Annotated in this window: 234 protein-coding genes, 1 tRNA gene and 1 pseudogene (2 of these 236 running past the window's edge); 131 read left to right on the top strand and 105 right to left on the bottom strand. The window is 60.0% G+C overall.

Features of this window, described 5'->3' with window-relative positions; translation table 11 throughout:
- Positions 1-673, top strand: partial view of an MATE family efflux transporter gene (locus ACR0LW_RS04495; RefSeq protein WP_170452993.1) — the 3' portion only. 692 nt of this gene lie to the left of the window's left edge; the window shows 673 of its 1,365 coding nt (coding positions 693-1,365); the start codon falls outside the window, past its left edge; its stop codon occupies positions 671-673.
- A 3-nt stretch (positions 674-676) separates the two neighbouring features.
- Here ACR0LW_RS04495 and ACR0LW_RS04490 read toward each other — a convergent pair whose 3' ends face one another.
- Positions 677-1,078: a hypothetical protein gene (locus ACR0LW_RS04490; RefSeq protein WP_170622045.1), complete on the bottom strand. Its 402-nt coding sequence runs from the start codon at positions 1,076-1,078 to the stop codon at positions 677-679.
- Positions 1,079-1,090: 12 nt separating this feature from the next.
- Positions 1,091-2,293: a pyridoxal phosphate-dependent aminotransferase gene (locus ACR0LW_RS04485; protein WP_480881689.1), complete on the bottom strand. Its 1,203-nt coding sequence runs from the start codon at positions 2,291-2,293 to the stop codon at positions 1,091-1,093.
- Positions 2,294-2,384: 91 nt separating this feature from the next.
- On the opposite strand from ACR0LW_RS04485, the gene ACR0LW_RS04480 reads away from it, so the two are divergent.
- The 3 genes from ACR0LW_RS04480 (at position 2,385) to ACR0LW_RS04470 (ending at position 3,606) form a co-directional block, all read left to right on the top strand.
- Positions 2,385-2,777 carry a helix-turn-helix domain-containing protein gene (locus tag ACR0LW_RS04480; RefSeq protein WP_170622043.1) on the top strand — a complete coding sequence of 131 codons (393 nt, stop codon included), beginning with the start codon at positions 2,385-2,387 and terminating at the stop codon, positions 2,775-2,777.
- Positions 2,774-3,031, top strand: a complete 258-nt coding sequence (locus ACR0LW_RS04475) for a succinate dehydrogenase assembly factor 2 (protein ID WP_170735194.1) — start codon at positions 2,774-2,776, stop codon at positions 3,029-3,031. Before ACR0LW_RS04480 ends, ACR0LW_RS04475 begins: the two co-directional genes overlap by 4 nt.
- A gap of 77 nt (positions 3,032-3,108) precedes the next feature.
- Entirely contained in the window at positions 3,109-3,606 is a 498-nt protein-coding gene (locus tag ACR0LW_RS04470) for a winged helix DNA-binding protein (protein ID WP_170449617.1), read from the top strand.
- Here ACR0LW_RS04470 and ACR0LW_RS04465 read toward each other — a convergent pair.
- From ACR0LW_RS04465 to ACR0LW_RS04455, 3 genes are read right to left on the bottom strand one after another with little or no spacing between them, the layout of a single operon-like run.
- Complete coding sequence (locus ACR0LW_RS04465; protein WP_480881687.1) at positions 3,553-4,314, bottom strand: DUF1194 domain-containing protein; 762 nt, start codon at positions 4,312-4,314, stop codon at positions 3,553-3,555. The genes ACR0LW_RS04470 and ACR0LW_RS04465 overlap by 54 nt on opposite strands.
- Entirely contained in the window at positions 4,314-5,015 is a 702-nt protein-coding gene (locus tag ACR0LW_RS04460; RefSeq protein ID WP_480881686.1) for a DUF1194 domain-containing protein, read from the bottom strand. Before ACR0LW_RS04460 ends, ACR0LW_RS04465 begins: the two co-directional genes overlap by 1 nt.
- Positions 5,012-5,440: a VOC family protein gene (locus tag ACR0LW_RS04455; protein ID WP_170449626.1), complete on the bottom strand. Its 429-nt coding sequence runs from the start codon at positions 5,438-5,440 to the stop codon at positions 5,012-5,014. The genes ACR0LW_RS04460 and ACR0LW_RS04455 overlap by 4 nt, the downstream gene beginning before the upstream one ends.
- Before the next feature lie 177 nt (positions 5,441-5,617).
- Here ACR0LW_RS04455 and thyX point away from each other — a divergent pair, with 177 nt between their 5' ends.
- Together thyX and ACR0LW_RS04445 are read left to right on the top strand one after the other, a co-directional pair.
- The gene (thyX, locus tag ACR0LW_RS04450) at positions 5,618-6,529 is read left to right on the top strand and encodes an FAD-dependent thymidylate synthase (protein WP_170622040.1); all 912 of its coding nucleotides are present in this window, start codon (positions 5,618-5,620) and stop codon (positions 6,527-6,529) included.
- 56 nt (positions 6,530-6,585) lie between these two features.
- Entirely contained in the window at positions 6,586-6,894 is a 309-nt protein-coding gene (locus ACR0LW_RS04445) for a hypothetical protein (protein WP_170519620.1), read from the top strand.
- 86 nt (positions 6,895-6,980) lie between these two features.
- On the opposite strand, the gene ACR0LW_RS04440 is transcribed toward ACR0LW_RS04445, so the two are convergent.
- Complete coding sequence (locus tag ACR0LW_RS04440) at positions 6,981-7,187, bottom strand: cold-shock protein (RefSeq protein ID WP_008758035.1); 207 nt, start codon at positions 7,185-7,187, stop codon at positions 6,981-6,983.
- A 215-nt stretch (positions 7,188-7,402) separates the two neighbouring features.
- Here ACR0LW_RS04440 and ACR0LW_RS04435 point away from each other — a divergent pair, with 215 nt between their 5' ends.
- Together ACR0LW_RS04435 and ACR0LW_RS04430 are read left to right on the top strand one after the other, a co-directional pair.
- Entirely contained in the window at positions 7,403-7,720 is a 318-nt protein-coding gene (locus tag ACR0LW_RS04435; RefSeq protein ID WP_170519618.1) for an ArsC/Spx/MgsR family protein, read from the top strand.
- Between the two features lie 41 nt (positions 7,721-7,761).
- The gene (locus tag ACR0LW_RS04430) at positions 7,762-8,130 is read left to right on the top strand and encodes a hypothetical protein (RefSeq protein WP_170449639.1); all 369 of its coding nucleotides are present in this window, start codon (positions 7,762-7,764) and stop codon (positions 8,128-8,130) included.
- Positions 8,131-8,178: 48 nt separating this feature from the next.
- On the opposite strand, the gene ACR0LW_RS04425 is transcribed toward ACR0LW_RS04430, so the two are convergent.
- The 5 genes from ACR0LW_RS04425 to thrS all read right to left on the bottom strand — a co-directional run bounded on the left by ACR0LW_RS04425 (position 8,179) and on the right by thrS (position 12,864).
- Positions 8,179-8,697 carry a DoxX family protein gene (locus tag ACR0LW_RS04425; RefSeq protein ID WP_170519616.1) on the bottom strand — a complete coding sequence of 173 codons (519 nt, stop codon included), beginning with the start codon at positions 8,695-8,697 and terminating at the stop codon, positions 8,179-8,181.
- On the bottom strand, positions 8,694-9,455 hold the full coding sequence (locus tag ACR0LW_RS04420) for an HvfC/BufC family peptide modification chaperone (RefSeq protein WP_170519612.1): 762 nt from the start codon (positions 9,453-9,455) through the stop codon (positions 8,694-8,696). Before ACR0LW_RS04420 ends, ACR0LW_RS04425 begins: the two co-directional genes overlap by 4 nt.
- Complete coding sequence (bufB, locus tag ACR0LW_RS04415) at positions 9,452-10,309, bottom strand: MNIO family bufferin maturase (protein WP_480626197.1); 858 nt, start codon at positions 10,307-10,309, stop codon at positions 9,452-9,454. The genes ACR0LW_RS04420 and bufB overlap by 4 nt, the downstream gene beginning before the upstream one ends.
- Positions 10,310-10,381: 72 nt before the next feature.
- Positions 10,382-10,684 (bottom strand): BufA1 family periplasmic bufferin-type metallophore, encoded by a 303-nt coding sequence (locus ACR0LW_RS04410; RefSeq protein WP_170449650.1) that lies wholly within the window; start codon positions 10,682-10,684, stop codon positions 10,382-10,384.
- Positions 10,685-10,905: 221 nt separating this feature from the next.
- Positions 10,906-12,864, bottom strand: a complete 1,959-nt coding sequence (thrS, locus tag ACR0LW_RS04405) for a threonine--tRNA ligase (protein WP_480881685.1) — start codon at positions 12,862-12,864, stop codon at positions 10,906-10,908.
- Positions 12,865-13,081: 217 nt separating this feature from the next.
- On the opposite strand from thrS, the gene ACR0LW_RS04400 reads away from it, so the two are divergent.
- From ACR0LW_RS04400 to ACR0LW_RS04385, 4 genes are all read left to right on the top strand, one after another.
- Positions 13,082-13,831 (top strand): alpha/beta fold hydrolase, encoded by a 750-nt coding sequence (locus ACR0LW_RS04400; RefSeq protein ID WP_480881684.1) that lies wholly within the window; start codon positions 13,082-13,084, stop codon positions 13,829-13,831.
- Positions 13,831-14,823 (top strand): alpha/beta hydrolase, encoded by a 993-nt coding sequence (locus ACR0LW_RS04395; RefSeq protein ID WP_480881683.1) that lies wholly within the window; start codon positions 13,831-13,833, stop codon positions 14,821-14,823. Before ACR0LW_RS04400 ends, ACR0LW_RS04395 begins: the two co-directional genes overlap by 1 nt.
- A 49-nt stretch (positions 14,824-14,872) precedes the next feature.
- Positions 14,873-15,487, top strand: coding sequence for a hypothetical protein (locus tag ACR0LW_RS04390; protein WP_480881755.1), 615 nt, complete (start codon positions 14,873-14,875; stop codon positions 15,485-15,487).
- 84 nt (positions 15,488-15,571) lie between these two features.
- Entirely contained in the window at positions 15,572-16,288 is a 717-nt protein-coding gene (locus ACR0LW_RS04385; RefSeq protein WP_480881682.1) for an alpha/beta fold hydrolase, read from the top strand.
- On the opposite strand, the gene ACR0LW_RS04380 is transcribed toward ACR0LW_RS04385, so the two are convergent.
- Together ACR0LW_RS04380 and phaZ are read right to left on the bottom strand one after the other, a co-directional pair.
- Positions 16,279-16,863: a DUF6151 family protein gene (locus ACR0LW_RS04380; protein WP_480881680.1), complete on the bottom strand. Its 585-nt coding sequence runs from the start codon at positions 16,861-16,863 to the stop codon at positions 16,279-16,281. The genes ACR0LW_RS04385 and ACR0LW_RS04380 overlap by 10 nt on opposite strands.
- A gap of 5 nt (positions 16,864-16,868) precedes the next feature.
- Positions 16,869-18,140 (bottom strand): polyhydroxyalkanoate depolymerase, encoded by a 1,272-nt coding sequence (phaZ, locus tag ACR0LW_RS04375; RefSeq protein WP_170628501.1) that lies wholly within the window; start codon positions 18,138-18,140, stop codon positions 16,869-16,871.
- A 112-nt stretch (positions 18,141-18,252) separates the two neighbouring features.
- Between phaZ and ACR0LW_RS04370 the strand changes: the two genes are divergently transcribed.
- The 3 genes from ACR0LW_RS04370 (at position 18,253) to phaR (ending at position 21,317) form a co-directional block, all read left to right on the top strand.
- On the top strand, positions 18,253-20,055 hold the full coding sequence (locus tag ACR0LW_RS04370) for a class I poly(R)-hydroxyalkanoic acid synthase (protein WP_170519586.1): 1,803 nt from the start codon (positions 18,253-18,255) through the stop codon (positions 20,053-20,055).
- 129 nt (positions 20,056-20,184) lie between these two features.
- Entirely contained in the window at positions 20,185-20,631 is a 447-nt protein-coding gene (locus ACR0LW_RS04365) for a phasin family protein (protein WP_170449690.1), read from the top strand.
- 134 nt (positions 20,632-20,765) lie between these two features.
- Positions 20,766-21,317 (top strand): polyhydroxyalkanoate synthesis repressor PhaR, encoded by a 552-nt coding sequence (gene phaR, locus ACR0LW_RS04360; protein ID WP_170449693.1) that lies wholly within the window; start codon positions 20,766-20,768, stop codon positions 21,315-21,317.
- A 49-nt stretch (positions 21,318-21,366) separates the two neighbouring features.
- Here the strand turns inward: phaR and ACR0LW_RS04355 are convergent, their stop codons facing one another.
- The 7 genes from ACR0LW_RS04355 to ACR0LW_RS04325 form a co-directional block, all read right to left on the bottom strand.
- Positions 21,367-22,581: a DegT/DnrJ/EryC1/StrS family aminotransferase gene (locus ACR0LW_RS04355; protein WP_480881679.1), complete on the bottom strand. Its 1,215-nt coding sequence runs from the start codon at positions 22,579-22,581 to the stop codon at positions 21,367-21,369.
- Between the two features lie 116 nt (positions 22,582-22,697).
- On the bottom strand, positions 22,698-24,002 hold the full coding sequence (locus ACR0LW_RS04350) for an NAD(P)/FAD-dependent oxidoreductase (RefSeq protein WP_480881678.1): 1,305 nt from the start codon (positions 24,000-24,002) through the stop codon (positions 22,698-22,700).
- Positions 24,003-24,047: 45 nt separating this feature from the next.
- Entirely contained in the window at positions 24,048-25,406 is a 1,359-nt protein-coding gene (locus tag ACR0LW_RS04345; RefSeq protein WP_170449702.1) for a glutamine synthetase family protein, read from the bottom strand.
- Positions 25,406-26,086 carry a type 1 glutamine amidotransferase gene (locus tag ACR0LW_RS04340; RefSeq protein ID WP_480881677.1) on the bottom strand — a complete coding sequence of 227 codons (681 nt, stop codon included), beginning with the start codon at positions 26,084-26,086 and terminating at the stop codon, positions 25,406-25,408. Before ACR0LW_RS04340 ends, ACR0LW_RS04345 begins: the two co-directional genes overlap by 1 nt.
- 58 nt (positions 26,087-26,144) lie before the next feature.
- Positions 26,145-27,464 carry a glutamine synthetase family protein gene (locus ACR0LW_RS04335; protein ID WP_480881676.1) on the bottom strand — a complete coding sequence of 440 codons (1,320 nt, stop codon included), beginning with the start codon at positions 27,462-27,464 and terminating at the stop codon, positions 26,145-26,147.
- Between the two features lie 137 nt (positions 27,465-27,601).
- Complete coding sequence (locus tag ACR0LW_RS04330) at positions 27,602-29,788, bottom strand: xanthine dehydrogenase family protein molybdopterin-binding subunit (protein WP_480881674.1); 2,187 nt, start codon at positions 29,786-29,788, stop codon at positions 27,602-27,604.
- A 2-nt stretch (positions 29,789-29,790) separates the two neighbouring features.
- Positions 29,791-30,255, bottom strand: a complete 465-nt coding sequence (locus ACR0LW_RS04325; protein WP_170449709.1) for a (2Fe-2S)-binding protein — start codon at positions 30,253-30,255, stop codon at positions 29,791-29,793.
- Positions 30,256-30,392: 137 nt separating this feature from the next.
- Between ACR0LW_RS04325 and ACR0LW_RS04320 the strand changes: the two genes are divergently transcribed.
- The 7 genes from ACR0LW_RS04320 to ACR0LW_RS04290 all read left to right on the top strand — a co-directional run bounded on the left by ACR0LW_RS04320 (position 30,393) and on the right by ACR0LW_RS04290 (position 36,151).
- Positions 30,393-31,001, top strand: a complete 609-nt coding sequence (locus tag ACR0LW_RS04320) for a TetR/AcrR family transcriptional regulator (RefSeq protein WP_480881672.1) — start codon at positions 30,393-30,395, stop codon at positions 30,999-31,001.
- A gap of 185 nt (positions 31,002-31,186) precedes the next feature.
- Positions 31,187-32,026, top strand: coding sequence for a hypothetical protein (locus ACR0LW_RS04315; protein WP_480881671.1), 840 nt, complete (start codon positions 31,187-31,189; stop codon positions 32,024-32,026).
- Between the two features lie 159 nt (positions 32,027-32,185).
- On the top strand, positions 32,186-33,217 hold the full coding sequence (gene dusA / locus ACR0LW_RS04310; RefSeq protein ID WP_480881670.1) for a tRNA dihydrouridine(20/20a) synthase DusA: 1,032 nt from the start codon (positions 32,186-32,188) through the stop codon (positions 33,215-33,217).
- A gap of 39 nt (positions 33,218-33,256) precedes the next feature.
- Positions 33,257-34,081, top strand: coding sequence for a sulfite exporter TauE/SafE family protein (locus ACR0LW_RS04305; RefSeq protein WP_480881668.1), 825 nt, complete (start codon positions 33,257-33,259; stop codon positions 34,079-34,081).
- Positions 34,075-34,860: a hypothetical protein gene (locus ACR0LW_RS04300; RefSeq protein ID WP_480881667.1), complete on the top strand. Its 786-nt coding sequence runs from the start codon at positions 34,075-34,077 to the stop codon at positions 34,858-34,860. Before ACR0LW_RS04305 ends, ACR0LW_RS04300 begins: the two co-directional genes overlap by 7 nt.
- 36 nt (positions 34,861-34,896) lie before the next feature.
- Positions 34,897-35,625 carry a SpoIIAA family protein gene (locus ACR0LW_RS04295; protein WP_480881666.1) on the top strand — a complete coding sequence of 243 codons (729 nt, stop codon included), beginning with the start codon at positions 34,897-34,899 and terminating at the stop codon, positions 35,623-35,625.
- A 301-nt stretch (positions 35,626-35,926) separates the two neighbouring features.
- Positions 35,927-36,151, top strand: coding sequence for a hypothetical protein (locus ACR0LW_RS04290; RefSeq protein ID WP_170519562.1), 225 nt, complete (start codon positions 35,927-35,929; stop codon positions 36,149-36,151).
- 4 nt (positions 36,152-36,155) lie between these two features.
- Here the strand turns inward: ACR0LW_RS04290 and ACR0LW_RS04285 are convergent, their stop codons facing one another.
- From ACR0LW_RS04285 to ccmI, 3 genes are read right to left on the bottom strand one after another with little or no spacing between them, the layout of a single operon-like run.
- On the bottom strand, positions 36,156-36,389 hold the full coding sequence (locus ACR0LW_RS04285; protein ID WP_170449733.1) for a DUF1289 domain-containing protein: 234 nt from the start codon (positions 36,387-36,389) through the stop codon (positions 36,156-36,158).
- 17 nt (positions 36,390-36,406) lie between these two features.
- Positions 36,407-36,871, bottom strand: a complete 465-nt coding sequence (gene ruvX, locus ACR0LW_RS04280) for a Holliday junction resolvase RuvX (RefSeq protein WP_480881665.1) — start codon at positions 36,869-36,871, stop codon at positions 36,407-36,409.
- On the bottom strand, positions 36,868-38,088 hold the full coding sequence (gene ccmI, locus ACR0LW_RS04275; RefSeq protein ID WP_480881664.1) for a c-type cytochrome biogenesis protein CcmI: 1,221 nt from the start codon (positions 38,086-38,088) through the stop codon (positions 36,868-36,870). Before ccmI ends, ruvX begins: the two co-directional genes overlap by 4 nt.
- Positions 38,089-38,264: 176 nt before the next feature.
- Here ccmI and ACR0LW_RS04270 point away from each other — a divergent pair, with 176 nt between their 5' ends.
- From ACR0LW_RS04270 to ACR0LW_RS04240, 7 genes are all read left to right on the top strand, one after another.
- Entirely contained in the window at positions 38,265-39,509 is a 1,245-nt protein-coding gene (locus ACR0LW_RS04270; RefSeq protein WP_170449741.1) for a sarcosine oxidase subunit beta family protein, read from the top strand.
- Positions 39,510-39,584: 75 nt separating this feature from the next.
- Positions 39,585-39,914, top strand: coding sequence for a sarcosine oxidase subunit delta (locus ACR0LW_RS04265; RefSeq protein WP_170449744.1), 330 nt, complete (start codon positions 39,585-39,587; stop codon positions 39,912-39,914).
- Positions 39,915-39,981: 67 nt separating this feature from the next.
- Positions 39,982-42,996: a sarcosine oxidase subunit alpha family protein gene (locus ACR0LW_RS04260; protein ID WP_480881663.1), complete on the top strand. Its 3,015-nt coding sequence runs from the start codon at positions 39,982-39,984 to the stop codon at positions 42,994-42,996.
- Complete coding sequence (locus tag ACR0LW_RS04255) at positions 42,989-43,555, top strand: sarcosine oxidase subunit gamma family protein (protein ID WP_170449750.1); 567 nt, start codon at positions 42,989-42,991, stop codon at positions 43,553-43,555. Before ACR0LW_RS04260 ends, ACR0LW_RS04255 begins: the two co-directional genes overlap by 8 nt.
- 203 nt (positions 43,556-43,758) lie before the next feature.
- Entirely contained in the window at positions 43,759-44,235 is a 477-nt protein-coding gene (locus tag ACR0LW_RS04250; protein ID WP_170449753.1) for a hypothetical protein, read from the top strand.
- Between the two features lie 19 nt (positions 44,236-44,254).
- The gene (locus tag ACR0LW_RS04245; RefSeq protein ID WP_480781089.1) at positions 44,255-44,731 is read left to right on the top strand and encodes a hypothetical protein; all 477 of its coding nucleotides are present in this window, start codon (positions 44,255-44,257) and stop codon (positions 44,729-44,731) included.
- Entirely contained in the window at positions 44,703-45,194 is a 492-nt protein-coding gene (locus ACR0LW_RS04240) for a hypothetical protein (protein ID WP_170449757.1), read from the top strand. Before ACR0LW_RS04245 ends, ACR0LW_RS04240 begins: the two co-directional genes overlap by 29 nt.
- Before the next feature lie 72 nt (positions 45,195-45,266).
- On the opposite strand, the gene ACR0LW_RS04235 is transcribed toward ACR0LW_RS04240, so the two are convergent.
- Positions 45,267-46,028, bottom strand: a complete 762-nt coding sequence (locus ACR0LW_RS04235; protein ID WP_480881662.1) for an FkbM family methyltransferase — start codon at positions 46,026-46,028, stop codon at positions 45,267-45,269.
- Positions 46,029-46,128: 100 nt separating this feature from the next.
- Between ACR0LW_RS04235 and ACR0LW_RS04230 the strand changes: the two genes are divergently transcribed.
- The 3 genes from ACR0LW_RS04230 to ACR0LW_RS04220 all read left to right on the top strand — a co-directional run bounded on the left by ACR0LW_RS04230 (position 46,129) and on the right by ACR0LW_RS04220 (position 48,274).
- Positions 46,129-46,728 carry a superoxide dismutase gene (locus ACR0LW_RS04230; RefSeq protein WP_480881661.1) on the top strand — a complete coding sequence of 200 codons (600 nt, stop codon included), beginning with the start codon at positions 46,129-46,131 and terminating at the stop codon, positions 46,726-46,728.
- Between the two features lie 3 nt (positions 46,729-46,731).
- The gene (locus tag ACR0LW_RS04225; RefSeq protein ID WP_480881660.1) at positions 46,732-47,613 is read left to right on the top strand and encodes a metallophosphoesterase; all 882 of its coding nucleotides are present in this window, start codon (positions 46,732-46,734) and stop codon (positions 47,611-47,613) included.
- A gap of 199 nt (positions 47,614-47,812) precedes the next feature.
- Positions 47,813-48,274, top strand: coding sequence for a host attachment family protein (locus ACR0LW_RS04220; RefSeq protein WP_170628535.1), 462 nt, complete (start codon positions 47,813-47,815; stop codon positions 48,272-48,274).
- Positions 48,275-48,309: 35 nt separating this feature from the next.
- On the opposite strand, the gene ACR0LW_RS04215 is transcribed toward ACR0LW_RS04220, so the two are convergent.
- Complete coding sequence (locus tag ACR0LW_RS04215) at positions 48,310-48,861, bottom strand: LOG family protein (protein ID WP_480881659.1); 552 nt, start codon at positions 48,859-48,861, stop codon at positions 48,310-48,312.
- Positions 48,862-48,988: 127 nt separating this feature from the next.
- Here ACR0LW_RS04215 and ACR0LW_RS04210 point away from each other — a divergent pair, with 127 nt between their 5' ends.
- Positions 48,989-50,356 carry a LysM peptidoglycan-binding domain-containing protein gene (locus ACR0LW_RS04210; RefSeq protein WP_480881658.1) on the top strand — a complete coding sequence of 456 codons (1,368 nt, stop codon included), beginning with the start codon at positions 48,989-48,991 and terminating at the stop codon, positions 50,354-50,356.
- 76 nt (positions 50,357-50,432) lie between these two features.
- The gene (locus ACR0LW_RS04205; protein WP_170449772.1) at positions 50,433-52,238 is read left to right on the top strand and encodes an ABCB family ABC transporter ATP-binding protein/permease; all 1,806 of its coding nucleotides are present in this window, start codon (positions 50,433-50,435) and stop codon (positions 52,236-52,238) included.
- A gap of 64 nt (positions 52,239-52,302) precedes the next feature.
- Here ACR0LW_RS04205 and ACR0LW_RS04200 read toward each other — a convergent pair whose 3' ends face one another.
- Together ACR0LW_RS04200 and ACR0LW_RS04195 are read right to left on the bottom strand one after the other, a co-directional pair.
- Positions 52,303-56,082: an efflux RND transporter permease subunit gene (locus tag ACR0LW_RS04200; protein WP_480881657.1), complete on the bottom strand. Its 3,780-nt coding sequence runs from the start codon at positions 56,080-56,082 to the stop codon at positions 52,303-52,305.
- On the bottom strand, positions 56,079-57,311 hold the full coding sequence (locus ACR0LW_RS04195; RefSeq protein WP_480881655.1) for an efflux RND transporter periplasmic adaptor subunit: 1,233 nt from the start codon (positions 57,309-57,311) through the stop codon (positions 56,079-56,081). The genes ACR0LW_RS04200 and ACR0LW_RS04195 overlap by 4 nt, the downstream gene beginning before the upstream one ends.
- 224 nt (positions 57,312-57,535) lie before the next feature.
- Between ACR0LW_RS04195 and ACR0LW_RS04190 the strand changes: the two genes are divergently transcribed.
- The 5 genes from ACR0LW_RS04190 (at position 57,536) to ACR0LW_RS04170 (ending at position 62,902) form a co-directional block, all read left to right on the top strand.
- The gene (locus ACR0LW_RS04190) at positions 57,536-58,207 is read left to right on the top strand and encodes a hypothetical protein (RefSeq protein ID WP_480881654.1); all 672 of its coding nucleotides are present in this window, start codon (positions 57,536-57,538) and stop codon (positions 58,205-58,207) included.
- Positions 58,208-58,246: 39 nt separating this feature from the next.
- Complete coding sequence (locus ACR0LW_RS04185) at positions 58,247-59,569, top strand: PQQ-binding-like beta-propeller repeat protein (protein ID WP_480881653.1); 1,323 nt, start codon at positions 58,247-58,249, stop codon at positions 59,567-59,569.
- A 48-nt stretch (positions 59,570-59,617) separates the two neighbouring features.
- Positions 59,618-61,081 (top strand): ribosome biogenesis GTPase Der, encoded by a 1,464-nt coding sequence (gene der, locus ACR0LW_RS04180; RefSeq protein ID WP_480881652.1) that lies wholly within the window; start codon positions 59,618-59,620, stop codon positions 61,079-61,081.
- A 163-nt stretch (positions 61,082-61,244) separates the two neighbouring features.
- On the top strand, positions 61,245-62,231 hold the full coding sequence (locus ACR0LW_RS04175; RefSeq protein WP_480881651.1) for a fatty acid desaturase: 987 nt from the start codon (positions 61,245-61,247) through the stop codon (positions 62,229-62,231).
- Positions 62,232-62,317: 86 nt separating this feature from the next.
- Positions 62,318-62,902, top strand: a complete 585-nt coding sequence (locus ACR0LW_RS04170) for a helix-hairpin-helix domain-containing protein (protein ID WP_480881650.1) — start codon at positions 62,318-62,320, stop codon at positions 62,900-62,902.
- Between the two features lie 51 nt (positions 62,903-62,953).
- On the opposite strand, the gene serS is transcribed toward ACR0LW_RS04170, so the two are convergent.
- Both serS and ACR0LW_RS04160 read right to left on the bottom strand, forming a co-directional pair.
- Positions 62,954-64,246, bottom strand: coding sequence for a serine--tRNA ligase (gene serS, locus ACR0LW_RS04165; protein ID WP_480580638.1), 1,293 nt, complete (start codon positions 64,244-64,246; stop codon positions 62,954-62,956).
- 86 nt (positions 64,247-64,332) lie between these two features.
- The gene (locus ACR0LW_RS04160; protein ID WP_480881649.1) at positions 64,333-65,991 is read right to left on the bottom strand and encodes a mechanosensitive ion channel family protein; all 1,659 of its coding nucleotides are present in this window, start codon (positions 65,989-65,991) and stop codon (positions 64,333-64,335) included.
- Positions 65,992-66,192: 201 nt separating this feature from the next.
- Here ACR0LW_RS04160 and yajC point away from each other — a divergent pair, with 201 nt between their 5' ends.
- From yajC to ACR0LW_RS04110, 10 genes are all read left to right on the top strand, one after another.
- Positions 66,193-66,480, top strand: a complete 288-nt coding sequence (gene yajC, locus ACR0LW_RS04155; protein WP_170628557.1) for a preprotein translocase subunit YajC — start codon at positions 66,193-66,195, stop codon at positions 66,478-66,480.
- Positions 66,481-66,513: 33 nt separating this feature from the next.
- Positions 66,514-68,175 (top strand): protein translocase subunit SecD, encoded by a 1,662-nt coding sequence (secD, locus tag ACR0LW_RS04150; protein WP_480881648.1) that lies wholly within the window; start codon positions 66,514-66,516, stop codon positions 68,173-68,175.
- 1 nt (position 68,176) lies between these two features.
- Positions 68,177-69,145, top strand: a complete 969-nt coding sequence (gene secF, locus ACR0LW_RS04145) for a protein translocase subunit SecF (protein ID WP_170449797.1) — start codon at positions 68,177-68,179, stop codon at positions 69,143-69,145.
- Positions 69,138-69,884, top strand: a complete 747-nt coding sequence (locus ACR0LW_RS04140; protein WP_480881646.1) for a TSUP family transporter — start codon at positions 69,138-69,140, stop codon at positions 69,882-69,884. The genes secF and ACR0LW_RS04140 overlap by 8 nt, the downstream gene beginning before the upstream one ends.
- Before the next feature lie 9 nt (positions 69,885-69,893).
- Complete coding sequence (locus tag ACR0LW_RS04135; protein ID WP_480881644.1) at positions 69,894-70,247, top strand: Mth938-like domain-containing protein; 354 nt, start codon at positions 69,894-69,896, stop codon at positions 70,245-70,247.
- Between the two features lie 182 nt (positions 70,248-70,429).
- Positions 70,430-71,044, top strand: coding sequence for a heme ABC exporter ATP-binding protein CcmA (ccmA, locus tag ACR0LW_RS04130; protein WP_480872359.1), 615 nt, complete (start codon positions 70,430-70,432; stop codon positions 71,042-71,044).
- A complete protein-coding gene (gene ccmB, locus ACR0LW_RS04125; RefSeq protein WP_170449804.1) occupies positions 71,041-71,697 on the top strand; it encodes a heme exporter protein CcmB in 657 nt (218 codons plus the stop codon). Before ccmA ends, ccmB begins: the two co-directional genes overlap by 4 nt.
- Before the next feature lie 61 nt (positions 71,698-71,758).
- Positions 71,759-72,532 carry a heme ABC transporter permease gene (locus tag ACR0LW_RS04120; protein ID WP_480580647.1) on the top strand — a complete coding sequence of 258 codons (774 nt, stop codon included), beginning with the start codon at positions 71,759-71,761 and terminating at the stop codon, positions 72,530-72,532.
- Entirely contained in the window at positions 72,529-72,687 is a 159-nt protein-coding gene (gene ccmD / locus ACR0LW_RS04115; RefSeq protein ID WP_480580649.1) for a heme exporter protein CcmD, read from the top strand. The genes ACR0LW_RS04120 and ccmD overlap by 4 nt, the downstream gene beginning before the upstream one ends.
- Positions 72,680-73,219 carry a DsbE family thiol:disulfide interchange protein gene (locus ACR0LW_RS04110; RefSeq protein WP_480580651.1) on the top strand — a complete coding sequence of 180 codons (540 nt, stop codon included), beginning with the start codon at positions 72,680-72,682 and terminating at the stop codon, positions 73,217-73,219. The genes ccmD and ACR0LW_RS04110 overlap by 8 nt, the downstream gene beginning before the upstream one ends.
- Before the next feature lie 9 nt (positions 73,220-73,228).
- Here the strand turns inward: ACR0LW_RS04110 and ACR0LW_RS04105 are convergent, their stop codons facing one another.
- Positions 73,229-73,930, bottom strand: a complete 702-nt coding sequence (locus tag ACR0LW_RS04105) for an SDR family oxidoreductase (protein WP_170449812.1) — start codon at positions 73,928-73,930, stop codon at positions 73,229-73,231.
- Positions 73,931-74,075: 145 nt separating this feature from the next.
- Positions 74,076-76,766, bottom strand: coding sequence for an aconitate hydratase AcnA (gene acnA / locus ACR0LW_RS04100; RefSeq protein ID WP_480580653.1), 2,691 nt, complete (start codon positions 76,764-76,766; stop codon positions 74,076-74,078).
- Between the two features lie 247 nt (positions 76,767-77,013).
- Between acnA and ACR0LW_RS04095 the strand changes: the two genes are divergently transcribed.
- Positions 77,014-77,715, top strand: a complete 702-nt coding sequence (locus ACR0LW_RS04095) for a DUF1223 domain-containing protein (RefSeq protein WP_170519470.1) — start codon at positions 77,014-77,016, stop codon at positions 77,713-77,715.
- Here ACR0LW_RS04095 and ACR0LW_RS04090 read toward each other — a convergent pair whose 3' ends face one another.
- From ACR0LW_RS04090 to purB, 5 genes are all read right to left on the bottom strand, one after another.
- Positions 77,716-78,639, bottom strand: coding sequence for a lysophospholipid acyltransferase family protein (locus ACR0LW_RS04090; RefSeq protein WP_170622003.1), 924 nt, complete (start codon positions 78,637-78,639; stop codon positions 77,716-77,718).
- Between the two features lie 95 nt (positions 78,640-78,734).
- Positions 78,735-79,826: a FliG C-terminal domain-containing protein gene (locus ACR0LW_RS04085; protein ID WP_170735117.1), complete on the bottom strand. Its 1,092-nt coding sequence runs from the start codon at positions 79,824-79,826 to the stop codon at positions 78,735-78,737.
- Positions 79,827-79,893: 67 nt separating this feature from the next.
- Complete coding sequence (locus ACR0LW_RS04080; RefSeq protein ID WP_170449822.1) at positions 79,894-80,433, bottom strand: tetratricopeptide repeat protein; 540 nt, start codon at positions 80,431-80,433, stop codon at positions 79,894-79,896.
- A gap of 104 nt (positions 80,434-80,537) precedes the next feature.
- Complete coding sequence (locus tag ACR0LW_RS04075; RefSeq protein WP_170449824.1) at positions 80,538-80,690, bottom strand: hypothetical protein; 153 nt, start codon at positions 80,688-80,690, stop codon at positions 80,538-80,540.
- Between the two features lie 113 nt (positions 80,691-80,803).
- On the bottom strand, positions 80,804-82,108 hold the full coding sequence (purB, locus tag ACR0LW_RS04070; RefSeq protein WP_170449825.1) for an adenylosuccinate lyase: 1,305 nt from the start codon (positions 82,106-82,108) through the stop codon (positions 80,804-80,806).
- An 89-nt stretch (positions 82,109-82,197) separates the two neighbouring features.
- Between purB and ACR0LW_RS04065 the strand changes: the two genes are divergently transcribed.
- The 3 genes from ACR0LW_RS04065 to ACR0LW_RS04055 all read left to right on the top strand — a co-directional run bounded on the left by ACR0LW_RS04065 (position 82,198) and on the right by ACR0LW_RS04055 (position 83,584).
- Positions 82,198-82,539 carry a hypothetical protein gene (locus ACR0LW_RS04065; protein WP_170449828.1) on the top strand — a complete coding sequence of 114 codons (342 nt, stop codon included), beginning with the start codon at positions 82,198-82,200 and terminating at the stop codon, positions 82,537-82,539.
- Positions 82,540-82,646: 107 nt separating this feature from the next.
- Entirely contained in the window at positions 82,647-83,207 is a 561-nt protein-coding gene (locus tag ACR0LW_RS04060; protein ID WP_170449830.1) for a hypothetical protein, read from the top strand.
- Positions 83,208-83,218: 11 nt separating this feature from the next.
- The gene (locus ACR0LW_RS04055; protein ID WP_170449832.1) at positions 83,219-83,584 is read left to right on the top strand and encodes a UbiA prenyltransferase family protein; all 366 of its coding nucleotides are present in this window, start codon (positions 83,219-83,221) and stop codon (positions 83,582-83,584) included.
- 41 nt (positions 83,585-83,625) lie between these two features.
- On the opposite strand, the gene ACR0LW_RS04050 is transcribed toward ACR0LW_RS04055, so the two are convergent.
- Together ACR0LW_RS04050 and ACR0LW_RS04045 are read right to left on the bottom strand one after the other, a co-directional pair.
- Positions 83,626-84,435: a glycosyl transferase gene (locus ACR0LW_RS04050; protein ID WP_480881754.1), complete on the bottom strand. Its 810-nt coding sequence runs from the start codon at positions 84,433-84,435 to the stop codon at positions 83,626-83,628.
- A 50-nt stretch (positions 84,436-84,485) separates the two neighbouring features.
- Complete coding sequence (locus tag ACR0LW_RS04045) at positions 84,486-85,703, bottom strand: bifunctional alpha/beta hydrolase/OsmC family protein (protein WP_170519452.1); 1,218 nt, start codon at positions 85,701-85,703, stop codon at positions 84,486-84,488.
- Positions 85,704-85,971: 268 nt separating this feature from the next.
- Between ACR0LW_RS04045 and ACR0LW_RS04040 the strand changes: the two genes are divergently transcribed.
- A complete protein-coding gene (locus ACR0LW_RS04040) occupies positions 85,972-86,166 on the top strand; it encodes a hypothetical protein (RefSeq protein WP_170735112.1) in 195 nt (64 codons plus the stop codon).
- Between the two features lie 8 nt (positions 86,167-86,174).
- Here ACR0LW_RS04040 and dddP read toward each other — a convergent pair whose 3' ends face one another.
- Positions 86,175-87,518, bottom strand: coding sequence for a dimethylsulfonioproprionate lyase DddP (gene dddP / locus ACR0LW_RS04035; protein WP_480881643.1), 1,344 nt, complete (start codon positions 87,516-87,518; stop codon positions 86,175-86,177).
- A gap of 123 nt (positions 87,519-87,641) precedes the next feature.
- Between dddP and ACR0LW_RS04030 the strand changes: the two genes are divergently transcribed.
- The gene (locus ACR0LW_RS04030) at positions 87,642-88,385 is read left to right on the top strand and encodes a heme-dependent oxidative N-demethylase family protein (RefSeq protein ID WP_170735108.1); all 744 of its coding nucleotides are present in this window, start codon (positions 87,642-87,644) and stop codon (positions 88,383-88,385) included.
- 35 nt (positions 88,386-88,420) lie between these two features.
- Here the strand turns inward: ACR0LW_RS04030 and ACR0LW_RS04025 are convergent, their stop codons facing one another.
- The 5 genes from ACR0LW_RS04025 to ACR0LW_RS04005 all read right to left on the bottom strand — a co-directional run bounded on the left by ACR0LW_RS04025 (position 88,421) and on the right by ACR0LW_RS04005 (position 92,906).
- On the bottom strand, positions 88,421-89,323 hold the full coding sequence (locus ACR0LW_RS04025; RefSeq protein WP_480881642.1) for a hypothetical protein: 903 nt from the start codon (positions 89,321-89,323) through the stop codon (positions 88,421-88,423).
- A gap of 200 nt (positions 89,324-89,523) precedes the next feature.
- Entirely contained in the window at positions 89,524-90,315 is a 792-nt protein-coding gene (locus tag ACR0LW_RS04020) for a lytic murein transglycosylase (protein WP_480580676.1), read from the bottom strand.
- A gap of 63 nt (positions 90,316-90,378) precedes the next feature.
- A complete protein-coding gene (locus ACR0LW_RS04015) occupies positions 90,379-91,023 on the bottom strand; it encodes an MSMEG_1061 family FMN-dependent PPOX-type flavoprotein (protein ID WP_480881640.1) in 645 nt (214 codons plus the stop codon).
- A gap of 101 nt (positions 91,024-91,124) precedes the next feature.
- Positions 91,125-92,531 (bottom strand): type I glutamate--ammonia ligase, encoded by a 1,407-nt coding sequence (gene glnA / locus ACR0LW_RS04010; protein ID WP_170449848.1) that lies wholly within the window; start codon positions 92,529-92,531, stop codon positions 91,125-91,127.
- A 36-nt stretch (positions 92,532-92,567) separates the two neighbouring features.
- Positions 92,568-92,906 (bottom strand): P-II family nitrogen regulator, encoded by a 339-nt coding sequence (locus tag ACR0LW_RS04005; RefSeq protein ID WP_050602105.1) that lies wholly within the window; start codon positions 92,904-92,906, stop codon positions 92,568-92,570.
- A 169-nt stretch (positions 92,907-93,075) separates the two neighbouring features.
- Here ACR0LW_RS04005 and ACR0LW_RS04000 point away from each other — a divergent pair, with 169 nt between their 5' ends.
- From ACR0LW_RS04000 to tig, 3 genes are all read left to right on the top strand, one after another.
- Entirely contained in the window at positions 93,076-94,671 is a 1,596-nt protein-coding gene (locus tag ACR0LW_RS04000; RefSeq protein ID WP_480881639.1) for an NAD(P)H-hydrate dehydratase, read from the top strand.
- 308 nt (positions 94,672-94,979) lie between these two features.
- A complete protein-coding gene (locus tag ACR0LW_RS03995) occupies positions 94,980-96,104 on the top strand; it encodes a porin (protein WP_480881638.1) in 1,125 nt (374 codons plus the stop codon).
- 185 nt (positions 96,105-96,289) lie between these two features.
- Positions 96,290-97,621 (top strand): trigger factor, encoded by a 1,332-nt coding sequence (tig, locus tag ACR0LW_RS03990; RefSeq protein ID WP_480881753.1) that lies wholly within the window; start codon positions 96,290-96,292, stop codon positions 97,619-97,621.
- 94 nt (positions 97,622-97,715) lie between these two features.
- Here tig and ACR0LW_RS03985 read toward each other — a convergent pair whose 3' ends face one another.
- The 6 genes from ACR0LW_RS03985 to rpsF all read right to left on the bottom strand — a co-directional run bounded on the left by ACR0LW_RS03985 (position 97,716) and on the right by rpsF (position 101,497).
- Positions 97,716-98,570 carry an acyl-homoserine-lactone synthase gene (locus ACR0LW_RS03985; protein ID WP_170449855.1) on the bottom strand — a complete coding sequence of 285 codons (855 nt, stop codon included), beginning with the start codon at positions 98,568-98,570 and terminating at the stop codon, positions 97,716-97,718.
- A 107-nt stretch (positions 98,571-98,677) separates the two neighbouring features.
- Positions 98,678-99,379 (bottom strand): LuxR family transcriptional regulator, encoded by a 702-nt coding sequence (locus ACR0LW_RS03980; protein ID WP_480881637.1) that lies wholly within the window; start codon positions 99,377-99,379, stop codon positions 98,678-98,680.
- A 239-nt stretch (positions 99,380-99,618) separates the two neighbouring features.
- A complete protein-coding gene (locus ACR0LW_RS03975) occupies positions 99,619-100,104 on the bottom strand; it encodes a lytic transglycosylase domain-containing protein (protein ID WP_170449859.1) in 486 nt (161 codons plus the stop codon).
- A gap of 150 nt (positions 100,105-100,254) precedes the next feature.
- A complete protein-coding gene (rplI, locus tag ACR0LW_RS03970; RefSeq protein WP_480881636.1) occupies positions 100,255-100,875 on the bottom strand; it encodes a 50S ribosomal protein L9 in 621 nt (206 codons plus the stop codon).
- A gap of 12 nt (positions 100,876-100,887) precedes the next feature.
- Positions 100,888-101,115: a 30S ribosomal protein S18 gene (gene rpsR, locus ACR0LW_RS03965; protein WP_005608650.1), complete on the bottom strand. Its 228-nt coding sequence runs from the start codon at positions 101,113-101,115 to the stop codon at positions 100,888-100,890.
- A 28-nt stretch (positions 101,116-101,143) separates the two neighbouring features.
- Positions 101,144-101,497, bottom strand: coding sequence for a 30S ribosomal protein S6 (gene rpsF / locus ACR0LW_RS03960; RefSeq protein ID WP_170449863.1), 354 nt, complete (start codon positions 101,495-101,497; stop codon positions 101,144-101,146).
- 285 nt (positions 101,498-101,782) lie between these two features.
- On the opposite strand from rpsF, the gene ACR0LW_RS03955 reads away from it, so the two are divergent.
- Together ACR0LW_RS03955 and ACR0LW_RS03950 are read left to right on the top strand one after the other, a co-directional pair.
- Positions 101,783-102,301, top strand: coding sequence for a hypothetical protein (locus ACR0LW_RS03955; RefSeq protein WP_170449865.1), 519 nt, complete (start codon positions 101,783-101,785; stop codon positions 102,299-102,301).
- Between the two features lie 125 nt (positions 102,302-102,426).
- Complete coding sequence (locus ACR0LW_RS03950) at positions 102,427-102,999, top strand: YceI family protein (protein ID WP_170628648.1); 573 nt, start codon at positions 102,427-102,429, stop codon at positions 102,997-102,999.
- 59 nt (positions 103,000-103,058) lie between these two features.
- On the opposite strand, the gene ACR0LW_RS03945 is transcribed toward ACR0LW_RS03950, so the two are convergent.
- Positions 103,059-104,288, bottom strand: a complete 1,230-nt coding sequence (locus ACR0LW_RS03945) for a cytochrome b/b6 domain-containing protein (RefSeq protein ID WP_480881634.1) — start codon at positions 104,286-104,288, stop codon at positions 103,059-103,061.
- Positions 104,289-104,454: 166 nt separating this feature from the next.
- On the opposite strand from ACR0LW_RS03945, the gene fabD reads away from it, so the two are divergent.
- The 7 genes from fabD (at position 104,455) to mltG (ending at position 110,796) form a co-directional block, all read left to right on the top strand.
- Positions 104,455-105,393, top strand: a complete 939-nt coding sequence (gene fabD / locus ACR0LW_RS03940; RefSeq protein WP_170735099.1) for an ACP S-malonyltransferase — start codon at positions 104,455-104,457, stop codon at positions 105,391-105,393.
- 42 nt (positions 105,394-105,435) lie between these two features.
- Positions 105,436-106,173, top strand: a complete 738-nt coding sequence (gene fabG, locus ACR0LW_RS03935; protein WP_480580693.1) for a 3-oxoacyl-[acyl-carrier-protein] reductase — start codon at positions 105,436-105,438, stop codon at positions 106,171-106,173.
- Positions 106,174-106,383: 210 nt separating this feature from the next.
- Positions 106,384-106,617: an acyl carrier protein gene (locus ACR0LW_RS03930; RefSeq protein ID WP_008756330.1), complete on the top strand. Its 234-nt coding sequence runs from the start codon at positions 106,384-106,386 to the stop codon at positions 106,615-106,617.
- Between the two features lie 139 nt (positions 106,618-106,756).
- On the top strand, positions 106,757-107,296 hold the full coding sequence (locus tag ACR0LW_RS03925) for a GNAT family N-acetyltransferase (protein WP_170449876.1): 540 nt from the start codon (positions 106,757-106,759) through the stop codon (positions 107,294-107,296).
- Positions 107,297-107,418: 122 nt separating this feature from the next.
- Positions 107,419-108,162: a 1-(5-phosphoribosyl)-5-[(5-phosphoribosylamino)methylideneamino] imidazole-4-carboxamide isomerase gene (locus tag ACR0LW_RS03920; RefSeq protein ID WP_170449877.1), complete on the top strand. Its 744-nt coding sequence runs from the start codon at positions 107,419-107,421 to the stop codon at positions 108,160-108,162.
- Between the two features lie 210 nt (positions 108,163-108,372).
- Entirely contained in the window at positions 108,373-109,638 is a 1,266-nt protein-coding gene (gene fabF, locus ACR0LW_RS03915) for a beta-ketoacyl-ACP synthase II (protein WP_170519396.1), read from the top strand.
- A complete protein-coding gene (mltG, locus tag ACR0LW_RS03910) occupies positions 109,639-110,796 on the top strand; it encodes an endolytic transglycosylase MltG (RefSeq protein ID WP_480872389.1) in 1,158 nt (385 codons plus the stop codon).
- Between the two features lie 156 nt (positions 110,797-110,952).
- Here mltG and ACR0LW_RS03905 read toward each other — a convergent pair whose 3' ends face one another.
- Positions 110,953-112,215 carry a DEAD/DEAH box helicase gene (locus tag ACR0LW_RS03905; RefSeq protein WP_480881632.1) on the bottom strand — a complete coding sequence of 421 codons (1,263 nt, stop codon included), beginning with the start codon at positions 112,213-112,215 and terminating at the stop codon, positions 110,953-110,955.
- A gap of 418 nt (positions 112,216-112,633) precedes the next feature.
- On the opposite strand from ACR0LW_RS03905, the gene ACR0LW_RS03900 reads away from it, so the two are divergent.
- The 3 genes from ACR0LW_RS03900 to ACR0LW_RS03890 all read left to right on the top strand — a co-directional run bounded on the left by ACR0LW_RS03900 (position 112,634) and on the right by ACR0LW_RS03890 (position 115,351).
- Entirely contained in the window at positions 112,634-113,515 is an 882-nt protein-coding gene (locus ACR0LW_RS03900; RefSeq protein ID WP_480881631.1) for a DMT family transporter, read from the top strand.
- A gap of 212 nt (positions 113,516-113,727) precedes the next feature.
- Positions 113,728-114,072, top strand: coding sequence for a hypothetical protein (locus ACR0LW_RS03895; RefSeq protein WP_480881630.1), 345 nt, complete (start codon positions 113,728-113,730; stop codon positions 114,070-114,072).
- Positions 113,981-115,351, top strand: coding sequence for a DNA-packaging protein (locus ACR0LW_RS03890; RefSeq protein ID WP_480881628.1), 1,371 nt, complete (start codon positions 113,981-113,983; stop codon positions 115,349-115,351). Before ACR0LW_RS03895 ends, ACR0LW_RS03890 begins: the two co-directional genes overlap by 92 nt.
- Positions 115,352-115,364: 13 nt before the next feature.
- Here ACR0LW_RS03890 and ACR0LW_RS03885 read toward each other — a convergent pair whose 3' ends face one another.
- Positions 115,365-115,802, bottom strand: a complete 438-nt coding sequence (locus tag ACR0LW_RS03885) for an SMI1/KNR4 family protein (protein ID WP_480881626.1) — start codon at positions 115,800-115,802, stop codon at positions 115,365-115,367.
- 337 nt (positions 115,803-116,139) lie between these two features.
- Between ACR0LW_RS03885 and ACR0LW_RS03880 the strand changes: the two genes are divergently transcribed.
- The 16 genes from ACR0LW_RS03880 (at position 116,140) to ACR0LW_RS03805 (ending at position 128,650) form a co-directional block, all read left to right on the top strand.
- Positions 116,140-117,300 carry a phage portal protein gene (locus tag ACR0LW_RS03880; protein WP_480881625.1) on the top strand — a complete coding sequence of 387 codons (1,161 nt, stop codon included), beginning with the start codon at positions 116,140-116,142 and terminating at the stop codon, positions 117,298-117,300.
- A complete protein-coding gene (locus ACR0LW_RS03875) occupies positions 117,293-117,511 on the top strand; it encodes a GTA head formation protein, RCAP_rcc01685 family (RefSeq protein ID WP_480881624.1) in 219 nt (72 codons plus the stop codon). Before ACR0LW_RS03880 ends, ACR0LW_RS03875 begins: the two co-directional genes overlap by 8 nt.
- Positions 117,512-117,537: 26 nt before the next feature.
- Positions 117,538-118,083 (top strand): HK97 family phage prohead protease, encoded by a 546-nt coding sequence (locus ACR0LW_RS03870; protein WP_480881623.1) that lies wholly within the window; start codon positions 117,538-117,540, stop codon positions 118,081-118,083.
- A gap of 30 nt (positions 118,084-118,113) precedes the next feature.
- A complete protein-coding gene (locus tag ACR0LW_RS03865; protein ID WP_480881621.1) occupies positions 118,114-119,292 on the top strand; it encodes a phage major capsid protein in 1,179 nt (392 codons plus the stop codon).
- Between the two features lie 173 nt (positions 119,293-119,465).
- On the top strand, positions 119,466-120,065 hold the full coding sequence (locus tag ACR0LW_RS03860; protein WP_480881620.1) for a head-tail connector protein: 600 nt from the start codon (positions 119,466-119,468) through the stop codon (positions 120,063-120,065).
- Positions 120,062-120,400 carry a phage head closure protein gene (locus ACR0LW_RS03855; RefSeq protein WP_170449902.1) on the top strand — a complete coding sequence of 113 codons (339 nt, stop codon included), beginning with the start codon at positions 120,062-120,064 and terminating at the stop codon, positions 120,398-120,400. The genes ACR0LW_RS03860 and ACR0LW_RS03855 overlap by 4 nt, the downstream gene beginning before the upstream one ends.
- Positions 120,397-120,810 carry a DUF3168 domain-containing protein gene (locus tag ACR0LW_RS03850; protein ID WP_480881618.1) on the top strand — a complete coding sequence of 138 codons (414 nt, stop codon included), beginning with the start codon at positions 120,397-120,399 and terminating at the stop codon, positions 120,808-120,810. Before ACR0LW_RS03855 ends, ACR0LW_RS03850 begins: the two co-directional genes overlap by 4 nt.
- 20 nt (positions 120,811-120,830) lie before the next feature.
- Positions 120,831-121,244: a phage major tail protein, TP901-1 family gene (locus ACR0LW_RS03845; protein ID WP_170449906.1), complete on the top strand. Its 414-nt coding sequence runs from the start codon at positions 120,831-120,833 to the stop codon at positions 121,242-121,244.
- A complete protein-coding gene (locus ACR0LW_RS03840) occupies positions 121,244-121,564 on the top strand; it encodes a gene transfer agent family protein (protein WP_480881617.1) in 321 nt (106 codons plus the stop codon). The genes ACR0LW_RS03845 and ACR0LW_RS03840 overlap by 1 nt, the downstream gene beginning before the upstream one ends.
- On the top strand, positions 121,561-121,770 hold the full coding sequence (locus tag ACR0LW_RS03835; RefSeq protein WP_480881615.1) for a rcc01693 family protein: 210 nt from the start codon (positions 121,561-121,563) through the stop codon (positions 121,768-121,770). The genes ACR0LW_RS03840 and ACR0LW_RS03835 overlap by 4 nt, the downstream gene beginning before the upstream one ends.
- The gene (locus ACR0LW_RS03830) at positions 121,757-122,419 is read left to right on the top strand and encodes a phage tail tape measure protein (RefSeq protein ID WP_480881614.1); all 663 of its coding nucleotides are present in this window, start codon (positions 121,757-121,759) and stop codon (positions 122,417-122,419) included. The genes ACR0LW_RS03835 and ACR0LW_RS03830 overlap by 14 nt, the downstream gene beginning before the upstream one ends.
- A gap of 15 nt (positions 122,420-122,434) precedes the next feature.
- Positions 122,435-123,067, top strand: coding sequence for a phage distal tail protein, Rcc01695 family (locus tag ACR0LW_RS03825; protein WP_480881613.1), 633 nt, complete (start codon positions 122,435-122,437; stop codon positions 123,065-123,067).
- Positions 123,067-123,954 (top strand): baseplate hub domain-containing protein, encoded by an 888-nt coding sequence (locus ACR0LW_RS03820; RefSeq protein WP_170449917.1) that lies wholly within the window; start codon positions 123,067-123,069, stop codon positions 123,952-123,954. Before ACR0LW_RS03825 ends, ACR0LW_RS03820 begins: the two co-directional genes overlap by 1 nt.
- A complete protein-coding gene (locus ACR0LW_RS03815; protein ID WP_170449919.1) occupies positions 123,951-124,397 on the top strand; it encodes an NlpC/P60 family protein in 447 nt (148 codons plus the stop codon). The genes ACR0LW_RS03820 and ACR0LW_RS03815 overlap by 4 nt, the downstream gene beginning before the upstream one ends.
- Entirely contained in the window at positions 124,397-128,344 is a 3,948-nt protein-coding gene (locus ACR0LW_RS03810) for a baseplate multidomain protein megatron (protein ID WP_480881612.1), read from the top strand. Before ACR0LW_RS03815 ends, ACR0LW_RS03810 begins: the two co-directional genes overlap by 1 nt.
- 9 nt (positions 128,345-128,353) lie before the next feature.
- Positions 128,354-128,650, top strand: coding sequence for a DUF7742 family protein (locus ACR0LW_RS03805; protein WP_480881611.1), 297 nt, complete (start codon positions 128,354-128,356; stop codon positions 128,648-128,650).
- Here the strand turns inward: ACR0LW_RS03805 and ACR0LW_RS03800 are convergent.
- A complete protein-coding gene (locus ACR0LW_RS03800; RefSeq protein ID WP_480881610.1) occupies positions 128,631-129,026 on the bottom strand; it encodes a TraR/DksA family transcriptional regulator in 396 nt (131 codons plus the stop codon). The genes ACR0LW_RS03805 and ACR0LW_RS03800 overlap by 20 nt on opposite strands.
- 27 nt (positions 129,027-129,053) lie before the next feature.
- On the opposite strand from ACR0LW_RS03800, the gene cysE reads away from it, so the two are divergent.
- The gene (gene cysE, locus ACR0LW_RS03795) at positions 129,054-129,863 is read left to right on the top strand and encodes a serine O-acetyltransferase (protein WP_170519339.1); all 810 of its coding nucleotides are present in this window, start codon (positions 129,054-129,056) and stop codon (positions 129,861-129,863) included.
- A 3-nt stretch (positions 129,864-129,866) separates the two neighbouring features.
- Here cysE and ACR0LW_RS03790 read toward each other — a convergent pair whose 3' ends face one another.
- The 7 genes from ACR0LW_RS03790 to ACR0LW_RS03760 all read right to left on the bottom strand — a co-directional run bounded on the left by ACR0LW_RS03790 (position 129,867) and on the right by ACR0LW_RS03760 (position 136,236).
- Entirely contained in the window at positions 129,867-130,109 is a 243-nt protein-coding gene (locus tag ACR0LW_RS03790) for a hypothetical protein (RefSeq protein WP_480708345.1), read from the bottom strand.
- Between the two features lie 147 nt (positions 130,110-130,256).
- Entirely contained in the window at positions 130,257-131,555 is a 1,299-nt protein-coding gene (locus ACR0LW_RS03785; RefSeq protein ID WP_480881608.1) for a pyruvate dehydrogenase complex dihydrolipoamide acetyltransferase, read from the bottom strand.
- A 14-nt stretch (positions 131,556-131,569) separates the two neighbouring features.
- Positions 131,570-132,055 carry a hypothetical protein gene (locus ACR0LW_RS03780; protein WP_170449933.1) on the bottom strand — a complete coding sequence of 162 codons (486 nt, stop codon included), beginning with the start codon at positions 132,053-132,055 and terminating at the stop codon, positions 131,570-131,572.
- A 3-nt stretch (positions 132,056-132,058) separates the two neighbouring features.
- The gene (locus tag ACR0LW_RS03775; protein ID WP_170628779.1) at positions 132,059-133,423 is read right to left on the bottom strand and encodes a pyruvate dehydrogenase complex E1 component subunit beta; all 1,365 of its coding nucleotides are present in this window, start codon (positions 133,421-133,423) and stop codon (positions 132,059-132,061) included.
- Positions 133,424-133,438: 15 nt separating this feature from the next.
- A complete protein-coding gene (gene pdhA, locus ACR0LW_RS03770; RefSeq protein ID WP_480881607.1) occupies positions 133,439-134,428 on the bottom strand; it encodes a pyruvate dehydrogenase (acetyl-transferring) E1 component subunit alpha in 990 nt (329 codons plus the stop codon).
- Positions 134,429-134,597: 169 nt separating this feature from the next.
- Positions 134,598-134,897, bottom strand: a complete 300-nt coding sequence (locus ACR0LW_RS03765) for a septum formation initiator family protein (RefSeq protein WP_170449939.1) — start codon at positions 134,895-134,897, stop codon at positions 134,598-134,600.
- Positions 134,898-135,045: 148 nt separating this feature from the next.
- Positions 135,046-136,236, bottom strand: coding sequence for a phosphoglycerate kinase (locus tag ACR0LW_RS03760; protein ID WP_480881606.1), 1,191 nt, complete (start codon positions 136,234-136,236; stop codon positions 135,046-135,048).
- A gap of 136 nt (positions 136,237-136,372) precedes the next feature.
- On the opposite strand from ACR0LW_RS03760, the gene ACR0LW_RS03755 reads away from it, so the two are divergent.
- Both ACR0LW_RS03755 and ACR0LW_RS03750 read left to right on the top strand, forming a co-directional pair.
- Positions 136,373-136,879 (top strand): peptidylprolyl isomerase, encoded by a 507-nt coding sequence (locus ACR0LW_RS03755; protein ID WP_170449943.1) that lies wholly within the window; start codon positions 136,373-136,375, stop codon positions 136,877-136,879.
- Complete coding sequence (locus tag ACR0LW_RS03750) at positions 136,872-137,429, top strand: peptidylprolyl isomerase (RefSeq protein WP_480881605.1); 558 nt, start codon at positions 136,872-136,874, stop codon at positions 137,427-137,429. The genes ACR0LW_RS03755 and ACR0LW_RS03750 overlap by 8 nt, the downstream gene beginning before the upstream one ends.
- Positions 137,430-137,475: 46 nt before the next feature.
- Here the strand turns inward: ACR0LW_RS03750 and ACR0LW_RS03745 are convergent, their stop codons facing one another.
- The 7 genes from ACR0LW_RS03745 to ACR0LW_RS03715 form a co-directional block, all read right to left on the bottom strand.
- Complete coding sequence (locus tag ACR0LW_RS03745) at positions 137,476-138,765, bottom strand: hypothetical protein (protein ID WP_480881604.1); 1,290 nt, start codon at positions 138,763-138,765, stop codon at positions 137,476-137,478.
- Positions 138,766-138,912: 147 nt separating this feature from the next.
- The gene (gene aqpZ, locus ACR0LW_RS03740; protein ID WP_480881603.1) at positions 138,913-139,602 is read right to left on the bottom strand and encodes an aquaporin Z; all 690 of its coding nucleotides are present in this window, start codon (positions 139,600-139,602) and stop codon (positions 138,913-138,915) included.
- Positions 139,603-139,715: 113 nt separating this feature from the next.
- Entirely contained in the window at positions 139,716-140,525 is an 810-nt protein-coding gene (locus ACR0LW_RS03735) for a M90 family metallopeptidase (protein WP_480881601.1), read from the bottom strand.
- A gap of 119 nt (positions 140,526-140,644) precedes the next feature.
- On the bottom strand, positions 140,645-141,145 hold the full coding sequence (locus ACR0LW_RS03730) for a polymer-forming cytoskeletal protein (RefSeq protein ID WP_170519312.1): 501 nt from the start codon (positions 141,143-141,145) through the stop codon (positions 140,645-140,647).
- Positions 141,135-142,466, bottom strand: coding sequence for a DUF5930 domain-containing protein (locus ACR0LW_RS03725; RefSeq protein ID WP_170735050.1), 1,332 nt, complete (start codon positions 142,464-142,466; stop codon positions 141,135-141,137). Before ACR0LW_RS03725 ends, ACR0LW_RS03730 begins: the two co-directional genes overlap by 11 nt.
- 175 nt (positions 142,467-142,641) lie before the next feature.
- Positions 142,642-143,460, bottom strand: a complete 819-nt coding sequence (locus ACR0LW_RS03720) for a ferritin-like domain-containing protein (protein ID WP_480881752.1) — start codon at positions 143,458-143,460, stop codon at positions 142,642-142,644.
- Between the two features lie 87 nt (positions 143,461-143,547).
- Positions 143,548-144,009 carry a peroxiredoxin gene (locus tag ACR0LW_RS03715; RefSeq protein WP_480881600.1) on the bottom strand — a complete coding sequence of 154 codons (462 nt, stop codon included), beginning with the start codon at positions 144,007-144,009 and terminating at the stop codon, positions 143,548-143,550.
- A gap of 68 nt (positions 144,010-144,077) precedes the next feature.
- On the opposite strand from ACR0LW_RS03715, the gene ACR0LW_RS03710 reads away from it, so the two are divergent.
- The 4 genes from ACR0LW_RS03710 (at position 144,078) to ACR0LW_RS03695 (ending at position 150,623) form a co-directional block, all read left to right on the top strand.
- Positions 144,078-147,461 (top strand): YhdP family protein, encoded by a 3,384-nt coding sequence (locus tag ACR0LW_RS03710; protein WP_480881599.1) that lies wholly within the window; start codon positions 144,078-144,080, stop codon positions 147,459-147,461.
- A gap of 45 nt (positions 147,462-147,506) precedes the next feature.
- The gene (gene queA / locus ACR0LW_RS03705; protein ID WP_170453005.1) at positions 147,507-148,553 is read left to right on the top strand and encodes a tRNA preQ1(34) S-adenosylmethionine ribosyltransferase-isomerase QueA; all 1,047 of its coding nucleotides are present in this window, start codon (positions 147,507-147,509) and stop codon (positions 148,551-148,553) included.
- A 113-nt stretch (positions 148,554-148,666) separates the two neighbouring features.
- Entirely contained in the window at positions 148,667-149,938 is a 1,272-nt protein-coding gene (locus tag ACR0LW_RS03700; RefSeq protein ID WP_170449962.1) for an MFS transporter, read from the top strand.
- A gap of 109 nt (positions 149,939-150,047) precedes the next feature.
- The gene (locus tag ACR0LW_RS03695) at positions 150,048-150,623 is read left to right on the top strand and encodes a DUF924 family protein (RefSeq protein WP_170449964.1); all 576 of its coding nucleotides are present in this window, start codon (positions 150,048-150,050) and stop codon (positions 150,621-150,623) included.
- Here the strand turns inward: ACR0LW_RS03695 and ACR0LW_RS03690 are convergent.
- A complete protein-coding gene (locus ACR0LW_RS03690; RefSeq protein ID WP_480881598.1) occupies positions 150,620-151,042 on the bottom strand; it encodes a hypothetical protein in 423 nt (140 codons plus the stop codon). The two genes, ACR0LW_RS03695 and ACR0LW_RS03690, sit on opposite strands and share 4 nt — an antisense overlap.
- Before the next feature lie 228 nt (positions 151,043-151,270).
- Here ACR0LW_RS03690 and lpdA point away from each other — a divergent pair, with 228 nt between their 5' ends.
- Complete coding sequence (lpdA, locus tag ACR0LW_RS03685; RefSeq protein ID WP_170621974.1) at positions 151,271-152,665, top strand: dihydrolipoyl dehydrogenase; 1,395 nt, start codon at positions 151,271-151,273, stop codon at positions 152,663-152,665.
- 134 nt (positions 152,666-152,799) lie between these two features.
- On the opposite strand, the gene ACR0LW_RS03680 is transcribed toward lpdA, so the two are convergent.
- Positions 152,800-154,185, bottom strand: coding sequence for a dipeptidase (locus ACR0LW_RS03680; RefSeq protein ID WP_170449970.1), 1,386 nt, complete (start codon positions 154,183-154,185; stop codon positions 152,800-152,802).
- A gap of 333 nt (positions 154,186-154,518) precedes the next feature.
- Between ACR0LW_RS03680 and hemA the strand changes: the two genes are divergently transcribed.
- From hemA to ACR0LW_RS03655, 5 genes are all read left to right on the top strand, one after another.
- On the top strand, positions 154,519-155,742 hold the full coding sequence (gene hemA, locus ACR0LW_RS03675) for a 5-aminolevulinate synthase (protein ID WP_170449972.1): 1,224 nt from the start codon (positions 154,519-154,521) through the stop codon (positions 155,740-155,742).
- A gap of 128 nt (positions 155,743-155,870) precedes the next feature.
- Complete coding sequence (locus tag ACR0LW_RS03670) at positions 155,871-157,079, top strand: helix-turn-helix domain-containing protein (protein WP_170735041.1); 1,209 nt, start codon at positions 155,871-155,873, stop codon at positions 157,077-157,079.
- A gap of 71 nt (positions 157,080-157,150) precedes the next feature.
- The gene (ispG, locus tag ACR0LW_RS03665; protein ID WP_170449976.1) at positions 157,151-158,272 is read left to right on the top strand and encodes a flavodoxin-dependent (E)-4-hydroxy-3-methylbut-2-enyl-diphosphate synthase; all 1,122 of its coding nucleotides are present in this window, start codon (positions 157,151-157,153) and stop codon (positions 158,270-158,272) included.
- Positions 158,273-158,300: 28 nt separating this feature from the next.
- The gene (locus ACR0LW_RS03660) at positions 158,301-159,152 is read left to right on the top strand and encodes an SDR family NAD(P)-dependent oxidoreductase (protein ID WP_480881597.1); all 852 of its coding nucleotides are present in this window, start codon (positions 158,301-158,303) and stop codon (positions 159,150-159,152) included.
- 159 nt (positions 159,153-159,311) lie between these two features.
- Positions 159,312-159,878 (top strand): hypothetical protein, encoded by a 567-nt coding sequence (locus tag ACR0LW_RS03655; RefSeq protein ID WP_480881596.1) that lies wholly within the window; start codon positions 159,312-159,314, stop codon positions 159,876-159,878.
- 57 nt (positions 159,879-159,935) lie between these two features.
- Here the strand turns inward: ACR0LW_RS03655 and ACR0LW_RS03650 are convergent, their stop codons facing one another.
- Together ACR0LW_RS03650 and ACR0LW_RS03645 are read right to left on the bottom strand one after the other, a co-directional pair.
- The gene (locus ACR0LW_RS03650; RefSeq protein ID WP_480881595.1) at positions 159,936-160,694 is read right to left on the bottom strand and encodes a DsbA family protein; all 759 of its coding nucleotides are present in this window, start codon (positions 160,692-160,694) and stop codon (positions 159,936-159,938) included.
- Positions 160,691-162,073, bottom strand: a complete 1,383-nt coding sequence (locus ACR0LW_RS03645) for a M48 family metalloprotease (RefSeq protein ID WP_480580757.1) — start codon at positions 162,071-162,073, stop codon at positions 160,691-160,693. The genes ACR0LW_RS03650 and ACR0LW_RS03645 overlap by 4 nt, the downstream gene beginning before the upstream one ends.
- Between ACR0LW_RS03645 and ACR0LW_RS03640 the strand changes: the two genes are divergently transcribed.
- From ACR0LW_RS03640 to ACR0LW_RS03630, 3 genes are all read left to right on the top strand, one after another.
- Positions 162,072-163,235 (top strand): pyridoxal phosphate-dependent aminotransferase, encoded by a 1,164-nt coding sequence (locus ACR0LW_RS03640; protein ID WP_480881594.1) that lies wholly within the window; start codon positions 162,072-162,074, stop codon positions 163,233-163,235. The two genes, ACR0LW_RS03645 and ACR0LW_RS03640, sit on opposite strands and share 2 nt — an antisense overlap.
- Positions 163,236-163,301: 66 nt before the next feature.
- A complete protein-coding gene (locus ACR0LW_RS03635) occupies positions 163,302-164,522 on the top strand; it encodes an N-acetylmuramoyl-L-alanine amidase (protein WP_480881593.1) in 1,221 nt (406 codons plus the stop codon).
- 94 nt (positions 164,523-164,616) lie between these two features.
- A complete protein-coding gene (locus ACR0LW_RS03630) occupies positions 164,617-167,106 on the top strand; it encodes a penicillin-binding protein 1A (RefSeq protein WP_480881592.1) in 2,490 nt (829 codons plus the stop codon).
- Here ACR0LW_RS03630 and ACR0LW_RS03625 read toward each other — a convergent pair.
- A complete protein-coding gene (locus tag ACR0LW_RS03625; RefSeq protein ID WP_480881591.1) occupies positions 167,100-167,933 on the bottom strand; it encodes an aminoglycoside phosphotransferase family protein in 834 nt (277 codons plus the stop codon). The two genes, ACR0LW_RS03630 and ACR0LW_RS03625, sit on opposite strands and share 7 nt — an antisense overlap.
- 77 nt (positions 167,934-168,010) lie before the next feature.
- Here ACR0LW_RS03625 and prfB point away from each other — a divergent pair, with 77 nt between their 5' ends.
- The 3 genes from prfB (at position 168,011) to ACR0LW_RS03610 (ending at position 171,533) form a co-directional block, all read left to right on the top strand.
- On the top strand, positions 168,011-169,135 hold the full coding sequence (gene prfB / locus ACR0LW_RS03620) for a peptide chain release factor 2 (protein WP_170628925.1): 1,125 nt from the start codon (positions 168,011-168,013) through the stop codon (positions 169,133-169,135).
- 185 nt (positions 169,136-169,320) lie between these two features.
- Entirely contained in the window at positions 169,321-170,721 is a 1,401-nt protein-coding gene (locus tag ACR0LW_RS03615) for an amidase (RefSeq protein ID WP_480881590.1), read from the top strand.
- Between the two features lie 26 nt (positions 170,722-170,747).
- Positions 170,748-171,533, top strand: coding sequence for a DUF2189 domain-containing protein (locus tag ACR0LW_RS03610; protein WP_170449997.1), 786 nt, complete (start codon positions 170,748-170,750; stop codon positions 171,531-171,533).
- Here the strand turns inward: ACR0LW_RS03610 and ACR0LW_RS03605 are convergent.
- The 3 genes from ACR0LW_RS03605 to ACR0LW_RS03595 form a co-directional block, all read right to left on the bottom strand.
- Positions 171,526-172,254 carry a helix-turn-helix domain-containing protein gene (locus tag ACR0LW_RS03605; protein ID WP_480881588.1) on the bottom strand — a complete coding sequence of 243 codons (729 nt, stop codon included), beginning with the start codon at positions 172,252-172,254 and terminating at the stop codon, positions 171,526-171,528. The genes ACR0LW_RS03610 and ACR0LW_RS03605 overlap by 8 nt on opposite strands.
- A 317-nt stretch (positions 172,255-172,571) precedes the next feature.
- Positions 172,572-173,132: an acetolactate synthase small subunit gene (gene ilvN / locus ACR0LW_RS03600; RefSeq protein ID WP_170449999.1), complete on the bottom strand. Its 561-nt coding sequence runs from the start codon at positions 173,130-173,132 to the stop codon at positions 172,572-172,574.
- Positions 173,133-173,199: 67 nt separating this feature from the next.
- Complete coding sequence (locus ACR0LW_RS03595) at positions 173,200-174,951, bottom strand: acetolactate synthase 3 large subunit (RefSeq protein WP_480881587.1); 1,752 nt, start codon at positions 174,949-174,951, stop codon at positions 173,200-173,202.
- Positions 174,952-175,373: 422 nt separating this feature from the next.
- Here ACR0LW_RS03595 and ACR0LW_RS03590 point away from each other — a divergent pair, with 422 nt between their 5' ends.
- Positions 175,374-176,219, top strand: a complete 846-nt coding sequence (locus ACR0LW_RS03590) for a HalD/BesD family halogenase (RefSeq protein WP_170621962.1) — start codon at positions 175,374-175,376, stop codon at positions 176,217-176,219.
- A 45-nt stretch (positions 176,220-176,264) separates the two neighbouring features.
- Positions 176,265-176,648: a bleomycin resistance protein gene (locus ACR0LW_RS03585; RefSeq protein WP_170621961.1), complete on the top strand. Its 384-nt coding sequence runs from the start codon at positions 176,265-176,267 to the stop codon at positions 176,646-176,648.
- A 79-nt stretch (positions 176,649-176,727) separates the two neighbouring features.
- Here the strand turns inward: ACR0LW_RS03585 and ACR0LW_RS03580 are convergent, their stop codons facing one another.
- Together ACR0LW_RS03580 and ACR0LW_RS03575 are read right to left on the bottom strand one after the other, a co-directional pair.
- Positions 176,728-177,366 carry a response regulator transcription factor gene (locus ACR0LW_RS03580; protein ID WP_170450005.1) on the bottom strand — a complete coding sequence of 213 codons (639 nt, stop codon included), beginning with the start codon at positions 177,364-177,366 and terminating at the stop codon, positions 176,728-176,730.
- Positions 177,363-178,796 (bottom strand): cache domain-containing protein, encoded by a 1,434-nt coding sequence (locus tag ACR0LW_RS03575; RefSeq protein WP_170450008.1) that lies wholly within the window; start codon positions 178,794-178,796, stop codon positions 177,363-177,365. The genes ACR0LW_RS03580 and ACR0LW_RS03575 overlap by 4 nt, the downstream gene beginning before the upstream one ends.
- Before the next feature lie 247 nt (positions 178,797-179,043).
- On the opposite strand from ACR0LW_RS03575, the gene ACR0LW_RS03570 reads away from it, so the two are divergent.
- The 3 genes from ACR0LW_RS03570 to ACR0LW_RS03560 all read left to right on the top strand — a co-directional run bounded on the left by ACR0LW_RS03570 (position 179,044) and on the right by ACR0LW_RS03560 (position 183,545).
- On the top strand, positions 179,044-180,126 hold the full coding sequence (locus ACR0LW_RS03570; protein ID WP_170450010.1) for a TRAP transporter substrate-binding protein DctP: 1,083 nt from the start codon (positions 179,044-179,046) through the stop codon (positions 180,124-180,126).
- Positions 180,127-180,246: 120 nt separating this feature from the next.
- Positions 180,247-181,173, top strand: a complete 927-nt coding sequence (locus ACR0LW_RS03565) for a TRAP transporter small permease subunit (protein WP_170450012.1) — start codon at positions 180,247-180,249, stop codon at positions 181,171-181,173.
- 17 nt (positions 181,174-181,190) lie between these two features.
- A complete protein-coding gene (locus ACR0LW_RS03560; RefSeq protein WP_170519245.1) occupies positions 181,191-183,545 on the top strand; it encodes a TRAP transporter large permease subunit in 2,355 nt (784 codons plus the stop codon).
- Between the two features lie 136 nt (positions 183,546-183,681).
- Here ACR0LW_RS03560 and ACR0LW_RS03555 read toward each other — a convergent pair whose 3' ends face one another.
- The 4 genes from ACR0LW_RS03555 to ACR0LW_RS03540 all read right to left on the bottom strand — a co-directional run bounded on the left by ACR0LW_RS03555 (position 183,682) and on the right by ACR0LW_RS03540 (position 185,898).
- A complete protein-coding gene (locus tag ACR0LW_RS03555) occupies positions 183,682-184,071 on the bottom strand; it encodes a VOC family protein (protein WP_480881586.1) in 390 nt (129 codons plus the stop codon).
- A gap of 6 nt (positions 184,072-184,077) precedes the next feature.
- A complete protein-coding gene (locus ACR0LW_RS03550) occupies positions 184,078-184,902 on the bottom strand; it encodes an arginyltransferase (protein ID WP_170621960.1) in 825 nt (274 codons plus the stop codon).
- Positions 184,903-184,977: 75 nt separating this feature from the next.
- Positions 184,978-185,409 (bottom strand): RDD family protein, encoded by a 432-nt coding sequence (locus ACR0LW_RS03545; RefSeq protein ID WP_480580777.1) that lies wholly within the window; start codon positions 185,407-185,409, stop codon positions 184,978-184,980.
- A gap of 66 nt (positions 185,410-185,475) precedes the next feature.
- Entirely contained in the window at positions 185,476-185,898 is a 423-nt protein-coding gene (locus ACR0LW_RS03540) for a DUF2852 domain-containing protein (protein ID WP_170450023.1), read from the bottom strand.
- Between the two features lie 143 nt (positions 185,899-186,041).
- Between ACR0LW_RS03540 and ACR0LW_RS03535 the strand changes: the two genes are divergently transcribed.
- Genes ACR0LW_RS03535 through ACR0LW_RS03515 form a run of 5 tightly spaced genes read left to right on the top strand, consistent with a single transcriptional unit; the run spans position 186,042 to position 191,310 of the window.
- Positions 186,042-186,428 (top strand): DUF4440 domain-containing protein, encoded by a 387-nt coding sequence (locus ACR0LW_RS03535; protein WP_480580780.1) that lies wholly within the window; start codon positions 186,042-186,044, stop codon positions 186,426-186,428.
- 49 nt (positions 186,429-186,477) lie between these two features.
- Positions 186,478-189,273 carry a bifunctional [glutamine synthetase] adenylyltransferase/[glutamine synthetase]-adenylyl-L-tyrosine phosphorylase gene (locus ACR0LW_RS03530; protein ID WP_480881585.1) on the top strand — a complete coding sequence of 932 codons (2,796 nt, stop codon included), beginning with the start codon at positions 186,478-186,480 and terminating at the stop codon, positions 189,271-189,273.
- Complete coding sequence (locus ACR0LW_RS03525) at positions 189,257-189,529, top strand: hypothetical protein (protein WP_480881584.1); 273 nt, start codon at positions 189,257-189,259, stop codon at positions 189,527-189,529. The genes ACR0LW_RS03530 and ACR0LW_RS03525 overlap by 17 nt, the downstream gene beginning before the upstream one ends.
- A gap of 39 nt (positions 189,530-189,568) precedes the next feature.
- Positions 189,569-190,771 carry an RSP_2647 family RNA methyltransferase gene (locus ACR0LW_RS03520; protein WP_480881583.1) on the top strand — a complete coding sequence of 401 codons (1,203 nt, stop codon included), beginning with the start codon at positions 189,569-189,571 and terminating at the stop codon, positions 190,769-190,771.
- The gene (locus ACR0LW_RS03515) at positions 190,768-191,310 is read left to right on the top strand and encodes an RSP_2648 family PIN domain-containing protein (protein ID WP_480881582.1); all 543 of its coding nucleotides are present in this window, start codon (positions 190,768-190,770) and stop codon (positions 191,308-191,310) included. The genes ACR0LW_RS03520 and ACR0LW_RS03515 overlap by 4 nt, the downstream gene beginning before the upstream one ends.
- Positions 191,311-191,414: 104 nt before the next feature.
- Here ACR0LW_RS03515 and ACR0LW_RS03510 read toward each other — a convergent pair whose 3' ends face one another.
- On the bottom strand, positions 191,415-192,101 hold the full coding sequence (locus tag ACR0LW_RS03510) for a M48 family metallopeptidase (RefSeq protein ID WP_480582200.1): 687 nt from the start codon (positions 192,099-192,101) through the stop codon (positions 191,415-191,417).
- Positions 192,102-192,295: 194 nt separating this feature from the next.
- Between ACR0LW_RS03510 and ACR0LW_RS03505 the strand changes: the two genes are divergently transcribed.
- Together ACR0LW_RS03505 and ACR0LW_RS03500 are read left to right on the top strand one after the other, a co-directional pair.
- Positions 192,296-192,706 carry a hypothetical protein gene (locus ACR0LW_RS03505; protein WP_480580788.1) on the top strand — a complete coding sequence of 137 codons (411 nt, stop codon included), beginning with the start codon at positions 192,296-192,298 and terminating at the stop codon, positions 192,704-192,706.
- A 7-nt stretch (positions 192,707-192,713) separates the two neighbouring features.
- Entirely contained in the window at positions 192,714-193,232 is a 519-nt protein-coding gene (locus ACR0LW_RS03500) for a flagellar basal body-associated FliL family protein (protein WP_480580790.1), read from the top strand.
- Positions 193,233-193,689: 457 nt separating this feature from the next.
- Here ACR0LW_RS03500 and ACR0LW_RS03495 read toward each other — a convergent pair whose 3' ends face one another.
- The 5 genes and pseudogenes from ACR0LW_RS03495 to ACR0LW_RS03475 form a co-directional block, all read right to left on the bottom strand.
- The gene (locus ACR0LW_RS03495; RefSeq protein WP_480881580.1) at positions 193,690-194,874 is read right to left on the bottom strand and encodes a vWA domain-containing protein; all 1,185 of its coding nucleotides are present in this window, start codon (positions 194,872-194,874) and stop codon (positions 193,690-193,692) included.
- A gap of 3 nt (positions 194,875-194,877) precedes the next feature.
- Positions 194,878-195,048, bottom strand: a complete 171-nt coding sequence (locus ACR0LW_RS03490; protein ID WP_480881579.1) for a hypothetical protein — start codon at positions 195,046-195,048, stop codon at positions 194,878-194,880.
- A 7-nt stretch (positions 195,049-195,055) separates the two neighbouring features.
- Positions 195,056-196,423 carry a DUF2927 domain-containing protein gene (locus ACR0LW_RS03485; protein ID WP_170621955.1) on the bottom strand — a complete coding sequence of 456 codons (1,368 nt, stop codon included), beginning with the start codon at positions 196,421-196,423 and terminating at the stop codon, positions 195,056-195,058.
- A pseudogene (locus tag ACR0LW_RS03480) lies at positions 196,420-196,878 on the bottom strand (N-acetyltransferase family protein); the annotation flags it as partial. The pseudogene ACR0LW_RS03480 and the gene ACR0LW_RS03485, both read right to left, overlap by 4 nt.
- A gap of 88 nt (positions 196,879-196,966) precedes the next feature.
- Complete coding sequence (locus ACR0LW_RS03475; protein ID WP_170450048.1) at positions 196,967-197,812, bottom strand: AAA family ATPase; 846 nt, start codon at positions 197,810-197,812, stop codon at positions 196,967-196,969.
- 379 nt (positions 197,813-198,191) lie between these two features.
- Here ACR0LW_RS03475 and dksA point away from each other — a divergent pair, with 379 nt between their 5' ends.
- On the top strand, positions 198,192-198,614 hold the full coding sequence (dksA, locus tag ACR0LW_RS03470; RefSeq protein ID WP_170450050.1) for an RNA polymerase-binding protein DksA: 423 nt from the start codon (positions 198,192-198,194) through the stop codon (positions 198,612-198,614).
- A 71-nt stretch (positions 198,615-198,685) separates the two neighbouring features.
- A complete protein-coding gene (locus ACR0LW_RS03465) occupies positions 198,686-199,837 on the top strand; it encodes an FAD-dependent oxidoreductase (protein ID WP_480881578.1) in 1,152 nt (383 codons plus the stop codon).
- A gap of 4 nt (positions 199,838-199,841) precedes the next feature.
- Here the strand turns inward: ACR0LW_RS03465 and xth are convergent, their stop codons facing one another.
- Positions 199,842-200,621 (bottom strand): exodeoxyribonuclease III, encoded by a 780-nt coding sequence (gene xth / locus ACR0LW_RS03460; protein ID WP_480881576.1) that lies wholly within the window; start codon positions 200,619-200,621, stop codon positions 199,842-199,844.
- 182 nt (positions 200,622-200,803) lie between these two features.
- Complete coding sequence (locus tag ACR0LW_RS03455) at positions 200,804-201,127, bottom strand: HesB/IscA family protein (protein ID WP_170450056.1); 324 nt, start codon at positions 201,125-201,127, stop codon at positions 200,804-200,806.
- A gap of 76 nt (positions 201,128-201,203) precedes the next feature.
- Between ACR0LW_RS03455 and ACR0LW_RS03450 the strand changes: the two genes are divergently transcribed.
- Positions 201,204-202,346 (top strand): deoxyguanosinetriphosphate triphosphohydrolase, encoded by a 1,143-nt coding sequence (locus ACR0LW_RS03450; protein WP_480881575.1) that lies wholly within the window; start codon positions 201,204-201,206, stop codon positions 202,344-202,346.
- Here the strand turns inward: ACR0LW_RS03450 and ACR0LW_RS03445 are convergent, their stop codons facing one another.
- Positions 202,347-202,898, bottom strand: a complete 552-nt coding sequence (locus ACR0LW_RS03445; RefSeq protein ID WP_480881574.1) for a putative pterin-binding protein — start codon at positions 202,896-202,898, stop codon at positions 202,347-202,349.
- 133 nt (positions 202,899-203,031) lie between these two features.
- Between ACR0LW_RS03445 and argS the strand changes: the two genes are divergently transcribed.
- From argS to ACR0LW_RS03415, 6 genes are all read left to right on the top strand, one after another.
- Positions 203,032-204,777, top strand: coding sequence for an arginine--tRNA ligase (gene argS / locus ACR0LW_RS03440; protein ID WP_480881573.1), 1,746 nt, complete (start codon positions 203,032-203,034; stop codon positions 204,775-204,777).
- An 88-nt stretch (positions 204,778-204,865) separates the two neighbouring features.
- Positions 204,866-205,897 (top strand): SPOR domain-containing protein, encoded by a 1,032-nt coding sequence (locus ACR0LW_RS03435; RefSeq protein ID WP_480881572.1) that lies wholly within the window; start codon positions 204,866-204,868, stop codon positions 205,895-205,897.
- Positions 205,894-206,901, top strand: a complete 1,008-nt coding sequence (gene nagZ, locus ACR0LW_RS03430; RefSeq protein WP_480881571.1) for a beta-N-acetylhexosaminidase — start codon at positions 205,894-205,896, stop codon at positions 206,899-206,901. Before ACR0LW_RS03435 ends, nagZ begins: the two co-directional genes overlap by 4 nt.
- Positions 206,891-207,685, top strand: coding sequence for a segregation and condensation protein A (locus ACR0LW_RS03425; protein WP_170450066.1), 795 nt, complete (start codon positions 206,891-206,893; stop codon positions 207,683-207,685). Before nagZ ends, ACR0LW_RS03425 begins: the two co-directional genes overlap by 11 nt.
- Positions 207,678-208,328, top strand: coding sequence for an SMC-Scp complex subunit ScpB (gene scpB, locus ACR0LW_RS03420; protein WP_170629146.1), 651 nt, complete (start codon positions 207,678-207,680; stop codon positions 208,326-208,328). The genes ACR0LW_RS03425 and scpB overlap by 8 nt, the downstream gene beginning before the upstream one ends.
- A 64-nt stretch (positions 208,329-208,392) precedes the next feature.
- The gene (locus ACR0LW_RS03415) at positions 208,393-208,611 is read left to right on the top strand and encodes a hypothetical protein (RefSeq protein WP_170450070.1); all 219 of its coding nucleotides are present in this window, start codon (positions 208,393-208,395) and stop codon (positions 208,609-208,611) included.
- Positions 208,612-208,614: 3 nt separating this feature from the next.
- On the opposite strand, the gene ACR0LW_RS03410 is transcribed toward ACR0LW_RS03415, so the two are convergent.
- The 8 genes from ACR0LW_RS03410 to ACR0LW_RS03375 all read right to left on the bottom strand — a co-directional run bounded on the left by ACR0LW_RS03410 (position 208,615) and on the right by ACR0LW_RS03375 (position 213,934).
- Positions 208,615-209,694 carry a 2'-deoxycytidine 5'-triphosphate deaminase gene (locus ACR0LW_RS03410; protein ID WP_480580814.1) on the bottom strand — a complete coding sequence of 360 codons (1,080 nt, stop codon included), beginning with the start codon at positions 209,692-209,694 and terminating at the stop codon, positions 208,615-208,617.
- Between the two features lie 61 nt (positions 209,695-209,755).
- Positions 209,756-209,832, bottom strand: a tRNA-Pro gene (locus ACR0LW_RS03405).
- 62 nt (positions 209,833-209,894) lie between these two features.
- Positions 209,895-210,461, bottom strand: coding sequence for a MerR family transcriptional regulator (locus ACR0LW_RS03400; protein WP_170519169.1), 567 nt, complete (start codon positions 210,459-210,461; stop codon positions 209,895-209,897).
- An 18-nt stretch (positions 210,462-210,479) separates the two neighbouring features.
- Positions 210,480-210,782 (bottom strand): integration host factor subunit alpha, encoded by a 303-nt coding sequence (gene ihfA / locus ACR0LW_RS03395; protein ID WP_008755922.1) that lies wholly within the window; start codon positions 210,780-210,782, stop codon positions 210,480-210,482.
- Positions 210,783-210,879: 97 nt separating this feature from the next.
- The gene (locus ACR0LW_RS03390) at positions 210,880-211,851 is read right to left on the bottom strand and encodes a beta-ketoacyl-ACP synthase III (protein ID WP_170621946.1); all 972 of its coding nucleotides are present in this window, start codon (positions 211,849-211,851) and stop codon (positions 210,880-210,882) included.
- Positions 211,852-211,872: 21 nt separating this feature from the next.
- Entirely contained in the window at positions 211,873-212,961 is a 1,089-nt protein-coding gene (plsX, locus tag ACR0LW_RS03385) for a phosphate acyltransferase PlsX (protein ID WP_170450078.1), read from the bottom strand.
- 24 nt (positions 212,962-212,985) lie between these two features.
- The gene (rpmF, locus tag ACR0LW_RS03380) at positions 212,986-213,192 is read right to left on the bottom strand and encodes a 50S ribosomal protein L32 (protein WP_008756996.1); all 207 of its coding nucleotides are present in this window, start codon (positions 213,190-213,192) and stop codon (positions 212,986-212,988) included.
- 205 nt (positions 213,193-213,397) lie between these two features.
- Positions 213,398-213,934, bottom strand: a complete 537-nt coding sequence (locus ACR0LW_RS03375) for a YceD family protein (protein ID WP_480881570.1) — start codon at positions 213,932-213,934, stop codon at positions 213,398-213,400.
- Between the two features lie 85 nt (positions 213,935-214,019).
- Here ACR0LW_RS03375 and ACR0LW_RS03370 point away from each other — a divergent pair, with 85 nt between their 5' ends.
- The 3 genes from ACR0LW_RS03370 (at position 214,020) to ACR0LW_RS03360 (ending at position 217,213) form a co-directional block, all read left to right on the top strand.
- Positions 214,020-214,496, top strand: coding sequence for an outer membrane protein assembly factor BamE (locus tag ACR0LW_RS03370; RefSeq protein ID WP_480881569.1), 477 nt, complete (start codon positions 214,020-214,022; stop codon positions 214,494-214,496).
- A 100-nt stretch (positions 214,497-214,596) separates the two neighbouring features.
- Entirely contained in the window at positions 214,597-215,337 is a 741-nt protein-coding gene (locus tag ACR0LW_RS03365; RefSeq protein WP_480881568.1) for a GNAT family N-acetyltransferase, read from the top strand.
- A 67-nt stretch (positions 215,338-215,404) separates the two neighbouring features.
- Positions 215,405-217,213 (top strand): ABC-F family ATP-binding cassette domain-containing protein, encoded by a 1,809-nt coding sequence (locus tag ACR0LW_RS03360; protein ID WP_480881567.1) that lies wholly within the window; start codon positions 215,405-215,407, stop codon positions 217,211-217,213.
- An 89-nt stretch (positions 217,214-217,302) separates the two neighbouring features.
- Here the strand turns inward: ACR0LW_RS03360 and ACR0LW_RS03355 are convergent, their stop codons facing one another.
- Positions 217,303-217,590: a putative quinol monooxygenase gene (locus ACR0LW_RS03355; RefSeq protein WP_480881566.1), complete on the bottom strand. Its 288-nt coding sequence runs from the start codon at positions 217,588-217,590 to the stop codon at positions 217,303-217,305.
- A 124-nt stretch (positions 217,591-217,714) separates the two neighbouring features.
- Here ACR0LW_RS03355 and ACR0LW_RS03350 point away from each other — a divergent pair, with 124 nt between their 5' ends.
- Complete coding sequence (locus ACR0LW_RS03350) at positions 217,715-218,053, top strand: winged helix-turn-helix transcriptional regulator (RefSeq protein WP_170450088.1); 339 nt, start codon at positions 217,715-217,717, stop codon at positions 218,051-218,053.
- Here the strand turns inward: ACR0LW_RS03350 and ACR0LW_RS03345 are convergent.
- Positions 218,034-218,588: a sugar O-acetyltransferase gene (locus ACR0LW_RS03345; protein ID WP_480580828.1), complete on the bottom strand. Its 555-nt coding sequence runs from the start codon at positions 218,586-218,588 to the stop codon at positions 218,034-218,036. The two genes, ACR0LW_RS03350 and ACR0LW_RS03345, sit on opposite strands and share 20 nt — an antisense overlap.
- A gap of 9 nt (positions 218,589-218,597) precedes the next feature.
- On the bottom strand, positions 218,598-219,353 hold the full coding sequence (locus tag ACR0LW_RS03340; protein ID WP_480881565.1) for an SDR family NAD(P)-dependent oxidoreductase: 756 nt from the start codon (positions 219,351-219,353) through the stop codon (positions 218,598-218,600).
- A 282-nt stretch (positions 219,354-219,635) separates the two neighbouring features.
- Here ACR0LW_RS03340 and ACR0LW_RS03335 point away from each other — a divergent pair, with 282 nt between their 5' ends.
- A complete protein-coding gene (locus ACR0LW_RS03335; RefSeq protein ID WP_480881564.1) occupies positions 219,636-220,460 on the top strand; it encodes a hypothetical protein in 825 nt (274 codons plus the stop codon).
- 109 nt (positions 220,461-220,569) lie between these two features.
- Here the strand turns inward: ACR0LW_RS03335 and ACR0LW_RS03330 are convergent, their stop codons facing one another.
- The 3 genes from ACR0LW_RS03330 to ACR0LW_RS03320 all read right to left on the bottom strand — a co-directional run.
- On the bottom strand, positions 220,570-221,334 hold the full coding sequence (locus ACR0LW_RS03330) for a hypothetical protein (RefSeq protein WP_170519142.1): 765 nt from the start codon (positions 221,332-221,334) through the stop codon (positions 220,570-220,572).
- A 119-nt stretch (positions 221,335-221,453) separates the two neighbouring features.
- Positions 221,454-222,707: a tyrosine--tRNA ligase gene (gene tyrS / locus ACR0LW_RS03325; RefSeq protein WP_480881563.1), complete on the bottom strand. Its 1,254-nt coding sequence runs from the start codon at positions 222,705-222,707 to the stop codon at positions 221,454-221,456.
- Between the two features lie 87 nt (positions 222,708-222,794).
- Positions 222,795-223,042, bottom strand: partial view of an MFS transporter gene (locus ACR0LW_RS03320; protein ID WP_480881562.1) — the final stretch only. The gene runs 1,045 nt beyond the window's last position; the window shows 248 of its 1,293 coding nt (coding positions 1,046-1,293); its start codon lies beyond the right edge, outside the window; it ends in the stop codon at positions 222,795-222,797.

Raw genomic sequence — 223,042 nt, 5'->3', positions numbered from 1 at the left:
TTGGGAGATGTTCGGAAGCGTTCTGCGCCTTGGTGTACCCATCGGATTGACGACTTTGGCCGAGGTGACGTTGTTCGCCACATCGGCTGTCATGATGGGCTGGCTGGGGCAGGTACCTCTGGCCGCGCACGGGATCGCGCTCAATCTGGCATCGGCCACCTTCATGGTGCATCTGGGCCTGTCCAACGCCGCGACCATTCGGGCTGGCAACGCGCTGGGCCGTCGGGATCGCCCGCACCTTGAGAAAGGTGCAATCGCGGTCACTGCCATGTCGCTGGTTATGTCCGTGCTGACGATCATCCTGTTCCTGACCTGCGCCGAGCCGCTGATTTCCCTGTTCATGGAGGCGGACGACCCGCAGCGCGCGCAGATCCTGATGATCGGTACCGGGCTGCTGGCGATGGCCGCGTTGTTCCAACTGGTGGATGGTGCTCAGGTCATTGCGCTGGGGCTGTTGCGCGGCTTGCAGGATGCGAAAATTCCGATGCTGATGGCGGCGCTCAGCTATTGGGTCGTGGGGCTTCCGTCGTCTTATTACTTTGGCTTTATCCGCGGGATGGACGGAATTGGCGTCTGGCTGGGCCTTGTGCTTGGACTGGCCTGCGCGGCGGTGCTGTTGATGGCCCGGTTCTGGATGCGTTCCGTGCGCGAGGTTGGGGTTCCGGCGGAATAGCCGTTACTCTTTCCCCATCCGGTCCGCTTTTTTGCGCACCAGGACCGAGCGCAGATCGTGCATTGCCATCAAAAGCCTGTCGGTGACGTCTTCCAGCTGTTCGTCCGTCGCTTTGGACTGCGCCCACTGGGTGGTCAGGTTCAGGTAATCGACTGCGCGATGGATGTCGTCGATGTCGCGCTGGGCCAGCAGGGCCTTACGTTCGTCCATCCAGCGCGCGATTTCGGTCTTGTCGGCCTCGCTCAGCGTGCGTTGCCCGTGTGGTTTGACCTCGCCGTTGCGGATATTGATGACCGCGATCTGGTCCATCTCGATCCGGCGCTGGCGGTTCTCGGTGTCGATCCGAAAGACTGCCGCACCATTCTCGCGGACACGAAAGTAGTATTCGGGCAATTCAGTGGACATGAGAGGCTCCGCCTAGGTTAAGGACGCACAGAAGGTCTGAATGCGGGTGCAGGCCTCGGTCAGGGCCTCGTCCGAGGTTGCGTAGCTGACGCGGAAGTTCGGCGACAGGCCAAAGGCGGCACCAAAGACGACGGCGACATCGGCCTCTTCCAGCAAGGCGGTGGCAAAGGCTTCATCATTGTCGATCAGGGTACCCGATGGAGTGGTCTTGCCGATCAGCCCGGCGATGGACGGGTAGACATAGAACGCGCCTTCGGGGGTGGGGCATTGCACCCCGTCAATCTCGTTCAACATGCCGATCACCAGATCGCGGCGGCGTTTGAAAATCTCGTTGTTGGAGGCCAGAAAATGCTGCGTTCCGTTCAGTGCCTCGACCGCCGCCCATTGGCTGACCGTGCAGGGGTTCGAGGTCGACTGAGACTGGATCTTGCGCATGGCTGCGATGATCTCGACCGGCCCGGCCGCGTAACCAATGCGCCAGCCGGTCATCGCATAGGCCTTGGAAACCCCGTTGCAGGTCAGCGTGCGATCATAAAGCCCCGGTTCCACTTCGGCAGGGGTGCAAAACTCGAACCCGTCATAGGCCAGATGCTCGTACATGTCGTCGGACATGATCCAGACCTGCGGGTGGCGCATCAGCACATCGGTGAGGGCTTTCAACTCATCCCGGCTGTAGCCCGCGCCGGTGGGGTTCGATGGAGAGTTGAAGATGAACCACTTGGTCTTGGGGGTGATCGCGGCCTCAAGCTGCTCGGGCGTCAGTTTGAAGCTGTTCTCGACGCTGGTTTCGACAACTACCGGTGTGCCACCCGCCAGCAGCACCATATCCGGGTAGCTGACCCAATAGGGGGCGGGAATGATAACCTCATCCCCGTCATTCATCGTGGCCATCAGCGCGTTATAAAGCGTCTGCTTGCCGCCGGTCCCGACCGAGATCTGTGCGGGTGTGTAATCCAGCCCGTGATCGCGCTTCATCTTGGCACAAGCGGCCTGTTTCAGCTCGGGGATGCCGTCGGGGGCCGTGTATTTTGTCTTGCCAGCGGCAATCGCCGCGACGGCGGCGTCCTTGATGTTCTGCGGCGTGTCAAAATCCGGTTCACCTGCGCTGAGGCCAATGACATCCCGCCCGGCGGCCTTCAATTCGGCCGCTTTGGCCGTCATTGCGACGGTCGGCGAAGGTTTGACGCGGGACAATGTCGCAGACAGGAAACTCATGGGCGGCCTCGGTTTGTATGTTCAGCCTGACTGTCATAGGGTGCGCCCGAATGACGATCAAGCGATATGAAACCGGGAATCGGAGACCTGAATGAGCGACGAAAACGATTGGTTCGGACCAGACGCGGCGACATTTGGGGATCGGCTGGCAGGCGCGCGCGAGGCAGCCGGGATGACGCAGGCCGAACTGGCGCGTCGGCTTGGTGTCAAGAAGTCAACGATCGGGGATTGGGAAAACGATCTGTCCGAGCCGCGCGCCAACCGCCTGTCGATGATGGCGGGCATGGTCAACGTCTCGATCAAGTGGTTGCTGACCGGCGAAGGCGAGGGGATGGATGCGCCTGTGGACGAAGAGCATGCAAATCTGGATCTGGCGGGCGCCGTGGCCGAACTGCGCGCCATCCGGGGCGAGATGCGCGCCTGCTCGGAACGCGCCGCGCGGCTGGAAAAGAAACTGCGCCTGATGCTGGAGGCCAGCAAATGACCGAACCCCGCGATATTCGGATCAAACGGATGAAAATGCGGTCGATGCGGCGGGGCATCAAAGAGATGGACCTGATCCTGACCGCCTATGCCAACCGCAATCTGGACGAAATGGATGCCGACGGTCTGGACACCTATGATGCGATGCTCAGCGAAAACGATCAGGATCTGTATCAATGGGTGACAGGGCAGGTTCAACCGCCCGAGGCACTGGCCGACCTGATCGCGGATATCGCCCAGACCTTTCAAAAGTAAGGAAAAAACCGGCTTAACTGATTTTTCGGGATTTCGGTTCATCGTGTCGGAAAGGCACGACTGAATCGGAGGGTCGGATGAGTATGGAATTGCAGGTCTCGGCACCGGGGACCAAAGGGTTCATGACCAGCTATCTTGAGGCGCTGGCCCTGGTGGAACGGTTGCACCGCTTGCTTCTGGACGTGATCAAGGACGAGTTCGAGCGGGTCGGCGTGCTGGAAATCAACGCAGTTCAGGCGCTGTTGCTGTTCAACATCGGCGATCATGAGGTGACGGCGGGTGAGTTGAAGAGCCGGGGCTACTATCAAGGCAGCAATGTCAGCTACAACCTCAAAAAACTGGTTGAAATGGGGTATATGCACCATCAACGGTGCGAGATCGACCGGCGCTCTGTCCGGGTGCGCCTGACGCCGCGCGGGCGCGAGATTCGGGATATCGTGTCAGACCTGTTTGCCCGCCATGCCGAAGGGTTGCAAAATCGCGGTGTGCTGGGCCTGGAAGGGATTGATGATATTACAAACTCATTGCGCCGGGTCGAGCGTTACTGGACGGACCAAATCCGCTATATCTACTGATCCGGGGCGCGCGTCCGACAGCACAAGGCCCTCCAGCTCTCGGATCAGTTTGCGCGCCATGGCATCTTCGTAGGCGTCAAATCCCAGCGCGACCTCGACAAACGCATTCGGGCCGAGGATGACCCATGTGTTGTAATAGGCTGAAAGCTCACCGACCTGCACCTGCCGTTGATCGCCTTGTCTCGGATCGTCTGCACCAATGACCAGCCCGTTGATTGTGATGCCGGTGGATTGCAGTTGAGATTTCACATTGCGCGGATGCGGCCCCAGATTGTGTTTGCCATCGCCGGATAGGTCCAGCGTCAGCTTCCAACACTCTTGCCGGGTCAGCAGATTGGCACCGAAGGCCATGGCCGAACCCACGGCGGTGCCTTGCGGGGCAGGGCTGCGTTTCACGGCATCCAGCTGTTGCCCAATGCGGGTCAGATCATCCTGGGTGCGGATCTCGGTCCAGTCCAACAGCAGTTTCTGATGATCGGGTTCGCTCCATTCGAACACGGCAATCCGTACGGGCGCGCCGGGATTGGACAGGATCAACTGCGCTACATCCGGACGACGCAGAGCTACCGCAAGCCCGCGCAGTTGCAACCTGTACTCTTGCGCATCGACCGAGCCCGACACATCCAACCCCAAGGCCAGAGCCTGCCTGCACTGAGCGGTGGCGTGAGTCGCGAGCAGACACAGCGATGTCATCAGGATGCGCAGCATCATTCGGTCACGTCTTGCAACGTCCCAATTTGCAGGCCCCGCAACTCACGTTCCAGTTTCCGGCGCATTGCGCGTTCGAAATCTTCAAACCCCTGCGCCACCTCAAGAAACGCGCCGGGGCCGTGCAGAACGTTGTTCTCAAAAAACGGGATCAGGAACAATTCGCCTTCAAAATCAGCGGCATTGATGACCAGCCCGTTGACCACCACGTCGCGAAAGGGAAAGTGCCGATAGGCGTTTTGCGGGCCATACCCGTCATTGTTCGACCCGTCGCCGGACAGATCGATTGTCTGAAACAGGCAGGGCGGGGCCCGCTGCAGCAAGGTCGCGCCAAAGGCCAGCGCATAGCCCATCGCCGTAGCCGACCCGGCATCCGACCGTTCGGATTGGCTGATCTGTGTCGCGGCGGCCAGCAGATCGCCGGTGTTCCGGATCATCCGCCAATCCATAATGATATGCTGTGTGTTTCGTCCGCTCCATTCGTAAACGGCCAGGGCAACGGGCATGGGCGAGGAGAAAAAGGCCTCCTGAACCTCGGGCGCGATCAGGGCGGCGGCCAGCCCTTGCCGTTGCAGCGCGTCTTCGCTTTCATCCACCGACACCGAAATATCCAGCGCCAGTGCCAGGGCCAGACGGCAGGTCTCTGCCTGGGCAGGGCTGGCCAGCGCGGCCAGACCCAAGGCTATCAGGGTGCGGATCACCAGTGGCCGGTGTTGCCCATGCTGACCCAGGGTTCTGCCGGTTCCAGCGCATCGCCGTTCTGCAGCAGTTCGACCGAGATATTGTCGGGCGAGCGTACAAAGGCCATGCGCCCGTCACGCGGGGGCCGGTTGATCACCACGTCATTGTCCTGAAGGTGCTGGCAGGTCTCGTAAATATTGTCGACCCCATAGGCGAGGTGGCCGAAATGGCGGCTGTCATTTGGCAGCTCGTCATCGCCATCCCAGTTATAGGTCAGTTCAATCGGTCGATCCTCTTGCCCTGGAGGCGCCATGAAGATCAGCGAGAACCGGCCCTCTTCGCTGTCATAGCGGCGTGTTTCCTTGAGGCCGAGCAACTCGTAGAACGCCAGAGATTTTTCTAGATCTTTCACCCGAACCATAGTGTGAAGATATTTCAGCCCCATCACGGCAATCCTTATTCTGCATGAGTTTGCCATCAGCTTAGCGCGCTGCGGGGGCGTGTCGAGGGGGGCTGCGAACACATTTCCGGAAATCGTCCATGTGCGGCACATCATGCGGTTCCAGCGCCGGAACTGACGATATATAGTAGGCGGCGACTCATTATCGGAAAGGATGTTTTCATGCCGCTGTCTGCCGACCAACAGGCCGAGATCGAAGCGCAACGCGCGCAGTCGCATCAAACACGCCGCGTCGTTGCAGCGGGAATGGAAGATCACCTGTATACCGCGCATCAGGTGCTGGATCACGGCTTTGTCCGTGTGATCGACTATATGGGCGATGATGCCGCGATCTGTCAGGCGGCGCGCGTGTCCTATGGCAAAGGCACGAAATCCGTTCAGAATGACGAGGGGCTGATCCGCTACCTGATGCGGCACTGGCACTCGACCCCGTTCGAGATGTGCGAGGTCAAGCTGCACGTCAAGCTTCCGGTCTTTGTGGCCCGTCAGTGGATTCGCCACCGGACCGCCAATGTGAACGAATATTCGGCGCGGTATTCGATTCTGGACCGTGAGTTCTATATTCCCGCGCCCGAACATGTCGCCGCCCAGTCCGAGGTGAACAATCAGGGGCGCGGTTCGGCGCTGGAAGGAGAAGAGGCCGCGCGCGTGCTGGAAATCCTGAAGGCCGACAGCACCCGCTGCTATGACAATTACGAGGCGATGATCAATCAGGACGGCCAACAGGGGCTGGCGCGCGAATTGGCGCGGATGAACCTGCCCGCGAACGTTTATACGCAGTGGTACTGGAAGGTCGACCTGCACAACCTGTTCCACTTCCTGCGCCTGCGCGCTGACCCGCATGCGCAATACGAGATCCGGGTCTATGCCGAGATGATGTGCAAGATCGTGGCCGATTGGGTCCCATTCGCATATCGCGCGTTCGAGGATTATCGCCTTGGCGCGGTCAATCTGTCGGCTCAGATGGTCAACAGTCTGCGTCGGATGTTGGCGGGTGAAACGGTCACGCAAGACAACTCGGGAATGACCGCGCGCGAATGGCGTGAGTTTGAGGCCATCATCCGCGAAGGCTGAACCGGGCGCATATCAATCCGCTATATAGGTTGTCATGAAACTGTTACCTTGGTTTCATGACCCATGCTTCGTTTCTTTCCGTTCTGGGCCTGACCTTTGCGCTGGCTGTGCCCGCGCAGGCCAAATCCCCGATTGCCGAGGTGTTGTGCGAGCCGACTCAACGGCTACATGACAAGCTCAAGGGACAATTCCGGTCCGAGCGTGTGGCAACGGGAATGCGTGGCCCTGAACAGATCATGGAGGTCTGGAGCAGCGAAAGGGGCGACTGGACCATGGTCGTGACCTATGCCGCCGGTACGTCCTGCATCGTTGCGATGGGACAAGACTGGCACACGCATGCCGAGGACAAGCCAGCACGGGGGTAGGGCATTCGCCGGAAAAGGGGGCGATTGACGGCCGGAAATTGGCCGCCAATCTTAATTGAAGAACCCCGCGTCACACGGGGGCGTCGTTACAACGGCTTCAAATCAGCTGCCATCTGACGGCCATCGCGCCCGTCCTGCAACTCGTACGAGACTTTCTGATTGTCTGCGAGCCCGGTCAGTCCGGACCGTTCTACGGCCGAGATATGAACAAACACATCTTTGCCCCCTTCATCAGGGGCAATAAACCCATAGCCTTTGGTGGTATTGAACCATTTCACGGTGCCAGTTGGCATCTCCCGTGTCTCCTTCTACTTTCGCATTGTCCCACAAATTGGTGGGGCGGTGGTTGGCAAGACCGCAAAAAACGGACTGTTTCCTGATCGGGTTACAGTCCGATTTGCGTGTTTCACCTTTTTCAACATTGCACGGTGAAGTAAAAAATCAAGAATAACCGCTGGAAACTGGCACAATCGCCTAAAATTGAAACAAATACCGGAGCAGTCCCCAAATGCGCCTTTATGGTCTGAAAACATGCGACACCTGCCGTAAGGCGCTGAAATCACTACCAGATGCCAAGTTTTTAGACGTGCGCAGCGACGGAGTTCCCGAAACTGTACTGGAGCAGGCTATTGCCGAGTTCGGCGGGGCTTTGCTCAATACCCGTTCGACAACCTGGCGTGGATTGGATGAGGCGCAGCGCACGCGCCCGGCTTTGGAATTGCTGCAAGAGCATCCGACGCTGATGAAGCGTCCGCTGATCGAAAATGACGGAGCATTGACGTTAGGTTGGACCGCCGAGGCGCGCGCAAAGCTTGGCGTGGCGTGATCGGGTGCTTATCTGATCTGGCGCAACTGCGAGGATAATTTATGCGAAACGCCGCAATGATTTTGGGTGTCATCGCCGGTTTGGTCGGGATGATTGTTGGGTTCTTTGGATATGGATATGTTGAGGCGATCAAGCATTTCGGCGATATCGATGGCATCGCCGAGCAGGTGGATAATCCCGCTTTGATCCAGACGGCGTCCATCGTGGCACCGCTGCTGGCTCTTGTCGGTGGGGCAATGGCCCATGCCCGCGCGCTGGTCGCGGGTGTCTTGCTGTTGGTGTCCGCGGCGGGGATGTATTACGCGTTTGGGTTCGGTGTCTTCACCATGTTCCCGATCGCGTTTGCCGGCGTGGCCGGGGTGCTTGGGCTCGCCGCTGGAAAACCGGACGAGCCCAAGGCGCATTTCTGAAGCGCTTTGCGTTTGACTTGAATCGGATAGAACGCAAAACGCTGTAGATCATTTCAGGCGCAGCAAGCGGTCCAGGGACAGCGGGCCTGCGCCGTGGATCACCATCACCAGGAACAGGAAGGTCCACATCACGCGCTGATCCATCAGGTCGGGCGCGGCGTTGAACAGGCTGCCCAGTTTGACGCCGTGGCCGGTGACATCAACAATGGTTTGGACCCAGACAAAGCCGATCATGGCCAGCGCGGCCAAGCGTGTGAACAGGCCAACCAGCAGCAGGGCGGGCAGGACAAATTCGGCCACGGTGCCAAAGAAGATCACGATGCGCTGGAAGAAGGTCATCTGCGTGACGTCCCACAAGACCGCCTCGGCCGCTTTGGGAAAGATCTGCCCGAACGCCCCGCTGGAGGGCGAAAAGATCGACCCGTCGATCTTCAGCATGGCCGAATTCCAGTAATAGACCAGCAGAACCGCGATGAAGATCAGCCGCGCAAGCGTCGGTGTGAGCCAGCCGGACGCGTGGTCCACCTTACCCAGAACGTTGTTGTGGATTGAAATCAGGGCAGTCATGTCGCCAGCCTTTCGATAGTCACAGAGGTTATTGCACCGCCTTGCAGAAGCAGTGCCAGAGTGGTTCCAAGATCAAAGTCAGGTGTTTCTGCAGCGGTTTTTTCGAACGCTTCGCCGATGGTATTGCCTGACTGAATATGTCCGATCCAGTTTGCGCCGCCCGGTGGCAGCAGATGTGGGGCCGGATCAAATTCGGGGCGGGTGATCAGCACATCCTCGGCCCCGGTGGTGGGTTTCGGGGCATCGGGTTCTGAATTGAACCGCCAGATCGCGTGAATGGGCCAGTCCGAGCAGATGATCCGCATCGACGGCGCGAACGTCAGCCGCGCTTGCATCACATCCTCGGGCGGGACGGCAAGCGCATCGGCCGGGGCCGCTTGGCTGTCGGCCGCATGGTAGGATTGCCGCAGGGCCAGTTCCAGCCGCGCCACATCTGGCAGATAGGCCAGATGCGAAAGTTGCGGCATGTTGGCCAGAAACGCGGGAAACGCCTCGCCATAGAACATCATCAGGGGCGAGGTCGGCGGGTGTTGCCGCAGAAAGATACCGGACAGCCCGTCCATGTTCTGCGCGCCCAGAAGCTTGGCGATCACCGGAAAGGCCTGATGCATGGCCTCGGTCAGGGAAACGGCGACGTTGTTGCGGTAGACGCTGAACCGACGGCCCGCCGGTTGCGCCTCGGCATCGGTCAGCCCGTCCGGAACCGGGGTCTTCGCGTCCAGTAAGGCCGCGTGAAACTCCGTTTGCGAGACGGTCATGCCGGAACCCTGTCCAGCGCCGCTTGCGCGCGTTCGGCCTCGGCCCGCAGAACCGGCCAGTCGGGGACATCCGTGTCCCATTCAACCAGCAGAGGTTTGGGACCAGAGCGCTCCAAAACATAGTCCAGCAACGCCCAGACCGGATCCACAACTTCGCGCCCGTGGCTGTCGATCAGCAGGGGGTGGCCGTGGTCATCTTCGTCCTCGTCATGACCGCCGAGGTGAATTTCGCCCACCTGATCCAGCGGATAGGCGTCGATATATCCTTGCGGCGAGAAGTCCAGATTGGTGGCTGAAACAAACACGTTGTTCACATCCAGCAACAGCCCGCAGCCGGTGCGTTTGGCGATCTCGCGCAGGAAATCGGGTTCCGACCATGTGCTTTCCTCGAACGCCAGATAGCTGGAGGGATTCTCTAGCAGCATCTGACGACCGACGGTTTCCTGCACCTGATCGATATGCGCGCAGACCCGTGCCAGCGTCGCATCCGTGTAGGGCAGGGGCAGCAGGTCGTTGAAGAAATGGCTGTCATGGGTGGACCAGGCCAGATGTTCCGAGAAGCTGGCCGGGTTCAGCCAGCCGACCAGATGTTTCAGCCGGGCCAGATGATCCGGGTCCAAGGGGCCTTCGCCGCCGATGGAAAGGCCGACGCCATGAACCGAGATCGGGAATTGTTCTGAAAGATGGCGCAGTTGCGCCAGCGGGCGACCACCGTCGCCCATGTAGTTTTCGGCATGAATCTCAAGCCATGCGACGGGTTGGGCGTGGTCCAGAATCTGGGCGAAATGCTGCGGTTTGTATCCGACACCCGGCGCGGCGGGCAGGCGGTTCGACCTGAGGGCATCATCCAGCATTTGCACGCTCCTTCATCGCGAAGAAAAGGGCGGGCGATATTGCCCGCCCCCAACGAGTCGTTTGGCCGAAGCTTATGCCGGCAGGTCGCGGTCCAGCTCTTCCAGCGAGCCTTGGCGCGGGGTGCCGTCTGCCTGTGCGGGCAGTTCGATATCGGCACAGGTGCCTGCATCGACCAAGGTCCATGCGTTGCCCTGATAATCAACGGTCGAGGTGCCCGCGCAGGTGGTGCCGGGGCCTGCTGCGCAGTCATTCTGACCAGCCAGCGAAACGCCATAGCACTTTTCTTTGGCCTGAGCGGTTGCTGTGGTCGCTGCACCCGATACGGCGGCTGCGACTGCGCTGGCGATGACAAGGGTTTTTGCTGTGTTCGACATCTCTGAAATCCTCTTGATGACTGGGTATGTCTGCTTGTGACAGTGACTAAGGTAGTGGGTAGTTGGCTACAGTTAAACTCACGAGCCCGTGTCTCACAACCGTGTCAGGGTACAGATTGGCCCCTTGCAGGTTAATATACTGTTTTTAAGAAAGAAAAGAGGAAATGTTACAATCCGACCCCTTCCGAGGGGTCGGATTTCCGGCGATATGGTGCCGAATGTTACAGCAGGTCGGGCGGGGTTGCGGCCTGGCCCAGCTCAATTGTTACAGCCTCAAGGGATTGAACCTGCGTCTGTTTTTCGCCAAGGCGGCGGACACTGACGGTGCGGTCTTCAACTTCACGGTGCCCGACGGCCAGAATGACCGGCACTTTGCCGACCGAATGCTCGCGGACCTTGTAGTTGATCTTCTCGTTGCGGATGTCGGCTTCGGCGCGGACACCAACAGCCTTGAGCGTTTCGACTACGTCCATCACATAGTCATCCGCATCCGAGGTGATCGAGGCGACAACGACCTGACGCGGGGCCAGCCAGAACGGCAGCTTGCCTGCGTGTTCCTCGATCAGGATACCGATGAAACGTTCAAACGAGCCAAGGCAGGCGCGGTGCAGCATGACCGGCGTGTGCCGTTCGCCATCCGCCGCGATATAGGTCGCGCCCAGACGTTCGGGGATAATGAAGTCCACCTGCAGGGTGCCGCATTGCCAGTCACGCCCGATGGCGTCGGTCAGAACAAACTCCAGCTTGGGCCCATAGAATGCACCTTCGCCCGGGTTCAGGTCATAGGCGCACCCTGCCGCGTCACAGGCCGCTTTCAGCAGCTCATCGGCCTTGTCCCATTGTTCGTCGGTTCCGGCGCGCACTTCGGGGCGATCCGAGAATTTGACCTTGAAGTTCTCGAACCCGAGGTCCTTGTAGACGTTGGACAGGAAGTCGAGGAACAGCTTGGTTTCATCCGCGATCATCTCTTCGGTGCAGAAGATATGCGCGTCGTCCTGCGTGAACCCGCGCACCCGCATGATGCCGTGCAGCGCGCCTGAGGGTTCATAACGGTTGCACGAACCGAACTCGGCCATGCGCAGCGGCAGGTCACGATAGGATTTCAGACCCTGCTTGAAGATTTCCACGTGGCAGGGGCAGTTCATCGGCTTGAGCGCGTTGACCGCCTTGTCACGTGCATGTTCCTCATCGACTTCGACGATGAACATATTCTCCTGATACTTGTCCCAGTGGCCCGAGGCCTCCCACAATTTGCGGTCGACGACCTGCGGGGTGTTGACCTCGACATAGCCACCGCGTTTCTGCTGACGGCGCATGTAGTCCTGCAGCATGGTGTAGATGGTCCAGCCGTTCGGGTGCCAGAAAATCTGGCCCGGCGCTTCGGGCTGCAGGTGGAACAGGTCCATTTCCTTGCCCAGCTTGCGGTGATCGCGCTTGGCGGCCTCTTCCAGCATGTGCAGGTGGGCTTTGAGCTTTTCCTTGCCGGTGAAGGCCACGCCGTAGATGCGTTGCAACATCTGGCGGCTGCTGTCGCCGCGCCAGTAGGCACCGGCGATGGACATTAGTTTGAACGCGTCACCCGGAACTTGTCCGGTGTGCTGCAGGTGCGGGCCGCGACACAGGTCCTGCCAGTCGCCATGCCAGTACATGCGCAGCGGTTCGTCGCCCGGGATGGCTTCGATCAGTTCGACCTTATAGGGCTCGTTATTGGCGGTGTAGAAATCAATCGCGCGCTGACGGTCCCAGACTTCGGTGGTCACGGTGTCGCGCTTGTTGATGATTTCCTTCATCTTTTTCTCGATCAGACCAAGGTCTTCGGGGGTGAAGGGTTCGGCGCGGTCGAAGTCGTAATACCAACCATTGTCAATCACCGGGCCGATGGTGACTTTGGTGTCGGGCCAGATTTCCTGCACCGCGCGCGCCATGATATGGGCCAGGTCGTGACGGATCAGTTCGTTGGCCTGAACTTCGTCCTTCATGGTGTGAATGGCGATGTCGGCATCAGCCTCGATGGGCCATTGCAGGTCCCAATGCTGGCCGTTCACCGTGGCCGAGATGGCCTTTTTCGCCAGCGAGGTCGAGATATCGGCAGCCACCTGCGCAGGCGTGACGCCTGCGTCATAAGAACGTGCATTGCCATCGGGAAAGGTGAGTGAGACGGATTTTGAATCCAGGGCCATGGTCTGGCTCTCCTCGTCGGTTTGGCGCCCACTGAACGCCCGGTTGCGGGTTATGTGTGTCTGGCTCGTTTGGCAGGCCGGCGCGTGTGTGTCAAGGGGCGGAGCGAGGGGCCAGCCCCTCGCGCTCCCCGAGATATTTTTAGCCAGATGAAGAGGGATCCTGGAATTGCACTTGGGGGTGGGGCGTGCATGATGATGAGAAAGGAATGAGGGTTTCATGGCAGCGACGAATTTTCTGAAGACGGCGCAGGGGCGGCGGCTGGCTTATCACAAGAGTGAGGGGGCGGGGCCGACCATCGTTTTTCTGGGCGGGCTGAAATCGGATATGGAAGGCACCAAGGCGGTGCATCTTGAGGCCTGGGCGCAGGCGCGGGGGCGGGCGTTTTTGCGGTTCGACTATTCGGGGCACGGAGAGAGTTCCGGGGCGTTTACCGATGGCTGCATCGGGGACTGGCATGAGGATACACTGGCTGCTGTTGCGGCATTGACCGAAGGGCCGTTGATCGTGGTCGGTTCATCCATGGGCGGGTGGCAGGCGCTTTTGCTGGCGCGGGCGAACCCCGAGCGGATTGCAGGCCTGGTCACAATCGCGGCCGCACCGGACTTTACCGAGGATGGGTATTGGGCCTCGTTCACTGACGCGCAAAAGGCGGCATTGGAGGAGGTTGGCCATGTCGAGCTGCCCTCGGACTATATGGAGCCTTACATTATCACCAAGCGGATGATCGAGGATGGGCGGCAGCTATTGGTGCTGCGGTCGGACTTGAACCTCCCGTTCCCGGTGCGGTGCCTGCAGGGAACGGCGGATACGGCGGTGTCCACGGAAACGGCTGTGCGTCTGCTGGAGCACGCGACCAGCCCCGATATGCGTCTGTTGCTTGTCAAGGATGCGGATCATCGGTTCTCGGACGGTCCGTGTCTGGGGCTGATCGAACAAGCGGTTCTTGACGTGATGGGGGAGGGCTGATGCGGTGTTTTGGATGGATTCTCGGGCGCCTGCTGTTGGCGCTTATTGTCGTGGGGGGCCTGATCTACTGGTTCGGACCGCGGGAAGAGGTGAACCTTAACCCAAGCTTTGATCCGCGCAAGTTTGGCGAGGGCGTTCAGGTCTATTTCGAAAGCACCGAAGCGGCCTATGACGATATCGTTCCGGGCGTCGAAAAGCGTGTGATCTGGCAGGATGGCTTCAACGAGCAGCGCACACCCTATTCGGTACTGTATGTGCACGGCTTCTCGGCCAGTTCCGAGGAAATCCGGCCCGTTCCCGACAGGGTCGCCGACGCGCTGGGGGCCAATCTGGTCTACACCCGCCTGCAAGGCCACGGGCGCGATGGGTCTGCGATGGGCGATGCAACCGCCTCGGGCTGGATGCAGGACATGGCCGAGGGGTTGGCCGCCGCGCGGGCCGTGGGGGACAAGGTGATCGTCATGTCAACCTCGACCGGGGGCACACTGGCTGCGGCGGCCGCGCTTGATCCCGAGCTGAGTGTGGATGTCGTTGGCATGGTGTTTGTGTCGCCCAACTTCGGCGTTAACACCCCTGCGGCCTTTATCCCCGGCCTGCCTTGGGCGCGGGAGTGGCTGCCGATTCTGATGGGGAAGGAGCGTGATGTATCCGGCCCGGATCCGGAAAAGAACAAATATTGGTCTTCGGTCTATCCGTGGGAGGCCGTGGTGCCCATGACAGTTCTGGTCGAAACGGTCTATGCGCTTGATTTCTCGGGCGCTCTGGTCCCGGCGCTGTTCTGGTTCTCGGATGACGATCAGGTCGTTCGCCCCGATCGGACCCATAAGGTGGCCGAGGCCTGGGGTGCTCCGGCAACGGTTGAGTTGGTCACGATGGGGCCGGGGGATGATCCGATGTCCCATGTCATCTCCGGCCGTTTGATGTCACCCGGGCAGACAGACCCAACGGTTGCCGGTATTCTGGATTGGTTGAAAGGGTTGGGGGTGCAATAGCCGCCCTTGCCGTTTCCGATCGGAGCCGATGATGCGTAAACCGGCCAGTATGTGGAGCCTTGAGACGCTGGGCCGTGTGCGCCTGTCGCGGCATTTCTTCATGCGGGACTTTCTGTATTCCGAGATTGGCAATTTTCACGAACGCCAGAACATCCCCGACAACCCGGATCTGGCGATTGAGACCGGGCGCGCCTTTTGCCAGACGCTGCTCGACCCGCTAGAGGAAACCTTTGGCCGAATAGCAGTGCGGTCCGGTTATCGGTCGCCGTCGCTGAACCAGTTCGGCAATGAAAACAAACTGAACTGCGCACGCAATGACAACCCTTTGGAATGTCACATCTGGGATCGCGACGAGGGCGCGGCGCGGATTGCCGGGGCCTCGATTGTGATCCCGTGGTTCACCGACCAATACGAACAGGGGCGCGATTGGCGCGATCTGGCGTGGTGGATGCATGATCATCTGGACTATTCCGAGATCTGGTTCTTCCCCAAACTCTGCGCTTTCAACCTCGTCTGGCGACCTGCGCCGATACGTCGGATCGACAGCTATATCGCGCCGCGCGGATGCCTGCTGCGGCCCGGAGCCGAGCCTGAGGAAACACTGGCAGCCCGGCAGGCCCGATATGCTGATTTTCCCAGTTTTCGCGGCATCACCTACCCGTGAAGTTTCGCTTGCCCGGTCGCGGCAAAACTCTCATTCTGGGGGAAAACGAAGGGGTTCGGATATCCGAACTGATGGAGGCCCCGCGTGATCGAGCCGCTGGTGTTGTTACCTGGTTTTATGTGTGACGCTCGACTGTTTCGCCCGCAGATCGACGTGCTGTCGCGCGAACGGGCCGTGACTGTTGCCCCCATTTCACTGGGAGAGCGGGTCGAAGAAATTGCATCGAGCCTATTGGATCAGTTGCCGCATCGGTTTGCGCTGGCGGGGCTTGCCTTGGGCGGTGTGGTTGCGTTGGAAATAATGCGGCGCGCACCGGATCGGGTGTCGCGCCTGTGTCTGATCTCGACCGATGCGCAGGCCGACACGCCGCAAATCGCGGCTGCACGCGAAGACCTGATCATTGGGGCGCAGGCGGGGCGTCTGGATGAGGTAATGCGCAAGGTCGTGGGCTCGGACGCGCTGGCGCCGGGGCCGCAACGGATCCCGATCCTGAACGATCTGCTCGCGATGGCGAGTGATCTGGGCCCCGAGGTTTTTGTGCGGCAGATGCGTGCCTTGCAAAGGCGACCGGACCAGCAAGGCACCCTGTGCCGGATCAAAGCGCCCAGTCTTGTCTTGGGGGGAAAGCATGACACGCTGACCCCTGCACGCAAACTCGGCTTTATGGCAGACATGATCCCGAACGCAGATTTGCACCTGTTGGACAATGCAGGGCATTTGCCGACGTTAGAGGCACCGGGCGTTGTGACCAATGCGATGCAAAGCTGGCTTCAGGTGCCGTCCAGACCCCGCTACGGGTAAAGCGCGTCGCGTTCGGATTTGTCGATCAGTTTGGGGGGCACCACAGGTTCGTCCGTCGCCGGGTCGAAAAACGGAGTTTTCTTCCAACTGCCGGACAGGCGGGATTTGGCAACACGTCGGACCAAGCCGACGATGGCCGGGCCAAGCCCCTCGTGCTTTTGCTTGCCGTTGGGTTGGGGAATGAACCCGCGCGTTGTGATCGGACCAAGGGCCGAGTTATCGGCGATCCGGGCGGCGATTACACCGGCAAATGGGAATTTTGGACCGCGTGGTGTGGTCGCAAGCGGCGCGTTGCAGCATTTGGCATACCAGCGCAACATGCCGTTGGGGCTGAGTTTCATTGCCGCCAGATGTTCATGGCCGGTTTCGATCACAAACTCTTCGGGGGCGATCTGGAAAACCTCAACCGGACCGGGGGCGGGATCGGGCTGGCCGAAATACAACTGAGCCGCGCGGCAATCATGGCAGAAGCACTCGGCATGCGTTGCAAGGCGCGCACCGTCACGCGTGATGCAGCCCGTCAGCTTGCCGCACTGGCAGGAAAAGGCGAGATCGGTTGTGTCGCTCTCGCCCATATCAATCACGCGACCTTGTTTCGGTTCGCGGCGCGGCGCTGTGGCTTGCGGCTGTTTTCATTCATGAAATCAATCACAAGCGGGCGAATGTTGTCGCGCCAGCTGCGCCCCGCAAAGATGCCATAATGGCCTGCGCCGGGCTCGACATGGCTGGCCTTTTTGCTGTCCGGCAGGCCGGTGCAAAGGTCCAGCGCCGCGATGCACTGACCGGGGGCCGAGATGTCATCATTTGCGCCTTCGACGGTTTTCACGGCAACATTGGTGATCTTGCTCATATCGACCTTGTGACCGGCCACAACAAATTCGTTGCGCGCAATCTCGCGGTTTTTGAAGACACGCTCGACCGTGGACAGATAGAATTCGGCGGTCATGTCCATGACGGCCAGATATTCATCGTAAAAGCGGTTATGCGCGTCGTGGTCCGAGGCCTCATCCCGGATCACTCGCTGGATCTGGTCCGAAAAGGCTTTGGAGTGTCGCTCGGCATTCATCGACATGAACGACGCCAGTTGCAGCAGGCCCGGATAGACCATGCGACCAACGCCCTTGTACTTGAACCCGACCCGCTGGATCATGGTTTCTTCCAACTGACCCATTGTCACCCTGCGGCCGAAATCCGTGACATCGGTGGGCGTCGCATCCGGATCGACCGGGCCGCCAATCAGGGTCAGAGTGCTGGGCTGCGCCTTCGGTTCCAGCTCGGCCAGATAGGCCGTTGCGGCCAGTGTCAGCGGCGCGGGCTGGCAAACAGCGACGACATGGGTATCAGGCCCCAGCTCTTTCATAAAATCGACAAGGTAGAGGGTGTAATCCTCGACATCGAACTTGCCTGCAGACACGGGAATGTCACGCGCGTTATGCCAATCGGTGATGTAGACCTCACAATTGACCAACAGACTTTTGACCGTGGAACGCAGCAATGTTGCATAGTGACCGGACATCGGCGCAACCAGAAGGACCTTCCGCTGTTGCTTTTCCCGCCCGTTTACCTTGAAATGGATGAGATCGCCAAAAGGGCGTTCCAGAACAGTGGTAATGTCGACAAGATGATCTTTGCCGTCCTCGCAGGTGAATGTACGGATCCCCCAGTCAGGTTTCACGACCATGCGCTGGAAGGTCCGCTCGGTCACCTCGCCCCAGGCGGCCATCCAGCTGAAGGCCGGGTTCGGAACCATCGCAAACAGGGGGTAAGAGGCCATCGCGCTGGCGGTAGAACCAAGCCATTGGTTCGTGTTGCGCATGGTCTCCATCAGGTCGTAGGTCATCATATAGCGCATGGAAGCTGCCTCCGGCGTGTAAGGCTAATAGTTTTGGACCATTCGCCGCTTTGCCCCCCGACACCCACGACGTTATTCTGCATAGCAGCGAGGTTAGGGGGATATTGTTAAAATGACAACAAGTGAAGACCAAATGCCTGACGTGACTGAAGAACATATTGAACGCCTTAAAGAAAATATGGACAAGGTCGAGACGCTGTCCAAGCGCCTGATCGAAATTATGGCGACAAAGAAGACCCATACCCCCGCTTTGGATGGTCCGAATCAAGAGCTTTTCGCAAGAGCAGCAACAGCCTACTGGGCCGAGGCGTGGCAAAATCCCGCCAAGCTGCTGGAACAGCAAATCGAATATTGGGGAAAATCGGTTCTGAACTTCGCCGAGGCGCAGCAGGCACTGGCCACGGGTGAGGTCGATGACGAGGAAAATGCGCCCGGAGACAAGCGTTTCTCGAACCCTATGTGGGAAACCAACCCCTATTTTCGCCTGATCCGCCAGCAATATCAGACAAACGCGCAGGCTATTGCGCAGGCTGTCGCCTCGGTCGACGATCTGGGCGACAAGGACAAGCGGCGGTTGCAGTACTTCTCGCAACAGATTGTCGACATGATGGCCCCGACCAATTTTCTGGCGACAAATCCTGACGCTTTGCAGAAGGCCGTCGAAACAGAAGGGCAGTCGCTGGTTCAGGGGCTCGAAAACCTCGTCTCGGATCTGGAGGCCAATGATGGAGAGTTGGTCGTAAAGTTGGCCGACGAGAACGCGTTTGAAGTTGGCGGCAATCTGGCCACCACACCGGGCGAAGTGGTCTATCGCAACCGCATGATGGAGCTGATCCAGTACAAGCCTACGACTGAGACGGTTTACGAAACGCCCGTGGTGCTGTTCCCGCCCTGGATCAACAAGTTCTATATCCTGGACCTGAAGGCGCAGAACAGCCTGATCAAGTGGATCACGGAACGGGGCTATACGCTGTTTGTCGTCAGCTGGGTCAACCCGGATGAAAGCTATGCCGAAACCGGCATGGAAGATTACATTCAGGACGGCTTTCTGACGGCGATCGAAGAGGCCAAGAAGATCTGCAAGGTCAAACAGGTCAACGCAATCGGCTATTGCATCGCCGGCACAACGCTGAGCCTGACGCTGTCCCTGTTGAAACAGCGCGGTGACAAATCGGTAAAGTCCGCCACGCTGTTCACGGCCCTGACCGATTTCTCGGATCAGGGGGAATTCACCCCGTTCCTGCAAAACGACTTCATCGACGGGATCGAGGAAGAAGTGAACAAAGAGGGCGTTCTGCGGTCCTGGATCATGGCGCGCACGATGTCCTTTCTGCGATCCCGGGATCTGGTCTATGGACCTGCCATTCGCAGCTACATGATGGGCGAGATGCCCCCGGCCTTCGATCTGCTGTATTGGAACGGGGACGGTGCGAACCTTCCGGCAAAGATGGCCGTCGATTATCTGCGCGGCCTGTGCCAGCGGAACGAGTTTGCGGGCGACGGGATCGAATTGCTGGGCCATAAGCTGAAGGTCAGCGACGTCGACGTTCCGCTGATGGCGATCACGTGCGAGACCGATCACATTGCCGCCTGGAAAGATTGCTATCGCGGCGTGCAGAAAATGGGCTCACGCTCGAAGACATTTGTGGTCTCGGAATCTGGTCACATTGCGGGCATCGTCAATCCGCCCAGCAAGAAGAAATACGGCCATTACACCAACCCCGAGATGAAGGTGGATTCCGACACCTGGTTGAAAGAGGCGGATTTCCACGAAGGGTCCTGGTGGCCGATGTGGGAGGCATGGCTGAAAAAGCGGTCCGGCAAGCAGGTACCGGCGCGTGACACGGGCGATTCGGATCATCCCGCCCTTGCACCGGCCCCTGGAACCTACGTTGTGGCCAATCCAAACGCCTGATTTCATTTTGAAACTAAAATTTTCTGCATTGCAGCAAAAAATACTTGCAATGCTGCAATGCAGAAACCATATTGTCCTCAAGCTGATGAAAGCCGGGGTGGGCCCGGTTCGGCAAAAAGGATTAGGACAATGGCAAAGACCCAAGACTTTACCGCGATCATGAAAGACGTCATGGGCGCATTTCCGGTAGACACCACCGCAATGGAAGGTGCCTTCAAATCGACCGCAGCCCTGAACGAAAAGCTGTCGGGCGTTGCACTGGACGCGGCTGAGAAATCGGCCGAGATCTCGAACAAATGGACCAAGGACACCCTGGCCAAGCTGAGCGAGATGTCGAAAGCAAAGGCAGAGCCTGCTGACTACGCCAAAGCGGCAACCGATTTCGCAAGCGCGTCGGCTGAAGTTGCAGCTGAAAACCTGGCCGCTTTCGCAGAAATCGCGAAAAAAGTTCAGACCGAAACCGTCGAGCTGCTGATGGCCGCTGGCAAAGACGCTGCTGAAGAAGCAACCGCAGCTGTCAAGAAAGCCACCAACGACGTGACGACTGCTGCAAAGAAAGCAGCCGCCGCCAAGTAAGAACGGCCGCGACAGGCACCTTATCCTCCCTACAGGTGCAATCGCGTTGGGCAGGTCCATTGACCTGCCCTTTCTTTTTGTGCTGCAGTCGCATAACCTGCGCTGCAACGCATCATCCTTGGGGAGGGTACAAGGTGTCGGACCAAGAAAAACCGCTATTGATCAAGCGCTACGCCAGCCGTCGGCTGTATAACACTGAGACCAGCGATTACGTGACGCTCGAAGACATTGCGGGGTTCATTCGGGACGGGCGCGAAGTTCAGATCATCGACCTGAAAACCGGCGACGACCTGACCCGTCAATATCTACTACAAATCATCGCAGAACATGAAAGCCGGGGCGAGAATGTGCTGCCGGTCAATGTGCTGAACGATCTGGTGCGCAGCTATATGGTGCCGGGCGGGGGTATGATGCCTCAGTTCCTGCAAAGCTCGTTCGAGATGCTGCGCGAAAGCCAAAGCAAGATGATGGAAAACATGAACGCCATGAATCCGATGTCGCAGATGCCCGGGTTCGACGCGCTGCAGGCGCAGCAGCAGGCGTTTTTGAAAGCCATGACCGGTGGTCTGTCCGGCGGCTGGTCCGGACCGGATAAGGAAGAAGAAAAGCCTGAGGCCAAGGAAGATCTGGACGACATCAAAAAGCAACTGGCCGAGCTGCAGAACAAGCTGTCCAAGTTGAACTGATACCACTATCAGAAAAAGCAAGGCCCGCATCGCGCGGGCCTTTTTCGTGTCAGGTGCCGTACACCGGAACCGGGCCCGTCACCTCACCGACCGAGGCCAGAAGGATGTCGGCGATCACATCCAACTCCTCGCGCGTCAGGCGGACGGGAAGGCGCACATCGCAGGCTTTCATCAGCATGTCGCGGGTCTGGGGCAGATCGAACGTTTCGGGCAGGAACTGCCAGTTCCAGAAGGCGCGGGCGTTGTTCTCGCTCAGACCAAAAACCTGAACCTTGACGCCGCGCGCGTCCGAGGCGGCGGCAAAGGCGCGGATCTCGTCCTCATCCAGCCCGACCAGATTGAACTGGATCGAATCCGGCGCGCGACGTTCGGGCGCCAACGGGGCAGGGACGTTGATATACGGAGAACCGTTCAGGCGCTCGGCCACATAGTCGTGGTTCGCCAGCCCATCTTTCACCCGACGCGCCAGTTCCGGCAGTTGCGGACGGATCACGGCGGCGCTGAGGTTGCTCATCCGCAAGTTATACAGCGGCAACTGGTTCTGCCAGCGGGCAAAGGCCTGCTCCAACTCGGGCGAGTTATCGCCGCGCGGGGTTTTGTGTTTCTTCCAGTTGCTCTCATACGCGCCGGACATGATCACGCACCGGGCCACCAGATCAGCATCGTCGGTGATCAAAATGCCGCCTTCACCTGCGTTAATCATCTTGTAGGACTGGAACGAGAAGCAGCCGATCTTGCCGATGGTCCCGATGTTGCGACCGTGCCATGTGGTGCCCAGCGAATGGGCGGCGTCTTCGATCACAGGGATGTCGCGCGCGTCACACAGCTCCATGATCGCGTCCATATCCGAGGTGTGGCCGCGCATATGGCTGATGATGACGGCCTGCACATTGTCCAGCTTGGCTGCGAAATCAGCCATGTCGATGCGATAGTTCTCGGCCACTTCGCACAGAACCGGAATGCATTCCGCATGCACGACCGAGGAGGGCACCGCCGCAAAGGTGAAGCCCGGGATCAGCACCCGTGCATCGCGGGGCAGACCCAGTGCCTTAAGCGACAGAAACAAAGCCGCCGAGCAGGACGAAATCGCCAAAGCGTATTTCGAGCCCAGAAGTTCGGCAAATTCCGCCTCCAGCAGTGCGACCGGCGCATTCTGTGGTGCGGTATAGCGAAACAGGTCGCCTGATTGCATCAGGGCATCGATGGCATCTCGTGCGGCGGCGGGGATGGGTTCGGCGTCGTGGACGTTGGGGGGCAGCGTCATATTTGGATTTCCCGAATTCTAACTTTCGTTTATTTAAATCAAGCGCGCAGCCCGTGCCAAGCCCCCAATCGCCGGATCGGCAAAATTTCACCAAACTGTCGCAATGGAAAATGGGGTCAGATGCCCAGCCGGTCCCGCATCGCATACCAGGTCATCGCCAGCACCAGCAGCGGGCTGCGCAGGGCGGGGCCACCGGGGAAAGGCAAGGCGGGTACGCGGGCCAATATATCGAACCCTTCGGCCTGTCCCTGAATGGCCAGAGCCATCAGTTGACCCGCATGAGTCGCAGTCCCGACCCCGTGGCCGGAATAGCCGGAGGCTGACAAAATATTGGGTGCAACCCGCGCAAGATACGGCATCCGGCGCATCGTAATCGCAAGCGTGCCGCCCCAGGCAAAATCGATTTTGACGTCCCGGAGATGCGGGAAAATCTCGGTCATCGGTTTGCGCACAGTCGAGGCGATGTCGGACGGAAATCGATAGCCATAGCTTTCACCGCCGCCAAACAACAACCGCCCATCCGCGCTGAGGCGGAAGTAATTCACCACAAACTTCGTATCCGCCACGGCGACGTCCTGGGTAAGAACGCGCGCGGCGTCGTCCCCCAACGGCTCGGTCGCGGCGATGAAGTTGTTGATCGGCATAACCCGCGCCGCCACCTTCTGGTTCAGCGCACCAAGATAGCCGTTGCAGGCCAGAATGACGTGCCGGGCGCGAACCGCGCCATGCTGGGTGCGGACCAAGGCAGGGTCGCCTTCGTCGATCGCCAGAACTTCGGTACCCTCAAAAACGCGCGCGCCTGCCATATGCGCCGCCTTTGCCAGCCCAAGGGCAAAGTTCAACGGATGCAGATGCGCCGCGCCCCTGTCCAGATAGCCGCCTTTGTAGGTGGGTGAGGGGCACAGCGCATGCCCCGCCTCTTCGTCCAGCAACTCGATCTGGTCATAGCCATACCGGTCCGACAAATGGGCAGCGTGGTCATGCAGGTCGTTCTGTTCCGAAATCGACAACCCAAGCCCCGCAACGCCGGGTTTCAGATCGCAATCAATCTTGTGCTTCGCGATCAGGGACTTGACCAGATCCTTAGCGTCTTCGGCCAGATCCCACAGCTTGGCGGCATCGTCCAGCCCGACCAGCCGTTCCAGATCTTCCTGATCCACCCGCTGCGCGCTGCCCAACTGCCCGCCATTGCGGCCTGAGGCTCCGAACCCGACACGGTGCGCCTCAAGCAGCACCACATCCATCCCGGCCTCGGCCAGATGCAGCGCGGCCGACAACCCTGTATAGCCGCCGCCAACGATACATACATCGGCGCGGGCCTCGCCCTCAAAGGCCGGGAACGGCTCCAGCGGATTTGCGGTCGCGGCGTACCAGCTTGCCGGATACTCGGCCTTGCGGTCATTGGAGTAGAGCAGATTCATCTTCTTCTCGTTCCAAATACGGATACCCCGAACGCCTCAACAGGATCAGACGTTCAGCAAAAGATGCTCACGCTCCCACGGGGAGATCACCTGCAGGAACTCCTCATACTCGGCCCGCTTCACGATGCCGTAGACGCGGGCAAATTCGGGGCCCAGAATGTCATGCAACTCGGTGGCCTCGTCGAACAGATCCAGCGCGTTGCCCATGACCTGAGGGATATCGCCGTCGCCTTCATACGCGTCGCCATAGAACTGACGGCGGGGGCGTTCCTGTTGGATTAGCCCCAGATACCCGCAGGCCAGCGACAAAGCGATGCCCAGATATGGGTTGCAGTCCATCCCGGCGATGCGGTTCTCGATGCGCCGCGCCTCGGGGCCCGACAGGGGGACGCGAATGCCGGTGGTGCGGTTGTCCCGCGCCCATTCAAGATTGATCGGCGCGGCGTGGTCTTTGACATAGCGGCGATAGGAATTCACGTAAGGCGCCATCACCGCCAGACCAGCGGGCAAATGGCTCTGCAGCCCTGCGATGAAGTGATAAAACGCGTCCGTCTCACCGCCCTGCGGGCCGGAAAAGATGTTCTGACCCGTTTCAATATCTGTGATCGAGTGATGGATGTGCATGGCCGAGCCGGGCTCATCCTCAATCGGTTTTGCCATGAAGGTGGCGAAACAGTTGTGGCGCAGGGCGGCCTCGCGGATCAGGCGTTTGAAGTAAAACACCTCATCGGCCAGCTTGACCGGATTGCCGTGGCGCAGGTTGATCTCCAGCTGTCCCGCGCCGCCTTCCTGAGTGATGCCGTCGATCTCGAACCCCTGATGCTCCGCGAAATCATAGATGTCGTCGATCACCGGGCCGAATTCATCCACCGCAGTCATGGAATAGGCCTGCCGGGCGGCGGCCGGACGTCCAGACCGGCCCATCATCGGCTCGATTGATTGGGCGGGGTCGACATTGCGGGCGACCAGAAAGAATTCCATCTCGGGCGCGACGACAGGTTTCCAGCCTTTGTCGTGATACATCTGCACAACGCGTTTCAGCACGTTTCGCGGGCTGTAGGGGATGGGCTCTCCGTCGCGGTCATAGGCGTCGTGGATCACTTGCAAGGTCCAGTCACCGGTCCAGGGTGCAGCAGATGCGGTCGTGAAATCCGGTTTCAGGATCATGTCCCGTTCGATGAACCCGTCCTCGCCCGCGGCCTCACCCCAGCCGCCCGTGATGGTCTGGTAGAAGATACTGTCGGGCAGGTGGAAATAGGATTGCCGGGCAAATTTCGAGGCCGGAACGGCCTTGCCCCGCGCGATACCGGGCAGGTCCGAGATGATGCATTCCACTTCGTCCAGCCGGTGCCCGTCGATATAGTTCTGCGCGGCCTGCGGTAAGTCGTCTGTCCAATCGGCCATCAGGCCCTCGCTTTCTTCAGGAAATCTGCCATGACCTGCGCGATCCGGGCATTATGATCCGGCGCGGTTTGCCGGTTTGCGGCGGCTTGCATCAGATCATCGGGCACCACGCCCTTGCCGCGCGTGCGCATCAGGCCCGAAACGAAGTCGTTAGTGAACTCGGGGTGGGCCTGAACCGTCCAGATCTGATCGCCATAGCGCAGCATCGCGTTCTGGCAAAAGTCATTGTGCCCGGTGACCTCGGCGCCGTCCGGCACCGCGACAACCTGATCCTGATGCCAGGCGTTCAGCCAGACTTTTTCGCCGTCATAGTCATATTCTGTGCGCCCCACGGCCCAGCCGCCATCGAATTTCCGGACGGTTCCACCCAAGGCCTGCGCGATGATCTGGTGGCCGAAACACACACCCACAAGCGGTTTACCGCTTTGATGGATTTCGCGAATCAGCGCCTCAAGCCGGGGGATCCACGGCAGATCCTCATACGCGCCATGGCGCGAGCCGGTGATCAGCCAGCCTTCGGCATCCTCTGCACCGGTCGGGAAGATCCCATCAACGACGGAGTAGCTTTCAAAATCCAGCCCGTGCCCGTCCAGCAGGTCGGGAAAGAGTGAATCGTAATCCCCGAATGTATCCCGAAGCGCATCAGGGGTGTGGCCGGTCTGTAGAATGCCGATTTTCATAAGTCACCAAATTTGATCAAATTCAGAAATACCCGAGTCCCACTCGGCGGGCAAGGGGTCAGACTGCTTCGAGGTAACTCAGCCAGTGCTGATCTTCGGGACGGTCCGCAAAGCGCGCGATTTCCTGCCGCTTGGTCATTGCCATGTTGCGGATCAGTTCGGTCGGGAACAGGCGCGTCATCAGCGGGTCTGTTTCGAACGCGTCGATGGCCGCCGCCCAACTGTCTGCCAGTTGCGGCAAGCCGTCAATCTCGTATGCGTTTCCGGTGATGGGGGCGGGGGGCGTCAGGCCGTCTTCAATCCCCAGCAGCGCCGCGCCAAGGACAGCGGTCAGCATCAGATAAGGGTTGATGTCGCCCCCGGCCACGCGGTGTTCGATCCGCCGTGCCGCCGGGGCACCGCCCGGAATGCGAATGGCTGCGGTTCTGTTTTCATAGGCCCAGCTTGCCCCCGTCGGGGCATGCGCGCTGGGCACAAGCCGGGTGTAGGAGTTCCCGTGCGGCGCAAAAATCAGGGTGCTGGCGGGCATAGCGGCAAGGCATCCGGCGACTGCAGCGCGCAGCAGATAGGTGCCTTGGGGCCCGCCATCGTCAAAGATGTTCTGGCCGTTCTGGTCAAGGACTGAGAAATGCACATGCATCCCGTTTCCGGCGTCATTAGCGTAAGGCTTTGACATGAAGGTCGCGGCAAACCCGTGTTTGCGCGCCAATCCTCGTGTCAAACCCTTGAAAAGCCACGTATCATCGGCGCAACGCATGGCGTCCTGATGGTTCAGGTTGATTTCGAACTGGCCGATCCCGCTTTCGGAAATGGCGGTCTGCGCAGGAATGCCCATTGCCGCGCAACCGTCGTAGAGGTCGTTGAAGAACGCCTCGAACGCGTCCATTTCGGCGACGGACAGCACCGCCTCGTCCGCCAGACGGTGACCTGTCACCGGGTTGATCGGTGGCTGGGGTTGAGGGCCTGAGGCGTCCAGCAGCGTGAACTCCAACTCGGTCGCGGCGACCACGGACCAGCCGCGTTGCGCATAGCGCGACAGGATAGCCCCCAGCGCATGGCGCGGGTCGCCCGCAAAGGGTGCGCCGTCATCGTCATAAAGGCTCATGGGCACCAGGGCCGTTTCGGCGTTCAGCCACGGGACCGGAACCGCGCCGCGTTCAGTTGGCAGCAACACGCCATCGGCGTCGCCGGTTTCAAACACCAGCGGGCTGCCTTCGATATCCGCGCCCCACAGGTCGACATTCAGGGCGGAAAACGGCATCCGAACCGCGCCTTTGGACAGCTTGTCCGCATAGGCAGGTGGCACGCGCTTACCCCGCATCTGCCCGTTAAGATCACAGGCCGCGACGCGGAAATTGTGAAGGGCATTCAGGTCCATTGGGGCCTCCGTTCCTCGGGTTATCCGAGATGTATCGAAGGCATGTGCCCTTGTCACGAAATTTGATCAAATTTTTTTTGGCCAGAAAAGTGTATTGCCGCGCCGAGTCAGAACGACCCGGCGCGGCGTATTGCGGATCAGGCGAAGCTGACCCCGTTTTCAGCCATCGGAAGCTCGGCCACCAGGTTGCCCGACATTGCGCGAATAGCGTTGGCCAGGGCAGGGGCCGAGGGCGGCGTTCCGGGTTCACCCACGCCAGTTGGTGCTTCGGCAGACGGCACGATATGGACGTCGATCGCGGCAATATCGCCAATCCGCAGCGGCTCGTAATCGGGGAAGTTGAACTGATCCACCGCTCCGCTGGTCAGGGTGATCTGGTCGCGCATGACGTGTCCGATCCCGTATCCGATGCCCCCTTCCATCTGGGCGCGGACGACGTCCGGGTTCACGGCAATACCGCAATCGACGGCACAGGTGACCTTTTCGATCTTGATACCGCTGTCCGGATCGCCCGAGACCTCGACCACTTCAGCCGCGTAAGACCCGAAGGACTTGTGGACTGCAATCCCTTGGGACCGACCCTCTGGCGCATTGCCCCAACCCGCTTTTTCGGTCGCCAGCTTTAAGACGGCGGCCTTGCGCTGCTGGTCCGCGTTGCTGGTATCGGACAGATGCGCCAAACGGAACTCGACCGGGTCGCGCCCTGCGGCTTCGGCCACCAGATCCATCATGGTTTCCATCGTGTAAGCGGTGTGGGTGTGACCCACCGAGCGCCACCACAGAACCGTGGTTGCCTTCGGCGTGTCCGTCAGACCCACCGCCATGCCGGGGATCGAATAAGGACTGTCCGAAACACCCTCGACCGAGCTGTGGTCGATGCCGTCATGCACCAGAACCGCCTCGAACGGAGTGCCCTTGATGACGGATTGACCTGCTATCTGGTGCTGCCAGCCGACGATGTTGCCGTCGGCGTCCAGACCCACACGAACCTTGTGACCAAAGGCAGGGCGGTAGTACCCGCTGCGAATGTCATCCTCGCGCGTCCAGACCAGCTTGACCGGGCGCGAGCGGTCGGTGACGACAAAGGCCAGCGCAGCCTCGACCTGATAATCCGCGTCCGGGGTTGCACGGCGACCGAAAGACCCGCCTGCCAGCATGGTTTTGATGTGGATCTTCTCGGGCGGCAGTTGGAAGATCTGCTGATAGGCCATATGCGGCCCGGTCGGCATCTGCGCGCCGTCATGTAGGACGATGTCACCCTCTGCCGTCTGCTCGATGGTGCAGTTCAGCGGCTCCATCGGTGCATGGGCCAGCAGCGGGAAGTAGAAGGTCTTTTCGACAACCTTGTCCGCACCGTCGATGGCGGCTGCCACAGCGGCGACGTCAGCCTTGTTCACGTTATATGTGGGTGCTGCGTCCAGCGCCGCCATGATCTCGGCCTTGATCTGGTCCGAGTCGCGGGTTTCAGCGCCTGACATATCCCACTCGACCTCTAGCGCATCGCGTGCCTGAATCGCGGCCCAGGTGTTTTCTGCATAGACGGCAACACCCGCCTGATTGGGCAGGACAGCAGCGGTGATATAGCCTTTGACGTCTTTCGACGCGCTGTCGTCAAAGCCTAGGGCTATGCTGCCTTTCGACTCTGGGCGCTTGATCATGGCGACCATCTGATTGGGCAGGTGAACATCCATGGCATACATCGCCTGACCGTTGCCCTTGATGGCCGAATCCTTGCGACGAACGGAGTCATTGCCGATCAACCGGAACTCGGACGGGTCTTTCAAGCGGGGTTCAGCAGGGGCCTCCAACTGAGACGCAGCAGCCACGAATTCAGCGATGGGCGCCGATTTGTCGCTTGCCTTCACGATGCCTTCCTCGATGGTGATGCCCGACGCATCCACGCCCCAGCTTTGTGCGGCAGCGTTGATCAGCATCTCACGCGCCGCAGCCCCGGCCTGACGGTATTGCAGCCACGAATTCGCCATCGCGGTGGACCCGCCGGTGCCCTGGAACGGGCCGAACAGAAGGTTGTTGTAGACATTCGGATCGGACGGGGCGAACTCATACTCGATCTGGTCCATGGTCAGGCCGATTTCCTCGGCGATCAGCGTCGGCAGACCGGTTGCAGGGCCCTGACCTTTTTCAAAGTGCTTTACGATGGCCGTCACGGTGCCATCGGCATCGATTTTCACAAACGGGTTGAACTGAGCGGTCTCGGACGAGGCCGCCGCCAGCGCACCATCGGGTCGGGCACCAACCAGAAGCACTGCACCAGCGGCAGCAGCGCCTTTCAGAAATCCACGGCGAGAGGTGTTGATGGTCATGATCAGGCCTCCAGTATTTCAGATGCGCGCTGGATACCGGCGCGGATGCGTTGATAGGTGGCGCAGCGGCAGGCGTTGCCAGCCATGTAGTCGTCGATTTCTTCAACTGACGGTTTGGGGTTTTCGGACAGCAGCCCAACCGCAGACATCACCTGACCGGATTGGCAGTACCCGCATTGAACGACATCAAGTTCGACCCAGGCCTGCTGCACGGCAGCGCCGATTTTGTCATCGCCAATGGCTTCGATTGTGGTGATCTCGGCACCTTCGACATCTTCGACATAGGTTTGGCAGGACCGAACGGGTTCACCATCCAGATGCACGGTGCACGCGCCGCACGAGGCGACACCGCAGCCGAATTTGGTTCCTGTCAGCTTCAGCTCATCCCGGATCACCCACAAAAGGGGCGTGCCGGGTTCGGCGTCGACCGTGTGGGTCTGGCCGTTCAGTTTCAAAGTAAGGGTCATAGGGGGACTCTCCTGTTGGCTAATTACCTGAGTCGGTAAACTGGCGCGTTTACAAGTGGCATAATTTTCGCGACCTGTAAACTGGTGAGTTTACGTAGGGTTTGACCCGCGCCGGTCAATGGGTCTATAGCTCGGGTATGAACGAATGCAGCGCCCCGAATGCGTCCAAATACGCACAGATCATTGATGCTGCCGTGGCCGAGTTTCTGGAAAAAGGGTTCGCCGCGGCCAGTATGGATCGCGTTTCGGCCAAGGCCGAAGTGTCCAAGCGCACGCTGTATAAGTATTTCGAAAGCAAGGAGAACCTGTTCCGCTCTATCGTGGTGGAACTGTCAAACAGGTTCGCGGAAGTGGTCGAGATCAAGTACGAAAAGGGCCGCGATATACGCGCGCAACTGACCGAGCTTGCCTGGGCCGAAGGCCGCATTCTGATGCTGCCGGATGTGATCGCGATGTCGCGCATGGTGATAAGCGAAACCCTGCGCAACCCGTCCCTTGCGGTCGAGGCGCAGGGCAAGCTGGACAAAACAGCCGTGTTTTCGGACATGCTGCGCAATGCGGCAGAAGACGGGCAGTTAAAGATCGACAACCCCAATCAGGCCGGGAAAGAGTTTATCGGCTTGATCAAGGCCCGCGCCTTTTGGCCGATGCTGTTCAGCGGTTCGGTCCTGAGCCAATCTGAAATGGCCGAAACGATCGAGAACAGCGTCGATATGATGATCAGCCGCTACGGCATCGAGACCTGACACACACCGTGAACGACGGGCGCGTCCACCATTTGTGCCGGCGATAGGCCTTGAGAATTTAGTCTAAAAACAATGGATTGACGACCGTCGCATGCGTCCGGCACCTGATGGTTTGGAAAATTTCCACCACCGGGTAAGATGAAATTGCATCTGCTCAAAGGAAATTTCTAGTGCCTTGGGGTGATTTGGTCGAACTTCTGGGGGGCTCAGCCATCATTCTGGCTGTACTTGCCGTGTTCTGGAAGGGTGACGACTGCATATCGAAAGAGTTCAGGGATGATCTGGCCGCCTGGCTGATATTGCTTAAGCCACCCCCTGGAAACAGCCCCGTCGTTCAATCCGTTCTTGCGATGTTCGAGAAGTTCTTTGGGGAACGGCACTTGAGCTGGAAATGCCTTAGCAGATCGTTTGTTCTTTCAGCCGTTTTCTTTTTCTCGGTAGTCTTACTGATGCGACTTTTCCTTCCGGACAGTCGACAACCATTGGGCGACGAAGAAATAACTGCGTCAAACATATTCATGCTCCTATTGGCAGGATTGCTTTTCAACGGGATCGGAGACTATCCGGCGCTTTACGTCACCAGAAAGGTCTTGCAGCAGAGTTTAAAAAAATCGATGTCGCTAAGCTGGGCAATATTCTTCGATCTGGTGTTCACAGCCCTCATCATTTTTGTCATCATATTAGTAATCATATGGCTGTTCACTCAGGCCTTCGGCGCCACGTCGTCCGGTCTGCTAAAAACCGCTTTTGTCTTTCTCTATGGGTTTTTGGGCGCATTTGGCTTTGATGCTGACGGCATTGACAGCCCCTTGGGCTTTGCCGTTCTTTTTACAGCTTTCATCACCAGCTTTTGGCTCTGGGCAGCTGCGCTTGGAACGCTGCTGATCCGCTTGCTGGCCCGCTCTGGCCCGATCCTTTCCGCGCTGCAATATGCGCTGCCAATCGAAGAGAAGCCTATCCGGTCAATGGGAATCGTCGGCTTTCTGGTCTTTTTTGCCTACCTGCTGATCACAATAGCTCTGTGATCAGTTTGAATAGCGGCAAGTTGGGTGCGCCGAATTGAAACCCATCCAAAGCTATGGCTGAAAGATCTGGTTCGCGCACCGTTGAAGACCTGAAAGGTCGATAGTAATTCCAGACAAAGAAGTGCTAGACCGGGCCAGCCGGGTTTCGGCGGCAGGGGGATGCAACTTGTACCCGGACCAAGACGGAGATTTGCTGTGACTGGCAGAGCAAAAACAGCAGCGCGTTTAAGCGTGGCACCGATGATGGACTGGACGGACCGCCATTGCCGGTATCTGCACCGGCTCCTTAGCCGTGAAACGCTGCTGTATACCGAGATGGTGACAGCCCCGGCACTGGTGCGGGGTGGGGCGCTGCATCTTCTCGAATACAACCCTCAGGAACACCCGGTTGCCCTGCAACTTGGCGGCTCGGACCCGCAAGAGCTCGCGCAGGCGGCGCGGCTTGGGGCGGATGCGGGCTATGATGAGATCAACCTGAACTGCGGCTGCCCCTCGGATCGTGTGCAATCGGGAACCTTCGGGGCCGTGTTGATGCGAGAGCCCGCGCGCGTTGCCGACTGTGTCGCGGCGATGCGCGAGACTGTGGATGTTGACGTTACGGTCAAATGCCGGATCGGGGTGGATGATCAGGAGCCGCAGGAGGTCCTGCCCGAGTTTCTGACCCAAATCCGGGCCGCAGGCTGTGATCGGGTCACGATCCACGCGCGCAAGGCGTGGTTGCAGGGTCTCAGCCCTAAGGAAAACCGGGACATCCCGCCTCTTGACTATGATCTGGTGCATCGGATGAAGGGTGAATTTCCGGACATGCATGTCTCGATCAATGGGGGCATCACCTCATTGAACGAAGCGCGTGTGCATCTGGATGCCGGTTTGGATGGGGTCATGATCGGTCGGGCTGCCTATCATCAGCCCACGGATATTCTGGCCGAAGCGGATGTTCAGATTTACCAGAGCGGAACCCCGTCAGACCCGATTGCAGTCGTTCAACAAATGGTGCCTTATGTCGAGCGCCACCTTGCCAATGGTGGGCGTTTGCACCAGATCACGCGACATATGCTTGGCCTGTTTGCCGGGCGTCCGGGGGCCAGAGCTTGGCGGCGGGCCTTGTCCGAAGGTGCGGTGCATGAAGGCGCCGGGCCCGAGGTGATGCTGCAAGCGCTGGACCGCGTCGCGCCCTTGGCCGAGGCCTGAACAAGTAACACCGGCCCGCGCCGGTATTTTGGGGGAAAGATGCCCGATACGATGTTGCTGGCCCAAATGCTGGGTCTTTTGCTTGTGATCGGTGCGTTTGCCGGGGTGCTGGCAGGGCTGTTGGGGGTCGGGGGTGGCATTGTTCTGGTACCCGCGTTCTTCTACGCCTTTCAGACGCTTGGCTATGGCGGTCCGCAATTGATGCAGCTGTGTCTTGCCACCTCTCTGGCAACCATCATCGTGACGTCCATCCGTTCTGTTCTGGCCCATAACAAGAAGGGCGCGGTGGATTGGGACATCCTGCGCGGCTGGGGGCCGGGGATTGCCGTCGGTGCGATTGTCGGTGTTCTGGTGGCGTCGGCCCTGCGGACCGAGGCGCTGCAGGCCCTGTTTGGCATTCTGGGTATGGTGATCGGTGCCTATCTGGGCCTTGGCAAATCCGAATGGCGCTTGGGCGATGCGATGCCAAAGGGCGTGAAACGCGCGGCGCTGTCGCCCTCGGTCGGGTTTCTGTCCGTGCTGATGGGCATCGGCGGCGGCAGCTTTGGTGTCCCGTTGATGAGCCTTTACAACACGCCCATTCACCGCGCCGTCGCAACCGCGGCGGGGTTTGGCGTGATTATTGCCGTCCCATCGGTTCTGGGCTTTCTGTTCCTTGGCATCGCGGCCGAGCACCGACCGCCGCTGACAATCGGGGCCGTGAACCTTGTGGCCTTTGGAATTGTCGTGGCCATGACCATGATCACCGCGCCATGGGGGGTGAAGCTGGCCCACGCGATGGATCCGAAACCCCTGAAACGGGTCTTTGCGGTGTTCCTGACTCTGGTTGCGCTGAACATGTTGCGCAAGGCGCTGGGATGGTAGATGACTTCTGGTCCAAGGGCTGGGTCAAGTTCCCCTATGATCCCTTGCTGGCGGCATGGGTTTCTCATGCACTTCCGGCGGCCCGACAGTCTGTGGATGACCCGGCCTATGCCGAATGGCTGGATTGCGACGGGACGTGGTTTGTGGGCGTGGATGCCTTGGCCAATGATGCGCAGGGCAGGGTCGGGCAATCGGGTCCTCTGACCGGGGTTGCGATGTCATTCGTTCAGGATCACTACGGAATCCTGCCGCTTCATAGGGGGCAGGTCTCGGTCATCCAACCGGGCTATCCGCGTCCCCGGCGTGGGGAGAGTGAGGCCGCCGCGCGCTATCGCCGAATCCGGGATGCTGCGCATGTGGATGGGTTGCGCCCGATGGGTCCGGACCGCCGCCGCCGGGTTGATGAACCTCACGCATGGATTTTGGGCATCCCGCTGACCGAGGCCAGCGAAGACGCCGCCCCTATGGTGTTGTGGGAAGGAAGCCATAAGCTGCTGGGCGACACGTTCCGGAACGCTTTGGCCGGGCATCCAAGGGACGGTCTGCACAAGGTCGATATCACCGATGCCTATCAGGTCGCGCGGCGAGAGGTGTTCGAAACCTGTCCCCGGATCGCTTTACCCGCCAAACCGGGCGAGGCGTATCTGCTGCATCGCCATTGCCTGCACGGGGTTGCACCATGGGGCGACAGCGCCACCGCTGGCCCTGATGGTCGAATGATCGCCTATTTCCGCCCCGAGTTCACGGGGGGAGTGGCCGAATGGATCGAATCTCCGTAGTCTCCGCCCATTGATTTTTGGTGGAGAATTTGGGTCATGATTACAGTTCACAGAAATTCTGACGGCGCATTGATCGAAGTTGAACTGTCCGGTCAGGTCACCAGCACCGACTACTCTGAAACCCTTGTTCCCGCGATCGAGGCCGCATTGGCCGAACATGATACGGTCGGCCTGCTGGCCATCGTGCAGCCCGAATTCAAAGGGTATGACCTGGGGGCCGCGTGGTCGGACACCAAGCTGGGACTGAGCCATTGGCGCGGCTTTGACCGGATTGGCGTGGTTGCCGATCAGGGGTGGGTTCAGACCAGTGTCCGGCTGGCCGCCCCGATCCTGCCATGCCCTCTGCATGTATTCGAATTGGCCGAGCTAGAGGCGGCGCGGCGCTGGATGCGGGAATCGCTGGGATCGATCCATGTCACCGATCTGGGTGGATCCTGCGTGCAACTGAGCCTTCTGGGAAAGCTGGACCCGGAAGAATACGCCAAGGCCGGGCGCGATCTGGACCTGCTTTTGCACGATCGCGAGGGGTTCCGGCTGCTTATTGACCTGCGTGAATTTGACGGGTGGCAGGGATTGTCGGCATTGGCTGCGCATTTTCGTCTGGCCAGCGGCCATATCCGGATGCTGGATCGCGCGGCGATTGTCGGCAACAAGGCATGGCAGAATATGGCGCAACGCGTCGCCAGTCACGTCCTTGGCACGCGCACGCAATTCTTCCCCTCGGAAGAGATCGAAAACGCCAAATCCTGGCTGTCTGCGGGCTGATTTCTGACCACATTTGATTCGAAAGCGGGCCCAACACCCGCAAAATGGTCTTTTGGGCCCTGAATATCGTCATTTTGTGACGTAAGGGAATTTGTTGGAATTTGTGGGGTTTAGTGTTTTCAACCTCAAAAACGAGGAAAATCTGAGTGTTTTCCCCGTAAAAATGAAGTTTGCATTGATTAGCTCAGCCTCGTTGCCGCGGGTTGCCACTCACATTCAGCTACGTTCTTGAGCCGACCCTCGGAGCTCGGACGCGACCCGCGGCGACATCGATTATTTAATTCACTACAGGATGCTCGAAATGACGTTCAGGACTGTCTTAAATAAAATCTTTTCCGGAAACGGAGTTGTGCTGCCTTTGCCCGGTGATTTGGCCCGTGACGATCAACAAGGCCCGATCTCCGACCAGCCTCGGACAAGCCAGTCCGAGATCATCAATTTGTTCGCCGAAGAATTGCGCGGCCGGGAACCAATTCACAGCGCGACCGATGACAAGGACGAGGACCGGCGAGTCAAAACGAACTAGGGGTTCAGGAACCGTTCAACCGGGCCGCCCGACCGCCGCGACGTTTTGCCAGGCGCGGCTTGCGGGCGGGCAGGTCTTCCATGATCTCGGCGCGTTCGCTGCTGTCCATCTTGGACCACCGGGTGATCTCGTCAATGGTGCGGTAGCAGCCGGTGCAGATCCGCTCGGTCGGGTGTACGACACAGATCTGGACACACGGGCTTTCAACCTCGTTCCGTTTCCAAACCATATTCGTCATCAGCGGTCTCCGACCCGTTAGAGAAAGCGCAGCCTGTCCAGCGCTCCTTGCAGGATATAACCGGCTGCGACGTGGTCGATAACCTGTCCGCGACGTTTTCGTGTCGTATCCGCCTCGAGCAGTGCCTTTTCTGCCGCAACCGTGCTGAGCCGTTCGTCCCAGAACCCGATGGACACGTCGGTCAGGCGCGACAGGTTGCGGGCAAATGCGCGGGTGGATTGGCACCTTGGCCCCTCAGTCCCGTCCATGTTTTTAGGCAGGCCCAGAATGACGCCGCCGATCTCGCGATCTGCGATGACCTCAAGCAAACGGGCGGAATCCAGAGTGAACTTTTTGCGCCGCACGGTTTCCAGCGGGCTGGCCACACCGCGCATCCGGTCCGAGACCGCGACGCCGATGGTCTTTTCCCCAAGGTCCAGCCCCATCAGCGCGGTCATCGGGGGCAGGGCGGCTGCGAAATCTTCGAACGCGTCGTGGATCATTGCGCGATCCCGGCCTGCAGAGCGGCCGCGTCAAGCATCTGCAACGCATCCGCGTTATCGGCAAACACCACTTTCGCTTCCTTGTGGATATCTATGGCCCGCTGGCCTTGCCCCAGTACCCCAAGTGCTGCAATCAGACGGGCCCATTCCTCGGGCGAGCCGCCTTCGGTCGCCAACCGGTCTGAAAGCTGGTCGACCATGCCCTGAATCATCTCCTGCCGTTCTTCCGGCGTCAGCTCGGCTGCGGCGGCCATATCCTCTTGGCTGGGTCCAGGGGCCGGTGCAATGTCCGGCGCGTTGAAAACACCTGCTCGGAAGGCAAGCTCATCCAGTTGAACCCTGATCGCCTCGGCCCAGGGCGCGCCGTGGGGGGCGTCGCGCAGGGTTTCGATCCACATGCGATAAGCGATGTCCGGGCGTCCGACCTGCGCCAACATCTGGCCCAGATAGTACCGGGCCGGCCCGTGCCGTGGGTCGCGATCCAGCGCTTGCGACAGGGCCTGCTCGGCCTCGGGCGAGACATATCCGTTGGCCGCCAGAATCATCATCTCGGCGAAATCCGCATAGGCATCGGCGGTTGCGGTGTCTCCGGACAGCTCGATCACCCGCTGCTGCGCCTGGTATCCGGCTTTGAAGTTGCCAGCGTTGGTTTCGTGCTGAGCCAACAGCATATGCCCCTGCAGATCGTCGGGCCGTGCTTCAACTGTTTCGCGCAACTGATTGAGAAGGTTGGCGTAGCTTTCATCCAGCTCGCGCGGTGGCGGTGGTGTCGCCAACTCCTCGGCAGCGGCTTGCGGTGGGCGGTTTGCACGCACCTCCTCGGCCAGTTCGATGCGGTCGGTCAGGGGCATATCTGGCAGACCAACCGCGCCGATCCGCTGATACATCCACAACCCGCCGCCCGCCAGAACCACGGTCAGACACGCAATTGTGATCGCGGATACAACGCCCGACGGTCCGGCACCTGCGACCTCTTTGGCCATCTGCGCATCTGCTGCCAGAATGCGGCGCGAGATTTCGGTGCGGACCCGTTCGGCATCCGCTTCACCAATGACACCGCGCGCCAGATCGCGGTCAACGCTGGCCAGTTGTTCCCGATAGACCCGCAAATCATAGGCCGCCGCAGGCTCGGCGCCGCGACGGCCACGCAGCAGGCTGTAGCTCAGGAACGCCGCGATCAACAGCGCAATGATCAGTAGCAGAACCCAGAACGTCATGGTCCCTCCGAAATAGCTGCTTTGACTTAGACCTGTCAGACGCCCGACAAAAGGGACAAATGGCCGCGAAAGGGCGACATGTCGCAATAGTGCTATATTGTGGCGTTGCCCGGCAGGGGTAGAGTCGGCCAACACGGCATATCTTCGCACAATCACCGAACCGGATGGATTCGCTTATGAAACACTATTCAGCCTTTGCTGTGGCGCGCGAAGCGTTGCGCTATCACACAGGATGGGAACGCGCTTGGCGGTCCCCCCAGCCCAAGAAACGCTATGACGTGATCATCGTCGGTGCGGGGGGGCATGGTCTGGCGACGGCCTATTACCTTGGCAAGAACTACGGCATCCAGAACGTCGCCGTGATCGAAAAGGGCTGGCTGGGTGGTGGCAACACCGGTCGGAATACGACCATCATCCGGTCGAACTATCTGCAGGACCCATCGGCCGCGATCTACGAAAAGGCGCGCAGCCTCTATGAAGACCTGAGCCAGGACCTGAACTACAACGTCATGTTCAGCCCGCGCGGCGTGATGATGCTGGCCCAGACTCAGCACGAAATTCGCGGCTATCAGCGCACCGCCCACGCAAACGCGCTGCAAGGCGTCAAGACCGAGTGGATCGGCCCCGAGCGCGTCAAAGAACTGGTCCCGATCATCAATATCGACGGTCCGCGCTATCCGGTACTGGGGGCGCTGTGGCAGGAACGCGGCGGCACCGCGCGCCATGATGCGGTGGCCTGGGGCTATGCCCGCGCCTGTTCGGCGATGGGGATGGACATCATCCAGCAATGCGAAGTCAAAGGCGTTCGGTCCGAAAACGGTCGCGTTGTCGGCGTCGACACCACCAAAGGCTCGATCGACTGTGACAAGCTGGGGATCGTAGTGGCAGGCCATTCCGGTCAACTGGCCGAGATGGCGGGCTTCCGTCTGCCTTTGGAGGCGATTGCCCTGCAGGCGCTGGTGTCAGAGCCGATCAAACCCTGCATGGACGTGGTCGTGATGGCCAACACCGTGCACGGTTACATGTCGCAGTCCGACAAGGGCGAGATGGTGATTGGTGGTGGTACCGACGGGTTCAACAACTACACCCAGCGCGGCAGCTTCCACCATATCGAGGAAACGGTACGGGCACTGGTCGAGACCTTCCCGATGATTTCACGCCTGAAAATGCTGCGCCAATGGGGCGGGATCGTGGACATGACCGGGGATCGCTCTCCCATCCTGTCGTCAACACCTCTGGGCAATTGCTTCATCAACTGCGGATGGGGCACCGGCGGCTTCAAGGCCATTCCGGGCTCGGGCTGGGGCATGGCACAGCTGATGGCCACGGGGCATTCGCCACTGACCGAGGCCTTCTCGCTGGACCGCTTCAAAGAGGGTCGCTTCATCGACGAAAGCGTCGCCGCCGGGGTGGCACACTAAGGGGCTGCCCGAAGGTGCCAAAGAACAGAATTCTGATCGGCCCGCGCGCCGACTGACCGCCAAGAGGATGACCACATGCTGATCCTGAATTGCCCCTATTGCGGCGTTGACGCCGAAGAAACCGAACTGGCCGCCGGTGGCGAGGCGCATCTGAAGCGCTATGGTCCGGGCTCGTCGGATGACGAGTTCCACGACTACCTGTTCATGCGTGAAAACCCCAAGGGCGTTCACCTCGAACGCTGGCGCCACGCCAATGGCTGCGGCAAGTGGTTCCACGCCGCGCGCTGCACCCAGACGCTCGAGGTGTTCGGCACCTACACCGCCCAGACCTCTGAGCCGCCGCAAGAGATAAAAGACGCCATCGCCGCCAAACGGCCCGGCTGGACGTGGAGAGAGTTCTCCTGATGCTTCATCTTTTCCAAAATACTCCCGCCGGAGGCCCCGACGCCTCCACCTGCGAAAGGTCCGCACAATGAGCACCCGTCTCGCAAAACAAGGCCGTCTGATTGATCGGTCGAAAAAGGTCACCTTCACCTTCAACGGCACCTCGATGCAGGGGTACGAGGGCGACACGCTTGCCTCGGCCCTGCTGGCCAATGATCAGATGATGATGGGCCGGTCGTTCAAATACCACCGCCCGCGCGGCGTGGTCGCCAGCGGCGCGGAAGAGCCGAACGCGCTGGTCGGTCTGGGGCAGGGCAACCGGTTCGAGCCGAACCAGCGCGCCACCACGACCGAGCTGTTCAACGGTCTGACCGCAGCGTCGCAGAACCATTGGCCGAATCTGGAATTCGACGTGGGCGCGATCAACACCCACCTGTCGCGGTTCCTGCCCGCCGGTTTCTACTACAAGATGTTCATCCATCCGAAACCGTTCTGGAAGCATGTGTATGAACCCTTCATCCGCCAGTCCGCCGGTCTGGGCAAAGCCCCCGACAAGGACAGCCGCGATGCAGACACCTATGAGCACTTCTATGCCTTCACCGATGTCCTGGTGATCGGCGGCGGAGTGGCTGGTCTGCAGGCGGCCAAGGCAGCCGCGCAATCCGGTGCCAAGGTCATGCTGATCGAGCAGACCGCGCATTGGGGCGGTCGCGCTCCGGTTGACGGCGGAACCATCAATGGCGAGCCTGTGGATAAGTTCGTGGAACAATTGGTTTCCGAACTCGAAACAATGGACAACGTCACCATGCGGTCTCGCTGCATGGGTGCGGGGGTCTATGACCACGGTTACGTGCTGGGATACGAGCGTCTGACCGACCACAACCCGGGCGCGCAAGGCCCGCGCCATCGCCTGTGGCGTATTCGTGCCAAGCAGGTTGTGACGGCGACCGGAGCCATCGAGCGTCCGCTGTCCTTTGCGGGCAACGATGTGCCCGGCGTGATGCTGGCCTCGGCCATGCGTGACTACGTCGTGAACTGGGGCGTGACCCCGGGCGAGAAGGTGATCGTCGCCACCAACAATGATGACGCCTATCGCACCGCCATAACCCTGAAACAGGCCGGAGTGGATGTGATCCGCGTGGTCGATGCCCGCGCCACCGCCGGGCCGCTGGCGGAAGAGGCGCGCCAGCTTGGCATCCGTGTCGATCCGGGCAAGGCCATCGCCAAGGTCAAGGGCGGAAAGCGCGTCAAGAAAGTTGCGCTGTGCAATCAAGACGGTATCGGCGGCGCGCGGGAAGAGGTCGAATGCGACGCGGTTGCCATGTCGGGCGGCTGGTCTCCGGTTGTGCATATGTGGTCGCATTGCGGCGGCAAGCTGATCTGGGATGAGGCGAACGCCCATTTCCGCCCCGACCCGTCGCGCCCGCCTCTGGGTGCCGATGGCGAAGGGTTCGTTCTGGCCGCTGGTTCCTCGAACGGGCCGTTGGCGCTGGGTGATGTGCTGACCGACGCGCAGGCAGCCGGTAAGGCTGCGGCTAAGGCTGCGGGCTTCAAGCCCAAGAACACAAAGGCGCCGGTTGGTGAAACCACGGCAGAGGCCCCGATGGAGGCCGTGTGGCTGATGCCCGCCAATGCCGAGATCCAGCTGCGCGCCAAGTCGTGGCTGGACTTCCAGAACGACGTCAAAGTCTCGGACGTTCAGCTGGCCGCGCGCGAAGGCTATGAAAGCGTCGAACATACCAAGCGTTACACCACTCTGGGCATGGCGACCGATCAGGGTAAGCTGAGCAACATCAACGGCTTGGCGATCCTTGCTGATGCGCTGGATTCCGAGATTCCGAAGGTCGGCACCACCACGTTCCGCCCGCCCTACACGCCGATCTCTCTGGCGTCGATTGGCGGTGAAGCGCGTGGAGAGGTGTTCCAGCCGATCCGTCAGACGCCGATGCACAACTGGCATGACAAGAACGGCGCCGATTGGGAGCCGGTCGGCCAGTGGCGCCGGACCTACGCCTATGTGCGTCCCGGCGAATCCGTGCATGACGCGGTGAACCGCGAGGTTAAGAACACCCGCGAAAATCTCGGCCTGCTGGATGCCTCGACGCTGGGCAAGCTGATCGTCAAAGGCCCGGATGCGGGCAAGTTCCTCGACATGATGTATACCAACATGATGTCCACGCTGAAGGTCGGCAAATGCCGCTATGGTCTGATGTGCTCGGAAAACGGCTTCCTGATCGACGACGGCGTTGTCGCCCGCATCGATGAGGATACATGGCTGTGCCACACAACCACCGGCGGGGCCGAACGCATCCATGGCCATATGGAAGAGTGGTTGCAGACCGAATGGTGGGACTGGAAAGTCTATGTCGCCAATGTGACCGAGCAATACGCGCAGGTCGCCGTGGTTGGCCCCAACGCCCGCAAGGTGCTGGAAAAGCTGGGCGGGATGGATGTGTCGAAAGAGGCGCTGCCGTTCATGGAATGGCGCGATGGCAGGATCGGTGACTTCGATTGCCGCGCCTACCGCATCTCGTTCTCGGGTGAGTTGTCCTATGAGATCGCGGTGCCCGCGAGCCAGGGCCAGGCGTTCTGGGATGCGCTGATGGAGGCAGGCAAAGAGTTCGGCGTGATGCCTTACGGCACCGAATGTCTGCATATTCTGCGGGCCGAGAAGGGCTTTATCATGATCGGCGACGAGACCGATGGCACCGTGATCCCGCAGGATCTGGGGCTGCATTGGGCGCTGTCGAAAAAGAAAGAGGACCACCTCGGCAAACGCGCCCATTGGCGGACCCATATGGCCGATCCCGAGCGCTGGAAACTGGTTGGTCTTGAGACTGTGGATGGTTCCGTTCTGCCGGACGGCGCTTACGCAGTCGGCGAGGGCGTCAACGCCAATGGTCAGCGCAACATGATCGGGCGCGTGACCTCGACCTATTACTCGGCCAATCTGGGCAAAGGCATCGCCATGGGACTGATCAAGCACGGCCCCGACCGGATGGGCGAGATTGTCGAGTTCCCGGGCACGGATGACAAAATCTACAAAGCCAAGATCGTGGACCCGATCTTCTTCGACAAGGACGGGGAGAAGCAGAATGTCTGAACCCATCAGCGCACTGAACCACGCCAGCTATGACGGCATCGCCAGGGTCGAGGAAACCGGCCTGCAGGGCATGATCACCCTGCGCGGCGACCTGTCCGACAAGGTGCTGGCCAAGGCCGTCAAGGATGCCACCGGGCAGAAAATGCCCGGCCAGCGTGAGGCTCTGGTCGATGGCGACACCGGCGTCTGCTGGATGTCCACCGACGAGTTGCTGGTGCTGGTGCCATATGCCGAGGTCGAGGCCAAACTGGCGGCGATGACCAATGCGCTTGGCGGCACGCATGCCCTGGCGGTCAACGTCTCGGACGCGCGGGCGGTGTTCCGCATTTCGGGCGCGTCCGCGCGCGAGGTTCTGGGCAAACTGTCCCCGGTCGATCTGTCACCCGAGGCCTTCCAGCCCGGCCAAATCCGCCGCTCGCGTCTGGCGCAGGTGGCCGGGGCGTTCTGGATGGACGACGCCGAAACGTTCCGTGTGGTTTGTTTCCGCTCGGCTGCCGACTATGCGTTCAACCTGCTGAAGGTTGCGGCGCAGCCGGGCAGTGAAGTGGGCGTTTATTGACCCGCCCACACACCTAAGGGATCATTCGATGGCCACCTCGTTTCAGACAGGTGGCCGTTTTCCTTTTTAAGACTTTTTTCGTGATTGAAGTGTCAAGTTGCGCGACAGATGCGCGCGCGAGTTAGGATTGGTGAGTTCCCCTGTTGCGGGTGGAAAGGGGCTGCTTTATCGATATGAAAAAGACTTAAACTAAAGACATTTGGATGAACATTTTTAGACTAATCGCCATCGGTTTAATCGCCGTTTCAACTATACCTGATGCAGCGCGATCCGAAACCTATTCAGAGTCGTTCGAGTGTGTTTTTAAAAAAGGTCTGGCAAACCGGCCTACGCCCGCGCGCGTCATATTCTCGGTTGACAAGTATGGGCGCTCGGCACTGTTGCACGAAGTTGAATTGCAGGGGATCGACACACCCAAAATCGCGGCTTCAATCAATAGAAACAGCTTTCGTTTGCTCTCCATCAGTTGGTCTGGTGAGGCGTATACGTTTTCGCGCACCGGTCGACGTACAAGGGCAGGTGATCCCCGGCGAATGGTTCTTGATTTGGGGCGTCTGGATTTTTCGATCTTCTTGAACCGTAAAACGATGCGGGCAATTGCTAGCTCAAAATCAAACGTACAAGCGTCCCATGATGGCAACGCCAATGGGACCTGCGTTGAAATTCAAACGCCAAAATAACGATATGTTGGAGCAAACTATGAAACTACAAGCAATTGCATTGGCAGTCGGACTTGCGATCGTCCCGACTGTTTCAGTTTCTCAGACCTTTAAAGAGACGTATGAATGCAACTTTAGCCGTGGCATTGCCAACAAGCCGACGCCAGAGTTCTTGATCTTTTCAGTGGATGAGTACGGGCGCTCGGCGTTCATCCATGAGGCGCGGATGCCGAATATCGATACGCAACCCGGGCCCGCCAGGGTAAAGCGCGATAGTATTCGAAACCTGTCAATCGCATGGGTCGGACAAGACTATGTCTACTCGGATTCAGGCAGAAGCTATGCGTCGAACGAGTCGCGAATTGATGCCATTGACCTGCTTAATCAGGAGTTTGCGGTCTTTGTGGACCGCCGAACGCTAAAAGCAACGGCGCGGTCATCCTCATACAGCGCATATCTGCCGAGAGACGGTTTCGCGCGAGGCAAATGTGCAAAAATCCCAACGCCGTCAAACTGATACTGATAAGGTGCTGAACATGAAAATAAGACTTCTTGCCATCGGTCTGTGTTTTTTCGCCTCGGCGGCACAAGCTGAGGTGGTAAACTATGACTGTGAACTTCACAGTATTGAAGCGCAGGGATGGATTCCCTCGCGCGTTTGGCTGAGTGTCGACGCCGAAAACAAGCGGGCCCGCGTTTATGATGGCGCGATCCGTGAAGACAACAGATTGAACGGCCAGAACGACGAGAAGCCCAAGGACGCGAAGTTCAAGGTGAATCGACGCGGTGAATATCAGTTGAGTTGGCGAATTTCCCTGGTGGCCAGTGCTGGCGGTCAATTGCGCGTGTCTTACACTGGGATGCTGAACCCGCAAACCAATGAGTTTGAGATGATCGCGCGGTTCCCGCAGGCCAATGTCAGCAATCGGCCCAGCGGTGTCGGGCGCTGCAAAGCGGTCAATACGCCCGCCCTCTACTGATCGGGCGGTTAATTTGGGAAGGGCATTCAGAATGTGCTTCCCAGCCCGCACGGATAGCGCGTTCTGACTGCGTCATGACGTGAGCAAATACGTCTGGAACCTAGCTAAGGCGTCTTCATCGGTCATCGGGTGACCGGACGGCGACGCCGGACCTTCACGCTGGCATGTATGGTAGAAGGACAAAAGTTCAGCCAGGTTGCCCATCTTCTCAGCCCTGTCTTCATCGCCAAGCAAAGGCGCGTGTGTTGACAACAGCAAAGCCGGGTGTTGCCGTTTGAGCCATGAGATCAGCGCGGGCAGGACAAAGAACTCAGCCCCTTCGATATCCATCTTGACCAACGAAACGCCGGACAGGTCATTGGCCGCCTCGAACTGTTCCCACGCAATCGTCAGGGCATCCGTTCCATGCGCGCCGTCATGCAGCAGGGAACTGGTCGAATCCCCCGGCTCTCCGCGGACCGAGGCCATACGGGCCACGCCGAACTGATCCGACAGGGCGACCCCGAAGGCTGAAACATTGTGGATGTCGTTCAGGTCCAGATTCCACGCCAGATGCCGGAACGCGGTCGGGTCGGGTTCGAAACACCACACATGCCGCGCTTTGCGGGCACCGTACAGCACGGTCGGGCCGATCCACGCCCCGATATCCAGATAGTCACGACCAGGCGACAGATATTGGTCCAGAACCGCAAAGGTTTCGGGCTCCCAGTCGCCCGCAGAGGCTTTGCGCCAGAACTTCGAGTGGTAGGGGTCCAGGCGGAACGGCTCTCCGTTCAGGGTGCCCGCATAGTATCCGCGGGCGCGGTAGAACATCTTGCGCGCCTGTGTCAGCATCGCGGACCTCCGGGTTTTCTTGTCTCGGCTCTTGACCTGCGGCTGCTGCCAAAGCATTTAACCTTGGGAACCGCAACTTACATTTTAACAGGGGGCCGACATGGCTTTTGAACTTCCTGATCTTCCTTATGCACATGACGCGCTGGCAGCCAAGGGTATGTCCGCGGAAACACTGGAATATCACCACGACCTGCACCACAAGGCCTATGTCGACAACGGCAACAAGCTGATCGCCGGGACCGAGTGGGACGGCAAGTCGCTGGAAGAGATCATCGTTGGCACCTACGACGCAAACGCCGTGGCGCAGAACGGAATCTTTAACAACATCAGCCAGCTGTGGAACCACAACCAATTCTGGGAGATGATGGGCCCCGGCGAGAGCGCCATGCCCGGCGAGTTGGAGAAGGCTCTGACCGAAAGCTTCGGCTCGGTTGACGAGTTCAAGTCGCAATTCAGCGCCGCAGGTGCCGGTCAGTTCGGCTCGGGCTGGGCCTGGCTGGTCAAGAACGCAGACGGCTCGCTGGCCGTGACCAAGACTGAAAACGGCGTGAACCCGCTGTGTTTTGGTCAGACCGCGCTGTTGGGCTGTGACGTATGGGAGCACAGCTACTACATCGATTTCCGCAACAAGCGCCCGGTTTACCTGTCGAACTTCCTCGACAATCTGGTGAACTGGGAAAACGTTGCATCGCGGATGTAAATCTTGACCCGACGAGGGTTCATAAAGGGCCTGCTGGCGGTGACGCTGGCAGGCCTTTTTGCTGCGTTTTACGGGTTTTTCATCGAACCGGCGTTGCGGTTGCGTGTGCGTCAGTGGCGGGTGAAGCGCTCGGATTGGCCGCAGAACCGCCCGGTCAAGGTCGCGGTCCTGACCGACCTTCATATGGCAGAGCCGACGACGCCGCTGTCTCGGCTAGAGAAGATTGTGGCGCGCACAAATGCCCTGGGAGCCGATCTGATTGTAGTTTTGGGCGATCTGACGGCCGGGCATAGCTATGTGACCAAGGATGTTCCGGTGCGTGAGACGGCCACGGTTTTGGGGGCATTGTCGGCTCCGCTAGGTGTTTACGCGATATTGGGCAACCACGATTGGTGGCAGGACAAAGCCGCGCAAGACCGGGGGCGCGGGCCGGTCGAAACCGCTGACGAGCTAGAGCGCAACGGTATCCCGGTGTTGGAAAACAAGGCGGTAGCCTTGCCAAACGGTGTCTGGTTGGCGGGCCTTGGGGATCAGATCGCCATTCGCCATAGCCGAGGCGTTTATTCCGGGGTGGATGATCTGCCCGGAACGCTAGAGCAGATCCCGCAGGACGTCCCGGCAATTCTGTTGGCGCATGAGCCCGACATATTTCCCAAGGTGCCAAGCCGTGTTGCATTGACGTTGTGCGGTCACACTCATGGAGGGCAGGTGCGGCTGTTCGGGTGGTCCCCGGTCGTGCCATCGCGGTTCGGCAATCGCTATGCGTATGGCCATGTGCGCGAAGATGGGCGCGATCTGGTTGTGTCGGGCGGCATTGGCTGTTCCATGCTGCCGGTGCGTTTTGGCGTAACGCCCGAGATTACCGTGATCGAGCTGTCGGCCTGATCAGAAAAATCCCGCCGATGAACAAAGTTTCATCCTGAGACGGCATTGTACCCCACCCGCCAATGCTTACCTAAGGTGAGCGGAAGGAAAAGCCCGCCAACAACAAAACAGACGGCAACCGCCACACCTGCGCGGCTGTGGGCAGACGCTATGCCTGACGGATGAGGGATGCCACCTGACATCGCTACGGGAGATCACGATGGTCGCACTTGCACAAGGAACCTGGGTTATTATTGCAGACGGGGAAAAGGCGCTGTTCATGGAGAACATCACCGATGCCGAAGACCCCAATCTGGTTGTTGTTTCGGTCGAAGAACCAGATGCGTTGCCTGCAAAGCCTTCAGATCGTGCAGGGCGTCGAAATGATGGTGGTCCCAATCAGAAATCGGCGATGGAGGAGGCGTCCTGGAAAACCCATGCCAAGTCCCTTTTCGTGCAGGACCTGGCAAATCTGCTGAACCGCAAGGGGTTGAAGGGCGCGTATAAACGTCTGGTTCTGGTCGCCAGCCCCCATGTGCTGGGGCTGTTGCGGCGGCGTTTGCACAGCGACGTGCTGGCCAAGGTCGTGGCCGAAGTCGACAAGACGCTGACCAACCATCCGCTGCACAAGGTCGAGCAGGTTTTGCGGCAACGGCTAAAGCCCGCACCGCGATTTGCGTAACTGCGGCTCGGCTTGGGTGGCATTTGCCGCCCAGGCTATCCCAACGTATCGCGTAAAGCGGCCATGGCAGCCCCGGCGCTGTCGGCCCATATGATGAAATCGGCCAGCGATGCGTCGGCAAAGCCCTGGCCGATGACCTGATCCAGCAGCGTATGCAGCGCGTCCCAGTAGCCATCGACATTCACCACGACGATGGGTTTGTCATGCAGACCCAACTGCCGCCATGTCAGCGCCTCGAACAGCTCATCCAGTGACCCGGGGCCGCCGGGCAGAACAACGACCGCGTCGGCATTCATGATCATGACCTTTTTGCGCTCGTGCATCGTTTCGGTGATCACGAAATGGGTCAGGTCGGTTTTGCCAACCTCGCGCTGCACCAGATGTACCGGGATAACGCCAAAGGTTTCGCCGCCTGCATCCTGTGCTGCGCGGGCGACTTCGCCCATCAGGCCAACATCTCCGGCACCGTAAACAAGCCGCCAGCCTTCCTTTGCCAGCAAGGTGCCAAACGTTCGGGCCGTATCGGAATAGGCCGGTTTTGCGCCATTGCGTGACCCGCAATACACACAGACAGATTTCTGGGACATGGAATGGGGGCTCCGGGGTTGTGTCAGGGGTTTTGACCCGTGATAGCGGGATTGATAAATTGGCTCAACTGTCCGCCGGAACGCATTAGGAATGAATGCCTTCGCGCTGCGGAGCGAAAGGAAAAGAATGGACGCCAAGTCGGGAAACGGAAGCTCGGGCAACTTCGTATGGGGGGTGGTTGCCGGTATCATTGCAATTCTGGGGGCCGGAGGGCTGTATCTGTCCGGGGTCTTCACCTCGGCCCCGGCACCGGAAGACGTCCCTCAGGAACAAACGGCTGCGGTGCCGGCGGACGAGACCGAGCAACCGGCTGAAGAAGCAGAGCCTGAGCAAGCAGCTGAAGCCCCCCCGCAGGATACCGCCGAGATTGCGTCGGATGAGGCCGAAGCCGCCACACAAGAGCCCGCCGAACAACCCGCGCCCGAGGTTGCCGATACCGCGACCGACGAGCCAACCCAAGCAGAGCCTGAGGCGGAGACCACCGAAGAGGTGGCCGAGGCCCCTGCAATCGCCGCTCCTGTCCTTGATCAGATTTTCGTTGAAAAAGACGGCAATGCTCTGCTGTCCGGCGAGGCCGCGCCCGGCAGCGAGATTCAGGTGCTGCTGGACGGAGAGCCGCTTCACAGCTTCACCGTGGATAGCAGCGGGCAGTTTGCCGAGTTCGTTTCGATCCCGTTCAGCGATGATGCGCAAGGGCTGGTGCTGCAAACCTCGAACGGCCAGCAAACTGCGCGGTCGGACGACTACCTGATTGCGGCGCTGCCGAAGCCGGTTGAAGACGAACAGGTGGCCAGCGCCGATACGGTGCCAGAACCCGAGGAAGCGCCAGCGGCACCAACCGAAGCGGACAGCAGCGATGCCCCGGCACAACCGGAACAGCCTGCCGAAGACACGCAGGTTGCCGAAACTGCCCCGGTCAAGGATGAAGCTGAAGATCAACAGATTGCCGTTCTGCGCTCGGGCGAAGAGGGGGTTGAGTTGGTTCAGTCACCATCCGCATCTGCCAACGAACCGCAACAGGTCGAGTTGGATACGATTGGCTATTCCGACACCGGTGAGGTCGAACTGACAGGCCGCGTCAGCGAAGGCTCTGCCGTTCGACTTTATCTGAACAACCGTCTGGTTGCGGATCTGACACCTGCCGATGACGGCAATTGGCGGGGTGAGTTGGAAGGGATCGATCCGGGCGTCTACACCCTGCGGGTGGATGAGGTTGCCACCGATGGCACCGTCATCAGCCGGGTGGAAACGCCCTTCAAACGCGAGCCGGTGGAAGTTCTGCAAGCAGCCGAGGCGACGGCTTCGGAAGAGGTTGCGGAACAGGCGGCCCCGATCCGCTCGGTCACTGTGCAAAAGGGCGACACGCTATGGGCCATTTCGCGCGAGCGTTTTGGTGATGGCATTCTGTATGTCCGGTTGTTTGATGCCAACCGCGACCTGATCCGGGACCCGGACCTGATCTATCCGGGGCAGGTCTTTACAATCCCTGAATAAAGAAACCTCTGGCCCTTTTGGGGCCAGAGTATATCTCTGACCGCAGACAAGGTACGTGATGAGACGGACGGTCCCAATGACATCTGAGGAATTGGCCGAGATCGACGAACGAAAGTCGGGCTGGCGCACGATCCGCAAGGTTACGCCTTACCTGTGGCCGGATGATGAGCCTTGGGTGAAGCGCCGGGTCGTCATTGCGATGTCGATGCTGGTGCTGGCCAAGCTGATCGCGGTCTATACACCGATCCTGTATAAAGGGGCCGTTGATGCGCTGGCGGGGGAAGGGGTTCCGCCCGTTGCGCTGGGCGCGGTCGGGTTGACCGTTGCTTATGGCGTTGCGCGCATGATGACGGTTGGGTTTCAGCAATTGCGCGATGCGTCCTTTGCCCCGGTGGGTCAACGCGCCCTGCGTGCCCTTGCGCTTGAGACCTTCGGGCATATCCACCAGTTGTCGATGCGCTACCACGTCACCCGCCGCACCGGCGGCCTGAGCCGCATCATCGAGCGTGGGGTCAAAGGCGTCGATTTTCTTCTGCGGTTCCTGCTGTTCTCGATCGGGCCCCTGATCCTGGAGCTGCTCTTGATCGCCGTCATCCTGATGTGGCTGTTCGACATTTGGTATCTGGTGGTCGTGGCGGTCACCATCGCGCTTTATATCTGCTTTACTTTCGTCGTCACCGAATGGCGCGTGAAGCTGCGGCGCGAGATGAATGATCAGGACACCGAAGCCAACCAACGCGCCATCGACAGCCTTCTGAACTTTGAAACCGTCAAATATTTCAACGCGGAAACGCGCGAGACCGAACGCTACGACGTATCGATGAAGGCCTATGCCGGGGCTGCGTTGAAAACTGCCTATTCGCTGGCCTTCTTGAATTTCGGGCAGTCCTTCCTGATCACCTGTGGTCTGATCGGGGTTATGGTTCTGGCGGCCGTCGGGGTGCAGAACGGGTCGCTGACCGTAGGCGATTTCGTGATGGTGAACGCCTACATGATCCAGATTACCGTGCCGCTGAACTTTTTGGGCACTGTCTATCGTGAAATCCGGCAGGCTCTGGTCGATATGGGGCAGATGTTCGACCTGTTGGAACAACCCGCCGAGGTCAAAGACAAGCCCGATGCGCCCAAGCTGAACGTCAATGGCGGTGAGGTGACGTTGCAGGATGTGCGCTTTGGCTATGACCCGGATCGTGAAATCCTGAAGGGTGTGTCTCTGACCGTTCCGGCAGGGAAGACGGTGGCCATCGTTGGGGCGACCGGGTCCGGGAAATCCACCATCGGACGCCTCCTGTTCCGTTTCTATGACGTCACCGGAGGGGCCCTGAAAATCGACGGGCAGGACGTGCGGGACGTGACCCAAGCCAGCTTGCACGGCTCTATCGGCGTTGTGCCGCAGGACACGGTTCTGTTCAACGACACCATCCGCTACAACATCGCCTATGGCCGGGATGGCGCGACGCAGGAAGATGTCGAAGCGGTCGCGCGGGCGGCACAGATTCACGACTTCATTGCCTCCTTGCCCGAAGGCTATGACACCAAAGTGGGCGAGCGGGGGCTGAAACTGTCCGGCGGTGAAAAGCAGCGCGTTGGGATCGCCCGCACGCTGCTGAAGAACCCGCCGATCCTGTTGCTGGATGAGGCGACCTCGGCCCTTGATACGGATACCGAGCAGGACATCAAGGATGCGCTGGCCCGCGCGGGTGAAGGGCGCACTGTGATCACCATCGCCCATCGGTTGAGCACGATTGCCGAGGCCGACCGCATCGTCGTGCTCGAGGCCGGTGAGATCATCGAGCAGGGCACCCATGACGAATTGCTGGCCCGCGAAGGGCGCTATGCGCAACTGTGGAACCGACAGCAATCCGACAGTCAGGCCGCCTGACATCAGGCCAACCGATGCCAAGATCTACCCAACAAAAAAGGACCGGAAAATCCGGTCCTTTTTCTTATTCTGCGGCTTTCAGCGGTGCGCCGGGCGGGGTGTCGGGGCGATCCTCGGGTTCGACCCGATTGGGCAGAGGCTGATCGTCCCACACAATCTCGGTCGATTGCATGGCGCGCGCGGTCCGGCCAATTGCCATGTCCTGCGCGATCCTGCTGGAACGGCCTGCGGACACCCGTGCCAGAAGCTTGCCCAGCCAAACCGCATAGGTCGTCACCCAGACGCGCAGCGCCAGGAAGGAAGGCGTCACAATCAGGGTCAACACGGTCGCGATGCCCAGACCAAAGACCACGGCGGTCGCCAGTTGCTTCCACCACAGTGCGGTGGGGCTGTCGATGGTGTAGCCGCCGTTGACGAAATCCAGCGACAAGCCAAACATCATCGGTGTCAGACCGGCCATTGTGGTCAGCGTGGTCAGCAGAACCGGACGGATCCGGGCCTCGGCCGTGCGCACGATGGCATCGATCCGGGGCATATAGCGGCTGTATTCCTGATAGGTGTCGATCAGAACGATGTTGTTGTTCACCACGATGCCTGCCAGCGCCACGATCCCGGTGCCGGTCATGATGATCGAGAAGGGCTGCTCCATTACCAGCATCCCGATCAGGACGCCGGTCGTGGACAACACCACCGCCAGCAGCACCAGAACCGAGTTGTAGAAGCTGTTGAACTGCGCCAGCAGGATCACGAACATCAGTCCCAAAGCGGCCAGAAACGCGCTGGACAGGAAGGCCTGGCTTTCGGCCTGTTCCTCCTGATCGCCGGTCCATTCCCAGCTGATTGCGGGATCGAACGGGTCGGTTTGCAGCCACTCGGTCAGAACGGCGATACGTTCGTTTGGATTTATCAGGCTGATGCGGGCGTCACCTGCGTCGATCACGCCGCGCAGCTCTTCAACGCTGCCTGCACCGGTCAGTTGAACAAGGTCGAACTGCTTGCCATCCGGCGTTGTCAGGGTCGAAGCCGAAGGCGCGGCACCATCCTCAAGCGCGCGCAGAACGGCCAGACGTTTGTCTGTGCCATTGGGGCCATCCGTCACCACCTTGCTCAGACCGGGTTCGACATCGGCCTTGACGTCATAGTAACGCTCCTGATCGATGCGGTTGATCTCGGCCAGTTTGGCCACGGGTTGACGCGACACGAAGTTGGACAGCGGCACCAGCCCGTCAGGCGTGCGGACTTTCAAGGTGTCCAGTGTGGACAAAACGCGGTCTTCCTCGGGCAGGCGGACGCGGATCTCGATCTCTTCATCCGTGGAGTCGGGGCGCATCTCACCCAGCAGGATACCGCGCGTGACCAGTTGCACCATGGCCCCAACAGTTGCCACGTCGGCCCCGAAACGACCCGCCTTGGCGACATCCACGTCGATCTGCCAGTCGATGCCGGGCAGGGGCAGGGTGTCTTCGATCTTGATCAGGCCGGGCATGGAATCGAACGCCTCACGCGCCGCCAGAGTGGCGCTTGTCAGACTGTCCCAACCATCACCCTTGATCCGCAGATGCACGGGCTTGGCCGAGGCGGGGCCTTGTTCCAGCGGCAGAATCTCGACCACGAAGCCGGGCAGTTCGGCCAGTTGGGTATTCAGCTCGTCCAGCACATAGTCGCCGTCATATTCCGGGGCGACAAAGTGGCGATCAAACAACCCGCCCAGAATGGGTTCTGAGATGTTCGGGCGGTCTTCCCATGGGATGATCTCGAACTGCACGCGCCCGACGGTATCCGCAGGATCCTGTGCGCCGCCGTTGTTCTGGTCCAGCCCGCCTTCACCGGCGAAGGAAAAGACGTTGATTACCGCAGGATGGGCCGCGATTACCTGTTCGGCGGCCAGAACCATGGCGTCTTTTTCCGCCAGCGACAGGTTGCCGCGCGCCCTTACGAAGGCGGTGGCCTGTTCGGGCTCGCTTTCGACGAAGAATTCAACGCCGCGGTTGTTTTCGCCAAAGATCGTCATCACGGTCATCACCGCAAACCCGACGGCGGCGATGGACACAATCGGCATGATCGGGTTGCCGACGAGGAACTTGATGAAATAGCCGAATGGCGTGTGCTCTTTCGCGGTATGAACCTTGGTGTCCGGCTTGCGTTCGATCTTGGCCGCACCCAGCGTGACCGATCCGGCGAACGCGCCAAAGATCATCATGACAGCGCCGATGAAGGAGCCACCACCGGGCACAAGGTAGTTCGGGTTCAACACCTGCATTGCACCCAGGAACACAAGGTAGAACGAAGGGGCCACCAGCAACACACGCAGCCACCACGGCGTGCGGGCCCGCAGCCAATTCGAGCAGCGGTCAAAGACACGGCTGAGGCGTCCCGACACGCCGCCCATGACCGGCAGATAGATCAGCGCAACGATCAGCGAGGCGGACAGAACGAAGATCAGGGTGACGGGCAGCATCCCCATGAACTCACCCGGTACGCCCGGCCAGAACAGCATCGGCAGAAAGGCACACAGCGTTGTTGCCGTGGATGAGACGATGGGCCAGAACATCCGCTGCGCCGCCTCGACATAGGCGTGCATCGGGCCGACGCCTTCCTTGATGCGCTTGTCGGCATATTCGACCACCACAATCGCACCATCCACCAACATACCAACCGCCAGGATCAGACCAAACATCACAATGTTCGAAATACTGACGCCCATAACCGCCAGGAACGCGAAACACAGAAGGAACGAGGTGGGAATGGCAAAACCCACCAGCAACGCGGCGCGTGACCCCAGCGAGGCCAGCACAACGATCATCACCAGCGCAATCGCTGTCAGGACCGAGCCTTCCAATTGGCTGACCATCGATCCCACGATGCGGCTTTGGTCGTTCGACGTACCGACATCCACGGCTGCTTGCAGTTCTGGCGGCCATTTGCTTTGCGCCTCGGCAACGGTGGCCTTGACCTGTTCGACGGTGTCGATCAGGTTGAACCCTTTCCGCTTGACCACCTGTAACGCGACGGTCGGCACATTGTCGAAACGGGCCGTGCCTTCGCGGTCTTCGAAGGTGTAATTGATCTCGGCCAGTTCACCCAGCGTGATCACCCGGTCACCGTTGACCTTGACCGGCAGCCCATAGACATCCTGCGCGGTTTTGAAGGACGAGGGGATCTTGACCGAGAATGTGCCTTGCGCCGTTTCAACTTCACCCGCTGCGATCAGCTGGTTGTTGTTTTGCACGACATTGATCAGTTCGGCTGCTGTGACGTTGTAAGCTTCAAGCCGCAGGGGGTCGATGACGACCTCAAGCAATTCGTCGCGATTGCCCGCAATACCGGCCTCCAGCACCGAATCCAGTGCCTCAAGCTCATCCTGCAAGTCCTTGGCCACGCGGGCCATTGTGCGTTCGGGCACGGCCCCGGTCAGGTTGACGATGACGATTGGGAATTCGGAAAAGTTGATCTCGTGCAGCGAATATTGCTCGGCCCCTTCGGGGAACTCGGCCTGCGCGCTGTTCATGGCGTCGCGCACATCGGCCATGATGGCCGTCTTGTCCCAGCCAAAGTCGAATTCCAGCGCCACACCGGCATAGCTTTCGGCGGCGGTTGCCGTCATCTCTTTCAGACCGTCAAGATCCGCAAGCTCGGTCTCCATCGGTTTGACAAGCAGGTTTTCGGAATCCTCTGCCGAGATGCCCGGAAACTGGACCGACACAAACAACGCCGGGATTTCGATATCCGGCTCGCCTTCTTTTGGCAAGCTGACATAGGCAAACCCGCCGATGACCAGCGAGATGGCGATAAAGGCCAGAACCATTCGGGCCCGATCAGCGGCCCAAGCAACAATACCTGTCATTGTGACGCTTCCTGATAGGTCGGGGCGACGGTGACGCCCCGGGTCACGAATTCTTGTCCGACAACGATTATATCAGTTTTTTCCGGCAATCCGCCAATCCAGACGCCATCGGCGGTATCCCGCAATACGCGGACCGGCATGAAATCGACCACATCGCCCGCGCCAATGGTGCGCACGCCCAACTGGCCTTCATTGTTCAGTGTCAACGCCGATTGCGGCAGCAAATGTGCCTTGGCCCCTTCGGCTGCAATGCGGATCGTTGCGGTCTGGCCGTCGCGGATGGTCAGATCGGGGTTCGGTACGGTGATCTCAACCTCGAAGGTACGGGTGGTTTCATCCGCCGACCGGCTTAGGAATGTCACGCGCCCTTCAACCTGCCGCCCGGTAACCAGTTGCGCCGAGGCTTCGGCACCGACCTGCACGCGGTTGACCTCGGTTTCCGGCACAAAGCCGACCAGCTTGATGGGGTCAAGTTGGATGACCGTGGCGCATAGCGAACCGGGCTGCATCAGGCTGCCAAGCTCTGCCGTGTCGCTTTCCAGCAGGCCCTGAAACGGGGCCTCGATGGTTAGGCGATTGATCTCACGCCGTGCGGCTTCGACCTCGGCTGTGGCAGCTTCGATCCCGGCGCGGGTGGCTTCCAGCCCGGCTTCGGCGGACTTGATACCGGCTTCGGCGGTGCTCATCGCGGCTTCGCTGGAAATGCGCCGGGTCTCGGACCCGAACCCGGTTTCCGACAGTTTCTGGGCGGCTGTAAGATTGATCTGCGCCTCGGCCACAAGCGCGTGCGCTTCTTCCAGCCGCGCTTCGGCCTCGGGAATGCGGCTTTCGGCTTCCAGTTTTCCAGCCATGGCTTCCGCCAGGCTGGCGGGGCGTGTGCCCGGATCAAGTTCGCACAGCAGATCGCCGGTCTCTACAAACGTACCCCGGCGTTTGGGTTCCGAGACAACGGTCGAGGTTGTTTCGGCCAGAACCTCAACCTGCCGGTTGGCTTTGGTTTGTCCACGCAGCAGCACGGCACTGTCGATTTCGCGCGCTTGCGAACGCACCGCGACGACGCGAATAATTGCTTCATCCGCGGCTGCAACCTGGGTTGCTTCGCCCTCGGTTGTGGAAAAGTCCTCGGCGTCACCCCGTCCGGCAAACGCAAACAGCGCGTCACGCTCGAACACAAGAAAATACAGTGCAACAATGACCAAAAGGGCGTTGATGAACGAAATCAACCGCATAAGGTACTTCTCCCAGAATTTCACGTCAGGCGGACCTGACATACATGTCTGAAAATGGGGGCGGACATGTATATTTTCTACGCTAAACTGAATAGTTCGGTTCACTTTTTTGCGCAAGAGCGGACTGCCGCTACGGTATTGTGCACAATCCGGGCCTTGGCTTGGCCGTGGTGCCGGGGTATGACATGGCGCACGAAAGCAGAAGACACAGCCCGGGGGCAGGGATGAGCGACACCGACAGTTTCATTGATGAGGTCACAGAAGAGGTACGCCGTGACCGCATGTACCTGCTGTTGCGCCGCTGGGGCTGGGTCGGTGTTGTTGCCGTCATACTGGTCGTCGGTGGGGCCGCTTTCAACGAGGTTCGCAAGTCCCGCGATACGGCTCAGGCGCAAAAGCTGGGCGACGAAATCCTTGCCGCGCTTGCGGAAAACGATTCTGCTGCGCGGGCGACCGAATTGCAGGCAGTTCAGCCACAATCGCCGGGCGGTGATGCCGTTCTGAGCATGCTGTTGTCCGCCGCGCAGGTGGATGCCGGATCCGAACAGGACGCCGTTGCCAGCCTGAACGCAATTGCCGTTCAGGGCGATTTGCCGGAAATTTACCGGGCGATTGCAAGTTTCAAGGCACTGTTGCTGCAAGCGGATACGTTGCCTGCCGCAGATCGCCGCCTGCAGTTCGAGGCTCTGGCCGCGCCAGGCGCACCGCTGCGCCTGCTGGCCGAAGAGCAACTGGCCCTGATCGATATTTCCGAGGGTGAGGTTGACGCGGCGCTGACGCGTTTGCAGGCCTTGCGGCAGGATGCCGAGGTGGGCGTAGATTTGCAGCAACGCGCTGCGCAGTTGATTGTCGCCCTGGGGGGCGAGCCGGACCCGTTGGTGGCACAACAGGGCTAAGCTGGCGGTATAATAAAGGACAGGCGAGTTCGGATTGACATGGTAACACGACTATTTTCCCGTATGGGATTGCCGGCTGCGGCAATTGCCCTTACCGCCCTGGCCGCTTGTCAAGAGCCCGAGTCCATCCTGCCCGGCGCTCGCGAAGACATCCGGCCTGCCTCGGACACCGAGGTTGTGGAAACGCGCGGGTCTCAGCCGATCAGCCTGCCAGCGCAAACAGCTAATTCCAGTTGGTCGCAGAGTGCCGGAACCCCGGCTTTCCGCACCACCAACGCGGCCCTGCGCGCTACGCCGCAGCGGATCTGGTCGGCCCCGATCGGCAAGGGCGACTCGCGCAAGCAGCGCATCACCGCCGAACCTGTTGTGGCCGGAGGGTTGATTTACACTCTGGACGCGGTTGCGACCGTGACAGCGGTTTCGCCGCAAGGGCAGGTTGTGTGGGAGACCAACCTGATCCCCAGAAATGACGGTGATGTTGACGCGACCGGCGGCGGCATAGCCTATGCCGACGGTGTTCTGTACGTCTCCTCTGGCTTTGGCCGCCTGACCGCGATGGATGCACGAACCGGAGCGATCCGGTGGCAGAAACGCCTGAACGCCACAGGCAGCGGATCGCCCCTGGTTGCGAACGGGCTGCTGTATCTGGTCGCAGGGGACGAAACCGGCTGGACCATCGACACCAAAGACGGCCGGATTGCCTGGCAGATCGAAGGCACGCCGAGCGTCGGCAACGTTCTGGGCGCGCCTGCCCCGGTTCTGGCCTCGGACCTTGCTGTTTTTGCCTTTGGTTCCGGTGATATTGCCGCCACCTTCCGGCGGGGCGGTATCCGCCGCTGGAACGCGTCGGTTGCCGGTGGGCGCCGGGGACGGGCCGCAGCGCAGATCATCGACGTGACCGGCGGGCCGATGGTGGCGGGCGACACGATCTATATCGGCAACCATTCAGGGCGCACCGTCGCATTCGACGCGGGTTCGGGCGAACGTCGCTGGACCGCCGATGAAGGCGCGGTGGATACGGTCTGGCCTGCGGGCAACAGCATCTTCCTGATCAGCGACCGCAGCCAGTTGGTGCGCCTGAACGCTGCTGATGGTTCGATCATCTGGGCACAGGACCTGCCGGGCTTTGTCAAAGACCGTCCCGGACGGCGCGGGCCGATTGTGGCCCATTACGGCCCGATTCTGGCGGGTGGACGTCTTGTCGTGTCCTCAAACGATGGCTATGTGCGCTTCTTCAATCCGGTTGACGGATCGCAGATTTACCAGGTCGAGGTTCCGGGTGGGGCCACCACCTCACCAGTCGTGGCGGGGCAGACGCTGTACGTCGTTTCGACCAAGGGCGATCTACACGCTTTCCGTTGACGTTCAGATGCGCTAAAGGGCGCTTCTTGAGTCTTGAAAGTTGAGAACATGTCGCTGACCCTCGCCATCGTGGGGCGCCCGAATGTGGGCAAATCCACCCTGTTCAACCGCCTTGTGGGCAAACGTCTGGCCTTGGTCGACGACCAGCCCGGCGTGACGCGCGACCTGCGCGAGGGCGAAGGGCGTCTGGGCGATCTGCGTTTTACCGTGATCGACACGGCGGGGCTTGAGGATGCAACCGATGACAGCCTGCAGGGCCGGATGCGCCGCCTGACCGAGCGTGCGGTGGACATGGCCGATGTCTGCCTGTTCATGATCGACGCGAGGACCGGTCTGACCCCAACGGATGAGATGTTTGCCGAGATTCTGCGCAAACGCTCGAAACACGTGATTCTGGCGGCCAACAAGGCCGAAGGGTCCGCAGCGGATGCCGGTGTGCTTGAGGCCTATAACCTGGGCCTCGGCGAACCCGTACGCCTGTCGGGTGAGCACGGCGAGGGGATGACGGACCTTTATGCCCAACTGATGCCGCTGGCGGACGCGGCTGAGGACAAGGCCGAGGACGATACCCCCGAAACCGATATCGAGCTGGATGAGAATGGCGAAGGTGAAACGCCTCTGATCACTGCGTCCAAGCCGCTGCAGGTTGCGGTGGTTGGACGTCCGAATGCCGGTAAATCCACGCTGATCAACAAAATCATCGGCGAAGACCGCCTGCTGACCGGCCCCGAAGCCGGGATCACCCGCGATGCCATCAGCCTGCGCATCGACTGGGCTGACCCTGATGGCGACAGCACCCCGATGCGGATTTTCGACACCGCGGGCATGCGCAAAAAGGCCAAGGTGCAAGAGAAGCTGGAAAAGCTATCGGTCTCTGACGGGCTGCGCGCCGTGAAATTTGCCGAGGTTGTCGTGGTTCTGCTGGATGCTGCGATTCCGTTCGAACAGCAGGACCTGCGCATCGCCGATCTGGCCGAACGCGAAGGCCGCGCCGTTGTTGTCGCGGTCAATAAATGGGACATCGAAGAGGACAAGCAGGAAAAACTGCGTGATCTGAAAGAATCCTTCGAACGCCTGCTGCCACAACTGCGCGGCGCGCCTTTGATCACCGTCTCTGCCAAAACGGGCCGGGGGCTCGAGCGTCTGCGCGCCGCAATCCTTCGCGCCCACGACATCTGGAACCGGCGCGTGCCGACCGCTGCGCTGAACCGCTGGCTGACCGCAATGCTGGAACAGCACCCGCCGCCAGCCCCGCAGGGCCGCCGGATCAAGCTGCGCTACATGACACAGGCCAAGACCCGCCCGCCGGGTTTCGTGGTCATGTGCTCGCATCCCGACAAGATGCCCGCCAGCTACACCCGCTATCTGGTCAATGGTCTGCGCGAAGATTTTGACATGCCCGGCACACCGATCCGCCTGACCCTGAGGGGGCAGGGCGACAAGAACCCCTACAAGGGGCGACGCAAGAAAAATGCGGGTGCTTTGGCCAAACATCTCAAGGGTAAGGCGTAACTGCGCCAATTTTCAGCGTTTTTAGCCTCGGGGCGTGACAGCGCCTTTTCCCCGCGCTAGCATTCAGTTGCGTGCATTTGTTTCGTGTGCGCTGCTTGTACGCGGACACTCCGCGCATATTTTTGGGTTAATTTTTGTCGGGCCATCGTGGGGAGCGGGCTGGATGGATCTTAGGGAATACACAAGACAATACGCGGTTCAGGACAACAAACTGGCAGCGTTGAGCTATTTTGGGACCTTCGCGGTGTATTTCGCATCGCTGGCGCTGGCGATCACATACGTGGATCGCTGGTACATCATGGTTCCGGCGGGGATTGTTTTTGCCTTTTCGGCAGTGCGTCTTTACGTGCTGCAACATGATTGCGGGCATCATTCGCTGTTTGAGACACGGCAACAGAACGAATGGGCCGGGCACGGCCTGTCGCCTTTCACCTTCGCTCCGTTCGAGGTGATGAAGCAGAACCACAACCTGCACCACGCCGGAATTGGCAATCTGGAGCACCGCGAAACCGGCGAGATCCATACGATGACCTTGCGGGAATGGAATGAGGCGGATTGGAAAAAGCGCCTGTTCTACAGACTTTATCGCAACCCGTTCATCCTCGTGCCGGTTGGGGCGTTGTTTACCTATTTCATCCGCTATCGCTGGCCCAAGAACACCGTTCGGTTCGGAGTGAAGGGGGTTGTGCTGCACAACCTTTCCATCGTCGTATTCCTGGGGCTTCTGTGGTTGATAGCGGGCACAACGGGCATTCTGGTCTGGCTGGTATTCTCTCTGCTCGGGGGGATGCTGGGCGTATTTCTTGTCTATCTGCAGCATAATTTCGAGGACACATACTGGGATCGTCGGCCTGAGCTGGACCCTCAGCTGGCGGCGTTGCAAGGATCGTCTGCTCTGGATTTCGGGTGGTGGTTCGACAATGCGGTTGCCTGCATCACTTTGCACGACGTCCACCATTTCAACGCGCGCATCCCGTCCTACCGGCTGCGGGCGTGTCACTATAACCTGCCGCCAGAATACACCCCGCGCCGGATCAAATTCCCCGAGGCTGTGGCCGCGTTGACCCTTAAGCTATGGGACGAAGACGCCAAACGTTTGGTGCCGTTTCCCAAGCAGCGGCAGGACGCCAAGCTGGCTCACGGTAGGTGAGATCGCAACGGGACAGCATCACGACTTGAAGGATTGTATATCCTGTGTATATACGGATGTGCAGGGAGACAGAGAAAGGACCCATAATGACCGCATTGACCGATGTTAAGGGCGTGGGAGAAGCGCTTGCCACAGCCTTGTCCGCGAACGGTTTCAAGACAGCCGAGGCCGTGGCGAAAGCCAAGCCCGAAGATCTGGTCAAGGTCCCCAGAATAGGTCTGGCACGGGCCGCTGTGCTGATTGCTGCCGCGAAAGAGGCCGTCGCTGCGAAACCCGCCACCGCCAAGCCTGCCGCCAAGCGCGCGCCAGCGGCACGTCGGGCTGCGCCGCGCAAAGCTGCGGCGCGACGCCCCGCGGCCCGCAAGACAGTCGCCGCAGCAGCCGCCGAAAAACGTGCGGAAGAGGCCGCGAAGAAAGCTGCGGCTGAAAAGGCTGCAGCCGAAGCCGCCGAGGCGAAGGCCAAGAAGAAGGCCAAGGCAAAAGCAAAGGCTGAAAAGGCCGCCAAGAAACGTGCCGAGATGGAGGCCGCGTTCTCGAAAGCCAAGGACAAGGTGAAAGCCAAGTCGAAGAAGGACAAGAAGTCCAAGAAGGACGACAAGAAAAAAGACGCTGGCAAGAAGGACAGCAAAAAGAAAGATAAGAAGAAGGATAAGAAAAAGGCGAAGAAGTAAGCCTTCCTCGCCCTTTTGGAAAGACCGGCGCTTGTCGAAGCGCCGGTTTTCTTATGCCAGTGTGCCGTCTGTTTGCAGGGTCCGTTTGCCGCCCAGATAGGGGGCCAGAACCTCGGGCAGGGTCACAGTGCCATCTGCGTTCTGCCCGTTCTCCAGCACGGCGATCAGGCAGCGCCCCACGGCCAGCCCCGAGCCGTTCAGGCTGTGGACATATTCCGGTTTGCCACCCGCTTCGGGGCGGAAACGGGCATTCATGCGACGCGCCTGAAAATCGCCGGTGGTCGAGACCGAGCTGATCTCGCGATAGGTATGCTGACCGGGCAGCCATGCCTCGATGTCAAAGGTGCGGCGCGCGCCGAAGCCCATATCACCGGTGCACAGGACAACGGTGCGGTAGGGGATGCCCAACTGTTCCAACAGGTCCTCGGCGCAGCGCAGCATCCGTTTTTGTTCCTCGTCCGATCTATCGGGATGAGTGATCGAGACCATCTCGACCTTTTCAAACTGGTGCTGCCGCAGCATCCCGGCGGTGTCCTTACCGGCGCTGCCAGCTTCGGACCGGAAGCAGACGGTGTGGGCGGTCATGCGGATGGGCAGGGCGGCCTCGTCCAGAATCTCCCCGGATACCGAATAGGTCAGTGTGACCTCAGAGGTCGGGATCAGCCACCAGCCATTGGTGGTCTGATAGCTGTCATCGCCGAATTTCGGCAGTTTGTCGGTGCCATACATCGCCTCATCCCGGACCAGAACGGGGGTCTGCATCTCGGTCAGACCGTTCTTGTCGATATGGGTGTCCAGCATGAACTGGGCCAAGGCGCGGTGGATACGCGCGACGCCTTTTGACAGGTTCACAAACCGGCTGCCGCTGGTCTTGGCGGCGGTCTCGAAATCCATTGCGGCGGCGACGGCGGGAATGTCGAAATGCTCTTTCGGAGCGAAATCGAACGCACGCGGCGTGCCCCAGCGGTTCACCTCGACATTGTCGTTTTCGTCCGCGCCTTGGGGTACATCCTCGGCGGGCAGGTTGGCGATGCGGGCCAGTTGATCGGTCAGCAGCGCGTCCAGATCCTTGGCTTCGGTCTGCATCCGCGCAATCTCGGCCTTTTTTTCGGCGACCAGAGTGCGCAGGCGTTCGAATTCCGCCTCATCTCCGCGCCCCTTGGCGGCACCGACCTCTTTGCTGGCTTTGTTCTGTTCGGCCTGCGCCGTCTCAGCCGCCAGAATCTTGGCGCGGCGGCTTTCGTCCAGGCGCAGCAGGTCTGACGACACCGGCGCGTCCCCACGGCGCGCAAGAGCGGCGTCGAAGGCGGCAGGGTTTTCGCGAATGGCGCGGATGTCGTGCATGTCTCAGATCCTTAATGCGTGAATCACTAAAGCTGCTTATGCACCATATGGCTGGAAGGGTGTAGCGCTGGTTAACCAAATTGCGCTTAACTGTCTGGCGTCTCTTCGTGATGCGCCAGATGACCATCCCAATCCCCGGCTGGGATCTTCGGCTCGGGCGGGTCGGCCATGTAGGACGGGGTCATGATCTGCACATTGTTCTCGTTAAACACAGCCACGATGTTGCGGTGCAGGTCTGACCGGATTTTGGGGATAATACTGCCGCGTGTGGTGTACCCATTGATCTGATAATTGATCGCGTAATCGGCCAGCGCGGTCCACAATACAAAGGGTTCAGGCTTGGCCTTGATCCCCTTGGTGCGATGGGCGGCTTCGATCAGCATCGCCTCGACCTTTTCGGGCGGTTCCTCGTACCCGATGCCGACAGTGGTGTGCAGCAACAGACCGCTGCCGTCGGTTTTCTTCGAGAAATTCACCACATCCGAATTCATCAGCTGCGCGTTGGGGATCGAGATCAGCTCATTCTTGATGGATTTCAGATGTGTCTCCATCAGCTTGATCTGCACCACGTCACCAATGTGATCCCCGATCTGAATTCGATCCCCGATCGAGGTCGAGCGGCGATAGATCACAAACAGCCCCGCCAGCATATTCGACACGACCGAGTTTGCGCCAAGCGACAGCATCGCACCCACCAGAATGGTCAGCCCCTGAAACGCCGCGGAATCCGAGCCCGGGATATAGGGCACAGCAAAGACCAGCGCGATCAGGATCACAACCACCCGAGCGATGTTGAAGGTTGGGTTGATCCAGTGCTTTTCGAAATCCCCCAACTCGAACGAGCCCGCTTCGACCGCGTCAAAGAACACCCGCATGCCCTTGATAATATACATCGTTACCCAGGTGATCAGGCCAAGCATGATCATATTCGGGATATAGCTGAGGATGCCCTTGAAGATCAGAAGGACGGGTTCCGTCAGGTAGGTCAGAAGCAACTGCGCGAAATAGCGGGTTTCGGCAAAGGCAAGCAGGACGAAGGACAGATAGTAGTAAAAGCCCAGAAAGAAGATCACCAGCAGGACAAAATTCAGCCCATAGCGTACCAGGGCAGCAATTGCCTCGGCCTGAACGCTTTTGGCGGTGGCGGTTTCAACGTCCTTCAGGTGGCGTTTGACGAATTTCAGGGTGCGCCGTCGGATCCTGCGATGCAGCCACAGGATGGCGACGACAAAGACAATAAAGCCCAAGGTCCAGGCCGCAGCTTCGATCGCGCCCGACACGCGCGCCTGATCCGTTCTGTTCGAGCGGTAGGCTTCGATGGATTGCTTGATCGCATTGCCGTGCAGAACGCTGACAACGCTCAGCTCCATCTGATCCAATTCGGCATCGGCTTCGGTGACGATTGAGACCCTTTCACCATCTGCCAGAATCCAGGTGCCAAAGTCGGTTTCTTCAAAGCTGATTGCGATCTCGGTCGCGTCCGACGCTTCGGCGATTTCGATGATCTTGTTCTGAACACCCTCGGCCCGTTCGGGCGCGGGCAGGGCGCTTGAACCGCGGACCTGAAACAGGATGTCCCCATCCACGATGACCGGGGCCATGAAGGCCTCTGATTCAGCTGCTTCGGACGCGGTCGCTTCCGCAGGTGCGTCCTGTGCCCGGACAGGACCGTCAAACCACAGGATCACCGCCAAAGCGGCCAGGAAATAACGTAACAAAAGGAAGGGCTTGAATTGCCGTGCCATATGTCCCCCTTACCCCGGACTATACCCGGTTTGGGCCATGTTCCTAGGACATATCTGCAACGCTTTGACTGTTCTTGCGGTGACAGGGTCGCGTTCAGGTGGGTCACACCGCCGCCTTTGCTTGCAAACAGACATATCAGCGCATAGGTTCCCGCCAAATTTGCGGAACGGTGCCGCAACACAAAGCAAAAGGAATATCCCATGGAAGGTGGCGCAATCGCCCAGTTTCTCCCGCTGATCCTGATCTTCGCGATCATGTATTTCCTGCTGATCCGTCCGCAGCAAAAGAAGATGAAGGAACATCAAGCCATGGTCGAGGCCGTGCGCCGGGGCGATCAGGTCGTCACGCAGGGTGGCCTGATTGGCAAAGTGTCCAAGGTCAAGGAAGGCGAGAACGAGATCGAGGTCGAGATCGCCGAAGGTGTGAAGGTGCGCGTGGTCAAATCGACCATCGCCCAGGTTCTGAGCAAGACCGAACCTGCGAAATAACTTCGCCTGACAATTCCTTGAAAAGGCAGGGTAATGCTGCAAATTGATACCTGGAAGCGGGTTCTGATCTGGCTGGTCTGTGTGACCGGCCTGATCCTTGCCCTGCCGAATGCGTTTTACACGCGGGTCGAACAATCCAACGACGCCAAAGCCGCGATTGAGCTGGGCGCGGACACCCCCGAAAATCAGGCGCTGGCTGAACAATGGCCCAACTGGCTGCCATCGTCTCTGGTCAATCTGGGCCTCGATCTGCGCGGCGGTGCCCATCTGCTGGCCGAGGTTAAGGTCGAGGATGTCTACGAATCCCGGATGGAGGGCATGTGGCCGGAAATCCGCGACGCCCTGCGGGACGAGCGGGCGACCGTTGGAACCATCCGCCGTCAGGACTCGGCCCCCGATCAGATTCGCGTCCGTATCAGCCAGCCCGACGGGATGCCCCGCGCGCTGGAGGTTGTGCGCGGTCTTGCCCGTCAGGTGCAAACCCTGACCGGGGTCGGCGCAACCGACATCGAAGCCTTCGCCGACGGGGACACGATTGTCGTGCAACTGTCCGAGGCTGAAAAACTGGCCTCAGACGACCGCACCGTGCGCCAATCGCTTGAGATTGTCCGCCGCCGGATTGACGAGGTCGGAACCCGCGAACCCACCATTCAGCGCCAGGGCGCGGATCGTATCCTGATCCAGGTGCCGGGCATCGGCAGCGCCGGTGAGTTAAAAGATATCATCGGAACGACGGCACAGCTGACCTTCAACCCTGTGGTCAATCGGGGCACCGACCCGGATGCGGTTGCTGGTATTGGTCAGGAAGTCGTGCCCTCAATCGACGAGAGCGGTGTCTACTACATCATCGAATCCGCCCCGGTCGTGACGGGTGAGGAACTGGTGGACGCGCAGCCATCCTTCGATCAGAACGGCCGTCCGGCGGTCAGCTTCCGTTTCAACACATCCGGTGCGCGCAAATTCGGTGACTACACGCGCGACAATATCGGCGCGCCCTTTGCCATCGTGTTGGATGACGAGGTGATCTCGGCCCCTGTCATTCAAAGCCACATTCCGGGCGGGTCGGGGATCATCACCGGGAACTTCTCGGTCGAGGAAAGCACCAATCTGGCCATCCTGCTGCGGGCAGGGGCCTTGCCCGCCGAGCTGATCTTTCTGGAAGAACGCACAATCGGCCCTGAACTGGGCCAGGACAGCATCGACGCCGGTAAAGTCGCCACAATCGTGGCCTTCGCCGCGGTGCTGGTCTTCATGGCGCTCAGCTACGGGCTGTTCGGTATCTTTGCCAACATCGCTCTGATCATCAACGTCGGTCTGCTGTTCGGTTTGCTGTCCCTGATCGGGGCCACGCTGACTCTGCCGGGTATCGCCGGGATCGTTCTGACCGTTGGTATGGCGGTGGACGCCAACGTTCTGATCTTTGAACGGATCCGCGAGGAACTGAAATCCGCCAAAGGCCCGGCCCGCGCCATCGAGCTTGGCTATGAAAAGGCACTGTCGGCCATTCTGGACGCCAACGTCACCACATTCATCACTGCGACCATCCTGTTTGCCATGGGCAGCGGTCCGGTGCGCGGCTTCGCTATTACGCTTGGGCTGGGTATCATCACCTCGGTCTTCACTGCGATCTTCGTGACGCGCCTGATGGTGGTCATGTGGTTCGAACGCCGCCGTCCGAAAATGATCGAGGTTTGACATGAGACTAAAACTCGTACCCCAGGAAACCTCGTTCGATTTCTTCAGCCGCTGGAAAGTCTGGCTGGGCATATCGGGCCTGATGATGGTGATCGCCTTTGTTTCATTCCTGTTGCAAGGTCTGAATTTCGGCATCGATTTCCGGGGCGGCACCACGATCCGCACCGAAAGCGCACAGCCGATTGACGTGGGCACCTACCGCGACGCCATCGCGCCGCTGGAATTGGGCGATGTCACGATCACCGAGATTTTCGACCCGACCTTCGGGCCGGACGAAAACGTCGCCATGATCCGCATTCAGGCGCAGGCCGATGCCGAAGCGGTCGAAGCTTCGACAATCACAGCGGTTGAAAGCGCGTTGCAAACTGTGATCCCCGACATCCAATTTGTCTCGGTTGAATCTGTTGGCCCGAAAGTGTCCGGTGAACTGATCCAGACGGCGGTCATCGCCGTGGCCTTGGCCATCGGCGCGGTGCTTGTCTATATCTGGCTGCGGTTCGAATGGCAGTTCGCCTTGGGCGCGGTGGCCGCACTTGTGCATGACGTGATCCTGACCATCGGCATCTTCTCAGAGCTGCAAATCCGCTTCGATCTGGCCATCATCGCAGCACTTCTGACCATCGTTGGCTACTCGCTGAACGACACCGTGGTTGTGTTCGACCGGGTGAGGGAGAACCTTCGCAAGTACAAGAAGAAAGACCTCAAGGAAGTTCTGAACATCTCGATCAACGAAACGCTCAGCCGGACTGTGATGACCTCGGTCACAACCCTGCTGGCGCTGATCTCGCTTTATGTTTTGGGCGGCGACGTGATCCGGGGGTTTGTGTTTGCGATGATCTGGGGTGTGATCGTGGGGACCTATTCGTCGGTCTTTGTGGCCTCGACCATCCTGCTGTGGCTGGGGGTCAAGCGCGACTGGTCCAAGCCATCCAACACCGCCGGCAATCAGTTTGCCAACATAGATGCCTGAGGTTTTCGGCCAGTCCCCGCAGGGTCTGGCCGTTATCTTTTTTGCAGCGTTTCTGGGCGGGGTCGTGCGCGGCTTTTCGGGGTTCGGAACCGCATTGGTTTTCCTGCCCATCGCCACGCCTTATCTGGGCCCCTTTGGCGCTCTGATCGGTCTAACCTTCATGGATATCTTTGGTCCCTTGCCAAATCTGCGCCGGGCTTGGGGCGCGGTGAACAAGGGCGATCTGGCACGTTTGGTGATCGGTTGCGCCGCGATTCTGCCTGTCGGTCTATGGGTACTAACGCAAGTCGACCCCGAGGTATTTAGTTACGCAGTCAGCGGCCTCGCCCTGATCATGCTCGCCATTCTGATCCTGGGTCTGCGCTATCACGGGCGTGTCAGCCGCACGATGGTCTCGGGTATCGGCGGGGCGGCGGGGTTTTTGGGCGGAGTCGCCGGATTGCCCGGACCAGCCGTTATCCTGTTCTACATGTCACGCCCGCTGCCTGTCGAAGTGATCCGGGCAACCATCCTGCTTTTCCTGTTTGCCTTTGACTTCCTGCTGCTGGGCTATCTCACCGGCATGGGGCAGGTGACGCTGGCCGCTGCGGGACTGGGGTTTGCGCTGGCCGTGCCAAACCTGTTGGGCAACTTGCTGGGGGCCTGGTTGTTCCGACCCGACCGCGAACACCTCTACCGTGCTGCCGCCTATCTGGCGATTGCGCTGGCGGCCTTGTCCGGCCTGCCACTTTGGGGATAGATACCACCCATGCGATTGAATGAGATCACCTATACCAACGCCCAACCCATCGACGGCTACGGACCGGGCTTTTTTCGTATCGGAGGGCAGGTCCATAACGGCGGCGTCCTGACTTGCGCAACCGGAACCCAATCGTGGGAGGGGTATGCCGACTCCGAACCTCTGCTGAACCTTTCGGGCGCAATAGATGTACTGTTGATCGGCACCGGAGCCGAACTGACACATATCCCCACAGATTTGCGCAATGCCTTGGAAAATGCGGGTATCGGGATCGAGATCATGAACTCCCCAGCCGCTTGCCGCACCTATAACGTCCTGCTGTCAGAAGGTCGCCGCATCGCGCTGGCCCTGATCCCCGTGTAACCGGATCCCCCTTCATCTGGCCAAAAATATCCCGGAGAGCCGCCATTAGTGCGCCATTGGTTCGAGCGCCAATGGCGGCGAGGCTGGCCTCTCGCTCCCGCAATCACCAATATGCGCCGACATCGCCACCCTGCGGCAAATCCCGCCTTTTACCTGCGTCCCCAATCGGATAAGCGGGTCACATGACGTTAACCGTAACCGATCTGACCATCACCCGAGGCGGCATTCCAGTACTGGAGGGGCTGAGCTTCACGCTCCAACCCGGTCAGGCCCTGATCCTGCGCGGGCCGAACGGGATCGGCAAGACAACCCTTTTGCGTACGCTGGCCGGGTTGCAGCCCCCATTGGCCGGTCAGATAGACGGTGCCGAAGATCAGATCGCTTACGCCTCGCATTCCGACGGGTTGAAACCAACGTTGACAGTGACTGAAAACCTCAGCTTCTGGGCCTCGGTTTTTGGGACGCAGCAGATCCAGCCCGCCCTGGACGCCTTTGCGCTGAATGAGCTTTCGGACCGTCACGCTGGCAACCTGTCCGCCGGACAAAAGCGGCGATTGGGGCTGGCGCGGATGCTGGTCACGGGGCGACCGATCTGGATGCTGGACGAACCAACCGTTTCGCTGGACAAAAACGCCGTGCAGATGTTCGCAGATGCTGTGCGCGCGCATCTGGGGCAGGGTGGCTCGGCCCTGATCGCCACCCATATCGATCTGGGCCTTGATGGCGAGGTCCTGGACGTAGGCCCCAACAAAGCCAAACCCGCCCCCATCGACGACTTTGACGGAGGTTTCCTGTGATCGCCCTGTTGCTGCGTGATCTGAAACTGGCCTTCCGGGCGGGCGGCGGCTTCGGTCTGGGGCTGGCCTTCTTCCTGATTGTGACGGTTCTGGTGCCCTTTGCGGTCGGCCCGCAATCGTCGCTGCTGTCCACGATCGCGCCGGGTGTCCTGTGGCTCGGTGCGCTTCTGGCCTGCCTGCTGTCGCTCGACCGCCTGTTGGCGCTGGATTGGGAGGACGGCTCGCTGGACTTGCTGGCGACCGCACCGCTACCGCTTGAAGCGGTTGTCTCGATCAAGGCGCTGGCCCATTGGATCACCACCGGCCTGCCGCTGGTCCTTGCTGCACCCTTCCTGGGTGTACTGTTGAACCTGCCGGTTCCGGGCTTTTTCTGGCTGGTGATCTCGCTGTTGCTGGGCACCCCGGCCATGAGCGTCATTGGCACCTTCGGCGCAGCGCTCACCGTCGGCCTGAAACGGGGCGGGTTGCTGTTGTCCTTGCTGGTCCTGCCGCTTTACGTCCCGACCCTGATTTTCGGCGCTGAGGTCGCCCGCCGTGGCGCCATCGGGATGGAGACACAGACACCGCTTCTCATGCTGGCCGGGATCACCGCTGCAACCATCGCCCTGCTGCCCTTTGCCAGCGCAGCGGTGCTGCGGATCAATCTGCGGTGAAGCGCCACATCTTTGACCGAGGTCAATTGAGAAAACCTCCGATTCAGACTAAATAACGGCCATGACAATCGCAGCCAAAGCCAACTCCCTCTGGGAATATGCCAACCCGCGCAAGTTCCTTGCCACCAGTGAACGTGTCCTGCCGTTTTTCTGGATCACTTCGGCAGTGTTTATCGTGGTCGGGCTGGTCTGGGGCTTTTTCTTCACGCCGGACGATTACAAGCAGGGATCGACCGTCAAGATCATCTACCTGCACGTCCCGTCGGCGCTGATGGCGATCAATTGCTGGCTGATGATGCTGGTGACCTCGCTGGTCTGGCTGGTGCGTCGCCACCATGTCAGTGCACTGGCCGCGCGGGCCGCCGCCCCGATCGGCATCGTCATGACACTGATCGCGCTGGCAACCGGGGCGATCTGGGGCCAGCCGATGTGGGGCACGTGGTGGGCCTGGGATCCGCGCCTGACATCGTTCCTGATCTTGTTCCTGTTCTACCTCGGCTACGTCGCCTTGTGGGAGGCGATTGAAGACCCCGATACCGCTGCCGACCTGACCTCGGTCCTGTGTCTGGTGGGGTCGGTCTTTGCGATCCTCAGCCGCTATGCAGTGAACTTCTGGAATCAGGGCCTGCATCAGGGCGCGTCCGTCATGCGGGCGGGTGCCGTCACCGGCACCGATACCGAAGAGAAGGTCAGCAATATCTTCTTCTATCCGCTGCTGGCGTGCATCATCGGCTTTGTGCTGCTGTTCATCGCGCTGGTGCTGTATCGCACCGGCACGGAAATCCGGGCGCGGCGGATCAAGGCGTTGCTTGCACGGGAAAGGGTGGGCGGATGATCCCTGATCTTGGAAAATACGCGGACGCGGTCCTGTCGTCTTATGCAGCCTCGATTGCACTGCTGGTCGCGCTGGTTGTCTTAAGTATCCTGCGCGGACGCAAGGTGCGGGCCGAGATGGAAAAGATCGAACAAAGGGTAACCCGGAATGGCTAAAATCTCGCCCCTGATGCTCGCGCCGCCCCTGATTTTCGGGGCTTTCGCGGTTCTGGCCGGGATCGGCATGTTCCGCGAGGATCCAAACGCGCTGCCCTCTGCGCGCGAGGGGCAGCCTGCGCCCCCGGTCGTGCTGACCGAGTTTCCCGGCAAGGCCCTGTTCGACGACACGACCCTGAGGGATGGTGAGGTCAAGCTGGTCAACTATTGGGCCAGCTGGTGCGCTCCATGCCGGGCCGAGCACCCGAACCTCGAGGCGCTGTCGGACGAAGGCATCCCGGTCTACGGCATCAACTACAAGGACAAGTTGGACAACGCCGAGGGATTCCTGGTCGAGTTGGGTGATCCATACGAAGCCATCGGCCGCGACGAGCAGGGACGCATGGCGCTGGATTGGGGCCTATACGGCGTGCCGGAAACCTATGTGATTGACGGCGAGGGTACGGTAATTCTGCGCTTTGCCGGGCCGATCACTCAGCGCGTGATAGAAAGCACAATCCGCCCTGCTTTGGAAAAGGCGGCGGGCGGATAACCCCTTTGCCTAAAGCCTGTAGCCCCCGGTAACCGCCAAGGTCTCACCGGTGATGAATGCAGCGTCATCCGATGCGAGGAACCGAACGGCCTTTGCAATGTCTTGCGGTCGTCCGACGCGCCCAATGGCTGTGTCTTTCACAAACAGGGCTGTCAGATCATCGGGCCGCGGGGCCTCGGGGATGTTGATGGCCCCCGGTGCGACTGCGTTCACCCGGATACCTTCGGGCCCAAGCTCTTTCGCCATGCCGCGGGTCCATAAGTTCAGTGCAGCCTTGCTTGCCCCATAGGTTACCGCGTCTTTCGGCGGCAAAACGGCGTTCATCGAAGATATGCTGACAATCGCCGCACCCGGTTTCAGATGCGGCAACGCGGCAGTCAACAAGGCTGCGGGCACAAGCAGGTTCAAATCCAGAATGGCGCGGTGGTCGTCGCGATTGAACACCTCTTTTGGGGTCGATTTCACCGCCCCCGCGTTGTTTACGATCACGTCCAGCCGGCCAAACTTGTCGATGATCTGCTGAATCACGGCCTCCGGCTGCCCATCCTCAGTCAGGTCGGATCGAATGGACAGAGTCCCGTCACTCAAAAGCGTATGCGTCGGCTCGGTCGAAAACCACGTGAATGCGATGTGATGGTCGCGGCTCAACTCCTCGACAATCGCGCGCCCAATGCCGCGCGCGCCTCCGGTTATCAATGCCACCTTGTTCATCGCGACCTCCCCGGCGCAGCAAACCCGGTCTCTTGCGCCAATTCAACTTCTTCTGTTCAAAAATACCTCGGAGCGCGAGGCAGAGCCTCGCAAAAAAAAAGGACGCCCGAAGGCGTCCTTTCTGATCAAGTCCAAAGGCGCAGCTTTACCCCGCCTTTGCCAGATTCCGCAGCACATACTGCAGCACGCCGCCGTTTTCGATATATTCAATCTCGGGCGCGGTATCGATCCGGCATTTCAGAGTGATGGTCTTCTCGGATCCATACCCATAAACGATAGTGCAGGGCACCTCTTGCAGCGGCTCGACTGTGTCCAATCCGTGGATCGAGACGGTTTCATCCCCCTTCAGACCCAGCGACTTGCGCGTGTCGCCGCCTGTGAATTCCAGCGGGATCACACCCATGCCCACAAGGTTCGAGCGGTGGATACGCTCAAAGCTCTCGGCGATCACCGCCTTGACGCCCAGCAACGCGGTGCCCTTCGCGGCCCAGTCACGGGACGAGCCCGCGCCATATTGCTCGCCGCCGAACACAACCAGCGGGACGCCCTGTTCCTGATAGGCCATCGATGCATCATAGATCGAGGTCTGCGCGCCATCCGGCCCGACGGTGTAGCCGCCCTCGACGCCGTCCAGCATCTCATTCTTGACGCGGATATTGGCGAAGGTGCCGCGCATCATGACCTCGTGGTTGCCACGGCGGGACCCGTATGAGTTGAACTCGCGCGGCTGAACCTGGCGGTCGGTCAGGTATTTGCCAGCCGGTGTGGTCGTCGCAAACGATCCGGCGGGCGAGATGTGGTCGGTGGTGATCATGTCGCCCAGGATCAGCAGAACCTTGGCACCTTCAATGTTCGAGATCGTGCCCGGCTCGGGGCCCATGCCCTGAAAATAGGGCGGGTTCTGGATGTAGGTCGAGCTCGGTGGCCAGTCATAGGTTTCCTGTTGCGGAACCTCGACGCTTTGCCATTTCTCGTCGCCCTTGAACACGTCCGCATATTTGGTCTGGAACGCCTCGCGGGTCACGGTTGCCTCGACCAGCTCGGCGATTTCGCTTTGGCTGGGCCAGATATCTTTCATGAAGACGTCATTGCCATCCTTGTCCTGACCGATCGGCTCCGAGGTCAGGTCGATATCCAGTGTGCCCGCCAGCGCGTAAACCACGACCAGCGGCGGCGAGGCCAGATAGTTGGCGCGCACGTCCGGGCTGATACGACCTTCGAAGTTGCGGTTGCCCGACAGAACCGAGGTGGCGACCAGATCGCCCTCGGCAATTGCTTCGGACAGTTCTTTCTGGATCGGACCCGAGTTGCCGATACAGGTGGTACAGCCATAGCCAACAAGGTTAAAGCCGATCTTGTCCAGATCATCCTGCAGGCCAGCGGCCTCAAGATAGGCGGACACAACCTGCGATCCCGGTGCCAGCGAGGTCTTGACCCACGGCTTGCGGTTCAAACCCAGCGCGGCGGCTTTTCGCGCCACCAGACCTGCGCCGATCATCACATAAGGGTTCGACGTGTTGGTGCAGGAAGTGATCGAGGCGATCACGACCTTGCCCGATTCCATCGTGTAGTCTTCGCCTTTGACGGGGACCTCTTTGCCCATGGGGCGCTTGAAGGTCTCGGCCATCTCGTGTGCAAAGGCGGCCTTGGCGTCGGTCAGCGCGACATAATCCTGCGGCCGTTTCGGGCCGGAAATCGCCGGGACAATAGTGCCCATGTCCAGTGACAGGGTGTCGGTATAGATCGGCGCATAGTCCGCCCCGCGCCAGAATCCGTTTTCCTTGGCATAGGCTTCGACCAGCGCGATCCGGTCCTCGTCGCGGCCCGTATTGCGCATGTAGCGCAGGGTTTCGCCGTCGATGGGGAAGAAGCCACAGGTCGCGCCGTATTCCGGTGCCATATTGGCGATGGTGGCACGGTCGGCCAGCGGCAGGCGATCCAGACCGCTGCCGTAGAATTCGACGAATTTGCCCACGACGCCTTTCTCGCGCAGCATTTCCACGACCTTCAGCACCAGATCGGTGCCGGTGGTGCCTTCGACCATCGCGCCGGTCAGCTCAAAGCCCACAACCTCGGGGATCAGCATCGAGATCGGCTGACCCAGCATCGCGGCCTCGGCCTCGATCCCGCCAACGCCCCAGCCCAGAACGGCCATGCCGTTGACCATGGTGGTATGGCTGTCGGTGCCGACCAGCGTGTCGGGATAGGCGACCTCATCCCCGTTCTGGTCGGCATCGGTCCAGACGGTCTGGGCCAGATATTCCAGGTTCACCTGATGACAGATGCCGGTGCCGGGAGGCACGACGCGGAAATTGTTAAACGCGTTCTGACCCCATTTCAGGAACTGATAGCGTTCCATATTGCGCTCATATTCGCGATCCACATTCATCTGGAAGGCGCGGGGGTTGCCGAACTCGTCAATCATGACCGAGTGGTCGATGACCAGATCGACCGGGTTCAGCGGGTTGATCTTTTGCGCATCGCCGCCCAGCCCCTTGATACCATCGCGCATCGCTGCCAGATCGACCACCGCCGGAACGCCGGTGAAATCCTGCATCAGCACGCGGGCAGGGCGGTAGGCGATCTCACGCGGGTTCTTGCCGCCATTCGCGCCCCATTCGCCGAAGGCCTTGATGTCCTCGACCGAGACGGAAAAGCCGTCATCCTCGAACCGCAGCATGTTTTCCAACACGACTTTCAGCGCGGCGGGAAGCCTGGAAAAATCACCCAGCCCGGCCTCTTGCGCTGCGGGGATTGAGTAGTACGAGATGGTTTTGCCATTCACGCTCAGGCTGCGGCGCGTTTTGGCGGTGTCCTGTCCGACTTTGATGGGCATCTGTTGGCCTCCCTCTCAAACAACTTGGAATTCAGGGTCGCTGCATTTTATCTGCATCACTCGGGCCACCGGTTCAAGAAGGATCGGCTCGTTAAGTGCATTTTTTGTATACCATTGCACACATTTCGGTGGAAATCCTTGCAACCGGTCTCAAGAAACCTTGATTGGAGGGTGATGAGCAAAGGGTTTAAACCATTACCACACCTTATCGAATCCAGAGAATAAAGCTATTAGCCCGAGGCCAGACATGATCCGAACTGCCGCCATTGCCACTGCATTTTCCCTTTTTGCGCTTGTTCCCGTTGTGGCCAAAAGCGATCCGGTGGTGATCGAGCTGTTTACCTCGCAAGGCTGTTCGTCCTGCCCGCCAGCCGACGACATCATGCACGAATTGGCCAAACGCGACGATGTGATCGGTCTGGCCCTGCATGTGGATTACTGGGACTATATCGGCTGGAAAGACGAATATGCCGACCCCAGCCACACTGACCGGCAGCGCGCCTATGCACGGCAAGGCGGACGGACGATGATCTACACGCCACAGATGGTGGTAAACGGACAGCAGGACGTAGTCGGGGCAAAAGCCCGCCAGCTCGATCAACTGATCGACGCGCATCTGACAGCGGCCCCGCAAGCCTCGGTTCAGGCGCAGCGGGATGGCGGTGCCGTGACTGTTGAGGTCTCACCCGTCGAACTGCCCGAGGGGCAGGTCTATGACGTCCGAGTGGTCCAATATTCGCCGCTGCGCCATGCCTCGATCCGCCGGGGTGAGTTGGCGGGGCATGAACTGGATTATGCCAATGTGGTCGAATCCTGGCAGATCGCCGGGCAGTGGGACGGTGTTGCGCCGCAAAGCTACACGGCGGAACTGGAGTCAGACCTGCCTGCGGTCGTGCTGGTGCAGCAAGCCGGGCACGGGCCTATCGTTGCAGCGACCAAGGTCAGGTGATCAGGGCATTTCCTCGGGGCTGACGCCCAGCCCGTTCCAGTGCTTCCACCGGCGATGGATCCAGAACCATTGGCCCATGTGCTGACGAACCATCTTTTCCAGGTCGTTATTGGTGAACTGCGTCATTTCCTTGGGATCGGTATGCGGAACTGGTTCATGCAGAACGATTTCAAAGTCGATTCCGTTGGGTTGACGCACCGCGTAAACCGGGATCAGGACCGCTTTGTATTTCATCGCAAGTTCGGCGTTCAGAACTGAGGTGATCGCGGGTTTGCCGAAGAATTGCAGCTGTTCGCCGCCCTGAACATGCAGGTCTGATACGATCGCGATAATGCCACCACTTTTCAGCGACCGCACCATTTCCACCATGCCGCGCCGACCCTGCTCGAACATGGGTGAGCCGGTTTTGTAGAAGGCTTTGACGTAATCGTCGTTGAAATAGGGGTTTGCCATTCGACGATAAAGGCATCCGATGGGCTTGCCGCACCGGGCCTGAAGCGCGACGCGCGCCGCCAGATAATGCCCGAAATGAGCGGTGATCATCATCACCGGACGGCCTTCGGCAATGGCGGCATCAAGCGCTGCGATTCCGGCACCACTGATTTTGGCGGTCTTCTGACGCGCCATGAAACCTTCGGGCGAAAAATGCTCCATGATGGCGCGCCCGGCATTGTCCGACACATCGCCCGAGATCTTGCGAATCTCGGCCTCGGACAGGTTCGGGCAGGTCAGGTTCAGGTTGCGGCGCACGCGTCTGCGAAATCCAACCACCGGGGCAAGGCCGCGCACGATGGCACCCATGGTCGCGATGCGCCGTTCATACGGCAGCAGGCGCATGGTGCCGATGACCCCCTTCAGGAACAGATTGGCGACATAGTATTTTGCAAGCTCAGTCTGGCTGAGCTCTGACTTTTCGACAGGCATGAAGGCGTCTCACCGCATATTGCGCGTTTCCCGATCAGACATACAGACCGGGGCTGGCAACCTCAAGCACCCTCATGGGTCCTTGGCGACCCAATCTACGCGTCCTCTTCCTCGGCTTCGACCAGGGTGAGCGTGCCTGCATCCACCAGATTGCGAATGGCACCGACGATCTGTGTCATCGCCTCCTCGGCTTCGGCTTGTTTGACGCGGCCGCGTTCGCCCATTTCTTCGCGCAGGTTATCGGCCATGCGGGATGAGATGTTCGAAAGCACATATTCCACCGACGCCTTGTCGTCATCCGCCGCAGCACCCGCCAGGGCGGTGATCAGGACGGGTTGATCCACCTCGCGCAGGATGGCCGGAATGTCGCGGGCTGCGATACGGGTTGTGATATGGGCGAAGGTGAAAATGGACTGGCGTACGACGCTGGCGAAATCCGCATCCTCTTCGTCCAGCGCGGTCAGCAACCCGTCGCGGGTCGAGGCCGCCGATTGGTTGAGAATCGCTCCGACCCGCGCGCCAGGTCCGTCGCTGAAGGCCTGGGCCGGACGTTGATCCAGTTGCGAGGCCAGCGACCAGCCAATCCGTTCGACCGCTTCGGGGGTGACATTGGCGGTTTTGGAGATGGCATAGGTGATCCGTCGGGCCACAGGTCCGGGCAGTTGACCCAGCAATTGCGCCGCCTGCGCTGTATCGAGCTTGGAGACCATGACCGCCGCAATCTCGGTGCTTTCGGCTTGCGCCATTTGGGCAAGGTCTTCGGTTGGAATTTCGCGCAACCTTTGCCACGGATCACCGATCTGGCGCACGCCCGCGACTTTGCGCAATCGGGCCGCCGTGGCGGGCGCGATCTTGCCGTTGATTGCGTCCAGAGCACCGGCTAGCCCATGCGGGAAGGACAGTCCGATATTGTCCAGCGCATCGCCAAATTCACGCGCGACGGCATCCAGTGTAACGCGATCCACCAACCCCATCTGACCCAATTGATGGGTCAGCTTTTCCTGCAAATCGTCAGGCAGGTCTTCCAGCGGTATATCCGCGCCTTCATTCAACAAAAGCCGCACAACAACCGCGGCCTTTTGTAGAGAGCTGAGCGATCGGGGAACAACCCTTGGGGCGTCGTTACCGTCACCGGCGGGGGCGGCCGCCCCCGGTGCCATTTGTATCAGCGCGTTCGTATCCTGCATCTGCCTGCCGAGCCAAAATCAAGTCCACAGGCAGATTAGCGGGAATCGGGTAAAGAAAGGCTGAAGCCTAGTAGCTATATGTCAGCCCGGTGCGGATTGCGTCGCGCAACGAGGCTTCGGCCCAGGTGCCTTCGCCACCACGGGCCTTGATCTCGCGCCATTGTTCGATGGCCAGATCGGTGCGGCCTTCCGAGACAAAGCCCTGACCCATATAGCTGCGCGCCAAAATGTTGTCGGGGTTTGCAGTGATCGCATCCTGATAGAACGCATTGGCCAGCGCCAGTTCGCCCATCTTGCGGTAGGTAAAGCCCCAATAGGTCAGAACACGGTCATCGCCTTGATCCATCACGCGCAGAATGTCCTGCGCATGTTCATACTGCCCGTCATAGGCCAGCTCGCGCACCGCGTCATACAACTGATCTTGGGTGAAATTGGTTTTGTTCGGCTTCACACAGCGGCCCGCAGCCTCGTCATACACACGGCCAAACAGGCATTTCTTCGTCGTGTTTGTCGGTTTCGGCGGGCTGCTGTCGCCACCTGCGGCATGAACAATGGGGGCAAAGGCAAATGCCTGAAATGCAATCGCGGATGCTAGGACTAGGCGCATAATTTAACTCCGTTCTCGGGTCTGCTAATTGAAATCATAGTGCGATCTTCAAAAAAGCTAACACCGGACGGGTCGCATTTATTCACAAACAGGAAAGAAAACTCTTAGCTGTTTATGATTTTTGTGCAGCTTTGCGATTCCTGATCCCAAACGGCGCCATCGGCGCAGGATTGGGTCTGCTTGGAATGGCCGGTGCAGGCAAGGCTGGCCGAGGCAAAGCAGACAAGGGCGATCGAGCAAAGAACGGTTCGGATCATGATCAGTTCCTTTTGCAGAGATGTTCCGTGAAGAGTAACCGATTCTTGCTGAATCGCAAAAAAGCCCGGCCTGCTGCTGTGGCAGACCGGGCTGTTTCATGGCTTACGATGATTTATTCGCCAAAAACACGCTCGAAAATCGTGTCGACATGCTTGGTGTGATAGCCAAGGTCGAATTTCTCTTCGATCTCTTCGGGGCTCAGCGCGGCGGTGACGTCGGCATCTGCCAGCAGCTCTTGCTTGAAATCGGTCCGGTGTTCCCAGACTTTCAACGCGTTGCGCTGCACCATGGCATAGGCGTCCTCGCGGCTGACACCGGCTTGGGTCAGGGCCAGCAGAACGCGTTGGCTCATCACCAGACCGGGGAACTTGTTCATGTTCTCCAGCATGTTCTCGGGGAAGATCAGCATCTTGTCGATCACGCCGGTCAGACGGGCCAGGGCAAAGTCCAGCGTGATTGTGGCGTCGGGCCCGATCATGCGTTCGACGGAGGAATGCGAGATGTCGCGTTCATGCCAAAGCGCCACGTTTTCCATCGCCGGGATCACAGCCGCGCGCACCATGCGGGCCAGACCGGTCAGGTTCTCGGTCAGAACCGGGTTTTTCTTATGCGGCATCGCCGACGAGCCCTTTTGACCCATCGAGAAGAATTCGGCGCCTTCCAGCACCTCGGTCCGCTGCATGTGGCGGATTTCGATGGCGATGTTTTCGATGCTGCTGGCGATCACGCCAAGGGTTGCAAAGAAGGCCGCGTGGCGGTCGCGGGGGATAACTTGGGTGCTGATCGGTTCGGGCACCAGACCAAGTTGGTCGCAGACGTGTTCCTCGACGCGCGGGTCAATGTTGGCGAATGTGCCAACCGCACCGCTAATTGCGCCGGTTGCGATTTCCGCACGGGCGTCGCGCATGCGGGACAGGTTGCGGTCCATCTCGGCGTAGAAACGGGCAAAGGTCAGGCCCATGGTGGTCGGCTCGGCGTGGATACCGTGGCTGCGACCGATGCGGACGGTGTTCTTGTGTTCAATCGCACGGCGTTTCAGGGCGGCCAGCAGACCCTCAAGATCGGCGATCAGCAGATCGGCGGCGCGGGTCAGTTGCACATTCAGGCAGGTGTCCAGCACGTCAGAGCTGGTCATGCCCTGGTGCACAAAACGTGCCTCTTCACTGCCGACATGCTCGGCCAGATGGGTCAGGAAGGCGATGACGTCATGCTTGGTGACGGCTTCGATCTCGTCGATACGGGCGACGTCGAATTCCACATCCTTGGCTTTCCACACGGCCTCGGCGTTTTCGCGCGGGATCACGCCCAGATCAGCCATGGCGTCGCAGGCATGCGCCTCGATCTCGTACCAGATGCGGAACTTGCTTTCGGGCGACCAGATGGCGACCATATCGGGGCGGGAATAACGTGGAATCATAAGCAGCGGCACCTTATTGTGTTTGGGCAGGAGGCGATGCGGCGGGGTTTAAACCCGCACCATCTAATGAACAAGGTGTGAGTGCGGATATGAGACGGTTTGCCCTGATTTTAGCGATCTGGCCCGGTTTTCTGGCGGCTGAAGAGTTTCAGACCCTGTCTGGCGAGGGAATTCTGGCGGCGCTGACCGAACAGAAGCTGGATTACGGGGATGGCGTTTGGCAGACCTTTGAGCCCTCGATGCTGACCCAATATTTCGCGGGCGGCCCAAGTGAGGGGCGCTGGGCTGTGCGAGGGGATCAGTATTGCTCGCTCTGGCCGCCATCGGATCTGTGGGCGTGTTATGATGTTCAGCAAAAGGGTCAGACAATCCGCTTTGTCGATGACGCCGGCAACACAACAGATGGCGTGCTTGTTAAGCGGGGGAACTGACCCAACGCTTCCCGCGCGGATTTTCCGTTGTTGGGCAAGGCAGTACTGGACAAAGCAAGCGCGCCCGGTTCAATCTGATGGCAGCGAAACCATCAGGTTATTGAGATATGCGTATTTTTCTAGCGTCAACACTTGCTGCCTGCGCAGCCCTATGGGCGGCAGGGGCTGCACCTGTCCGGGCCGAGACGCCTGTGACCTATACCGATGCGGGTCGGGCCTTGTTTCGGTTTTCAGTACCGGATTTCTGGGCCCTGCGCACCGGTGGGCCGCGTGACATTGAAGACACCGAGTTAGGGGATGCCCGCGCCGTTGCGCGCGTGATGGCCATTCGACCGGTTACTGACGACACGGTCTGGATGGGCTTCGTATCGCCAGCCGGAGTTGAAGATATTCAGGACGGGGAGCGATATCTTGAAGATATCGACAAGTTCCTTGTCAAAGATCCAACCGTCACCAGCACCAGCGATACCCGTATCGGGGGGTTGCCCGCCCGTGTCTACCGTGGCACCGGCAACCGCGATGGTCGCGGGGTCAATTTCACGGCGACCCTGATCGACCTGCCGCGAAACCGGGTGGCCGTCGTGGTGGCGATCCTGCGCGATGGGGCTGACCCGGCTTATGTGGATGATCTGAACGCCGTTTTTGCGTCGTTCCGGTCGCTGCAATGACGGAGGTTGGTATGACACGCAAACTGATCAAACGTTCTGTGCTCGCGCTGGGCTTGGGGGTCGCAGGTCTGACCCTGTCAGGCTGCGATGGCGTAAGTGTCGGCGTGGGCTATGGGTACGGGTACGATCCGTTTTACGACTCGATGCTGTGGAATGACTATTACCACGACGTCGATGTCGATATCGACGTGAACCGGCCGGACCGGCCCAGACCGCCGGACGGCAAGCCGCCCAATCGACCGAAGCCCCCGGCGGGCAAGCCACCTGCGCGTCCGAAGCCACCGATTGCCAAGCCGCCGTCGCGCCCACGTCCTCCGGTTGCAAGACCGCCTGCGGCGCGGCCTCCGATCCATCGGCCTGCGCCGCGGAGGCGCTGATTGGTGATCTGTTCCGTGCCCGGCATGCAGCCGGGCCGGGCTTAGCTTTGTTCTGCCTGATCCCAAATCCGCTCGACCCAGGTTGCTGGTCGAACAAACTGGCGGATTCCCCGAAGCTTGTGCTTTGATCTGAGCGCGCGCCAGATGTGTGGGCCGGGCGGCAGGTGCGGAACCTCGGCATGGTACTGGCCTTTGATCGCATCGGGCGGGTTGAGCGATCCGGCAAAGATCACGACGCGCGCGTCCTTAGGTGCGCGTGTGTCCAGAAAGTAGTTCAGCGGAAACTTGGGAATACACTCGATCCGGAAATGGCGGACCCAGCCGGAGGGCCAGAACCTTATCCCGTTTGGCGCGTTCTTTGTCACAAAATGCTGGTCAAACCGATACGTATCCGCCACGCCCTGAGGGTCGGCGGCAAAGATATCCTGCAGCGGGGCAAGCGCACCGACCGGCATACGGTAGATCGACGTTTGCCCCAGACGGCTGAGGGGTTTGGCCACGTTGCGTGCAAGGATAACGTCGTCCGGGTCGCCGAACTCGAAGAACGGATCCAGCGAGCCGGTGATCGCGACGTCCAGATCCAGAAACAGGAATGGACCCTTCAGATCGGCCAGCTGTGCGGCCCACAGTCTGGATTTCGGCCATTGGCCAATGGTTCGCTGCGGCATGAAGCCGGGCATCTCGGGCAGGTCATAGCATTCGACACCGGGATCGACACCGTCGCGCGAATCCGTGAAGGCCACAAACCGGAAAGGCGGCGTCGTTCTGGCACAGACCATCCGATAAAGGCGGTTGATATAGGGGGCGCCGTAGAGCGTGCCCCAGTTTATGCACACGATCTGTTTTTCCATGGCCGCGTGGGTAGCAGCCACGCGAAACAGTTCCGTGACAGGATTTCAGGTCACGCGTCCAGCAGGATCGTGGTCACAACGGAGGAGCCTTCCAGCGTGCGGTGCACGGGGCATTTATCCGCAATCTCCAGAAGGCGCGCGCGTTGGTCGGGGGTCAGGGGGCCTTCCAGCCGTATCTTGCGTTTGAACTGATCGATCTTGCCCTCGTTTGCCAGACCCGCATCCTGCGCGTGAACCTTGTCGTGGCACACATCGACGGTGATGCCGGTCAGCGGCCACCGTTTGCGCCGCGCATACATGCGTATGGTCATCGAGGTACACGCCCCAAGACCCGAGGAGACAAACCCGTAAGGCGACATGCCACGATCCGTGCCGCCATATGACACCGGCTCGTCCGCCACGACGTGATGGCGCGGCCCCGATTGAATGTCCTGCAAGAAACCATTGGGGTCCGACTCGGTCACTCGAATGACGCCTTCGGGCGCGCCCGGCGGTGGGGCAGGCGGGCATAGCGAGACATAGCGCGACACCCAGGCTGCGATCACATCGGCCGCATATTCGGCATCTGCGGCGCGGGTGATCAGGTGGTCGGCATCGTCAAGGGTGACAAAGCTTTTGGGGTGTTTGGCCGCAAGAAAGATTGTGCTGGCATTGTCGATGCTGACCGTTTCATCCATCGGCGCGTGCAGGATCAGCAATGCGGCTTTCAGATCAGCAACCGATGGGGTCAGTGCTGCTTCGGCAATATCGTCGACAAAGGCCTTGCCAATGCGGAACGGACGCCCGCCCAGCGAGACCTCGGCGCTGCCGTCCTGCTGGATCTGCGGCAGGGCATCTTCGAAATGGTGCGAGACGTGGCTGGGATCGGCCGGTGCCCCAAGCGTCACAACCGCCTTGACCGAAGGGATGCCCGCACGGGCGCGCAAAACCGCAGCACCGCCGAGCGAGTGACCGATCAACAGGGCAGGGGCCATGTTCCGGCCCGCAAGATACTGAGCCGCCGCAATCAGGTCTTCGACATTCGAGGTGAAGGTGGTGTTTGCGAACTCGCCTTCCGAGTGGCCCAGACCCGTAAAGTCGAACCGCAAGACCGCGATGCCCATTGCCGCCAGCCGGGCCGAGATGCGGCGCGCGGCTGGAATGTCCTTGGAACAGGTAAAGCAATGCGCGAACAGGGCGGTTGCCAGCACCGGACCGTCGGGCAGGTCCAGTCGTGCTGCAAGTTGACCGCCGTCATGTCCGGCAAAAGTGATGCGTTCCGTGGGCATTTCGGCTCCTTCGGTTTGGGGGGATGCCTGCAATACTGTGGTGAAGCAAAGCCAGTCTCAAGGGATATGTCAAAGGCGTAACGGTAAGGTGAGGACTTGGCGGACAGGTGCACAGGACCTGTGCACTTGCGCAGGTAAGCGGTGTTGCGGCGTCCAATTGAATGACCAAACATCACAATTGGTGATGTTGTGTCGATTAAATATTCATTTTCATAATTCAACTGCCTCCCCCATCTTCACGGTATCCACACCATCGCCGGAGGAAAGCATGACACATATTACAGCAACCCCGCAGTCGCCCGGTATCGGGGCAGGCACATTGGTTACTCTTGTTCTGGTTGGCGCATTGGGTTTTGCGCTGGGACAGTCCTGGCCACTGGGCGAATTCGCAAGCGACCCGCAATTGACGCAGCCGATTGAAGACTGGCACGGCAATGTGCGTCGTTCAAATTGGTCAGAGTGAGGGCAACCTCACTCTGACCCCATAAGCCGCCCATCAAACGGGTATTTGGTCAGGTTCTCATAGCCGTCCTCGGTTATCAGTACCTGATCTTCCAGCTTGATCGAGAAATCTCCGCCCACTTCGCCAACGGCGGCTTCGACACAGAGCACCATGCCGGGTTCCAATGGATAGTCATAGGCCCCGGCAACCGCCTTGTCGGGATAGGCGACCAATGGCCATTCGTCACACAATCCCACGCCATGCATCAGGCAGCCGTACTTCTGCGCCTGAAACTTGTCGTCCAACCTGTGAGAGTTGGCCGTCAGCTCGGGGATCATCACACCGGGTTTCAGCATCTCCATATTGGTCATGATGTGTTCATGCGCGTGCTGCATGGCATAGATCATATCGGCGCGCGGTTTCTGGTCGCCGATCCACCATGTGCGTGAAATATCGATGCAAATCCCGTACGATCCGATCAGGTCCGTGTCGAATGCAATGATCTCATTCTGCTGTGTAATGCGGGGGCCGCATTCCTGAAACCACGGGTTGGTGCGCTGGCCCGAGGCCAAAAGGCGGGTTTCGATCCACTCACCCCCGCGCCGGATGTTTTCGGCGTGCAGAACGGCCCAGATGTCATCTTCCGAGGTTTTTCCGTCGCCGACATTGGTACGGGCGAATTTTTCCATCTCGGCCACGGCGGTCTCGCAGGCATGGCTGGCGCAGCGCATGGCCAGAATCTCGTCCGGGCCTTTGATGGCGCGGGTCTTTTCGGTCAGTTCCTCGCCTTCCATGATTTCGAACCCCTGCGCCTCAAGCGCGCGCAGCCCGTGCAACATGATCTTGTCGACCGCCAGACGCTTGTTTCCGCCGCCATGTTCGCCGATCAGCACGCGCACTTCGTTCGAGAACACGTCCGCCGCGATATCCACCTTGTCGCCCCGGTCGAAATAGAACAGATCCGCGCCCGACCGCTGTTCGCGCACCAACGGGTTGAACGTCGACAGGAAGGGCGAGTTCTTGTAGTCCCAGATCACCATATACCCGTCGGCGCATAGCAGCACGGCCCGGAACGGGTTGTGGGTGTTCCATAGCTGCATGTTGGTGCTGTCAGTGGCGTAGCGGATGTTCAGCGGGTCAAAGATCAACAGGCCGCCGTATCCGCGATCGACAATCGCCTGCGTCAGGCGCTTCCAGCGGAATTCGCGCATCCGTTCAAGGTTTGGTAGTTTCAACCCTGCCGCAGCCCATTCGTCAAAGGCCAGTTGCGTCGGTCCGATCTCGATCCGGTTGTTGTCGTTGGGTGTTCCGTCGCCCAGTGTTTCGCCTCGGGTCGGGTCGATTTTGCGGGTATCCCGGTAGTGTTGATTCACGTCACGCCTCCCTGACATGGGGTCGAGTGTGTTGAGGCCCTGATCCGTCGTCGCAGAAGATTGCGACCGTCTGCGGGTCGTTTTTTGACCGACATTGCATGGATTCGGTGGTAGCTGGGTCTCATGACTATCATTTTGCAGGAAAAAATCCCGTATGACCCGCGCAACGCCCGTGCGCTGCCCGGTGTGCAGCCTGCGTCGCAGGACGCGTGGCTGCATCAGGATGACGCCTTTGCCGCGCAGATGAGCCATCGGGCGACCCTGTTGAAAGAACGGCGCGATCAGGTGCTGGCGCTGGACCAAGGTGCCGAACCTGCGGCGCAAGAGCTTTTGGAACTGGTTCTGGCGCAGGTCTATCCTGCTGCTGCGGACAGCGTGCAGCGGCCTGACGGCGTGTCGGTTGACATCGACAGGACCCGGCCACTGGATACGCTGTGCCATCTGGTTCAAGAGGATTTCTGCATCCTGCAAAAGCAAGCCGATCAGCATGTTCTGACAGGCGCGATCCTGTGTTTTCCGGCCAGTTGGCGTTTGAGTGAGAAATTCATGCGCCCGCTGGTGGATATTCATGTGCCGGTCGCCAGCTACGACGACAATATCGCCCGGCGCGTGCAGCGATTGTTCGATGGGATTCAACCAGATCGCCCGCTTTGGCGCTTCAATGCGCTGTGGTACGAGGACCCGGAGCTTTTTCAACCCCGCAGTGCCAGCGAACCGCGGGAAAAACCCATGGCGGGGACCACCTCATACCTGCGGAGCGAGCGTCAGACTTTGATGCGTCTGCCCAAGACTGGCGCGGTCGTTTTCTCGATCCACACCTATGTTCTGGCCGCGCACAGCCTGGCAGAAATGGAAAACCCCGCCTGACGGCGGGGCCTCCAAGGAGGGTTCTTGTAATTCGGTTACATGCCCAAAGCGGTGGCAACGTCGGCAAAGGCGTTGCTGGCATTCAGGGCGACAATGGCAAAGGTGAAGACCAGAACCTGAGTGTTCAGTCTGAAATCCTCACCCCGGATCAGGTTAACCGCCGCCATGGACAGCGCAATCGGGGTGGAGACACTGGCGATCACGCCTGTCATGCACCAGCTGCTGAGCCGCAGAATGTCGCTTGGCCGCTCGTCTTCCTCAGCGGGATCGCTGGGCAGGGTTTCTGTTGGGGTTTGCGGTTCGTCCGTGCGAAACGCGATGCTGAGCAGTTGTTCGTCTGACAGCTGGATCGGACGGGCCGCGGGTTTGGCTGCTTCGATAGGATCTTGCGGTTCGGGGATGTCCAGACCTGCAAACTGACCGGTCACAGATTGAAAGATCTGTTTACGGTTTCTGGGTTTGCTGGGGGCCAGCGTGTCAAAGGCGCTCATGAACTGTTCGACGGTCAATACCGTGTGCGGTGACAGCCATTCCACCCGCCGGGTCGAGCAGATATCGACCATGCGATACAGAATGACGACCAACATAAGTTCCGAGATCTCGGGATCGTCCAGCAGCGGCGACACCGGGGTGATCGTCAGGACCAACCGGTTCTGAGGGTTGGACACAGCGGGCCGGGCGAGTGTCCGCAAACCAGCCGCGCGATCCATACGCTCGTAACGTGTGTCGGCATCCGCCGCTTCGGTATCCAGCGTCAGGCGTACCATATACTGGCTTGAGACGACGCTTGCCTCGGTCCGCGACAACAGCGCTTTGCGTTCGACCAAATGGCCGTAATCTTCAAGCGTCGTGGCGACAATTGTGCCAAACCGCTCGATCGCGCCGTCTGTGTCGCCATCGAATTGCAGGCCGCCATGGTAGCTGTGCTTCCGAGCCACTGGAGTGTTCCTTTGCCGCTTATTGTCTAAGCCGACAAACTATCAACGGTTTTTGGACAGAATTTGACCAAAATGGAAAAAAATCGAAATTTCCGAGGATTGATTACGCTTTGGAAACCCTGAATCCAAGGCGTTTTGGTGGCCACTGTGGCAATTTTGTGGCCGAATTGCGTGTAGGACGTGGTGACGGAGTGTCGGGCCTAACCATCGATTCGGGCGGCCATGATGGCGATGGATTGCTGATAGACCGATGCCGCATTCCATTGTTGGATGACCGCGAAATTCGGCTGCCCCGGCTGATAGCCACGCCCCGGTTTCCATCCTTTTTTGCGAAGGAAATTCGCGGTCGAGGCCATTGCATCCGTCAGGTTGTAAAAGTCCACACGTCGGTCGCCGGTGGCATCGACACCGTATTCCAGGGCGTTGCCGGGCAGGAATTGCGTATGGCCCAGTTCGCCATGTTTTGCCCCTTTTGTCGCCATGGTGATGCTGCCCTGATCGACCAGTTTAAGCGCCCCAATGGCATGGGGGATAAAGAAATCCGATCTGCGGCAATCGTAGGCTAATGTTGTGATTGCGGAAACAACCTGACTGTCGCCCATGAAGCTGCCAAAACCGGTTTCCATGCCGTGGATGGCCAGCAAAATTCCGGATGGCACGCCGTATTGGCGTTCCAGTGCAGCGTAGAAATCCGGGTTTCTGGCTTTGCGTTTGCGCCCTTGCGCAACAATCGTGTCGGCGCCGCGCACACGCATGAATTTATCCAGCGAGTATTTGAAACTCTTCTGATTTCGGTCGGCTGCAATGGTGCGGGTTGCGTATTGCGTTTGCGCCAGCGCATGCAGACCCTTCTTTTTAACTCCGGCACGGCGCGCCTGTTTGGCAAAGTCCGCTTTCCAGGCCTCGAACCCTGCGCTGGTATTCCCGCAGGGCGCGGTCAGTCCGACGGTCGGGATGGTCAGGGCAAGCGACAGAAAAAGCGCGCGCAGCATAGGGGCACTCCGATTGGCTGTGGTTGTGAAAGCGTAAATGCCAAGGGCGAAATGGCAAGTCGGTTAATACAGGTCCAGTTCGTCCGTGGCTTTCAGGCTTTCGAACCATTCCTCGGGGGTTTTGTCGATTTTCGCGTGTTTGACCATCATCGCATTCATGTTCGCCAGTTGCGAGGCATCGGGCCAGTGATCGGGTTGCCACAGGTTCCCACGGATGACGCATTTGGGGCAGTGGGCAAAGGCAGTTTCGACATGGATCAGCAGGACAAGTTTCGGCACCCGCCCGTTCACGGCCATACCGCTTAGCAGGTCGGGGTCAGCGCATAGTCGCGCCGTGCCGCGAATGCGCAGAGTTTCCATTTTGCCGGGAACAAAGAAGATCACACTGACGCGCGGGTCTTTCAGAACGTTGTGAAACGTGTCCACCCGCTTGTTGCCGGGGCGATCCGGGATGGCGATCAGGGTGCCCGATATCACCTGAACAAATCCTTCAGGGTCGCCGCGCGGCGAGATGTCCAGATACCCATCCGGGTTGGCCGAGGCGATCAGGCAGAAGGTGGATTTGTCGATGAAGTCGCGGCACATCTGATCTAGTGCGGACAATTCCTTGGCGATGATCTGGGGCAGAGGCGCGCCGGTGATGCGTTCCAGATCTTCGACCGAGGTTACGATGTCCGAAAATTGTGCAAACGGGGTATCGGATGACATGCGCTCTCTCCTGACCGGTTTGCGTCCGAGTGTGAAAGATCATGCCAAACGAAACAAGGGCGCCCGTTTGGACGCCCTTGCAGATGTAACCCTGTTCCGGATCAGCAGCTGTAGTACATGCCGTACTCAACCGGGTGCGGGGTATGCTCGTAGGTTTCGACCTCTTCCATCTTCAGCGCGATGTAGCCGTCGATCTGGTCTTTGGTGAACACGTCGCCCTGCAGCAGGAAGTCGTGATCGGCGGCCAGAGCTTCCAGAGCCTCACGCAAGCTGCCGCAAACGGTCGGGATGTCGGCCAGTTCTTCGGCGGGCAGGTCGTACAGGTTCTTATCCATGGCTTCGCCCGGATCGATCTTGTTCTTGATGCCGTCCAGACCGGCCATCAGCAGCGCAGCAAACGCCAGATAGGGGTTTGCGGCCGGATCGGGGAAACGGGCCTCGACGCGCTTGGCTTTCGGGCTTTCGGTCCACGGAATACGGACACAACCCGAACGGTTACGGGCCGAGTAAGCGCGCAAAACAGGAGCTTCAAAGCCCGGGATCAGACGCTTGTAGCTGTTGGTTGACGGGTTGGTGAAGGCATTCAGGGTCTTGGCGTGTTTCAGAACACCACCGATGAACCACAGTGCTTCATCCGACAGGTCGGCATATTTGTCACCTGCAAACAGCGGCTTGCCGTCTTTCCAGATCGACATGTTCACGTGCATGCCGGTGCCGTTGTCGCCTGCGATGGGCTTCGGCATGAAGGTCGCCGATTTGCCGTAGGCGTGCGCGACGTTGTGGATGACGTATTTGTACTTCTGCAGCTCGTCCGCCTGTTTGGTCAGGCTGTCGAAGATCAGGCCCAGCTCGTGCTGGCACGAGGCAACCTCGTGGTGGTGCTTGTCGACCTTCATGCCCAGGCGCTTCATGGTGCTGAGCATTTCCGAACGCAGGTCCTGAGATTCGTCGATCGGGTTAACCGGGAAGTAGCCACCCTTGACGCCCGGACGATGGCCCATGTTGCCCATCTCGTATTCGGTGTCGGTGTTCCACGACGCGTCGGTCGCATCAACTTCGTAGGATACCTTGTTGATCGTGTTTGAGAAACGGACATCGTCAAACAGGAAGAATTCAGCTTCGGGGCCGAAGAAGGCCGCGTCGCCGATGCCGGACGCTTTCAGGTAGGCCTCGGCTTTTTGGGCGGTGCCGCGCGGGTCGCGCTCATAGGCTTCGCCGGTGTCAGGCTCGACGACCGAGCAGTGCACGCAGATGGTTTTTTCTGCATAGAACGGATCGACATAAGCGCTGTCGGTATCGACCATCAGTTTCATGTCCGATGCTTCGATCGACTTCCAGCCCGCAATCGACGAACCGTCGAACATGAAGCCTTCTTCCAGGAAGTCTTCGTCAACCTGATCAGCCATCAGGGTCACGTGCTGAAGCTTGCCGCGCGGGTCGGTGAAACGGACGTCGACGTAATCGGCGCCTTCGTCTTTGATCAGCTGAAGAACTGCGTCCTTGCTCATTCTATTGTTCCTCTGGTTTGAGAATTCGGTAATGGGTTACAGCGCGTCCGAGCCGGTCTCGCCGGTGCGGATGCGGATGGCTTGTTCAACGGGTGAGACAAAGATCTTGCCGTCGCCGATCTTGTCGGTCTTGGCGGCCGAGACGATAGCCTCGATGGCGGCATCGACCTGATCGTCGTCCAGAACCACTTCGACCTTCACTTTGGGCAGAAAATCGACCACGTATTCGGCACCCCGGTAGAGTTCCGTGTGACCCTTTTGGCGGCCAAAGCCCTTGACTTCGATCACGCTGAGGCCCTGGACGCCAACGTCCTGCAATGCCTCTTTCACTTCGTCCAGTTTGAACGGCTTGATGATCGCTTCGATCTTTTTCATCCCGGCTCACCTCGCATGGTTGTCAGACCCGCAGTGATCACGTCTAAGATCGCTCAGCAATGTGATTGCGAAAATGTAGGCCTTAGGGCGGGGCGAAATTTGGCGTGGGGTGAAATTTTAGTCACTTTGCACAAAAAGTAATCAGAATTGAATCGCGAAGGGGTTTCGGATGGCAGAATTGCTGACAGCGGCGCAGATGCGGGCGATCGAGCAGGCGGCTATTGGGTCCGGTCAGGTGACGGGTCTGGACCTGATGGAGCGCGCGGGGCAGGGCGTTGTCGACGCGATTTTCGAGGAGTGGCCAGAGTTGAGGGATCGAGGGGCCAGCCCCTCGAGCTCCCCGGGATATTTGGGGCCAGATGAAGGGGATCCCTCGCGTGCCGTGGTGCTGTGTGGACCTGGGAACAACGGGGGTGACGGGTTTGTTGTGGCGCGGTTGTTGCGGGAGTTGGGTTGGGAGGTTGAGGTTTTTCTATATGGCGACCCAGAGAAGCTGCCGCCGGATGCGCGGGTGAATTATCAGCGGTGGATGGAAAACGGAGCTGTTCAAGACCTTTCTGTTCGCGACGTTTTTGACGATATGGCCGCAGTGGACCTGATCATTGACGCGGTTTTTGGAACCGGGCTTGCGCGGCCTGTCGAAGGCAAGTTGGCCCAGGCCTTTCAGTCTGTAAGGGCGTTCAGGGAGGCGCGCGGCGGCAGAATTGTCGCGGTCGATGTGCCCTCGGGTCTTTGTTCGGATAGCGGAAAACTACTTGGGGCTCAGCTGGATGCCGAATTGACGGTCTCATTCCATAGGGCCAAGCGTGGTCACGTGCTTTGTGGTGGTCCACGGCATACTGGCACGCTTGCTACGAAGTCGATTGGATTGGACGGCGGGTGGGACAGGTACGCCGAAGGGCCGATCCTGAAAAAGACTGAGGGCGTTTCATCGCGTATTAGCAAGAGCAGTTCCGCGCACAAATATGGATACGGTCACGCCCTTATCCTATCGGGTGGTGCCGGTAAAACGGGCGCGGCGCGGCTGGCGGCGCGGGGGGCTTTGCGGATCGGTGCCGGGTTGGTGACGATTGGGGTGCCGCCGTCGGCCCAGATGGAGGTTGCGGCGCAGGTGACGGCCATCATGTTGCAGCGCGTTGAGGGTGCGGATGGGTTGGCCGAGGTGTTGCAGGATGAGCGGCTGAATGCTGTGTGCCTTGGCCCGGGGCTGGGAGTGAAGCGTGCGCTGCAATTGGTGCCGGTCGCGTTGGCAGCGCGGCGGGCAACAGTGCTGGATGCCGATGCGCTGACGGCCTTTGCGAACGACCCAGACGCGCTGTTCGGACTGCTGCACGCAAACTGCGTGCTGACCCCACATGGCGGAGAGTTTGCGCGGCTTTTCCCGGATATTTCTGAGAAGCTGAATGCGGTGCCCTTGAAAGGCCCTGCATATTCCAAAGTGGATGCCACGCGCGAGGCCGCGAAACGAGCCGGGTGTGTTGTTCTGTTCAAAGGGCCGGACACGGTGATTGCCGATCCAAATGGCCAGTGCTCGATCAACGCGGCGCACTACGACCGTTCCGCCCCGTGGTTGGCGACGGCCGGGTCGGGGGATGTGCTGGCCGGGTTCATCACAGGGCTGATGGCACGAGGGGTTTCAGCCATGCAGGCCGCCGAGAGCGCGGCCTGGCTGCACGTGGAATGCGCGCGCCATTTCGGCCCAGGGCTGATTGCAGAAGATCTGCCCGAGCAGCTTCCATACGTATTTAGGCAATTAAATATATAAGTATATTGGGCGGGGAATGGCTCAGCGGGGTGCGACTCGGCGGAAATCCGCCGTCAAGACCTGCGCGGATGCATAGCGAGTGTTTGCCAGACGCATGGCTCGGCGTCACAATTCACTTGTGGTGCTTGGCGACATCTAGTGTGTGAATGTTCAAGCCTTTAGAAACATTAACAAATAACAAATTTTGCGAGTTTCTGCTGTTGCGAAAAAGCAATGCTCTCGCGGGACCGATTGCGGCGCACTGGAACGCTCACGTTCCGTAAACATCTGAGCAGTACCTGAAACCTGAATTTTTCATGGTGAGTGAAATGACCCTGAACTTTAAATCCACTTCGGTTGTTGCAGTCCTTGCCGCATCAACGGCAATTCCGGCTGCGGCTGAATTGAAATATGAAAACAACAGTGGCGGCTATGTCGAGCTTTATGGCCAGCTGAACCCGGCCATTATTTCGGTCGACGATGGCGAAGAGACCGAGACCCGGCTTTTGGACAACGATCTGTCTAACAGCCGCGTTGGCCTGCGCTTGCTGCAGCCTTTTGGCAGCAACGAGTTTACCTTCCGCTTTGAAACCGGCCTGGGTCTGCCCGGATCAGCCTCGGCGGATCAGTTCGGCACCAATGGCGATGGCTGGACGCGCGAAGATCTGCGCCATGTCGATTTCGCCTTGAAGGGCGATTGGGGTAAATTCTCGGCCGGGCAGGGCAGCATGGTGTCCGATGGTGCCGCCGAAGTGGATTTGTCCTATGTCGGCACAGCGCTTTATTCGTTCACCAACGACGAGAACGCGGGCTTCTTCTACCGCGGAACTGACGGCATGCTGAGCGATATCACCGTTGGCGACTCCAGCAGCAACCTGGACGGTTCGCGCCGGGGCCGCATTCGTTATGACACGCCGACCGTCAACGGATTTTCTGCCGGGATCGCCTATGGTCAGAACATCCTGTCCAGCAGCGATGACGACGATTACTACGACATTGGCCTGTCCTACGAAAACACCTTTGCGGGCGGGGTCGAATTTGCGGCCGGTCTGGCCTATGCCGTGCGCGACCGCGACGACAACTCGGGTGAGCGCAAAGACACGATCGGCTCGGCCTCGGTTCTGTTGCCCAGCGGGTTCAGCTTTACCGTTGCAGCAGGTACGCGCGACGACGACGCGGATGGCGTGTCCGACCCCAATTACTGGTACGGCAAAATCGCCTATGAAGGGAACTGGGTGCCATGGGGCAAAACCGGCGTCGGGATCGACTATTTTGACGGTTCGGATTTTGACTCGGACGGGTCCAGCACCAAGGCGTGGGGCATCGCGGTGGTGCAGAAGATCGACGCAATCAACACCGATGCCTATCTGAAATACCGCAACCACGACTTTGACGACGGCACCTCGTTCGACAACAACGAGGCTTGGGTTCTGGGCGCGCGCTGGCGGTTCTGATCACCCGGACGATTTCCTGAACAAACGCCCCGGTCCAATCCGGGGCGTTTTTTATACTGAGAGGCGGTAAATCCGGGGTGATCCGGCCTTTGCCCCCTTGCACGCGGGCGGCTGGGCAAATAGAAGGCGTCAAATTTGCCCGGCGCGCCGTTTTGCGCGCCCCGAATCCTATGGGGACTACCATAATGCAGGTTACCGAGACGCTGAACGAAGGTCTGAAACGCGGCTACAACATCACCGTCACAGCAGCCGAGCTGGACGACAAGGTCAACGAGAAGCTGACCGAGGCGCAGCCCGAAGTTGAGATGAAGGGCTTCCGCAAAGGCAAGGTGCCGATGGCGCTGCTGAAGAAGCAATTTGGCCAGCGCCTGCTGGGCGAAGCGATGCAGGAAACCATCGATGGTGCGATGAACAAGCACTTTGAAGACAGCGGCGACCGCCCTGCGCTGCAGCCCGAGGTCAAGATGACCAATGAGGACTGGAAAGAAGGCGACGACGTCGAGGTCGCAATGTCCTACGAAGCGCTGCCGGAAATCCCCGAGGTTGACCTGAAATCGGTCGAACTGGAGAAACTGGTTGTCAAAGCCGATGACGCAGCCGTGGAAGAGGCGCTGAACAATCTGGCCGAAACTGCACAGGATTTCAAAGCGCGCCGCAAGGGTTCGAAAGCCAAAGACGGCGACCAAATCGTGTTCGATTTCGTCGGCAAGGTTGACGGCGAAGAGTTCGAAGGCGGCTCGGCGGAAGACTACCCGCTGGTGCTGGGCTCGAACAGCTTCATCCCCGGCTTTGAAGAGCAGCTGGTTGGTGTGAAAGCCGAGGAAGAAAAAGACGTCAACGTCACCTTCCCCGAAGAATACGGTGCCGAGCATCTGGCCGGTAAGGACGCTGTTTTCACCTGCACCGTCAAAGAGGTGAAGGAACCGGTTGCGGCTGAGATCAATGATGAGCTGGCCAAGAAATTCGGTGCCGAGGATCTGGAGGCTCTGAAAGGTCAGATTTCCGAGCGTCTGGAAGCCGAATACGCTGGTGCGTCACGCGCTGTGATGAAGCGCGCCCTGTTGGATGCGCTGGACGAGAAGGTGTCCTTTGACCTGCCGCCGTCGCTGGTAGAGGCCGAGGCCAAGCAGATTGCTCACCAGCTATGGCACGAGGAAAACCCCGAGGTCGAAGGCCACGATCACGATGAGATCGAACCCACCGACGAGCACAACAAACTGGCCGAGCGCCGCGTGCGTCTGGGCCTGCTGCTGGCCGAGCTGGGCCAGAAGGCCGAAGTTGAAGTGACCGATGCCGAGATGACTCAGGCGATCATGAACCAGGCGCGTCAGTACCCGGGTCAGGAACGCCAGTTCTTTGAGTTCGTGCAGCAAAACGCCCAGATGCAGCAGCAACTGCGCGCGCCGATCTTTGAAGATAAGGTTGTCGACTACGTTTTCGAACTGGCCACCGTTGCAGACAAAGAAGTCAGCAAGGACGACCTGCAAAAAGCCGTTGAGGCACTGGAAGAGGAATAATCCTCTTCCCCCCTTTTCGGGGGCCAAAAGTAAAGCGGAGCCGCCTTAAATTGGCGACTCCGCATGGGTGGCTTTGTGCTATGAGGTGAGGGGGTCAGGCCTCATGAGCAAAAGCACGGGGGGTCTGTAGCAGAGCGGTCTTCTGCTCTGGCGTGAAGGTGTCGGTCAGCGCTTCGATCAGCTTCAGAACATCTTGCCGTTCCGCTTCGGTGCGCGCTGCGCTCATCTGTTCGACAAAGTATTTTTCGAGGTCAGTGAGCGGTTTGTGATCGCGATTGGCCGGATTGGGCTCAACAGCTTTCTTCGAGTTGAACAGGGCCAGCGCCTCTTCCTCGTCCAGGAAGACGTCGCCTTCGATGCCAGCGAAGTCACGGACGCCCTGAATGCGTTCATCGGTGCAATCCAACAGCGCGGCCAGTGCAGATACTTTGCCCATCGGGACAGTTTTGCCGACATAGTCGTAAGGCGCACAGTTCGACCGCTGCAGAACGCGATCCATAACCGGATCGATTACGGTGATGATGTCCTGGATACCTGCGTTCTTGGCATATTCCAGCGAGCCAATCATCAGTTCACAGGTGGCATAAGACACCGAGTTTTTGTCCTTGCCCCGCTTGAGGCGCTGCGTGTCGACGCAAAAGCGCGTGGATTCCCACATCGTCGCGCTGCGCAGCGGTGCTTCGCCATCCAGAATGGCCGAGAAGACATCGGAAAGCATGTGAGGTCCGGTGGTCTGCAGGGCACGCACGGCTGCGACGACATTCCCCCCGTCGTCGAGTCCGATTACGTATGCAGGATCCAGGTGATCGAATTCGTCGATCTCTTTCCCATCTTCAATATTAACGTCCCATCCAAGACGTCCGCCGAATACGCGTGCGCGCAGTTCAAACATTTCGTCGAGAACTTCGCCGAACAGGTGTCTGTTCAGCCCATCTACCACGATGATCATTTTTTCCCCCTTCGAGTGGTTGTTCGGTAAACTAGAAGTTACCGTTTTGAGGGGGTTTTTCTATTGGGGGTTTCCCGTATTTTGACGGAATTTGGGGAAATTTGTGTTTAACCTGGGGTAATAAGCCCAATTGCGATGGCCCGGCCGACGGCTTGCGGCGTGGTCAACGCGCTCAGCTTTTCGCGGCTTGATCGCAGATGCACCTCGACGGTGCGGTGCGAGATGGACAGGATGTCGCCGATATCCTGCTGCGACTTGCCTGCCGCGACCCATTGCAGGATCTCGGCCTCGCGCGTGGACAGGGTAGGGTGGTACAGCGCACCGGTCAGCTCATCTGAGGTCACGACATGGTCGTGAATGTGAACGGCCATCGATTGCAGGTCGCTGATGACATGGGCGTACAGTTTACGCCATTCTTCCTTGCTGCAATTGCGGGTCGCGCTGAGCAATCCAATATCGCCATAAGGTCCGCGCACAGGAATGGTAACGCCTTGATTCGGAATGCCAAAATCATGGGCGTCCCTGAACACACGCTGAAATTCCGGACTGCGTTCAAGACGGCTCCAATCCACGGGGGCGATGCTGCGTCGGGCCATGTGGATTGTGGGGTCGATCATGATCAGACCCTGGTTCTGATAGTGTTCGTTCCAGGCGTCGTCGTAGGTCACAAAACCGGCTACGGTACCAGCCGCAGGATTCATGCCAGCATAGGCGGCATGGTCCATTTCATGCTTGTCGCAAATCTGCTTAAGAAACTCGGTATACCGAGTTTCTGCATCCGGCAGAGTGCTCAGATCGAAAATTTCCATGCGGCGCCTACCAACTGCGGCCCATACCACAAGTCTGATGGTGTCGTCAGACCGGCAGTAAACTTAGAGTGGAACCCAACTTACCTCACGGCAGCCAGCACAACATACTTTTGAAAACATGACAAGGCGACGTGCGAAATGTCTGCGCTTTTCGACGCTGCTGGTGACGTATTAGAACATTTTTGTCACTATCGGAACGCAACTGCTAACAGAAGATCATTCCGATTGACCGCCCCATATCACGGCGCGGGTCGTAATCCTGTCTCGACCAGCATACCGCGTGCCTTGGCTTCGGGATAGTACCCTTTTGCATATAAAAAGATGGCGCGTTGCTGATCGCCATCGGAAAGCAGCCATGCACCGCGCAGATATTTTCCCGCAAACTCCAGATTGGTGTCAGCGTCCAGCAGACCTTGCGCGTTGCCCTTATATCCCATCGAGCGCGCCGTGGCAGGCAGGATCTGGAGCAGGCCGTAGTAAGGGCGGTTCACAGCCCAAGGTCTGTGCGTGCTTTCGCGGATCGCCAGCTTGTGCACCAACTCACGCGGCAACTCGTAGTGATCGGCCCATTTGTTGATCGACGCGCGCAGTTCCGGGGTCTCGTTGGGGTAGAGCGGCGGATCGAACGGTTCCGCGTCACCTCGGGATACTTCGGCGCCGCTACAGGCGGCAAGGGTGGCCATTGCGAGGAAGGCGATGATGCTGCGGCGGGGGAAAACTGCCATCTAAATTCTCCAGGTTCCGGTGCGCGATGATATGGATCGCAGTCGACGCCGCAAGATTAGCTGTGAAATTGGGCTGAATTTTGCTGGCTCGGGCAAGAAAAAGGGCCGCGCGGATGGCGCGGCCCTTTCTGTAAGGTCAGCTTGGCCAGATCAGGCTTTTGCTTCGTCTTCTTGGGCAGGGGCGTCTTCGGCCACCAGATCGTCGTCGTCCGAAGCGGCCGAGCCGATGTCGTCGAACAGTTCGGCGATTTCGAATTCAGCGGCAGCTTCTTCTTCAGCGGCCAGTTCCTGAATCGATTTGCCCGATGCCTGCAGTTCGGCTTCTTCTTCTGAGCGGGCAACGTTCATCTTGATCTCGACTTCAACCTCGGGGTGCAGGCGAACGGCGACCGAGTGCAGGCCCAGTTCCTTGATCGGAGCGATCAGGATGACCTGTTTCTTGTCGACGGTGAAACCTGCTTCGGTTGCGGCATCTGCGGCGTCACGCGGGGTGACCGAGCCGTACAGAGCGCCAGCATCCGATGCCGAGCGAATCACGATGAACTGCTGACCGTCCAGCTTTTCAGCCAGGGCTTCAGCTTCTTTCTTGGTTTCCAGGTTGCGTGCTTCCAGCTGCGCTTTCTGGGCTTCGAACGACGCGATGTTGGCGTCCGATGCGCTCAGGGCTTTGCCCTGGGGCAGCAGGAAGTTGCGGGCGTAGCCGGGCTTGACTTCAACGACGTCGCCCATCTGACCCAGTTTCGCAACGCGTTCCAGAAGGATAACTTGCATGTCAGTCTCTCCTTACTTCACGGCGTAGGGCAGCAGGGCGAGGAAGCGGGCGCGCTTGATAGCACGGGCCAGTTCACGCTGCTTTTTCGCCGAAACGGCGGTGATGCGCGAAGGAACGATCTTGCCACGCTCAGAGATATAGCGTTGCAGCAGACGGGTGTCTTTATAGTCGATCTTCGGCGCGTTCTCACCCGAGAACGGGCAGACCTTGCGGCGGCGGAAAAATGGTTTTGCGGCCATGGTTTAGTGTCCTTTTCTCAGGCGTTGATCAACGACGCTCGCGGCGGTCGCCACGTTCGTCACGCTTCTGCATCTGAACCGACGGGCCATCTTCGTGACCGTCGACCTTGATGGTCAGAACGCGCATGACGTCGTCATGCAGGCGCATCAGGCGTTCCATTTCCTGAACCGCACCCGAGGGGGCATCGGTCTTCAGGAAGGCATAGTGGCCTTTGCGGTTCTTGTTGATCTTGTAGGCCATCGTCTTGACACCCCAGTACTCGCTATCAACGAGGTTGCCGCCGTTGTCGGCCAGCACGGTGCCAAAGTGTTCGATCAGGCCCTCGGCCTGCGCGTTGGACAGGTCCTGACGCGCGATCATTACATGCTCATACAGTGGCATGTTCACTCCTGTTTATATCAAGGCGCATTTCATAGGCGGGGCCATTGTGATCCTTCGCGACCCTGCCACGAGAGGCTGCGCGATTCATGTGTCGTGCGAAGGATGGCCTCGTATACACGTTTCCCCGTCCGGGGCAAGGCCTGCCGGGGCTGCCATGGTGAAGTCGTCCAATTTCCTTTGCTGCGCCCAATTCCTGACGCTTTTCGGCTCAAAGTTGTTAAGCAAGCCGGAACACATCCGGACAGCCAAATCTAAGACGGTAACCTTATACAGGGTGATGATGTTATGACCGCGACGAACACGAACACACTTGGCAAGCAGGCGCAGGGCGCGGGCTTTGAACATTCCGTGCCGGTCAAGATTGCATTCAAAGTCAACTGGAAAGCCCGGATCGTTCTGGCCCGCATCGTCGGAGCCTTCCTGATCGTGTCGGCCTTTTCGATGTGGCTGATGCCGGGGTCGGTGATCGGGGCCGAGGTCTGGCCGATCAAGATGGTCGCGTCGATGCTGTTCCTGATCGTAGGCGTCAGCCTGTTGACCATCGAAGTGATGGATTCGCGCCCGGATGCCTATTTCGATCCGATCCGCCGTGAAGTCCGCATTCTGCAAAAGAACGAGAACGGCCGTCCCCAGACGGTTCTGCGTCGCAGCTATGAAAGCCTTGGCGGTGCCCGTTTCGAGGATGATGAAGTCCAATTGTATGACGTTGACGGCAGCCTGCTGATGAAACTGCCGTTGCAATCGGCGGATGTCAGCCGAGCGCTGAAGGGTCAACTGAGCCAAAGCGTAACAATTTTCGCCTGAGTTTTATTCTGTTCAAAAAGGAACAGAGTTTGTGAATCAAAAATACTTGTGTGCCGCCCTTGGGCGGCACATTTTTGTTTTGAGCAACCCAAACGGTTTGCATTCACAAAAAAGCGGAGACTGTTATGAAACCCACCCTGCTTGCTGCTGCTCTGGCCATGACGGCGACCACTGCCTTCGCCAGCGCCGAGAAATACGTTCTGGATCCAAGCCATAGTCAGGTCATTTTCAGCTATGACCACCTGGGATTCTCGACCACCACTGGCATGTTCTCGGGCTTTGAAGGCGAGATCATGTTCGATCAGGAAGACCCTGCCGCATCCAGCGTGTCCGTCTCGATGCCGGTGATGTCGATGTTCACCGGCTGGGAAGCGCGTGAAGATCACTTTATGACCGAGGACTTCTTTGGTGCGTCCGAAGGCGATCTGATCACCTTCACCTCGACTGGGATCGAAGTTACAGGAGACGACACGGCCAATATTACCGGCGATCTGACCATGAACGGTGTGACCAAGTCGGTCGTTCTGGATGCCAAACTGAACAAGGTCGACCAGCACCCGATGGCCAACAAGCCCTGGGCCGGTTTCAATGCGACCACAACCCTGACCCGTAGCGAGTTTGATCTGGGCCAGTTCGCCCCGTTCGTCAGCGACGAGGTACAGGTTCAGATTTCGGTTGAAGCGCAGAAAGCCGAATAAGCGAAGCTTGATCGTTACGACAGGAAACCGCCGGGTCAGACGACCCGGCGGTTTTTTTGTCACTCTTCGTCCCGCTCGGCAGTCAACTCGACCGAGACTGTGACGTTAAAGCCCAGCGAGTCCTCTGTCGGTTGAGATGTGCCAACGTCGAAATCCATCCGGTTCAACTGCAACTCGCCTGACATGGTTGCCTGATCATCCTGCAGCTCCAGGGCGAAAGGCAGAACAACGTCCAGGGATTTGTCGCGGATCGTCAGAGGCCCCCGGGCCTCATAGCCTGTTTCGGTCTTGAACAAATCAGCCTTGAAGGTGGCGGTCGGGAATTGCGCGCTGTCAAAGAAATCCGCACCCATCGCCTGATCGCTCACTGTACCCAGGCTGAGCGATCCGATGGCAATCGTCACATCAACCGAGCCTGCCAATCCCGGTTCGGCTGGGTCTTCGAAGGCAATCGCGGCTGTCCAGTCGCCAAAGGTCCCGGTCACAGGGCTGCCCAGCTGAGAGATGGTGATCGACAAGGTGCCATCCTCGACCTCCCATTCAGATTGCACGTCTTCAAGCTCGGCCGTGTCGGTTGCCGCTTTGGAGTGGTCATCAAATGTGCCGTTGGTCCAGCCAAAGCCCAGAACCCCCAACCAGACGATCAAGGCAGCGAATGCTGGCAGGGCCGAGTGGTGTTGTGCTGGCGGTTCGGGTGCGTCCGCCTGACCGGGCAGCATACGACGCAGGGTGCTGTCCTTATCGACAACGTGGTGTTTCAGGGCACCCATGATGTGCAGAGCCAGCGACCCGCCCAAAACCCAGATGAACAGCCAGTGCAGCCCGGCGGTCACCTCGGCCACGTATGGCGATTTTGGAACAAACGGCAGGTTTTGGCCGAAAGGCCACAGGATCGGGGCAAAGCCCTCGGCGGCGGCGTGGTGAAGCCAGCCGGTCAGCGGTACCAGAACCAATGAGGCGTAAAGCATCCAATGCACGGTTTCGGCGGCAAAAGCCTCGGGCTTGTTTTCAGCGTTCAGCAATCCCGGCTTGGTTTGAGACAATGCCCACAGAATGCGGGCCAGCGCGACAAAGAACACCGTCACGCCAACGGTCTTGTGCAGCGAGAACAGACGGGCCGCGTTGGCAATATCCTCTTCGGATGTCGGGATGTTAGGGTCATAGATCGCGTGGGCCAACTGGTTGGCGTACCAGCCCAGCGGCAGGGCTGTGAAGATCAGCAAAGCCGTCAGCCAGTGAAAAGCCTTGGCGACGCTGCCATAGCTGGAAAAGGTATTGCTTGAGGGCATCGAACAAACGCTCCGGTATGGGTGGGCTGCCCCCAACCTAAAGCGCACGCGCAATGACACAAGTACGAGACTGCGCACATTCAAGGTGCCGCAATGCACCCTACTTGTGCCGCGTCCCATGTCAGTTTACACCCCGCCGCAACCTAACGTCATCCATGAGGTTGCAATGACACGCGCGTTCGTTTTTCCGGGGCAGGGCGCCCAGACCATCGGAATGGGTAAAGCACTGGCCGAGGCCTACCCGGCGGCCCAAGCCGTTTTTGATGAGGTCGACGAGGCGCTGGGCGAAAAGCTAAGCAGCCTGATCTGGGACGGCGAGATCGAAGAACTGACGCTGACTCAGAACGCGCAGCCCGCGCTGATGGCCACGTCGATGGCCGCGATGCGTGCGCTGGAGGCCGAAGGTGTGTCTGTAACTGATGCGGCCTATGTGGCCGGGCATTCGCTGGGTGAATATTCCGCACTGGCGGCGGCGGGTGCCTTGTCGGTTGCCGATACTGCCCGCCTTTTGCGCAAGCGCGGTCAGGCGATGCAAAGCGCGGTTCCGGTGGGTGAAGGTGCAATGGCGGCTGTTCTTGGTCTGGACCTTGAAGCGGTGCGCGCCGTCGCTGAAGAAGCCGCGCAGGGCGAGGTGTGTCAGGCGGCAAATGACAACGACCCAACGCAGGTTGTCGTATCCGGCGCCAAGGCGGCAGTGGAACGGGCTGCCGAGATTGCCAAGGAAAAAGGCGCAAAGCGGGCGATTTTGTTGCCGGTAAGTGCTCCATTTCACTGTGCGCTGATGCAGCCTGCTGCTGATGTAATGGCAGACGCCTTGGCCGCAGTCGAAATCAAGGCCCCCGCAGTTCCGGTCGTCGCCAATGTGCGCGCCGAAGCTGTGAGCGACCCGGACCTGATCCGGCAGTTGTTGGTCGAGCAGGTGACGGGCTCGGTTCGTTGGCGCGAAAGCGTGCAGTACATGGCGGCGCAGGGCGTGACCGAGACGTGGGAAATTGGCGCGGGCAAAGCCCTGTCCGGCATGATCCGCAAGATTGACCGGGCCATCGCGGGCAAAGCGGTTGGAACGCCAGAAGATGTCCTAAAGGCCGTCGCGGCCGAGTCGTAAGCATAGAACGCGCCGTTCAGGGCGCCTCACGAGGGAAACAGTATGTTTGATTTGACGGGTAAGAATGCGCTGGTTACTGGCGCTTCGGGCGGGATCGGGGGCGATATCGCCCGCGCTCTGCATGGCGCTGGTGCCAATGTGGGCCTTTCGGGTACGCGGGTTGAGCCACTGCAGGCTTTGGCCGATGAGCTGGGAGAGCGGGCGCATGTGCTGCCCTGCAACCTGAGTGACACACAGGCCGTCGAGGCGCTGCCGAAACAGGCAGCCGAGGCGATGGGATCGGTCGACATTCTGGTCAACAACGCCGGCATCACGCGTGACAACCTGTTCATGCGCATGTCCGATGAAGAATGGCAGAGCGTCATTGACGTGAACATGACCTCGACCATGAAACTGTGCAAAGGCGTGATCCGGGGCATGATGAAGGCGCGTTGGGGTCGGATCGTGAATGTCTCGTCCGTGGTGGCCGCGATCGGCAATCCGGGGCAGGCGAACTATGCGGCGTCGAAAGCCGGAATGATCGGCTTTTCCAAGGCCTTGGCCCACGAAGTTGCCACGCGCGGCATCACCGTTAACGCTGTGGCTCCGGGTTTCATTACCACGGCCATGACCGAGAAGCTGACCGAGGAACAGAAAAAGGGTTTGTTGCTCAAGGTTCCGGCGGGTCGTATGGGCGACCCCGAGGAAATTGCGGCCGCCGTTCTGTATCTTGCCAGCCCCGAAGCGGGCTATGTTACCGGAAGCACCTTGCATGTGAATGGCGGTATGGCCATGTTGTGAGCGCATAACAGGACAGGCGCGAAAGCGTTTGCCTTGTGCGCGGACTATGTTATAGGCGGCGCATCTATGCAGGGGCCGGTCGTTCAGGTCGGCCTTCTACTTTCCCGGTGAGCCGGGACCCAAACCGCCCGGAACGGGCAAATCAAAGCCAACCCGTGCGGGCAAGGGCAGAACCGGGCAAACCGCCCTGAATAGGAATGAGGAATAGACATGAGCGACGTCGCAGATCGCGTTAAAAAGATCGTTGTTGAGCACCTGGGTGTTGAAGAAGACAAGGTTGCGGAAAACGCCTCCTTCATCGACGATCTGGGCGCAGACAGCCTGGACACCGTCGAGCTGGTCATGGCCTTCGAAGAAGAGTTCGGCATCGAAATTCCTGATGACGCAGCCGAGACCATCCAGACCTTCGGCGACGCGGTCAAATTCATCAGCGAAGCGTCCTAAGCGTTTCATTTCTGATCAAAAGCGGCGCTTCCGGGCAACGGGGGCGCCGTTTTTTATTGTCGGCCCAACTTTCAGGCTTGCGTGACGCCTGTTCGCTTAGCACTGTTTCCACTGAGGCGTTATTCCAAGTGGGCAGGCGATGATAAGATCCACACCGATGATCAATACGGCACGGCTGACGCTGTGTGCGATGCGGCCCGAGGATTTTGAGCGCTTTGCCGAAATCTGGCGCGACCCTTGCGTGGTTCAGCATATCGGCGGCCAGCCCCGGTCGCGCGGTGAAGCCTGGGATTCGTTCCTGCGCAATGCGGGCCACTGGCAGATGGCCGGGTTCGGGCAGTGGGGCGTTCTGCAACAATCGAATCGCAAATTGATAGGTCAGGCCGGGTTTTTCTACGCCGATCGCGGGATGGGTGAAGAATTCGACGCTTTCCCCGAGGCCGGTTGGGTCCTCGCTACCGAAGCCCAAGGGCAGGGGCTGGGGTATGAGGCCGCCCAGGCCGCGCATGACTGGTTCGACCGGATCATGCCGGGGCCGTTGGTTGCCATGGTGAATGCAGGCAACGCGACCTCGCAGAAACTGGCAAAAAAGCTGGGCTATGTGCTGACGCGCGAGGCCGAGTACAAAGGCACTCCGGTCCACTTGCTGCGTCGCAACGGACCACCGGCGCGGGCGTAACTCCGCCGAGGGCAACTTATGCCGCAAATTGACCAGACTTTGCCGATCCCGGTAAATTGGGCCGATCCATCGCATGTATGCTATTCTGGATTTCCAGAACGATTGAGCGGAGGAGAATGCTCATGCGGATTTACCCCACGATGGAATTGCAGAACGGGCGGTGCGTCACCCTGGACAAGGGTCGCCTGGACGATGCAATGATCTGGCATGTGGACCCGGTTGAAACAGCGCGCAGCTGGGCTGCCGTCGGTGCTGAATGGATGCATCTGACCGATTTCGACGCGATCGAAGGGCGCGACACCAACGCGGGGCTGGTCGAAGAGATCATTCGCAGCGCTGAAATCCCGGTACAGCTGGGCGGTGGCATGCGCAGCCGCGAGCATGTCGAGCATTGGATCGACAAAGGCGCGGGCCGTATCGTGATCGGGACATTGGCGGCGCGTGATCCGCAACTGGTGAAGGAGCTGGCCAAGCTGTACCCCGACCAGATCGTGTTGGCGGTGGATGTCTGGCAGGGCTACGTGATGACCGAAGGTTGGCGCAGCCAGAGCGCCTTTACACCCGAGGCATTCATCGACGCGTTCGAGGGCACGCCTTTTGCGGCCATCGTGGTGACGGATATTGACAGCGACATGGAAGATGTCGAAGCCCAGCTTGGGCTGATTTCCGGCCTGGCCCAGCATTCGCGCACGCCTATCGTTGCCAACGGCGTGGTGCGTTCGGCTGATGATATTTCGCGGCTGGCCTATATTCCCAACATTTCGGGTGCGATGTTCGCGCGCGCATTGTTCCGCAAAACGCTGGATCTGTCTGAGGCGCTTGAGGTTGCGACGGCTGCCCATGAACCGGTAGCGCAGTTCCAATAGGACTGACCGAGAGATTTGTTCCGCCCTTTTCCACATCCGGGAGAGGGCGGTTTTTTTGTTGCAGCGGGGTGGTAAAGTCCGGCTGCACGGCAAGATATGACCGGAATTGGCAATATGATGTCGGTAAGGAATGCGCCCTTGCTCTTGCCCCCGTACCCCGGGGCGGGGTATGAGCGGTTCTCATAACAGGAAGCAGGCAAGAGGCACTTCATGCGCAGAGTCGTCGTAACCGGTCTGGGATTGGTCACTCCTTTGGCCAGCGGGGTCGAAGAAACCTGGTCACGTCTGCTGGACGGAGAGTCCGGCGCTGGCCCGATCACACTGTTCGATGCCGAGGCAAGCGGGGTCACCACGACCTATGCCTGTGAAGTGCCGCGTGGGGACGGAACCAACGGGACATTCAACCCCGACGACTGGATGCCGCCGAAAGAGCAGCGCAAGATCGAGGACTTTATCCTGTATTCCATCGCGGCGGCCGAGATGGCGTGCAAGGATGCGGGCTGGACGCCCGAGGATGAAGAGGATCGTCTGCGGACCGGCGTTCTGATCGGGTCGGGCATTGGTGGCCTGGGATCGATTGCGGAAACTGCAAACCTGATCCGCGACAAAGGCCCACGCCGCGTATCGCCGTTCTTTATTCCCGGCGCGCTGATCAACCTGGCGTCTGGTCAGGTTTCGATCCGGTTCGGTTTCAAGGGGCCCAACCATTCGGTGGTGACGGCCTGTTCGACCGGTGCCCACGCCATTGGCGATGCCAGCCGGATCATCCGGTCGGGCGACGCGGATGTGATGATCGCCGGTGGCGGCGAAGGCTGCATCTGCGAGATTGGGATTGCAGGATTCAACGCGTGCAAGGCGCTGTCGACCAAATATGCCGATGATCCGAAGAAAGCCAGCCGTCCCTATGACGTTGATCGTGACGGTTTTGTCATGGGCGAAGGCGCAGGCATTGTGGTCCTGGAAGACTACGAGCACGCCAAGGCGCGTGGTGCCAAGATCTACGCCGAGGTTCTGGGCTATGGCATGTCCGGTGACGCCTATCACATCACCGCACCGTCCGAGGATGGAGACGGGGCCGAACGCTCGATGAAAGCCGCGCTGCGCAGCGCAGGGCTCGAGCCGAAGGATCTGGACTACATCAACGCACACGGCACCTCGACCATGGCGGATACGATTGAGCTGGGTGCGGTGGAGCGTCTGCTGGGCGATCATGCGAGCAGCGCCACGATGACCTCGACCAAGTCAGCCACCGGTCACCTGCTGGGGGCTGCGGGTGCGATTGAGGCGATCTTCTCGATCCTGGCGATCCGCGATCAGGTTGCACCGCCGACGATCAATCTGGACAATCCAGCGGTTGAAACGCCGATTGATCTGGCCCCGAATGCCAAGCGCGAGCGTGAGATTAACGTGGCCCTGTCGAACTCGTTCGGGTTTGGCGGAACCAATGCCAGCGTGATCTTCGGAAAGGTCAGTTAAATGTGGCGTGCCCTGGCATCGAACGCGCTGACCATTCTGGTGGTCGGCCTGTTCCTGATGGGCGGTCTGATCCTTTGGGGCCAATCCCAGTACAAGGCCGAAGGCCCGCTGGACACCGCGATTTGCCTGCAAGTGGCAAGCGGGTCGAACATGACCCGCGTCAGCCGCGATCTTGAGGATCAGGGCGCGATCACAAGCGCCACGATCTTTCGGATGGCTGCGGATTACACCGACCGGGCGCAGCGGTTGAAGGCAGGCAGCTTTCTGGTGCGCGAAGGTGCGTCTATGGAGCAGATCATCGACGAGATCACCAGCAGCGGGGCCAGCACCTGCGGGTCCGAGATTGAATACCGGATCGGCGTGACCCGTGCCCAGACCCGTGTGCGCGAGTTGAACCCGGCGACACTGGACTTCGACGAGATCGCGTCATTCGATGCAGCCGAAGACGAAACGCCCGAAGCCTATACGGAGAAGCGCAACGAAGCGGATACCCGCTATCGTGTTTCGCTGGCCGAGGGTGTGACCTCGTGGCAGGTGGTTGAGGCGTTGAAGGGGTTTGAAGCGCTGAGCGGTGAGGTGACAGAAATTCCTGCCGAAGGATCGCTGGCGCCGGACAGCTATGATGTCGTCGCCGGGCAGGACCGGAACGAAATCCTTCAGGCGATGCAGGAAACTCAGCAGCTGCGCATCAATGCAGCTTGGGAAAGCCGTCAGGATGGTCTGCCGCTGCAAAGCCCCGAAGAAATGCTGATCCTTGCGTCGATCATCGAGAAAGAAACCGGTGTCCCGGAAGAACGTGGTCAGGTGGCGAGCGTGTTTGTAAACCGTCTGAACCAAGGGATGCGGCTGCAAACAGACCCGACCGTGATTTATGGCGTCACCAAGGGGCAGGGCACGTTGGGCCGTGGGTTGCGGCGCAGCGAGTTGAACCGCCCGACGCCGTGGAACACCTATCAGATCGATGGTCTGCCGCCGACGCCGATTGCCAACCCTGGTCAGGCCAGCCTGCAAGCGGCGGTTGCCCCGGACAGCACGGATTACATCTTCTTTGTTGCGGATGGCACCGGTGGTCACGCCTTTGCCGAGACCCTGCAGGAACATAACCGCAATGTCGCCAAGTGGCGCGAGATTGAGGCCGAACGGAATTCGGGCAACTAGAGCGTGCGACCTTTAACCGGAATCATCATGCGACACGAATGGCCCGAGAGCGCCGCAGGCGTGGCAGGGTATTCGTGTCTCAGATTTAAGGTCGCACGCTTTGAGCCAAGTTCGAAAGAAAAAACAGCGCCGGTTCGGGCGCTGTTTTTTGTTGGGTCAAGCTGCGGGTTTGCAACGGGGCCGCCTGCGCTTGGACTGCGACGGCTTTGAGCCGCCATTGGCGGGCTTGGGTCGGAATCCACGGCGGCGATTGTTCTGACCGCGCGCGGGGCGTTCGGCCTGAACGGCTTCGGGCATTTCTCCGCTGGCCACAGGGATGTCGATTTTCATCAGCTTCTGAATCTGGCGCAGCAGATCGACCTCTTCCGCTGAGCAGAACGCGATGGCTTCGCCCTCGCGCCCGGCGCGGGCGGTGCGGCCGATGCGGTGGACGTAGTTGTCGGGCACCTCAGGCAGATCGTAGTTGATCACATAGGCCACGCCCGGAATGTCGATCCCACGTGCGGCCACATCTGTTGCGACCAATACGTTGATCTCTCCGGCGCGGAAGGCCTTGATGGCGCGGTCACGCTGGCCCTGACTTTTGTTGCCGTGGATCGAAGCGGCGTTGTAGCCGTCAGCGACCAGCCCTTTCATCAGCTTCTCGGCCCCGTGTTTCGTGCGCGAGAAGACAAGGGTCAGGGCATCGGTATCCTGCGACAGGATTTCGCGCAGCTTGCCGGGCTTTCCCGGTTTGCTGACAAAATGCACTGACTGGGTGATCTTGTCCGCAGCCTTGCCCGGAGGCGAGACTTGCACGCGCTGCGGGTTGGTCAGATACGCGCGGCTGAGTTCTTCCATCTGCTTGGGCATTGTGGCCGAGAACAGCATGGTCTGGCGCGGCGTCCCCAGTGCTGGCGCGATCTTGCGCAGCGCGTGGATGAAGCCCAGATCCAGCATCTGGTCCGCTTCGTCCAGAACCAGATGGCGCACTGCGCCGAGGTCAACCGCGCCGCGCTCCATCAAATCGATCAGACGTCCGGGCGTGGCGACCAGAATGTCGGTGCCGCGAGACAGAAACATGATCTGCTTGTTGATGGACTGGCCGCCCACAACCGTGGCGACGCGCAGCTTGGTCTTTTGGGTCAGATTGCGCAGGCTGTCGGCGATCTGGTTCACGAGCTCTCGGGTCGGGGCAAGGATCAGGGCTTTGGCGGTTTTGGGATCGGGTTTGCCGGGCTGCGCCAGCAGGTGATCGATCAGCGGCAGTCCAAAGGCCAGAGTTTTGCCGGTACCGGTCTGGGCCAGACCCAGAATGTCATGGCCGTTCAGGGCCAACGGAATGGCCTGGTTCTGAATCGGGGTCGGTTGTGAGAAGTTGGTGCGTTTCAGCGCGTCATTCAGAGCTGGCGCAAGGCCCAGCATGTCAAAGTCGAACAATGTCTATCCTTTTTCCACCCCGGGCCGAACTGGCCGGGGCGCATTTGAAACGGGTCACGCGGCAACCGCGCAACCGGCAGGGGTTTTGCGCGGCCTCGGGACTCACAGGCGAACCCTGTGCCATCCGGCCATCGCATCAAGAACCCTGCGTGAAGGGGAACTGGAGAAGTGTCTGTAGGGCGCTGTGGGGCGGAAGAAGCCCGCCAATGCTCACGCGTCAGCGCTTTGATGGGGCACATGAAGTCTGTGACGGGGTTTGTCAAGGTGTTGAGGCTGCATTGGGTAAACCCTAAGCGCCTCGTGGTTTAGAATCTGCTGGTGTTCCTGGGCGGTTTGCGGCATCGATTTTGTGGTCCAGGCCGCTGCAATTTGAGCGGGTTGTGCCGCAACCGGAATTGATCGGCACCGAGTATCACAGATGATGTCAAGAAACTTGCACGGCTCAAACCTGAAGGTCGCAAGTGCCGCTCTTGTGTTTGGCGGCATGATGTGGGGGCTGTACTGGATCCCGGTCCGCTTTTTCGTTGATCAGGGACTAAGCGGCGCTTGGCCCGGCATCGTGATGTATTCGGCTGCTCTTGTTGGTCTAGCACCCTTTTTGTGGCGCGACAGGCGGGACTTGCTGCTTCGCTGGCAGGACCTGATGTTCAGTGGTGTTTTCACTGGCGCAGCTTTTGGCCTGTTCACGATCAGCCTGATCTATACCGATGTCGTGCGCGCGATCTTGCTGTTCTACCTCACGCCAGTATGGGGAACGATTGTCGGCCTTGTTTTTCTGGGCGAGCGGCTGACCCTGATCCGGCTGTTGGGGCTTGCCTGTGGGCTTGGCGGAATGGTCATCGTCCTCGGGGGCGAGCAGATCATCCCGTGGCCCAGCAATGCCGGGGATTGGGCGGCCCTTCTGTCAGGAATGGCCTGGGCTGTGGGAACACTTGGGCTGTACCGGGCGTCAGGTATTTCTGTTCCGGGGCAGGTCTTTGCGTTCATTACCGGGGCATTGTTGCTGTCAGTGGCCAGTCTGGCCTTCAGCGCGGGCGCGTTGAGCGAGCAGAGCGACGTTATTGTCCGGGTGCTTCCGATTGCGCTGCTGTCGGTCCTATACACGCTGCCGATGACTTTTCTGACAATTTGGCCCGCAACGCTGTTAACGCCTGCGCGGGTCGGTTTGCTTTTGATGAGCGAGATCGTCGTTGGCCTGATTTCCGCCGCCGTGTTCTCGGGCGAACCTTTTGGGCTGCGCGAATTCACCGGCGCGACACTGATCGTCAGCGCGGCATTGTTGGAAATCGCGCGGGGGTAAGGTCTGAAACCGTCCGGAGATTGATGGCGAAGTGTAAACAGGTCGCACGGTGCGTGTTGCGCGTGTGTTGCGCAAAGCATTGACTTCACGCGCTTTTTTCTATATCGATTGTGCCATGCTAGAAGAGGTGGGCAACGGCCCCGGGGCGACCCGGTGGCCGTTTTTCGTTTCTCTCGTGCGGAGAAAACTCACGCATGAGGTCACAGGCAAACATGACTTTGATTACCCCGGAAGAGCGGATTTCCCAGACGGCTGACTTGTTGCAGTCGCTTGAGCGATCCATTCGCGATCTGCGCCAGGCAGCGGAAGAACTGCGCAGGCAGATCGGAGCCGGGGAGGATGCAGATCTTGCTGGTTCAGCACGGCAACTCGGTCAGCTAGAGGGGCTGATCCGAACCTGTCAGAAAGTGGAGGCGAATTTTGTCGAACAACATCACAGACAAGCCGGAATTGCCCAAGGGGGCTATGCGCTCGACCTTGAGCGCGCTCGATTTGAAATCGGGTGCAGGTTGGCTCGCCTCCGCCGATGCTGCGGTGCGCGAGAGATTTCTGAGTGAGATCGGGGAGGGGGGGCTGTGTGCCCTCCCTTTCCTGTTCGAGTTCTGGGCGCTGCCGCATCAGCTACCGCCCGAGGGGGACTGGCGATCCTGGGTGATCATGGGCGGGCGTGGCGCGGGGAAGACGCGCGCCGGGTCTGAATGGGTGCGGTCGATGGTTGAAGGTTCGAAACCGTTGGATCGTGGTGAGGCCAGTCGCGTGGCTTTGGTTGGCGAGACCTTTGATCAAGTGCGCGACGTGATGATCTTTGGCGATAGCGGGATATTGCAATGCTCGCCGCCGGATCGGCGCCCCACGTGGAAGGCATCGGAACGTAAGCTGATCTGGCCCAACGGGGCCGAGGCACAGGCGTTTTCGGCGCATGACCCGGAGGGGTTGCGCGGGCCTCAGTTCGATGCGGCCTGGGTGGATGAACTGGCCAAGTGGAAAAAGGCGCGCGAGACCTGGGATATGCTGCAATTTGCCTTGCGGTTGGGGGATCGGCCTCGGGTCTGTGTGACGACGACGCCGCGCAATGTTAAGGTTTTGAAGGAATTACTGGCGTCTCCGTCCACGGTGCAGACCCATGCGCCGACCGAGGCGAACCGGGCCAATCTGGCGGCCTCGTTTCTGGACGAGGTACGCGCACGATACGCGGGCACGCGGCTGGGGCGGCAGGAATTGGACGGGGTGCTGCTGTCGGATGCCGAGGGGGCGTTGTGGACGGGATCAATGCTCGAGGCGGCGCGCTGTGCGCAGGTGCCCGATCTGGATCGCATCGTGGTGGCGCTGGACCCGGCGGTGACATCCGGTTCAGGCGCAGATGCCTGCGGGATCATGGTGGTCGGTGCGCAGGTGCAGGGGCCGCCCGAAGAGTGGCGTGCCTATGTGCTGGCCGACCGGACGGTGCAGGGCGTTGGCCCGGCGGGCTGGGCGCAGGCGGCGATTGACGCAATGGATGAGTTCGGGGCCGAACGTCTGGTGGCCGAGGTCAATCAGGGCGGGCAGCTGGTGGAAGAGGTGGTGCGGCAGGTGGATCCTCTGGTCCCTTATCGCGCAGTGCGGGCCTCCCGCGGCAAGGTCGCGCGGGCCGAGCCTGTGGCGGCACTGTATGAGCAGGGGCGGGTGAGCCATGTGGCCGGGCTGGACGCGCTGGAGGAGCAGATGTGCCAGATGACCGCGCGGGGGTTCGAGGGGCAGGGTTCGCCGGATCGGGTCGACGCGCTGGTCTGGGCGCTGCATGAGTTGATTGTGGGGCCTGCGGGGGTGTATCGGCGGCCGAGGGTGCGGAGTTTGTGAAAGCAAACTCGCGCTAACCTAGGTCAAAATCATTTTCATCCTTAAGGCCGCGAATGAAACTCTCAAAATCTGGGGCCACGAAAGTAATACGATAGTCGTACTCTTGATCTACATGAACGACAGTCGGTTGGCTGTCGCCGGAGACATTTCGGTAGTCCAGACAAAGCATATCGTGGCCTGCCGACGGACAGTCTGCGAAGTAAACTCCTATAGATGGATAACCCCATTCCTCCATCCAAAATTTGGTGCTGTAGTAGCCACAGAGTGAGCAGTCCAGGTTTCTGTCGATTCCATAGATTCCAGAAATCGCTATGTGGTCCTTAGCCCATGAGGTTGGTGTACTTGTGGAATGAGAGTTCTTCGTAGGGGTCCCGCCATTCTGAACTTTCATCATTTCAACATATCTTTCGGGTAACTTTACCCCCAACTCTTGTTCGACGGATCGCAGCAAGCTCTAATTCAGTTCCCCGCTGACGTAGTTCTTCCGTTCGTATTCTCCACCCGACCAAAAATCTGTCAGGTCGAAATCGCCAAATACAATCACTTGAACTCCTGTTCTTCCGCCACGGAATTTGCCTTCTTCAGCAGAGTTTTAGCGATGCAAACAACTTATGGAAGAGTTTGCGAGTGTCGAGAGTGAAAAAAATTGTTGTTGCACAACGGGTGCACTAACACAGGGTATTTACCCGTTGCTCAACCCCCGTACGCCCCATTCCCAAGCCTTAAACTTCTTTCCGTCATAACTCCTTTCAACAAGCCGGGCAGAGCGGCGGCAGAAAGGAGCACAGATGGTATTCGATTTCTTGCGTCGTGGATCGGCTGAGGACGCGCCCGAGGCGAAGGCGAGCGCGGCGGGGCCTGTGGTGGCGTGGCAGACGGGTGGGCGCGTGGCGTGGAGCCCCAGGGACGCTGTGTCGCTGACACGGACGGGGTTTTCGGGGAACCCGGTGGGGTTTCGCTCGGTCAAGTTGATTGCCGAAGCGGCGGCGGCGTTGCCCTTGGTGCTGCAGGATCAGGCGCAGCGGTACGATGTGCATCCGATCCTGAACCTGATGCGTCGTCCGAATGCGGCGCAGGGGCGGGCGGAGCTGATGGAGGCCTTGTTCGGGCAGTTGCTGCTGTCGGGGAACGCCTATGTCGAGGCGGTGCAGGCCGACGCAGGGTTGCCGGTTGAGCTGCATGTGCTGCGGTCTGACCGGATGAGCGTGGTGCCGGGGGCGGATGGCTGGCCTAAGGCGTATAATTACGCGGTGGGCGGTAAGAAGCACCGGTTTGCGGCGGAAAATATCTGTCATATCAAATCGTTCCACCCGCAGGACGATCATTACGGGTTCTCGCCGATGCAGGCGGCGGCGATGGCGATTGATGTGCATAACAGCGCGTCGCGCTGGTCGAAATCGCTGTTGGACAATGCGGCGCGGCCTTCGGGGGCGCTGGTGTGGAAGGGCGATGGCCATGGGGTGATGGCCGAGGATCAGTTCCGGCGTTTGTCGGACGAGATCGAGCAGAACTATCGCGGCGCGCGCAATGCAGGCCGTCCGATGGTTCTGGAAGGGGGGCTGGATTGGAAACCGATGGGTTTCTCGCCCTCGGACATGGAGTTTCAAAAGACCAAGGAAGCCGCCGCCCGCGAGATCGCGCTGGCCTTTGGGGTCCCGCCGATGCTGCTGGGGATCCAAGGCGACGCGACCTATTCGAACTATCAGGAGGCCAACCGGGCGTTTTATCGCCTGACCGTTTTGCCTCTGGTGACGCGGGTGGCGGCGGCGGTGTCGGACTGGCTGGCGGGTTTTACCGGCGAGGAATTGGTGCTGAAGCCCGATCTGGATCAGGTGCCCGCATTGTCGGCGGAACGCGACGCGCAATGGGCGCGGGTGAACGGGGCGGACTTCCTGAGCGATGCCGAGAAGCGCGCCTTGCTGGGGCTGCCGGAGCGTGCCGATGGCTGAGGTGTATCCCCCGTTCGAATGCGCGCCGGGCCTGCGTCTGGCCGCGCATGAGCGGGTGGCCGAGATCCAGCACGCTCATCTGTGCAGGCGGTTGGATCAGATCGAAGAGATGATGGAACGGCTGGAGCGGCGGTTGTGGCTGACGGTCTATGGCGTGGCGGCGGTGATCCTGGCGCAGGCGTTTCAGTCATTCCTTGTGGCGACGCCATAAAATCAGTGGGTTACATGGAGAAGTTCATGGATTTGGAGCATAAATTCGCGCGGTTTGGGGACGGTTTGTCCGTCTCGGATGATGCGGAGATCGAAGGTTATGCCAGCCTGTTCGGGCAGGTCGATCAGGGCAGTGACGTGGTGCAGCGCGGGGCGTACCAAAGCTCGCTTGCGGGGCTGGCCGAGGCGGGTCAGCGGGTCAAGATGCTGTGGCAGCACGACCCGGCGCAGCCCATTGGCGTCTGGGATGAGGTGCGCGAGGATGATCGGGGCCTTTGGGTCAAGGGACGTCTGCTGGAGGCCACGCAAAAGGGCCGCGAGGCAGCGGAACTGATCCGCGCCGGTGCCATGGACGGACTGTCGATTGGCTATCGCACCAAGCGGGCCGTGAAGAATGACAAGGGCCAGCGGGTCCTGACCGAACTGGAGCTGTGGGAGGTGTCTTTGGTGACCTTCCCGATGCTGCCCAGTGCGCGGGTGGCGGCGAAAGGGGCAGACCCCGAGACCGCGTTCACCTGGCGCAGTATTGCCGAGGTGTTCCGAGATGCCCGGCAGGAGCTGGCGCGGATCTAGCGCCTCAACCCCCCCAATAAGGAAGTGCTGATGAGCAAGACCGAGACCCCGGCCTTGACCGGAGAGGGTGCGCCCCTGGTTCAGGAGGTGAAGCAGGCGATGGCTGGCTTCGTGAATGAATTTAAGGGCCTCAAGGCCGAAGTTACAACCAAACTGCAACAGACAGAAGAGCGACTGACCATGCTGGATCGTAAATCAACCATCGCGGCGCGTCCGCATCTTGCGGCCTCGATCGAAGACGGCGCACCGCATCAGAAGGCGTTCGACGCTTATGTGCGGTCCGGCGAGGATGACGGGCTGCGCGGGCTCGAGATGGAAGCGAAATCGCTGTCCACCGCGGTCAACAGCGATGGCGGCTATCTGGTCGATCCGCAAACCGCTGAGACGGTCAAGTCGGTGCTGAACTCGACCGCTTCGATCCGTTCGATTGCGTCGGTGGTGAATGTCGAGGCGAACTCGTTCGACGTGCTGATCGATCACACAGATGTGGGCGCGGGCTGGGCGGATGAGGCGTCGACTACGACAGAGACCTCGACACCCGTGATTGACCGGATCTCGATCCCGCTGCACGAGCTGAGCGCGCTGCCCAAGGCCTCGCAACGTCTGCTGGATGACAGCGCGTTTGACGTCGAAGGCTGGCTGGCGGGCCGTATCGCGGACAAGTTCGCCCGTGCCGAGGCCTCGGCCTTTATCAACGGCGACGGGATCGACAAGCCCAAGGGTCTGATGATCCATCGTGCGGTGGCGAACGACACCTGGTCGTGGGGTAGCCTGGGCTATGTGGCCACTGGCATCGATGGCGGCGTCGATGCGGATGCGATTGTCGATGTGGTCTATGCGCTGGGCGCGCAGTACCGGGTCAATGGCACTTTCGTCATGAACTCGAAAACCGCCGGTCAGATCCGCAAGCTGAAGGACAGCGATGGCCGCTTCTTGTGGTCGGACGGTCTGGCTGCTGGTGAGCCTGCGCGTCTGATGGGCTATCCGGTGCTGATTGCGGAAGATATGCCGGATGCGGCGTCCGACAGCTTTGCCATTGCCTTTGGCGATTTCCAGGCGGGTTACACCATTGCCGAACGCCCCGACCTGCGCGTGCTGCGCGATCCGTTCAGCGCCAAGCCCCATGTCCTGTTCTACGCGACCAAGCGCGTCGGCGGTGACGTGAGCGATTTTGCTGCGATCAAGCTGCTGAAATTCGGCACTGCCTAAGCGGTGACGGATCCGGGGGGCCATTGGCCCCTCGGGCGGCGGGCGCGGGCCGGGGTGAGATCCCCCGCGTTGTCTAGCTGCTCCCCTCCGTCCGAGCAACGTGGGGCGGCGCGTGCCCGCCAATTTCCTGAAGTGACGACCCCCGGAGGGGGCCGAGATTGCGGAGTGAATGGATGATGTTGATCGAAGAAACCGCCATCGCGGATGCGGCGCTGCCGGTGGATCAGTTCAAGGCGCATCTGCGGCTGGGCACAGGCTTTGCCGAGGACAATGTGCAGGACGAGGTGCTGAAGGGTTTTCTGCGGGCAGCGATTGCCGCGATTGAGGCGCGCACGGGCAAGATTCTGATTGAACGCGCTTTTTCCTGGAGCCTGAACGGCTGGCGCGATCCGTCGGGCGAGGTTTTGCCGGTTGCCCCGGTCTCGGCGATTGATGTGGTCACGGTGACCGATGCGGCCGGCGTGGACAGCGTTGCCGATGACGGTGCTTATCGGCTGGAGCGGGACAGTCAGCGCCCCCGGCTGCGGCCTGTGGCGACTGCTTTGCCCAAGGTCCCGACCGGGGGCAGTGTGAAGATTGATTTGACCGCCGGGCTGTCGATGGATTGGGGCGGATTGCCCGCCGATCTGGGGCAGGCGGTGCTGCTGCTGGCTGCCCATTACTACGAATATCGCGATGAAACGGCGCTTGGCGCGGGCTGCATGCCTTTTGGCGTCACCAGCCTGATCCAGCGCTACCGGATTGTACGCTTTGGCGCAGGGGTGAGCCAATGAGCGCGCCGCATCTGAACCGCAAGCTGGTGCTTGAGGCCCCCATACGAGTGGCTGACGGTGCGGGCGGCTTTGCCGAGACCTGGGAGGCGCTGGGCACAGTATGGGCCGAGATAACAGCGCGCAGCGGGTCCGAGCGATCCATCGCCGGGGTGCCGGTGTCGCGCGTTGGTTATCGCATTGTCGTGCGCGGCGCGCCCGAGGGGTCCTCGATGCGGCCTTCGCCGGATCAGCGTTTTGTGGAAGGCGCGCGCCGCTTTGTGATCCGCGCGGTTGCGGATCGGGACCCGCAGGGCCGGTATCTGACCTGCTTTGCAGACGAAGAGGTGGCAGCATGAGTTACGGCGTTTCAGCTGCTTTGCAGGCGGCGGTGTTTCAACAGCTTTCGAACGACGCCGATGTCAGCGCCCAATCCGGTGGCGCGATCTATGACGCGGTGCCCACCGGAACCATCCCCCAGACCTACGTGACGCTGGGCCCAGAGGAGGTCCGGGAAGCCTCGGACAAATCCGGCGCGGGTGCATTGCATCGGTTCGCGGTTTCCGTGGTGTCCGAGGCGGCTGGTTTCAGCGCGGCCAAGATGCTGGCCGGGGCGGTGTGTGACGCGCTGGAAGGCGCGGAGCTGACCCTGGATCGGGGGCGTCTGGTTGGGCTGTGGTTCGAACGTGCCCGCGCCCGGCGCACCGGAACAGGCGGCGCGATCCGCCAGATCGACCTGAGATTCCGCGCCCGCGTGGAAGACGACTAAGCAATCAACGGAGAGAGCACATGGCTGCCCAGAACGGAAAAGACCTGTTGGTCAAAGTGGATATGAACGGCACGGGCCTGTTCGAAACCATCGCGGGCCTGCGCGCCACGCGGATCAGTTTCAACGCGGAAAGTGTGGATGTGACAACGCTGGAAAGCCAGGGCGGCTGGCGTGAGTTGCTGTCGGGGGCAGGGGTCAAGTCGGCCTCGATCTCTGGCTCGGGCGTGTTTCGGGACGAAGGCACGGATGAGCGCGCACGGCAGTTGTTCTTCGATGGTGAGACGCCGGGATTTCAGGTGATCATTCCCGATTTCGGCATTGTCGAAGGCCCGTTTCAGGTGACCGGCATCGAATACGCAGGCTCGCACAATGGCGAGGCGACCTATGAGATGAGCCTGGCAAGCGCCGGTGCGCTGAGCTTCACGGCGCTCTGATGGCCAATCCGTGGACGGGCGAGGTGGCATTGACCATCGATGGGGAGCGGCGGGTGCTCAAACTGACTTTGGGTGCCTTGGCGGATTTGGAGCAAGAATTGAAAGCCGGGTCGCTGGTCGATCTGGTGCAGCGGTTCGAAGGCGGGGCCTATTCCAGCAGTGATGTGCTGGCGCTGATTGTGGCCGGATTGCGCGGCGGTGGGGCCGATGTGGCGCGGGCCGATGTGATGCATGCCGAGATCGCAGGCGGCCCCATGGCGGGCGCAAAAGCGGCGGCCGAACTGCTGGCGCGGGCCTTCATGGTGCCGGGTGGCGCATGAGCGGGTTCGACTGGCCTGTTCTGATGCGGGCCGGTTTCGTCGGCCTGCGCCTGACGCCGGAACAGTTCTGGCGTCTGACCCCGGCCGAGCTGCGGCTGATGCTGGGGCAGGGCGCCGGGATGCCCGCGATGAACCGCGCCGGGCTGGACGCGCTGTTGGCGGCCTACCCGGACAAGCAAGAAGGAGAGCGTGATGACGGATCGTGACGGGTTTGACGACCTGCAGGAACGGGGCGAGGCGCTGGGCGACTCGCTGAGTGATGCGGCCAGCATGGCAGCGGCCTTTGACGGGCAGATGAAGCGCATCAGCGCAGCTTTTGAGGAAACCGGCAAGGATGTCGCCACGCTGGAACGCGGCATGTCCAGCGGGTTGCGCAAGGCCTTTGACGGCGTGGTGCTGGACGGAATGAACCTGTCGGATGCGCTGGACGTGTTGAAGAACTCGCTGATCCAAACGGCCTATGCGGCGGCGATCAAGCCGGTGACGGATCACTTTGGCGGGTTGCTGGCCAACACAGTCGGCAGCGTAGTGCAGGGGGTTCTGCCTTTTGCCGATGGCGGCAGCTTCAGTCAGGGGCGCGTGATGCCCTTTGCCAATGGCGGTGTGATCAGCGGCCCGACCACCTTCCCGATGCGGGGCGGCACCGGGCTGATGGGTGAGGCGGGCCCCGAGGCGATCATGCCCTTGGCCCGCGGGCCGGATGGCAAGCTGGGCGTGCGCACCTCGGTCGGTGGGCGCGCGGTCAATGTCGTCATGAACATCACAACGCCTGACCTTCAGGGGTTCCGCCGCAGCCAGGGCCAGATCGCGGCACAGATGAGCCGGGCCCTGGGGCGCGGCAATCGCAACAGATAATTCCGGGAGCAGATCATGAATTTTCACGAGGTCAGATTTCCGGCCAGCCTGAGCTTTGGCTCGGTCGGCGGGCCAGAACGGCGCACCGATATCGTGACGCTGGCCAACGGGTTCGAAGAGCGCAACACCCCCTGGGCGCATTCGCGCCGTCGCTATGACGCGGGGCTGGGCATGCGCTCGCTGGACGATATCGAGACGCTGATTTCCTTCTTCGAGGCGCGACAGGGGCAGATGTTCGGCTTCCGCTGGAAGGACTGGTCTGATTTCAAGTCCGGCGTGGCCTCGGCAGATGTTGCGATGGATGATCAGGTCATCGCGCTGGGCGACGGGGTGCGCACAGCGTTTCAACTGGTCAAGACCTATACATCCGGCGGCGTCAGCTATATGCGTCCGATCACCAAACCGGTTCTGGGCACAGTTGTACTGGGGCTGGATCAGGACGCCGTGCGCGAGGGCGTGGATTTTGAGGTCGATCTGAACACCGGCTCGGTGACCTTTTCTGATCCGCCACCCGAAGGGGTCGAGATCACGGCAGGGTACGAGTTCGACGTGCCGGTCCGGTTCGACACTGACAAGATCCAGACCAGCGTGGCCAGCTTTCAGGCCGGTGACGTCCCGAATGTTCCCGTGGTCGAGGTGCGTGTCTGATGGCCGGAGATGTTCAGGGACTGCATGGTCATCTGCAAAGCGGGCTGACCACGGTTTGCCGCTGCTGGGCGATAACGCGCACGGATGGGCAGGAATACGGGTTCACCGATCACGATTTGGCGCTGACCTTCGAGGGTCTGACCTTCAAGGCCAGCACCGGCTTGACCGCCGCCGCCATCGAGCAGGCCACCGGCCTGTCAATCGACAATACCGAAGCGATGGGTGCGTTGTCCGATGCAGCTGTGCGCGAGGAGGACATTGAAGCCGGTCGGTTCGATGGCGCTCAGGTACGGGCCTGGCTGGTCAATTGGGCCAATCCGGACCAGCGGATTTTGCAGTTTCGCGGTTCAATTGGTGAGTTGCGGCGCGCTGGTGGTGCTTTTCATGCCGAATTGCGCGGGCTGACGGATTTGCTGAACCGGCCCGTGGGGCGGGTGTATCAAAAGCCCTGCACCGCCGTCCTTGGCGACCGGTCCTGCCGGTTCAATACAGAAGTTGAAGGTTTCTGGGTTGAAGCGGATATCGTCGGGTTCGACGGGGGCACTCAGATCCGACTGGCGGGTGGAGCGGCCTTTGCGTCCGGGTGGTTCAAGCGCGGGCGTCTGGACGTGCTGTCCGGATCTGCCAGTGGGCTTTGGTCCTCGATCAAGACGGATCAGAAAACTGCCGGTGGGCGAGAGATCACCATGTGGTCCAGCATTGGCGGCGGGCTTGCCTTGGGCGACCGCGTCCGTCTGACCGCCGGATGTGACAAACGCATGCGCACCTGCCGGTTGAAGTTCAACAACCTGCTGAATTTCCAAGGGTTCCCTGATCTTCCGGGCGAAGACTGGATGATGGCTGTGCCCAAGAAAAGCAATCCGAACAAAGGGGGAAGCAGGCGGTGAAGCCCAACAGACAGGATATCGTGGACGAGGCGCGCGATTGGCTTGGTACGCCATACGTCCATCAGGCCTCGACCAAGGGGGCGGGCACGGATTGCCTGGGGCTTTTGCGCGGTGTGTGGCGGGCGCAAATCGGGCAGGAGCCCGAAGAGGTGCCGATCTACAGCATGGATTGGTCCGAACCTCAGGGCGAGGAACGGATGTGGGCGGCGGCGCAGCGTCATCTGACCGAAAAGCCAATCGCGGATCTGGCCCCTGCGGATGTGGTGTTGTTCCGCATGCGTGACGCTGGCGTTGCCAAGCATCTTGGGATTGTGACCGGCATCGGCGCGGTCCCGCGATTCATTCATGCTTATTCCGGATATGGCGTTGTGGAAAACGCACTCAGCGATCCGTGGCGTCGCCGCGTGGTCGCTTGTTTTGAATTCCCGTTGGAGGACCGCTGATGGCGACTATTCTATTATCCGCAGCCGGGGCAGCGCTGGGCGGCTCAATCGGTGGTACGGTTGCGGGCCTTTCGACTGCCATCATTGGCCGCGCCGTCGGGGCCACACTGGGACGTGTGATTGATCAGAGATTTCTGAGCCAATCCGTCATGGGCGGCGGCAGTGAAGTGGTGGAAACCGGCCGCATGGACCGGTTTCGCCTGACCGAGACAGGCGAGGGTGCCCCGGTTTCGACCGTGTTTGGCCGGATGCGGGTCGGCGGGCAGGTGATCTGGGCATCGGACTTTCTGGAAACCCGCAGTGAAACCACCGAAGGCGGCGGGGGTGGCAAAGGCAAGCCCAAAGCCCCCGAGGTTACGACCGTCACCTACAGCTACTCGATCTCGCTGGCGATTGCTGTTGGCGTCGGCACGATTGCCGATGTCGGGCGTATCTGGGCCGATGGGGAAGAGCTGGAGCACAACAGCTTGAACATGCGCATCTATCGCGGAACGGCGAATCAGTTGCCGGACCCGCTGATCGAGGCGATTGAGGGCGCGGGAAATGTTCCGGCCTATCGCGGCACGGCTTATGTGGTGATCGAGGATTTTCAGCTTGCCGCATTCGGCAACCGCGTCCCGCAATTCTCGTTCGAAGTTGTGCGTCCCGCACAGAGTGACATGCCGGACTATGAAACCTCGCTTCCCCAACTGGTGCAGGGCGTCGCGCTGATGCCCGGCACGGGTGAATATGCGCTGGCCAGTCAGCAAGTGAACTATGCGCTGGGCTACGGCAAGAGCGCACCGGCCAATGTCAGCTCGGCATCAGGTCGGACCGATCTGGTGTCGTCCACGCGGGCGTTGGGACGGGAACTGCCGGGGTGCGACGCGGCCTCGCTTATCGTTTCGTGGTTCGGGGATGATCTGCGCTGCGCGTCCTGCGAAATCCGGCCAAAGGTCGAACGCCGGGATGCGGATGGTCAGGGAATGCCATGGCGTGTCTCGGGCGTCCGGCGCAGTTACGCTCAGATCGTGGCGCATGACGACAATCGACCGGTCTATGGCGGAACCCCGGCGGATGCTTCTGTGGTCGAGGCGATCCGGCACCTGAAACAGCGCGGCAAGCGGGTCATGTTCTATCCGTTCATTCTGATGGAGCAGTTGAAGGGCAACGGTTTGCCTGACCCCTGGTCTGATAACGCCAACCAGCCGCACCTGCCATGGCGCGGGCGCATCACCTTGAATATCGCGCCGGGACGAACCGGATCACCGGATCAAACCATCTCGGCAGATGTGCAGGTGGCGCAGTTCTTCGGGACGGCACGCGCCAGCGATTTTGTGGTTGGCGACGGCGTCGTCACCTATACAGGTCCGCAGGAATGGGGCCTTTGCCGCTTCATTCTGCATTATGCGGCGTTGTGCAAAGCCGCAGGCGGGGTCGATTCTTTTTGCATTGCCTCCGAGATGCGGGGCCTGACTCAGATCCGCGGCGCTGATGGGTTCCCGGCGGTGGCGCAGCTGCGCGCGCTGGCGTCCGAGGTGCGCGAGATTTTGGGTCCAAACACAAAAATCGGCTATGCGGCGGATTGGAGCGAATATTTCGGCTATCAGCCACCCGGCACCAGTGATCGGTTGTTCCACCTCGATCCCTTATGGGCAGATGATGACATCGATTTTGTAGGCATCGACAACTACATGCCCCTGTCCGACTGGCGCGACGGCGAGGATCATCTGGATGCCGCCGCAGGCGCTCCGTCGATCTACGATCTGGACTACCTTCGCAGCAATATCGAAGGCGGCGAGGGCTATGATTGGTACTATGCCTCGCCGGAAGAGGACGTGGCGCAAATTCGCACTCCGATTGAGGATGGCGAGCATGATGAGCCGTGGATCTGGCGGTACAAGGATCTGCGGAACTGGTGGTCGAACACGCACCACAACCGGATCGATGGCGTAAGGCAGGCAAACCCGACCGATTGGGTGCCGGGCTCGAAGCCGATCTGGTTCACGGAATTGGGCTGTGCCGCCATCGACAAGGGCACGAACCAGCCGAACAAGTTTCTGGACCCCAAATCCTCGGAATCCCGGCTTCCGGCCTATTCGAACGGGATGCGTGACGATTTCATTCAGGTTCAGTACCTGACGGCAATGCTGACCTATTGGGCTGATCCTGAGGTGAATCCAAAATCACCCATCTATGGCAAGCCCATGGTCGATCTGTCGAACGCCTATGTCTGGGCCTGGGATGCGCGACCGTTCCCGGCCTTCCCGAACCGACGCGGGAAATGGAGCGATGGGGCGAACTATGCCCGTGGCCATTGGCTAAATGGCCGGTCCGGTGCGCGCACGCTGGCCTCGGTCGTGACCGAGATCTGCCATGGCGCAGGTGTCACCGATATTGACGTCGGCGGCCTATACGGCGTGGTGCGGGGCTATGTGATCGAAGATGTCACCAACGCGCGTTCGGCCCTGCAACCGTTGATGCTGCGCTATGGGTTCGACGCGATCGAACGGGATGGCGTGTTGCGGTTCCAAATGCGGGACGGCCTTGGCGCCATTGACGTAGATCCGGACCACTTGGCGATCAGCACCGATCTTGACGGCACCGTCGAATACCGCCGCGAGGCCGAGGCCGAGATGACCGGTCGGGTGCGCCTGCGTTTTGTCCAATCCGATTCCGACCACGATATTGTGGCGGAGGAGGCGATTTTGCCCGACGACAAAACCCATTCTGTCGCGGTCAACGAAATGCCCTTGTCGATGACACGCGGCGAGGGGCGGCAAACTGCTGAGCGGTGGTTGAGCGAGGCGCGGGTGTCCCGTGACTCGGCGCGTTTTGCGCTGCCGCCCTCCATGATGCATCTTGGGGCGGGGGATGTGGTGCGGTTGTCTGACGACGACACCGGTGCGCGGTACCGGATCGACCGGCTGGAAAGCGCCGGGTTGCAACTGGCCGACGCGGTTCGCATTGAACACGGTGTCTACAAGCTGTCGGACATTGAAGACGAACCCCCGACTGTGCGGCCCTATCTGGCCCCGGTGCCCGTTTTGCCGGTCTTCATGGACCTGCCGCTGATCACCGGGGCCGAGGTGCCGCACGCGCCGTATCTGGCTGTTGCAGCGGACCCATGGCCGGGAAATGCCGCCGTCTATAGCTCGACCAATGATCAGGGCTATACGCTCAGCGATGTGATCACCGCCCCGGCGACGATTGGCCTGACCGAAACGCCCCTCCGACGCGCAAGTGCCGGGGTCTGGGATGAAGGCCCGCTGCTGCGGGTTCGGCTGATTGACGGTCGGTTGGAATCCCAGCCGCGCGAGTCGTTGCTGAACGGTCTCAATCTGGCGGCCATCGGGGATGGAACGCCCGGCAACTGGGAGATTTTCCAGTTCTCAAGCGCCCATCTCGAAAGCCCCGGTGTCTATGCCTTGTCCGGGCGTTTGCGGGGGCAGTTGGGGACGGATGCCTTGATGCCGGACGCCTGGCCCGATGGCTCACTCTTTGTGCTGCTGAATGACAGCGTCTCGCAGATCAACCTGCTGCGGACCGAGCGGCGTGTGGACAAGCACTATCGCATCGGACCGGCAACGCGCGGCTATGATGATCCGGCTTATGAGCACTTGGTTCACGCCTTTGACGGCAACGGTTTGCGGCCCTATTCCCCCGCGCATTTGGCGGTGCGTCAGACCTCCGCCGGTCATGAGGCGACATGGGTCCGGCGCACCCGGTTGGACGGTGATGATTGGTCTGGTCTGGATGTTCCGCTGGGTGAAGAAACCGAGTCTTATCTCGTTCGGGTCCACTCGGGCGGCGCGGTCATTCGCGAGGATCTTGCGACACAGCCCCGCTGGACCTATTCAACGGCGATGCGAATCGCGGATGGCGTGACCGGAGCGTTTGAGATTGAGGTCGCGCAGGTCTCGGCCATATTCGGGCCGGGCGCAACGGCGCGCGTGGCGGTTGGGTAAATCGCCGCCATGCGCCCGGTTCTTCACGGCGATCTCAGTTCGGCGGCGCGGGCCTTGTTGGCCGCGCCGCATCCCAGCCGCACGCGCCTGTGCGTGCAGATGATTGCTGAGGCGAAACTGGCCGACGCCCATGTTCAGAAAACCGGACGTCTGCATCCGCTTTATGGCAACGGCTCGCTGATGGCCACGGCGCGTACACGGGTTCTGGCGGATGAGCCGGGGTTTGACGACGTGCAATATTGTCAGTGTTTTGAGATGGTTCTGCGACAGTTGATCCGTTTCCATATCAGCCGGACGCACAGCTGACGCATTTACTGGCCGCCAGATCCAGCTTCAGGCGGTCATCGGGAATCCGCTCACCACAATCCTCGCAACAGCCGTATTCACCGTCCTCAAGGCGTTGCAAGGCGGTGTTCAGGCGGTGGGCTTCAATATCCCGGTTGGCCTGCTGCGCCTTGGCCATGGCCTGATTTTGCAACGCATCCATGCGGCTAAGCCGTCCGACAGCTTGCTGATCCAATTCCACCACAGCCTGTGCCTGCTGTCCCGAGGCAGATAGTGCCGACAATTCGGCCAATCGCTCGCGAATTTGTGTCTCGAAATAACGGCGCTGGGACTCATTCATTTTCGTTGCGATGCAGTTCACGGGTTTGCGTTTGGTGTTTTTGCCACTAAATGGCATTCTAGGCGCAGCAAAGGATCAAAAGCTATGTTCAAAAAGCGCAGCCATGTGACACAAGTCGACCCGGTTTGGGATCGCATCACCTCGGAAGCCACCGAAGCGGTGGAGCAAGAGCCGCTGATGGGCGGGCTGGTGCACGCCTGTATCCTGCACCATCGCAGCCTTGACAGGGCTTTGTCCTATCGGGTTTCGGCCAAGCTGTGCTCGAACGAGATGTCGATGATGGTCCTGCGCGAGATCGTGGATGAGGCCTATGCCGACGATCCAAGCCTGGTCGAAGCGGCGCGGGCCGATTTGATGGCCGTCTATGAACGCGATCCGGCATGCCACCGCCTGTTGCAGCCGATTCTGTATTTCAAGGGCTATCAGGCTATGCAGGCCTACCGGGTCGCGCATTGGCTGTGGACCAAGGGCCGGCACGATCTGGCCTATTTCTTCCAGATGCGCTCGTCCGAGATTTTCGGGATCGACATTCACCCGGCTGCCAAGATCGGCAAGGGCATCATGATCGACCACGCCCATTCTATCGTGATCGGCGAAACTGCGGTTGTGGGCGACAATGTCTCGATGCTGCATTCGGTGACGTTGGGCGGGACCGGCAAGGAAGAGGAACAGCGCCATCCCAAGATCGGGAACGGTGTTCTGATCGGTGCCGGGGCCAAGGTTCTGGGCAATATCGAGGTCGGCCATTGCAGCCGTATCGCGGCCGGGTCCGTGGTTCTGCAACCCGTGCCATCGTGCAAAACCGTGGCCGGTATTCCCGCTAAGATCGTGGGCGAGGCCGGATGCGATCAGCCCTCGATCTCGATGGATCACATGCTGGGCAAGGACCAGTAAGGATCAGTTCAAGCGGTTCTTCTTTCGGTTCAACCGCTTGAGCCTTCTTTCCTGACGCCGTTTTTTCCGCTCTTCAAAGCGCTGTTTCTGCTCGGCTTTTTGCTGGGCGATCACGGCGGGGTCGCTGGATTTGAACTTTGAATTCTCACCCGGATAGCTGTTGGGCTTGGCGATGGCCGCAGCGGGCAGCGCGGTCGCTGTCAAAGCGACCAGTAACAGGGTTTTTGTGGTAGTTCCGAAAGCCATGGCGCACCTGTGCATCTGGGTTGTCTATGCATCCAAGGTGGTATGGGATCGGGTGTTGGGCAATTGCCCAGGCGATCACGCCCGCTCACATCATGGCGGTGATCGTAAAAATTCCCGCCGGGTTTGGACCCGGCGGGAGAAATTCGTTCAGGCCAGCATGACCATTGGGTTTTCCAGATTGTCGACGATGGCCTGCAGCAGTTCCGCCCCAAGCGCGCCGTCGATAACGCGGTGATCGACCGACATGGTGACGGACATGACGGTGGCGACTGCCAGTTCTCCGTCATCACCAACAACAGGCTTCTTGACCCCCGAACCGACGGCCAGAATACCGGCATGCGGCGGGTTCACGATGGCGTCGAAATTGTCGATGCCGAACATGCCGAGGTTCGAGACCGCAAACGTGCCACCCTGATATTCGTGCGGGGCCAGCTTGCGCTCGCGCGCGCGACCAGCAAGATCTTTCATCTCGGTCGAAAGGGCCGAGAGTGATTTGGTGTCGGCATCCTGCAGGACCGGAGTGAACAACCCGCCTTCGATGGCGACAGCGACAGCCACGTCCGAGGGTTTCAATTGCAGCACGCGGTCGCCTGCCCAGACCGCATTGCAGGCCGGAACCTGTTGCAGCGCGTTGGCGACGGCCTTGATGATGAAGTCATTGACGCTCAGCTTCACGCCACGGCCTTCCAACTGCTTGTTCAACTGGCTGCGGAATTTGAGCAGGGCGTCCAGCTTGATGTCGCGGCGCAGGTAGAAATGCGGGATGGTCTGCTTGGCCTCGGACAGGCGCGCGGCGATGGTTTTGCGCATCCCGTCGAGTTTGATTTCTTCGTACTCGCGCCCTTCGTACATCCGGGCGACAGCATCTGCCGATGGGCCAGCCGGGGCAGCAGCCGCCGGAGCCGCTGCGGCGGGTGCCGGGGCGGCAGCAGGTGCCGTTGCGGTTGCGCCTTCGACATCCGCCTTGACGATACGACCATGCGGGCCGGACCCAGCGATCTGCGCCAGATCAAGACCTTTCTGCGCAGCGATGCGACGGGCCAGCGGCGAGGCAAAGATCCGTCCACCATCTGCCTTGACCGGGGCCGCCGGGGCAGGGGCGGGCGCCTCGGATGCCGCTGGCGCGGCAGCCTCGTTACCCGCGGCGGCTGGGGCCGCCTCAGGAGCCTTGGCAGATGTGGCCGCGATATCGTCAGCGCTTTCGCCATCTTCCAGCAGGACTGCAATGGCGGTGTTGACCTTGACGCCTTCGGTGCCCTCGGGGATCAGGATTTTTCCGATGGTGCCTTCGTCAACGGCCTCGAACTCCATCGTGGCCTTGTCGGTTTCGATCTCGGCCAGCAGGTCGCCGGAAGAGACTGTGTCGCCCTCTTTGACCAGCCATTTGGCAAGCGTGCCTTCCTCCATCGTGGGCGAAAGGGCGGGCATCAGAATTTCGGTGGGCATGTCTTCATGTCCTCTTACTTCGAAAATGAGTAGATCAGCGTTGCGATATCGATCAGGAGAATGGCCGCGCAGAAGGTGACGAACACCCCCACGACCACAGAGCGCGCCTTTGAGACGCGCGGATGGTTCTGTTCCAGCCATTCGGTGAACTGGCCCAGGGCGGCTGCGTCGCTGTGTTCGATGGCGGCCAGATAGTCCATGCCCAGCTGCAGGCGCTGCTGTTCGAGCACGATGTAAATGACCGAGGCATAGGACACGACACAGGCGACACACAGCATGGCCCGGATCGGCCAGGCGCTTGTCAGACTGCCTTCGACCGACAGCAGATCGAACTGAAGCTGGTCGAAGGCATCCAGATTGAACGCGATGCTGACAAAGGAGACCAACAGGAACGCCGCACAAACATAAAGAAGGTTACGGTTATTGTCCTTGCGCGCCGAGACGAGGCTTTCGAAAAGCCAGTCCACGCCCGCAGGATTATGTACGTTCCCGGGGGTCATTGCCTATCGGTAGGTCACTTGTTTGACCGCCGCGATAACCTCATCCGTGGTCACCAGCGCCAGCTTTTCAAGGTTCGCCGCATAAGGCATCGGAACATCCTTGCCGGTGCAGTTGATGACCGGTGCGTCGAGGTAATCGAACGCTTCCTGCATCACCACCGAGCTGATGTAACTGCCGACCGAGCCTTGCGGCCAGCCTTCTTCGACCGTGACCAGACGGTTGGTTTTCATCACCGAGTTGATGATCGCGCCGGTGTCCATCGGGCGGATTGTGCGCAGGTCGATCACTTCGGCGCTGATGCCGTCTTCGGCCAGCTTGTCGGCGGCTTCCAGTGCGTATTGCATGCCGATGCCAAAGCTGACGATGGTCACGTCTGAACCTTCGCGCCAAATGCGGGCCTTGCCCAGTGGGATGGTCAGGTCATCCACTTGCGGCATGTCGAAGGACCGGCCGTATAGGATTTCGTTTTCAAGGAAGATCACCGGGTTGGGGTCGCGGATCGCCGATTTCAGCAGGCCTTTGGCGTCGGCTGCGGAATAAGGCATGACGACTTTCAGGCCGGGGATCTGCATGTACCATGCCGCGTAATCCTGAGAGTGCTGCGCGGCCACGCGGGCGGCGGCACCATTGGGACCACGGAACACGATGGGGCAGCCCATCTGACCACCGGACATATACAGCGTCTTGGCGGCAGAGTTGATGATCTGGTCAATCGCTTGCATGGCGAAGTTGAAGGTCATGAACTCGACAATCGGTTTCAGACCACCAAAGGCCGAACCGACCGCGATACCGGCGAAGCCATGTTCGGTGATCGGGGTGTCGATCACGCGTTTGGAGCCGAATTCGTCCAGCAGGCCCTGGGAGATTTTGTACGCGCCCTGATACTCGGCGACTTCCTCGCCCATCAGGAAGACATCCTGGTCGTTGCGCATTTCCTCGGCCATCGCGTCCCGCAGGGCTTCGCGTACGGTTTCGGACTTCATTTCGGCATCGGCGGGCCAGTCGGGGGACAGATCGACCACCGGGGCAGCCGGGGCAGGAGCGGGGGCCTCAACCGCCGCAGGGGCGGCCTCGGCCACCGCTGCGGCTGCGGGCGCAGCCGCGGGCAGGGCCGAGGCGTCTTCACCTTCCTCAACAAGGATCGCGATGGGGGTGTTTACCTTTACCCCTTCGGTGCCTTCGGCGATCAGGATTTTGCCGACGATACCTTCATCGACAGCCTCGAACTCCATCGTTGCCTTGTCGGTTTCAATCTCGGCCATGATGTCGCCCGAGGATACGGTGTCGCCTTCCTTGACCAGCCATTTGGCCAGCGTGCCCTCTTCCATCGTAGGCGAAAGGGCGGGCATGAGAATTTCGGTTGCCATGTCTTAGTCGTCCTCTCAGGCGTAAATATCGGTCCAGAGCTCTTCGACGGAAGGCTCGGGGCTTTCTTTCGAGAATTCGGCGGCCTGATTAACGATCTCTTTGATTTCCTTGTCGATCGCTTTCAGGTCATCCTCGGAGGCGTGTTTGCCGGACAGCAGCAGTTCACGCACGTGCTCGATCGGGTCGCTTTGTTCGCGCACCTTCTGAACCTCTTCCCGGGTCCGGTACTTGGCCGGGTCGGACATTGAGTGGCCGCGATAGCGGTAGGTCTTGACCTCAAGGATGTAAGGGCCCTTGCCCGAACGGCAGTGAGCCACAGCTTTTTCACCGGCTTCCTTGACTGCCAGCACGTCCATGCCGTTCACAATCTCGCCGGGAATGCCGAACGCCTCGCCCCGGTGGTAGATGTCCTTGGTCGAGGTCGACCGCGCCTGAGCGGTACCCATGGCGTATTGGTTGTTCTCGATCACGAAGACTACGGGCAGGTCCCACAAAGCGGCCATGTTGAAGGTCTCATAGACCTGCCCCTGGTTTGCCGCACCGTCCCCGAAATAGGTGAAGGTAACACCGCCGGTTTCTTTGTACTTGTCCGCAAAGGCCAGACCGGCCCCAAGCGGAACCTGCGCACCAACGATGCCGTGGCCGCCATAGAAATGCTTCTCTTTCGAGAACATGTGCATCGAGCCGCCTTTGCCCTTGGACAAGCCGCCTTCGCGCCCGGTCAGTTCGGCCATCACACCACCCGGATCCATGCCGCAGGCCAGCATATGGCCGTGATCGCGGTACGAGGTGATGCGTTTGTCACCGTCCTGTGCCGCCGCCTCGAGGCCGACAACCACCGCTTCCTGACCGATATAAAGGTGGCAGAACCCGCCGATCAGACCCATGCCATAAAGCTGGCCAGCCTTTTCTTCGAATCGGCGGATCAGCAGCATTTCGCGGTAGTAGGTTTTAAGCTCTTCCGCAGAAACATTTGGTTTCTTTGTGGTTTTTCGCGCAGCCATCGTGGCGATCTCCCCCTTTCGGACAGATAGTTTAGCGTTAAACTATCTTTTAGAGCATTTGCGACGGTCTGGCGAGTGCAAATGTGACGCAGCGTCGCCAGACGCGGATTCCGGCTGGCACGTGATGATAGGTTTTCGAAAAAATATGGGGCAGCGGGTGTGGGGCGGTTTACCGGATCACGATCTCATCGGCGCGGATCATGCCCAGAACCGAGCGGGCCTGCTGATCCAGAAGGTCCAGATCCAGATAGGTATCCGATAGCCTGCGGGTCAGGTTTTCCATTTCGGTGATCTCCGCATCCAAATTGGCCAGATCGCGCGACAGAGCGTCCCGTTCCGCTGCAATCTCGACCCGTCGGAACAGGCCATAGTCACCCTGCACGGCGGCAAAGGTGAAATAGACACCCAGCATGAAAGCCACCGAGAAGAAAGCAACTGAGCCCAAACCGGGGCGATTGGAACGGGACACTCTGTTTACCGCCGTATGAAAACTTGCCTCAATAACGGGTCCTTTTCGAACCTCTGTCAGCACTATGTCACAGGCGATTCGCGATGTGAATCCCCTGATTCGCAAAAATGTCAGCCTGAGTCAGAATGTCTCGCCGCGCAGGCCTGCGTCACTGTTCCAGCGCTGCGACGCCGGGCAGGGTTTTGCCTTCCATCCACTCAAGGAACGCGCCGCCCGCTGTCGAGATGTACGAGAAATCATGCGCAGCGCCCGAGGCATTCAGCGCCGCAACCGTGTCACCGCCACCCGCGACCGAGACCAATTGGCCCGACCGTGTCAGCGCCGCGGCTTTCAGCGCGGCGGCATTTGTGGCCGCGTCAAACGGTTCCAGTTCGAACGCGCCCAGCGGGCCGTTCCAGATCAGCGTCTGGCTTTTTGCGAAAATCTCCGAGATCGCGGCGACGCTTTCTGGGCCTGCGTCAAGGATCATACCCTCGTCAGGGCAGTGATCGGCGGGCAGCACCTGATGCGGGGCATTTGCCGCAAAGTTCTCGGCCACAACGATATCGGTGGGCAGGACAATAGTGCAGCCCGAGGTTTCGGCCTTGGCCAAGATCTCGGCAGCGGTGTCCTTCATCTCACGCTCGGCCAGCGATTTGCCGACGCTGATCCCCTTGGCGACAAGGAAGGTGTTCGCCATGCCACCGCCGATCACCAGGTAATCCACCTTGTCGATCAGATTGCCCAGCAGTTCCAACTTGGTCGACACTTTCGCGCCGCCCACAACGGCGGTCACGGGGCGTTTTGGGGCACTCAGAGCACCCTCCAAAGCCTGCAATTCAGCTTGCATCAAACGGCCTGCGCAGGCGGGCAGAAGGCGGGCCAGCGCCTCGGTCGAGCTGTGGGCGCGGTGCGCGGCTGAAAACGCGTCGTTGCAATAGACGTCGCCCAGCTTGGCCATACCTGCGGCCAGATCGGTGTCATTCTTCGTCTCGGCTGCATGAAAGCGGGTGTTTTCCAACAGCAGAACCTGACCCGGTTGCAGCGCATCTGCGGCCAGTTCAGCCTCGGCTCCGACGCAATCGGCGGCAAACAGGACCGGGGTGCCAAAGGCGCTTTCCAATGTCGGCACCAGCTGCTTCAGCGACAGGTTCTCGCGCCGCTCACCGCCCGGACGCCCGAAATGGGCCAGCAGGATCGGTTTCCCGCCTGCCGCCAGAATGTCGCGCACAGTGGGCACGATCCGTTCGATGCGCGTGGCGTCGGTGACAACGCCGTCCACGACGGGCACGTTGATGTCCACGCGCACCAAGACGCGTTTGCCGTTCAGGTCCATGTCGTCCAGCGTTTTCCAGCCCATCGTGCAATCCTTCGTGAGTTTGATACCGGTTTAGGCGGTTCTTTTCCTTCATTTTGCCCTCAGGTCAATGCGTCACTTGGCATTCACGCGCCCGGCGCATAGGTATTTGCGCAAGACAAAACGACAGGAGGGCCAGATGGCCGAAATCAAGGATCCCGAAAACACTATCATCATCGAGCTGAAAGACGGCAATGTCGTGATCGAGCTGCTGCCCGATGTGGCCCCGCAGCACAGCGCGCGGATGAAGGAACTGGCCCGTGGGGGCGAGTATGACAATGTGGCCTTCCACCGTGTGATCGACGGCTTCATGGCGCAAACCGGCGACGTGCAGCATGGCGACATGGAAGACGGGTTCAACCTGCGCATGGCGGGCACCGGTGGATCGTCGCTGCCGAACGTTCCGGCGGAATTCTCGAAACTGCCGCATGATCGCGGGACGCTGGGCGCGGCGCGCTCGCAGAACCCGGACTCGGCCAACTCGCAATTCTTCATCAACTTCAAGGACAACCACTTCCTGAACGGTCAATACACCGTTTATGGCCGCGTCATCGAAGGTATGGAGCATGTGGACGCCATCACTCGTGGCGAGCCGCCTGCAAGCCCCGATCGCATGATCAGCGTGAAAGTGGCTGCAGATGCATAAGCTGGCCGCCGCTTTTGCCCTGCTGGCCAGCCCGGCGCTGGCCACGGGGCTTCAGATCGAGGTCGAAGGAGAAGGGGCCAACGGCACCATCACCATCGACCTGTTCGAAGATCTGGCGCCCCAGCATGTCGAACAGATCACCGCCCTGGCCAGCGAAGGCCAATATGACGGTGTCGTGTTCCACCGTGTGATCGACGGATTCATGGCCCAGACCGGGGATGTCGAATTCGGCGATCAGACGGATGAGAGTTTCGATATGCGTTACGCCGGACGTGGCGGCTCGGACCGTCCTGATCTGCCTGCCGAGTTCTCGGACCGTACCTTTGATCGCGGTATCGTTGGCATGGCGCGGTCAAACGACCCGGATAGCGCGAACTCGCAGTTTTTCATCATGTTCGATCCGGGCCCGTTTCTGGATGGTCAGTACACCGTCGTCGGTCAGGTCACCGAAGGGATGGAGGTGGTCGACGCGATCAAACGCGGCCACTCTCAGACCGGGGCGGTCACAGGCCAGCCTGACGTGATGAAAACCGTCACCGTCACCGAATAAACCTGTGTCCCGGCGCGGGTGACTGCGCCGGGACACCCGTATCGGATCAGTTCACCTTTTCCGAACGGCGCGGCGGGGTTGGCAGAACAGCCTGCCGGATCCGCGCCAGCATCCCGTATTCATTCACATGCCGCTGATAGGCCCGGTACGACGGTGCCTGAGACAAGCACCGTTCCTCATGCCAGGCGCGCAGGAAATAGATGACGTTGATGCCCAACAGCGCCACGCAATTGGCCACACCGGTCCAGAAATCCACAGCGATGAACGGGATCGATACCATCCACCAGCTGAGGTTCTTGCTGATATAGGCGGGGTGTTTGGTGATGTTATAGGGGAAATCGCAGGCAAGACCGCGATACGTGAGGTTCGAAAACCGCAGCCCCATTCGTGCTGAGGCCAGAGTGTAGATGAACAGGCAGAACAGGATCGTACAGCCCCAGATCGTATAGATGACCGGGTAATCCCACAGCCACGCGCCCCAGGCGAACCCGTCCTGCACATAATTGAAGTACTCGCGCGACAGCACCTGCCAGAAGGGCGAATAACACAGCACGCAGACCAGCCAGCCGCTGACGGTCGTTTCCGTCCACCGGATATGGGACATCAACAGCCGCGTGGCCGTGGCGTATCCGATCACCACGATGGTCAGGTCAAGGAAGAAGGAAAACCGGTAGAGGTATTCGTAAACCTCGGGAAAGGTTGTGGCCTCCCATAGCGATCGCGACTGAAAAAAGCTCCAGTCGTAGACCAGATAGCAGAACATCAGTGGCAGAAAGAAGCCTTTGACCAACAGGCCCAGCAGATAGACCTTGAGACCGCGCGCGTGCAGCGACTCTTGCCCAAGCGTCAGGACAACCCGGCCCAGATGCCACATCCCGTCGCGGGGATGGCGCATCATGAAATGGACGGATGTGACGACGCTTAGAACGACGGTCAGGATCAGCCACCAATAGTCGGCAAGCAGGGAAAAGAAGGGCCAGTACCAGTCGCCGTGGTACAGGTCGGCGGACCAATAGACCAAGGCCAGTAGCGCGGCGCTGGTTGCCAATCCCACCAGCTTGATCTGGTAGGCCCGAATATAGGCGGGGTCACGGAAGTTCTGTGGTTTGTAGACCAGCCCGCTGCCGGGCATCCGGTGCAGCTTGCAAATGGCGAATTCAGCCGCAGCCATCAGCGCAAAGATCGTCAGGGCAAACAAAACCGTCTGATCCCGGTCAGACACACCCGGCATGTCAGGCCAGAAGTAATGCAGGATCGGAATGCCAAGCATCGAAATCCATCCGGGCGTCACCGGAATAGCCGAGGCAGGGCGTTTGAAACCGGTTCCGGAGGTCATGAAAAATCTCTCATACACATAAGGCGGAGTTTTCGCCGCTTTTGGGCGAAATTCAACCAGCCAGTTCCGGGTACAAGAATTCTGCGCAGACCTGTGTCTTGCCGCAGGTCAACCGGCGCGACCGATTAGGTCGCGCCGTGAATGGGTTCAGTCGTCGGACGCCATTGCCTTCCAGATCAAGGCGCCAATGGCTCCGCCGATCAGTGGCGCGACCCAGAACAACCAAAGCTGTGCAAGGGCAGGGCCTTCGGCAAACAGGGCAACACCGGTCGACCGCGCCGGGTTGACCGACGTGTTGGTCACCGGGATCGAGATCAGGTGGATCAGGGTCAGGCCCAGACCAATGGCGATGGGCGCAAAGCCAGCAGGCGCTTTGTCGGACGTTGCGCCAAGGATGATCAGCAGGAAGAACGCGGTCATCACGATCTCGATCACCAGCGCGGACATCATCGAATAACCTTCCGGCGACGCCTCGCCATACCCGTTCGAGGCGAATCCGCCGACACCCTCAAACCCGGGCGCGCCGCTGACAATCACATAAAGAACAACGGCTGCAACAATGGCCCCGGCGACCTGAGCGATCCAATAGGGGATCAGATCCTTGGCGTCGAACCGCCCGCCGATCATCAGACCAAGGCTGACAGCCGGGTTGAAATGCCCACCAGAGATCGGACCGACCGCATAGGCCATGGTCAGAACCGTCAGGCCAAAGGCAAAGGACACGCCCAGCCAGCCGATCCCGACATCGGCAACACCCGCCGCCAGAACCGCACTGCCGCAACCGCCCAGCACCAGCCAGAATGTGCCGATAAACTCGGCCATCAATTTGGATGACATGGAAACTCCTCCGTTAAACCAATGGTTTTTAGTCTAATTCAGGAAATGCCATTTGTTAATTTTTTTGAGAAAGGGGAGTTTTTTCCGGCTTTCGTCAAACGCGGCAGGTTTGGCTAATTCCAGCTGACCGGGTCCAGCTGAAACAGTTGAGACAGTTGGTCGTAGACGTCTGGATTGCTGGATTTCAGCGCCCGCGGTCTTTCGAAGAAAACCTCGACCGAGACGGCAAAGAACTCTTCATGGCCTTCGGCACCGTATGGATCGATAACAGTGGGGTGTCTGGCCTCCACTGCGCGCACATGCGCGTCATAGGCTGAGACAAACACACGTTCCCAGTCGGCATAGCTTTGTCCTCGGCTTAGAACCGGCACGCCATCTGTGCCGCCTGAAAGGTCGTCGATCTGATGTGCGAATTCGTGAAAGACGACGTTGTGCCCGTCATGGTCGTTCAACGCGCCTTGCTGGCTGTGCGCCCAGGACAGGATCACCGGCCCCCGGTTCCAGCTTTCCCCGGTGCGCACGATCTCTTTCTCGGTCACAACATAGCCGCTGCGCCGTTGTTGGCGGGACTTAAAGGCGTTCGGATAGATCAGAATGGTGGTCAGGTTGTCGAACCACATATCGGTGTTCACGACCAGCAGGCAGGCTTGGGCTGAGATCGACAACCGCATATCCTCGGTCACTTCCAGCCCGTCACAGCCATAGAAGCTGACCTGGTTTTGAAACAGATTCATCTTGCCTTCAAGCTTGGCGCGCAGCTCGGACGGCAGGCGTTCGACAATCGGGACCATCGTCTCAATCGTCTGGCGCTGAGACGCAGTTAGCGGCGTTGCCAGCAACTGCGCACGCGCCTGTCTGCGCGACCACAGGTAGTAGGCAACGACAGCAGCGATCAGGGCAACAACGCTTAGAAACATGAACATGGCGCGAGCCTAAGCCAGTTCCCGCCTGACGGGAAACGCAAAACGGCCCGGCGCAGGTCCAAAAGAAAAACGCCGCAGGAAAGTCCTGCGGCGTTTTCGAATTCTATTCAGCGAATGGCTTACTGCTTGACTTCCGCCGCAGGGTTGCCACCGGATTTCGCGCTGCGACCCGGGTTCAGCGGATCGTCCTGACGCTGGACCGAGCCTTCGAAATGCGCGCCGCTTTCGATGGCGATGGTCTTGTGGATGATGTCGCCTTCAACCCGTGCGGTCGAGGTCAGGCGAACCTTCAGACCACGCACGCGGCCGACGATACGGCCATTGACCACAACGTCGTCGGCGGTGACTTCACCCTTGATGGTGGCGGTTTCGCCGATGGTCAGCAGATGCGCGCGGATGTCGCCTTCGACAGTGCCTTCAACCTGAATGTCGCCGGTTGTCTTGATGTTACCGGTGATGTGCAGGTCCGAGGACAGAACCGACGCGGGCGGCTTGGGCTTGGGCGCGGTGCTGGCCTTGGGCTCGGATGGTGCAGGGGCCGCCGGAGTCGCCGGAGCAGCAGGTTTCGCCGCCTCAGAATCCTTGGATGCGGGCTCGTTGATTTTGCTCTTAGAAAACATTTCTCGCAGCCTTGATGTAAGTCATTGGGTTCACAGGTTTTCCGTTCACGCGCACCTCATAGTGCAAATGCGTGCCGGTGGACCGTCCGGTGCTACCCATATCAGCAATATGATCCCCGCGCGAGACCCTTTGGCCAACCTTTACGTTGATCTTGGTGTTATGAGCGTAAAGTGTCTCAATCCCGAAGGCATGCTTGATCTTCACAAGGCGGCCAAATCCGGATTGCCAGCCTGCATGGGTGACCACTCCATCAGCGGTTGCAAAGATGTCGGTGCCCTGAGGCCCGGCAAAATCAACGCCATTATGCATCCGCCGACCGCCGCTTTTGGGATCGCGGCGGGTGCCGAAGCCGCTGGTGAAACGCACGGCGGAATGGACCGGATTGGCAAACGGCGCTTTTTCCGCAGCCAGACGGTACAGGTTCAGCTGATCCATCTGTTGCAGCAGTTTGTTGGCCCGGATTTCGTCAGCCGTCAGCTCTTCTTCAGCGCCGCGGCTGCTGAAGGATAAAGGGGTCAGCGGACCGCCCATACCGCTATATCCGCGCCGGACCTCTTCGATGATACGATCTGTGGGCATGCCTGCCTGACGGAACATTTTGTCCAGCGGCTCGACCGAGATTACCATAGCCTCTTCCAACTGGCGGAAGATCTCGTCGCTGCGTTCCTGCATCAGCTGGATTTCCAGCTCCAGCTCGTCGCGCTGATCCAGGGCATCCTGCGCATCGGTGGCGATCTGATCGCGTTCCTCCGCTGTGCGCGCCAGTGCCTCGGTCATGAATTCCATTTGTGCGGGGTTGGCGACCGCCGCCATATACATGTCCGATCCGTCAGCACCCTGTTGCAGGTTGGCCAGCTCGGTCCGAACCTCTTCGCGCTGTTTCATGGTCGCGCGCAGGGTGGTCTGGATGACTTCGATCCCGGTTTCCAACTCGCGTCTGCGGTTTTCCGAGGCCAGCAATTCGGACTGCATGGCCGAGATCTGTTCGAGCGCCGCATTGAACCGTTCATGCGCGGCCAGTGCTTCCTGCGCGCGGGAATCGCGTTCGGTAGACAGAATGTTCAGACGTTCCTGATAAGTCGCCTGATCGCGTTTTGCCTGCTCGCGAAAATTGCCGGATCCGATGCTGTCCATCAGCAGGATCGCGGTGGCAACCGTCGTCCAGCCCACCATCACGGCCACACCGGCAACAGCAGCTACCTGCGTTTCCGAGCTAAGCCGGATGAACCGCGTGTCTTGATCAGATTTCAGAAAAACCCGGCGTTCCGGGAAGCGGCGTTCAAGCCACGAGTGAAACTTAATTGCCAGACGTGTTCGCACGCGTCTTACCTCTCATCCCCAAGATCGGGACCGGTCGTGGTGCAGTAGCCGTCCCTTGGGGCGATTGCATAAACGGGTCGTGGCCATGCGGCAAGTTTGTTGACCAATTTGCCACAAACCTCGCAATTTTACCCCACGTGATCGGCGGGATTTTGCCGAAATTAACCAGCAAGGATCACTTTGAGACGGTGCCCGGCAAGGGCAGGTCTTCGGTCAGCGGCCAGTAGAAGTCGGGCGGCAACCCGGCCTCGGCGCGTTTTTCCTCGTTAAAGGGCGGTTTCAGCACGCCGTGGAAGTAACGCCTCACAAGCGTATGGAACACGTCCTTGGGGTCGGCATTCTCGCGCCCGCAGAGGAAGTGAAACCATTTCGAGCCATAGGCGACATGGCCCAACTCTTCGGCATAGATCACCTCTAACGCCGCGATGGCCTGTTCGGCTTTGGCCTTGCGGAAGATGTCGATCATGCCCGGCGTCACGTCCAGCCCGCGCGCTTCAAGCACCATGGGCACCACGGCCAAACGCCCCATCAGGTCCTCGGCGGTGTCTTCAGCAGCGCGCCACATGCCTGCATGGGCGGGCAGGGCGCCGTAATGGCTGCCCATCTGTTCCAGACAATCGCAAACCATCTCGAAATGGCGCGACTCTTCTTCGGCGCATTTGACCCAATCGTCGTAAAAGCCGATGGGCATGGGAACATGGCCAAAGCGCGCGATGATGTCCCAATGCAGGTCGACGGCGTTCAGCTCGATATGAGCAACCGCATGCAGCAGGGCGATCCGCCCGGCCTCGGTCCCCGGTTTGCGCTTTGGAACCTCGCGGGGCGACAGCAATTCGGGTTTGTCGGGGCGTGAGGGTTGCAGCGGTGGCATTGCGGTGCCGATCTCAATCGGCTCGCCCTCACCCTTGCGGGCGGCAAACCAGGCGGCGGCATGGCGTTTGGACAGGGCGGTTTTCGCCCGCCCGTCCGCTGTGGTCAGAACCTGGGTGGCCATCTGGGTCAGTGTTTTGGGCACGGGTGCGCTCCGCCTGTTGATTGCAAGGCTGCGACATAAACCGGATGGCCGTCGGGGTCGAGGGACTTACATCGCCTTAACGGCCTCCAACACGGCCTCGACATGGCCGGGCACTTTGACCTTGCGCCAGATCTGCGCGATGCGCCCGTCGCCGTCGATGATGAAGGTAGACCGTTCGATCCCCATCGATTTGCGCCCATACATGTTCTTCTCGACCCAGACGCCATAATCCTCGCACACGGTCGAGTTCTCGTCGGACAGCAGCGGCGTGGTCAGGCCGTGTTTGGCGACGAACTTGTCATGCTTGGCCACGCTGTCGCGCGAGATGCCGAAAACTTGAGCGCCCGCATCCGCAAAGGCCTGAAGTTGTTCCGAGAAACCGATGGATTCCTTGGTGCAGCCCGGCGTATCATCCCGAGGATAGAAGAACAGAACGACGGTACTGCCGCGCAGGTCCGAAAGGCTCACCTCGCCACCGCCGTCGCGCGGCAGGGTGAAATCGGGGGCCATGTCTGAAATGTCGGGCATTGGAAACTCCGCTAAAGGTTTTTAAAGGCTGCCCGAGATCATAGGGCGATACCAGCGGGTTAAAAGGCGTGAACAGCAAATTGGCGCAGCAGGAACAGCAAGGGGGCGATCCGCCGGAACGTACCCCACGCCGACGCTCGCGCCGACGGACGGCAGGCCTTTGGGCGATGCGGGGCACCATTCTGCTTGTGGTGCTGGCAGTGGTGGTCGGGTTCATGATGATCGGCCAACGTATGCACGCCCCGGCCTGGGTGCGCGACCGGGTCGAGGCGCGGCTGGAACAAACCTTGGGCGGTTTGCAAATCCGGTTCGGAGATGTCAGCTTTATCATCCATGAAGGGTGGCGACCCCGCCTGCGCCTGACGGATGTCAGCATCAGCGATGCGGCGGGTCAGCAGATCGCTCAGGTCTCGGATATGCGGGCCAGCCTGGCCATGCGCCCGTTGCTGCGCGGCAACGTACGCCCCAAACGCATCATGCTGAGCGGCGCCCAGATCGCACTGACCCGAGGGATGGATGGGGCGCTGACCCTGACGGTGGGCACCGACAGCTCTCCGGTGCAGGAGGCACCAAACCTGGCGCAGTTGATCGAATCCTCGGACGAGGTGTTCCTGTCGCCCATGTTGTCGGCGCTGACCTCGGTGCAGCTGGACGCGATCACACTGGATTACCGCGATCTGCGGCTGGGGCGGTCCTGGGTGCTGGATGGTGGCCACATCCAACTGACACGTAACGACAATGAGATGCGGCTGGCGACGGGCTTCTCGGTTCTGTCGGGGCGCGATTATGTCAGCGGGATCGAGGCGAACTATACCAGCGTTCTGGGCACACCCGAGGCGCGGTTCGGTGTTTCAATCACCGATCTGCCGGCCGAGGATGTCTATGGCCAAAGCCCGGCGTTGGCGTGGTTGCAGGTGCTTCGAACGCCAATCTCCGGCGCGCTGCGCGGCAGTATTGACGGCGAAGGCGCGGTTGGGCCGCTGTTTGCCACGCTCAACCTTGGGGCCGGGGCGGTACAACCCAACCCCGAGACACGGCCAGTTCCCTTCGACTCGGCCCGCACCTATTTCACCTACAACCCCGTCGGGCATCAGATTGATTTCAACGAGGTTTCGGTGGTGTCCGCCTGGGGCTCGGTCCAGGCGGAAGGGAAGGCGTTTCTGCAAGGGGTGGAAAACGGCATCCTGGACAGCCTAGACGCACAGTTGCGCCTGACCGGCATCGACGCCAACCCGGCAGACCTGTTCCCCGAGGCGCTGAAGCTGCGGCAGGCCGATCTGGATTTCAAGATGACCTTCGCGCCGTTTCATCTGCGTCTTGGTCAGATGACCATCGAAGATGGGGATCACCGGGTGCGTGCGTCCGGTGATCTTGTGGGCCTGCCTGACGGGTGGTCGGTCGATCTGGACGCGCATCTGGATCGCATGACCTCGGATGAGGTGCTAAGCTACTGGCCCGAACGTCTGGCCCCCAAGCCGCGGGAGTGGGTGACAAAGAACCTGTATCAAGGCCTGCTGTCGGACATGGATTTTGCGCTGCGTCTGCGACCCGGGTCCAAGCCGGACCTCTATCTGGATTTCGGGTTCGAGGATGCAACGATCCGCTTTGTCAAAACCCTGCCGCCCATCGAAAACGCGCAAGGGCAAGCCAGCCTGATAGATCGCCGCTTCACCGCGACGGCGCAGCGCGGGATTGTGATCGCGGATGCGGGCGGTGAGGTGGATGCCTCTGGGACGTCCTTTATCATTCCGGATACAAGCATCAAGAAATCCTCGCCGGCGATTGCACGGATCAAGGCGTTGGGCAGTGTCACGGCAGCATTGTCCTTGCTGGACCGGCCGCCGTTGTCATTGCTCAGCAAGGCCGGGCTGCCGGTTGATCTGGCGGATGGGACCGTCGCGCTGGCGGGTACTTTGTCACTGCCGATGAAGAAAGAGCTTCAGTTTCAGGACACGCAGTTCCACTTTGACGGCGATCTGGGGAATCTCAGCAGCGACAGGCTTGTCCCCGGATTTTCCGTCAGCGCCGATCTGCTGGATCTAAGCGGAGATCAGACCGGAGTTGAGATCGCTGGTCAGGGCAATTTCGGCGACGTTCCGATTCAGGCCGCGTGGCGCCAGCCAATCGACGGAAAAACCGCGCAGCGCAGCGAGCTGACGGGCCAGATCGAACTGTCCCCCCGACTGATGCAAGAGATCAACGCGGCCCTGCCGGACGGTATGCTGACCGGGCAGGGCACGGCGGACATCAGTCTGGGTATCGGTGCAGGCGAGCCGCCCAAGCTGTTGGCGACATCGGATCTGTCCGGGGTCGTGCTTGCCATCCCCGAACTGGGTTGGCGCAAAGGCGCGAACAGCACCGGTACTTTGATTGCCGACGTCACGTTGGGCGACCAGCTGAGCGTCGACTCCCTGCGTGTAGATGCGGCGGGATTGCGTACCAATGCCTCAATCTCGTTCCGCGAAGACGGTGAATTTGACCGCGTCCGCTTTAGCTCGTTCGATCTGGGCAATTGGCTGGCCGTTCCGGCGGAACTGATCAGCCGGGGCGGGGCGGTGCCGGATATTCGCGTTCTGGGCGGTGTCATGAATATGGGCGATGCAACCTTTGGCGAGGGCGGAGGTTCGGGCGGTGGCGGTCCGGGGCCAAAGCTGGATGTAACGCTGGATCGGCTGCAAGTGACCGAGACCGTGGCGCTGACCGGTTTCAAGGGGAACTTCCAGACCACAGGCGGTGTCACCGGCGGTTTCACGGCTGCCGTCAATGGCGGGGCCGCTGTGCGAGGGCAGGTGACACCGCGCAGCAACCGCAGTGCGGTCAGCCTGACGTCAAAGGACGCGGGGGCGGTGCTGCGATCAGCCGGGGTGCTGACGCAGGCGCGCGGCGGCGATCTTGACTTGCAGCTTGAGCCGGTGGCGGCCCCCGGCAGTTACGATGTGATCGTCAAGATCGTGAACACTCGCATTACCGACGCGCCCGCCATGGCGGCCCTGTTGAACGCCATCAGCCTTGTTGGCCTGCTGGATGAGATGGCGGGGCAGGGCATCTTCTTTTCGTCCATCGACAGCCGCATGCGGCTGACACCAACGGACATCAAGGTGCTAAGCGGCAGTGCCGTTGGCCCGTCCATGGGCCTGTCGTTTGATGGCACCATCGATACCGTCAACGGTATGCTGGACCTGCGCGGCGCGATCTCTCCGATCTATCTTGTGAATGCAATTGGCAGTGTTCTGACGCGCAAAGGCGAAGGCGTGATCGGCTTTAACTACAGGCTGACCGGACCGCTGAGCGCGCCGAAAGTATCGGTGAACCCGCTGTCAGGGCTGGCACCCTTGTTCTTACGTGACCTGCTGCGCCCACCGGCACCCAGGGTGTCCGACGGGCCAAATTCCCAGCCTCAGAAACCCGATGAGGTGAAACGCACCTATGGATCACCGCCAAGGGACAACTGATCCGGGGATATGGCCGAATCTGTTTTGGCCTTGTATGGCGCGGCCATGAAACTCAGCGATTTTGATTTCCACCTGCCCGAAGACCTGATTGCAACGCGGCCCGCCAATCCGCGATCCTCGGCGCGTCTGCTGGTGGCGCGGGGGGATGCGGTTTCGGACAGCCATGTGTTCGATCTGCCCGACTGGCTGCAACCCGGTGATCGGCTGGTGCTGAACGATACGCGGGTGATCCCGGCAAGACTCAGCGGCAGGCGTCATCGTGACAGCGCACAGGGCCCTGTGTCGGCCGCGATTGAGGCCACCTTGCTGGACCCGCAAGCCGATGGCAGTTGGGCCGCTTTGATCAAGCCGCTGAAAAAGGTCAAACCGGGGGAAGAGATCATCTTCTCGGACGATCTGACCGCAACATTGGACCGCGTGGAAGACGGGCAAGCCTATCTGCGGTTCAACCTGACGGGCGAGGATTTCGACACCGCGCTGGAACAGGCCGGTGCAATGCCCTTGCCGCCCTACATCGCCGCCAAACGCCCTGCGGACGAGCAGGACAAGACCGATTACCAAACCATCTGGGCGCGGAATTCAGGCGCGGTTGCCGCCCCGACGGCTTCGCTGCATTTCGACGAACCGCTGATGCAGGCGCTGAAGGAACGCGGTATCGAATTCAGCCATGTGACCCTGCATGTCGGCGCGGGCACTTTCCTGCCTGTGAAGGTCGAAGACGTGACCACCCACAAGATGCATGCCGAATGGGGCAGGGTCAGCGACACCGCCGCCGCCGAGATTCGTGCCACCAAAGCCGCAGGCGGGCGTGTCATCCCCGTAGGCACCACCGCGCTGCGTCTGATAGAAAGCGCCGCGCGGGGTGGTGAGATCCAGGCATGGGAAGGCGAGACCGATATTTTTATCTACCCCGGTTTCCAATTCCACGTCACCGACGCGCTGATGACCAACTTCCACCTGCCAAAATCCACCCTGCTGATGCTGGTCTCAGCCCTGATGGGCCAGGACCGGATGCGCGAGGTGTATGCCCATGCCATTGCACAGAAATATCGCTTCTTCTCATATGGTGACTCGTCGCTTTTGATCCCGTGAAGGACGCGTTTCGGGCCGCAAACGACAGGAAAGTCGTAGACAAGCGCGACCAGAGCGTTTTTTGATCGCACCAACGAATCCAAGTTAAGAACGGCATTTCATCGGAGGCCCCAATGTTTCAGGTCCTGTCCAGCGCGTGGGCGCTGTTGCTCGGAATGGGTCTTTTGATGATCGGCAACGGCCTGCAGGGCACCATCCTGGGCGTTCGTGGCGAGATCGAAGGGTTCTCGACACTTCAGATGTCCTTTGTGATGTCGGCGTATTTCCTTGGGTTCCTGGGCGGATCGCGCCTGACGCCCGAGATGATCCGCAGGGTCGGGCATGTCCGAGTTTTTGCCGCGCTGGCCTCATTCATCTCGGCCGTGATGATCATGTATCCGATGCTGACCGACCCGATTGCATGGGTTCTGGGCCGCGTCGTGATCGGGTTCTGTTTCTCGGGTGTGTATGTCACTGCTGAAAGCTGGCTGAACAACGCAGCCAGCAATGAAAACCGTGGTCAGGCCCTGTCGCTGTATATGATCGTCCAGATGACTGGGATCATCAGCGCGCAAGGGCTTGTTTTGCTGGGCGATCCGGCGGGCTATGAAACATTCGTCATCGCCTCGATCCTGGTTTCGGTCTCGTTTGCGCCCATTCTGCTGTCAATTTCCCCCACACCGGCCTTCGACACCACCAAACCCATGACCCTGCGCGAGTTGATGGGGAAATCGCCCCTGGGCTGCGTCGGCATGTTCCTGCTGGGCGGCGTATTCTCGGCCCAGTTCGGGATGGCACCAGTCTATGGCGCACGCGCCGGGCTGACATTGGTCGAAATCTCATCCTTCGTGGCCGCGTTCTATATTGGGGCAGTGGTTCTGCAATATCCGCTGGGCTGGTTCTCGGACCGGATGGATCGCCGCGTTCTGATCATGCTTGTTTCGGCTGGCGGCGGCATCGGTGCTGTGGTTGGAATGATCTTTGGTCTGGCATTCCCGGTTCTGCTGGGCGCTGCCTTCCTGATCGGCGGCATGTCCAACCCGCTCTATTCGCTGCTGATTGCCCACGCCAACGACTTTCTGGAGCATGAGGACATGGCGGCGGCCTCGGGCGGGCTGATCTTCATCAACGGTCTGGGCGCAATTGCAGGTCCGCTGATCACCGGCTGGCTGATGGGTGATGCCATTTTCGGGCCGCAGGGCTTCTTCCTGTTTATCGCCGCCCTGTTGTTCATGACCGCAGTCTATGCGCTCTACCGGACGACGCAGCGCCCGACTGTGCCTGTCGACGAAACCGGCACCATGTCCCCGCTTTATCCCACCGCGTCGCCGGTTGCGCTTGAAGTGGCACAAGAGGTGGCCATCGAGGCCGCCGAAGCTGAACAGGATACGCAGGAAGTCGCTTAAGACACGTAAATATGTCGCTAATGTTGCAATATTTTACTGTTACAATTCTGTAAAACAGCCTTAAATGACGTTACGTCCCTGGGGAGGGCACAAGTTGGAGTTTAGGGCAATGGTAGGGCCTGAAGACGTATTGAGTTATTGGTTAGATGAAGTTGGTCCCAAAGGTTGGTATCTACAGGATGACGCGTTGGACGCGGAAATCCGGGACCGTTTCCAGACAACATGGGAGGCCGCAACCGAAGGGACATTCTCTCTTTGGCTGACCTATCCCAGCGGGGTGTTGGCCTACATCATCCTGACCGACCAGTTTCCACGCAACATGTTCCGAGGCAGCGCAAAAGCCTTTGCAACGGACAAGGCGGCGCTTACCGCCGCCAAATGTGCGGTGGACAAGGGTTGGGATATGAGGATCGATGAACCGGCCCGGCAGTTCTTTTATCTGCCCATGATGCATTCGGAAAACCTGTGCGATCAGGAACGCTGTGTGCGCCTGATGTGCCAGAACCTCAGCAGCAACCCGGGCAATCTGTTACATGCTCGGGCCCATCGTGAGGTGATCCGCAAATTCGGCCGGTTCCCCTATCGGAACGAGGCACTGTCGCGCCACTCGACCGAACATGAGACAGCATATGTCAACATGGGCGGCTACGGCACAACAGTGCGCGAGCTTCAGGCGGCGAGTTAAGTCTCGGGGACGCATCCTCTGATGGCAAGGACCCGGTCGGCGACAACGTCGCCCGAGGTCTGAATGGCTTTTTCGATCAACAGGTCCGGTTGCTCTGCCAGGTCAGAGAACCGGGCCTGAGTTGTTTGCAGCTTGTCCTCGATCGCGTTCAGCCGGTTCAGCGCCGACTTAATCCGGCGCGACGTGGCGATGTCGATAACGCTGCCATCGGTAGGCAGGGCTGCAAGCTCGCTGCGCAAAGCCGCCAGTTCCCCCCGGATACCTTGTGCTTCGTCCCGCAGAGGTGTCACAACCTGCAGTGTTTCGGCGAAATCGGTTGTGACATTCTCGACGCTCGAGGCCAGCTTCCATCCCAGAAACAGGCAAAGCGCCACCAGAATCAATGTGGCGTTGAGCAGGGCAAGAAATAGATCTTTCATAGTTTTGGCCATGGTAAGCCTTTCGAATGACTTGTGATTAGGAAAGCGGCGCCACTGTAGGCTGTTCTTTTCTAGCCTTTGGGATGGCGCGGGTATAGGCTGAAAACAGCGCAATCCTGCCACTGTTTACCCTGCGTCGCTTTTGTCGCGGGTAGGGTGTGTTGATGCGTTCTGAAAAATAGTTTAATGGTAAACTAAATTTCATCCGACCTGCGCCGAGAGGGACACATGGCAGCACAATCTTTTGATCTGATCGTAATCGGGGCAGGCCCCGGAGGCTATGTTGCTGCCATCCGCGCGGCGCAGCTGGGGCTGAAAACCGTTGTGGTCGAGCGTGAGCATCTGGGTGGTATCTGCCTGAACTGGGGTTGTATCCCCACCAAGGCGCTGCTGCGCTCGTCCGAAGTGTTCCATCTGATGGAGCGGGCCAAGGATTTCGGCTTGAAAGCGGACAAGATCGGCTATGATCTGGATGCGGTTGTCAAACGGTCGCGCGGTGTTGCAGGGCAGCTTTCCGGCGGCATCGGGCACTTGCTGAAGAAAAACAAAGTGTCCGTGATCATGGGCGAGGCCACGATCCCCGCCAAGGGCAAAGTGACCGTCAAGACAGACAAAGGCACCGAAGAACTGACGGCCAAGAACATCGTGCTGGCCACCGGCGCACGGGCGCGCGAACTGCCGGGGCTCGAGGCTGACGGCGATCTGGTCTGGACCTACAAACACGCGCTGCAACCGCCCCGGATGCCGAAGAAACTGCTGGTCATCGGGTCGGGCGCCATCGGCATCGAATTCGCCAGTTTCTACAATACGCTTGGCGCGGATACGACTGTGGTCGAGGTGATGGACCGAGTCCTGCCTGTCGAGGACGCCGAAATCAGCGCCTTCGCCAAGAAAGCCTTCACCAAACAAGGCATGACCATCATGGAAAAAGCGATGGTCAAGCAGCTGGATCGCGCCAAGGGCAAGGTCACAGCGCATATCGAGGTCAAGGGCAAGGTCGAGAAACACGATTTCGACACCGTGATCTCTGCCGTTGGTATCGTGGGCAATGTCGAGAACCTGGGGCTAGAGGCTCTGGGTGTCAAAATCGACCGCACCCATGTAATCACAGACGAATATTGCCGCACGGGGGTCGAGGGTCTCTATGCCATCGGCGACATCGCCGGCGCGCCTTGGCTGGCCCATAAAGCCAGCCACGAGGGCGTCATGGTCGCGGACCTTATCGCGGGCAAACACGCACATCCGGTCAAACCCGAAAGCATCGCGGGCTGCACCTATTGCCAGCCGCAGGTTGCATCGGTCGGTTACAGCGAAGCCAAGGCCAAGGAACTGGGCTATGACATCAAAGTCGGCCGCTTCCCCTTCATCGGCAACGGCAAGGCCATCGCGTTGGGAGAGCCCGAGGGCCTGATCAAAACCGTTTTCGACGCCAAGACCGGAGAACTTCTGGGTGCCCACATGATCGGCGCAGAAGTGACCGAACTGATCCAGGGTTACGTGGTTGGTCGACAGCTGGAAACAACCGAAGAAGATCTGATGAACACCGTCTTCCCGCACCCAACGCTGTCCGAGATGATGCACGAAGCCGTGCTGGATGCCTACGGGCGTGTGATCCATATGTGAGAAAAGGGGGCTCTGCCCCCGCCGCGGCAAGCCGCGACTCCCCCGAGGTATTTTCAAACAGAAGAAGCAGGGGATCCGTACTTCTTCTGTTCCCAAATACCTCGGAGCGCGAGGCAGAGCCTCGCAAAAGACTCTTACTTATTCAAAGCGTCCAGAATGCGGGCCCAGGAGCGGATACCTTTGTGGAAGCTTTTGACGTCGTATTTCTCGTTGGGTGAGTGAATGGCGTCGTCGTCATTTGCATAGCCGACCAGCATCGAATCCAGCCCGAGCACGGTGTTGAAGTATCCGACAACCGGAATCGATCCGCCCATTCCGGTAAAGACGGCCTCGCGGTCCCATTCATCTGACAGCGCACCGCGCGCGGCTTCGAATTCGGGGCGGTCCAGGTTCATGACCGAAGCGGGTGAGCCTTCAAGGTCATTGTCCCACGTGACTTTGGCGTCCGGCGACAGGCGGTCAGCGACATGTTTGCGGATTTTCTTGCGCAGGGCGTCCGGGTCCATGTCGCCAACAAGGCGGCAGGTGATCTTGCAATGCGCCTCGGACGGGATCACCGTTTTGGACCCTGCGCCGTTGTACCCGCCCCAAAGGCCGTTGACCTCAAGCGTCGGGCGCGCCCATTGCTGTTCGAGGGTCGAGTAGCCTTTTTCCCCATGGGGCTGGCTGTAGCCTACCGAGTTCAGATAGTCGGCTTCGTCAAAGCCGCAGTTTTCCCACTGGCGCAGCTGCTCGGCAGGAACCTCGTGCACGCCTTCGTAGAACCCCTCGACCGCGACGCGTCCGGTTTCATCGTCGTAAAACGAGGCGATGATCTTGGACAATTCGCGCAGGGGGTTCAGCCCCGGGCCGCCGTAATGGCCGGAATGCAGGTCGATGCGCGGGCCGATGATGGTGAATTCGTCCTTCAGCATCCCGCGCAGTTGCGATGAAATCGAGGGCACGCCGCGTGACACCATCGAGGTGTCACAAACCAATGCCAGATCGGCCTGCAATTCTTCTTTGTTGGCCTCAAGAAAGGGCACCAGCGAGGGCGAACCCGATTCTTCCTCACCTTCGAAAAAGAAGGTGATGCGGCAGGGCAGGGTGCCGTGAACGGCTTTCCAGGCGCGGCAGGCTTCGACAAAGGTCATCAACTGACCTTTGTCATCCGACGACCCTCGTCCCCGAATGACCGGGCCGTGTTCGGTGTCTTCAATCGCCGGATCGAAGGGATCGCGGTTCCACAGGTTCAGGGGATCAACCGGTTGCACATCGTAGTGGCCGTAGAACAGCACATGCGGACCGTCCAAATCCTCACCCACATGTCCGACAACCATGGGATGCCCCGGGGTTTCGCGTTTTTCGGCCTTGATACCGATGCTTTGCAGATCGGCCACAAGCCAGTCGGCGGCCTGATCCACGTGCTCTTTGAAGGCGGGGTCGGTCGAGATGGACGGGATGCGCAACAGCTCCATCAACCGGTCGATCGAAGTTTGCAGATCGGAATCGATCCGGCTCAGCACGGCGTCTAGCGACATAACAGGGCTCCTGCGTGATTTTGGATTGTGGCGAACCTACCAGCGTGGCCGCTGCCGTCCAGAGGCGTTGAGGTGGAATTTGTGCTATCATTGGAAACCGGGCGGGCTAAGACACGGGGCCTGCGTCGTTTCCTCGCGTCTGGGGGGCGTAACTATACTTGCTCGACCCGAATGAAGTTTATATTTGATGCAGGTCAAAGTTAGGTTCTTCCGTTCGCCTGTAGTCAGGTAGGACAAAGGAACGAAAAACCGCCGAAACGCTTTAGGCTGTGACAGGTGGTGGAATACGCGCTTAGGGTGGGTGTATCACCTTGGGTGAATTAGGAGGGTCCGGTGGACTATACTGCTCAGCTCGATACAGCGATTGCCAGGCTGCATGACGAAGGACGTTACCGGACCTTTATCGACATCGAACGTCGGAACGGGCATTTCCCGCACGCGGTTCGCACCCGTCCTGATGGATCAACGCAGAACATCACTGTGTGGTGCGGCAATGACTATCTGGGCATGGGCCAACACCCGGTTGTTCTGGAGGCGATGCATGAGGCTGTCGATGCGGCTGGTGCAGGCTCGGGCGGGACGCGCAATATCTCGGGCACCACGGTCTATCATAAACGGCTTGAGGCCGAACTGGCAGATTTGCATGGCAAGGAATCGGCCCTGCTGTTCACCAGCGCCTATATCGCCAATGACGCGACGCTTTCGACTCTGCCCAAGCTGTTCCCCGGTCTGATCATCTATTCCGATGCGCTGAACCATGCCTCGATGATCGAAGGCGTGCGCCGCAATGGCGGGGCCAAGCGCATCTTCCGCCACAATGACGTCGCCCATCTGCGCGAACTGCTGGAAGCGGATGATCCCAATGCGCCCAAGCTGATCGCTTTTGAGTCGGTCTATTCCATGGATGGCGATTTCGGCCCGATTGAAGAGATCTGCGACCTGGCCGATGAATTCGGCGCCCTGACTTATATCGACGAGGTCCACGCAGTTGGCATGTACGGCCCGCGCGGCGGTGGCGTGACCGAGCGTGATCGTCTGGCCCATCGTATCGACATTATCAATGGCACGCTGGCCAAAGCCTATGGTGTCATGGGCGGCTATATTGCGGCCAGCGAGAAGATGTGTGACGCCGTGCGCTCTTACGCGCCAGGCTTCATCTTTACCACGTCTTTGCCGCCTGCGGTTGCGGCAGGGGCGGCTGCCTCGGTGGCGCATCTGAAAACGGCCCCTGAGCTGCGCGAACAGCACCAAACTCAGGCCAGTATCCTGAAGCTGCGCCTGAAAGGGCTGGGCCTGCCGCTGATCGACCACGGCAGCCATATCGTCCCGGTCATCGTCGGGGACCCTGTGCACACCAAAATCCTCAGCGACCGGTTGCTTGAGGATTATGGCATCTATGTGCAACCGATCAATTTCCCGACCGTCCCGCGCGGGACCGAGCGTTTGCGGTTTACCCCGTCTCCGGTGCATGGACCGGGCGAATTGAACCGTCTGGTGCAGGCCATGGACGAACTTTGGTCACATTGTGCGCTAAATCGCGCCGAACTTGCCGGATAACCTCACGCCAAAGTGTGCAACTTATTTGCCACGTGTTAAGCTTACGCTAACAAAAGTGACGGACGAATCGTTATGGGGGCGATTCGCCGTTAGCGCGAAACGCGTGACAGGCAGAATGGGGCAGCAGGATGATTGGGCGCAGATCACAGCGCGAAGCCGAGGAAGGTGTAGACGTCAGACCCAAAGGGTTTGACGATTACGAGGTTCGGCTTGGTGATCGAATGCGCGGCGAGCGTGCCACCATGGGCAAATCGCTTCTGGACGTTCAGCGCGAGCTTCGGATCAAAGCCAACTACATCGCTGCCATTGAAAACGCCGACCCCGACGCATTTGACACACCCGGCTTCATCGCCGGGTATGTGCGTTCCTATGCCCGTTATCTGGGTATGGACCCCGACGAAACCTTCGCCACCTTCTGCGCAGAAAGCGGGTTCGAGGTGGCACATGGGATGTCCGCTCAGGCGTCGGTGGTGCGCAAACCCTCGGGCGATTTGCCCGCGCGCGGACCGATGGGGCGTGACCCCTTCATTTCGCCCAACACGCCCTACATTCCTGGCAAGGAATCTCTGGTCAGTCAGATCGAACCGCGCGCCATCGGGTCGTCACTGGTGCTGTTGGCGCTGATCGGTGGTATCGGCTATGGCGGCTGGTCCGTTCTGAACCGGATCCAGCAGGTGCAGGTCAGCCCGGTTGAACAGGCCCCCGTCGTGCTGTCTGATCTTGATCCGCTGGATGCCGCCCGCAGCGTCTCGCCTGAGGTCGAAACAGCAGAAGCACCCAGTGTCGAGGCGCTGGACCGTCTGTACCGCCCGCAGGCCTTGGATGTTCCGGTTCTGGTGGCGCGCGATGCACCGATCTCAACGCTCGATCCGCGTGATGTGGGCACGTTCCGCCCGCCTGAACTGCCCGAGGTTGTAGTGGCCGACATCCATACCGTGGAACGCCCGGCCTTGCCGCAGGTTGTCGAACAGATCGACACCACGCTGAAGATCGTGGCCGTTGATCCGGCCTGGATGCGGGTCACAGCCGCTGATGGCAGCGTGATATTCGAAGGTACACTGGGCACGGTCGAACAGGGCAATGTGTTCGAAGTGCCGCTGACCGAAGAACCGCCGCAGCTGCGTGCTGGCGCTTCGGGTTCGGTCTATTTCTCGATGAACGGCAAGCATTACGGCCCCGCCGGTGCACCGGGCACCGTGGCGAAAGGCGTTGTCCTGTCCAAGGATGCGGTGTCCGAGGTTTATGCCGAAGCCGATCTTGAGGCCGAGCAGAACAGCGCCCTGAAACAATTCGTGGCCGAGCTGCAGACCGAGGTCGCGGAACAACCGTCCGAGTGATCTAGCCATTGCGGTACCCCGGTTCGCGGACTATCTAATGTCGCAACCCAGCTAGACGCGGACAGGTTCTCATGTCTCTTAATCATGTACGCCCTTGGCGCGACATTTATCGCCGCAAATCCCGTCAGATCATGGTCGGCAATGTGCCGGTTGGGGGCGACGCGCCCATCGCCGTGCAGACCATGACCAATACCCTGACCACGGATGTGGCTGCGACGGTTGCGCAGGTGCAGGCGGCAGCCGAGGCTGGTGCGGATATCGTTCGCGTGTCGGTCCCGGATGAGGCATCCGCGAAAGCGCTGAAAGAGATCGTGCGCGAAAGCCCGGTGCCGATTGTGGCCGACATCCACTTTCACTACCGTCGAGGCATCGAAGCCGCCGAGGCGGGTGCCGCCTGTCTGCGGATCAATCCCGGCAATATCGGGGATGAAAAGCGCGTCAAAGAGGTGATCAAAGCCGCCCGCGACCACAATTGCTCGATCCGCATTGGGGTGAACGCGGGGTCTTTGGAAAAGCATCTGCTTGAGAAATATGGCGAGCCGTGCCCCGAGGCGATGGTTGAAAGCGGGTTGGAGCATATCCGTATCCTGCAAGACAACGACTTCCACGAGTTCAAGATCAGCGTGAAGGCCAGCGATGTTTTCCTGTCGGCAGCCGCCTATCAGGGCATTGCCGAGGCCACAGACGCCCCGATCCATCTGGGTATCACCGAGGCCGGTGGGCTGGTCAGCGGCACCATCAAATCCGCCATCGGTCTGGGCAATCTGCTATGGATGGGCATTGGCGACACGATCCGCGTCAGCCTGTCCGCGGATCCGGTGGAAGAGGTCAAGGTCGGCTTTGAAATCCTGAAGTCATTGGGCCTGCGCCATCGCGGCGTCAACATCATCTCGTGCCCGTCCTGCGCACGGCAGGGATTTGATGTGATCAAGACGGTCGAGGCGCTGGAACATCGGCTGGAACACATCAAAACGCCCATGAGCCTGTCGATCATCGGCTGCGTCGTCAACGGCCCGGGTGAGGCGCTGATGACCGATGTGGGCTTTACCGGCGGCGGGGCGGGCTCCGGCATGGTCTATCTGGCGGGCAAGGCCAGCCACAAGATGTCGAACGATCAGATGATCGATCACATCGTGGAAGAGGTCGAGAAGAAAGCCGCCGAACTGGATGCAGCGGCAGAGGCGGCGGAGTAGCCTTCTGTCCCACAAAGGGAGGATTGGCATGTATCTCAAGGCAATTGAACAGGGCGGTGTGGCCGTCGTCACAGGGGCGGCCAGCGGTGTGGGCCGTGTATCGGCCATCCGGTTCGCGCAGGCGGGTCTTAGCGTCATTCTGGCCGATCTGCCCGGTGAGCCGCTGGATGAGGCCGTGGCCGAGGTTCGTGGCCATGTTGCGGACGAAGCCCAGGTGTTTGCTGTTCCGACTGATGTCACCAAGCAGGAAGACATCAATGCGCTGGCCGACAAAGCTTTTGCCACGGGGCCGGTCGCCGTTTTGATGAACAATGCCGGTATCAGCCTGCCGACCAAGACATGGTCCGAGATGGAAAACTGGCTGAAACTGCTTGAGGTTAACTTTCTGGGTGTTCTGCGCGGGGTACAGGCCTTTGTTCCGCGCATGATCGAGGCCGGCCGCCCCGCCGTCGTGATCAATACCGGCTCGAAGCAGGGTATTACCACGCCACCCGGCAATCCGGGCTACAATGTCAGCAAGGCGGCTGTGCGCGTTCTCAGCGAACAATTGGCGCATGAATTACGGCAGGCCGAGGCCCCGATTTCGGTGCATCTGTTCGTTCCCGGTTTCACATATACCGGCATGATCGCGGCGTTCCTTCCGGAAAAACCCGATGCCGCCTGGACCAGCGAGCAGACGGTGGATCATTTCATCAGCCGTATGTCAGAAGGTGCGTTCTACATTCTTTGCCCGGACAATGACGTGGACAGCACCCGCGACAACCGCCGGATCGAGTGGAATACGGTCGACCTGACCGAAAACCGCCCGGCTTTGTCACGCTGGCACCCGGATTATGCGGAGAAATTCGCCGAGTTTGAAAAGACCGGCAAAAAGAATTGACCGCAGAACTGGACGCGAACGCAAAGGCTGCGGATTGGCCCCTACATCTTTCCTGCGGTGTGCCTGACGTCGTCCTAGGTATTTTTCCACGACGACATTCTTTCGCCTGAATTGCCTTTAATGACTGTTCTGAAATCGAGCAGTTCAAAGGCGTTTTTCATGAAATTTATTTCCTGCGTCACCGCAGTCTCCTGCCTCGTTCTGGGCGCGTGCAGCAACGGTTCGGGTGAGCTGGACCGGTATCCACGGGATGTGAATATTCCGATCCCAGCAACGGTTGCCCAAACCCAATTGCGCTACCTGTCTGCGGACCTTGCACCCGGTACTGACCGGGTCACAGTTTCAAGCATCATTGTGACCTTGTCTCCGGGCGGGCAGGGAAAGCCACCAAAAGACAAACCGCTGGTTCTGGCTGATCCGAATTTGGCCGCGCGCGTCGCGGTATCCTTACGAGACGGCAGCGACGCGAAGGCGGCAATGGCTGTGGCGCAGCAGGTTGCACGTTCAACTTACTGCCGATCCGGTCCGATTGCTCCGAACAATGGGGTGCGGCGCATCTCGAACCCTCAGGACATCCAGGCTGTGCTGGCCGAAAGCCGCAAGCAGGGGCGCGATGTTATCCCCACCAGCGTGAAGGGAACCGCTGTGCCGGCTGCACAGTTCCGTTCCGATGGTACGAACCGGTGGGTGGTCTGGCTGACGTGCGACGCACCATTTCCCTATTGAGTGGGTGCCACGAACATCTATCGGAGGAGGCGGGATGCCCGCCTCCAGACGGTTCGTTCAGCCCCGATCCGCGCGAACCCCATCCGCAATCTGTTGCATTTGATCGGCGGGCAGGAAGCCGCGCAGCATTTCGGTGCCCAGAACAAACGAAGGCGTGCCCGAAATCTGCATCCGCTGCGCCAGAGCGCGAGTGTGCTGGATTTCTTCGGTGACCTGATCGCTATCCATTGCGGCGATGATCGCGTCGCTGTCCAGCCCCAGACCGTCCGAGATACGGCGCAAGGTCACTTCGGACGGCTCGCCGCTGAATTCAAGCAGGGCGTCGTGGACCTGTTTATACGCATCAGCGCCCGCCACATGTTTGGTGGCCACGGCAAAGCGCGAGGACAGGACCGAGGCGTCGCCAAGGATCGGGAATTCTTTGATCACCAGCCGGATGTTGCCATCAGCTTCCAGCAACTGTGCCACTTCGGGCACCGCGCGACGGCAATAGCCGCAGCGATAGTCCATGAACTCGACCAGAGTGATATCTCCGTCCGGGTTGCCGCCGACCCAGCTGAAACCGTCATTGAACAACTCATCCGAGTTGGCCGCGACCAGTTCCTTGTCCGCGGCAGCTTCGGCGGCGGCGTTGCGCTGTTCCAGAATGTTGATCGCTTCCAGAATGACCTCGGGGTTTTCCAGAAGGTACTCACGGACCTGGGCGCCAAATTCGGCGCGCTCGGTCTCGGTCATGGCGTTCAGGTCCAGCGCCTGTGCCGGGCCTGTGATCAGGGAAAGCCCCAGAAGGGCGGGTGCTGCATGTCTGAGGATCATTTCCTGTTCCTTTTTGCTTTCTTTGCGCGTTCCGAGGCAATCAACACATCCTGTGCCCTTTGCCAACCCGGAGAGCCCTCGGGCAATTGCCCGACGGCGCGCCTTGCGTGGATCCCCGCATCGGCCAACCGGCCTTGCAGGGCATATCGTTCCGCGGTGACGGTCGCCGCCATCCCGTTATTTCCAACCTGCGAATAGGCGAGGCCCAGGTCGCGCATCAGGCGGGCGTTTCGAAAATCACGCGCCCGCGCTTTTTCAAGCACGCCCAAAGCCTCGTTAGTCTTGCCTTGCGCCAGCAATGCGCGCCCGTATCCGGCTAGAATCAATGAATCATTCGGAGCCATCTCGACCGCTTGCCCATAAGCTTGAACAGCCTCGGACAATTGTCTGTTTTCCAACAGGATTTGCCCCTTGAGCTCGTAGTAGAACGGATCGTCCGGGCGAATGGCCAGCGCTTCGTCAATGGCTGCGCGGGCGCGGGCGAGGTTGCGGTTTTGGTGATGGGCCGACGCCTCGCGCATCATGCGAATGTCGCGGTCGGTTTCCTCTTTGGCGCGGCGCAAGGTCCATGTGGGTGAGCGCAGAAAGGCCGAAAGCTTGCCCTTGACCCGCGCGAACCAGTAGTCGGCATTGGCGTTGGGCTCGGCCTTGTCTCCGAATTCCTCCAAAAACGCCTCGGCTGCGCGCAGACGTTCGCGGCTGGTGGGGTGAGACCGCATATAGGGGTCCTGATTGGTCAGGCTCAGCAGTTCCTGCCCGGCGAATTTGCGATGCAGCGTGACCATGCCGCTGGGCGAAATCCCGGCCCATCGCAGATAACTGGCGGCGCTTCGGTCGGCTGAGGCTTCTTCGGCCCGTGTATGACCCAGAAAGCTGCGTATGGCGGAACCTTGAACACCAGCGGCAATCCCGGCTGCGGCTTCCCCACCGCCAGCGACGGCGGCGATCAGGGCCAAGGCGGTGCCCAGGCCCGCATTGCGGTTTGCCGCCCGCAGGTTCTCGGCACGACGGGCGAGGTGCCCGTTGGCGATGTGCGCGGCCTCGTGTGCGATCACCGCTTGCAGCATTTCGGGGCTGTCGACACCCAGAATCAGACCGTAATTCAGGTAGATGGCGTTGTAGTCGATGACAAAGGCGTTGAACGTGCTGTCATTGACCACCAGAATCCGAACCCGGTTGGTGTTCAGACCGGCGGCGCGCAGTACCGGAAAGGCCAGCTCTCGCAGCCCATATTCGATATCGGGGTCGCGGATCAGGCTTTGGGCATGGCTTTGCGCTGCGGCCGTCAGCCAAACGACAGCCGCCAGTATCAGGGCCGGGATTGACGCCAGCCGGGATACGCGTTCAAAAGCCATGGCTGCAACATGGGAGATGGGCATGAGAAACTCAACCCGGTCCGGGGTCGATCCGTTTATTGTGATGGACGTGATGGAGGCCGCGCGCAAAGCGGAAGAGGCCGGACGCCACATCATCCACATGGAGGTCGGCCAACCCGGAACCGGTGCCCCCAAAGGCGCGACCGAAGCTTTGGCCAAGGCGACGCAGCAAGGGCCATTGGGCTATACGGTGGCTTTGGGCCTGCCCGCGCTGCGGCAGCGGATCGCGCGGATGTATGGCGAATGGTACAATGTCGATCTGAAACCCGAGCGCGTGGTGATCACGCCCGGCTCATCCGGCGGGTTTCTGCTGGCTTTCACCGCGCTTTTTGACAGTGGCGACCGCGTGGGAATTGGCGCGCCGGGTTATCCGTCTTATCGACAGATCCTGAAGGCCCTTGGCTTGGTACCGGTCGATCTGCCGACTGCGCCTGAAAACCGGCTGCAACCGGTGCCCAGCGATTTTGCCGGGCTGGATCTTCAGGGCCTGATGGTCGCGTCCCCGGCCAATCCAACCGGCACCATGCTGGATCACGCGGCTATGGGTGCGCTGATCGACGCAGCACAGGGGCAGGGCGCATCATTCATCAGCGACGAAATCTATCATGGGCTGGAATATGAGGCCAAAGCCGTCACCGCGCTGGAACTGACGGATGAGTGCTATGTGATCAATTCCTTCTCCAAGTATTTCTCGATGACCGGCTGGCGGGTCGGCTGGATGGTGGTCCCGGAAGATCAGGTGCGCGTGGTCGAACGGATTGCTCAGAACATGTTCATCTGTGCGCCCCATGCCAGTCAGGTGGCCGCGCTGGCCGCAATGGATTGCGACGAAGAACTGCAGGCCAATCTGGATGTCTACCGTCAGAACCGTATGCTGATGCTGGACGGGTTGCCCAAGGCCGGATTCACCAATATCGCGCCGCCGGATGGGGCGTTTTATGTCTATGCCGACGTCTCGGACCTGACCGACGACAGCCGCGCCTTTGCGGCAGAGATTCTGGACAAGGCCGGCGTTGCGGTCACGCCGGGGCTGGATTTCGACCCCGCGCGCGGTCACACGACCCTGCGGTTCTCTTACGCGCGGGCCACTGCCGATATCGAAGAGGGGCTATCGCGGCTGCACAGATTCATGTCCGAACGCGGTGCCTTGGCCGAACAGGTCTGACCCGTTCACAAAAGGCCCCGCGTGGTATAGGCTGCCAGCCAAACGATCTCGGGAAAACTTGAGGCCATGAGCAGGATTTTCTTTTGCATCGCCCTGATCTGGGCGCTCGCCAGTGCTGCGTTTGCGCAGGATTTCAATGCGCTGGCGCGTATTCAGCCGGATCAAAGCCGCATCGTGGATACGGGGCGCACGGGTGTCCGCGTCGATCTGGGCCTCAGCCAGGGGGTGCCGTACCGCATCTTTACCCTGCGCGATCCCTATCGCATGGTCATGGACTTTCAGGAGGTCGACTGGAGCGGCTTGAACCGTGACGATTTCCTGCAATCGGACCGGATCAGCGGCGTGCAATTTGGGGCTTATGTGCCCGGTTGGTCACGTCTGGTGCTGGATCTGGGTGCGCCTATGGCGGTGGACACGGCCGAGATGAAGATCGACCAAAACGCAGGCACGGCAGTACTGTCGCTGAACCTGAAGGGGGTCGATTTTGACGCCTTCAATGCCACGGCAGGCGTGCCGCACAATCCCGGTTGGGATTTGCCGGAACCGGCGGTGACCGCCAAAGTGGTCCCGCCAAATGCAGATCGACCGCTGCGGGTGATGCTGGATCCGGGCCATGGTGGTATTGATCCGGGGGCCGAGGTTGGCGGGATCGATGAGAAAACCATGATGCTGACCTTTGCCCGCGAACTGCGCGAGCTGCTTTTGCGATCAGGGGGTTACGAGGTTTATTTGACGCGAACCGGCGATCATTTCGTGTCGCTGGAACGCCGCATCGCTCTGGCGCATCAGGCGGGTGTGGATCTGTTTGTCTCACTGCACGCGGATTCACTGTCCGAAGGGCAGGCCCATGGCGCGGTGGTCTATACCCTGTCCGATGAAGCCTCGGACATGGCCAGTCTGAAACTGGCCGAACGGCATGATCGGGGGGATCTGCTGTCCGGCGTCGATCTGAGCGGGGCGGATGATCAGGTCACCGACGTTTTGCTGGATCTGGCGCGGCAGGAAACCCAGCCGCGCACGGATGCGCTGGCGCGGGCGGTTGCGAACGGCATGGCGCAGCAGGGGGGACCGATGAACAGCAAACCCTTGCGATCTGCCTCCTTCTCGGTGCTCAAGGCAGCCGATATCCCCTCGGTTCTGGTCGAGCTTGGATTTCTGTCCAGCCCCAGAGACCTGAAAAACATCAAAAATCCCGAATGGCGCGCCCAGATGGCGCTGGGGATTTATCAGGGGCTGGAAGACTGGCGGCAGCAGGATGTGATCAGACGATCCCTGATTGGACAGTGACCTGAGGGCGCAAAGCGGCTAGAATGCGCTTGTGGTTTTGACCCTTGGGCGGTGCGTCCCTATATAGGCGGCAGCGCGAGAAAAAGGCAGTAACGTGATCCGGTTCATTCTTTCGATTTTCGGGGCGATCTTCAGCCTCGTGACTTTGGGTATTTTCATGACCGCGCTGGTGATCGGCGCGGTATTCTGGATGTATGGCCGCGATCTGCCCAGCCATGAATCGCTGGCCCAATACAAGCCCCCGACGATCAGCCGGATTTACTCGGGCGAAGGCCAGTTGATCGACGAATTCGCGCAGGAACGTCGTTTGTTCACCCCGTCCGAGGAAATTCCCGATCTGGTAAAACAGGCCTTTATTTCGGCGGAAGATAAGAACTTTTACAGCCACCAGGGCTATGACCCGCGCGGAATCATCGCCGCCGGGGTCGAAGCTGTGCGCACGAAGGGTGAGACCGTGCGCGGGGCCTCGACCATCACGCAGCAGGTGATGAAGAACTTCCTGCTGTCCGGCGACCGTCGGGCCGAGCGCAAGATCAAGGAAATCATCCTCGCCACCCGGCTTGAGGATACGCTGGACAAGGAACAGATCCTCGAACTTTATATGAACGAGATCTTTCTGGGTCAGAACTCCTACGGCGTGACCGCTGCGGCGCAGACCTATTTCAACAAGACGCTGCAGGAACTGGCCCCGCATGAGGCCGCGATGCTGGCCGCGATGCCCAAAGCACCGTCTGACTATCACCCGGTTCGCCAAAAGGAACGCCTGCTGGCCCGCCGCAACTATGTGCTGCGCGAGATGAACCAGAACGGCTATATCGATCAGGCGACCTATGAGGTCGAGGTCGAAATGCCTCTGCGCTCGGTTCAAAACGGAGATTTCGAAAGTTTCCGTACCGCGCTGCCGCCGCGCGACTATTTCACCGATGAAATCCGCCGACAGCTGAGCGAGGATTTTGGTGAGGGTGAATTCTTTACCGGCGGCTTCACCGTCCGCGCCTCGGTTGACGAAGAGATGCAGGTCGAAGCCGCCCGCGCGTTGCGTGAAGCGTTGCAGAAATACGACCTGTCGCGCGGCCAATGGCGCGGAACCGGCGAGGTGATCCCAGAAGAACAATTGGCGGACGAGGCGCAGTGGCGTCAGGCGCTTGCGCTGATGGAAATCCCCCGCGACGTGGTGCTGCCGACCCAATGGTACCCGGCGGTTGTGATGGACGTGGCCGAACAGCAGTTGACGGTCGGGATCGAGGATGGCCCGTCCGATGGCACAATCCCGCGATCTGACATCAAATGGATGCAGGGCAACTTCTTCGACAATTTCAAACGCGGCGACGTGATCCTTGTCATGGCCGGGGAAGAGGGCCAATGGTCCGCCCGTCAGGTGCCCGAAGTGCAGGGCGGTTTTGTCGCGATGGATGTGAACTCGGGCCGTGTTCTGGCGATGCAGGGCGGGTTCTCGTATCAGGATACGGTGTTCAACCGCGCCACACAGGCGCAGCGTCAGCCGGGATCGTCCTTTAAGCCCTTCGTTTATGCTGCAGCGCTGGACAGTGGCTACAGCCCGGCAACCATCGTCGTGGACGCCCCGATTGAGGTGAACACGCCGCAGGGCCTGTGGCGACCCAAGAACTCGTCGAACAAATTTTACGGCCCGACGCCGCTGCGCACGGGGATTGAACAATCTCGGAACCTGATGACCATCCGTCTGGCGCAAGAGGTCACGATGCCCGTTGTCGCCGGATACGCGGAACGCTTTGGGGTCTATGACCGGATGGGCGCGTTTCTGGCCAACTCCTTGGGGTCCGAGGAAACCACGCTCTACAAAATGGTTGCCGCCTACGCGATGTTCGCCAATGGCGGTGAACGGGTCGAGCCCACTCTGGTCGACCGTATTCAGGACCGCTTCGGCAAGACGATCTATCGCCATGACGACCGGCAATGTCTGGATTGCAACTCGAGCTGGCTGGAGCCGGACGAGTCACCCACTATCGAGACCAACCGCTCTCAGGTCATGGATGCGATCACCGCGTATCAGCTGACGTCCATGATGAAGGGCGTTGTGGATCGTGGCACTGCGTCGCGCTATGTGAACCTGCCGGTTCCAACGGCGGGCAAAACCGGAACGACCAACGAGTCGAAGGACGCGTGGTTCATCGGCTTCACCTCGAACATCGTAGCCGGTTGCTATATTGGTTATGACCGTCCGCGTCCGATGGGCCGGGGGGCCTATGGCGGCACAATGTGCGGCCCGGTCTTCCAGAGCTTCATGGAAAAGGCCGTTGAGAAATACGGTGGCGGCCCGTTCGAAGTGCCCGAAGGTGGCCATTTCATCAAGATTGACCGCTTTAGCGGTGCGCGCCTGCCTGCGGATGCAACGGGCGACTATGTGGTGGCCGAGTATTTCCGGGATGGCGTCGATGGCTTCATCGACCGGATTTATGACGGTGGCTTTGCTATCGGCTCGGACCTGCCGCTGTTCGAAGAGGTTCAGCGCGCAGGCGTTCAGGTGCAGACCTCGACCGGTCAGACGGTTACGGTTGGGCCAAAGGCCACGCAAGGCGACGTGACGACGGGCGGGCTTTACTGATCCGCAGCCCTGAGAAATGAGTGCAAAAGATCGGCCTCGTCATCCCTTGTGACGAGGCCGTTTGACCTCCAGAAGATCGACATGGCGCATTTGGCTGCCGCCCATTGGGCAAGCCGTTCGCGCGAAACACCAAGAGCATCGGCATAGAGCGTCAGGCAGCGTTCGATCTGCTTTGACTGGCGCACCAAATCCGGCATTCCTTTCGGGTGACGGATTGCATTTGCCAGTTCAAATGCGGGATCGCCCAGATACCCTTTGGCATCAAACACACGTGGGCCGCTGTCTGTCAGGATGACGTTGTCCGGGTGCAGGTCGCCATGCAGCGGCTGGGATGTTGGTTGGGTTTCCAACAGATGCTTGGCCAGAGCGATGGCGCGCGTCATGTCCTGCGTCAGGGGCGTTGGGCATCCCGGGGCGAACCTGTATTGAAAGAGGGGTGTCATGACGTCGGCAAGCGGGCGCAGCCCTTGCAGTGTTGGTTGTGGCGATGCGTGTAACCTTGTGGCAGTTTCTGCCAGCGCGTTCAGAGCCTCAATCACCGCGCCTTGCCGGGCTATGTCACCGAGGGTTGGGCCCTCGAGCCATTCCATCAAAATCGCCGTTTCGGTTTCTCGCAGGATTGTAACGGCACCCCGGTCTTGCCATGCTCTCAACAGATCGGCCCCACAGGCTTCGTTGCCCCGATCGGCGCGGAGATAGAATTTCAGCGCGGCATCTGCGCCGCTCGCATCGCGCACCTTCCACACCCGCGCGGAACCGGTTTCGGCGACGGGGCTGACCATGGTCAGTTGCCAGCGATCCAGAATCTCTTGCGATGGGGCCTGCATTCACTTCTTGCCTGTCTTGTGGTGGCCTTCACCTCTTGCTATCACGCAGGCCTGATTGAGCAAGTTGGGACAAGACCATGCGCGCCGAAACCCAGAATATCGTGGCGGAAATCGAAAAGTCGCTGGAGCTGTTGGCGCAGCGCATGGACTATGAAACCGCACCGCACCGGCTTGAGGAATTCAACGCGCGCGTCGAGGATCCCAACCTGTGGGACAGCCCCGAAAACGCGCAGAAACTGATGCGCGAGCGTCAGATGCTGGTCGATGCGATTGAGACCTATGAGACCATCAAAACCGATCTCAGCGACAATATCGAGCTGATCGAACTGGGCGAGATGGAAGAGGACGAAGAGGTTGTTCAGGACGCCGAAGCGGCCATCAAGGCGCTCGGGGCCAAGGCGGCGAAGAAAGAGCTTGAGGCGCTGCTGGATGGCGAGGCCGACAGCAACGACACCTTCCTCGAGATCAACTCGGGCGCGGGTGGGACGGAAAGCTGCGACTGGGCCTCGATGCTGGCGCGGATGTATGTGCGATGGGCCGAAAAGAAAGGTTATACTGTCGAGTTGCAGTCCGAGACGGCGGGCGAAGAGGCGGGGATCAAATCTGCCGCCTACAAAATTTCCGGCCATAACGCCTATGGCTGGCTGAAATCGGAAAGTGGCGTGCACCGGCTGGTGCGGATTTCGCCTTATGACTCGGCGGCAAAGCGGCATACCTCGTTCAGCTCGGTCTGGGTTTATCCGGTGGTGGACGACAATATCGAGATCGAGGTGAACCCAGCCGATATTCGGATTGATACCTATCGGTCCTCGGGTGCGGGTGGTCAGCACGTGAACACCACCGACTCGGCGGTGCGGATCACGCACATTCCGACCGGGATTGTTGTGACGAGTTCCGAGAAATCGCAGCACCAGAACCGCGACATTGCCATGAAGGCGCTGAAATCGCGGCTGTATCAGCAAGAGCTGGACCGCCGGAATGCCGACATCAACGCGGCGCATGAGGCGAAGGGCGATGCGGGATGGGGCAACCAGATCCGGTCTTACGTCTTGCAGCCCTATCAGATGGTGAAAGACCTGCGGACAAACCATGAGACCTCGGACACCAAAGGTGTGTTGGACGGGGATTTGGACGGGTTCATGGCGGCGACGCTTGCGTTGAACGTGGCGGGCAAAAGCCGGTCCGAGGCGCAGGGCGACTAAGTGGGTCGGGGGCTCTGCCCCCGCCGCGGCAAGCCGCGACTCCCCCGAGATATTTTTAGCCAGATGAAGGGGATCCGGGCGGCACAGGCTGACCCGGGAAAGATGTATTTAAACAGTGGGTTTTATTGATCTTGCGGCCCGGCTAGGCTGATTGTGACGTGAGTTGCATTGCTGCCGGAGCCCATATGAACCTCTCAGACCATTCCGCGCGGACGCTGATTTCTGACCTGTCGCACAGGCGGGTGACAGCGGTCGAGGTGATGCGCGCGACGCTGGAGCGGATCGGGCAGGTGAATGGCGTGGTGAATGCCATTGTCGCCTTGCGGGACGAAGATGCGCTGTTGGCCGAGGCGCAGGCGATGGATGAAGGGCCCGTTCGCGGACCGCTGCACGGGGTGCCGATCGCAGTGAAGGATTTGGTCAACGTGGCGGGCGTCGTTTCATCGCAGGGGTCGCCTTTGTTCGATGGGTTTGTGCCTGACACGGATGATCTGATTGCGGCGCGGTTGCGTGCGGCGGGAGCGATCCTGATTGGCAAGACCAATACGCCGGAATTCGGGTTGGGCTCGCATACGTTCAATCCGGTCTATGGGGCGACGCGGAACCCATATGACGCCGCGCGCACCTGCGGCGGGTCCTCGGGCGGGGCGGCGGTGGCCTTGGCGACGGGGATGGTGGCGCTGGCCGATGGTTCGGACATGATGGGCAGTTTGCGCAACCCGGCAGCGTGGAACAATGTGTATGGCTTTCGGCCCAGCTGGGGGCGGGTGCCGTCGGACCCGGTTGGCGATGGGTTCTTGCATCAGTTGTCGACTTTGGGGCCGATGGCGCGCAGCCCGGAGGATCTGGGCCTGTTGTTGGATGTGATCTCGGGCCCCGATCCGCGCCTGCCTCTGGCTGCTTCAAGCGCACCGGTCTCACCGGTGGGACCCGCCGATCTGAGCGGCGTTCGGATCGGTTGGCTGGGCGATTGGGGCGGGGCGTTTCCGATGGAGGAGGGGGTTCTGGACCTCTGCCAAGTGGCCACGCGGGTCTTTGAAGACCTGGGGGCTGATGTCGAGCCTGTGCCGCCGCCCTTTGATGCCGAACAGATGTGGGACAGCTGGATCACTCTGCGATCCTGGTCGGTGGCTACGGGTCTGGAGCCCTTGTCCGGGCAACGCTCGGCCTTGAAGGACAGCGCGCAGTGGGAGTTGGACCGGGGCCTGACGCTGACCGCCATGCAGGTTCATCAGGCGAGCGTGGTGCGGTCCGATTGGTTCCGGACGGCGGCGGAGATGTTTCAAAGCTATGACGCGCTGATCCTGCCTGCCGCGCAGGTCTGGCCCTTTGCGGTTGAGACACCGTATCCGACCGAGATTGCCGGGCGTGCAGTGGACACTTATCACCGCTGGATGCACGTGACGGTGCCGGTCAGCCTGATTGGCTTGCCCTGTCTGGCGGTTCCAGCCGGCTTTGGGGCGCAGGGGCTGCCGATGGGCTTGCAACTGCTCGGGCCGCGCGGGTCGGACGCGCGATTGTTGTCACTGGGGGCGGCCTATCACGCCGCAACCGATTGGCCAAAAAGAAGACCGGCAATGCCATAGCGCCGGGCAGGGAGGGAGGAAACGAGATGGAGAAGCCTTTTGGCGTTCCACAGATGCAAGCGGTCAACACCGCGATGTTGCGCAGCGCTTTGCGACAGGCCTGGGCCGATTATCGCCGCGCGCCGGTGTTTGGTCTGATTTTTGCCGGGTTCTATGTTCTGGCCGGGTGGGCGATGGCCTGGGTGACGGTGCAAACAGGCACAACCTTTTGGCTGGTTCTGGCTGCCATCAGTTTTCCGTTGCTTGGACCTTTTGCAGCGGTGGGGTTGTATGAGGTTTCTCACCGGTTGGAACGGGGTGAACCACTTGATATGAAGGCGATTTTCGGGGTGGTGATACAGCAAAGCCGCCGTCAGCTGCCTTCGATCTGCGCCATTATTGTGGTGGTGTTTCTGTTCTGGTTCTTTCTGGGTCACATGATCTTTGCCCTGTTCATGGGGCTGTCGACCATGACGAACGTGTCCACGTCGATCGAGGTATTTCTGACGCTGAACGGATTGACGATGCTGGCCGTTGGCACCGTTGTTGGCGCTGTGTTTGCGACGCTTCTTTATATGATTTCCGTTCTGTCGATCCCGATGCTGCTGGACCGCGAGCTGGATTTTGTCACCGCCATGATTGCCAGCTTTACGTATGTTTCCGAAAACAAGGCCGTGATGCTGGCTTGGGGCGCTTTCATTGCCGTGCTGACATTTGTCGCCATGATTCCGTGGTTTCTGGGCCTGCTGATTGTCCTGCCACTGTTGGGGCACGCAAGCTGGCACCTGTATCGAGAAATCGCGCAAGCCGACAAGGCCGAGATCGCTAGCTGACAGCCAGCCCACCCGGCGCGGACAGCGTGCTGGATTTTATGGATTGCCGGGCCGTGTGGAACACGGCACCGGCGTTCTGGCCAAGGTGCTGCAACATGACCGGTTTGGGCTCCTGCGCCGTAGACGGCCGGATCACCGTGCCGCGCCAGTGATCTGCATCGGGGGTGATGACGTAGATCTTGCTGTTTGCCCCGCCGCGTTGGGATGTCAGGATCGAGACGTGATCCCCGGAACTGGCGGCGATGCCCTGAATCTCGCGGGCTTTTGGCGGTGCGCCGGGCATCAGGCCGCGCGGTGTGTATCCGCGGACCAACGTGCATTGCGGCAAACGGGTTGCGTACAGCATCGACACTTGCGGCGTAAGGGGCTGGCTTTCGACAACTGCATAGAAACCGGACGGAAAGGGGGTCGCGGCGCTGGGCTCGGACCCGGAGCCAAGAAACTGGGTCAGGACGGAACTGGCCGGGTGGCCCTCGGTCTTGGGAATGTCGTTCAGCGGTTCCAGAACAATTCGGGCATCAATGTCGAAGAACCGGCAGATGCGATCCAGCACGTCGGGGCGGGGAAAACTTTCACCTGCCAGATAGCGGTTGAACTGGGTCCGGTTGATCCCAAGTTTCCGACACAGGGCCGAGACAGACGGATGCTGTCGCGCAAGCTGTCTGAGATTCGAACCGAACATGGCCCGAAGCTCAGCAGGGCTGCGAATGTCGTCGGTCATGTCTGTCCCCGGCGTTACCAATTCCCTGCAAAAACATGATAGCGGCGTCCGGATAACCGTACGCATATCAGCAATCGTAAAGATGACCCCAAGCAACGTATCCCCACGTCGCGTTGCGGCCACGAGGCTAACGCGCCATAAGCCAAAGGCAATAGGCTTTATTCCAATTTGTTTGATGTTTATCCGAGAGAGGGCGGCGTTATGACAAAATTAACGCACATAAACTCAATCAGAGGCTGTCAGGGGCAGCATATTGGCACGTTAGGCCTGTCCTTGCCCCGGTTTCAACCGGTGAACCGGGGCAAGGCGTAGGTTTTTTAGTCGCCGCGCAGCAAGGCGGCGACGCCAGTGCGGGCAATCTCGATCAATCCCAGCGGACGCATCAGATCGGCAAAGGCGTCGATCTTGTCCGGCGCACCGGTGATCTCGAAGATGAACGAATTGAGCGTGCTGTCGACCACATTGGCGCGGAAGATATCGGCCAGCCGCAGCGCCTCGACCCGTTTGTCGCCTTCGCCCACCACCTTAATGATGGCCAGTTCACGCTCGACCGAGGGGCCCTCGACCGTCAGGTCATGCACGTCATGAACCGGCACGATGCGGCCAAGCTGCGCCTTGATCTGCTCGATCACCTGCGGGGTTCCGGCGGTGACAATGGTGATCCGGCTCAGGTGGCCGGTGTGATCCACCTCGGCCACGGTCAGGCTTTCGATGTTATAGCCACGGCCCGAGAACAAGCCGATCACGCGGGCCAGAACACCGGGCTCGTTCTCGACCAGAACCGCGATTGTGTGGCGTTCCTGAACGTCCGAGAAGGTGGGCCGTAGGTTATAGGCCGAGTGGCGGGTAGAGCCTTTTTTGATATGTAGGGCAGACATTTATGTCCCTTTCATCATCCATCTGTGGTCGGACGCGCGAGGCGTCCGACTGAAATCTTCAAATTCGTCAGACCAGAACCGAGCCTTTGGAGTCGATAACGCCCTGTGTCTCGGCCTCGCCCAGCAGCATTTCGTTATGGGCCTTGCCCGACGGGATCATGGGGAAGCAGTTTTCGTGCTTTTCGACCAGACAGTCGAAGATCACCGGGCCGTCATAGGTGATCATCTCCATGATCGCATCGTCCAGATCGGCGGGGTCGGAACACAGGATGCCTTTCGCCCCAAACGCCTCGGCGAGTTTGACGAAATCGGGCAGGGCCTCGGACCAGGAATGCGAATAGCGCTCGCCATGCAGCAGTTCCTGCCACTGGCGGACCATGCCCAGACGTTCATTGTTCAGGATGAACTGCTTGACCGGCAGGCGGTACTGAACGGCGGTGCCCATTTCCTGCATGTTCATCAGCCACGACGCCTCGCCCGCAACGTTGATTACCAGCGCATCCGGGTGCGCCATCTGCACGCCGATCGAGGCCGGGAAGCCATAGCCCATCGTGCCCAGACCACCGGATGTCATCCAGCGGTTCGGATCTTCGAACCCGAGGTACTGCGCGGCCCACATCTGGTGCTGGCCCACTTCGGTGGTGATGTAGCGGTCGTGTTTCTTGGTCAGCTCTTCCAGCCGCTGCAGCGCGTGCTGCGGTTTGATGGTTTTTTCGCTGGCAGTGAAGGCCAGGCAATTCACTTTGCGCCAATCCGCGATCTGCGCCTGCCACTGCTTGACCGAGGCCGCATCGGTTTTGCGCCCGCGCGACTTCCAGATCTTCAGGATGTCCTCCAACACATGGGCCACGTCGCCGACAATCGGGATGTCCACGCGGATCACCTTGTTGATCGAGGACGGATCGATATCGACATGCGCTTTCTTCGAATTGGGCGAGAACGCATCGATGCGCCCGGTGATCCGGTCATCGAACCGCGCGCCGATATTGATCATCAGATCGCAGTCATGCATCGCCATGTTGGCTTCGTACAGCCCGTGCATGCCCAGCATACCCAGCCAGTTTTCGCCCGACGCCGGATACGCCCCAAGACCCATAAGGGTCGAGGTGATGGGGAAGCCGGTCGCGTCCACCAGCTCGCGCAGCAATTGGCTGGCCGCGGGGCCGGAATTGATGACGCCGCCGCCTGTGTAGAAAACCGGCTTCTTGGCAGTTTCCATTGCGGCAACCAGTTCGGTGATCTCTTCCAGATCGCCTTTCAGAACCGGCTGGTAATGCGATGTCGACGGCTTCGGCGCGTTGTATTCACCGCTCGCAAACTGCACGTCCTTCGGGATGTCGATCAACACCGGGCCGGGACGGCCGGATTTGGCGACGTGAAAGGCTTCGTGAATGGTTGCGGACAGGGAATCCGTATCCTTCACCAGCCAGTTATGCTTGGTGCAGGGGCGGGTGATGCCGACGGTGTCGGCCTCTTGAAACGCGTCCGAACCGATCATGAAGGTCGGAACCTGTCCGGTCAGAACCACAATCGGGATCGAATCCAGCAGCGCGTCGGTCAGACCGGTCACCGCGTTGGTCGCGCCGGGACCGGATGTCACCAGCGCAACGCCCGGCTTTCCGGTCGAGCGCGCATAGCCTTCGGCGGCGTGCACCGCGCCCTGTTCGTGGCGTACCAGAATGTGGCGAATGTCGTTTTGCAGAAAGATCTCATCATAGATCGGTAGCACGGCGCCGCCGGGGTATCCGAATACCGTGTCCACGCCCTGATCCTTGAGGGCCTGAACCACCATCTTTGCGCCGGTCATCTCACGTGTCATCTGCTTTGCTCCGTTCGCGACATGTGTCTTGCGTTTCGCATAAAAAAAGCCCCCGATTTTTTCGGAGGCGCATGGGTTCGATTATGGTTTACCGTTACCGGCCCATGCGCGTGGTTCCTACGATTACGACTAGCGTTCTCATCGCCAGAGGCTCCTTCTTTGCGTGCAGGGACATTATGGTCGGCGCGCAGGGGCGTCAACAGGCAATTGCACCAATTTTCTATCCTGAGGACCTGATTTTGCGACATTTTGTTGCGCAGATTGCCGCATGCTGGGAACTTCCGGCAATTTGTGGTGGAAAACCGCCGGTTGAACGGAATTTGAACTGGTCGGAATGCGTCAACGGAATGTCCGAAACGGGCATGATTGGCGGTTGTGTCTGCGCCACGCTGTGGGGGACGGAACCAACTGCGAGGCTCATCATGCTGCACGATCTGGTGGATTTGGGGCGCTATCCGATAGACTGTCCGGGGTCTCATGCCTATGACCGGATGATCGGCGACATTCAGCGCGAGTTAGAGCAGGATGGATGCGCCGTTTTGCCGGGGTTCGTGCATCAGGACGGGTTAAATCTGCTGGTGCAGGAGGCGGACGCCGTCGCGCCGCAGGCGCATCGCTCCTTCAATCGCACCAACGCCTATTTCACCAAAGACGACCCCCGGTTTGGCATCGGCCACCCGATCCGGCGCTTTTATGATCGGTCAAACGCGTTTGTCCCGGCTGACAACTTTCCGAAATCCAGCCCGCTGCGCCGGATTTACGAGTTTGACGGGTTCCTGCCGTTCATTCGCGCCGCATTGGATGAACCCGAGGACAGGTTCTTTCGCTATGACGACCCGCTGGCGGATGTGATTATCAATGTAGTGGAAGAGGGGCAGGGCTTTCCCTGGCATTTCGACACCAATAATTTCACCGTGACACTGGCTATTCAGAACGGGGAACAGGGCGGGGCGTTTGAATATGCGCCGAACCTGCGCACCGCAGAGGATGAGAATTTCAATGCGGTGGCCTCGGTTCTGGATGGCGATATGTCCCGTGTCTGTCAGCTGGAACTTCAGCCCGGCGATCTGCAGATATTCAAGGGACGGTATTCGCTGCACCGGGTTGCGCCGGTTTCCGGGGCGCGGCGTCGCTATGTGGGGATTTTTTCCTTTGTCGAGGCCGAGGGGATGTGCGGCGGGATCGAGCGGACGCGACAGCTATATGGCCGCGTTCTGCCGCACCATTACGAACGGGAAGGGACGCGCAAAGATCAGCTGCTGGATTGATACGGCCCAGCGTGTAGGATGGTGCTGTTTCTTGCGGAGGCCGGAATGTCCAACATCCTGCAACTCACGCCATTTGTTCTGTGCGCGTCACTGGACGCGCAGATCGCGTTCTACTGCACGCGGCTGGGATTTGAATGCAACTTCAGGCAGGACAATTACGCCTTTTTGAAGAACGGCCCGATTGCCATTCGGCTGTTGGAATGCCCGCCGCGCGAAGATGGCAAACCCTTGGGGGACAATCAGTCTTATTATATCGACGTTCAGGACATTGACGCGCTGTATGAAAGCCTGAAAGACGGGCTAAGCGATCTGCCCGAGGGGCGTGTGCGTCCACCATTTGACCAGCCGTATTTGCAACGGGAATTCCACGTCATCGATGAGGACGGAACGCTGATCTTCTTTGGTGAGGATATTCGGCCAAGGGAGTAACCCTCCCGCCCATCGTCGCAGCGCCTGCGGCGCATCTCCTCTGGTTGGGCCAGGCAGAGCGTGCCGCGCTGCGGCTGCGTCAGTAGCCGACGCCGGTGCCCTGCAAGACACCGTGTTCCAGAGCATAACGGGTCAGGCCTGCCGTAGACGAGATGCCCAGCTTGCGTTTGATGTTCTTGCGGTGGGTTTCAACGGTGCGGACCGAGATATCCAGCGCCAGCGCGACCTCTTTGTTCGATTTGCCCTGCGCCAGTTCCAGCAGAATGGTCTGTTCGCGGCCCGTCAATGCCTCGCGCGTGCTGTCGCCCTTGGGTTTCAGCGATCCGCTTGCGCCGGTGCACAGGTATTGCTGACCCTGCATCACGGCGTCGATGGCCTGTTTGATCTCATCGGTGGGGACGTCTTTGAGGATATACCCCTTGGCCCCGTGGCTGAGTGCGGTCGAGATATATTCGGGGCTGTCATGCATCGACAGGATCAGGATGCGCGTTTCGGGCAGGCGTTCGAGGATGATCTCGGTCGCGCTCAGGCCGCCGAGGCCGGGCATGTTCAAATCCATTAGGATCACGTCCGGGGCCAGCCCGACCGCCTGATCCACCGCCGCCTGACCGCTGCCCAATGTGCCGACCACTTCGATCTCATCATAGCTTTCCAGGATCGACTGGATGCCTTCGGCCACCATCGGGTGATCGTCGACGATGAGAACTCGGATTGTCATGTACCGGCCTTTCGGTTCGGGGTTGCGTCTTCCTGCGGCGGCAGCAGGCGGCTGAGCGGCAGGCTGGCCTCGATTGCCGTGCCCCCGCGCGGGCCGCGTGATGACAGAATACGCAGCGATCCGTCAAGCTGTTCGATGCGTTCCTGCATATTGCGCAGCCCGATCCCGGTGGTGATCTGGCCCGGTTCCGTCCGCAACCCGCGCCCGTTATCGGTAATCCGCATGGTCGCGCCCTTCTTGTGGCCGCGCAGGTCGATTGTAACACGGGTTGCATCCGCGTGGCGTTCGATATTGGTCAGCGCCTCTTGCGCGATACGGTAAAGGGCGATCTTGCTGTCATGGTCCAGCCGGTTGCGGAACACGACGGTCGAGAATTCGGTCTCGATTCCGGTGCGGTCGCGGAAATCATCGGTCAGGGCTTTCAACGCGGGGCCAAGGCCCAGGTCGTCCAGCACACCGGGGCGCAGGTCGCGACTGATGCGCCGGACCTCGGTAATGGCGGTGCCGAGATGATCGATGCCCTTGTCCAGCGGGTCCTGCGCGCCTGCATCATCGCCACGCGACAGGCGGCGGCGGGCATTGTCCAAAGCGTAGCGCACGCCGACGAGGATCTGGCTGATGCCATCATGCAATTCACGCGCCACCCGGCCGCGTTCTTCTTCCTGTGCATCAAAGACGCGCTGGGTCAGTTCCTTCAGCTTGGCATCAGCCAACCGCCGTTCGCGGATGTTTAGGAGCATGCCCGAGGCAAAGACGATCAGCACAGCTGCCAGAACGATGCCGCCGATATACATGAAGGTGCGTTGCACACGCGCCTCGACCTCGGCGCGGGCATTGGCGACGGTGGCCACGATATCGTCGATGAAGACGCCGGTGCCGACGGCCCAACGCCAATCCTGCAAACCCACCACGTAGGCGATCATCTGCGCCTCTTCCCCGGTCGAAGGTTTTTGCCACATGAAACTGTGCCAACCGGCCCCCTGACGGGCCAGAGTGATGAATTCGTCGACAATCGGGGTGCCGTCACTGTCGGTCAGCCCTTCCCAATTGCGGTTGATGAATTGGGTCTGGCGCGGGCTGACCAGATTGGTGCCATCGTAATCGTAGACGAAAAAGAACCCGTCCTGACCGTAGATCATGGCCGACAGGATCTGAGTGACAAGGGTTTTGGCGACGTCATCATCCGGTTCAGCGCGGCCATAGATATAGGCAAACCCGTTGCGGGCCTGGGTGACGTAATTCTTCAACTCTTCCTTCTTGGCCTGGATCAGGCTGCGCTCCAGCGCTTGGATCTCGCGCTCGGCGGTGGCACGGGCCTGATAGGCGACCAATATGGCAATCGCCGCAACGGCAACGACCAAAGGAATGGCCGCAACCAAAGACAGTTTCTGCGCATAGGTCAGCGAAACCAGATTTCTAAGTCTTTGCATGGTCGAATCGATACGCAAGCGGCGGCAAAAATGCAAAAAGATTGAACAATTCGGGCTCAAAAGGGCTGAAAAGACGCGATTGGGCTGGAGTTTCACAGGGATTAACCCGCGAAAAAGGGTCAGAAATCCGGTTTTCTACGCAGTAGTAGGTATTCCCTTTCACATCTTCGGCATTACGCTCCGGCCTATTGAATGCGACAGGCCCGGAACTGTCCGGGTTACGACTATAAAGGGGAGGAACACTTATATGGATCGTCGTTCATTTCTGAAAAAATCCGCTCTGGGCGGCTCGGCTGCTGCGGCAACTGCACTGGCGGCTCCGGCCTATGCGCAGGGTCAGCGGACCCTGACCATGGTAACCTCGTGGGGCCGTGGCCTTGCGGGCGTGTTCGACAGCGCACAGCGCTGCGCCGACAGCATCAACGCGATGTCCGACGGCAGCCTGAACGTTGAAATCAAAGCTGCGGGCGAGCTTGTGGGCGCGTTTGAAGTGTTTGACGCCGTTTCATCGGGTCAGGCCGATATGTACCACGCGGCGGACTACTACTTTGTGGGCCAGCATCCGGGCTATGCCTTCTTCACCGCTGTTCCGTTCGGCATGACCGCGCAGGAACTGGTGAACTGGTACTATCACGATGGCGGCATGGAGCTGCATGACGAGCTGGGCTCGATCTTCGGCCTGAAATCCTTCCTGGCCGGCAACACCGGCGCGCAGGCAGGTGGCTGGTACTCGAAAGAGATCAACGGCCCCGAAGACTTCCAGGGTCTAAAATTCCGTATGCCGGGTCTGGGTGGACAGGCGCTGGGCAAGCTGGGTGCATCGGTTCAGAACATTCCGGGTTCGGAAGTGTATCAGGCGCTGTCCTCGGGCGCGATTGACGGGACCGAGTGGATCGGTCCGTGGGCCGACGAAAAGGCCGGTTTCCAGGAAATCACCAAGACCTACTACACCGCAGGCTTCCACGAGCCGGGCGCGGGTCTGTCGCTGGCTACCAACCGCGACGTGTTCGACGAACTGACACCGGCGCAACAGAAGATCATCGAGATCGCAGCCGCCGAAGCGCACCAGTGGAACCTGGCGCAGTTCCTGGCCAATAACGGTGCAGCCCTGCAGCGTCTGCAGTCGGGCGGCGTTAAGGTCATGGAATTCCCGGATGCCGTTTGGGACGCCTTCGGTCAGGCCAGCCAAGAGGTTCTGGACGAAAACATGGGCGACGAGCTGTTCAAGCGAATCCACGACAGCGCCATGGAGTCGATGGCAGCATCGTCGGCGTGGAACAACCTGTCGTCGGGTGTCTATACCTCGCAGCGCGACCGCGTTCGCGGCTAAACGCCAGTCATCAGACTAAACGGTTTCCCCGCCTGCGTGGGGAAACCTTTCCTGTTGCATATGCGCGGACCCATCATGCCGCTATAATCAGCGATGCAACTGACGCGACCCGGGGACAACATGCAGGACGATAACGGTATCTCGTTTTTCGGCGCCCTGTGGAATGGACTGATCTGGTTCATTCAGAACATTGCCGAAGCCTTCTATAATTTCGGATATGCGGTCACGCATCCGCAGCTGTGGCTGAACTGGTCCGACAAAGAAGCGATCATGCGCTTTGTCTATTACGGCGGCTCGGTCGAGTTCTTCTTTGTGGTCTTCACCCTGTTTCTGGTGCTGACGGCCATTGGCCTCTACTACCGAAACTTCATGTGGGGCATGGTGCGCGGCCTCGAAGGGTTTGCGAACACAACCGGGCGCTTCTTTGCCTGGGCGGGTTTGCTGATGGTGATCCAGCAGATCGTAATCGTCTTCATGCAACGGGTGTTTGCGCGGCCCGATATGTCTTTTGGTCTGGGTATCCCTTTTAGTCAGGATATCAGTTGGTTCGCGGAAGAACTTAAACTTTATAACGCCATGGTCGTTTGCCTGTGCTGCACCTATACATTCGTTCAGGGCGGGCATGTGCGGGTTGACCTGATCTATGCGGGTATCAGCCACCGGGCCAAGCGCGTGGTCGATATGTGTGGCGCGGTGCTGTTCATGATGCCGATGGCAGTGCTGACATGGATGTATGGCTGGTACTTCATGTGGCGGCACCTGATCGTGCCGAAACCATCGGCCAGTGACACGCTGGATCGCCTCGTGGCCAAGTCACGCGCCCTGCGCTGGAACGTGGAAACCATCGGGTTCAGTCCCAACGGGTTCAACGGCTACTTCCTGTTCAAAATCCTGCTCGTTCTATTTGCGGGCATGGTGTTCCTGCACGCGGTCGCGTTCCTGTGGCGGTCGTATCTTGAATACGTGGAAGGCCCGGAAAGCGCCGGAAAATACCTCGACAAGGACAGCCTTGGCGAGGGTGAAGAAGCCTATGAAGGCGCACATTAAGGACGGAGACCAAGACAATGCTATTCGGACTTGATGGCGTCGAGATAGGCCTCATTATCGTATTCTTCTGCCTCTTCGGAGGTATCCTGTCCGGGTTCCCGGTGGCCTTTGCCATTGGCGGGGCCGGGGTTATCTCATTCGGTATCATCGCCGCGCTGGACAGCGCCGGGCTGCTGATCCATCAGGCAATCGATACCAGCTCGCAAATGTACCGCGATCTGGTCGCAACGGGGGTGAAACCGGATTCGGTCTCGGTGTTCCGATACCCCGACTTGCCGAGGATAGGAGAGCCTGTCTTCCCCGCAGGCTGGGAAACCGCGCTGGATCGCAACGTGTCCTTCATCGTGAACCGCATGAACGAACGTGTTCTGGCCGGTCAGTCGATTGAGACTCTGCTGGCCGTGCTGATGTTCGTTCTGATGGGCATCACACTGGAACGCTCGAAGATCGCAAACGATCTGCTGACCACAATGGCCCGTGTGTTCGGCCCGTTGCCGGGTGGTCTGGCGGTGTCGATTGTGGTCGTGGGTGCGTTTCTGGCCGCCTCGACCGGTATTGTCGGAGCGACCGTGGTGACCATGGGCTTGCTGGCCCTGCCGACCATGTTGCGGAATAACTACTCGCCCGAATTGGCAACCGGTGTCATCGCGGCCTCGGGGACGCTGGGGCAGATCATTCCGCCCTCGATTGTGATCGTTCTTCTGGGGACGCTGGCGGGTGATCTTTATTCGACCGCGCAGGAAACCCGCGCGGTTGAGGCCGGATGTACCGATGCGCTTACCTATCTGGGCGAGCCTGCGGTGGTCTCGGTCGGAACCCTGTTCCAGGCGGCGCTGCTGCCCGGGATCATGCTGGCCTTGCTCTATGCGCTTTATGCCTTCGGCTACGCATTGCTGAACCCCGACAAGGCCCCCGCGGTGGAACTGACCGGCGGCTCGGGCGAGGCGATCACGCGGTCCGAAGGTCTGACATGGTTGCTGGGTGCACCGGCTGCGATCATTATTGGCGCGATCCTGTTGGGCAGTGCCGGGGTGATCGGCAGCCAGAATATCTCGGTCTCGGCCTTCTCGGATGTGGGGCAGGGCGCATCACTGCGCACGAACGTGTCCGAAGAGTGTAAAGCGTCGATGATCGACCTGCACGGTCAAGCGGCCTGGGATCAGGCGGTGGCCGAGCAGGAAGAGATCGACGCCGCCGGTGGCATCGCCAACGCCGAACGCCTGAGCGAAGAGGAACTGGCCACCGCGCGCGAGGCCAAGATCGCCAGCGCCGCGCCTATCGGCACGGGTGTCGCGATCGTCGTTGTTCTGCTGGCGCTGACCCTGGTACTGGGTCGGGGCATCGCCCCGTCGCGTTCGCCGCAGCCTTTGATCGTGGGGGCAATTGGTCTGCTGTTGATGTTGCTGGTCGATATCCTGTTTATCGCGCCGACGACCTCATCCGGGCTGACCTTTGTTCTGCTGGCCATACCCTTTGCCATCGCGATTTACGGGTGCAGAGAGGCCGCCGCGCGCTGTGCGACAAACGATCTGATCCGGGTGGTGTTCCCGCCGCTGGTTCTGATCATCGCCGTGCTGGGTTCGATCCTGGGCGGTATCACAAACCCCACACCCGCTGCGGCGCTGGGGGCGGGTGGTGCGATCATGCTGGCAGCCTATCGCAAGCTGCAGGATCAGGAGCGGTCAGGCAGCGTGATCATCTGGTCAACCTTTGCAGTGATCATCTGCCTGCTGATGGGCGTGAATTTCGATCTGCGCATCTCTCAGGGGAATGTGCCGGTCGAAACCTGGATCGCGTTTATTCTGGCTTATGCGGCATACCTTTATGCTCTGTTTGGTCTGATCTTTGGCTGCTGGGTCTTGTTCTCCAGCGGGGTTCTGAGCCCGGTGGTGCGGGAAACGGCCAAAGTAACCTCGATGGTGTTCACGATCCTGATCGGCTCGCAGTTGCTGAACCTTGTGGTGATTTCCTTCGGGGGCGAACACTATATCCAGCAGTTCCTGAAGAGCTTTGACAACGAGTTCACGGTCTTCCTGATCGTGATGCTTGTGCTGTTCATTCTGGGTTTTGTGCTGGATTTCCTTGAGATCATCTACATCGTGATCCCCATCGTGGGCCCGGTGATCTATGGCGGGTCGTTCGATCCGAAATGGGTGACGATCATGGTGGCGGTGAACCTGCAGACCTCGTTCCTGACGCCGCCTTTCGGGTTCGCGCTATTCTACCTGCGCGGGGTTGCGCCGAAAGAGGTGACGACGGGCCATATTTATCGTGGCGTGGTGCCGTTTGTGATCATTCAAGTGGTGGGGATTGCGATCCTGTGGTCCTTCCCGGCGATTGTGACCATTGTGCCGGATCTGATCCCGAATTGATCTGATTGGGTGATCAAATTGAAAAAGGGGGCCTGCTGGCCCCCTTTTGCTTGTTTGTTTGGGGTTAAGGGGCCAGCCCCTTCTTGGCCTGCGGCCAATTCAACCCCGAGATATTTTTGGCCAGATGAAGAATGGATCAGGTGAACTGGATCAGGTCCCAGCGATTGCCGAACGGGTCGCGCCAGACGGCGACGGAGCCATAGGGTTCATGGCGCGGCTCTTCTTCGAAGGAGACGCCTTTGCCTTGCATTTTCGTGTGGTCGCGTTCGAAGTCATCGGTTTGCAGGAAGAAACCGACCCGGCCGCCCGTTTGGTTGCCGATAGCGGCGCTTTGATCCGGGCCGTCGGCTTTGGCCAGCAGCAGCGAGGCCCCGTCAGAGCCGGGCGGCGTGACCAGCACCCAGCGTTTGCCGCCGCCGAGGTCGATGTCTTGTGCAAGGGTGAAGTCGAGCGTTTCAGTGTAGAATTCGATTGCAGCATCATAGTCCGGCACCACAAGGGTGACGGCGTGCAGGGTCTGTTTCATGTTGGGTCAGCCTTTGGTGGGGTGGCGGTCTGGCAGTTGGATATTCGCCACCTGTTCGGCAATGGGTGCCGAGGACAGAGGGTGATGCGACTCGTCCGAGAAGGTGTCGGGGTTGCGGATCTTTTGCCATTGCCCCTGCACATAGGCTTCGAGCCCTGAGAACTTGGCCTTGTACCCCATTTTCGGACTGCCGGGCACCCAGTAACCCAGGTAGATATAGGGCAGGCCGGCCTCGCGCGCGATTTCGATATGGTCGAGTATCATGTAGGTGCCCAGAGAGTTCTGAGGCTGCAGCGGATCATAGAAGGAATAGACCATGCTCAGCCCGTCATCGAGCACATCGGTCAGGCTGACGGCAATCAGGTTGCCGGTTTCGGGGTCGGCATATTCCACAACGCGGCTGCGGATCGGGGTTTCCTCGATCATCGCGGCGAATTCGAAGACGTCCATATCGGCCATGCCCCCATCGGCGTGGCGGGTGTCGAGGTAGCGGCGGAACAGTTCGTATTGTTCGTCCGTGGCCCAGGGCGATGTGGCGCGGCGTTGCAGGTAAGAGTTGCGTTTTGCCGCGCGTTTCTGGCTTTTGGTCGGGTGAAAGGCGGCAACGTCGATCCGGGCCGACAGGCAGGCCGCGCAATCTGTGCAGGACGGGCGATAGAGCACGTTCTGCGACCGGCGAAATCCTTGTTGTGACAGGGAATTGTTCAGCTGGTCTGCGCCTTCGCCTTGCAGGGCGGTAAAAAGCTTACGTTCCATCCTGCCCTCAAGATAAGGGCAGGGCTGGGGGGCCGTCACATAGAATTGTGGCGCAATTGGCAGCGTGTGTCGCATGAAGGTCTCATGTAGCCTCGGACCGGATGATAGCAACGGTTTTTGATGCCGCCAAGTGATTCACGCGAAGGCTGTTCAGGCCCGCTGATTGATCATGACTGTGCCCAGGAAGGCATCGGTCAGGCCCTGACAACGGGCGCTGGTCAGCATCATGATGATCGAGATGATCTGGACCACGAAAAACGCCATGCTGATGAAGTATCCGGCGGTATGGGCCACGGCTTTGCCCATATCCATACGCTCGCCGAAGGCATCGCGCAGCTCGATCCCCATGAAGCGCATGCCCAGCGTGGCCGAGCCGTTCGAGATGGTGATTACCCGGTAGACAAAGCTGATGACCGCATAAATCAGCGGCAGGAAGAACAGCCCCGCGCCAAATGTCAGGAAGACGGGCACGATGCACAGCAGTGAGATAAAGGCGATGTCGAACAGCCACGCGAAAAAGCGTTTGGTCGCGACGGATCGGTAAAATTCGGGCTGGCGATCAGGATCGGGCAGGTGGGTCATGTATAGCTGTCTCAGAGATAAGGTCGTGTCACCCTGTCCCGAAAATTCGGGACAGGGCAAGGGGCTTTAGGCAGGTTCGCCTTTGCCTTCGTCTTCGGTGTTCTCGCGGGCGCGTTCATCCATGAACTGGTCGAACTCGGCCTTGTCCTTGGCTTCACGCAGGCGATGCAGGAAGGCCTCGAAATCCTGCTGTTCGCGTTCCAGCCGTGCCAGAGTGTCTGCCTTGTAGGCGTCGAACGCGCTGTTGCCGGAAGGTTTCATGGCGCTCATATGGCTGTGCCAGGATTTGCGGCGGCTGCAGGACTTGCTGAACATGCGTTTGCTCCAGATCATATAGGCCAGAAGGGCCAGGCCCAGGGGCCAGAAGAAGATGAAACCAAGGACCATGGCGGCGATCCAGGCGCCTTTGCCTTTGTCGTCCATCCAGGCCTCGGTGCGGTGAAGCCATCCCGGGTTTGCAGGGGCGGCGGGTTCGGACAATGCGGTCATGTGGTCTCTCCGGGGTTTGATGTAAATTCCTTTCACATTGTCTAGATGGGGAGGTTCTGGCCGGTTGCAAGGGGTCGATGTGAAAAAGATTTACATTTTGTGGATCGGTTGACGGCAGAAGGCTTCGCACGCAGGGTGCAGGCATGACTGTAGAAATCGAAACCGCCCCTTCGCTTGCTGATATTCTGAAGCTTGAAACGCAGGTCTGGGCCGCATTGGTTAATGGTGATGCCAGCGCCGACAGGGCGCTGCTGAGCGCTGATTTTCTGGGTATTTACCCCTCTGGCTTTGCCAATCGTGACGACCATGTGGGTCAGTTTGCAGATGCACCGACAATGGCCGAGTTCAAGCTGAGCCAGGAAAAGCTGCGGATTCTGACGCCTGACGTCGTGCTGTTGTCCTATAGGGCGGATTACCTGCGCCCTGACGCCACCGAATGGGATGCGATGCTGATTTCCTCCCTGTGGGAGCGTCGGCATGGGGTTTGGGTCAACAGCTTTAGCCAGGACACTCCGGTTCAGGACCTGTGATGCGTTTGCCCCATTGACCTTGCCCTGCGGCGATGCGCAGGGTCCGGGTATGAATAATAGCCTGTCCATCAATCGTCTGCCGCGTGCGTTTGATCCCTCGCTGGGGGATGAAACGCGCGCTTTGATCCCGGATCTGAATGCTGAGCAAGGCGATCTGATCGCCGGGACGGCTGGATCAAGCCCCTATCTGAAAGGTCTGATCGAGCAAGAAAGAGAGTGGTTGCCAAACGCGCTGCACCACCCGGATGAGGCGCTGGACGAGGTTATGGCAACGGCCCGCGCGCTTGCGCCTGACCAGCTTAAACCGGGCCTGAGACTTGCCAAGCGCCGCATGGCAGTGCTGACCGCTTTGGCAGATATCGCGGGCGCATGGCCGTTGGAAAAGGTGACCGCTGCGCTGACCGATTTCGGAGCCTTGGCGGCGGATGTGGCGGCCAAGGCCGAGATTGCCACCCTGATCCGCCGCAACAAACTGCCCGGCATGACCGAGGATGACGTCGAAACCGCCGCCGGTATGGTCATTCTGGCGATGGGCAAGATGGGTGCGCATGAACTGAACTACAGCTCGGACATCGATCTGATCGTGTTGTTCGACGAGACGCGGTTTGACCCGGATGATTTCTACGAAGCCCGGCAGGGGATGGTGCGGGCCACGCGCAACTTCTGTGCCACGCTCAGTGACAAGACCGCTGAGGGTTATGTATTCCGCACCGATTTGCGCCTGCGTCCCGATCCGGCGGTGACTCCGGTCTGCATGGCGATGGAAGCGGCCGAGCGGTACTACGAAAGCTTGGGCCGCACGTGGGAGCGTGCAGCCTATATCAAGGCGCGCGCCTGCGCGGGCGACATTGCAGCCGGGCAGCGGTTTCTGGAAACGCTGCGCCCCTTTGTCTGGCGTCGGCATCTGGATTTCGCCGCCATTCAGGACGCCCACGACATGCGCCTGCGCATTCGTGAGAACAAGGGGACGGGCGGCAGCCTCTCGATCCCGGGCCACGACATGAAGCTGGGGCAGGGCGGGATACGCGAGATCGAATTCTTCACCCAGACCCGCCAGTTGATTGCCGGGGGGCGCGACCCGGATCTTCGCGTGCGTGGGACGGTGCCCGGACTGGCAGCCTTGGCGGCAAAGGGCTGGGTGCCGGAAGACGTTGCTGAAAAGCTGACCGATCACTATCGCGCCCATCGCGAGGTCGAACATCGCATCCAGATGATCCACGACGCTCAGACCCATAAGGTGCCGAAATCTGCGGACGGGATCGAACGCGTCGCCTGCCTGATGGGGGCCACCAGCGCGGACCTGACCGCTGACCTGACCCGCCGCCTGAGCGAAGTGCACGAGCTGACCGAAGGGTTCTTTGCCCCCGGACCCGGGGCGTCTCCGACACCGGAACAAGAGGTTACGTTTGACAAGAGCATTCTGGCCCGATGGGCGACCTATCCGGCGCTGCGCTCACAACGGGGCAGGCGGATCTTTGACCGGCTCCGGCCTGAGCTTTTGTCGCGCCTCGCCAAGACGGCCAAGCCCGAAGAGGCGCTGTTGGCGCTGGACGGGTTTCTGGCCGGTCTGCCCGCTGGCGTGCAGTTGTTTTCCCTGTTCGAAGCCAACCCCCAACTGATTGATCTGTTGATCGACATTGTGGGCACGTCGCATGCGTTGGCCTCGCACCTGTCTCGCAATGCGTCCGTGTTCGATGCCGTGATCGGCGGCAGTTTCTTTGCCGACTGGCCGGGGCAAGCGGCGTTGCAGGCGGAACTGGCGCAGGCGCTGGAGGACGAGGCGGATTACGAGACCCAGCTTGATCTGGCGCGGCGCTGGTGCAAGGAGTGGCATTTCCGTGTCGGTGTGCACCACTTGCGTGGGCTGATCGACGGCGCGCAAGCCGGTCGCCAGTACGCCGATCTGGCGCAGGCCGTCATCGCGGCGATCTTGCCCCATGTGGCCGACAATTTCGCCCGCAAACACGGACCTGCACCGGGACGCGGTGCGGCGGTTCTGGGCATGGGGTCGCTGGGGGCAGGGCGGATCAATTCACAATCCGATCTGGACATGATCGTGATCTACGATCCGCTGGATCAGGATATGTCCGATGGCCCGCGTCCGCTGGCGACACGCACATACTATGCCCGATTCACGCAGGCGCTGATCACGGCATTGTCGGCCCCAATGTCCCAGGGGCGGCTCTACGAGGTCGATATGCGCCTGCGCCCGTCGGGCAATCAGGGGCCGGTGGCAACCAGTTGGGCCAGCTTCACCCATTATCAGCAGGAAGAGGCATGGGTGTGGGAACATCTCGCCCTGACGCGCGCTCATGTGGTCGCGGGCGACGCCGGTCTGGCAAATGATATTGAAACCTTCCGGGCCGAATTCCTGTCGCACCCGCGTGAGGCCGACAAGGTGCTGCATGAAGTGGCCGAGATGCGCACCCGTCTGGCCGCCGCAAAAGCACCTGCTGGCGTTTGGGACGCCAAAAACGGCTCCGGCCGGATGATGGATATCGAGTTGATGGCGGAAACGGGCGCATTGCTGGCGGGCATCGCGGAGCGGGATGTCCGCTCGGGCCTCGACGGTGCAGTCGCTGCCGGTTTGCTGGATGTCGCGCAGGCACAAACGCTCAAGGACAGTTACGATCTATGCTGGTCGGTGCAATGCGCGGCGCGGCTGCTTTCGGGCAAGGTGATCGAAGCGGATGACATTGGCGAGGGCGGAACCGCTTTCCTCTGCCGGGCCACAGGGTTCGATCAGGTCGACGCGCTGCAAGCCGCGCTGCAAGACAGTTACACATCCGCCGCCGCGATCATCGGCAGCGTAATCAAAGAGGGCGAAGATGGCGCGCAGCACTGATCCCAACGACCCCAAAGGCCTGATCCGCGAGGCGTATAACATCGACGGCATCGCCTTGCCGGAATGCCGCAGCATCTTCCTTGATTGGGCGCTCAGCCTGTCGGACGGGTTGGACCAGAAACAGGCACTGACCACCTTGCACACCGCTTATGCCGCGCAGGATGCCGATCACCCGATGACACAGGTGCTGGCCGAGGGGTTGCAATCCGCGCAGGCCCCGAAACGGCGCGGCGGCTGGCGTTCGCGCCCGCGCTAAGGGGTTTTCCTTCGCTCTGTTCGCGACTATGAGGCGGTCATGAGCCAAACCGCCGACCGCCCCCGTATCCGCCTGAAACCCAAAGCCAACGCGCGCGGTCTGCGCCACGGGTTCCCGTGGGTCTACGCCAATGACATCGTCACCGACCGCCGCACCCGCAAAATCCCTGCCGGGGCACTGGCTGTGCTCGAAGATGACAAACGCGCGCCAATTGCCTTGGTGGCCGTCAACCCCGAGTCCAAGATCATGTGCCGTGTGCTGGACCGCGACCTCGACGCCGAGTTGAACGCGGATTGGTTCGAAACCCGCCTGCGCCGCGCGCTTGACATGCGCGAGCGTCTGTTCGACGCGCCATATTACCGCCTGATCCATGCCGAGGCCGACGGCTTTCCCGGTGTGATCATCGACCGCTTCGGGGACGCCTGTGTGATCCAACCCAACGCTGCCTGGGCCGAGGTACATCTGGAGAAACTGACCGAGGCGCTGGTTAAGGTGACCGGAGTGACGACCGTCCTCAAAAACGCCTCAGGCCGCACCCGCGGGCTTGAGGGGCTGGATGACGTGAACCAAACCCTGCGCGGGTCGGCCCCGGACGCGCCGTTACCGGTGCCGATGAATGGCGCGACCTATATGGCCGACCCGACCAGCGGCCAGAAAACCGGCCTGTTCTACGATCAGCGCCCGAACCATGCCTTTGCTGCCCGACTGGTTCATCCCGGCGCACAGGTGCTGGATGTGTTCAGCCATGTGGGCGGCTTTGGTCTTGCCATGCTGGCCGGAGGGGCCGCGCAAGCTACCTGCGTCGATGGCTCCGCTGCCGCTTTGGAGTTGGCAAGCAAAGGGGCCGAGGCTACCGGCTGCTCGGGTCGTTTCCGGACCCGCCAGGGCGACGCTTTCGACGTGTTGACCCAACTGGGCGAGGAGGGCGCGCAATTCGATGTTGTCATCTGCGACCCGCCCGCCTTTGCACCTTCGAAACAGGCGCTGGATGCGGGGCTGCGCGCCTATGAACGCATCGCGCGTCTGGCCGCGCCGCTGGTCAAACCCGGCGGCTATCTGGGCCTCTGCTCCTGCTCACACGCCGCCGATCTTGGACGCTTCCGCGACGCCTCATCGCGCGGGATTGGCCGGGCCGGACGCCAAGCGCAACTGATTCACACCGGCTTTGCCGGCCCGGACCATCCGCAACTGCCGCAACTGGCCGAAAGCGGTTACCTCAAAGCCGTGTTCTACCGGCTGTGAAGGCGGTTCTGGACACCTGCGTCATCTACCCCACGGTGATGCGAGAGATGCTGCTGGGTGCCGCCAAACTCGGCCATTTCAGCCCGATCTGGTCGGCCCGCATCCTAGAGGAATGGGCCCGCGCCGCCCGCAAACTCGGCCCCGAGGGCGAGGCCCAGGCCCGCGCTGAAATCGCCCTGACTCAGGCGCGATGGCCAAAAGCCGAACGCGCGCCCGCACCGGGGCTTGAACAGCGCCTGTGGCTGCCTGACCCGGCAGATATCCACGTTCTGGCAACTGCCATTGACGCCTCAGCCGACCTTATCGTCACGGTCAACGCAAAGGATTTCCCCAAAAACACCCTTGCGGAAGAGGGGCTTGACCGCCGCGACCCCGACACTCTGCTTCACAGCTTCTGGCAAACCGACCCCGACGGCATGACCAATACCGCCACCCAAATCCTGGCCGAAGCCAACCGCCTGTCCGGCGACCAATGGACCTTGCGCGCGCTGATGAAAAAAGCCCGCCTGCCGCGTCTGGGCAAAGCACTCACTCAATAGGCGGGATCCCACTTCATCTGGCTGAAAATATCTCGGAGAGCCGCCATTGGTGCGCCATTGGTTCGAGCGCCAATGGCGGGAGGCTGGCCTCTCGCTGTGCAACCTCAGCCACCCGCCCAACGCTGCTCAAGCGCCTCCAACGCCGCAATCCGCTCACCCGTCTTCGGATGGCTCATGAGCCAGGCAGGCACCATTCCAGCCCTCTGCTGCGTCAGATCTTCCAGCTTGTGAAACAGGGATTTCTGCGGCTCGATCCCGATCCCGGCCTTGGTCAGCAAAGCAGCGGCGTATTCGTCAGCCTCATACTCATCCTGCCGCGACAGGCGCGAGGCCAGCAGTGAGGTCAGCGCATTGGCGATCATCGCGCCGACAAACGGAATGAACCGGTTCAGCACCAGGATCAGCGCCGTGCGCAAGGCGTTCTGTCCCGAGAAATCGATCATCCGACGCCGCGCATGACCCAAGGCCACATGCCCCAGCTCATGCGCAATCACGCTGGCCATTTCTTCGGCCGAAACCTCACCGTTCCGGAACTTGCGATAAAACCCGCGCGTGATGAAAATCCGCCCATCCGGCGCGGCCAGACCGTTCACCGGATCAATCTCATAAATATAAACCGGCACCCGCGCGATATCCAAAGCGGCGGCCAGCCGGTCGGTCATCCGCTTCAACGCCGGATCAGCCAGCTCGGTCGACTTCTGGTCCAACTCACGATGGGTGCGCCAGACGGAAATCCGGTACATCACAAGGCCATAAGCAATGGCGAGAAGGATCGGGGTGAAACGCAACATGGGGTAGATATGGTAGCGCTTCACGTCGAGAGCAAACAAAAAAGCCTTAAGTCGGCTGTGTGTACAAAGCGAGCTTTCCCTGCAGTTGCACCGACGTCTGCTGTTGTATTCACAGAGATCAACCGGGTTTGTCTTATTTACAAGCAGGGGTGCACGTGTAAGCGTTGAGGCATTCAAACGAAGCCGTCTTACCCATGCCTGACAAGAAGACCATCATTGAAAACCTGAATTGGACAACATCGCGGATCAGCGACCGTGTCTGGACAGTCTCTGTCGGTATTTTGGTTACTTGCATGTCTTTTGTTATCGAAGGCACTGCGAGTGACGGGGACGGCTTCTTGAGCCCTGCACGAATTGCAGGTCCGGCTTGCTTAGCAATCCTCTCGCTGGTCTGCGATTTGTTGCAGTATGTCGCAGCGGACTATCAAAACCGGGGCCTACTCAAAATTCTTGAAGAAAAGGACGAAGAAAGCGGCAGGTATCCGTACCCGTCAGCTTCAGGTACAATCAGGCGGCTGACTTACAACCTAAAGATTTTGTTTTGCGTCGCTTCTGCCATCTGGATTGGATTTGAGATGGCGCGCGCAACCATCAATGTGATTTAGGGTCGTTATGAGCGATTGGGACGGACCACGACATATTGCGCCTGAGCGGCGCATAACTCGAGCCGCTTACGGTGGCGAACCCGAGCCTCCTAACAAAGGCCCCGGGAAGTATCGAGCGCTGGCAGTATTGCTAATTGTGATTGCTGGTGGCTTCGGAGGGGCACGGTTCTACTACCATGGAGACGGTGTTCACGACTTAGTTGGCGAAGTGGCGCAACCCGGCGAGAGTCTTTCAGGTGAAGACCAAATAAGTATTACTTTGGCGTTGATTGAAGAAGGCGGGCGGGAGAACCTTGAACTTGCCCTTGGTGTTTTGATGCAGCTTTCCAGTGACCAAGACACCGAAACAGATACCAGAATTTCCGCGTTGATCCTTGTGGCGGAAATGTACGATCCAGCAACCTTCAATGCGGAAAGGTCTCCATTTCCTGTTCCAAACTCAGACGCAGCAAGAAGAATATACGCTCGCGCAGCTGACTTAGGTTCAGACGAAGCTCGAAAGCGAATGGAACGACTGGGCGAATAGTTACCTGCCCACCGCTACTTCGGAACCCGCAAATCCACAAAAAAAGCCTCACCCTCATCGCGGAACCAGCGCTCACCCTTGACGTGTTGATCTTCGTCCGTGAGCACCAAGGTGACCAGGGCGGGTGGTAGATGCGTCCGCTTTGCGGGATGTTGCCCTTGATCGGACAGCCTTCGGGCGCGTGTTCTTCCTCAACCTTGGCATTTTCCAGCGTTGCTCAGGGCAGTACCCGCTGGAAATTGGTGAATTTCGATCCGAGGCCATCTGGGTCTGCGAGAAGATGCAGCGTTCCCTAACCTCGCGACTCTACCAAGTCGGGCCGCTTGCCGAAGGGTCTGGTGCAGAAACTCCGCTAATCAGTTTTCAGAACTGCGTTTTGCAAGGCATTGCGGATTGATAGAGGACATTCGTGTACCGTACAGTAATCGGAAGTGTGGGCGCAAACCCGGCACACTGCTCACCGCGTCAGGTCCCGCATGCCCTGTTCCAGCCCGGCCAGCGTCATGGGCACCATCCGGTTCTCGAAAATCTCGCGGACCATGCCGATGGAATGGGTGTATTCCCAGTACTTCTCGGGCACCGGGTTGATCCACAGGTTGGAACTCCACTGTTCGCGCGCGCGCTCCAGCCAGACCTGACCGGCCTCCTGGTTCCAGTGTTCGTTGGCACCGCCGGGATAGGCGATTTCGTAGGGGCTCATCGAGGCGTCGCCGACGAAGATGCATTTGTAGTCCGGGCCGTAGGTGCGCAGAACCTCATGCGTTGGGGTCTGTTGGTCCCAGCGGCGGTGGTTGTCGCGCCAGACGCCTTCGTACAGGCAATTGTGGAAGTAGTAGTATTCCAGATGCTTGAACTCGGTCCGGGCGGCCGAAAACAATTCCTCGACCACCTTGATATGCGGGTCCATTGAGCCGCCGACGTCCAGAAACAGCAGCACCTTGACTGCATTATGGCGCTCGGGCCGGGTTTTGACGTCCAGATAGCCATGCTCGGCGGTGGCGCGGATGGTGCCGTCCAGATCCAGCTCTTCAACCGCGCCCTCGCGCGCCCAGCGGCGCAGGCGTTTCAGGGCCACTTTGATGTTGCGGGTGCCCAATTCAACCGTGTCGTCCAGGTTCCTGAATTCACGCTTGTCCCAGACTTTCACCGCGCGCTGATGGCGGCTTTCCTTCTGGCCGATGCGCACGCCTTCGGGGTTATAGCCATAGGCCCCGAACGGAGAGGTCCCGGCGGTGCCGATCCACTTGTTGCCGCCCTGATGGCGGCCTTGCTGTTCCTGCAAACGCTCCCGCAGCGTCTCCATCAGCTTGTCGAACCCGCCAAGCGCCTCGATCTCGGCCTTTTCCTCATCGCTCAGATGTTTCTCGGCCATCTTGGCCAGCCAGTCGGCGGGGATGTCGACGGCATCCAGCACCTGATCAAAGCTGATCTCGCCCAGCCCTTCGAAACTGGCAGCAAAGGCGCGGTCGAACTTGTCGATGTTGCGCTCGTCCTTCACCATCGAGACACGGGCGAGGTAGTAGAACGCCTCGACATCATAGGTGGCCAGACCCTTTTTCATGCCTTCCAGAAAGGTCAGATATTCGCGCAGGGATACGGGGATGCCTGCTTTGCGAAGGTTTTCGAAGAAGGGCAGGAACATGGGCTACCCCACAAACCGCACAAGGATCAGCGACAGGATCAGGCCCACCAGGGCAAAGGCAATGCCATAGCCTGCCGCGTATTGCGCCATATCCGCAGCGTTGCCGTTGCTCTTGCGAGCGCTCAAAACACCCAGGATTGCACCCAAAACAGCCATTCCCAGTACTACGAGCATTCGTTTGTCATCCGCTTGTATTGTTGTCCAAACGTCCAGCCGCGCCGCTTTCTACCAGCGACTGCACCACCAGATCCGAGCCAAACCCGTATCGCGCCCACCCCAGACTGTCCACCCTGACGGCGCGTGCCTGTTGCATCTGTCCCGCCTGCTTCAACGCCTCGGATTTCAGCAGCAGCAACGTCGCGAGGAGTGAGGCGTTTTCCGCACGGGTCATCACATCAATGGCGCTGTCCAGCTGCGGTAACACGTCCGGCCCGCGATCCTGTGCCAGGGCAAAGGCGGCGGTCTGGGTTGTGACATGGGCGCGGTGCACCTCGGTTCCCGGTGTGGCGTTCAGGAACTGCATGGCGATCTGATATTGCTGCAACGCCGCTGCGGGATCGCGGAACTGGACCATGCGGCCCATCAGGTAATGCGGATAGGCGCGGCGATGGTCGGTCCATCCCAGTTGCCGGCCGATTTCGGCGGCCCGTTGAGCGGCCCGCATTTGCCGGGGGGATCCGGGGCCGGGGCCGAGGGATTTGTTGATTGCGTCGATCCATTCGCGCGGTGTTTCGGTCAATGGCTGCACTGCCAGCCGATCGCCGCGCGGGTTCAGACGGCTCAGCACACCCGGGATCACCGCCTCGACCTGTTCGCGGGTCATGCCGGTGCGCAACTCGGGCGCATAGGCCGCCCGCAGGATCAGCATGTCGAACCCGGTCAGAACGGTGTGGATATTGTCGTCGTTGAACACCGAATCCGGCAGGTGATACAGGTCGTTCAACGGCCCCAGCGCCTGTGCCAGTTCTTCATGCAGGCAATCGCGCATTTCCTGAGGGCTGACATCGTAGGGGATAAAAATCCCCAATCGCTCGCGCTGGCGCAGCTCGGTCCAGCTGCTTTTGATCTTGCGCCGGTCGCGGCGGTATTCTTCCAGGCTGGAAGAGTTGGGCACCACGAAACAGGCCGCGTTTGGCAGGATGCGGTGAATGTCGCGCTGGCTGACGGCCTCGATAGTGATGTTGGCCTGACCCTCGGTGATCTGGCGAATATCGATCCGGGCCTCGCGTTGCAGCCGCGACAGAAGACTGGTCAGATCGCGCTGCATACTGGGCGTGGGCCTGCCGGTCAGACGGACCGTCACCGGTGTCTCGAACCGTGTGAACACCGGCAGTTTTGTACCGCCTTCCAGTGCGAAATGCAGATCGACAAAATCCGAAGCGATGTTGGTGTTCGACCGCGCCGGAGGGGTAGGGCGCGCCGTTGAAAACGTCTTGGCCGGGGGCAGTGACCGTTCGACAACTTTCACGCTGTCCGGTAGCTCGATCCGTTCGACGGATGCGCAGGCGGAAAGCACCAGTGCCGCAGCAAGCGCGCCCCAACGCATCATGAGCGATTGTACCTGATAAAGGGCGTCAGCGTGCCGATCCGGTCATATAGCTTTCGTGCCGTGTGGTTGAAATCCTGCGTCAGCCAGTAGACTGACGGCGCGCCTTGTCGGTCAGCCTCGTCATACACCGCCTGGATCAGGGCGCGCCCGACCCCGGTTCCGCGTGCCTCGGGACGGGCAAACAGGTCCTGCAGGTAGCACACCTTTTCAACCTTCCAAGCGTGGCGATGGAACAGATAATGCGTCAGGCCGACAAGCCTGCCATCCTGTTCCGCGACAAAGCACGAGAAATCCTGCGGATCATCGCCTAACAGGCGCTCAAACGTGGTGTCGTAGACCTCATCCGGGACGGAGGTTTCATAGAACGCCAGATAGGCGTGCCACATCTCGGCCCATTGATCCCTGTCCTCAGCCGTGAGGGGGCGAATTTTCGGTGCGTTGGCCAAGCGATGCGTCCTGTTCCTGAGATAAGCTTAGGTCTTTCGATGCTGACATCCACCCCGTCGCAAGGCAAGCCGCGTTCACACCCTGTTCAAAGGCAATTTAGCGCTTGCTGCGCGCCATAAAGGCCAGACGCTCGAACAGATGCACGTCCTGCTCGTTCTTCAGCAGCGCCCCGTGCAGCTTGGGCAGGGCATTGGCCCCATCGCGTTTCAGATCCTCGGCGGTCAGATCCTCGGCCAAGAGCAGCTTGAGCCAGTCCAGCACTTCCGAGGTCGAGGGCTTTTTCTTCAGCCCCTGCGTCTCGCGGATTTCGTAGAACTGCGTCAGGGCTGTGGTCAGCAGTGCATCCTTGATGCCGGGGTGGTGCACCTCGACAATGCGGCGCATCGTTGCCTCGTCCGGGAAGCGGATATAGTGGAAGAAACAGCGGCGCAGGAAGGCGTCGGGCAGTTCCTTTTCGTTGTTCGAGGTGATGATGACGATGGGGCGGTTCTGGGCCCGGATGGTCTCGCCGGTCTCGTAGACATGGAACTCCATCTTATCGAGTTCCTGCAGCAGGTCGTTTGGAAACTCGATATCGGCCTTGTCGATTTCGTCGATCAGCAGAACGACCTTTTCGTCCGCCTCGAACGCCTGCCACAGTTTACCCTTGCGGATATAGTTCGCGACGTCATGCACGCGCTCTTCACCCAGCTGACTGTCGCGCAACCGGCTGACGGCGTCGTATTCATAAAGGCCCTGCTGCGCACGGGTGGTGGATTTCACATTCCACTCGATCATTTTCAGACCCAGCGCACCTGCCACCTGTTTGGCCAGCTCGGTCTTGCCGGTGCCGGGTTCTCCCTTGACCAGCAGCGGGCGTTCCAGCGTGACGGCGGCGTTCACGGCGATATTCAGGTCGTCTGTGGCAACATATTCGGCTGTGCCTTGGAAACGTGCGGTCATGGGCCCCTCATGTGGTAGCGCGCGGGTGCGAGTGATCTGCGTTCCGGGTTACAGAGGGGTGGGGTTTTTGACAACCCGGGTCGCTGCGTCGATTCAGCGGAAAATCGCAACGACTTCAAACCCTTTTACGTGATTCGCAGGTGCCCCGTTGTGCCGCCGGTTGAAACTTGCCTCAAAAAAACCTGCGTATGACCACTGAAAAACAACGTTTTGTTGTTTCAAGTCTCATATTTAGACAGCCCAGTGACCCGGCGCGCTGGTCCTACGTTTGTGTAGTGACAATCGTGTGCCCGTCGGATAAACGCTGCGCAGAAGGGGGTGCCAAATGTCAGGTGATACTACCGCTACCGACGTTTCAGGCCATACCGAGGGAGCAAATATGAAGCAGGAAGTTTTTCTGCCGGATGATTACCGCCCGGCCGAAGATGAACCTTTCATGAATGATCGGCAGCTTGAGTATTTTCGGCGCAAGCTGCTGGATTGGAAGACAGAATTACTCGCAGGCAGCCGCGACACGATCGAAGGGCTGCAAGACAATACCCGAAATATTCCCGATGTCGCCGATCGCGCAAGCGAGGAAACCGACCGTGCGCTGGAACTGCGCACCCGGGATCGTCAGCGCAAGCTGGTGGCCAAGATCGACTCGGCCCTGCGCCGGATCGACGAAGGCGAATACGGGTATTGCGAAAAGACAGGCGATCCGATTTCGCTGAAACGTCTGGATGCACGTCCGATTGCAACCATGACGCTAGAGGCGCAGGAACGCCACGAGCGGCGCGAGAAGGTTCACCGCGACGATTGATCGCTGCGGAATCCACAAGAACACAAACGCCGGGGCCTGTCGCCTCGGCGTTTTTGCGTTAAGCCAAGGGCATGAATATCGACGGACTTAGATTCTGTGTCATCGGCGGCGGCATCGGCGGGCTGGCCGCAGCGCTGGCTTTGCGCCAACGCGGGGCGCAAGTGACAGTGCTGGAACAGGCCCCCGCCTTGACCGAGGTCGGGGCGGGCCTGCAGATCAGCGCAAACGGGATGCGCGTTCTGCACGCCCTGAACGTGGTCTCGGACATCCCCGAACTGGGGCAGCGATCTTACGGCACGGTGTTGTGCGACTATCGCAAAGGGCGTGTGATCAGCCGCGTTCCGGGCCCGACGGCGGGGGCGACCTATTACTACCACCGCGCCGATCTTCTGGATCTGCTGCATGACGCGGCCAAAAAGGCGGGCGTGGACATACGATTAAATGCGCGCGTGACCCAGGTGCACAAGCACCCCGCAGAAGCCGAGATTGTGTTGGCTAACGGGGAACGCCTCCGCGCCGAATGTGCCATAGCCGCCGATGGCGGGCGAAGCGCCATCCGGCCCGACTTGAACGGGCCCGAGATGCCCAGTTTCACCCATCAGGTCGCCTGGCGCGCGACGCTCCCGTGGAGTGGTGCCGAAGCAGAGCCGCGCGCAACCCTTACAATGGGTCCACGCCGCCATGTGGTGACTTACCCTCTGCGCGACCAGAAACTCATGAATATCGTGGCAGTAGAAGAGCGGTCTGACTGGCAGGAAGAAGGCTGGCGCAAGCAGGGCGATCCAGATGATCTGCGCGCCCGGTTCGCTGACTTCGGTGGCCCCGTGCGCGATATTTTGGCCGAGGTGAAGGAAGCGCATGTCTGGGCGCTGTTCCTGCGGCCCGTCGCCCAGACATGGCAAAACGGGCGTGTTGCCTTGCTTGGGGACGCCGCGCACCCAACCTTGCCTTTCATGGCGCAGGGGGCCTGTCTGGCACTGGAAGACGCCTGGGTATTGGCGCGGTCCTTCACGGACCAATCGGGCGTGGCCCGCGCCCTTGCGGCCTACGAGGCAACACGCATCCCTCGCGCCCAGCGTGTCGTTGCCACCGCTGCCGCAAACGCCCGCAACTTTCACCTGCAAGGCCCCATGCGGTTTGCCGCGCAGCTGGCGCTTTCAGCCCTGGGGCCGCATCTGACGCGCCGGTATGAATGGATTTACAGCCACGACGTGACCACCTGATCTGTCAGATATCCAGATCCACCCAGACCGGAACGTGATCCGACGGCTTTTCATGCCCACGAACCTCGGCATCAATCCGGCAGTCGCGCATCAGGTCGGCGGCCTGTGGTGTCAGCAGGAAATGATCAATCCGGATGCCGTCATTCCTGTTCCAGGCCCCCGCTTGGTAATCCCAAAACGAATAATGCCCGGGGCCTTGGGTGCGGGCGCGAAACGCCTCGGTAAACCCAAGATTCAGGATCTTGCGAAAGGCCGCGCGGCTTTCGGGGCGAAACAGAGCATCCTCGCGCCACGCATCGGGGCGTTTGGCGTCTTCGGGCTGCGGAATGATGTTGTAGTCCCCGGCCATCAGCGCGGGTTCTTCACCGGCCATCAAGTCCTTGGCGCGTGCATATAGGCGTTCCATCCAGGCAAGCTTATAGTCGTATTTCGGACCCGGAGCCGGGTTGCCATTGGGCAGGTACAGCCCGCAGATTCGAATGGCCTGCTTGCCGACAACGGTCGCCTCGATCCAGCGCGCCTGCTCATCTTCGTCATCTCCGGGCAATCCGCGCGAAACATCCTCAAGCGGCAGTTTCGACAGGATGGCAACCCCGTTGAAACTCTTTTGGCCATGGGTTTCGACATTGTAACCACGCTCTTCGAACAACTCGCGCGGGAAGTTCTCGTCCACCGATTTGATCTCTTGCAGCAGAACGACATCGGGCTGCGCATCATCCAGCCAGCGAGGCAGGGCCTCGGCCCGCGCTTTTATGCCGTTGATATTGAACGTAGCGATTTTCATGCGCGGTCCTCCGATGCCTCAGGGCAACCTATCGCGCAGAACCGGCCCAACGGCAAGGCGGATGGCGGGTTTGCGAGGCTCTGCCTCGCGCTCCGGGATATTTATGGCCAGATGAAGAGACGGATCCCTGCTTCATCTGGCTGCAAATATCCCGGGGGTGTGGGGGCTGGCCCCCACCTGCGCTACATGGAAAAAGAAGTGCCGCAGCCGCAGGATGAGGTGGCGTTGGGGTTCTCGATCACAAACCGCGCGCCGATCAGTTCCTGGGTGAAGTCGATCACTGCATTTTCAAGGAACGGTAGGGAAACGCTATCCACGATGACCTTTTGGCCCTTGCCCTCAAGAACCAGATCGTCGTCCTGAGGTTTATCCAGCGCGATTTCGTATTGAAAACCGGAACATCCGCCGCCTTCCACCGCGACGCGCAGGGCCTGACCCTGATCTGCTGCGCCGATCTCGGCGAGGCGATCAAAGGCGCGTTCCGTGACTGTTGGGGGCAGATTCATGCCAATCTCCAAAGGTTTATTTCCTAAGCCGGGTACAATATATGAAACCTCAGGACAGGCGACAAGGACAAGACCTTTGGAAAGAGCGGGTTTTGCCTCGGACCCAGGCCGCGCACGGGGGCGGCTGGTACCGGAGGAGGAGAGCAGTTTTCGGTCATGCTTTCAGCGTGATCGCGACCGGATCATTCATGCCAGCGCGTTTCGGCGGCTCAAACACAAGACGCAGGTGTTTGTCGAGCATGAAGGCGACAGCTATCGCACCCGTCTGACCCATTCCATCGAAGTCGCTCAGGTGGCGCGTACCATTGCCGGGGCGTTGGGGCTGAACCCCGAACTGACCGAGGCCGTGGCTTTGGCTCATGATCTGGGACACACGCCGTTCGGGCATACAGGCGAGGACGCCTTGCACGCGCTGATGGCGCCCTATGGCGGGTTTGATCACAATGCGCAGGCCATTCGGATCGTGACCAAGCTGGAACGTCACTATGCCGAGTTTGATGGTTGCAATCTGACATGGGAATGTCTGGAAGGGATCGCCAAGCATAATGGCCCGGTGGTCGGCGAACTGCCCTGGGCACTGGCCGAATGCAATCAGGGGTTTGACCTTGAACTGCACACCCATGCCAGCGCCGAGGCGCAGGTGGCGGCACTTTCAGACGATATCGCGTATAACAACCACGATCTGTTCGACGGGTTGCGGGCAGGCCTGTTCACTGATGCGGACATTCAGGATCTACCGATTGTCGGGGCCTGTTTTGCCGAGGTGGACGCCAAATACCCGGGTCTCGACCCTTATCGCCGTCGGCATGAAGCGCTGCGGCGGGTCTTTGGTGTTATGGTCTCGGACGTCATTGACACCTCGGCTGATCTGATCGCGGCGTCGGGGGCGGGGTCTGTCGAAGATATCCGGCACCTTGGGTCTCCGGTCATCCAGTTCTCGGGCGATCTCTGGACCCAGTTGAAAGAAATCCGCGCCTTTCTTTTCACGCGAATGTACCGCGCGCCTTCGGTGATGGAGGTGCGGGCCAAGGTCAGCAAAGTAGTCGAGGAACTGTTCCCTATCTATCTGAATGACCCGAAACAGATGCCGGGTCATTGGCATGACGATATCGAAGCCGCCGGTGATGAGACGGCTTTGGCCCGGATCGTATCGGATTACATCGCGGGCATGACGGACCGGTTCGCCCTGCAGGATCATGCGCGGCTGACCGGAGGCTGATCACTCGATCCCGATATAGGCCAGTGCCCAGACCTGCTGACTGGCCTGTTCCTGCGCCAGATCGGGGTCGTCGGTGGGCGGGAAGACGATCATGGTCGGGCCATAGCCACCGATGCCCATCGGGTTGCTATCGGCGTGCGTGGCAACAATCGGTTGATGTGCTGAGATGCTGTCCCACGGGATTTCGGCCTGATAACCGTCCAACGCCATCGGCTTTGCCGTCTTCCCCTCGGCCCCGGCCATGGTCATCACATCTGACAGGCGCGGGCCGGAGAATGCGATGTCGCGCTGATTGCCCTCGGGGCCGTAGGCTATGGTGATCTCGACCTGTTCGAGCCCGTCCAGCATCATCGCGTCGAAACCAGCCGCGCCGTCGTGCTGGACCTCAAGATAACCCAACAACCCGCCGTCATTCTGGCCGCGGGCGGGCAGGTTGGTCTCGGTCACGGCTCCGCCCAGTGTCAGCAGCACATGGCCCTGCGGCGCGGGCATATCGGCCCAGAGCGGCAGGGCGGTGGTCAGCATCAGGCTCAGCGGAAGGGCAAGGCGCATTGTCGGATCTCCGGTTCGTGGATTTCTGCCGACACTAGCGGGCTTTGACGGTAAACCAAGCGCAAACTTTAGGCGTGCATTGACCTTGGCGTGGTGCGTGGTAAACCGCGCGGCAAGCAAAAGGACATCCGTAATGAACCTGTTTTCCGAGATCCGCGCCCTGGTACTGGACGCGCTGGCGCAGATGCAGTCCGAAGGCGCGCTGCCCGAGGGGCTGAGCTTTGACAACGTGGCGGTCGAACCTCCGCGCGATGCGGCGCATGGCGACATGGCGACCAACGCGGCGATGGTGCTGGCGAAACCGGCGAAGATGAAGCCGCGCGACATTGCCGATGTGCTGGCCGGGAAACTGGCCGAGGACGCGCGGATCACCAGTGCCGAGGTGGCCGGGCCGGGCTTTCTGAACCTGCGGCTTGCGCCGACCGTCTGGCAGGGCGTTCTGGCGGCGGTGTTGGAGCAGGGCACCGACTATGGCCGCTCGACCATGGGGCAAGGGCAGAAGGTCAATGTTGAGTATGTCTCGGCCAACCCCACCGGCCCGCTGCATGTGGGCCATACGCGGGGGGCGGTGTTCGGCGACGCTTTGGCAAGCCTCTTGGCCTATTCGGGTCATGACGTGACCCGCGAGTATTACATCAACGATGGCGGCGCGCAGGTGGATGTGCTGGCACGCTCGGCCTATGAACGGTATCGCGAGGCCAATGGCCTCAGCCCTGAGATTGCCGAAGGTCTTTATCCCGGTGACTACCTGATCCCGATCGGTGAGGCGCTGAAAGAGAAATATGGCGACAGCCTGATCGACAAGCCGGAAAGCGAGTGGCTGGAAGAGCTGCGCGAGTTTTCGACCGATGCGATGATGGACCTGATCCGCGCCGACCTGAAGGCGCTGGGCGTCGAGATGGACGTGTTCTTCTCGGAAAAGTCGCTCTACGGCACCGGACGGATCGAGGCGGCGCTGGAGTCGCTGACCGACAAGGGCCTGATCTACGAAGGCGTGCTGGAGCCGCCAAAGGGCAAGAAGCCCGAGGATTGGGAACCGCGCGAGCAAACCCTGTTCAAATCGACCGAGCATGGCGATGATGTGGACCGCCCGGTCAAGAAATCGGATGGCTCGTGGACCTATTTCGCCCCCGATATCGCCTATCACTATGACAAGGTGAGCCGTGGTTTTGACGCGCTGATCGACGTGTTTGGCGCGGACCACGGCGGCTATGTCAAACGGATGAAGGCGGCTGTTTCGGCGCTGTCCGATGGCAAGGTGCCGCTGGATATCAAGCTGACGCAGTTGGTGAAGCTGTGGAAGAATGGCGAGCCGTTCAAGATGTCCAAACGAGCCGGGAACTTTGTCACGCTGCGCGATGTGGTCGATCAGGTCGGGCCGGATGTGACCCGGTTTGTCATGCTGACCCGCAAGAACGACGCGCCTTTGGATTTCGATTTCGACAAGGTGCTGGAACAAAGCCGCGAGAACCCGGTGTTCTACGTGCAATACGCCCATGCCCGCGTCATGAGCGTGCTGCGCCGCGCCGCCGAGGCCGGGATTACCGCCGATGATGCGACGCTTACATGTGCTGACCTCAGCAAAAACGATCACGCCTCGGAACTGACCGTGGCGAAGAAGCTGGCCGAATGGCCGCGCTTGGTGGAAATCGCGGCGCGCACCAATGAGCCGCACCGCGTTGCCTTCTATCTGTATGAACTCGCAGGGGATTTCCACGCGTTGTGGAACAAGGGCAACGATGAAACCCAACTGCGCTTCATCCAGGATGGCGATGTTGCCACAAGCCAGTCGAAAATCGCTTTGGCCCGGGCTGTTTCTGTTGTGATTTCAGCGGGCTTGGGTATTCTTGGCGTTACCCCGGCGCAGGAGATGCGGTGACCAACATCGCCCGAAACGCCGGTCTGAGGTAGGCAAGAAATGACCCGCGCGCCGTGTTTTTAAGGCGCAAACGGGCAGTGAGGCGGATATGGCGAGTTACGATTACTCGGGGCAGCAAGGCCCCGAGCATATGCATTACACGAATCAACCGCAAGCACAGGATGCGCAGGCTGGCGATGCGCCGCGTGGCTCTTTCGGGCTGGGCAAGGCGGTGAATGTGCTGGGGGCGGTGGCTTCTCTGGCGCTGGTCGCCGGTGTCGGTATCTGGAGCTACAAGTTGGTCATGCGGGATGTCAGTGGCGTCCCGGTTGTGCGCGCCGCCGAAGGGCCGATGCGTATTCAGCCCGAAAATCCGGGTGGCCAGCCTGCCGACCATCAGGGGCTTGCCGTCAATGCCGTCGCTGCCGAAGGCTCGGCTGCGGCACCTGCGGATCGCCTGATCCTTGCCCCACGCCCGGTCTCGCTGACCGACGAAGACCTGCCCGCCGGAGAGTTGAAGCCAACCCAGGCGCTGCATGTGGTGGAAGAGCCGATTTCGAACCAGGAGGCGGCGGAGCTGCGGCAGAACGCGGTTGACGCGCTGGTCGCTGAACTGGCGGGTGAGGCTGCGCGGAATCAGCAAGAGGCGGAACCCGGTGTGCAGGTTGCCGCGCTGGCAACACCCGAGGAAGAACCCGCCATTGACCCCGCCGATCTCGCCGCATCTCTGCCCGATCCGGCGATTGCGGAGCTGCCGGGCGTGCGCCGCTCGCTGCGTCCCAACACGCGGCCCGCGCGCCGTGTTTCGGCCGCTGCTGCCTCGGAGGATGCGATCAATGCCGCCGTGAAGGCCGCGGCTGGTCTGGATGTTGACCCCGACACGCTGAGCAAGGGCACCCGTTTGGCGCAGCTTGGGGCATTTGAAAGCGCCGATGTGGCCAAGGCGGAATGGTCCCGTCTGGATGGCCGATTTGGCGAATATATGAAGGGTAAACAGCGCGTTATCCAGCGAACCTCAAGCGGTGGACGCACGTTTTATCGCCTGCGCGTACTGGGATTTGAAGACCTGAGCGACTCGCGTCAATTCTGCGCCGCGCTGGTGGCGCAAGGGGCTGACTGCATCCCGGTGGCCGTCAGGTGAGTTTCGGTGCCGCAATCACCGATGCCGAAGGTCTGCGGCTGACCGACGATGAAAGGGCCTTGTTCCGCGAGTTGAACCCGTTCGGGTTCATTCTGTTTGCCCGGAATATTGAAAGCACCGATCAGGTGCGCGCGCTCTGCGATGATTTTCGCGAATCCGTCGGGCGCAACTGTCCCATCACAATCGATCAGGAAGGCGGGCGCGTGCAGCGCCTGCGCGCGCCACTGGCCCGCGAATGGATGCCGCCACTGGATCACGCGGAACGGGCAGGGGATCAGGCCGAACGGGCCATGTATCTGCGCTATCGCCTAATCTCGCATGAATTGTTCGAGCTTGGGATCGACAGCAACTGCGCCCCAATGGTGGATACCGCACGGGCGGAAACCCATGCCTTTCTGCGCAATCGCTGTTACGGCGAGGATGCGGGCACGATTGGTCAGATCGGGCGCGCCGTGGCTCAGGCGCATCTGGATGGCGGGGTTCTGCCCGTCGTAAAACACATGCCGGGCCATGGTCGGGCGACGCTGGACACACATTTCGACCTGCCGCGTGTTGATCTGTCGCTGGACGAACTCACCGAGACGGATTTTGCGCCCTTCCGAACCCTGAACGATCTGCCCATGGGGATGACCGCGCATCTGGTGTTCGAACAGATTGACCAGACCCCGGCCACAATTTCAGCCCCGATGATGCGTGTGATCCGCGAGGTTATCGGGTTTGAAGGGCTGATCATGACCGACGACATCTCGATGAAGGCGCTCAGCGGTTCTGTCGCGGACCTGTCGCGGCAGGCGCTACAGGCGGGCTGTGACGTTGTTCTGCACTGCAATGGCAGCTTTGCCGAACGGGCCGAGGTGCTGGAAGCTGCGGGCCAGATGACGCAGGCGGCGCAGACCCGCGCAGAGCGCGCCCTGACCATGCGCAAAACCCCTGCGGAACTTGACATTGAGGCCGCCGAGGCGGAACTATCTGCCCTAATGGGCGGGCAGGTATATGAACGATAACCTTTTCAGCGAAGACCCGGTCTCGGTCGCCGATCGGCTGGCCGCCGAGGCGCTGATTGTTGACGTTGACGGGTTCGAAGGCCCGCTGGATGTGCTGCTGACCTTGTCGCGCACGCAAAAGGTCGATCTGCGAAAAATCTCGGTTCTTGCGCTGGCGCAGCAATATCTGGCCTTTGTTGAAAAGGCGCGGGCGCTGCGGATCGAACTGGCCGCCGATTATCTGGTGATGGCCGCTTGGTTGGCCTTTCTGAAATCCCGCTTGCTGCTGCCGCCGGACCCGGATGACGAAGGGCCGTCGGGCGAGGAACTGGCGGCGCATCTGGCGTTCCAGTTGGAACGTCTGCAAGCCATGCGCGACGCCGCCGCGCGTCTGATGGCGCGCGACCAGTTGGGGCGCGATTTCTTCAAGCGCGGGCAGGGCGAGGATGTGACCCGCATCCGCACCGTGACCTATTCCGCCACGCTGCTGGACCTGATGCAGGGCTATGCGCGTATCCGCACCCGCGACGAATTCCGCCCCTTTGTGATGGACCGCGATGCCGTCTTCACGATGGAGCAGGCATTGGAACGAATGCGCCCGCTGATCGGGTTTGCGGGGACATGGACGGATATGGAGACCTATCTGCCCCAAGGCTGGGACGCCGACCCGGTGCGGCGCAGATCAGCCACGGCGGCGACCTTTGCGGCCTCGCTGGAGTTGGTGAAAGAAGGACACATGGAGATCAAGCAAAGCGACACCTTTGCCCCGATCCAATTGCGCAAGAGGACCGAAACACGTGACTGACACCCCCGAAGAGACCGGCACCCTGTTCGAAGCGCCCCCGTTGGCCGAGCAGGAACGCATGGTCGAAGCGGTGCTGTTTGCCAGCGCCGAGCCGGTCACCATTGCCGACCTCGAAGCGCGGATGCCTCATGGCAGCAACGCCGCGCAAGCGGTTGAATTGTTGCAGAAACGTTATGAGGGGCGCGGTGTTCGCGTTGTGCGCGTCGGCGACGCGTGGGCGATCCGAACCGCTGCCGATCTTGGTTTTCTAATGCAAAAAGAAACGGTCGAGACCCGCAAGCTAAGCCGTGCGGCAATCGAAACGCTGGCTATCGTGGCCTATCACCAGCCCTGTACTCGGGCCGAGATCGAGGAAATTCGTGGTGTCTCGGTGTCTCGCGGGACCATCGACCAGTTGCTTGAGATGGAGTGGATCAGGCTCGGCCGCCGCCGGATGACGCCGGGCCGCCCGGTGACGTTCGTGGTGACGCCGCAGTTTCTGGATCACTTCGGGCTGGAAAACGCCCGAGACTTGCCCGGGCTGAAAGAACTGCGCGCCGCGGGGTTGCTGGAAAACCGCCCACCGCCGGGCACTATCCCGCTGGGGGAAAGACAGGACGACGCTGAGAATGAGGATCAAAGCGAGCTGTTCGAGGAAGAGTGATCGCGCCGCCCTTTTGTTGCCGCACAGGATGCCTATCTTGTGGTTTGAGAAACGGAGTTGAGCAATGAATGCCAATCGGATCATCGACATGATCGTGCGACAGGTCATGCGCCGTCTTGTCAACAAGGGCGTGGACAAAGGGTTTGATATGGCCGCCCGCAAAGGTCAAAAGCCCGATGCAGCGCCGGGTCCGCAGAAACGCCCCAACACGGCAAATCACGCAAAGAACCTGCGCCAAGCCCAGCGGATGACGCGGCAGATGCGCCGGTTCATGAAGTTTTGAGAACTACCCTACGGCCTTGAAATGTTTGGACAGTTTCAGGCCCTGACCCTGATAGTTCGACGCAATGCCCGCACCGTATAGCTGCGTAGGCATCTCGGCCATTTTCTCATAAACCAACCGCCCGACGACCTGCCCGTGCTCCAGCACAAACGGGGCCTCGTGGCAGCGTACCTCCAGCACTCCGCGCGACCCGGCACCGCCTGCGGCGGCATGGCCGAATCCGGGGTCGAAGAAGCCCGCGTAATGCACGCGAAACTCGCCGACCATGGCCAGATAGGGGGCCATTTCGGCGGCATACATGGGCGGGATATGCACCGCCTCGCGGCTGACCAGAATGTAGAACGCGCCGGGGTCGAGGATGATGCGACCGTCCGTGGTGCGCACCTCTTCCCAATATTCCTGCGGGTCATATTCGCCGATCCGGTCCAGATCGATCACCCCGGTGTGGGGTTTTGCGCGGTACCCCACCAGATCGCTGTCGGGCAGTTGCAGATCGACCGAGAACCCCAGCCCGTCCTGAATCACCGCAGGCCCATCGACCAAAGGCGATTCCCCGTGCAGCGTCATCAGTTCCGCGTCGGTCAAAGCGGCCTGTCCCTGACGGAACCGGATCTGGTTCAGACGCATCCCTGGACGGACAAGCACCGAGAATGATCGCGGGCAAATCTCGGCGTATAGCGGTCCGGCATAGCCTGCGGGGACGCGGTCAAACTCGGTTCCGCCATCGGTGATGGTGCGGGTCAACAGATCAAGACGCCCGGTCGAGCTTTTGGCATTTGCCACGGCCGTGATGCTGTCGGGCAGGGCCAGCGATTCCATCAGCGGCACCAGATAGACGCAGCCCTTTTCCAGAACGGCCCCGTCGGTGATGTCGATGCGGTGCATCTCGAACTCGGCCAGCCGGTCGGCGACTGAGCGCCCTTCGCCCGCCAGGAACGAAGCGCGTACCCGGTAAGCCACTGTTCCCAAACGCAGATCAAGGCTGGCCGGTTGCACCTGTGCAGGGATGACATCCGGGCTGGCGGTGATCTCACCGCGTGCGATCATCGCTTCGATCTGTTGGTTTGGACATACACCTGTCATTCCGATCCCCCCTGATGCCAGAGCGGGATCTGGCCAATCTGCCATAAACGTCGGTGTGATTTGGTCGGGCTAGCAGGACTCGAACCTGCGACCTTCCGTCCCCCAGACGGACGCGCTACCAGGCTGCGCCATAGCCCGACGTTGAGGTGTTCATAAAGAATTTCCCGGCAGGGGCAAGAGGAAAACACTGCCTTTTTGTCCTATCCCGCCGCTTGGGTTTCGACCCGATCCAGCCATTTGCGCAGGTCTTTCGCCAGTGGCGCGATTCGGCCCAGAAGTTCCTCATCAAACTCGGACCGGTTCCAGGCCAGTGAGGCGATTCCCCCCATCAGCGGGGCTGCGTCCAGTTCGGGTTCCTGCGCGGGTGCATCGTCTGGCTGCGCCGCCTGCGGTTCGCCCAAATCCATATGAATCTGTTTCGACGCAGGGGCAGGGGCGGAAGTGAAGGGCACGACAGTATCATCACCGGCGCTTTCAGACGCTGCAACATCGTCCAGCTCTGGCGACAGCGACGCGACATGCGCGATGCCCTGTTCGCGCAGAATGCGCTGCACGCCTTTGATGGTTATGCCATCTTCATGCAGCAGTTTTTTGATACCGCCCAGCAGGCGCATATCATTGGGGCGGTAGTACCGCCGTCCTCCGGCCCGTTTGACAGGTTTGACCTGGGTAAACCGGCTTTCCCAAAACCGCAGAACATGGGCCTGAACACCGAGCCAGTCCGCAACCTCAGAGATTGTGCGAAACGCGTCGGGAGATTTGCTCATGTCCGTGCGGCCCTCGGGTTACTTGCGATTCCCGGCAGCGACGCGATCTTTCATCAGATGCGACGGGCGGAAGGTCAGCACGCGGCGCGGCTGAATCGGAACCTCTTCGCCGGTTTTGGGGTTGCGACCGATACGGGCGGTTTTGTCGCGAACGCTGAACGTACCAAAAGACGAGATTTTCACCTGCTCGCCGCGCACCAAAGCGTCAGACATGTGGTTCAGAACGCTTTCGACCAGCTGCGCGCTTTCGTTTCGTGAAAGGCCCACCTCACGAAAGACGGCCTCGCTCAGATCCATTCGGGTCAGTGTTTTGTCGCCCATACCTTTTTCCCCTGTTGATATCAAAGCATAGGGTCCACGCAAATTCGCTGTCAATATCAATGAATTGCAGGCGGGTGTGTAAGCTGGAATGCGCTTGTTACCAGCGCAGGACAACCGCGCCCCAGGCCAAGCCGCCGCCGATGGCTTCGGTCACCAACAGATCGCCGGGCTTGATTTGCCCGCGCTGTTTGCCCACCGACAGGGCCAGCGGGATCGAGGCGGCCGAGGTGTTTCCGTGGTCCTGCACGGTTACGACCACGTTTTCCATCGGCAGGCCCATTTTCTTGGCGGTGCCTTGAATGATGCGGATATTGGCCTGATGCGGCACGATCCAGTCGACATCCTCGTTGGACAGGCCAGCGCTCGACAGGGCGGTTTCGGCCGTTTTGGTCAGCTTTTCAACAGCGTGACGGAAGACCTGATTGCCTTGCATGCGCAGATAGCCGGTGGATTGCGTCGATACGCCACCATCCACGTACAGCAACTCCCGATAGCGCCCGTCCGAATTCAGATCGGTTGCCAGAATGCCCCGGTCATCTGAGGTGCCGTGGCCTTCCTGATGCTCAAGCACCAATGCCCCAGCGCCATCGCCAAACAGCACGCAGGTCGAGCGGTCGGTCCAGTCCATGATTCGCGAAAACGTCTCGGCCCCGATGACCAGAACGCGTTTGGCCTGACCCGACAGAATCAGCGCGTTGGCGTTGCTGAGGGCAAAGACAAACCCGGCGCAAACGGCTTGTACGTCAAAGGCAAACCCCTTGGTCATGCCCAGCCGCGCCTGAACCATCGTCGCGGCGGAAGGGAAGGTCAGGTCAGCGGTCGAGGTGGCCAGGACGATGGCGTCGATATCGTCCGCCTCAAGCCCGGCATCCGCAAGGGCCGCCTGGGCGGCGTTGGTGGCCAGATCCGAAGTGGTCTCGCCCTCGGCTGCAAAATGGCGACGTTCGATCCCGGACCGGGTCCGGATCCATTCATCGGTGGTGTCGAGTGTCTTTTCGAACTCGGAATTCGGAACAACGCGTTCTGGCAAATAATGCCCGACACCTACAACAACTGAGCGGCCTGCCATGCTGGGGTACTGCCTTTTTTGTTATTTTTCCGTCTGCGGCGCAGATTGCGCGGCATCTTGTGCAAGCTGGGCCGTCGATGCAACCCGTGCCGCCAATTTTTCGGCAAAACCCGACTCGGCCAAAGTGAAGGCCAGTTTGACCGCCGCTGACACTCCGGTCGGGTCAGCGCCGCCATGGGATTTGACCACCGTGCCGTTCAGCCCAAGGAACACACCGCCATTTACACGTCGCGGGTCGATCCGCTTTTTCAAACGGTTCAGCGAGGTGATGGCAAGGATCGAGGCCAGCCGGGACAGTGGCGTGTATTTGAACGCCTGCCGCAGCAGGTCGCCAATCAGGCTGGCGGTGCCTTCCCCGGTCTTGATCGCGACGTTGCCGGTAAACCCATCGGTTACAATGACATCTGCCTTGTCGCCCGGAATGTCGCTGCCTTCGACAAAACCCACGAAATCGAAATTCGCAGGCTCGGCGAAATCGGCGATCATGGCATGCGCCTCTTTCAACTCGGCGCGGCCCTTGTGTTCTTCGGTGCCCACATTCAGCAGCCCGATCCGGGGACGGTGCAGGGCCATGCCGTTACGGGCATAAGATGCGCCCATCAGGGCGTATTGCAGCAGATCCTTGGCGTCGGCGCGCACATCCGCACCGACATCCAGCATCACGTTGAACCCCTGCGGGTTGCGCGAAGGCCACAGAATCGCAATCGCCGGGCGGTTCACACCGGGCAGTTTGCGCAGGCGCATCATCGACAAAGCCATCAGCGCGCCGGTATTGCCGCAGGACACCGCGCCATGCGCCTCGCCCTGACGGACGGCCTCAAGCGTGGACCACATCGAGGTCTGCTTGCCGCTGCGCACAACCTGGCTGGGCTTGTCTTCCATCGTGACCACGTCGGGGCAATCACGAAAAGCGACGCGCCCATCAAGGACGCGCCGTTTTGCCACGAGCTTGCGCAGCATGTCTTCCGGACCGTGCAGAAGAAACCCGATATTGGGGTTCTTTTTGGCCGATTCCGCGAGGCCTGCAACAACAACTGCGGGACCTTCGTCCCCCCCCATAGCGTCAACCGAGATGGTGATCCGTTCGGCGTGCGTGGGTTGTTCAGTCATGCCTTGGCCTGCGCTCAATCAGGCTTAGGCTGCGTCTTCGTCCAGGTCGATTTCGTCGGCCTGCGCGACGACTTCGCGATCGTCATAGTGGCCGCAGGATGCGCAAACGTGGTGCGGGCGCTTCAGCTCGCCACAGTTCGGGCATTCGTTCGGGTTTGCAGCAACCAGAGCGTCGTGTGCGCGGCGGTTGTTGCGACGCGACTTGGAAACTTTGTTCTGTTGGACGGCCATGGTCTCAACCTTTGTCTACTGAGGGTCAGCAGATTCGCCGCCGACCGTGGTTTCATATTTCGTTTATCGTGGTTTGACGCGCGTTTAGGGGACCAGCCCCGAAATGTCCAACCCAAAATCCGATGAGCGCGCGAAAATACTGCGATTCTCGTCATGTTCAAGTGATTTTTCTGACCGCCTGCTATGACAGGAAATCAGACCTCTGTCACTCGTCTTTTTTCAGGGCATCGCGCAATTCCGCCAGCCCTGCGAAGGGTTTGACATCCTCATCCGTAATCGCCTGTTTGCCCGGTTCGGTATAGTCGGCCTGACCCAGTTCGGCCCCGTCCTTGCGTGGGTATTGGGGCAGGGCCAGCGAAAGCGCCTCGACCATCACGGCGGCTGGGTCGATCTCAGCGCCCAATGGCTCGGTCTCGTCATCTTCGGGGATTTCGAACTCGGGCTCGTCAGGGTCGGTCCAATCGGCCACAAATAGGCGCGAAACTGGGATGTCGATCCGGGTGGTCACGGGTTCAAGCGTTACCACACAGGGCTGAATCACAGTCGCCCCCAGTTTGCCGGACAGCGCCCAGTCGCGTTTTCCTGCTGCGCGCAGATCCCCGACAAAGCTGAGCTTGCGCAGGCCGAGCAGGCCCAGATCCCGGCCAATAGCCTCCAACACGTCCTTTCCCGGGCGCAATTCGAACGGGGTTGGGGCGTTTTGTGGCAGGTCGGCCACCCGCAATGCAGTAACGTCGCTCATTCGTGAGCCTTTCTATGTGTTGAACCGTGGCAGCGGTTTCTGTAATCGGATAGAAGCCGCAAGAGGCCAAGGCAAGAGGGTGCGTATGTTGATGATTGGAAACAGGTCGAAATCGGCGATGCGTTCGCTTGCGTTAGTGGCCTGTCTGGCTGTGATCACCGCCTGCACTCCGATCTTCAGGAATCACGGCTATGTGCCTCCGGCCGAGGATCTGGCCGAGATCAAGGTGGGCACGGATACACGCGAAAGCGTTGCCGAGGCGGTTGGCGCGCCCGGTGCCTCGGGCGTGGTGCGCGATTCCGGCTATTACTATGTCCGGTCCCGAATCCGCCATTTTGGCCCCAAACGGCCCGAGGTCGTTTCGCGCGAGGTGGTTGCCATCAGCTTCGATCAGCGCGGTGTGGTCAGCAATGTCGAACGCTTTGGCCTGGAGGACGGGGTCGTCATCCCGCTGGAACGCCGCGTGACCGAATCCAGTGTCGAGAACACCGGCTTCCTGCGTCAGCTGCTGGGCAATATCGGCAACTTCAACCCGGCCAACATTCCGGGCGCGTCGAACTAAGTCACGGGATCGTCTTGTGAGGTTCACAGGAAGGTCACATGTCTTATGATATCGGGGCGGTAACTTGGATCTCCGGTCAGCAACCTCGGAGGATGCGACCATGGCAACAGCCGTTTTGTTGAACAAAGGGCGCTATCGGGCCCGGTTGGCGCAGTCTGAACGGGACGTGGCGGCGGCGCAGGCGCTACGGACGCTGGCCTTTGCGACGGAAAAAACCGACGCGGACGCGTTTGACGCGGTATGTTCCCATGTGCTGGTCGAGAATATGCAGGCCGGTGGGCAGCTTGTGTGCAGTTTCCGGATGTTGACAATGGGGAGCGGGTCCGAGATCGCGCACAGCTATTCGGCGCAGTTCTATGACCTGTCCAGTCTGGAAGGGTTCGGCGGGCGTATGGTCGAGATGGGCCGTTTCTGCATTCACCCCGATTGGACCGACCCGGACATTCTGCGCGTGGCCTGGGGGGCGATGACCGCGTTTGTCGACCAAAACCGGATCGAGATGTTGTTTGGCTGCTCGTCCTTCGCCGGGATCGAGACCGAGCAATACCTGGATTCCTTTGCCATGCTCAAACACCGCCATCTGGCGCCGAAACGGTGGTTGCCACGCGTCAAGGCGCCGGATGTTTTCCGTTTCGCCGCGCGCCTGCGGCGCAGGCCGGATGCGAAACAGGCAATGCTGCGGATGCCGCCTTTGCTGCGGACATACCTGCTGATGGGCGGCTGGGTCAGCGATCATGCGGTGGTGGACCGGCATATGAACACTCTGCACGTGTTCACAGGGCTCGAGATTGGGGCGATTCCCCCGGCACGGAAACGTTTGCTGCGAGCGGTGGCCGGGTGAATCCGTATTTTTGACGAGAAGAAGCAGGGGCGTTGACGCGCCAGCCCAGCCGGTTTAGCTGGCGGGCATGGCGAGAATTCCTTTGTTGCAGATGTCCGGCATTTCCCTGACCTTCGGGGGCGATCCGGTATTTTCCGAGCTTGATCTGGTGGTTCAGCCGGGCGACCGCGTGGCCCTTGTGGGGCGGAACGGGTCGGGTAAATCCACGCTGATGAAAGTGATGGCGGGTCTGGTCGAGGCCGATCAGGGCGAGATCGTCGTGCCGCCGGGCAAGTCGGTCGGGTATATGGAGCAGGACCCCGGAATGAAGGGGTTTGCCACGCTGGGCGACTATGCCGCCAGCGGGTTGGAACCCGGAGAGCTGTACAAGGTCGAGCGTGCGGGGGAGGGGCTGAAATTCGACCCCACGCGCCCCGTTGAAACTGCCTCGGGCGGCGAGCGGCGGCGGGCGGCCTTGGCCAAGCTGATGGCCGAAGCGCCGGACCTGATGCTACTGGACGAGCCGACCAACCATCTGGATATCGAAGCCATCGCGTGGCTTGAGCGCGAGTTGGGGGCGACGCGGGCCGCTTTTGTGCTGATCTCGCATGACCGCGCCTTTTTGCGGGCGTTGACACGGGCGACGCTGTGGATTGATCGCGGTGCGGTGCGGCGGCAAGAGCAGGGATTTGATGCGTTCGAGGCCTGGCGCGACAAGGTTTGGGAAGAGGAAGATCAGCAACGCCGCAAGCTGAACCGCCTGATCAAGTCCGAGGCGAAATGGGCCGTCGAAGGCATCAGCGCCCGGCGCAAGCGCAATCAGGGCCGGGTGCGGGCGTTGCAGGCGCTGCGGGCCGAGAAGGCGGCGCAGATCAAACGTCAGGGCTCGGCCGCGATGACGCTGGAGGCCGGGCCGAAATCGGGCCGCAAGGTGATCGAAGCCAAAGGGCTGGCCAAGGGATTCGGCGACACCCAGATCGTGCGGAATTTCGACCTGCTGGTGCAGCGTGGGGATCGCGTGGCTTTTGTCGGACCCAATGGGGTGGGCAAGACCACGTTGTTGAAGATGCTCTTGGGGCAAGTGGAGCCGGATTCCGGCGCGGTCGCTTTGGGCACCAATCTGGAGATTGCGGTGTTCGACCAGACCCGCGCTCAGCTGGATCCGGAGATGACCCTGTGGGACAGCCTGACCGGCGACCCCGAAATGCGGGTGTCAGGCAAGGCCGATCAGGTCATGGTGGGTGGGCAGCCCAAGCATGTGGTGGGTTATCTCAAGGAATTTCTGTTCGACGACGCGCAGGCGCGGGCCGCCGTCAAATCCCTGTCGGGTGGCGAAAAGGCGCGGTTGCTGCTGGCCAAGCTGATGGCGAAATCGTCAAACCTGCTGGTGCTGGACGAACCGACCAACGATCTGGATGTAGAAACGCTGGACCTGTTGCAGGAATTGCTGGACGACTACGATGGCACCGTCCTGCTGGTCAGCCACGACCGGGATTTTCTGGACCGGGTCGCCACAACGACCATCGCGATGGAAGGTAATGGGCGCGCCACGGTCTATGCCGGGGGCTGGTCGGACTATATCGCTCAGCGCGGAGAGATTGCTGGGAAAAAGGAAGAAAAACCAAAGCCCTCCAAGCCGAAGGTCAAGCAGGAGGCGAAGCCGAAATCGGGCCTGTCCTTCTCGGAAAAACACCGGTTGGAGAAACTGCCCGCCGAGATCGCGCGCCTTGAGGCCGAGATCGGTAAGCTGGAAGAGTTGATGTCTGACCCCGACCTGTTCACGCGTGAGCCGGTCAAGTTCCAGAAGGCGTCTGAGGCGCTGGTTGAACGGCAGGAAAAGCTGTCGGCAGCTGAGGAAGAGTGGCTGATGCTGGAAGAGAAGGCCGAGGCCGGGTAAACGCAAATTTCTTTACGCCCCAAGGCCACATTAAATAAGTTACGCAAAACCGGAGCCTGGCGACTGCTCCGGTTTTGCCGTGGATGGGATCAACCGATCCGTGTCATTTCGTTCAGCATAAACTCGGCGACGGCCCCTTCGGTGGCTTTCACATAAGCTGCGAGATGAGGCGCGTTCATATGCGTTTGCCACAGGTCACGGCTTTCCCAATTCTCATAAAACGCAAAAACACCGGGATTGGTTGTGTCCACATGCAGGTCGTATTGAATGCATCCGTCTTCGGCACGGGTGATTGGGATCAGCTTTTCAAGCTCGGCGCGGACAAGGTCTTCCTTACCCGGATGGGCCGTGATTTGAGCGAGAATGGTCAGGGCCATAATGTCTCCTTACAGGGTTCAGTTGCGATGACCCGGGATATGTGACACGCATACAAAACACGCAAGTACGCACTATTTATGCAGGTAGGTACCTTTTGTATACTGTCAAAGGCAGGAGGCGGCGGTGGATCGATTTGAAAGATATGACTGCAGTGCAGGCTGCCCGGTTGAGGCCGGGTTGGAGCAGATATCGGGAAAATGGAAAGGGCTGGTAATCTATCATCTTCTTGGCGGCACCATGCGCTTTAACGCCTTGTCCCGTGCGCTGGGTACGGTGACCCAGCGCAGCCTGACCAAGCAATTGCGCGAGCTTGAGGCAGATGGAATCGTGCATCGAAAGGTATTTGCCGAGGTGCCGCCCCGAGTGGAGTACAGCCTGACTGAAAAGGGGCAAGCGCTGCGCCCTGTGATCGCGGCTTTGGCGGATTGGGGGCAGAACAGGGTTATCGGAGGGGGTGAATAGGCCGGGCGGGGTTGCCGACCACGGTTTCTTTGGCCGCGACATCTTTGGTGACGACACTGCCAGCGCCGATGGTTGCGTTGTCGCCGATGGTGATACCGGGCATCAGAATGGCACCGCCGCCGACCCAGACATTCCGCCCGATGGTCACGGGCAGGGCGATTTCCAGACCCTGGGCGCGCTCGGTTGGGTCTTTGGCGTGCTGAGCGCAATAGATCTGAACATGGGGGCCGAACATCGTGTCGTCACCGATCCGGACCGGCGCTGTGTCCAGAATCACGCATCCGGCGTTGAAATAGACCCGGTGTCCAAGGTGGATGTTCATCCCGTAAGCACAGTGAAACGGTGCTTCGAGATAACACTCGGACCCAAGGTCCGAGAACAGCGCCTGCAATTCAGGGGCCAGCGCGCCGCGATCGTCCGGCGGGCAAGCGTTGTGCGCGTGAACTGCGCGGCGGGCTTGCGCCCGCAACGCGTCCAACTCGGGGTCCAGGCAGCAATACCACTGCCCGGCCTGCATCTTTTCACGCTCGGTCATTCGACAGACCTAGCGCATACGCAGCGCTCCGTCGATGCGGATGACTTCGCCGTTCAGATAGCCCATCTCGACAATGAAACCGGCAAGGCGGGCGTATTCGTTGGGATCCCCCAGGCGGGCGGGGTTCGGAACGTCAGCAGCCAGTTGCTGTTGCACCTCTTCGGGCAGGCCCGCCAGCATCGGCGTCATGAAAATGCCCGGAGCGATGGCCATCACGCGGATACCGGTCGAGGCCAGATCGCGCGCCATGGGTAAGGTCATACCCACCACGCCGCCTTTTGACGCCGCATAGGCCGCCTGGCCCTTTTGGCCGTCGAATGCGGCAATTGAAGCGGTGTTGATGATCACGCCGCGCGCGCCATCCGGCTCGGGTTCGTTTTTGGCCATTTCAACGGCTGCCAGTCGCGACACGTTGAAAGTGCCGACCAGATTGATGTCGATGGTGCGCTGAAAGGCGTCCAGCGGGTGCGGGCCATCGCGGCCCACGGTTTTGATCCCGTAGGCGATCCCGGCACAGTTCACCGTGGCGGTGATCCGACCCATTTTGCTTGCTGCGGTGGCAACAGCAGCCGCGACCGAGCTTTCGTCGGTGACATCGGTTTGTGCAAAATGGCCGCCGATCTCATTGGCAACTTGCGCGCCGCGGTCTTCATCCCGGTCCAGAATCGTGACTTGCGCACCGTGTTGCGCGAAATGGCGGGCGGTGGCCTCGCCAAGACCCGACGCGCCTCCGGTGACGAGTGCGGCTGTGTTCGACAGGTTCATGCGGATGCCTCCCAGATTTATGAAGGTATGTTCAATAAGCGGCTTGGGTCGGGTGTGTCCAGATGTTTGGCCAAAGACCAAGCGTCATTTGCATCCGACGTGGGTGACGCTAGGTTAACAAATCTTCAGCCAGCGTTCATCCGGACCTCACGAGACGTCTCCATCTCGTGATCGAATAGCCTGACATGGTCAGGTGTTTCTATGTCAGGAGGTACCGACATGTTAACGAGTACGAAGTACAAATTGGGTGCGCTTGCGATTGCACCATTTGTTGGAGTTTTGATGGCCAGCAGCGCCGCGGCCGCGCCCGAGGTTTGCGATTGGCGAACAGCGCGGACGGCGGCGAATAGCGGCGATTATGCTGCGCTGTGTGACTGCACGCAGGTCACGCCAAGCTTTCTGAAGCAGCTACAGCGGCGCGCGGATTTCGAGACCACGTTGCAGAACACCGGCGCGATGTGCCCCGGTTTGGCGGCATTGCTGACGGATCTGCCGACGGCGTCGATTTCGGACGCAGGCAGCACACGGGGCGAAGACCGCAGTTCGGATCGGGTCGCACAAGGCCCGACGGGTGGTGGAAACGATGGCGGCAATACCGGCGGCGGAGGCCAAAGCCCGGGTAATGGTGGCGGCAACGGCGGAAACGACGGCCCTGGCGACGGCGGAGGTGACAACCCCGGCAACGGTGGTGGTGACGGTCCCGCCGACGGTGGCGGCGATAACCCCGGCAATGGTGGTGGTGACAACCCCGGCAATGGCGGCGGTGACAACCCTGGAAACGGTGGTGGTGACAACCCCGGCAATGGTGGCGGTGAAGGCCCCGGCAAAGGCGGTGGTAAAGGTGGCGGCAAGGGCGGCGACGGCAAAGGTGGCGGCAAAGGCGGCGACGGTAAAGGTGGCGGCAAGGGCGGCGGCAAAGGCGGCGACGGCCCCGGAAACGGCAACGGGAATGCAGGCAACCCCGGTAACGGCGGCGGTAACAACAACGGTTCCGGACCAGGTACCGGCAATAACGGCAACAACAATGGCCAGGGCAACGGTTCCGGACACGGCAAAGGCGGCGATGGAAAAGGTGGCGGCAAAGGCGGCGGCAAAGGCAAAAAGTGACCCGGCACGCTTGAACAATCATCGGCCACTTTCGGGTGGCCGAGTTTTTGTTGGCGCCAGATCACCCCTAACGCCCGGTCATCGTCAATTCACAAAAAAGACCAGTCGATCAAAGATCCAGCGAAAAGTTGGGCGGCTTGATCTTTGTGGCGACTGGCATTTTTTTGGCGACAGACGGCGGCAGTGCTGATTTAGCAATGCGTTCGCTTGTTTTTCCTTTCCGAAAGAAACTATCGAACCTCCAGTTGGCATCGATCGACTTTGGAAGCCCCCGCAACATCCGCTTTGTCTCTTCGGTCGCTTGCCCATTCCACCAGGGCTTCTTGTTACCCACACATTTCGCATAGAATTTTATGCGAACACAGTATCCGGATTGTTGCTCTTCCTTTTTGATGGCCTCCAGCAGTTTGATCAGCTTTGCTTCAAAACTGTTTCGATAGATCGCATTTGCGCTGGCTGACATTGGCGTCAGGTTCTGGTTCGTGCCCGGCCCGCCAAGGCTCTGACTCAGGATATGACCTTTTTTGAACGTCTGTGCCTGAAACTCGGAGTAGTCCGCAAGCATACGGATTTCGGACAAAGCCAACAGGTCGAGTATCTTGTCAACTGATGAGGCGCTGGCCAGCGCTGCCAGCGTTGACTTCTTCGAAAGCGCTTTTTGCACTTCCTTAACATCAATCAGGTCTTTGACATCCCATCGAGAATTGAAGCGTTCGACAATTGTGCATTGCCCGGCCTTGGGTGGGCTTCCTTTTTGCGACAGGCTATCTGTTGTTAGCGTACAGGAGACCTCATTCGCCCCGACCGAAAATTTTTCCCCTTCAAAGGTAATGTCGTTTCTTTTTGAAAACTTGAACGTATTTTTTAGCACCATGACACAACAATCTGCGAAACCAATAACTCGAACAGGTTAGCACAGAATGCGTCACGGCAAAGAAGCCGAGTTCACAGAAGGCCCCCGAGCACGACCTTACGCGCTCAGGGTCAGTCGGTTCAGCCCAGTTGAACCAGCGCGTGCCGTTTCTTGCCCGCGCTTAGTTTGATGGGTGAGGACAAGGCACCCGCATCGATCATTAGCCCCGCATCTGTCAGCGGCGCGTCGTCCAATTTGGCGCCGTTTTCGGCAATCAGGCGCTTGGCCTCTTTGCCGGATTTGGCCAGACCGGATTTGACGATCAACTGCACAATGGACATGCCGTCGCCCAGCTCAGCGGCGCTGAGGGTCAGGGTCGGCAGGTCGTCGCCAACGCCGCCTTTTTCGAACACCTCGCGCGCAGTGACTTCGGCGGTTGCTGCAGCCTGGGCACCGTGGGCAAGCGTGGTCACTTCGTTGGCGAGGCGGATTTTGGCCTCGTTGATCTCGGACCCTTGCAGCGCGCCCAGCCGATCACACTCATCCACCGGCATTTCGGTGTAGAGCTTTAGGAACCGCCCCACGTCCGCGTCGGTGGTGTTGCGCCAGAACTGCCAGAACTCATAGGGCGAGCGCATGTCGGCGTTCAGCCAGACCGCACCGTCCTGGGATTTGCCCATTTTCTTGCCGTCGCTGGTGGTCAGCAGGGGCGAGGTCAGGCCGTAAATCTCGTGATCCAGCACCCGGCGGGTCAGGTCGATGCCGTTGACGATGTTGCCCCACTGGTCCGAGCCACCCATTTGCAGAACACAGCCATAACGGCGGTTCAGTTCAAGGAAGTCATAGGCCTGCAGGATCATGTAGTTGAATTCGAGGAAGCTGAGCGACTGCTCGCGATCCAACCGCGATTTCACCGATTCAAAGCTCAGCATCCGGTTGACCGAGAAATGCCGCCCGATATCGCGCAGGAAATCAAGGTAGTTCAGGCCATCCAGCCACTCGGCATTGTTCAGCATCAGCGCCTTGTTCTCGGCGTCGCTGTCATAGTCGATATAGGCGGAGAATACCTTTTTGATGCCCGCGATGTTCTCATTGATCTGCTCGGGCCCCAGCAGGGGGCGTTCGTCCGCACGAAACGACGGGTCGCCCACCTTGGTGGTGCCGCCGCCCATCAGAGTGATCGGCTGGTGGCCGGTCTTCTGGAACCAGCGCAGCATCATGATCTGGATCAGGCTGCCCACATGCAACGACTTGGCCGTTGCATCAAAGCCGATATAAGCCGGTTTGCACCCACTGATCAGCGCCTCATCAAGGCCCTGATAATCGGTGCAGTCGGCAAGAAAGCCGCGCTCGATCATCGTGGCGATGAAATCCGATTTGGGGTGGTAGGTCATATCGTGCCCTCGGGGTTACTATTGCGGGGCACTGTATAGGCGGCAGGATGGGTAAGGGAAAGGCACCATTTTGCAAGAATTGGCGGCCTAGTGTGCGGCAGTCTCAGCACCGGTTCCGGTGGCAGGCAATCGAAAGGCATAGAGCATCGCGACCACGTTCAAAATGGCCAGCGCGATGATCGGCGTCACCGGGTCGTGCAGATGCGCCACGGCACCCAGAACGGCGGCAAAGGCGATGCCGACCAGACCGGCTGTCACATCGCCCAGGGCGACCAGATAGGACCGCTCTTGTTCCTGCGTCATCTCGATCACGTAGAGGTAGCGCCCATAGATCA

The sequence above is a fragment of the Ruegeria sp. N4 genome (genome assembly GCF_056531425.1).
The sequence above is the reverse complement of the archived record's forward strand: the minus strand, read 5'-3'. Positions and strand labels throughout refer to the sequence as shown.

Coding starts and splice junctions, on each gene's coding strand:
- ACR0LW_RS04030 (WP_170735108.1), top strand. CDS start 87,642: ATGACTATCATTTTGCAGGAAAAAATCCCGTATGACCCGCGCAACGCC.
- ACR0LW_RS03590 (WP_170621962.1), top strand. CDS start 175,374: ATGCTGCACGATCTGGTGGATTTGGGGCGCTATCCGATAGACTGTCCG.
- ilvN (WP_170449999.1), bottom strand. CDS start 173,132: ATGTCTGCCCTACATATCAAAAAAGGCTCTACCCGCCACTCGGCCTAT.
- fabD (WP_170735099.1), top strand. CDS start 104,455: ATGACACGCGCGTTCGTTTTTCCGGGGCAGGGCGCCCAGACCATCGGA.
- ACR0LW_RS03755 (WP_170449943.1), top strand. CDS start 136,373: ATGGCCGAAATCAAGGATCCCGAAAACACTATCATCATCGAGCTGAAA.
- tyrS (WP_480881563.1), bottom strand. CDS start 222,707: ATGACCTACCACCCCAAATCGGATTTCATCGCCACGATGATCGAGCGC.
- ACR0LW_RS03375 (WP_480881570.1), bottom strand. CDS start 213,934: ATGAGCGACGTTACTGCATTGCGGGTGGCCGACCTGCCACAAAACGCC.
- ACR0LW_RS04445 (WP_170519620.1), top strand. CDS start 6,586: ATGACCCATGCTTCGTTTCTTTCCGTTCTGGGCCTGACCTTTGCGCTG.
- ACR0LW_RS03730 (WP_170519312.1), bottom strand. CDS start 141,145: ATGTTTTCTAAGAGCAAAATCAACGAGCCCGCATCCAAGGATTCTGAG.
- lpdA (WP_170621974.1), top strand. CDS start 151,271: ATGGCAGCACAATCTTTTGATCTGATCGTAATCGGGGCAGGCCCCGGA.
- ACR0LW_RS04120 (WP_480580647.1), top strand. CDS start 71,759: ATGACAATCGCAGCCAAAGCCAACTCCCTCTGGGAATATGCCAACCCG.
- ACR0LW_RS03810 (WP_480881612.1), top strand. CDS start 124,397: ATGGCGACTATTCTATTATCCGCAGCCGGGGCAGCGCTGGGCGGCTCA.
- ihfA (WP_008755922.1), bottom strand. CDS start 210,782: ATGGGCGACAAAACACTGACCCGAATGGATCTGAGCGAGGCCGTCTTT.
- ACR0LW_RS03330 (WP_170519142.1), bottom strand. CDS start 221,334: ATGGTGCTAAAAAATACGTTCAAGTTTTCAAAAAGAAACGACATTACC.
- ACR0LW_RS04045 (WP_170519452.1), bottom strand. CDS start 85,703: ATGCCCACGGAACGCATCACTTTTGCCGGACATGACGGCGGTCAACTT.
- ACR0LW_RS03490 (WP_480881579.1), bottom strand. CDS start 195,048: ATGCTCGTAGTACTGGGAATGGCTGTTTTGGGTGCAATCCTGGGTGTT.
- ACR0LW_RS04170 (WP_480881650.1), top strand. CDS start 62,318: ATGACCGCATTGACCGATGTTAAGGGCGTGGGAGAAGCGCTTGCCACA.
- ACR0LW_RS03365 (WP_480881568.1), top strand. CDS start 214,597: ATGGCAACAGCCGTTTTGTTGAACAAAGGGCGCTATCGGGCCCGGTTG.
- ACR0LW_RS03415 (WP_170450070.1), top strand. CDS start 208,393: ATGAATGCCAATCGGATCATCGACATGATCGTGCGACAGGTCATGCGC.
- ACR0LW_RS03835 (WP_480881615.1), top strand. CDS start 121,561: ATGAGCGGGTTCGACTGGCCTGTTCTGATGCGGGCCGGTTTCGTCGGC.
- ACR0LW_RS03890 (WP_480881628.1), top strand. CDS start 113,981: ATGCGCTCGACCTTGAGCGCGCTCGATTTGAAATCGGGTGCAGGTTGG.
- secF (WP_170449797.1), top strand. CDS start 68,177: ATGAGACTAAAACTCGTACCCCAGGAAACCTCGTTCGATTTCTTCAGC.
- ACR0LW_RS04370 (WP_170519586.1), top strand. CDS start 18,253: ATGACAACAAGTGAAGACCAAATGCCTGACGTGACTGAAGAACATATT.
- ACR0LW_RS03980 (WP_480881637.1), bottom strand. CDS start 99,379: ATGGAAATTTTCGATCTGAGCACTCTGCCGGATGCAGAAACTCGGTAT.
- ACR0LW_RS03670 (WP_170735041.1), top strand. CDS start 155,871: ATGATTGGGCGCAGATCACAGCGCGAAGCCGAGGAAGGTGTAGACGTC.
- ACR0LW_RS03895 (WP_480881630.1), top strand. CDS start 113,728: ATGACTTTGATTACCCCGGAAGAGCGGATTTCCCAGACGGCTGACTTG.
- ACR0LW_RS03335 (WP_480881564.1), top strand. CDS start 219,636: ATGGCCAGCAGCGCCGCGGCCGCGCCCGAGGTTTGCGATTGGCGAACA.
- ACR0LW_RS04340 (WP_480881677.1), bottom strand. CDS start 26,086: ATGAAAATCGGCATTCTACAGACCGGCCACACCCCTGATGCGCTTCGG.
- ACR0LW_RS04425 (WP_170519616.1), bottom strand. CDS start 8,697: ATGACTGCCCTGATTTCAATCCACAACAACGTTCTGGGTAAGGTGGAC.
- ACR0LW_RS03930 (WP_008756330.1), top strand. CDS start 106,384: ATGAGCGACGTCGCAGATCGCGTTAAAAAGATCGTTGTTGAGCACCTG.
- ACR0LW_RS03340 (WP_480881565.1), bottom strand. CDS start 219,353: ATGAACCTGTCGAACACAGCCGCACTCGTCACCGGAGGCGCGTCGGGT.
- ACR0LW_RS03715 (WP_480881600.1), bottom strand. CDS start 144,009: ATGCCCGACATTTCAGACATGGCCCCCGATTTCACCCTGCCGCGCGAC.
- ACR0LW_RS03950 (WP_170628648.1), top strand. CDS start 102,427: ATGAAACCCACCCTGCTTGCTGCTGCTCTGGCCATGACGGCGACCACT.
- ACR0LW_RS04005 (WP_050602105.1), bottom strand. CDS start 92,906: ATGAAAAAGATCGAAGCGATCATCAAGCCGTTCAAACTGGACGAAGTG.
- prfB (WP_170628925.1), top strand. CDS start 168,011: ATGCGCGCCGAAACCCAGAATATCGTGGCGGAAATCGAAAAGTCGCTG.
- ACR0LW_RS04380 (WP_480881680.1), bottom strand. CDS start 16,863: ATGGGCGAGAGCGACACAACCGATCTCGCCTTTTCCTGCCAGTGCGGC.
- ACR0LW_RS04215 (WP_480881659.1), bottom strand. CDS start 48,861: ATGTCCCAGAAATCTGTCTGTGTGTATTGCGGGTCACGCAATGGCGCA.
- dusA (WP_480881670.1), top strand. CDS start 32,186: ATGCAACTTGTACCCGGACCAAGACGGAGATTTGCTGTGACTGGCAGA.
- ACR0LW_RS04490 (WP_170622045.1), bottom strand. CDS start 1,078: ATGTCCACTGAATTGCCCGAATACTACTTTCGTGTCCGCGAGAATGGT.
- ACR0LW_RS03750 (WP_480881605.1), top strand. CDS start 136,872: ATGCATAAGCTGGCCGCCGCTTTTGCCCTGCTGGCCAGCCCGGCGCTG.
- glnA (WP_170449848.1), bottom strand. CDS start 92,531: ATGAGCAAGGACGCAGTTCTTCAGCTGATCAAAGACGAAGGCGCCGAT.
- ACR0LW_RS03580 (WP_170450005.1), bottom strand. CDS start 177,366: ATGACAATCCGAGTTCTCATCGTCGACGATCACCCGATGGTGGCCGAA.
- ACR0LW_RS04410 (WP_170449650.1), bottom strand. CDS start 10,684: ATGTCGAACACAGCAAAAACCCTTGTCATCGCCAGCGCAGTCGCAGCC.
- ACR0LW_RS04160 (WP_480881649.1), bottom strand. CDS start 65,991: ATGGCACGGCAATTCAAGCCCTTCCTTTTGTTACGTTATTTCCTGGCC.
- ACR0LW_RS03575 (WP_170450008.1), bottom strand. CDS start 178,796: ATGCAAAGACTTAGAAATCTGGTTTCGCTGACCTATGCGCAGAAACTG.
- ACR0LW_RS04190 (WP_480881654.1), top strand. CDS start 57,536: ATGAGCGACACCGACAGTTTCATTGATGAGGTCACAGAAGAGGTACGC.
- queA (WP_170453005.1), top strand. CDS start 147,507: ATGAAACTCAGCGATTTTGATTTCCACCTGCCCGAAGACCTGATTGCA.
- ccmD (WP_480580649.1), top strand. CDS start 72,529: ATGATCCCTGATCTTGGAAAATACGCGGACGCGGTCCTGTCGTCTTAT.
- ACR0LW_RS03565 (WP_170450012.1), top strand. CDS start 180,247: ATGCAGGACGATAACGGTATCTCGTTTTTCGGCGCCCTGTGGAATGGA.
- ACR0LW_RS04050 (WP_480881754.1), bottom strand. CDS start 84,435: ATGGAAAAACAGATCGTGTGCATAAACTGGGGCACGCTCTACGGCGCC.
- ACR0LW_RS03645 (WP_480580757.1), bottom strand. CDS start 162,073: ATGCCCATCTCCCATGTTGCAGCCATGGCTTTTGAACGCGTATCCCGG.
- ACR0LW_RS03850 (WP_480881618.1), top strand. CDS start 120,397: ATGAGTTACGGCGTTTCAGCTGCTTTGCAGGCGGCGGTGTTTCAACAG.
- ACR0LW_RS03435 (WP_480881572.1), top strand. CDS start 204,866: ATGGCGAGTTACGATTACTCGGGGCAGCAAGGCCCCGAGCATATGCAT.
- ACR0LW_RS03975 (WP_170449859.1), bottom strand. CDS start 100,104: ATGGCAGTTTTCCCCCGCCGCAGCATCATCGCCTTCCTCGCAATGGCC.
- ACR0LW_RS03550 (WP_170621960.1), bottom strand. CDS start 184,902: ATGCGACACACGCTGCCAATTGCGCCACAATTCTATGTGACGGCCCCC.
- ispG (WP_170449976.1), top strand. CDS start 157,151: ATGTCTCTTAATCATGTACGCCCTTGGCGCGACATTTATCGCCGCAAA.
- ACR0LW_RS04080 (WP_170449822.1), bottom strand. CDS start 80,433: ATGCGCCTAGTCCTAGCATCCGCGATTGCATTTCAGGCATTTGCCTTT.
- fabF (WP_170519396.1), top strand. CDS start 108,373: ATGCGCAGAGTCGTCGTAACCGGTCTGGGATTGGTCACTCCTTTGGCC.
- phaZ (WP_170628501.1), bottom strand. CDS start 18,140: ATGCGCTATATGATGACCTACGACCTGATGGAGACCATGCGCAACACG.
- ACR0LW_RS04390 (WP_480881755.1), top strand. CDS start 14,873: ATGTGGAGCCTTGAGACGCTGGGCCGTGTGCGCCTGTCGCGGCATTTC.
- ACR0LW_RS04075 (WP_170449824.1), bottom strand. CDS start 80,690: ATGATCCGAACCGTTCTTTGCTCGATCGCCCTTGTCTGCTTTGCCTCG.
- ACR0LW_RS03865 (WP_480881621.1), top strand. CDS start 118,114: ATGAGCAAGACCGAGACCCCGGCCTTGACCGGAGAGGGTGCGCCCCTG.
- ACR0LW_RS03790 (WP_480708345.1), bottom strand. CDS start 130,109: ATGGCTTTCGGAACTACCACAAAAACCCTGTTACTGGTCGCTTTGACA.
- dksA (WP_170450050.1), top strand. CDS start 198,192: ATGAAGCAGGAAGTTTTTCTGCCGGATGATTACCGCCCGGCCGAAGAT.
- mltG (WP_480872389.1), top strand. CDS start 109,639: ATGTGGCGTGCCCTGGCATCGAACGCGCTGACCATTCTGGTGGTCGGC.
- ACR0LW_RS03355 (WP_480881566.1), bottom strand. CDS start 217,590: ATGGCCCTGACCATTCTCGCTCAAATCACGGCCCATCCGGGTAAGGAA.
- aqpZ (WP_480881603.1), bottom strand. CDS start 139,602: ATGTCATCCAAATTGATGGCCGAGTTTATCGGCACATTCTGGCTGGTG.
- ACR0LW_RS03655 (WP_480881596.1), top strand. CDS start 159,312: ATGAAATTTATTTCCTGCGTCACCGCAGTCTCCTGCCTCGTTCTGGGC.
- ACR0LW_RS03945 (WP_480881634.1), bottom strand. CDS start 104,288: ATGCCCTCAAGCAATACCTTTTCCAGCTATGGCAGCGTCGCCAAGGCT.
- ACR0LW_RS04335 (WP_480881676.1), bottom strand. CDS start 27,464: ATGGACCTGAATGCCCTTCACAATTTCCGCGTCGCGGCCTGTGATCTT.
- acnA (WP_480580653.1), bottom strand. CDS start 76,766: ATGCCCATCAAAGTCGGACAGGACACCGCCAAAACGCGCCGCAGCCTG.
- ACR0LW_RS03455 (WP_170450056.1), bottom strand. CDS start 201,127: ATGAATCTGCCCCCAACAGTCACGGAACGCGCCTTTGATCGCCTCGCC.
- ACR0LW_RS03860 (WP_480881620.1), top strand. CDS start 119,466: ATGATGTTGATCGAAGAAACCGCCATCGCGGATGCGGCGCTGCCGGTG.
- ACR0LW_RS03690 (WP_480881598.1), bottom strand. CDS start 151,042: ATGAAAGATCTATTTCTTGCCCTGCTCAACGCCACATTGATTCTGGTG.
- ACR0LW_RS04435 (WP_170519618.1), top strand. CDS start 7,403: ATGCGCCTTTATGGTCTGAAAACATGCGACACCTGCCGTAAGGCGCTG.
- ACR0LW_RS03720 (WP_480881752.1), bottom strand. CDS start 143,460: ATGGCCACCCAGGTTCTGACCACAGCGGACGGGCGGGCGAAAACCGCC.
- ACR0LW_RS03925 (WP_170449876.1), top strand. CDS start 106,757: ATGATAAGATCCACACCGATGATCAATACGGCACGGCTGACGCTGTGT.
- ACR0LW_RS03855 (WP_170449902.1), top strand. CDS start 120,062: ATGAGCGCGCCGCATCTGAACCGCAAGCTGGTGCTTGAGGCCCCCATA.
- ACR0LW_RS04020 (WP_480580676.1), bottom strand. CDS start 90,315: ATGCTGCGCGCGCTTTTTCTGTCGCTTGCCCTGACCATCCCGACCGTC.
- ACR0LW_RS04465 (WP_480881687.1), bottom strand. CDS start 4,314: ATGCTGCGCATCCTGATGACATCGCTGTGTCTGCTCGCGACTCACGCC.
- ACR0LW_RS03560 (WP_170519245.1), top strand. CDS start 181,191: ATGCTATTCGGACTTGATGGCGTCGAGATAGGCCTCATTATCGTATTC.
- ACR0LW_RS03485 (WP_170621955.1), bottom strand. CDS start 196,423: ATGATGCGTTGGGGCGCGCTTGCTGCGGCACTGGTGCTTTCCGCCTGC.
- ACR0LW_RS03840 (WP_480881617.1), top strand. CDS start 121,244: ATGGCCAATCCGTGGACGGGCGAGGTGGCATTGACCATCGATGGGGAG.
- ACR0LW_RS04040 (WP_170735112.1), top strand. CDS start 85,972: ATGACACATATTACAGCAACCCCGCAGTCGCCCGGTATCGGGGCAGGC.
- ACR0LW_RS04350 (WP_480881678.1), bottom strand. CDS start 24,002: ATGAATCTGCTCTACTCCAATGACCGCAAGGCCGAGTATCCGGCAAGC.
- ACR0LW_RS04295 (WP_480881666.1), top strand. CDS start 34,897: ATGATTACAGTTCACAGAAATTCTGACGGCGCATTGATCGAAGTTGAA.
- ACR0LW_RS04305 (WP_480881668.1), top strand. CDS start 33,257: ATGCCCGATACGATGTTGCTGGCCCAAATGCTGGGTCTTTTGCTTGTG.
- tig (WP_480881753.1), top strand. CDS start 96,290: ATGCAGGTTACCGAGACGCTGAACGAAGGTCTGAAACGCGGCTACAAC.
- yajC (WP_170628557.1), top strand. CDS start 66,193: ATGGAAGGTGGCGCAATCGCCCAGTTTCTCCCGCTGATCCTGATCTTC.
- rpmF (WP_008756996.1), bottom strand. CDS start 213,192: ATGGCCGTCCAACAGAACAAAGTTTCCAAGTCGCGTCGCAACAACCGC.
- ACR0LW_RS03510 (WP_480582200.1), bottom strand. CDS start 192,101: ATGTTGCGTTTCACCCCGATCCTTCTCGCCATTGCTTATGGCCTTGTG.
- ACR0LW_RS04355 (WP_480881679.1), bottom strand. CDS start 22,581: ATGACGCTGCCCCCCAACGTCCACGACGCCGAACCCATCCCCGCCGCC.
- ACR0LW_RS03995 (WP_480881638.1), top strand. CDS start 94,980: ATGACCCTGAACTTTAAATCCACTTCGGTTGTTGCAGTCCTTGCCGCA.
- ACR0LW_RS03605 (WP_480881588.1), bottom strand. CDS start 172,254: ATGACCGACGACATTCGCAGCCCTGCTGAGCTTCGGGCCATGTTCGGT.
- ACR0LW_RS04365 (WP_170449690.1), top strand. CDS start 20,185: ATGGCAAAGACCCAAGACTTTACCGCGATCATGAAAGACGTCATGGGC.
- ACR0LW_RS04265 (WP_170449744.1), top strand. CDS start 39,585: ATGCTGATCCTGAATTGCCCCTATTGCGGCGTTGACGCCGAAGAAACC.
- ACR0LW_RS03680 (WP_170449970.1), bottom strand. CDS start 154,185: ATGTCGCTAGACGCCGTGCTGAGCCGGATCGATTCCGATCTGCAAACT.
- ACR0LW_RS04260 (WP_480881663.1), top strand. CDS start 39,982: ATGAGCACCCGTCTCGCAAAACAAGGCCGTCTGATTGATCGGTCGAAA.
- plsX (WP_170450078.1), bottom strand. CDS start 212,961: ATGACTGAACAACCCACGCACGCCGAACGGATCACCATCTCGGTTGAC.
- ACR0LW_RS04185 (WP_480881653.1), top strand. CDS start 58,247: ATGGTAACACGACTATTTTCCCGTATGGGATTGCCGGCTGCGGCAATT.
- ACR0LW_RS03870 (WP_480881623.1), top strand. CDS start 117,538: ATGGATTTGGAGCATAAATTCGCGCGGTTTGGGGACGGTTTGTCCGTC.
- ACR0LW_RS03985 (WP_170449855.1), bottom strand. CDS start 98,570: ATGATCATCGTGGTAGATGGGCTGAACAGACACCTGTTCGGCGAAGTT.
- ACR0LW_RS03695 (WP_170449964.1), top strand. CDS start 150,048: ATGGTAGGGCCTGAAGACGTATTGAGTTATTGGTTAGATGAAGTTGGT.
- rplI (WP_480881636.1), bottom strand. CDS start 100,875: ATGCAAGTTATCCTTCTGGAACGCGTTGCGAAACTGGGTCAGATGGGC.
- rpsR (WP_005608650.1), bottom strand. CDS start 101,115: ATGGCCGCAAAACCATTTTTCCGCCGCCGCAAGGTCTGCCCGTTCTCG.
- ACR0LW_RS03545 (WP_480580777.1), bottom strand. CDS start 185,409: ATGACCCACCTGCCCGATCCTGATCGCCAGCCCGAATTTTACCGATCC.
- ACR0LW_RS03700 (WP_170449962.1), top strand. CDS start 148,667: ATGTTTCAGGTCCTGTCCAGCGCGTGGGCGCTGTTGCTCGGAATGGGT.
- ACR0LW_RS03640 (WP_480881594.1), top strand. CDS start 162,072: ATGAGAAACTCAACCCGGTCCGGGGTCGATCCGTTTATTGTGATGGAC.
- ACR0LW_RS04135 (WP_480881644.1), top strand. CDS start 69,894: ATGCGATTGAATGAGATCACCTATACCAACGCCCAACCCATCGACGGC.
- ACR0LW_RS04440 (WP_008758035.1), bottom strand. CDS start 7,187: ATGCCAACTGGCACCGTGAAATGGTTCAATACCACCAAAGGCTATGGG.
- ACR0LW_RS04430 (WP_170449639.1), top strand. CDS start 7,762: ATGCGAAACGCCGCAATGATTTTGGGTGTCATCGCCGGTTTGGTCGGG.
- ACR0LW_RS03400 (WP_170519169.1), bottom strand. CDS start 210,461: ATGAGCAAATCTCCCGACGCGTTTCGCACAATCTCTGAGGTTGCGGAC.
- ACR0LW_RS04480 (WP_170622043.1), top strand. CDS start 2,385: ATGAGCGACGAAAACGATTGGTTCGGACCAGACGCGGCGACATTTGGG.
- ACR0LW_RS04210 (WP_480881658.1), top strand. CDS start 48,989: ATGGACGCCAAGTCGGGAAACGGAAGCTCGGGCAACTTCGTATGGGGG.
- ACR0LW_RS04320 (WP_480881672.1), top strand. CDS start 30,393: ATGAACGAATGCAGCGCCCCGAATGCGTCCAAATACGCACAGATCATT.
- ACR0LW_RS03530 (WP_480881585.1), top strand. CDS start 186,478: ATGAATAATAGCCTGTCCATCAATCGTCTGCCGCGTGCGTTTGATCCC.
- cysE (WP_170519339.1), top strand. CDS start 129,054: ATGTTCAAAAAGCGCAGCCATGTGACACAAGTCGACCCGGTTTGGGAT.
- ACR0LW_RS04065 (WP_170449828.1), top strand. CDS start 82,198: ATGAGACGGTTTGCCCTGATTTTAGCGATCTGGCCCGGTTTTCTGGCG.
- ACR0LW_RS03820 (WP_170449917.1), top strand. CDS start 123,067: ATGGCCGGAGATGTTCAGGGACTGCATGGTCATCTGCAAAGCGGGCTG.
- ACR0LW_RS04090 (WP_170622003.1), bottom strand. CDS start 78,639: ATGCCTGTCGAAAAGTCAGAGCTCAGCCAGACTGAGCTTGCAAAATAC.
- xth (WP_480881576.1), bottom strand. CDS start 200,621: ATGAAAATCGCTACGTTCAATATCAACGGCATAAAAGCGCGGGCCGAG.
- ACR0LW_RS03540 (WP_170450023.1), bottom strand. CDS start 185,898: ATGACCGCATTGTCCGAACCCGCCGCCCCTGCAAACCCGGGATGGCTT.
- ACR0LW_RS04330 (WP_480881674.1), bottom strand. CDS start 29,788: ATGACCATCAACACCTCTCGCCGTGGATTTCTGAAAGGCGCTGCTGCC.
- serS (WP_480580638.1), bottom strand. CDS start 64,246: ATGCACGACATCCGCGCCATTCGCGAAAACCCTGCCGCCTTCGACGCC.
- secD (WP_480881648.1), top strand. CDS start 66,514: ATGCTGCAAATTGATACCTGGAAGCGGGTTCTGATCTGGCTGGTCTGT.
- ACR0LW_RS03520 (WP_480881583.1), top strand. CDS start 189,569: ATGAGCCAAACCGCCGACCGCCCCCGTATCCGCCTGAAACCCAAAGCC.
- ACR0LW_RS03585 (WP_170621961.1), top strand. CDS start 176,265: ATGTCCAACATCCTGCAACTCACGCCATTTGTTCTGTGCGCGTCACTG.
- ACR0LW_RS03465 (WP_480881578.1), top strand. CDS start 198,686: ATGAATATCGACGGACTTAGATTCTGTGTCATCGGCGGCGGCATCGGC.
- pdhA (WP_480881607.1), bottom strand. CDS start 134,428: ATGGCTGCGCGAAAAACCACAAAGAAACCAAATGTTTCTGCGGAAGAG.
- ACR0LW_RS03445 (WP_480881574.1), bottom strand. CDS start 202,898: ATGCGCCTTGCCCTTCCGCTGAGCCTGATGCTGACCACCGCCCTGCCG.
- ACR0LW_RS03760 (WP_480881606.1), bottom strand. CDS start 136,236: ATGGGCTGGAAAACGCTGGACGACATGGACCTGAACGGCAAACGCGTC.
- rpsF (WP_170449863.1), bottom strand. CDS start 101,497: ATGCCACTGTATGAGCATGTAATGATCGCGCGTCAGGACCTGTCCAAC.
- ACR0LW_RS03615 (WP_480881590.1), top strand. CDS start 169,321: ATGAACCTCTCAGACCATTCCGCGCGGACGCTGATTTCTGACCTGTCG.
- der (WP_480881652.1), top strand. CDS start 59,618: ATGTCGCTGACCCTCGCCATCGTGGGGCGCCCGAATGTGGGCAAATCC.
- ACR0LW_RS04140 (WP_480881646.1), top strand. CDS start 69,138: ATGCCTGAGGTTTTCGGCCAGTCCCCGCAGGGTCTGGCCGTTATCTTT.
- ACR0LW_RS03505 (WP_480580788.1), top strand. CDS start 192,296: ATGCCTGACAAGAAGACCATCATTGAAAACCTGAATTGGACAACATCG.
- ccmA (WP_480872359.1), top strand. CDS start 70,430: ATGACGTTAACCGTAACCGATCTGACCATCACCCGAGGCGGCATTCCA.
- ACR0LW_RS03735 (WP_480881601.1), bottom strand. CDS start 140,525: ATGTTCATGTTTCTAAGCGTTGTTGCCCTGATCGCTGCTGTCGTTGCC.
- ACR0LW_RS03390 (WP_170621946.1), bottom strand. CDS start 211,851: ATGGCAGGCCGCTCAGTTGTTGTAGGTGTCGGGCATTATTTGCCAGAA.
- ACR0LW_RS04060 (WP_170449830.1), top strand. CDS start 82,647: ATGCGTATTTTTCTAGCGTCAACACTTGCTGCCTGCGCAGCCCTATGG.
- ACR0LW_RS04105 (WP_170449812.1), bottom strand. CDS start 73,930: ATGAACAAGGTGGCATTGATAACCGGAGGCGCGCGCGGCATTGGGCGC.
- ACR0LW_RS04205 (WP_170449772.1), top strand. CDS start 50,433: ATGACATCTGAGGAATTGGCCGAGATCGACGAACGAAAGTCGGGCTGG.
- ccmI (WP_480881664.1), bottom strand. CDS start 38,088: ATGACGTTCTGGGTTCTGCTACTGATCATTGCGCTGTTGATCGCGGCG.
- ACR0LW_RS04300 (WP_480881667.1), top strand. CDS start 34,075: ATGGTAGATGACTTCTGGTCCAAGGGCTGGGTCAAGTTCCCCTATGAT.
- ACR0LW_RS03845 (WP_170449906.1), top strand. CDS start 120,831: ATGGCTGCCCAGAACGGAAAAGACCTGTTGGTCAAAGTGGATATGAAC.
- ACR0LW_RS03535 (WP_480580780.1), top strand. CDS start 186,042: ATGACTGTAGAAATCGAAACCGCCCCTTCGCTTGCTGATATTCTGAAG.
- ACR0LW_RS03650 (WP_480881595.1), bottom strand. CDS start 160,694: ATGATCCTCAGACATGCAGCACCCGCCCTTCTGGGGCTTTCCCTGATC.
- ACR0LW_RS04015 (WP_480881640.1), bottom strand. CDS start 91,023: ATGTCATCCGATACCCCGTTTGCACAATTTTCGGACATCGTAACCTCG.
- ACR0LW_RS03920 (WP_170449877.1), top strand. CDS start 107,419: ATGCGGATTTACCCCACGATGGAATTGCAGAACGGGCGGTGCGTCACC.
- ACR0LW_RS03780 (WP_170449933.1), bottom strand. CDS start 132,055: ATGACCCCCGGGAACGTACATAATCCTGCGGGCGTGGACTGGCTTTTC.
- ACR0LW_RS04250 (WP_170449753.1), top strand. CDS start 43,759: ATGAACATTTTTAGACTAATCGCCATCGGTTTAATCGCCGTTTCAACT.
- ACR0LW_RS03345 (WP_480580828.1), bottom strand. CDS start 218,588: ATGACCGAGCGTGAAAAGATGCAGGCCGGGCAGTGGTATTGCTGCCTG.
- ACR0LW_RS04400 (WP_480881684.1), top strand. CDS start 13,082: ATGGCAGCGACGAATTTTCTGAAGACGGCGCAGGGGCGGCGGCTGGCT.
- ACR0LW_RS03370 (WP_480881569.1), top strand. CDS start 214,020: ATGTTGATGATTGGAAACAGGTCGAAATCGGCGATGCGTTCGCTTGCG.
- ACR0LW_RS03635 (WP_480881593.1), top strand. CDS start 163,302: ATGAGCAGGATTTTCTTTTGCATCGCCCTGATCTGGGCGCTCGCCAGT.
- ACR0LW_RS03475 (WP_170450048.1), bottom strand. CDS start 197,812: ATGACCGCACGTTTCCAAGGCACAGCCGAATATGTTGCCACAGACGAC.
- thyX (WP_170622040.1), top strand. CDS start 5,618: ATGCCGCTGTCTGCCGACCAACAGGCCGAGATCGAAGCGCAACGCGCG.
- argS (WP_480881573.1), top strand. CDS start 203,032: ATGAACCTGTTTTCCGAGATCCGCGCCCTGGTACTGGACGCGCTGGCG.
- ACR0LW_RS04195 (WP_480881655.1), bottom strand. CDS start 57,311: ATGCGGTTGATTTCGTTCATCAACGCCCTTTTGGTCATTGTTGCACTG.
- ACR0LW_RS03785 (WP_480881608.1), bottom strand. CDS start 131,555: ATGCCCACCGAAATTCTGATGCCCGCCCTTTCGCCCACGATGGAGGAA.
- bufB (WP_480626197.1), bottom strand. CDS start 10,309: ATGCTGGATGATGCCCTCAGGTCGAACCGCCTGCCCGCCGCGCCGGGT.
- ACR0LW_RS04455 (WP_170449626.1), bottom strand. CDS start 5,440: ATGGGGCTGAAATATCTTCACACTATGGTTCGGGTGAAAGATCTAGAA.
- ACR0LW_RS04470 (WP_170449617.1), top strand. CDS start 3,109: ATGAGTATGGAATTGCAGGTCTCGGCACCGGGGACCAAAGGGTTCATG.
- ACR0LW_RS03570 (WP_170450010.1), top strand. CDS start 179,044: ATGGATCGTCGTTCATTTCTGAAAAAATCCGCTCTGGGCGGCTCGGCT.
- ACR0LW_RS03875 (WP_480881624.1), top strand. CDS start 117,293: ATGGCTGAGGTGTATCCCCCGTTCGAATGCGCGCCGGGCCTGCGTCTG.
- ACR0LW_RS03955 (WP_170449865.1), top strand. CDS start 101,783: ATGACCGCGACGAACACGAACACACTTGGCAAGCAGGCGCAGGGCGCG.
- ACR0LW_RS04255 (WP_170449750.1), top strand. CDS start 42,989: ATGTCTGAACCCATCAGCGCACTGAACCACGCCAGCTATGACGGCATC.
- ACR0LW_RS04200 (WP_480881657.1), bottom strand. CDS start 56,082: ATGACAGGTATTGTTGCTTGGGCCGCTGATCGGGCCCGAATGGTTCTG.
- ACR0LW_RS04420 (WP_170519612.1), bottom strand. CDS start 9,455: ATGACCGTCTCGCAAACGGAGTTTCACGCGGCCTTACTGGACGCGAAG.
- ACR0LW_RS04095 (WP_170519470.1), top strand. CDS start 77,014: ATGATCCGAACTGCCGCCATTGCCACTGCATTTTCCCTTTTTGCGCTT.
- ACR0LW_RS03410 (WP_480580814.1), bottom strand. CDS start 209,694: ATGACAGGTGTATGTCCAAACCAACAGATCGAAGCGATGATCGCACGC.
- ACR0LW_RS04220 (WP_170628535.1), top strand. CDS start 47,813: ATGGTCGCACTTGCACAAGGAACCTGGGTTATTATTGCAGACGGGGAA.
- ACR0LW_RS03745 (WP_480881604.1), bottom strand. CDS start 138,765: ATGACCTCCGGAACCGGTTTCAAACGCCCTGCCTCGGCTATTCCGGTG.
- ruvX (WP_480881665.1), bottom strand. CDS start 36,871: ATGATCCACGACGCGTTCGAAGATTTCGCAGCCGCCCTGCCCCCGATG.
- ACR0LW_RS04395 (WP_480881683.1), top strand. CDS start 13,831: ATGCGGTGTTTTGGATGGATTCTCGGGCGCCTGCTGTTGGCGCTTATT.
- ACR0LW_RS04175 (WP_480881651.1), top strand. CDS start 61,245: ATGGATCTTAGGGAATACACAAGACAATACGCGGTTCAGGACAACAAA.
- ACR0LW_RS03555 (WP_480881586.1), bottom strand. CDS start 184,071: ATGAAACAGACCCTGCACGCCGTCACCCTTGTGGTGCCGGACTATGAT.
- ACR0LW_RS03525 (WP_480881584.1), top strand. CDS start 189,257: ATGGCGCGCAGCACTGATCCCAACGACCCCAAAGGCCTGATCCGCGAG.
- ACR0LW_RS03880 (WP_480881625.1), top strand. CDS start 116,140: ATGGTATTCGATTTCTTGCGTCGTGGATCGGCTGAGGACGCGCCCGAG.
- ACR0LW_RS03610 (WP_170449997.1), top strand. CDS start 170,748: ATGGAGAAGCCTTTTGGCGTTCCACAGATGCAAGCGGTCAACACCGCG.
- ACR0LW_RS03830 (WP_480881614.1), top strand. CDS start 121,757: ATGACGGATCGTGACGGGTTTGACGACCTGCAGGAACGGGGCGAGGCG.
- ACR0LW_RS04475 (WP_170735194.1), top strand. CDS start 2,774: ATGACCGAACCCCGCGATATTCGGATCAAACGGATGAAAATGCGGTCG.
- ACR0LW_RS04290 (WP_170519562.1), top strand. CDS start 35,927: ATGACGTTCAGGACTGTCTTAAATAAAATCTTTTCCGGAAACGGAGTT.
- ACR0LW_RS04085 (WP_170735117.1), bottom strand. CDS start 79,826: ATGCAGGATACGAACGCGCTGATACAAATGGCACCGGGGGCGGCCGCC.
- thrS (WP_480881685.1), bottom strand. CDS start 12,864: ATGGCCCTGGATTCAAAATCCGTCTCACTCACCTTTCCCGATGGCAAT.
- ACR0LW_RS04000 (WP_480881639.1), top strand. CDS start 93,076: ATGGCAGAATTGCTGACAGCGGCGCAGATGCGGGCGATCGAGCAGGCG.
- ACR0LW_RS03805 (WP_480881611.1), top strand. CDS start 128,354: ATGCGCCCGGTTCTTCACGGCGATCTCAGTTCGGCGGCGCGGGCCTTG.
- ACR0LW_RS03625 (WP_480881591.1), bottom strand. CDS start 167,933: ATGCAGGCCCCATCGCAAGAGATTCTGGATCGCTGGCAACTGACCATG.
- ACR0LW_RS04230 (WP_480881661.1), top strand. CDS start 46,129: ATGGCTTTTGAACTTCCTGATCTTCCTTATGCACATGACGCGCTGGCA.
- ACR0LW_RS04245 (WP_480781089.1), top strand. CDS start 44,255: ATGAAACTACAAGCAATTGCATTGGCAGTCGGACTTGCGATCGTCCCG.
- ACR0LW_RS03900 (WP_480881631.1), top strand. CDS start 112,634: ATGATGTCAAGAAACTTGCACGGCTCAAACCTGAAGGTCGCAAGTGCC.
- ACR0LW_RS03500 (WP_480580790.1), top strand. CDS start 192,714: ATGAGCGATTGGGACGGACCACGACATATTGCGCCTGAGCGGCGCATA.
- ACR0LW_RS03825 (WP_480881613.1), top strand. CDS start 122,435: ATGAATTTTCACGAGGTCAGATTTCCGGCCAGCCTGAGCTTTGGCTCG.
- ACR0LW_RS04270 (WP_170449741.1), top strand. CDS start 38,265: ATGAAACACTATTCAGCCTTTGCTGTGGCGCGCGAAGCGTTGCGCTAT.
- ACR0LW_RS03495 (WP_480881580.1), bottom strand. CDS start 194,874: ATGTTCCTGCCCTTCTTCGAAAACCTTCGCAAAGCAGGCATCCCCGTA.
- purB (WP_170449825.1), bottom strand. CDS start 82,108: ATGATTCCACGTTATTCCCGCCCCGATATGGTCGCCATCTGGTCGCCC.
- ACR0LW_RS04235 (WP_480881662.1), bottom strand. CDS start 46,028: ATGCTGACACAGGCGCGCAAGATGTTCTACCGCGCCCGCGGATACTAT.
- ACR0LW_RS03775 (WP_170628779.1), bottom strand. CDS start 133,423: ATGGCAACCGAAATTCTCATGCCCGCCCTTTCGCCTACGATGGAAGAG.
- ACR0LW_RS03360 (WP_480881567.1), top strand. CDS start 215,405: ATGGCGAGAATTCCTTTGTTGCAGATGTCCGGCATTTCCCTGACCTTC.
- ACR0LW_RS04110 (WP_480580651.1), top strand. CDS start 72,680: ATGGCTAAAATCTCGCCCCTGATGCTCGCGCCGCCCCTGATTTTCGGG.
- ACR0LW_RS03425 (WP_170450066.1), top strand. CDS start 206,891: ATGAACGATAACCTTTTCAGCGAAGACCCGGTCTCGGTCGCCGATCGG.
- ACR0LW_RS04055 (WP_170449832.1), top strand. CDS start 83,219: ATGACACGCAAACTGATCAAACGTTCTGTGCTCGCGCTGGGCTTGGGG.
- fabG (WP_480580693.1), top strand. CDS start 105,436: ATGTTTGATTTGACGGGTAAGAATGCGCTGGTTACTGGCGCTTCGGGC.
- ACR0LW_RS03800 (WP_480881610.1), bottom strand. CDS start 129,026: ATGCCATTTAGTGGCAAAAACACCAAACGCAAACCCGTGAACTGCATC.
- ACR0LW_RS03660 (WP_480881597.1), top strand. CDS start 158,301: ATGTATCTCAAGGCAATTGAACAGGGCGGTGTGGCCGTCGTCACAGGG.
- ACR0LW_RS04485 (WP_480881689.1), bottom strand. CDS start 2,293: ATGAGTTTCCTGTCTGCGACATTGTCCCGCGTCAAACCTTCGCCGACC.
- ACR0LW_RS04285 (WP_170449733.1), bottom strand. CDS start 36,389: ATGACGAATATGGTTTGGAAACGGAACGAGGTTGAAAGCCCGTGTGTC.
- ACR0LW_RS04345 (WP_170449702.1), bottom strand. CDS start 25,406: ATGGCCGATTGGACAGACGACTTACCGCAGGCCGCGCAGAACTATATC.
- ACR0LW_RS03595 (WP_480881587.1), bottom strand. CDS start 174,951: ATGACACGTGAGATGACCGGCGCAAAGATGGTGGTTCAGGCCCTCAAG.
- ACR0LW_RS04325 (WP_170449709.1), bottom strand. CDS start 30,255: ATGACCCTTACTTTGAAACTGAACGGCCAGACCCACACGGTCGACGCC.